This is a genomic window from Pseudomonas sp. s4 (genome assembly GCF_046764235.1).
Taxonomy (GTDB): domain Bacteria; phylum Pseudomonadota; class Gammaproteobacteria; order Pseudomonadales; family Pseudomonadaceae; genus Aquipseudomonas; species Aquipseudomonas asiatica.
Map to the genome: position 1 here is coordinate 620,667 of NZ_CP177209.1, position 181,834 is coordinate 802,500.

Sequence of the window (181,834 nt, forward strand, 5' to 3'; positions counted from 1 at the left end):
CAGCACATCCAGCAACGCCTGGTCATCCGACGGCCCGGTACCGCTGCCGTAGCACTCCAGCAGCAACCCCTGCACGCCGCTGCCCAGCAGTGCCTGCAAGTGCCCGGCCTGCAGGCCCGGGAACACCGGCACTACCGCCAGGTTGACCGGCTGGCGCGGGTGCTTGTAGCCAAGTTCGGCTGGGATCGCCGTGGCGCGTTCACCGTCACGATGACGCGGCAGCGCGACGAAGGCATCGAACGCCTCGCTGCGCAGCTTCGACGCCCGGCAGCCATGCAGCAGCTGCCCATGGAAGTACAGCTGCACGCCATCTTCCAGCCCCTGTTCGAACTGGCGCAGTGCGCCGCACAGGTTGTCCCAGGCGTCGCTGTCCGCGCTACCCGCCGGCAGCATCGAGCCGGTCAGCAGCACTGGCACCGGCAGGCCCAGCAGCAGGAACGACAACGCCGCGGCGCTGTAGGCCAGGCTGTCGGTACCATGCAGTACGAGCACGCCATCATGGCCAGCCACCTCTACCGCTGCGACGATTGCATCGCGCATCGCCAGCCAGTTGTGCTGTTGCATGTTGGCGCTGTCGAGCAGCGGGTTCAGTTCCTGCAAGGTCCATTGCACCTGGGGTGCATCGGCCAACTGGGCAAAGTGTTCGCGCATGCGTGCTTCGAAGCCACCGGCCGGCGCCAGGCCTTCGGGGGTTTCGAGCATGCCGATGGTGCCCCCGGTATAGAGCACGAGGAGATTCTTTACTGCTCGCATGGGAAGTATCCGTAGCGGTGAGCGGAAGAAGGTAAGCCGCCCACGGACGGGGCGGCTGGCAGGGGAGAATATCAGCGCTGCGTCTGGACTTCGCCGACTGCTTTGTCAGTGGCTGTTTCCGCCTGCGGATTGGCAGGCCAGGCATTGCGATCCAGGTCCAGGTCGGCAAACTTGGCCGAGTCGAACACCGGTTGGTCGACGCCCGCCTTGCGCTGGTCGTCGTAGTCGCGCATCACCCGCAGGCCGACCTTGAACAGCAGGGCCAGGGCCACCAGGTTGACGAAGGCCAGGCAGGTCATGGTGATATCGGCAAAGGCGAACACAGTCGACAGGTCCTGCAACGAGCCCCATACAACCAGCGCCAGTACCAGGCCACGGAATACCATCAGTACCACACGATTGCGGCTGAGGAATTGCAGGCTGTTCTCGCCCAGGTAGTAGTTGTAGAGGATGCAGGTGAACACGAACAGCGACAGTGCCACGCTGACGAACACGCGGCCCCAGTCACCAACCACGGCGGCCAGCGAGTTCTGGGTCAGGACGATGCCGTCACCTTCGAAGCCCGGGGTGTAGAAGCCCGACAACAGGATCAGCAGCGCGGTGCAGGTGCAGATCACGAAGGTGTCGAGGAACACGCTGAATGCCTGGACAACGCCCTGCGCACCCGGGTGTTTCACGGCGGCCACGGCTGCGACGTTTGGCGCACTGCCCAGGCCCGCTTCGTTGGCGAACACACCACGCTTCACGCCCATGACGATGGCGCTGCCGAGCAGGCCGCCGAACGCCGGGTCGAGGCCGAAGGCACTCTTGAAGATGGTTTCCAGCATGGCTGGCACGTGCTCGATCTGGGTGCCGATCACGTACAGGGTCACGCCGATGTACGCCAGGGTCTTGACCGGTACCAGCAGGTCCGACACCGCGGCGATGCGCTTGATACCGCCGATGAAGGTGATGGCCAGCAGCACGGCGAGGACGATGCCGGTGTGCTTGGGGTCGAAGGCGAAGGCGTTCTGCAGCGAGTGAGTCACGGTGTACGACTGCAGGCCGATGAAGGCGAAGCCGTAGGTGACCAGCAGCAGGACCGAGAACACGATAGCCATGCTTTTCAGCTTCAGGCCGTGCTGGATGTAGTACGCCGGGCCACCACGGTACAGGCCGTCGCCATCGGCGCGCTTGTAGACCTGGGCCAGGGTGCATTCGAAGAAGCTGCTGGACATACCCACCAGTGCGGTGACCCACATCCAGAACACGGCGCCCGGGCCACCCAGGGTCACGGCAATGCCGACACCGGCGATGTTACCGGCACCAACGCGGCCAGCCAGGCTCAGCATCAGGGCCTGGAAGGAGCTCAGCTGGCCTGCCTGGCCACGCAGCGATTCCTTGAACACACCGAACATGTGGCCGAAGTGGCGGAACTGGACGAACCGGGAGCGGATAGTGAAGTAGCTACCCAGCCCTACGATCAGCACAATGAGAAGTTTCCCCGAGAGGAAATCGTTGAGTACTTCGAGCATTGGAAAATGACCTCGATTCTTATTGTTCGTGTGGAAAGATCAGCGGACGGCAGGCGCACCGCTATTCGTGGGGCGCATGGTTGGCTATGACAAGAGCGGTTACAATTTCGCGGGTTGCTCTGATTTGGTGCAACTTGATGCTACAATTGCGCCATTCGCGTCACCTGAGTCCCGAGTCATGAGCGATCATTTCGCTACCAACCTCAAACTGGCCTGCAGCCACTACCGCTCTATCTCCGAAGTTTGCCGCCAGCTGTCGATCAACCGCGCGCAGTTCAACAAGTACCTGAGTGGGCAAAGCCGCCCGACGGCCTACAACCTCAAGCGCATCGGCGATTTCTTCGGGGTCGAAGATTACGAATTGAATTTGCCACCCGAGCAGTTCAGCCGCCTGATCGGTGCTCGCGTGTCGACCCCGGCCGAGCAGCCTGGCGACCCGATCAGTGATCTGTTCCGTCCGTTGCACGCCCATGCGGGGAACCTGTCGCGCTATTGCGGTTACTACCTGGAATATTCCAACTGCATGTCGGTTCCGGGCACGGTCCTGGTGTCATTGGTGCACCTGTGGGAGGAGCGCGGGCAGTTCCTTTTCGAACGCCAGGAACGCCAGGAGCGTTCCAGCGCCACCAACCCCCATGCCGAGGTGCGTTGCCGCTATCTGGGAGCGGCGTTCCAACTGCAAGACCGGATGTTCCTGGTCGATTACGAGTCGCTGACGTTCAACGAGATGAGCCAGACTATCCTCATCCCCAGTTTCAAGAGCCGCATTACCCGCCTCAACGGCCTGAAGGCCGGCGTATCCAGCGGAGACCGGCGCAACCCGGCCTGCACTCGGGTTGTGTGGGACTACCTGGGAGAGGAGATCAATCGCATCAATGTCTACCGGCAGGTAAAACTGTACCAGCCGGATGACCCACGCATAGATGACGATGTGCGTGAGCGCCTTAGCGTGGGGCCGTTGCGTAACAGTCTGTTCGAAATCGAGTGATGCTTTTTTCAGAGAACAAGTTGATGTAACCACTCGCCAACAGGGTTGCCTGGGTCGAGCAGCAACTTGATTGCCATGATGCAGCAAACACAGACCAGCAATGGCTTGATCAGACGGGGGCCAAAGTGTACTGCGCAGCGTGCGCCCAGTTGAGCCCCCACAAAAGCAGCGAATGCCATTGCCAGTGCCAGCGGCCAGATGATCGCCCCGCTCAGTGAAAAGACTGACAACGCGCCCAGATTACAGGCTGCGTTCAATAGCTTGCTGGTGCACACGGCTTGTATCAAGTGCTGGCCCAAGAGGATCACGCAGGCCAGCATGAAGAACGAGCCGACGCCAGGGCCGAAGATCCCGTCATAAAAGCCAATGATTGGTGCAACCGTAATGCAGAACAGGCTGGTCGATATCTTTGCCTTGCGCGCTTGTTCATTCGGCTTTGGACTGAAGGCAAAGTAGGCGGCAATCAGGATCAGCAGAGGTGGAACGCACGCCTGCAGAACGCTTTTGGGCACGTAAGTTATCGACAAGGCACCCAACGCCCCTCCGATAAACGACATGACAGCCATTGGACTGCCTTGTCTCCAGTCGATCATGCCTTTGCGGGCGAAGGCGCACGTAGCCGAAACCGTAGCCGAAGCCGCCTGGAACTTGTTGGTGGCAATTGCCGCCAAGGGTTCGATACCGGCAATGAACAACACCGGGAGCGTGATCAGGCCCCCGCCACCGGCGATAGCATCGAAAAAGCCGGCCATCAGTGCCACCAGTGCGAGGGTCAGAACAAGCGTTAAATCTAATTCGATCATTGAGTGTTTTCCTATGATCAGCCACGCACCAGCAGCGGGTCTTCAGCGAGCACCAGCGGTTCGGCAAAGGGGGAATATCCGAATTGACGGATAAGCAGGCGCCGGTTGTCCTGAACCATGTCGCGGCCGTGCAAGGCTCGGCTGTTGTTGATCAGCAGTGCGGTGTCAGGCTGCAGGACAAACGCCAACGGTTGTGTGGTATCCAGTATTTTTTGAAAGGAGTCGAAAGCGCGCGCAGCAGCGCTGCAGGCGCGGTCATTCAGACTGAAGCGATAGCTATTGTAACGAACAGAGAAACCACCATTTGGCTCGAATTGCAGTATTGAAACTGCTTTGCCTGCATTGCCTTGCCCGTGACCGAAGCAGTCACTGCGGGTGAAGTCGAAAGACGCTGAAGTCAGTGCAAGTGTGCCCATGCTACCCAAGCGTTCAATGATTCCCTGGAGCGGGAAGACATGCGTAGGTTCATTGGCGGGGTTCCAGCGCGCAGTCAGAATCAGTGCAGAGGGAGCAGGGGAGTGAGCGTTGCTGGAAATTGTCGAGCAGTTGTAAGGCGCTTCAGTGTGTGGCCCCAAGCGCAAGCCCGCATGCGAGCTGGTTTCAACTTTCAGGCAGGGATCTTCGTCGAGTCGCGGAATGCGGCCACCGCCCTTGAAGTTGCCCACCAGGCGAACCTGCTTACCCTCGTTATCTATATCGAAGGCGAAACTGCGGTGGCGCACGAGCTCCAGCAGCAGTTGATTGCGTGAGGCAAGGTATTGGCAGCGTGGGTTTTGCGCCAGGGTGGAAATGTGGGGCAGATATTCTGGTATTGGCTCGTCGGCACAAGGCATATGCCTGTACATCAAGGCAGATAGATGGCCTTCACTGAAGCGTTGTAGCAGCCCACGCTGTTCCACACTCAAGGCTTGCTCGAGTTGATCGGCGAATATACGAGCCTGAAGTGCTACTCCTTTGGCCTCTGGGCCACCCAGGTCAGCAATGGTCTGGCTTGCAAAGGCTATGGTTTTGCTTTGCTCCGGGCTGAAATCCAGGTATGCAGCTTCTGAATGAGGCATTGAACGTTCCCTGTACTTGTTTTTGTGAAGCTCCCCGGCTGGCAAGTGGGGGAGTCAACTATTCAATGCGGTTGTGCTGTTGCGCGGAAGTCAGCTCGTTCCTGGTATGTCGTAGGAGATTTCTGCGTGTTGCGGTATTGAACGGTGAAACTTTGAAATCACTACCGCCTGTGGCATCGAACGGGTCCGGTGTTGGACTTCCCCGCCCGGAAACCGCAAAATGACCCCTTTCCTTCAATCAACCTCTCCGGATCTGCTGACTCTATGCGTATGCGCCTAATGCTGTTGGGTGGTGGCAATGCCCTCGGGCAAGCGCTGATTCGTCTTGGGGCCGAGGAGGACATCGCATTCCTGGCTCCGCGTCCACCCGAGAACGGCTGGACGCCGGCCAGCCTCACCCAGCTGCTCGACGATCATCGTCCCGATGCACTGGTCAACCTGGCCTATTACTTCGACTGGTTCCAGGCCGAGTCGGTCAGTGAGCAGCGCCTGGCCCAGCAGGAGCGGGCTGTGGAGCGGTTGGCAGAGCTGTGCCAGCACCACCAGATCACCCTGGTTCAGCCATCCAGCTACCGGGTGTTCGATGGTTCTCGGGCCACGGCCTACAGCGAAAAGGACGAGCCGGTACCGCTGGGCCTGCGTGGCCAGGCCCTGTGGCGTATCGAGCAGAGCGTTCGCGCGGCTTGCCCGCAACACGTGCTGTTGCGCTTTGGTTGGCTGCTCGACGAAAGCATCGACGGGGCGTTGGGCCGCTTCCTGACCCGCGCCGAGCAACCCCAGGAGCTGCTGCTGGCCGATGACCGGCGTGGCAACCCTACGCCGGTCGACGACGCCGCCCGGGTGATCCTGTCGGTGCTCAAACAACTCGATTGCAGTGCGCCGCTGTGGGGCACCTACCATTACGCCGGCAACGAGGCGACCACGCCGCTGGCGCTGGGCCAGGCGATCCTCGCCGAGGCAGGCCAGTACCGGCAGCTGGCCGTGCAGGCGCCGACGCCGCAGGCACATGCCGCACGGCCGGATGCCAGCGAAGAGCCGCAGCACGCGGTACTGGCCTGCAAGAAAATCCTTCATACCTTCGGCATCAAGCCGCGCGCCTGGCGCGCCGGCTTGCCGCCTCTACTGGACCGGTTCTACCGCCATGGCTGACGCCCCCATCCTGATCACCGGCGGTGCCGGCTTTATTGGCTCCCACCTGTGCGATGCGTTGTTGGAGAAAGGCTACGCCGTACGCATTCTCGACGATTTCTCCACTGGCCAGCGGGGCAACCTGCAGGTTGGCCACCCTCGGCTGGAACTGGTTGAAGGCGATGTCGCCGATGCCGAGCTGGTTACGCAGGTTACGGCTGGCTGCAGTGCCGTGGTGCACCTGGCTGCGGTGGCCTCGGTGCAGGCCTCGGTCGAGGACCCGGTGCGGACCCACCAGAGCAATTTCATCGGTACCCTCAACGTGTGCGAAGCCATGCGCGTGCATGGGCTGCGCCGGGTGCTGTTCGCCTCCAGTGCGGCGGTGTATGGCAACAATGGTGAAGGCGAGTCGATTGCCGAAGACACTCCCAAGGCGCCGCTGACCCCCTATGCCGTGGACAAGCTGGCCAGTGAGCAGTACCTGGACTTCTACCGTCGTCAGCATGGCCTGGAGCCGGTGGTGTTCCGCTTCTTCAATATCTTCGGGCCGCGCCAGGACCCGTCCTCGCCGTATTCCGGGGTGATCAGCATCTTCTCCCAACGTGCTGTGCAGGGTTTGCCGATTACCGTGTTCGGTGATGGTGAGCAGACCCGGGACTTCCTTTACGTGGGCGACCTGGTGCAGGTGATGGTGCAGGCGCTGGAGCAGCCGCAGGTCGAGGAGGGCGCGGTGAATATCGGCCTCAACCAGGCCACATCGCTTAACCAGCTGCTGGCAGCGCTTGAGAAGGTGGTGGGTAGCTTGCCGGCGGTCAGCTATGTGGCGGCACGTTCGGGTGACATTCGCCATTCGCGGGCGGATAACCAGCGCTTGTTGGCGCGGTTCGAGTTTCCGCAGGCGACGCCGATGGTCGAGGGCTTGTCGCGGCTTCTGGGTAAGGGCTGAAATTCTTGGGGGCGCTTTGCGCCCCTATCGCGACACAAGGCCGCTCCTACAGCGATCGCGCCAGGCCGAGGTTGCGCGGTAGCTGTAGGAGCGGCCTTGTGTCGCGATGGGCTGCGCAGCAGCCCCAGAATCACTCATGCCGCACCACTTTTCGCAGGCAATCCCCTGCCGCCAGCACCCGCCCATCCCGGGCCCGCACCTGCAGTGTTTCCAGCGCCTGCCCCGTATCACTATCCACCAACTCCGAACGCACCTCGCCCGCCTCGAACAGAAACCGCTCCCCCCACTGCCTCAAGCCAACCACCACCGGGAACACCGATCGCCCTTTCTCGGTCAGCACATACTCCTTGTAGGCACTGCCATCCGACGCCGGTTGCAGCGTCAGCAGCCCACTCTCCACCAGCCACTTCAGCCGTGAGGCGAGGATGTTCTTCGCCAGCCCCAGGTTCTTCTGGAATTCACTGAAGCGCCGCAGCCCATCGAATGCGTCGCGCAGGATCATCAGCGCCCAGCGGTCTCCCAGTACCTCCAGCGCCCGGGCTACGGGGCATTGCGCATTGTTTTCATCGAGCATGGACGGGGCCTTTCGTGATCATCTGGTTGCAGATTAAAACCACATTTGCTAAATAGCCAGTATGTGGTTTCAATTCGAAACCAGATTGACGAGACCAGCCCGATGAACCCTGCACTGACACGCTGGATAACCCTGCTGCTGGCCATTACCAGCGCCATGGCTGTGGCGACAGTGTATTTCGCCCAGCCTCTGCTCGAGTCGATGGCCGCTGACCTTGGCGTGGCGCAGCAGCAGATCGGTTGGGTAGTTGGCGCGACCCAGGCGGGCTACGCCCTGGGGTTGTTGTTGATCGTGCCGCTGGGTGACCTGATCGACCGCAAGCGCCTGCTGCTCGGGCAGTTGCTGTTCTCGGCCCTGGCGCTGGTTGGGGTAGGCATGGCGCCCAACTGGGCGCTATTGCTGCTGGCCCTGGCTATCACCGGGCTGATGGCGGTCATGGTGCAGGTGATGGTGGCGCATGCAGCGAGCCTTGCCGACCCCGGCCAGCAGGGGCAGGCCGTGGGCACCGTCACCAGCGGCATAGTGCTGGGCATTTTGCTGGCGCGGCTGGTCTCGGGCGGGCTTGCCGACCTGGCTGGCTGGCGCAGCGTGTACCTGATTACCGCAGGGTTGTTGATACTGCTGGCCCTGGTGCTGTGGCGCAGCCTGCCCGTGGGGCAACCGGTGTCGCTGCGGTCTGGCTACCGGGCGCTGATCGTTGCCCAGTTCAGGCTGTACCGGCACGACCGGCTGCTACGTCAGCGCGGGTTGTTCGGTGTGTTGATCTTCGCTGCGTTCAGCGTGCTCTGGAGTGCCATGGTCATGCCCCTGAGTGCCGAGCCACTGGAGCTGAGCCATACCGCGATCGGTCTATTCGGCCTGGCGGGTGTTGCCGGCACATTGGCGGCAGCGCGCGCCGGTCGCCTGGCCGACCAGGGGCTGGGGGAGCGCACCACCGGGGTAGCGCTGATTCTGCTTGTGCTGTCATGGCTGCCCACGGCCTTCGTCGGGCATTCACTGATGGCCTTCGGGTTGGGTGTGCTGATGCTGGACTTTGCCGTGCAGGCGGTGCATGTCACCAACCAGAGCCTGCTGCTGGCCGGGCGTGGCGCAATGGCCAGCCGTTTGATCGGCGCCTCCATGTGCTGCTATTCACTTGGCAGTGGAGTGGGGGCAGTGCTGGCGAGCTGGGTGTATGCCCATTGGGGTTGGGCAGCGGTGTGTGGGCTCGGGATGGGCATCAGCGCGGTCGCGCTGGGGTACTGGTTATGGCTGCAACGCGCGAGGGCGGCCGAAGCCGCCCTGCAGTGTTCAGGTCAGAACTTGTAGCCAAGGCCGACCATGTACACCCATGGGTCGACATCGACGTCGACTTTGGTCTTGCTGTAGCCCAGTGCGGACGGGCCGTCGACGCTGGCCTTGGTGTCGATGTCGATGTACCAGACCGAAGCGTTGACCAGCAGGTTGTCGGTGATCATGTAGTCCATGCCCAGCTGACCGGCGAAGCCGACCGAGTCCTGCAGCTCCAGGTTGCTGAAGCCCTGCTGCTTGCGGGTGCTGCTGAGGTCTTCATCAAAGAACAGCGTGTAGTTGATGCCGACGCCGGCATACGGCTGGAACTTGGAAGTTGGCTCCATCGGGTAGTACTGCAACGACAGGGTCGGTGGCAGTTGCTTGATATCGGCCAGCTTGCCGTCCAGGCCGCCGCCCAGACCTTTGACGCCGACGGTGTGCTTGAACGGGGTGGCCGCCAGCAGCTCGAGGCCGACATGGTCGGTGAGCATGTAGGCGAAGGTCAGGCCCAGTTGGGTGTCGCTGTCCAAGGTCGCCTTGGTGCCCGATACCTTGCTGCCGTCGAATTTCAGGTCGCCGCTGCTTTCGTTGGGGGCAACGGTGATGGCACCGGCACGGACGATGACATCACCCGCCTGGTGGGCGTGGGCGACAGGGGCAGCGAGCGCCAGGGCCGCGAGGGCGGCGCTGAGCAAGGACTTGTTCATGGAAGCTCCCAGAGGACGTGAGTAATCGAGTAGTCCAATGGTACGGATGCCGTTAAACAGAAAGTTTGACCCAGCTCAAAGAAGCGTCGTCACGAATTCGAAACAGCTCTCATCTCAGCTCATAAGCGTATATTTTCTCGGCTTCCATCTGGTAGCCGGCATCGGCCAGTTCGCTGCTGGAGGCTCTAACCTGCAGCTTTCCCTCGATCCAGTAGGGCTGGTAGAGGTCTTCTACACGAACGCCCATTTCACTGAAGATGTGCACGATCTGGTTCGACGGTGGCGGTGGTACGTGGATGCACGCGCCGTAGTAGGGGACCAGCAGGAATTCGGTGGTGCGGCCTTCTTCGCTCACCTCCAGCGGCACGATGTAGCCGGGCAGTTTGATCTGCTGGCCGTCGAGGCTTTTTACCACTGGAGCATCGGGGGCCTGCTGGCGCGCCGGTGGGGCGGACTCGGCGGACAGGGCGTTGCTGAGCTGCGACATGTCGTGCAACGGCGCGAGTTGGGGCGGGATGACCGGGGCGCCTTCGGGGATGAGGGCGGGCCAGTCAAGTTCGCGGGGTTCCGAGGCCCACAGAGGCATCGCTACTGTCAGCAGCAGGATCAGCAGTGTATGCAGTGCTGGCCTCTTCGCGGGCATGCCCGCTCCCACAGGGTTCACCACAGCCTTCGAACCTTGTGAAAGGCTTGTGGGAGCGGGCGTGCCCGCGAAGAAGGCAGTGAGGTATTGGATCATTGCACGCCCTCAGAGGTGAATGGACAAGCCGTCGGCCAGCGACTGCCGATAGGCCCGCCACGCCGGTACGCTGCCCATCAACAGCGCAGCTCCCAGGATGATAGCCAGCAACGTCCATTCATGAGCACTCGGCATGGCCAGCGGCAAGTACAAACCATAGTTGGCCTGCACATACCCTTGTGCCAGGGCGATTCCCGCATACAGCAAGCCAAGCCCTGCAGCGATCCCGACCGCCGCCAGCGACAGTGCCTCCAGCACCAGCAGCCCTGCGATATGCCACGGCCTGGCACCAACCGAGCGCAATATCGCCATCTCCCTGCGGCGTTCATTGAGGCTGGTGAGAATCGCCGTAAGCATGCCGATCAGGCCGGTCAGCACCACGAACAGCGACACCACGAACAACGCCTGCTCCGCGGTGCCCATCAGGCTCCACAGCTCCTGCAGGGCTACCCCGGGCAGGATCGCCAGCAACGGCTCGCTGCGGTATTCATTGATCTCCCGCTGCAGGCTGAATGTCGCGATCTTGCTGTTCAGGCCGAGCATGAACGCAGTGATGGCGGCAGGCTGCAGGTCCATGGTCCGTGCCTGCTCGGCGCTGATACGCCCGGCGCCACGGGCCGGCACCCCGTTGTGCCAGTCGATGTGGATGGCTTCCATGCCGCCCAGGCTGATATGCAGCGTGCGGTCGACCGGTGTGCCGGTGCGCTTGAGCACTCCGACTACGGTGAACGGCTTGTCGTCGTGCTTGACCAGGCTGATCGCGGCCACGCCGTGGGCAAGCACCAGCTTGTCGCCCAGCTTGTAGTGCAATGCCTCGGCCACTTCGGCACCCAGCACCACCTCGAACGGATCATCGGCAAACGCGCGGCCATGGCTCAATTCCAGGTGCTGGCGGCGGCCGTACTGGTAATGGCTGAAGTAGTCGCCGGTAGTGCCCATCACTCGATAACCACGGTGCGAGTCGCCCAGCGAGATGGGGATGGCCCATTTCACCCGCGGGTCCTTGGCGTAGTGCTCATAGCTGTCCCAACGGATATTGTTGGTGGCGTTGCCGATGCGGAACACCGAGTACAACAGCAGGTTCACCGAGCCGGAGCGGGCGCCGACAATCAGGTCGGTACCGCTTATGGTGCTGGCGAAGCTGGCCCGGACCTCGGTACGGACCCGCTCCACGGCCAGCAGCAGGCACACCGACAGGGCGATGGCGAAGGCGGTGAGGAATGCGGTGAAGCGGCGGTTGGCCAGGCTGGCCAAGGCAAGGCGGAGCAGGTACATCAGGCCTCCCGGGGCTTGGCGGCGCGGTTGAGTTCGGCCAGCGACAGGTGGCGGTCGAACAGCGGCGCCAGGCTCTGGTCGTGGCTGACGAACAGCAGGCTGGCACCGGCGGCGCGGCATTCATCGAACAGCAGGCGGATGAACGCTTCGCGGGTGTCGGCATCCAGCGCCGAGGTCGGTTCGTCGGCGATCACCAGTTCGGGTTGGCCGATCAGTGCGCGGGCGGCAGCAACCCGTTGCTGCTGGCCGATCGACAGGCTGTCGGCGCGGCGGGCGAGCAGGGCGGGGTCGTCCAGGCCCAGGTGGGCCAGCAAGGTGCTGGCTGCCTGGTCGACACTGCCATGGCGCTGCTCGGCGCGGGCCTTGCGGCTGCGCGAGAAGCGGCAGGGCAGCTCGACGTTTTCGCGCACCGAGAAGAACGGCAGCAGGTTGAACTGCTGGAAGATATAACCGGTGTGGTCGACCCGGAAGCGGTCACGGGCGCCCTGGCCCAGACGGCAGAGGTCTTGGCCGAGCAACTGGATGCGGCCCTGGCCCGGTACGTTCACCCCGCCCAGCAGGCCCAGCAATGTGGTCTTGCCACTGCCGCTGGGGCCCTTGAGAAACAGGGCTTCGCCAGCTTCCAGGCGGAATGCCGGAATATCCAGCAGCGCCGGCTGTCCGGGCCAGGCGAAGACCAGGTCATGCAGTTCGATCAACGGCTGGCGCATTCAGAACACGACCGCAGCCTTGGCTGGCGTGGCTTCCGCGCCTTTCTGGCCATTGGGGCCGATCAGTTGAACGGTGATTTTCTGGGTAGCCGGGAACGCCTTGAACAGCGGAGCGAGGTCCACCTGCGCCAGTTTGTCGGGGTTGGCGCAGGTCAGCTGGTAATGGGCGCCGATGTCGCTGTGCTGGTGGCTGTGCTCGTGGTCGTCACCATCGTCGTCGGCTTTCGGGGCATCACCGAACAGCGGGCTTTCCAGTTCCTGCTGGTCTTCCTTGCAACCGGCAGCGGCGGGCAGGCCGAACAGCTTCAGTGGCTGCTCCAGCTGCTGGCGCACCGCCGCGACCTTGGCCTTGTCGGCGTCGCTGTTGGCAGCGTGTTCGAAGCCGACCAGATTCATTGCCGGGCTGTCCAACTCCAGCTCCAGAGTGTTGCCATCGAGCACGGCATTGAGCTTGGCCACGCCATGCTCGTGGGCGCCGAGGGTGCCGTGGGCGTGGTCGTGATTGTGGTCATCATCGTGGGCATGGGCCACGGCCAGTGGCAGCAAGGCGAAGGGCAGGGCAAGCAACAGGCGACGCATGGATGACTCCGGAGCGGGCAAGAAGATTGGGTTATGTTATAACAGCTTTTCCCCGTGCTGCCAGCCTGCGTGGCGCAGGTTTCATGTTGGGGTAGGATGGCGGCATTAGACTTGGGTTCAGGGAATGCAGCATGAGAATTCGTGGACAGATTGGTGATTGGCCTGTGGACCTGACCATCGAGCTGGCGCCTGAAGAGTGGGCACAACTGGGGCGGCAGATCGAATTGCCCGCAGTGGCGCAGACCGCAGCAACCGAAACCGTGGCGACAACGCGTCAGGATGACGGGCAATGGACTGCGGCGCGTGAGGTGTTGCGCCTGGCGGGGCAGATGAGCGGGCCGGAATTGCTGGATCGGCTCGAAGGGCTGGCGGGAAGTACGGCGGCGGGTAAGCGGCTGCTGGTGCGCTTGCGGCATAGCAGTGAAGTCAAGGTGGAAAGTGGCGTGGACGCGCCGGTGTATCACTGGGTTGGGTGAAGGCTTTCAGGATTTTGGGGGCTGCTTTGCAGCCCATTCGCAGCACAAGGCTGCTCCTACAGGGACTGCGCAACACGTGGTGTAGGAGCAGCCTTGTGCTGCGAATGGGCCGCAAAGCGGCCCCGGCATTGTCAGAACATCGCCGCCGACAACTTGCGACGATACACGCCGACCAGCGGGTGATCACCGCCCAGCAGCTCGAACACCTGCAGCAACGCCTTCTGCGGCAGCCCGTTCTCATAACCACGGTTACGCTGGAACAGCTTCAACAACCCTTCCAGCGCCGCTTCATACTGCTGGCGCGCCAACTGCTGCACGCTCAGCTGATAAGCCGCTTCATCATCCTGCGGGTTCTGCGCCAAGCGGCTTTTCAGGTCAGCCACTTCCGGCAGACTGGCGGCCTGGCGCAGGAAGGTCAGTTGTGCCTTGGCACCGGCCAGTGCAGCTTTGTGCTCGTCAGTCTTGACCGCATCCAGCACCACCTGGGCCTCACCCAGCTCCCCGCGCTCGGCCAGGCAACGGGCATACAGGATCAGTGCCTCGGCATTGCTGTTGTCCTCACCCAGCAGCGCCTGCAACAGCGCTTCGGCCTCGGCAAAACGGCTTTCGGCAAACAGTCCCTTGGCCTGCTCCAGCGGCGAGGCGGTGGGCGCGGCAGGCAGTTGCACGTGCGGCTCGAGCATGGCGCGGATCGCCGATTCCGGCTGCGCACCGGCAAAACCGTCCACCGGCTGGCCGTCCTTGAACAGCACCACGGTCGGCAGGCTGCGGATGCCGAACTGGGCAACTACCTGTTGCTCCACGTCACAGTTGATCTTGGCCAGCAGCAACTCGCCCTGGTAACCCTCGGTGATCTTCGCCAGCAGCGGCATCAGTGCCTTGCACGGCGCACACCACTCGGCCCAGAAATCCACCAGCACCGGTTTGTGGAAGGAGTTCTCGATAACCAGTTGCTGGAAGGTGGCATCGGTAGCGTCGAAAATGTAAGGCGTGTCTTGGGTCATCGCGACTCTCGCAAACTCGTGGATAACACCACTATAAGGTGTCGCGGCTGGCGTGGTACAGGCTGACCCGGCGGAATTCGTGCGGCTCGGCCAGGTCCGGCAGGGTCAGCGCTTCCAGCACACCCAGCTGCTGGTACAGCGGGTGGCTGAAGTCGCGTACCCGCGAGTCGGCCACCAGCGCCTGGCGCCCGCGGCCGAGGAAGGCATCCAGCAGCGGCAGGTTGGCGCGGTCGTACAGCACGTCAGCAACCAGGATCAGGTCGAAGCGATCGTCTTCGGCGAAGAAATCGCTGCTGTAACCCAGTTCCACCCCGTTCAGCGCGGCATTCGCGCGGCAGGCATCGAGTGCCAACGGGTCGAGGTCGCAGGCCACCACTTCCAGCGCACCGGCGCGGGCGGCGGCAATACCGGCGATACCGGAGCCGGCGCCAAAATCCAGCACGCGCTTGCCGGCTACCCATTCCGGGTGCTCGGCCAGATAACGGGCCATGGCCAGGCCGCTGGCCCAACAGAAGCTCCAGTAGGGCGGATCTTCAAGAATGCGCCGAGTCTCCTCGCTACTGAAGGCGCGGTCCATGTTCTGGTCGTCGATCAGCCACAGCTTGAGGTCGCAGCCGGGTAGCTCGCTGACGACAAGACGCGCTTCGCCGATCAGGCCGCTGAGGGCTTGTTGCAGGGGCTGTTGTAGGGAGACTGGCGCCACTTACGGCGCCTTCTCGAAACGCAGCGGACCGGTGGCCTGGGTCTGGGCCTGGGTAATGCGCACCGGCGGCAGGTGCATGATCAGCTGGCCAGAGCTGCTGGCGCGGCCGCGCAGCTCGACCCGGGCACCAGCGGGGAAGGCCTCGGGGTTGAAGCGCAGTTGGTAGGGCAGGGCCTGGCCGGTGCCGGTCAGGTTGCTGCTGGCCAGCAAGCGTTGTGGGCGGTCGCGTTCGTCGATGACCAGCAAGGCCAGCTCCACGTCGGCACCGGCGGGGATTTCCAGCAAGGTGCCGCTCAGCTCGCGCTGGTAGGCCGGCAGCGGGCCCAGTACTGTGGCCGGCTTGGCCGTGCGGGCTGGCGTGGGTGCCGGAGGGGTGTCGGGCTTCGGCCTGTCGCTGCCGCAGGCAGCGAGCAGGGCGGCGCAGCACAGCACGACGAGCGCTCGGTAGTGCATGGGGTAGTCCTTCACGGGTAGATTTCCCATGGATGTTAACCCCTTTGGCTTGTCTTGCCAGTGGGATGCGCTACCATGGCCCTCCCTTTTTTTGTTGCCTGCCACCATGCACTGTCCCTTTTGCGGTGCCAACGACACCAAGGTAATCGACTCTCGTCTCGTCGCTGAGGGCGAGCAGGTGCGCCGCCGCCGTGAATGCGTCGCCTGCGGCGAGCGCTTCACCACCTTCGAAACCGCCGAGCTGGTGCTGCCCCGGCTGATCAAGCAGGACGGCACGCGCCAACCCTTCGACGAAGAAAAGCTGCGCGCCGGCATGCAGCGGGCACTGGAAAAACGCCCGGTCAGCGTCGAGCGCCTGGAAGCTGCGCTGGCGCATATCAAGAGCCGCCTGCGTGCCACCGGCGAGCGTGAAGTCAAATCGCTGGTAGTGGGTGAGATGGTCATGGCCGAGCTGCGCAAGCTCGACGAAGTGGCCTATATCCGTTTTGCCTCGGTTTACCGCCGCTTCCAGGACCTCGACGAGTTCCGCGAAGAAATCGACCGCCTGGCTCGCGAGCCGGCTAAAGAGTGACCATGCCCAGCCAAGCTGCCATCCTCGACGCCCACTACATGGCCCGCGCGCTGGAGCTGGCGCGCAAGGGCCTGTACACCACCCACCCGAACCCGCGCGTAGGCTGCGTGATCGTGCGCGATGGCGAGGTGGTCGGCGAAGGCTGGCATGTGCGCGCCGGCGAGCCGCATGCCGAAGTGCATGCCCTGCGCCAGGCCGGTGAGCGTGCCCGTGGCGCCTGTGCCTATGTCACCCTTGAGCCGTGCAGCCATCATGGCCGCACGCCACCGTGCGCTGAAGCGCTGGTCAAGGCAGGCGTGGCACGGGTGGTAGCCGCCATGCAGGACCCCAACCCGCAAGTGGCGGGGCAGGGCCTGCGGCGCCTGGCCGAGGCCGGTATCGAAGTGGCCAGCGGCGTGCTCGAGGCCGAGGCCCGCGCACTCAACCCCGGTTTCCTCAAGCGTATGGAGCACGGTCTGCCGTTCGTTCGCGCCAAGCTGGCCATGAGCCTGGATGGCCGCACCGCCATGGCCAGTGGCGAAAGCCAGTGGATCACTGGCCCGGCCGCCCGCTCGGCGGTGCAGCGCCTGCGTGCCCGCTCCAGCGTGGTACTGACCAGCGCCACCAGCGTGTTGGCCGACAACGCGCGGATGACCGTGCGCGGCGCCGAGCTGGGCCTGGATGCCGAAACCACTGCCCTGGCTCTCAGCCGCACACCGCTGCGAGTGCTGATCGATGGCCACCTGCGCCTGCCGCTGGATGCGCCGTTTTTCCAGGCTGGCCCGGCGCTGGTGGTGACCGCTGTCGCAGATGACCCGCGCTATGCCGCTGCCGGCCACGAACTGCTCAGCTTGCCGGGTGACAATGGCCAGGTAGACCTGTCGGCGTTGCTGCAGGCCCTGGCGGCCCGCGGCATCAACGAAGTCCTGCTGGAAGCCGGTGCCGGCCTGGTCGGCGCCTTCGCCCGGCAAGGCCTGATCGACGAGTACCAGCTGTTCGTCGCCGGCACTTTCCTCGGTTCCCAGGCCCGTCCGCTGTTGGACTGGCCACTGGACAAGATGAGCGAAGCGCCGCGGCTGAAAATTACCGAAATGCGCGCAGTGGGCGATGACTGGCGGGTCACGGCCATCCCCCTGCCGGCACCCCGCGTATAATGCCTGGCTTGCCCTGCGCAAAACGTTTTTGAGGAAGACCCCATGTTCACCGGCATCATCGAATCCATCGGCACCATCCGCAGCCTGACCCCCAAGGGTGGCGACGTGCGCGTATACGTCGAAACCGGCAAGCTCGACCTGGGTGACGTCAAACTCGGCGACAGCATCGCCGTCAACGGCGTGTGCCTGACCGCCGTCGAACTGCCGGGCGACGGCTTCTGGGCCGACGTCAGCGTCGAAACCCTCAAGCGCACCGCCTTCATCGACCTCAAGAGCGGCAGCAAGGTCAACCTGGAAAAAGCCCTGACTCCCACTACCCGGCTGGGCGGGCACCTGGTCAGCGGCCACGTCGACGGGGTCGGCGAAATCATCTCGCGCAGCGATAACGCCCGCGCCATCCAGTTCCGCGTGCGTGCACCGAAGGAACTGGCCAAGTACATCGCCCACAAGGGTTCGATCACCGTCGACGGCACCAGCCTGACGGTCAACGAGGTCAATGGCGCCGAGTTCGAGCTGACCATTGTCCCGCACACCCTGTCCGAAACCATCATGGCCGACTACCGTGCAGGGCGTCGGGTAAACCTTGAGGTCGACCTGCTGGCCCGTTACCTGGAGCGTCTGCTGCTGGGTGACAAGGCTGCCGAACCGAGCAAGGGCAGTGGCATTACCGAAAGCTTCCTGGCCGCCAACGGCTTCTTGAAATCCTGATTGAGAAGGGGGTGCCGCGTGGCGCTCAACAGCATCGAAGAACTGGTCGAAGACATCCGCCAGGGCAAAATGGTCATCCTCATGGATGACGAAGACCGCGAGAACGAAGGCGACATCATCATGGCGGCCGAGTGCTGCCTGCCTGAGCACATCAACTTCATGGCCAAGCACGCCCGCGGCCTGATCTGCATGCCGATGACCCGCGAGCGCTGCGAGACCCTGAAGCTGCCGCTGATGGCGCCGCGCAACGGCTCGGGCTTCGGCACCAAGTTCACCGTGTCGATCGAAGCCGCCGAAGGTGTCACCACCGGCATCTCCGCCGCTGACCGCGCACGTACCGTGCAGGCGGCCGCTGCCAAGGACGCCAAGGCCGAAGATATCGTCAGCCCTGGCCACATCTTCCCGCTGATGGCCCAGCCTGGCGGTACCTTGGCCCGTGCCGGCCACACCGAGGCCGCATGCGACCTGGCACGCATGGCCGGTTTCGAGCCAAGTGGCGTGATCTGCGAAGTGATGAACGACGACGGCACCATGTCGCGCCGCGCCGAACTGGAAGTGTTTGCCGCCGAGCACGGCCTGAAGATCGGCACCATCGCCGACCTGATCCACTACCGCATGATCCACGAGCGCACCGTGCAGCGCGTCTCCGAGCAACCGGTCGAGAGCGAGCTGGGTGAGTTCAACCTGGTCACCTACCGCGACGCGGTGGAAGGTGACGTGCACATGGCCTTGACCCTGGGCAAGATCTGCGCCGAAGAGCCGACCCTGGTCCGCGTACACAACATGGACCCGCTGCGCGACCTGCTGCTGGTCAAGCAACCGGGCCGCTGGAGCCTGCGCGCCGCCATGGCTGCCGTGGCCGAGGCCGGCAGCGGCGTGGTATTGCTGCTGGGGCACCCGCTGGACGGCGACGTGCTGCTGGCGCACATCCGCGAAAGCGCTGGCGATGCACCAGTCAAGGCACCGACCACCTACAGCACCGTGGGTGCAGGTTCGCAGATCCTGCGCGACCTCGGTGTGCGCAAGATGCGCCTGATGAGTTCGCCGATGAAGTTCAACGCGATATCCGGATTCGATCTGGAAGTTGTAGAATACGTGCCCTCCGAGTGACTTGAGGCGGCAGTGACGCCCTCCAGCTCGAGTCCATACCCCTGTCGAGGCCGCCAGCATGCGGCCTCGCTCTTGAAGATGAGAATATCGGAATGACCCTGAAGACCATCGAAGGTACCTTCATCGCCCCCAAAGGTCGCTATGCTTTGGTGGTTGGCCGCTTCAACAGCTTCGTCGTCGAAAGCCTGGTAAGCGGTGCCGTTGATGCCCTGGTACGCCACGGTGTCAGCGAAAGCGACATCACCATCATCCGTGCCCCGGGTGCATTCGAAATCCCGCTGGTGGCACAGAAGGTCGCCCAGCAAGGCGCCTACGACGCGATCATCGCCCTGGGCGCAGTGATCCGTGGTGGTACCCCGCACTTCGAATACGTGGCGGGCGAATGCACCAAGGGCCTGGCCCAGGTGTCCATGGAGTTCGGTGTTCCGGTGGCCTTCGGCGTACTGACCGTCGACTCCATCGAGCAGGCCATCGAGCGTTCCGGCACCAAGGCCGGCAACAAAGGTGCTGAAGCTGCCCTGTCCGCTCTGGAAATGGTCAGCCTGCTGGCGCAGTTGGAGGCCAAGTGATTAGCGACGAAAGCGATCGTTTCAACCCGCGCGATCCAAAACCTGCGGATGCCGGCAAGCCATCGAAGAGTGCCAAGCGCCGCGAAGCCCGCAAGCTCGCGACCCAGGCACTGTACCAGTGGCACATGGCGCAGCATTCGCTGAACGAGATCGAAGCGCAGTTCCGGGTCGATAACGATTTCTCCGATGTCGACGGCGCTTATTTCCGCGAGATCCTGCATGGGGTCCCGGCGATCAAGAGCGAAATCGACAGCGCCCTGAAGCCATGCCTGGACTTGGCACTGGAAGAGCTCGACCCGGTCGAGCTGGCCGTGCTGCGTCTGTCTACCTGGGAGTTCATCAAACGCGTCGACGTACCGTACCGCGTGGTGATCAACGAAGGTGTCGAGCTGGCCAAGGTCTTCGGTGCCACCGATGGCCACAAGTTCGTCAACGGTGTGCTGGACAAGCTGGCCCCGAACCTGCGCGAAGCAGAAGTAAAGGCGAACAAGCGCTGATCCTGGCGCTTGCGGACCATGGGTGAGTTCGAGCTGATCAGCCATTACTTCGCCGCCGCGCCCTGTGCGCAAGGCGGTGAAGGCGTGGCCCTTGGCATTGGTGACGACTGCGCCTTGCTGGGCCTTCCTGCCGGCGAGCAACTGGCGGTGTCCACCGACACCCTGGTTGCCGGGGTGCATTTTCCGGCTCTGTGCGACCCTTGGTTGCTCGGCCAGCGCTCGCTGGCCGTGGCGGCCAGCGACCTGGCTGCCATGGGCGCCACCCCCATCGGCTTCACCCTTGCCCTGACCTTGCCCGAGGTCAGCGCCGACTGGCTGCAAGCCTACGCCAGCGGCCTCAACCGCATGGCCGGCCACTGCCAGCTAAGCCTTATCGGTGGCGACACCACTCGCGGCCCCCTGAGTATCACCATGACCGTGTTCGGCCGGGTTCCGGTGGGGCAGGCGTTGCGCCGTGATGGCGCTCGCCCGGGCGACCTGCTTTGCGTCGGGGGCGAGTTGGGTAACGCGGCAGGGGCTTTGCCGCTGGTGCTGGGCCAGCGCCAGGCCGATGCCGCGCTGGCGCAACCGTTGCTCGACCATTACTGGTCGCCGTCGCCGCAGTTCGCCCTGGGCCAGTTGCTGCGCGGGCGTGCAACTTCGGCACTGGATATTTCCGACGGCCTGCTGGCCGACTGCGGGCATATCGCCAAGGGCTCCCGCGTGGCGCTCGAAGTGAACCTGGAGCAGGTGCCGGTGTCATCCGCCCTGCAGGGCTTGCTCGGCGCCGAGGCGGCCGTACATGCGGCGCTGACCGGTGGCGATGACTACGTGCTGGCGTTCACCTTGCCGCCAGCCGAGCTTTCATCCCTGCAGGCACAAGGCCTGGCGGCATTCCACGTCATCGGGCGGGTGCTCGAAGGGCAGGGTGTGAGCCTGCGCGACCGGCAGGGCCAGGACATCACCCCGCGGCAACGCGGCTATCAACATTTTAGGGAGACACCGTGACCGATCACCCCAACCAGGTGCCTGCGGAGTTTGTTCCGCCTTCGGTCTGGCGCAACCCGTGGCACTTCATCGCCTTCGGTTTCGGTTCTGGCACCTTGCCAAAGGCGCCGGGCACCTGGGGCTCGCTGGTGGCCATACCGTTCATCCCGATGTGGCAGATGCTGCCCGACTGGGGCTACTGGCTGTTGCTGGGCGTGAGCATGCTGTTCGGCTTCTGGCTATGCGGTAAGGTCGCCAATGACTTGCGCGTGCACGACCATGAAGGCATTGTCTGGGACGAGATCGTCGGCATGTGGATAACCCTCTGGCTGGTGCCGGAAGGCTGGCAGTGGCTGCTGGCGGGGTTCCTGATGTTCCGCTTCTTCGACATTCTCAAGCCGTGGCCGATCCGCTGGGTCGACCGCCATGTGCATGGGGGCGTTGGCATCATGCTCGACGATATCCTGGCTGGCGTGTTTGCCTGGCTGGGGATGCAGGTTCTGGTTTGGGCGGTTGCCTGATACAGGGAGCGTGTGAATGGCCATGAGGACCGTGCTGCTGGCAATGCTGCTGAGCCTTGCCCCGTGGGCGGCGGCTGCCGAGGGTGTGCCGAAGCAGATCCACCTGGTCAGCGAAGAGTGGCTCGACTACACCAACGCCGACGGTACCGGGGTAGCCTGGGACGTGCTGCGCAAGGTGTTCGAGCCGGCCGGGGTCAAGGTAGTGACCCAGAGCGCGCCCTACAGCCGTGCGGTCGGGCTGGTGAAGCGTGGCGAGGCTGACGCCTGGGTAGGCTCGTACAAGGAAGAGAACGACGACAACCTGTATCCGCGCTGGCACTTCGACATGGACCACATCTACGCGCTAGGGTTGGTCAGCAAGCCAGTGCCTACTCGGCAGACCATAGGTCGCTACCGCTTGGCCTGGGTGCGTGGCTACGACTTCGGTAGCTATCTGCCCGATGTGCATGACTTCCGCGAAGTCCAGCGCCGCGAAGGCATCCTGCCGATGCTCGAGCATGACCGTGTGGACTTCTACATCGATGCGCTGACCGAGATCGACAATGTGCTCGGCCAGACCTCCCAGCCCGAGCGCTTCCGCCGCACCCATGTGGCCGAACTGCCGCTGTACCTGGCCTTTGCCCGCAGCGACCAGGCCAAGGCCCTGCGCGACCTGTTCGACAAGCGCATGACCGAGCTGGTGCGCAGTGGTGAGCTGAAGCCGATCTTCGAGCACTGGCAGCAGCCGTATCCGTTCAGCCCGGATAGCAAACCACATTGAGCGCCCCGTTTCATGGGCATGCCCGCTCCCACAGGATTGAGTACAGACCTTTGCTAAGCATCGAACTTTTCGATCTTACCCCACGGTATTCAGCCAGCCCACATCCCCCAACCTGCTGATACAATCGGCCCACGAGAAATTTAAACTTATTCCAGGAGCACAACGTGCCCGTCGTCTTTGTTGCCGCCTCTAAACTCCCGACTCCCTTCGCGACCTTCACCATGCATGGCTTCCTCGACGAAGCCACTGGCCGTGAGCACGTGGTGCTCAGCCTGGGTGACATCGCGGACGGCCAGCCGGTGCTGGGGCGCCTGCACTCCGAGTGCCTGACCGGCGATGCCCTGTTCAGCCAGCGCTGCGACTGCGGCTCGCAGCTGGAAGCCGCGCTGCAGGCCATCGCCCGTGAAGGCCGTGGCGTGCTGCTGTACCTGCGCCAGGAAGGCCGTGGCATCGGCCTGCTGAACAAGATTCGCGCCTACGAGCTGCAGGACGGTGGCGCCGATACCGTCGAGGCCAACGAGCGCCTGGGCTTCGCCGCCGACCAGCGCGACTACGCCATGTGCCTGCCGATGCTGGAGCACCTGGGCGTGAAGTCGTTGCGCCTGATGACCAACAACCCGCGCAAGGTCAAAGCCCTGACCGACATGAGCATCGTCGTCGCCGAGCGCGTACCGCTGCACACCGGGCACAACCCGCACAACCGCTACTACCTGGCAACCAAGGCCGGCAAGCTGGGCCACATGCTGGGTAACGAGCACCAGGGCGAGGTGCCTCAGGCGTGACCCGCGCCGAGGTCAAGCGGCGCTTGGCGCTGGCCTGGTGGCAATACCTGGCGGTGGGCCTGGTGCCGCTGCCAGTGATGGCCTGGGCCTTCGGTGGCGGTGATGCGCTGGCCTCGGTGCTGGCCATGCCACTGTTCATTGCCGGCGCGGCGACCATGTTCCTCAGCCTGCCGCGCTTTAGTGCCTACAAGCGCGCCCTCATCGCCACTTCCAAGGTGCTCGGCACTGGAGAAGAGCCCGCCGCCTGGATCGAACTGGCGCGGGTGCGGCGCCTGGCTATGTTGTATGCCTGCTTCCCGGCCTGGGTCGCCGCTTTGTCGGTGCTGGTCGGCCTCGAGGCGGTGCCGCAGATCCTGCTGGCGTTGTCCACCGCAGTGGTGCTCTACCTCTATCGTATTCCACGCCAGCTCGGCTGATGCGCCTGCTGCCCGGCCTGCTGGCGCTGCTCGTCTGCTCCGCACTGCCCGCCGAACCCCTGCGAGTGGTCAGCCTGGCCCCGTCGATGAGCGAGATCATGCTCGAACTGCAGGCCGATGACCTGCTGGTCGGTGTGCTCGACGGTGGCGAACGGCCGGCGGCGCTGCGCGAGTTGCCCTCGGTGGGGCGCCAGGGGCAACTGGACCTCGAACGCCTGCTCAGCCTGCGCCCCGACCTGTTGCTGCTGTGGCCGGGCAGCGTGCCGCCGGCCCAACGCGACCAGCTCAAGCGCCTGGGTATCGCAACGTATAGCGCAGAACCCCATGACATCGACCAGCTGATCGAGCAGATCGAAGCCATCGCCGAACGAATCGGCCGTGCCGAACAGGGCCATCGGTATGCCCAGGCCCTGCGTGACCGGCTGCGGCAGCTGCGCCAGCAGTATCGACGGGACGAGCCCTTGCAGGTGTTCTACCAGGTCTGGGACCGACCGCTGTACACGCTCGGTGGCCGGCAGGTGGTCAGCGATGCCCTGGCCGTTTGCGGCGCGCGTAATGTCTTCGCCGATCTCACCCAGGCGGCGCCGCAGGTAAATGTGGAGTCTGTGCTGCTGCGCAACCCACAGGTCATTCTGGCGGGTGATCAGGCGCAGCTGGAGAGTTGGAAGGCCTGGCCGCAACTGCGTGCGGTTGCCGATGATCGTTTACTGGTGGTGCCAGACAAAGGCCTGGAGCGGCCTAGTGGGCAGATGATCGAAGCTACGGCGCGTTTGTGTGCGTTGCTCGAGGCTAACGCGCCGGCGTCCAAGTAAGCTTTTGCGAGGGCTGCGCCCTCGATCGCGACGCAAGGCCGCTCCTACAAAGAACTGCGCGGCCCCTGTAGATACCGTCTTGACCCTCACCCTGCAAGAGGGATTTTGGGGTCAAACGGTATCCCCGACTTCACCACCCCATAAACCAGGTGCAGCAGCTTGCGCATCGCCGCGCAAACGATCTGTTTATAGGCTTTGTGTCGGCTGTTCAACCGCTCTGCCAGTGCCTTCACGACAGGGTTGTACCTGATCGAGACAGTGCCTGACATCCACAAGCCCGCCCGCAGCCTTGAGGCGCCTGTACGCGAGATAGTGCTCTGACCTATGAACTCTCCCGATTGCTGCACTACCGGGTTCAGGCCTGAGAACGCGACGATCGCAGAAGAGCTTTGGTATTTCAGTGGATCGCCCAGTTCGGCGAGCAGCAACGTAGCAGTGGTGTCACCCAAACCATCTATCGAAGTAATCAGATCACGTCGCTTGCGCAGGTCTGGATCATCATCGATCGTCTGTTCGATGGCCTTCCTGGTCTTTTCCAGTTCTTCGGTGATGTGCCCGATGACGTCTTGAATCGACTGCTGCACCGCATCCTGTGCGACATCCAAACGATTCTGCTCCATCTGGCGCATTTCCTTGAGGTCGTCCAGTCGCCGCACCAGAGCACGCAAACGGCGCTGTGCAGGTGGCTCCGGCTCCCACTGGCGAAGCGAGGCCGCCTTCTGCTGGCCATAAGCAGCAATGACTTTGGCGTCAGCTTTATCGGTTTTGACGCGCCGAAGCTCCACGTCAGCGAATTTCGCGATCACCGCCGGGTTCAGAATACACACCCGATAACCTTGGTTGTGACAGTGCTCGGCTAACGCTTCGTGATAGGTGCCTGTGGCCTCCATAACGATCCAGGCGCCTGGTTCGGCATGGCGCTCAAGCCAATCGCTGAACTGCTTGAACCCTCCAGGATCATTGGACAGCTTGGCTTTGGTGCGCGTCTTGCCGTTGGGAAGTGGGGTGGCAATGTCGAAAGATTTTTTGGCGACATCAACGCCAACAAAGGCGGACATGATCTTCTCCTTCAAACTACGAAAGTCGATCACCCTACACTCAGTTCAACCTTGTTAATGCGTGCTCACGCCGGGGGCGGGCACTAGATACCGTTCGAACTCGTCGAGTGGGGTTGAAAGGCCAGAGCGTTATCTACAGTGCGGGCTCGATGCCCTTGGAGCGGCTCCGCTTCAAGACCTTCCCTCGATGATCAGTCGAGAACTTTCGCTTCTTGGGAGGCGAAAGTCGAGATACAAGGAGCGGCCTTGTGTCGCGATGGGCCGCAAAGCGGCCCCAAAATCTCAAAGCCCGAGCCTGGCCATCCGAGCCTTCACCGAAGCCTCGATCCCAGCCGCATCCAGCCCGCACTCAGCCAGCATCTGCGCCGGCTTGGCATGCTCGACATAGATGTCCGGCAACCCCAGGTGCAGCAGCGGTTTCACGATCGCCTGGCTGGCCAGGAACTCACCCACAGCCGCACCGGCACCGCCCATGATGGCGTTTTCTTCGATGGTCACCAGCAGCTCATGGCTTGCGGCCAGTTCCAGCACCAGCGCCTCGTCCAGCGGTTTGACGAAACGCATGTCCACAACGGTAGCGTTGATCTGCTCGGCCACCTGCATGGCCTCGGCCAGTTGCACGCCGAACACCAGCAAGGCGACTTTCTCGCCCTGGCGACGGACCACGCCCTTGCCGATTTCCAGCGGCTCCAGGTCACCGCTGATCGGCGCGTTCGGGCCGGTGCCACGCGGGTAGCGCACAGCCGCCGGGCCGTTGTACAGGTGGCCGGTGCTGAGCATCTTGCGCAGCTCGTTTTCGTCGCTTGGGGTCATCACCAGCATGCCCGGGATGCAGCGCAGGTATGACAGATCGTAGCTGCCCGCGTGGGTCGGGCCGTCTTCGCCGACCAGGCCGGCGCGGTCGATGGCGAACAGCACGTCAAGATTCTGTACCGCCACGTCGTGGATCAGCTGGTCGTAGGCGCGCTGCAGGAAGGTGGAGTAGATCGCCACCACCGGCTTGCTGCCCTCGCAGGCCATGCCGGCCGCCAGGGTCACGGCATGTTGCTCGGCGATCGCCACGTCGAAGTAACGCTCCGGGTAGCGCTCGCTGAACTCGACCAGGTCGGAGCCTTCCTTCATCGCCGGGGTGATGCCCACCAGGCGGTTGTCGGCGGCAGCCATGTCGCACAGCCACTGGCCGAACACCGCGGAGTATTTCGGGCCGCTGGCTTTCTTCGGTGCGGCGGGTTTGTCGGCCGGCTCCAGCTTGGTGATGGCGTGGTAGCCGATCGGGTCGATCTCGGCCGGGGCGAAGCCCTTGCCCTTCTTGGTCACCACGTGCAGGAACTGCGGGCCCTTGAGGTCACGCATATTCCGCAGGGTGGCTATCATGGTCGGCAGGTCGTGGCCGTCGATCGGGCCGATGTAGTTCCAGCCCAGTTCTTCGAACAGCGTGCCCGGCACCAGCATGCCCTTGGCGTACTCCTCGGTGCGGCGGGCGATTTCCCAAGCGCCTGGCAGGCGCGACAGCACTTTCTTGCTGCCTTCGCGCATGCTCGCGTAGGTGCGGCTGGAGAGGATCTTGGCCAGGTAGTTGGACAGGCCGCCGACATTGCGCGAAATCGACATGTCGTTGTCGTTGAGGATCACCAGCATGTCGGCGTTGACTTCCTGGGCGTGGTTCAACGCCTCGAAGGCCATGCCGGCGGTCAGCGCGCCGTCACCGATCACCGCGATCGACTTGCGGTCGCTGTTCTGCAGGCGGGCGGCAATGGCCATGCCCAGTGCAGCGCTGATCGAGGTGCTGGAGTGGCCGACGCCGAAGGTGTCGTACTCGCTCTCGCTGCGGCGCGGGAAGGCGGCGATGCCGTCCTTCTGGCGCAGGCTGAGCATGCGGTTACGGCGCCCGGTGAGGATCTTGTGCGGGTAGGCCTGGTGCCCCACGTCCCACACCAGCCGGTCGTCGGGGGTGTCGAAGACATAGTGCAGGGCGATGGTCAGCTCGATGACGCCCAGGCCGGCACCAAAATGCCCACCGGTCTGACCCACGGTGTAGAGCAGTTCCTGGCGCAGTTCGTCGGCCAGGGTCTCCAGGTCGGCTTCGGCCAGCCGGCGCAGGCCGGCAGGCGTGTCAGCGCGGTCGAGCAACGGCGTGACCGGGCGTTCGCGGGGGATCTCTTGAAACGTCGTGGGCATCAGGCGAGTCGTTATAGGTGTGTGAAGACGCGGCAGTTTACCCCATTGTAGGAAATACTGCCCATTCAACCACGGGTTACGCGGCCCCTGTGGGAGCGGGTTCACCCGCGAATGCGGCGGTAAACTCAACATCGCATTCGCGGGTAAACCCGCTCCCACAGGGATTGGTGTCGTTGCTTAATTGCGGCGTTCGACGATGTAACGCGCCAACGCCCGCAGCGGTTCGGCCTTTTCGCCGAACCCTTGCAGTGCGACCAGCGCCTGGTCGCGCAGTTCGATCGCATAGGCCTTGGCCGCTTCCAGGCCCAGCAGCGCCGGGTAGGTCGGTTTGTCACGGGCGATATCGGCCCCTTGTCGTTTGCCCAGGGTGGCGGTATCGCTTTCCACGTCGAGAATGTCGTCCTGCACCTGGAAGGCCAGGCCTATCGCCTGTGCATATGTCTGCAGGGCATCCAGTTGCGCCTGCTCGGCGCGGGCGCTGGCCAGGGCGCCGAGGCGCACGCTGGCTTCGATCAGCGCACCGGTCTTGTGCCGGTGCATGAACTCCAGCGCCTGCTGGTCCAGCTTCAGGCCCACCGAGCCCAGGTCGATGGCCTGGCCACCGACCATGCCTGCCGGGCCGGCAGCCTTGGCCAGGGCCTGGACCATAGCCAGGCGAATGCTGTCGTCTTGCGGGCTCAGGCGCGGGTCGAGCAGGGCGCTGAAGGCCAGGCTCTGCAAACCGTCGCCGGCGAGGATCGCGCAGGCTTCATCGAAGGCTTTGTGGGTGGTCGGCTGGCCGCGGCGCAGGTCGTCGTCATCCATGGCCGGCAGGTCGTCATGCACCAGCGAGTACGCGTGGATCAGTTCCACCGCACAGGCTGCGCCGTTGGCGTGTTCGGCCGGGGCGCCCAAGGCTTCGCAGGCCGCGTAGGCCAGCAGCGGACGAACGCGTTTGCCACCGTTCATCACGCTGTAGCGCATGGCGGCGTAAAGGCGTTCGAGTTCCTTGGTCGGGGCGACGAACAACGGTTCGAGGGCGGCGTCGACCCGCGCCTGGCAGCTGGCCTGGTAGGTGCCGATCATGCTTCCGGCTCCGCGTCGAAGGGCTGGGCAGCCAGTTCGCCATCGCGTTCCAGCAGGATCTGCACCTTCTGTTCGGCCTGGGCCAGGGCACCCTGGCAATCGCGGGTCAGGGCGATGCCTTGCTCGAAGGCGGCCAGCGACTCTTCCAGCGACAACTCGCCGTTCTCCAGGCGCTCGACCAGTGCTTGCAGGTCTGCGAGGGATTGCTCGAAATCGAGGGAGGCTTTTTTGCGGGCCATGGCGACTGTCTCGGTGGCATTCAGAACGGCGCGACACTAGCAGAGCGGGGCGGGGGGAGCAAACTTCAGGGGCAACGCTGTTGGTTTCAAGGGCCCTTTCGCGGGCTTGCCCGCTCCCACAGGTACATCACAGTCTTCAAGACCTGTAGTGCACCTGTGGGAGCGGGCAAGCCCGCGAATGGCCCCAAGGTGGCCTGTCAGGCTGGCTCTGCTTCCAGCTCCAGCATGGCCTCACGGTACCGCGCCAGTTCCTCGATGGTCAGCACCGGCAGATTGTATTGCCGCGCATACACCGCCACTTGCTCGCCACGGGCCATCGTGCCATCGGGGTTCATCAGTTCGCACAGCACTGCCGCCGGGCGCAACCCGGCCAGGCGTGCCAGGTCCACCGAGCCTTCGGTGTGGCCACGGCGGGTCAGCACCCCGCCATTGCGGGCGCGCAGCGGGAATACATGCCCCGGGCTGACGATATGGCGCTGCTCCGCAGTAGAGCGCAATGCCGCGCCAATGGTGGTGATGCGGTCCTGGGCGGACACCCCGGTGGTAATGCCTTCCGCCGCCTCGATGGTGACGGTAAAGCCGGTGCCATGGCGTGCCTGGTTGTTCTGCACCATGGGTGCCAGTTGCAGTTCGTCGACGGTGGCCTCGTCCAGGCACAGGCAGACGATGCCGCTGCAATCGCGAATCATCATGGCCATGGTCTGCAGCGAGATGTTCTCGGCGGCGGCGATGATGTCCGCTTCGTCCTCGCGGTCGTCGTCGTCGAGCAGCAGCACAGGGCGCCCGGCCCGGAAGGCGGCGATGGCGGCGCTGACATTGGGGAATTGCGGGTGGTGCGTGGTGGACATGAAACGCTCCTCGTGAATGATCGATGAACGTCTCGGGGCGAACAAAATGCGCGCGCAGGGGCGCCCGGATGGCCCCTGCCTGACGCCTTCTTTCATCCGGACTATGACCGTCGGCTCTGGAGTCTCACCAGATCTGCTGACCCCCGACATGGCCGGGGCGCTCGCGGGCTCATCTTTCGATTTACCGCCGGTGGGGACTTTCACCCCGCCCTGAAGACCCGCCAAGCATACAGCACATTGCCACCTCGCTGGCAACCGACGGCTCTACGACCTTTGGCGGTATCATTCGGCTATGCATTCGAGGAACAGCCCCATGGACATTCTTCAGGTCGCCGGCGGCAAGCCGGTCAAGTTGTGGACCGACGGCGTACCGGTGGAAGACGACGCCCGCAAGCAACTGCTCAACACGGCCAGGATGCCGTTCATCTTCAAGCACCTGGCTGTGATGCCGGACGTGCATCTGGGCAAGGGCTCGACCATCGGCAGTGTGATCCCCACGGTTGGCGCGATCATCCCCGCCGCGGTGGGTGTGGATATCGGCTGCGGAATGATCGCCGCGCGCACGTCGCTGCACGCCCGCGACTTGCCGGATAACCTGCATGGCCTGCGCAATGCCATCGAGCACGCCGTGCCGCATGGCAAGACCTTCGGCAAACGCGACCAGGGCGCCTGGGCCGATGTGCCGGCCCAGGCTGACAAGGCCTGGGGGCGGTTGGCCGGGCGCTTCAAGGCCATCACCGACAAGTACCCGCGGCTGGAGAAGACCAATAACCGCCATCACCTGGGGACGCTGGGCGGCGGCAACCACTTCATCGAGGTGTGCCTGGACGAGGCCGACCGCGTCTGGTTCATGCTGCACAGCGGCTCCCGGGGCGTGGGCAATGCCATCGGCAACCTGTTCATCGAACTGGCCCAGGCCGACATGCGCCAGCACCTGGCCAACCTGCCGGACAAGGACCTGGCGTATTTCGAGGAAGGCAGCCGCCATTTCGCCGACTACGTCGAAGCGGTGGAGTGGGCGCAGGACTACGCCAGGCAGAACCGCGAACTGATGATGCTGGCGGTGGTCGGTGCGGCTCGCAAGGCGCTGGGCAAACCGTTCGAGGCCAGCCTGGAAGCGGTGAACTGCCACCATAACTATGTGCAGCGCGAGCAGCATTTTGGCCGAGAGGTGCTGGTGACGCGCAAGGGGGCGGTGTCGGCGCAGAAAGGGCAGTTGGGCATCATTCCCGGCTCGATGGGGGCCAAGAGCTTCATCGTGCGAGGGCTGGGCAACGAGGAGTCTTTCTGTTCCTGCAGCCATGGTGCCGGCCGGGTGATGAGCCGGACCAAGGCCAAGAGCCGCTTCACCGTGGAAGACCAGCGGCGGGCCACGGCGCATGTGGAATGCCGCAAGGACAAGGAGGTGATCGACGAGATCCCCATGGCCTACAAGGACATCGATGCGGTGATGCGCGCGCAGCAGGACTTGGTGGAGGTGGTGCACACCTTGCGGCAGGTGGTGTGTGTGAAGGGCTGACGGGTTTACCGAGATATCCCTTCATTCGAGCCGTGGTATGACTTCTGATAATCAGATTTTTCCCGTTGCGCGTAGGCCATTTCTGAAATAGCTTCCTAGCGCCCTTGAGCCATTGCGGTGGTGTTCCTGGCGGCCTAGTGTGGCCCTGTCGTTGCCAAATCAGCGACCGGGCCTGCAAGCCTGTCCAGAGCAAAATGCCGATCACCGATGCCAATGGCATGCCATTGCGCGCGCTTAATGGTGGCTGCGTACGGGAGGTTTTCGAACCTGCCGGATTTTGCTCTCTGCCGGTCTTGCAGACCCGTACGTGGCTGCCACCCATCACACTGCAAGTCATGAGTGGCAGCTCTAGCCAACCTATAGAGAGTGTCACCATGCTTAAGATTGTCCCCGATCCACCCCACGATATTCATTCCCTTGAAGACACCCTGATCCAGGCCACGGACTATGCGCTGTGCGCTGCGACCGTTGTGCATCAGGCCATTGAGACTCGGACTTTGCACTGAGGCTTGAGTGATGTGTTGTCTGGGCGGGCCTCTTCGCGGGTAAACCCGCTCCCACAGGTTCATTACAAGCTTCAAGACTTGCACAGCTCCTGTGGGCGCGGGTTCACCCGCGAAAGGGCCGGCCCAGGCACTCGAGAAATTTCAGGGGGATTCAACAATGACCACAGAAGACACCCAGTTCACCGTCGGCAAAACCACCTTCTACCAAGGCGAACACGGCACCCATCCACTGTTCCGCATCGAGCCCGGCATCCCCTGCCGCGATGCCCGCGAGCAGTCCTCAGAGTTGATGGGCTATGTCCGCGAACTGACCATCACCGGCCTGATGGATGAGAAGCCGATGATGATCTGGGCTGCGCACTACCTGAGTGCGATGGCCAAGGCGCTGATGGATGATGCCGAGCTGGGCATGGGGCAGTGAGCGTTTGCCTTCAGGTTGTGTGAAGGCCGCAAGGTGTTCGCCTTAGCAATTTCAGCGCCTATGAGACCGAGCGCCGCCCGCGCGGCGCTTCGCGGGGCAAGCCCGCTCCCACATTTGTTGCAACGTGCCAAACCTGTCAGGCCATGGTTGCCCGCTTTGTTGGACTGGCGATATCTCCCCGTTGGCGCTGCTGCCGCCCCACCTATCTTGAGTCGTGCGCCAAGGCTGACAACCATGGCCTCACAGACATGGCCACGTTGCAACAAATGTGGGAGCGGGCTTGCCCCGCGAAGCGCCGCGCGGGCGGCGCTCGGTCTCATAGGCGCTGCAAACCTGTCGGTATACACCTGCTGGCCCGCTGGACCCGGCGGATCGCGTGCTGCGTAACCTGCCTTCAGTCTTTATGCATGTGCTGCTTGCCATCGCGATGAGTATGGGCCTTTGAATGCCCCTCATCATGCTGGCTTGCGCCCGAGGCCTGCTCACCATGGTGGCCAGGCACGTTGCCGCGGTGCTGGCCTTCATGGTTGTGCATTTCACTTTCGCCACCACCATGCTGGTGGCCGCCACTGGCCGCGACCATCGTTTTGTACTGCTGGGCGTTCAACTGGGGTAGCTGATCCAGGAAGGCGACGATGCCCCAGATGTATTCATCGCCCATGCTCTTGCCCCAGGCCGGCATGCCGGAGGCCTTGATGCCGTGCTTGATGATCCAGAACGCCGCAGCGGGGTCGCTACCGATCCCGCTTTTGGTCAGGTTGGGGGGTGATGGATACAGAGCCTGGCTGAGCTCGGTCTTCTCGACGCCAGGGGCAAGGTGGCAGCCGATGCACATGGCATTGTAGTTACCGGCGCCGGTACGAATCAGCGCTTCATCTTTCAGGTCTGGCACCTCGATGTCCCTGGCCCGTACTGCGATCGAGCGGTCCCGTGCCATGGCCAGAAAGGCATGCACGGCGGGGAAATGGGGATCATCGGCCCCCACATTGACCAGGCCAGAGTACGCAGCACCCAGCACGGCCACGCTGGCCACCGCGCCTGCTGCAACAAGCGTTGTTATTGTTCTTTTCATGTCTGGTTCTCAAAACCACATGCGGATACCGGCCACGAAACGCGCTTCATCCACATCACCACCGTCGTCGCGGACGAAATCGGCGGTTTTGCCGTAGGAGCGGCTCCAGGTGATGCCGATGTAGGGGGCGAACTGGCGGACAATTTCATAGCGCAGGCGCAGCCCGACTTCGGTATTTGCCAGGCCGGAACCCACACCGCGCCCAGGGTCGTTCTTGCCATAGAAATTGGCTTCAGCGGTCGGCTGCAGGATCAGGCGGTTGGTCAGCAGAATGTCGTAGTCGCCTTCCAGGCGCGCGGCAGTCTGGCCGTTCTCGCCAATGAACGCGGTGGCTTCGGCTTCGAAGTCGTAAAGCGCCATGCCCTGGATACCGAACGCCGCCCAGGTCTGGGGGGATTCAGGCTTGAAGTCCTGGCGCACCCCGGCAACCACATCCCACCATGGGCTGATCGAGCGGCCGTACAGCAGCTGCAATTCGGCATCCTCGGTGACACCGTTGGTGCGTTCACCTTCGGAGCGGATCCACAGCCGGTTGATATCGCCGCCTACCCAGCCAGAAGCATCCCAGGCCAGCGTGCTGCCTTCATCCGCATCCTGGTACTCGAGCTGATCCAGCAGGAAGAAGCTGTTGATAGCACTGTCGTGCATCTGATGCCCACCCAATGGGGGGAAGGCTGCCTGGCGGTCGGCATCGGTCAGCACCGGGATCGGGGTACGGCTTGTTGTCGGTGTATCCGCCGAGCCTTGGTTCATTGTCGAATGGTCCATAGCGTCATGATTCATAGCTCCATGATTCATCGCGCCATGGTCCATGCCCTGCATGCTGCCATGATCCATCTCGCCGTGGTCCATCATCGAATGGTCCATTTCTTCAGCGGCGAAGCTGGGCGCAGCACCCAGCGCCCCCAGCGTAACGGTCAGTGCCAGCAGCGATGGTCGTGCCAGGCTATTGAGCATCTTTCCCTGCCTTGGCTTTGTTACTGCCATGGGATTCCATCATCTTGCCGTGGTCCATGCCCTGCATCGAACCATGGTCCATACCCTTCATGGCGTCATGGTTCATACCTTTCATCGAGCTGTGATCCATCCCTTTCATGGCGCCATGGTCCATGCCTTGGGCACTCCTGGCTTCCTTGGCATCGGCAGACTGCTGATCGTTGCCGTCGGACCAGGATGATGGGGCATAAACTGCAAACAGGCCGGCTATCGCAGCAGAGAGAAAAAACGCGCTTCGTTTCATTGGTTTGCTCATCTCGGATCTCCAGTTCATTCGTCCACGCGGACTTCGCGGAACATGCCCATTTCCATGTGGAACAGCAGGTGACAGTGATAGGCCCAACGCCCCAAGGCATCTGCCGTGACGCGATAGCTTCGTTTTGAGCCAGGCGGCATGTCGATCGTGTGTTTGCGCACCATGAAGTTGCCGTTCTCATCCTCCAGGTCGCTCCACATGCCATGCAGGTGGATGGGGTGAGTCATCATGGTGTCGTTGACCAGGGTGATGCGCAGGCGCTCACCATACTTGAGGCGCAGTGGCTCGGCATCGGAAAACTTGATGCCGTCGAAGGACCAGGCGAACTTTTCCATGTGGCCGGTTAGGTGCAACTCTATTGTGCGACCAGGCGCGCGGCCGTCCGGGTCCGGGAAGGTGCTGCGCAGGTCGGCATAGGTCAGCACACGGCGGCCGTTGTCACGCAGGCCGATGCCCGGATCGCCCAGTTTTGGCGTCGGGGTCATCGTTTGCATGTCGACCAGGGGGTTGTTGGTCTCGGACTCTGGGTGGCTCTGCATGGGCGCGCTGGTGCCAGCCATTTCGCCATGGTCCATGCCGGCCATGCTGCCGTGGTCCATGCCTGCCATGTCATCGTGGTCCATGCCGGCCATGCTGCCGTGATCCATGCCGCCCATACCGCCATGGTCCATGCCCATATCGCTCATGGAAATGGTCGGCCGTGGATCGACAGCGGGAACAGGGGCCTGCAAGCCCTCGCGAACCGCCAGGGTGCCCCTGGAATACCCGGTACGGTCCATGGATTGGGCGAAAATGGTGTAAGCCTGCTCGCTTTCGGGTTCGACGATGACATCGTAGGTTTCGGCAACGGCAATGCGGAACTCGTCGACCGAAACGGGCTTTACATGCTGCCCGTCCGCCGCGACAACCGTCATCTTCAAGCCGGGAATTCGCACATCGAAATACGTCATGGCCGAGCCATTGATGAAGCGCAGGCGGATTTTTTCGCCCGGCTTGAACACGCCCGTCCAGTTACCGTCGGGGGCCTGGCCGTTCATCAGGTAGGTGTAGGTGTAGCCGCTCACGTCAGCGAGATCGGTGGGGCTCATTTTCATCTCGGCCCACATCTTGCGGTCGGATACCGCGGCGGACCAGCCCATTTCGCTCACATCGTTGACGAAATCGCCCACCGTGCGCTTGTGGTAGTTGTAGTAGTCGGACTGCTTCTTGAGCTTGGACAGCACCCGTGCAGGGTCTTCATCCGTCCAGTCGCTGAGCATGACCACGTAGTCCCGGTCATAGGTGAACGGCTCAGGCTCTTTCGCGTCGATGACCAGGGCGCCATACACCCCGACCTGCTCCTGGAAACCGGAGTGGCTGTGGTACCAGTAGGTGCCGTTCTGCTGGACCTTGAACTTGTACTCATACATGCCGTCGGGGGCGATGCCATGGAAGCTCAGGCCCGGCACGCCGTCCATGTTCGCCGGCAGGATGATGCCGTGCCAGTGGATGGAGGTGTCCTGCTGCAAGCGGTTGCGCACACGCAGCGTCACGGTATCGCCTTCGCGCCAGCGCAGGATGGGCCCGGGAATGGAGCCGTTGATGGCCATCGCTGTGCGCGCAGCGCCGGTAATGTTGACCGGCAGCTCACCGATGTAGAGGTCGAAGTCGGTGCCGCTCAGCACATTCGGTTGGCCGGGGCTGGTCACGGCCCAGACCGGCGTGCGCCACATGCCCAGCCCGCCAAGCAGTCCGGTAGCGGCAAGGCCTTTGACGAAGGAGCGTCTGGTGGTTTTGCTTTGCATGCCGTTGCGTCCAGTCAGTCGAAAAGTTGCTGGTGTTCAGGCGGTTGAACGCCCCAGCCCGTGGGTCGAGAAGCCCCACAATCTTCCTTCACGCTAGCGGACCTGCGCTGTCAGCTGGCTGAGCTTCAGATTACTTTTCTGTCAGCTTGCGGTGGGTATGACTGACGAAGCGCATGGCATGCAGAATCTGGGGCCGCCTTGCGGCCCTTCGCGGGCACGCCCGCTCCCACAGGGATGGCGCTGTAGCCAGGACATGCGCGGGACCTGTGGGAGCGGGCGTGCCCGCGAAGGGCTGCAAAGCAGCCCCATCAAGGGGCTCTTTGGCCTGGCCGCTACTCGATGCGCAGCGCCGCCACCGGATGCAAGCGGGCCGCCCGCACGGCCGGAGCCAGGCCGGCGAGAATGCCGAGCACCGCCGCCAGCAGCAGCGCCAGTAGCAGAAACAGCGGATGCAGCGCCAAGGGCAGGCTCGGCATGGCCAGGTGCAGTAGCCCGAGCAGCAGGCCCATCAACAGCAGGCCAAGCAAGCCACCGGCCATGGACAGCAGCGTCGCTTCGGCGAGAAACAGCCCGAGCACCTGCCGCGGGCTGGCGCCAATCGCCCGCAACAGGCCGATTTCCGCCGTGCGCTCGCCCACAGCGGTCGTCATGATGGTGAGAATGCCGACCGCGCCAACCAACAGCGAAATACCCCCCAAGGCACCGATGGCCAGGCTCAGGGTGCCGAGCACGCGGTTGAAGCTGCGCAGCATGTCATCCTGGGTGGTCAGGCTGAAGTCCTCCGCGCCGTGCCGTTCGCCAAGCACCTCGCGAATCTGCCGGCTCAACGCCTTTGAAGTGGTGCCTGCGCCGAACACTACATGGGCTTTGACCACCCCGGTGCGGTTGAACAGGCTTTGCGCCCAATCCACCGGGATGTAGGCGATATCGTCGAGGTTGAAACCGAGCAACTGGCCCTTCTTTTCCATCACGCCGATCACCCGGAAACGCACGCCGCCGACGCGAATCAACTCGCCCAGCGGATTGCGCGCACCGAACAGCTCGGCACGCAGCTGATGGCCGAGCACCACATAGGGCGGCGAACGACCGTCACGGGCCGCGGGCAGGAACTCGCCCAGGCTCAGCTGCATGCGCCAGGCCTGTGCCAATTGATGGCCACTACCGAGAATGTCGCTGCGCCGGCTCAGCTGGCCGAACTGGACATCCCCGCTACCCTGAATGATCGGCACAGCTGCCTCGACATGCGGCAAGCGCCGCAGGGCATCGGTGTCACTGATGGTCAGTGGCCGTACGCTGCCGAGCAGGCCGCCGAGGCCGCTGGTCTGGGTCTTGCCCGGGCGCACGGTGATGATCCGAGTACCGAACTGCGAGAAGTTCTCCAGCACATAGCCGCGCACGCCCTCGCCGATGGCCGTGAGCAGCGCCACGGCGGCTATGCCGATCGCTACCCCGAGCAGGGTCAGCAGGCTGCGCAGCGGGCGGCAGGTCAGCGCCGAGCTGGTCAGCCGGAAACCATCTTGCCAGCGCATCAGTGCGCCCCCGGCGGGCGTAGCGCCGCCACCGGCTCCAGCGCCGAGGCCCGAGCGGCCGGCAGCCAGGCGAACAGCAGCGCCGTGCCAAGTGCCAGCAGCACTGCTCCAGCCCGCGCCCACCAGGGGGCATAGAGCGGCAGATCGAACGCCAGGCGCCCCAGCCAGAGCAAGGTTTCGGCCAGCAGCAGCCCTGCCAGTGCCCCTGTCAGGGCCAATAGCGCTGCCTCGCCGAGGAACAGCAGGCGCAGCTGCGCCGCCGTCACGCCTATGGCTTTGAGCAGGCCGATCTCGGCGCTGCGCTGGCTCACTGCAATCCAGGTCACGTTCATGATCAGGATGCCTGCCACCAGCAGGCTGATCGCGGCAATGCCAGCCACCGCCAGGGTCAGCACCGCGAGTATCTGGTCGAAGGCGCTGAGCAGGCTGTCCTGGCTGACCAGGGTAACGTCCTCCTCACCCTCGTGACGCTCCTTGAGCGCGGCGAGTATCAGCTGCTTGCTACGGTCGAGAAAGCTCGGACCATGCACCTCGACAAACACCCGCGACAACCCCTCGCTATTGAACAAGGCCTGTGCACTGGCCACCGGGATGATCAACATCTCGGCGAAATCCATCCCCAACGATTCGCCCCGCTCACCGAGAATGCCGACCACCCGGAAGCGCCGGTCGCCGGCGCGCAACCATTCACCCAGGGCCGGGCGAGCCCCGAACAGTTCGCGCCGGAGTTTGCCGCCGATCACGCAGACGGCTTCAGCCTGCTCAGGGTCCAGCGTCGGTAGGGGCTGGCCTTGTACGACCGTCAGTTGGCGAATGGCGAAGAAGTCCCGGGTGGTGCCCAGCGTCAGCACCTCACGATTGCGGTTGCCGACTATTACCTCCATCTGCCCGGCCTGCTGCGGCGCGACCCGGCGGATGCCCGGCAACCGGGTGATGGCCTGGACATCCTGCAAGGTCAACTCGTGTGGCGTCAGCCCGGTGAGCGGCGGCATTCGCCCGGTGGTTTCCTTGCGCCCCGGGAAAACGATGAGTATGTCGCGCCCGAGCAGCGAGAACTCGTTCAGGACGAAGGCCCGCGCCCCCGCGCCAAGACCGGTGAGCAGATTGACCGCGACCACCCCGATAGCGATGGCCAGCAGTAGCATCAGGCTGCGTGAGCGATGCCCACGCAAGGCACCTAGCCAGAAGCCCAGGGCATCGGCAGCGCGCATCAGGCCCGCGCCCACTGCGGCGCAATACTGTGGATCCGCCCGTCACGCATGTGCAGCTGGCGCTGTGCACGGGCGCCCAGGCTGGCATCGTGGGTCACCACTATCAGGGTCAGGCCCTCGCCGTTGAGCTCCTCCAGCAGGCTGAAGACCTCTGCGCCGGCCTGGCTATCGAGATTGCCGGTGGGTTCGTCGGCCAACAGCAGCGCCGGTTGCATGACCATCGCCCGGGCGATCGCGACGCGCTGGCGCTGGCCACCGGACAGCTCGGCCGGGCGGTGGGCAATGCGCTCGCCCAGCCCCAGGCGTGCCACCAATTGGCTGCTGCGCTTGCGCCGTTGTGCCGCACCAATGCCGGCGAGGACCATCGGCAGCTCGATGTTTTCCAGCACCGTCAGCCGTGCGATCAGGTGGTAGGACTGGAACACGAAACCTATCAGTCGGCTGCGCAACTGGGCGCGGCGCGCCTCGCTCAGCGACGCCGTGGCCTCGCCCTGCAGCCAGTATTCGCCGGCGCTCGGCGCGTCGAGCAGGCCGAGGATGTTCAGCAGGGTCGACTTGCCCGAGCCTGACGGGCCCATCACCGCCATGTAGTCACCGGCGGCGATGTCCAGGTCCAGGCCATCCAGCCCCATCACCTGCTGCTCGCCCAACTGGAAGCTGCGGCTACCGCCGCGCAGGCGGATCATTTCTCGGTCTCCGCGGCATCCACAGGGATCACCGCCACGGTATCCTTGAGCCCTTCCTGCTCGTGGCTGGCGACTATGCGTGCGTCCTCGTCCAGCCCTGCAAGCACCTCGGTCCAGCGCCAGTTGCTCAGCCCGGTTTGCACCTGCACCTCGCGCAACACCCGGGCGCTCGGGTCATATCGCAGCACGCGCTGCCCCTCCAGCAGGGTCTCGGTGGGGATGCGCAAGGCACCCGTGTGCTGCTCCAGGAGGATCTCGACATCGGCGCTATAACCGGTGAGCAGGGCCAGGTCTGCCGGCGGCTGGTCGAAGCGCACCTCGACATCGACGGTGCGCGCCTGCTTCTCCAGTTCGCGCACATAGGGCGCGATGCGGCTGACGCGGCCGGTGAAATGCTGACCACGGAAGGCATCCAGGCTGATCCGTACGGCGGTTCCTGGGTGAACCCGGGCAGCGTCCACCTCATCGATCGGTGCCTCTACATACAGGCAGCTGTCGTCGATCAGGTCGACTGCTGGCGGCGTGGGAATACCTGGCGGCGAAGGGGTGACGAACTCGCCGAGTTCGCCGTTGATTTCTGCGACGATGCCGGCGAATGGCGCGCGCAGAGTCGTCTGTTCCAGCAGTGAGCGCTGCAACTGCAGGCTGGCGTCGGCCTCGCGTATCAACACGGCACTGGCACTGCACATCAGCTTCGCCAGGTTGGCCTTGGTTGCCGCCTGATCGAGGCGATCGGCGGCAATCAACTTGCGGTCGGCCAGCTGGCCCAGGCGATCAAGGTCGCGTCGGTCCAGGAGAGCTTGCTGGCAGCGCTGTTCGCGGGTGTTGCGCTGGGCCTCCAGCCGCGCCTCGGCTTCCTGCAGCCTGGCCTGTTGCTCGTCCTGCCGCAGGCGCATGAGCACCTGACCCGGCTGGACCCGCTGGCCCTCGCTGACCAGCAACTCGGCAACCTGGCCGCCGACATTGAAGGACAGGTGCGAGCGTCGACAGGACTTCAGCGTACCCGCGCGCGTGTTGGCCACCACCGTCTCAACCGGCCCCCGCTCAACTTCCAGCAGCCTGACCGGCAACGGCTGCGGGCGGCTCAACCAGCCGCCCAACACCACGAGACAAGCCAGGATCGACGAGCCAATCAATAATTTGCGCATGGACTACACCTCCTCCCATATGGCTTGAGCCTAGATCAGGAGGGTGAAAGCTCCACGCGAAACGTCATTTATCCGACGATTTTCGGATGAGCGTTAGTATAGTGTCGTAAAAATGGCGAATGAGATTTTTTTCGCTCACGCAACGGCGATTCCCCGGCCATGGGAAGGCTGCAGAAAGTTCAGAGGATGAGAATGGCGGGCATTAAAAAGCCGGCTTGTGGTCGGCTTTTTATTATTTTATGTTATTGATTTTTAAAGAAAACATTTATGATATTCACCGGTAACCCACACCTTAGCCCACACTCTGAGACCCGCTGGAATTTTGATTCATTTCTTGTATGACTCGAGGTTTAGGTGAGTGTGTCGGTAGCACGGGGGCTGCTCGGCTTCTTCGTCCTGCATGCTGCATTTCAGATCGGTCTATCCGGGGGCTCTTCTGGTTCCCTGCTTGTTGATGATTGTCCAGGTTGCCACCTTTGGTGAGTGGCGACGGGGAGACGTTAGATTGGAGGGCACTCTATTTCTACGGCCTCTGGGCCCCTGCAGAAGCTCGTTCGGCTGCCGGCGGAATAAACCGACATGAGAAGCTTGCCGGGGAGCGACTTCAGGGCAACTTTGGCTCAGGTCTTTCACAGACGCCTCCCTGTTGTGCTGGGTTGGGATAGATGGCATGAAACGAGTTGTACATATTCTGGCTGAAGTTTTGATTGTTATGTGGTTACATGTCTCGTAGATAAATGTGATGTTCTGCCTCCATTAGGATTAATTTTTCTATAGTTTTTGATTGGCTCTTTTTGTCGTTTCCGCTGAGCTCGTTTAAAAGATCTTTTGCTTTTTTCGAAATTCGGACATTTAGTTGTTGCTTGTCCGGGTTTCTTTCTTCAAATTTCCTTTTGTTCCAAGATGCCTGGATTTTCTTTATTATTTCTTTTCTGTATGGTCTTTCGTGATTATCGCTGTCGAAGTGAATTAAAAGCTCCTCGTAATTTCTTATTGGCTCTGGCTTTATGAGTCTTTGTTTGGATTCTTTTTCAAACCATTCTCCAGCACATATGCAGCGTTGGAGGCCTTCTTTGGAATCAGAAAACCATCTGTAATCTGTGTCGTGAGATTCATGTCTTCGCCATTCAGAATGAAGGCGCTCAACTAACTCGACTTTCCTAGGTAGTGGATGCTCCCAAAAATCTATTATGGCAATTAGCTTTTCTCTTCCAAATAGGTTTACAGAGCCTCTAGCGAACCTTCGGCTATCGATCTGGGTTAGATCTTCGATTCGTGGTGTTAGCCACAAAAGCTGTCTCTTTTCCTCTTTCATCCAGCTGAAGTTTTCTTCAGGAATAATGGCGGTATAGATGTCTCTTCTTATCGTATCTAGATCAGATGGATGCTTAGATAAGAATTCGTAAATATCCTCTCTCATTCTAGGCGTATTACATGCGGCGGGATCTAGGTTTGCATTAAATTCTTCGTTTAATGTCAGCCATAGCCAAATATCTCGGCGATCATTTCGAAATGAATCTTTTATCATTTCGCTCAAGTTGTCTTTTATTAGTTTTTTGAAATCAATCATTGCCTTGCTCTATTGATTTAAATTAATTAATTCATTTCTTAAATGAATGTGGAATGATTTTATCATGCCGCCAGTAGGATTCTAGCAAAATTCTAGCAATGTTCTATCTGGATTCTATTCATGTTCTATCACAATTCTAGCTAAATTCTAGCGTCTTTATTGGAAGGCTTAGCTTAAGAGAATTGGCCGTTTTCCTAGGTTTCAGGCGTCTTCTACTTTTTCAGGAAACGCTTCTTTCCGAAGAATGTGGTGTCCCATCTCCCGCTCCCGCTCTTTTCTTAATTCTTCTTTGTCGAACGTAAGGTTGGTTCTGGCCTAGTTAATTATAACTAGCTCCCCCCATCCTCTGGACCAATACAGGAGCATCATCCATGTCCATGAGGATCATCAGTTTGAAAGAGGTCATGGACCTCACCAGCCTTGCGCGTTCGACCATCTATAAGTACGTCGCTCTCGGCACGTTCCCGCTTCCGTTATCTGTGGGGGAACGTTGCGTTCGTTGGTTGGAGAGCGAAGTGCACGAGTGGATCCTTGAGCGGATCGCTGAGCGCGATGAGAAGGTCCAGGTTGTAGGTAAGCATTAATGGCGATAGAGATACTCGATGGCCAGGGAGTCCTGGTCATCGAGTATCTCTGCCGTCTGCTTAGGTTAGTGCTCTTTCTCAGATAACTCCCAGTTGCCTGCTCTGTGATTTTCCCCGGCTACGCTTGGTGTTCTTCGTCTGGATGCTCGATGGCGCTTGTTGTTTTGCAAGCAGGGCAGTGTGGTTTATTGATATAGCTACTAACTATCTCTAACCATCTATCTAATCCATACACCTACTCCATCTCCAATAACCTATCTCTAATCACCTACCTTTCTCTCATTACACCCACTCACCTGTAGCCACAGATGGATAGCTATAGCCAGGTGACTAGATCCCTATCTCTCCAGTTTAAAAATACCCACTCCGTACTTGGTATGCCTTAAACCAACCAGGTACACACCATGATCAAGCAAACAGCCAAACACCTCTCCCAATCCGACATCGCTATCCAGATCGAACGACTCGTGAACGCAGTGATCCGTCACGACTGTCCTGCATTCAGGATCAGCTACGACGCACAGGGGGATGAGGTCATCGAGAGGACCAGGCTCTCTCGGTACTTCGATCACGTTCGGCAGATGTATCACCTGGTGCATGACGAGACGTACGCCCTGAGTGAACACCTGCTCGCGTTCAAGGAGGCGTGCTACGACATCGGCATTGAGTTCGGGATGTTCGGGATGACGTGCATGGACGAGAGCGAGGGATGGCTCCTATCAGAGGCCCAGACCTACAACTGGCTCGTGGAGAGGATCCGGGAGCACGTACAGACCAAGTGGTTCAAGCGTGGGAAGAGTGACCGTGCTTATCGGGAGAAGGGGAATCGGCAGACGGTGACTGAATACGTGGAGCGGGTGATGGATAGCCGCTCTCGTACCGTGGTGGTGAGGGTGGACCTGTACTACCGGGAGGCAGCACGTGCTCGCCTGACGGTGGAGGACGTCTTCGAGGACCTGGACAGGCTGATCCGGGCTCGGGAATACGATCCGGTTTTCCAGCACGAGACGGGCTACATCTGCGCAGTGGAGCAGGGGGAAAACATGGGTTACCACATCCATGCGGCGTTCTTCTTCGATGGCAGGGAGGTGCGCAGTGACTATGCCAAGGCTGAAGCCATCGGTGAACTGTGGGAGAGGACCACGAAGGGGTGGGGGTACAGCCACAGCTGCAACCATGACAAGGCACAGTACAAGGAGCGGTGTGGAGTAGGGATGATCAAGCGTAATGATGATGCGGGCCGGCAGAACGTCATCCACGCCTGCCACTACCTGACTGAAGAGGGGCAGTCGTTGCAGGTGAAGCCCATCGGGGCGAGAGCGCTCCGCTTGGGGAATACGCGCCGGTTGATTGGATGAACGGTTTAGGCCTTGATCGGGAATCAAGGCTGGTACAAGTGCCGTCGGCTGACAGAAAAGGAGAGTGCTGCCGGCACCGTTGCCATTCAGTTTATGAAGAGAGTCAGTCATAGCTCAGCAAAGGTCTTATGTCCGATAAAGCCTGCATCATTTCCTGGACCAACGGTTTGCTGCGCCCCGGACATAGTCAGGCTTGGCTCTTCTTGATAAGCAGGGCAGTAGATAGAAACCTGCCCTGACATGTCGTCGCTCGGGCTGGTGGCGGAATATGCACATGGCCGCCGAGGCGCAGTATTCGATGCTCACTGGCGTGAGCTGAGTGTTTCCACCGCGGGCTGATTCCCAGACCCTGAACTCGACGTAAAGTGCAGGCTCAGGTCGGCCCTCTAAAATTTATGAGCAGCGCATCAGTCGAACGATTCAAGGTGCCAGAATGCTTTCTGGAGTGGGCTGCAGGCTTTCGGACTCTCACCCGCTTCCGTTCTCCGCCAGGCTGGCCTACCCGCCACGCTGCACATTCGCGACAAGGCCCAGGTTACTACCGCTCAGTTCTTCAGCCTCTGGCGGACCATCGAAACGCTCAGCGAAGACCCGATGGTGGGTATTCGTTTCACCTCGAGCCTGGATACGGCCTTGCTGCCGTCATCCAGTTTGGTGGCGTTCTATGCGCGCGATTACCAAGGCGGGCTCGCTCGAACGGCGCGCTTCAAAGCACTGTGCGCTCCTGAGCGAGTCGATATCAGTTGCGAAGGCGACGAGTGCAGCATCACGGTCGAATGGCTGCATGACCGGGGCGTGGAGCCTGCTGCACTGGTCGACGTTGCTTACGCCTCAGTGGTCGAAAACTTCAGGCGAGTTGGTAGCATCTAGGATCTCGGCCTCGTAGGCGGTGAGAGCACACCAGCGAATGGCTGCTTCAAGAGGGAGGTAGGTCGTTTTGTACAACGGATCGTAATGGGTGAAGGTGCACATGTAGCCTTCCATATTGGGTCGGCTCGCTCTCATCGCCATACGCATACAGCAAAACTGCGATAGACCAATGCAATGAGACGCTGCCAAGGTTCCAGGGCTGGCGCATCCAGGAGAGGCCAGAGTCAGGGCTCCTTCAGGCTCGGTGTAATATAACGCGTTCCGCCCTACTGCATTGCGGACATTCCTATCAATTCTAGTTAGTCAGACGAGTTGTTTTTATTTTATGTCCTTCAAGAGGAGTGCGCTCGCCCACGCCAATGGACACCCCGTTAAGCGATAAATTGCAATGAGGCGAGCAAGGAATCGCCTCTAGTTTTGTAAGACGCCACCAGGCCTCATAATGAGGCCTATTATTTGACCCAATTCCGTGGTGTTAGCCCTTACCTTGCGCTGCGTTTGGTAGCTGAGTACGGTACTGACCTGATAGGCTGGCGCACTGCCTATCACTTCACCTCTTGGCTGACGCTGGCGCCTACCTGCCGGATCACTGATGGTAAGGTGCTGCCTGCGCATACGCGAAAGACGAAAAACCGGGTTACAGCACATTTGCGTCTAGCTGCTTTAAACATCGGCAAAGCGAATACAACATTGAGCGCTTTCTACCGACGCTTATCTGCACGTATTGCCAAAGCCAAAGCTGTGAGTGCCACTGCCAGAAAGATCGCGATCCTCTTCTACAACGCGATTGTGCTTAGGCATGACTTATCAGACCCCAGATGCTGATCACTACGAGCAGAAGTATCGAGAACGTGTAGTAAAAGGACTGTATCGTCGAGCTGCCGAGTTTGGATTCACGCTACAGGCTGTTGAAAGTGTTTATTAGCAGGGCCGCCGCGTACTTTGCCAAGGAGTCTGGCTGAAGTACGCTTTCATCAGCAAGCTGTCGGTGGGGTATTCGGCTTTACGTCTCTGCCAGACCCTTAAAGTGCCCCCTGCGGTTATTACGCCCGGTTGGTCGATCCGAGATCCGTAAGCGCCAAGGAGGATTAGCGGTTGCTCGGATTGATTAAACATACGTGGCTGGAAAGCGGTCGCATCTGCGGCTAACGAAAGGTTCACGACGATATACTTGAGCTGGGGCGTATTGTGGCTGTCACTGGGTTGCCTGTCTGATTAGGGTTGAAAAGCTGCGTTCGCTGACGGGTTATCGCCGAAACAGCAGCGCTGTGTAACTATCGCCAGTGGGTTTTAGAAGCGCTATTTCCACCGCTTGGAACGTCTCTAGGAAAGCTGGGGCGATTCATCATGAGTCACTCCAGCGCACTATCGACCATCCCTTTTATAAGGTTGCGTATAACCAGGCTCTGACGGCTGTGCTCCATATCCGCTGGCAGCCAAGCGGGGAGGTTGTTGAGAACTGAGACCAGACTGGCGCAGAGCTTCTGGATCAAGGGAGAGGGCGGGCAACCGCGCGCTGCGGCAATCCGGCTGGCCAGGCGTTTCTGGTATTCACGGCGCAGGCTTTCGATGGGCGCGCGGTATTGCTCGTCGAGATAGTGCACATCGCGTTCGGCGAGAAGGAACTGCTTTGTCTTCATGGCATGCACGAGCAGATGCCAGTCAATGATGTCACGCAGTTCTTCCTGGGCGGTTTTGCGCAAGCGTGAGGCTTGGGGGTTGCCGGCCAGCAGGGTCTGGTAGAGGTCTTCGATCAGTTCACCGAGTAGAGCTTGCTTGCTCTCGATGTGGTGGTAAATCGAGCCGCTGGAGATGCCCAGGTGCCTGGCCAGCTCGCGCATTCCGACCTGGGCGAAACCACGTTCGGCAAACAGATCGGCTGATTTTTTCAGTGTCCGGTCAGGCTCGCTGACTGCCAACGTGAGAGTGGGAGACGTGGGGAGTGCTTGTGCAGACAGGGACATGACGATGCTCTCACGTACGTTCGATGATCATGGCGATGCCTTGGCCGCCGCCGATGCACAGGGTGATCAGCGCATAGCGTCCATGGGTCCGTTGCAGCTCGTAGATGGCCTTGGTGGTAAGAATCGCGCCGGTTGCGCCAACCGGGTGGCCAAGCGAGATGCCCGAACCGTTGGGGTTGACCCGCTGCGGGTCGAGCTCCAGCTCGCGTACCACCGCGCAGGCCTGGGCGGCGAAGGCTTCGTTGCATTCGATGACATCAAGGTCGGTCGCTTTCAAGCCTGCACGCTCCAGCGCCTGGCGGGTCGCAGGAATCGGCCCGAGGCCCATCAGTTCCGGCGCGACGCCAGAGTGGCCATAGCTGACCAGGCGTGCCATCGGCTTCAACCCTTGTGCACGTACAGCGTCTGCCGTTGCCATGACCAGCGCGGACGCGCCGTCATTGAGGCCGGAAGCATTGCCGGCGGTGACGCTGCCGTCCTTTTTGAATACTGGTTTCATCCGTTGCAACTGGTCGAGGTCGACATCGCTGCGCACGTGTTCATCGCGGTCGAAGTCGACCATGCCCTGGCGGGTCTTCACCGGCACCGCACTGATCTGTTCAGTGAAATAGCCTTTGGCGATGGCGCGTGAAGCACGCTGCTGGCTTTGCAACGCCAGTTCGTCCTGCTCTGCACGGCTGATGCCAAAACGCTCGGCGATGTTCTCGGCGGTCACGCCCATGTGCATGCCTTGCAGCGGGTCGTGCAGTACGGCAAGCATGAGATCCTCGGCCTGGGCGTTGCCCATGCGGTTACCCCAGCGCGCACCGGCCAGGGTATAGGGGCCGCGACTCATGGATTCGGCACCGCCTGCCACCACCACTTCAGCCTCGCCCAGGCGCAATACCTGGGCCGCGGAGACGATGGCTTGCAGGCCGGAGCCGCACAGGCGGTTGACGTTGAACGCCGGGGTTTCCTGGGGAATGCCGGCGTTGAGCGCCGCGACTCGCGACAGGTAGATGTCCTGCGGCGAGGTTGGGATGACGTTGCCCATCACCACATGGCCGATCCGCGTCGGTTCGATGCCTGCGCGCAACAGCGCCTGTTTGACTACCAGGCTGGCTAGGTCGGTGACGGGAATGTCCTTCAAGGTGCCGCCGAAGGTGCCGATGGCGGTACGGGTGGCGCTGATGAAGAAGATATCGGGCGTGCTCATGAACAGTCCTCAGGTATTGGCGGCGCGTTGTGCGGCGAAATCGACGTACCACGCCAGGCTGTCCGGATTAGCCACGGCGTCGCGGTTGACCACCTTGTCCAGCACCTGGCCCATCAGCAGTTTCTTGATGGGCAGCTCCAGCTTTTTGCCAGACAGGGTGCGTGGCACATCGGCGACAGCGAATATCTCGTTGGGCACATGGCGGGCCGACAGCGAGGTGCGAATGCAGCTTTCGATACGTTGGCGCAGGGCGTCATCGAGGGGCGCGCCGTCCTTGAGCACGACGAACAACGGCATGTAGGACGGCTTGCCAAGGTATTCGAGGTCGACCACCAGGCAGTCGAGGATTTCCGGCAAGGCCTCGACCGCGCGGTACAGCTCGCTGGTGCCCATGCGGATGCCGTGGCGATTGATGGTGGCGTCCGAGCGGCCATAGATGATCGCGCCGCCGCGTGGGGTGATGCGAATCCAGTCGCCGTGCCGCCAGACGTCGGGGTAGGTGTCGTAGTAACTGTCGCGATAACGTTCGTGGCTGGCGTCGTTCCAGAAGAACAGCGGCATGTTTGGCATGGGCCGGGTGCAAACCAGTTCGCCGACTTCGTCGATCAATGACTGGCCGGCTTCATCGAAGGCTTCGACCGACGCGCCCAACACTCGGCACTGCATCTCGCCGGCATACACCGGCAGGATCGGCACGCCGCCGATGAACGGCCCGGCAAGGTCGGTACCGCCGGACATGGGCGTCAGCCACAGGTCGTCGTCTACTTCGCGGTAGATCCATTCGTAGCACTCCGGCGACAGGGGTGAGCCGGTGGAGCCGACCGAGCGCAACTGGCCAAGATCGGCAATCTTCGCCGGCTGGATACCAGCCTTCAGGCAAGCTGCATAGAAGGCTGCGCCAGCACCGAAGAAGGTAGCGCGACTGTCGGCAGCGAAACACCACAGCGCGCCGAGGTCGGGATAGCCAGGGTTGCCGTCGAACAGGCACAAGGTAGTGCCGAGCAGCAAGCCGCTGACCTGGCAGTTCCACATGATCCAGCCGGTGCTGGAATACCAGTGATAACGATCATTCGGGCCGAGGTCGTTGTGCAGGCCGAGCACCACGGACATCGACAGGATGATGCCGCCGTGACCGTGGACGATGGCCTTGGGCGTACCGGTGGTCCCGGAGGAGTAGACGATCCACAGCGGATGATCGAATGGCAGCCAGGCGGGTTGCAGAGGTTTGTCGTCGGCCGTCAGGTTGTCCCAGCTCAGGGCGTCATCGATAGCGTCGCCAACCACGATGCACTGGCGCAGCGTCGGCAAGGCCTGACGCAGGTTGCGCAGGGTTTCGCGACGGTCGTAGGTCTTGCCGCCGTAGCGGTACTGGCCGCAGGCGATCAGCACCTTGGGTTCGATCTGACGGAAGCGGTCGAGTACGCCGACTTCGCCCATGTCTGGCGAACTGATCGACCAGATTGCGCCAATGCTGGCGCAGGCGAGAAAGGCCACCACGGCTTCGGGGCGATTGGGCAGGTAGGCGACAACCCGGTCGCCGGCTACTACGCCCAGTTCGCGCAGGTGAAACGCCAGGGATGCGACCTGCTGTTGCAAAGCCCCCCAGGACAGCGACTGGCGCGCGCCATTTTCGTCGGCGAAGAGAATGGCTGGCCGGTCCGTGCGGGAATGACGGAACACCTGGCGGGTGTAATTGACCTGGGAGCCCTCGAACCAGCGTGCGTCGAGCATGTTGGTATGGCTTAGTACCTGGCTGGCTGGTGTTGGCGATTCCACCTCGAAGTAGTCCCAGATGCTTTGCCAGAACACCTCGGGCTGCTCCACCGACCACTGCCAGAGACTGGGGTAGTCACTGAAACTGACCGGCACCTGTCGCTTGCCGAGCCAGTGCATGTAGTCGCTGATACGGGCTCGCTGCTGGCGGGCGCTGCTGGGCGTCCAGAGAGGCTGCTGGTGATCGGCGGCAGCGGGAGGGGAGGCGGACGAAGGGCTCATGGGGTGGCTCTCTTATCGTTGTTATCCGGTCTGCGAATGAGCTTATCGGTAATTGGTATGCATGCACAATATATTTGTGGGCGGCCATTTCGACTCAATGATGGAGGGTGTTGCAACGGAAACGTCACGGAAAAGAATGCAGGGGATTCTTGCAAGAGGCTGGTGTGCGTCCAGGCTGGCAATCTGCCCTCAATGCTTTAGTGGCACGGCTTTTAAAGAAAAAATCAAACTGATTCAAAGGCTTGTGATTCAGCTCTGAACGCCACTCATCTGGCTGTCGTGCCAGTGCCGAACAGGTAGGACATTTCATGTCCGCTGAAAATGCATCCATTTGTGACGGAGTGAAATTTTTAGTTGACAGTTGGTATTGGTGCATACCATCTTGTGCGAACAAAAACGAGGCCCGCCAAGGGCCATCATCCCGTAGAGGAGTACCCGCACCATGTGCAAGCGCCAGAAATCCGTCCGGTCGTCGAGGGTTCCGTCATGCTAGGAACCATCATGGATGTCCCGCTGCTGCTGTCGCGCCTGATCGACCATGCCGCTGTCCATCACGCCACCACCGAGATCGTCGCGCGCCAGGTCAATGGCAGCATCGTGCGGGAGAACTGGGCCGGGCTGCAGAAGCGCTCCAAGCGCCTGGCCAAGGCGCTTGCCGCCAATGGCTACGGACTGAACGACTGCCTGGGCTCGCTGGCCTGGAACACCGTTGATCATCTGGAACTGTTCTATGGTGTGCTCGGTATTGGTGCCGGGCTGCATACGCTGAACCCGCGCATTTCCCATGACGACCTGCGGCATATGGCGGAGAAGGTCGGCACCAAGGTGGTGTTCATCGACTCCGGCACCCTGGCCCTGGCCGAGAAGCTGCAGCCGCTGGTGCCGCACATCGAACGCTGGATCTACATGGACGAAGGTGAAGGGCTGCCGCAATCGAGCATTCCTGGCCTGGTGACCAAGGCTGCCTTCGTCGAGCCCTTCGACAGCGACTTCACCTGGCCGCAGTTCGATGAGCGCCAGGCTGCAACCATCTGCTTCACCTCCGGCACCACCGGGCGGCCGAAGGGCGTGGCTTATTCGCACCGCAGCCTGACCCTTAGCGCGATCAACATGACCATGGCTGACATGTACGGCAACTACCGGCCCGGCGCACTTGAATGCGTGATGCCGATTGCTGCGGTGTTCCATGCCAACGCCTGGATGATGCCGTTCAGTGCGCCCATGAACGGCCACAAGCTGGTGCTGGTTGGCCGTGCCTTCGATCCGGAAAGCGTGATCGAACTGATCCGCAGCGAAGGCGTGACGGTTGCCGGAGCCGTGCCGACCATCTGGCAAGACCTGATGCAGACCCTGCGTCGTCTCGATCTGCAGGTGCCGACCCTGAAGACAGGCCTGCTCGCGGGCACACGCCCGTCGCTGGCCTTGTGCAAGGAGATGAATGCCTTTGGCATTCGTGTACATCAGTCCTGGGGCATGACCGAAGTGCCCGGCGCGGCCAAGTCGACACCTCCACCTGGTTCGCTTGGTTGCGACCCGATGTACAGCGATCAATTGCAGCACTGCCGCCAGGGGCGCATCGGCTTTCTCACCGAGGTCAAGCTGCTCGACGAGCAGGGCGAGGCGCAGCCGTTTGACGGTGCTCACTCCGGTCACCTGCTGGTGCGCGGCCCGACCGTTGCCGGTGGTTATCTGGGCGATGAAGGTGACAAGGCCGAATGGCTGGATACAGGCGACATCGCCACCATTTACCCGGACGGCACCCTGGAAATCGTCGACCGCTCCAAGGACGTGATCAAGTCCGGTGGCGAGTGGATCAGCACTCTGCAACTGGAGGCGGCGGCCCTCAGCCACGGCGCGTTGGCTTCGGCAGCGGCGATCAGCATCGAGCATCCACGCTGGCAGGAGCGGCCGCTGTTGCTCTGTGTCCTTGCTCAGGGCAAGCAGGTCGAGGCGCAGGAGCTGCTCCAGCACATGGCCGCGACCCTGCCGAAATGGTGGCTGCCCGATGAGGTGCGCTTCATCGAGAAACTGCCACTGACGCCGACCGGCAAGGTCGACAAGATGGCCCTGCGCCGCGAGCACGCCCAGCGTGCTTCGCAGATCGTGTTCTGAGGCCGTCATGCTTGCCTCACGCAGCGACTGGCGCAGTGAACGACGCGCTTACGAAGAGACTCACGGCATCTTTCGCGAGCAGGTGCGTCGCTTCTATACCGACGAAATGCAGCAGCACGGCGAACGCTGGGAGCGCGAGGGCGTGACCGACCGTGCCTTCTGGCAACGTGCCGGTGCCCAGGGGCTGCTCTCGCCGCAGGTGCCCGAGTGCTATGGCGGTGCTGGTCTGGATGTCAGCTACAACTTCATCGTCACCGAGGAGTTGGCCTGGCACGCCGCGCCCAATGGCTTCCAGACCCATTCCGACGTGGCCATCGAATACCTGCTGCACTATGGCTCCGAGGCGCTCAAGCAGCGCTGGCTGCCCGGCACGGTGGATGGCAGTTGCATCAGCGCCATCGCCATGACCGAACCCGGTGCCGGCTCTGACCTGCGGGCGATGAAAACCACGGCGCGGCGCGACGGTGATCACTTCATCGTCAACGGCTCGAAGACCTACATCAGCAACGGTCAGAACGCCGATATCGTGGTGACTGCCGTGCGTACCGACTCTGACAGCGGCGCCTTGTCGCTGCTGCTGATCGAGGCCGACCGCGAGGGTTTCCAGCGTGGTCGCAACCTGGACAAGATCGGCCAGCACAGTGCCGACACCTCCGAACTGTTCTTTCAGGATGTGCGCGTCCCGGTCAGCAACCTGATTGGCGAGGAGGGCCGTGGCCTGCAGATGCTGATCATGCAGTTGCCGCAGGAGCGCCTGTCCATCGCCCTGGCCGCCCAGGCGGGTGCGCAGCGCGCCTTCGACGAGGCACTGCGCTTCACCGGCGAGCGGCAGATCTTTGGCAAGCGCGTGCTGGATTTCCAGAACAGCCGTTTTTCCCTGGCGGATATCAGCGCCAAGTTGCAGGTCGGCTGGGCCCACATCGATTGGGCGATCAGCCGCCACCTGGCCGACCAGCTCAGCGCCGAAGAGGCGGCCGCCGCCAAGCTGTGGCACGCGGAAACCCTCTGGCAAGTGGTCGATTGCGCCCTGCAACTGCACGGCGGCGCCGGCTACATGAACGAATACCTGATCGCCCGTCTGTGGCGCGATGCCCGGGTGATGCGGATTTTCGGCGGCACCTCGGAAGTGATGAAAGAAATCATCGGGCGCGCCCTGTAGCACGTCCGGCCAGTCATCGACACCTATCCAGCGCCCTTGGGCGCAGCAATGAGGAGAGCAGCATGCGTGGACTAGAAGGGCGCACCGCCTACGTCACCGGAGCCGGCAGTGGTATCGGCCTGGCCATCGCCCAGCGCCTGGCCGACGAAGGCATGGCCATCGGTATTCTCGATATGAACGGTGAAGCGGCTGCGCAGGCGGTGGATGCCATCGTCTCGCGTGGTGGCAAGGCCCACGCCGAGGTCTGTGACATCACCCAGTACGACCAGGTCTGCCGTGCGGTCGCAGCCCTGGAGCAGGCGGTCGGCCCGGCCTGGACGCTGGTCAACAACGCCGGTTGGGACAAGCCGATGCCGTTCCTCAAGACCGAGCCGGCATTCTGGCGCAAGGTCGTCGACATCAACTACCTCGGCCCGCTGCATGTGACCCACGCCGTGGCGCCGGGCATGGCCGAGCGCAATGGCGGGCGGATCATCTTCATCGCTTCCGATGCCGGCCGTGTCGGCTCCAGCGGCGAGGTGGTCTATTCCGGCTGCAAGGGCGCGACCATCGCTTTCTCCAAGGCCCTGGCGCGGGAGCTGGCACGCAACAAGGTGCTGCTCAACTGCGTCTGCCCGGGGCCGACCAACACGCCGGCGATGGACAGCTTCGTCGGCAGCGGCGAGCAGGGCCAGAAGATTCGCGACGCCATGGTGCGCGGCGTGCCGCTGGGGCGTATCGGTGAGCCGGACGACTACCCGGGCCTGGTTGCCTTCCTTGCCAGCGACGACGCCGCGTTCATGACCGGCCAGACCATCAGCATCTCCGGCGGCCTGTCGATGCACGGCTGATCGCCGCATCCGCAGCTTCGCGCAACCGCCTATCCATTCGGGAGTTTCACCATGAGCGACTACAAAGACATCGAATACCGCGTCAGCGAAAACGCCGTGCACATCACCATCAATCGCCCGGACGTGTTCAATGCGTTCCGTGCGCAAACGGTGGAAGAACTGATCCTGGCGTTTCGCCGCGCCGATGAGGAAAAGAGCGTCAACACCATCATCTTCGGCGGTGCGGGTGACAAGGCGTTCTGCACCGGCGGTGACCAGAAGGCGCACCTCTCGGAAGATGGCCTGTATGGTCCGCGTGGCACGGTCGGCCTGCCCATCGAAGAACTGCAGACGGCGATCCGTGATGTGCGCAAGGTCACCATCGCCCGCGTGCAGGGTTATGCCATCGGTGGCGGCAACGTGCTGGCGACCCTGTGCGACCTGACCCTGGCCTCGGAAAAAGCCCAGTTCGGCCAGGTCGGGCCCAAGGTCGGCTCGGTCGATCCGGGCTTCGGCACCGCCTACCTGGCGCGTCACGTCGGCGAGAAGCGTGCCCGCGAGATCTGGTTCCTCTGCCGCCGCTACAGCGCCCAGGAAGCCTACGACATGGGGCTGGTCAACAAGGTGGTGGCACACGAGGCGCTGGACGATGAGTGCCTGCTGTGGGCCGCGGAAATCAACCAGATGAGCCCGACCGCCATTGCCATCGCCAAACGCTCATTCAACGCTGACAGCGAGAACATTCGCGGCATCAGCTTCATGGGCGTCTCGGCAGTCAAGGGCTACTACCAGAGCGAGGAGTCGAAGGAGGGCGTGCGCGCGTTCAACGAGAAGCGCAAGCCGGACTTCAAGAAGTACGTCTGACCTGTCGCGAAGATCAACGATGGATACGCCATGAACGAAATTCAGACTTCCCTGGATGCCGACGGCATTCTTCTCGCCCGGATCGACATGCCCGGGCGCAGCATGAACGTGTTCTCCCGCGCGTTGATGGACGAGTTGGACGAACTGATCGGCAATGCCCAGGCCGATCCTTCAGTGCGTGCAGTGGTGCTGACCTCCGGCAAGGACAGCTTTCTTGCCGGTGCCGACCTAGACATGATCCGCATGTTCACCGAGCGTGCCCAGCAGGATAACCACGCCCAGCGCGTGGAGCTGTGCGGGCACCTGGGCCGGGTGTTTCGTCGCCTGGAACTGAGCGTCAAGCCCTTCGTCGCCGCTATCAATGGCCTGGCGCTGGGCGGCGGGCTGGAGGTATGCATGGCCTGTCATGGGCGTATCGTCGCCGATGATCCCGCGCTGCAACTTGGCCTGCCGGAAATCAAGCTGGGCCTGCTACCGGGGGCTGGCGGCACGCAACGTTTGCCGCGATTGATCGGTGCCGAAAAAGGCCTGGCCCTGTTGTTGAGTGGCAAATCGGTGAGCGCAGCAGAGGCGCTTTCGTTGGGCCTGGTCGATGGCGTGGTACCGGCCGAGGCGTTGTTGCAGGTGGCTCGCCAACGTGCCCTGGCATTGGCCGATTCATTTCAGCCCGCGCCCTGGGATATACCCGGCGCAGGCTTCGTCAGCGGCCCTTACGACTTCGACCAGCCCGATGTCGCCGATGCCATTTGCGACCGTCTGCAGATCAGCGCTTACCAGCGTCAGCATTACCCGGCCTACCAGGCGATCATCGAATGCGTGGTCGATGGCTGGTCGCTGCCGATGAGCGAAGCCTGCGACCGCGAGATGGACATCTTCGTCGACCTGATCCGCGATCCGGTGGCCGGCAACATGGTGCGTACCTTGTTCCTCAATCGCCAGCGTGCGGCCAAGGCTGGCTTGCTGGCGCCAGACAGCCCATTGCAGCACGGCGAGAAGGCGCTCATTCCACGCCTGACCGCCGTGAATGCGCAGGCTGAGCGACTGGGTTGCGAAGAGCCTGACCGTTTGTTGGCGAGCGCACTGGCCGCCGTTGGCATCTGGGGCGAGGGGCAATTGGAGGCCCCCGAACTGGCTGATGTGGCAGCGGTGGCGGCAGGCGTGAGCCCGGCCTACAGCGGCGGCCCGTTCACCTATCTGCGCCAACAGGGACAGAAATCCTTGCGCCAGCGTGCCACTGCCCTGCAGGCCGTGGATGCTCAGTTGTTCCAGGTACCCGAAGCGCTGGGGCGTTTCTTCACTCGACAGAATGAGCACGCCCATGGCGCTTGATCGCAGCCAGGTCGGTTTGGCCTTGCCGGCCTTCGACGTCACGGTCGAACCGGCCCAGGTGGCGGCGTTCAACCTGGCCATCGGCGGCAACCAGAACGACCCGGTGCCGCCGACCTTCATGAAAGTGCTGGAAGGTGCGCACAACAGTTCGCGGCGCATCGTCGAGGCACTGGGTATCGACCTGCGCACGCTGTTGCATGCCGAGCAGCAATTCGACTACAGGCAGCCGCTGCAGCCTGGAGAAACCGTGTCGGTCAGCCGTCGCGTCAGCGATATCTATCCGGGGCGCAAGCCGTCGATGAGCTTCGTCGTCATCGAGTCGCAGGCACTGCGCTCGACGGGCGATTTGCTCTGTACGTCACGGCAGATTCTGTTGATCCGCGAGCGTCAGGAGAGGCAATCATGAATGCTGTTCCCACGGTTGGCGAAGTGCTGGTGCAGATGGATAGTTCGCCGCTCGACACGGACCGATTGCGTGCCTATGCCCAGGCCTCGGGCGATCTCAACCCGTTGCACTTGCAGACGGACTTCGCTCGCCAGGCCGGCTTCGACGATGTGATCGCCCACGGCATGCTAGGCATGGCCCAACTGGGACGACTGCTCAGTGAGCGGTTTGGCCAGGAACGCATCCTGGCGTTTTCCACCCGTTTCGTTGCCGTGGTTCCGGTCAACAGCGTGTTGCGTTGCACGGCACGTCTGCAGGCGCTCGACGTTGAGCAGGCGACCCTCAGTCTGGAGGCGACGCTGCTGGCCAGCGGCGAGGTAGCGATCAGCGGCAGCGCACGTGTGGTCTGGTCATGACGCTGCGGCAATTCGACAGCGCTGCGGCGGTGGTCGCCTTGCTACGACCGGGCATGAACGTGTTCGTACCTGGGGTTTCCGGCGAAAGCCTGGCTTTCTACCGCGCCCTGCAGGCTGAGCCTGGAGCCGCTGCCGGCGTGCGTTTCATCGGCGCGCATTTCCCAGGCATCAACACCAGCGATTACCTCGGTTTGCATGGCGAGGCCCGACAACGTGGCTACTTCATGCAGCCAGGCTTGCGCGCCGGACTGGCGGATGGCCGTGCGCAACTGCTGCCCCTGGACTATCCGGCAATCTGGCGCGACCTGCTGACCCTGGATATCGATCTGGCCATCGCCCAGGTCTCACCGCCCGACGCCGAAGGGCGTTGCTCCCTCGGCCCGAGCCAGGACTTTCTGCCTGCAATCTGGGCACGCGCCCGGCAACGCATCGCGCATATCAATAGCCAGGTGCCGCCCACGGCGGGCTCATTTCATATCGACTATGCCGAGCTGCATGGCGCGTTCCACTGCGACGAGCCCCTGCTGGAGTTCGTGCCGGGCGGGGACACGCCATCTGCAGCGCTGGTAGAGGCGGTGGTCTCGCTGGTACGTGATAGCGACACCCTGGAGTGCGGTATCGGCACGTTGCCGAATGCGATCCTTGGCGCCTTGCATGGGCATCGTAATCTGCGCGTCTGGTCGGGCATGGCGACGGCGGCGATGGCCGGGCTGATCGATGCAGGTGCCATCTCTGGTCACGCAGCGGTGAATGCCGGCGTGGCCCTGGGTGATGCGGCGTTCTATCGACGCATAGGTGATGATCCGACCTTCTTCTTTCGTCCCGTTGCGCAAACCCACGACGTACGACGGATCGCTGCCTTGCCAGGGTTCTGTGCGATCAACTCGGCGGTGGAGGTGGACCTGTTCGGTCAGGTGAATGCCGATACCTTGCGCGGCCGGCAGGTGGCTGGTGTTGGCGGATTGCCGGCGTTCGTCAGCGGAGCCAGCCTGAGCGAAGGTGGGCGCTCGATCATCGCGCTGAACGCGGCGACCCAGGATGGCCGCTTCAGCCGTATCGTCGGCCAACTCGATGGCCAAACACTGGTGGCGCTGCCGCGCCATGGCGCCGACTACGTGGTGACCGAATACGGTATCGCCGCGCTACGCGGCCTCGATCTGCACAGTCGCGCCAAGGCGTTGATCGCTATCGCCGCGCCGGCGTTTCGGGATGAGCTGGCGCGTGGCTGGCAGGAACGACTCGGCAGGCTCTGAACCTGCCGAGTGTTTCACTCCAGTTCCAAATCCTTCGGCACTTCCACGTCGGACAGGGCTTTCTTGATCCGCGCGAGCATGCGCAGCAGGTTTTCCCGATCATCCAGGGTCAGGCCGGCGAGCACCCGGTCGTTGAACTTGGCTTCTTCCTGCATCAGGGTCTTCATCACCTGGTGCGCCGAACGCAGCATGTAGACACGCTTGGCACGCTTGTCCACGGCGTCCGGGCGGCGCTCGATGAGTTTGGCCGCCTCGAGGCGTTCGAGCAGGGTACCGACGCTGGCCTTGCCGACTTCGAGCAGGTCAGCGAGCTGGGTCTGCATCATGCCGTCCTGGCGCGACAAATGTGCGAGCACCCACCACTGGGCGCGGGTGATGCCGATGGGTTTCATCACCTGGTCGTAGGCGGCGCGGCGCATGCGCGACACGTCGTGAATGTGAAAGGCGATACGCACGTTGAGCAGGGCCGACTCGTCGTCGTGGGCCGGCAACGTGCTGGTTTGCTCAAGCGCCTCATCGAGTTCGACGGCGGCAGCCTTCTTGCTCTTAGCTGGCGCAGCAGGGGTTTTCGCGGCGGGTGCCTTCTTGGTCGCGGTTTTGGTGGTGCCTGTCTTGCTGACGGTCTTGGCCGCCTTGGGTGTGGGTTTCTGAGTGGCCATGGAATGTGCAACCTTGCCGGGCTGATCGTTGGTATGCGTACAGTTTAACTGCAATATCAATTCCAGCGTAAGCGCCCGTCCATCGGTGCAGGCCACGACTGGCGTGGCCGCGAGGCTCAGTCCAGCAGGCCGACGATGCTGATCGCTGCCACACCGTTGTACGGCACGCCGCCCAGGTTATGACTCAAGCCCAGGCGCGGGGCAGGCAACTGACGCTCGCCAGCACGACCAAGCAGTTGCAGGTAATGCTCGTAGACCATGCGCAGGCCGGTGGCACCAATCGGATGGCCGAAGCACTTCAGGCCGCCGTCGATCTGGCAGGGCAGGGCGCCGTCGGCATCGAACCGGCCATCCAGTACATCACGCCAGGCCTGGCCATCTTCGGCGACGCCGAGGTCTTCCATGGTCACCAGTTCGGTGATGGAGAAGCAGTCGTGCACTTCCAGCATGCTCAGTTCTTCACGCGGCGAACGAATGCCCGCTTCGCGGTAAGCGGCCTGTGCCGCCAGGCGGGTGTTGGGCACGTTGCTACCGTCCCAGTCGCCGAGGCCAGCTTCGCGCCCGCAACTGGCGGACAGTTGCAGGGCCTTGATGGTCACGCGTTGGCGCTTGCCGAATTCCCAGGCCAGTTCTGGTGTGGTGACGATGGCACAGGCAGCGCCATCGCTGACCCCGCAACAATCGAACACGCCAAGGGGCTCGGCGATGATCGGTGCGTCGATGATGCTTTCCAGCGTCAGCGGCTTGCGCAGGTGCGCCTTGGGATTGCGTGCGCCGTTCTGATGGCTCTTCCACGACACTCGGGCCATGGCCCGTTTCAATTCTTCGGCACTCATGCCGTAGCGCGCGCGGTAGCCTGCGGCCAGTTGGGCGAAGCCGGCAGGCGCCGAACAGTAGGGCATCCACAAATCGCTGAGGGTGCCTTTGGTTGGCACGGGCAGGCCGCCGTAACCGGTGTCTTTGAGCTTCTCCACGCCCATCGCCAGGGCCACGTCGACCGCGCCGCTGGCTACCGCGTAGGTGGCGGCGCGCAATGCTTCGGTGCCGGTTGCGCACATGTTCTCCACCCGCGTCACCGGTATGCCCTGCAAGCGCAGGGCAGTGGCCAGGGGAATCGCCGAGTTGCCGATGTTGGCCTGGTCCAGCGCCGAGCCAAGCCAAGCCGCGCCGATCTGACCACGTTCGATGCCCGCATCGAGCAGGGCTTCGTCGAAGGCTTCGCTCATCAACTGTTCGCTGCCAATGTCCCAGCGCTCACCGAACTGCGTGCAGCCCATACCGATGATCGCCACTTTGTCCTTGATACCACTTGCCATGGGCTTCTCCAGTCAGTCGGTGGTGCCCGCCGCTTGCGGGCTGGCCTTCCAGAAGTAGCGGTCGTAGTGCCGCCGGGTGTCGCGCGCCTTGATGCGGAAGACCATGTCCAGATCGGTCCCCACCTCCAATCCGGCAGTGCCCACGTCGACGACCTCCATCAGCACCCGCGCGCCGTTGTCGAACTGCACCAGGCCGATGTACAGCGGTGGCGCCGGGTGGTACTGCAACCAGTCGGCGGAATAGGTGGCCAGGCGTGCCGGGCTGTCGGCGATGGGGTGCGGCTCCTGGCTGTCGCTGGTGGCGCAGTGCAGGCAGGTGGCGAGGCTGGGGAACTGCACGGTGCCACAGGCGCGACAGCGACCGCCGACGAAGCCTAGAATCTGTTCGGCACTGCGGTATTGCTGGGTCAGCGCGGCCTTGGTATCGGTTTCGGCGCGTGGCCCCCAGTCGAGTTCGATTTCGCCCTCGAACGACAGCATCTTCAGGTAAGTGCTTTGCAGGATGCCGTTGGCGATGGACGCCTTTAGACCTTGTCGCGGTGGGCGCCCACCGGACTCGCGCTGGAAAGCGAGCACTTCGCAGCCTTGGCCGAACGCGGCGATAAGGATGATGTCGCCAGGCTGTGTGCTTTCCAGCGCTTCGACCAGCAATAACGGGCCGTGAGCGGTGCCGGTATCGCCGACCTTGTCGGTGAGTAACGGGCTGACTGCCGTGGGGGCGATGCCGAGTTTGCGCGCCACCTGCGCATCGCTGCCAGCTGGTACGCCAGCCAGGCCGAAGTAGGCGATGCGCGCCGGTTCGAGTTGCAGGCGGTCGAGCAGTTCGCGGATAGCGGCAGGCACCAGGCGACCGACCCCTTCGTCACGTATCCAGCGTTCCTCGCCGTAGTAGTCGTACTTGATACCGTTCTGACGGAAATGATCGACCAGAGGAATACTGCTGCAGTGACGGCCGAGAAAGCGTGCAGCGAGGTCTTCGCTGCCCAATTGCAGCGCCGCTGCGCCACAGCCATAGCGCAGTTCCTGGGCGCTGGCCGGTTTGGCCGAGCGTTTTTCACTGGCCAGCAGCAAGCTGCCGGAGCCTTCGATGGGAGCGCTCAATCGATTGGCCAGTTCGGTGAGGCCGGCACGGGTCGAACCGCCGACATCGCTGCAGGCGATGGGGTTTTCCAGGCGCAGGGCGCTCGCTATCAATGTGCTGTTCTGCAGGTCGGCGAACGGTGCGCTGGTCGAGGCCAGTGCCAGGCACTGCAACGGCTTGCGGGCGCCGTCGCCAAGGCAGTCGCGACCGGCTTCGACGGCAAGGGTGATGACATCTTCGTCCCAGTTGCAGAAGGCTTTTTCGCCTTTGCCGCGGAGCGAGGGAAAAGCCCATGCGTGAGCCTGGGCGATAGTCGTGCGCGCCATGCGCAGTCGCGGTATGTAGGCGCCCCAGGACTGGATGCCGGTTACGCTCTCTCTCACGGGAAGTCTCCTCGATCCGTGGAACTGCGGCGCACATGGATGATGTGCGTTTGTTGTTTCGGTATTGGTACCGTAGCATACTAAAAATATCGATAGCTACTGTGATGTTCCATTAATAGGGATGTACAGTAGGTTCTGGTGGTTACGATTATTTGATAGGAAAGCTGAGGAGAGCGTCATGCCGTCAACGCAGGAAATCCGACCGATGCGCTCGTTGCTGTTCGTTCCCGCCGACAGCGAACGCAAGCTGGCCAAGAGCGCTGGCTGTGGTGCCGATGTACTGATTCTCGACCTCGAAGACTCGGTGCTGCCGGCGAACAAGGCGTTGGCGCGTCAGGGGCTTGCTACGTTCATCAGTGCGTATCAGGGAACGGGTGAGCTGTGGGTGCGGGTCAACGACCTCGATTCCGGCCTGCTACTCGCTGATATCGCTGCGGCCGTTGCGGCGGGGGCTGGCGGTATCGTGCTGCCGAAGTTGCGTAATGCTGAAGAGCTGGCGCGAGTCTGTGCGTATCTGGACATGGCCGAGGCCGTTCATGGCCGAGTGCCGAGCAGCCTGGGCATCCTGCCCGTATGCACGGAGACCGCCGAGGCGGTATTACGCCTGCCTGAGCTGATCGGCCGGCCATGGCCACGTCTGCGTGGCATGTTGTGGGGCGCCGAGGACTTAAGCTCTGCCTTGGGCGCGGGTGATCCACGCCATGAAAACGGCAACTGGCGGCCGTTGTACCAGCTGGTGCGCAATCAGTGCCTGCTGATCTGCAACGCGTTGCAGGTGCCGGCTATCGATACGGTCTATGTCGACGTGCGCAATGCCGAAGGTTGCCGGCTAAGTGCGGTTGAGGCGCGCTATGACGGTTTTGCCGGCAAGGTGGCAATCCACCCGGATCAGGTGGCGGTGATCAATCAGGCTTTTACGCCAAGCGATAGTGAAGTCGCTCATGCCCGCCGTGTTGTGGAGGCGTTCTCTGGTGGAGAGGGCGCGGTAATGCTCGATGGCAAGATGCTCGACATTCCCCACCTCAAAGGTGCGCGGCGATTGCTGGCGTCTGTCGAGTAGCGGCCGGCGTCCGAGCCGTCATCCGTGCATTTGCGAGATGACGGCTGCCGTGGAGAGAGATGAGGCTTGTGCTTTACAGGCTTAATGACGATGTCGATTGAGGGCTAGGGTTTTGTCCTGCTGGACGAGTCACTTTTGCGCGAAAAAGTAACCAAAACGCTGTGCCCCTGCATCCGGCCCCGGCTGCGCCGGGGTTCCCTCATTCCGTCAGCGCTCCGAGGGCTCACGATGACGGGCCATCCTTGGCCCGGCATCGTTCTCGCGGCATCCATGCCGCTCGACCCTCTACGCGCTGACTCCGCTCGGCCTTCTGATGGGGCGTTTGGAGTTGCCTGATAGTTCGCGAAAAAAGCTCAAGAGCACATGTAACTAAACCGGGTCCCAGGTAAACACATCGCCAGATTTGTGCAGCGCGTAGAAGTCGTTCTCGAACATCGGGAACACGCGCTCGACGATCTGCTCGGGCGTCCAGCCTTCGTGGGTGTGGGCGGTGCGGATCGGGCGCGGTTGCGAGAACAGGTAGATCTCATTGTTGCGCACGCCGAAGATCTGCCCGGACACGTCCTTGGCGGCATCGCTGCCAAGCGCCACGACGAAGGGGGCGATCTTCTCCGGGATGAGTTTCTTCAGGCCTTCGACGCGGCGTTTCTGTTCCGGGGTTTCGTCAGGAATCGAGCCGACCATGCGCGTCCAGGCGAACGGTGCGACGGCATTGGAGCGCACGCCGAAGCGTTGCATGTCCAGGGCGATGGCCTTGGACAAACCGACGATGGCGGACTTCGCTGCGCAGTAGTTGACCTGGCCGAAGTTGCCGATCAGCCCCGAGGTCGAGGTCATGTGGATGAAAGAGCCGCTGCCTTGCTCCTTGAACAACGGCGCGGCGGCGCGGCTGACGTTGAACGCGCCCTTGAGGTGCACGGCGATGACCGCATCGAATTCCTCCTCGCTCATGCGATGGAAGATACAGTCACGCAGGTTGCCGGCATTGTTGACCACGATGTCCAGGCGGCCGAAGGCTTGCAGAGCCGTGCCGACCATCTGGCCGGCCTGCTGATGGTCGGCCACCGAGTGGTGATCGGCTACTGCGCTGCCACCCATGGCCTGAATTTCACGAACCACCTCCGCAGCCGGGTTTTCAGCTTCGCTGGCGCCGGCCAGGCTGACACCCAGGTCGTTGACCACCACCTTGGCACCGGCTTCGGCCAGGGCCAGGGCGATACCACGACCAATACCACGACCGCCGCCGGTGACCAGGGCGACCTTGCCGTCGAGTAGTTTGCTTGTGCTCATCAGTTTTCTCCTTGCCGGTTCACACGCTGCGCTCGGCCTTGCTGGCCTTGCTCGCGTTCTGGCTGGCTTCGCGGATGTTCTTCCAATCCTCGTCCTGCAGTTTGGTCAGGCCGGCGAACGTGGAGGGCGCCGCCAGGTGGTGGCCACCGTCGATGCAGATGGTCTCGCCGGTGATGTAGTCGCAACCGTCGCTTTGCAGCATGAGCATCAGGTTGGCCAGCTCGGCGATTTCGCCATAGCGGCCCATCGGTACTTCGCTGGCCTGGGTCGCGCCCACCGAGCTTTCTGCAGTGGGGTTGAGCATCTGCCAGGCGTAGTCGGTGGGGAATGGGCCGGGGGCAACGGCATTCACGCGGATGCCGTAGCGCGCCCATTCCACTGCAAGCGACATGGTCATGGCATTCACGGCGGCCTTGGCCATGGCCGATGGCGTGACGAAGGCCGAGCCGGTCCAGATCCAAGTCACCAGGGTCGACACCACCGAGCCTTTCAGGCCGCGTTCGATCCAGCGTTTGCCGCAGGCCTGGGTGGTGAAGAAGGCGCCGTTCATGACCGTAGAGGTAATGGCCTCGAAGGCTCGTGGGCTCAAGTCCTTGGTCTGGGCGATGAAGTTGGCTGCGGCGTTGTTGATCAGGCCGGTCAACGGGCCGTGTTCCTGGAAGATGCGTTCCACCGCAGCGTCGACCAGCTCGGCATTGCGAATATCCACGGCCTGGACGTGGGCACGTCTGCTGTCGCACGCCTGGTTGATTTCATCGGCGGCGGCTTGCAGCACCTCCAGGCGACGGCCCCAGAGGTGAACCTCGGCCCCATGCAGGGCCAGATGCGTGGCCATGCCCTTGCCGAGGCCGGTGCCGCCGCCGGTGATGAGGATACGTTTGCCCTTGAGGGCGTCTTTGCTGAAAAGGGACATGTTGTTCTCCTGACTGGGCAGCTTTATTGACCTTCAGCGTGTGCGGGCGACGTGGATGCCTGAGCTATCTCATGTCTCGCGCTAATAATATGCTTGCATACGTAGTTGTTCGTTGTCATCCCTGAATCGCCGTAAAGTAGCCTGACCGTCCATCACCTATGGCCTCCATGATTTCCTCAAGCCGGAGTCTGCAAGTGATTAATCGATCAACGCGCTTGTATTCGGCAGAAAAACAATTTAGATATAGTATTAATACATATCAATTGATTCGACCGTCGTGGTCGATGTGAGGGAGCAGCAATGGCCGGCCTTTGTTTCGATGAGTTCGAACTGGATCAGACCTTCGCCCATGAGATCCGCCGCACCGTGACCGAGAGCGACAACGTCTGGTTCTGCGGTGCCACCTGTAATCCTGCACAGATTCACATCGATGCCGATTACTGCAGCCAGACCGAGTTCGGCCAGCCGCTGGTCAACTCGATCTTTACCCTTGGCCTGGTGATCGGCCTGTCGGTACAGGACACGACCCTTGGCACCACGGTGGCCAACCTGGGCATGGAAGGCGTGCGCTTTCCCAAGCCGGTCTTCGCCGGCGACACCCTGCGTGCGCAGACCACCGTGGTGGAGATGCGCGAAAGCAAATCGCGACCGGATGCCGGCATCGTCAGCTTCCGCCACGAGGGCTTCAACCAGCGCGGTGAGCTGATCTGCACCTGTTTGCGTCAAGCGCTGATGTGGCGCCGCGCCGCGATCAAATGACGCCAGCCGGCGCCCCTAAAACAACAAGAGTGACTGGAGTGGCTTATGGATTTTTCCAGCAATCCCGACCATCAGGCGATTCGTGAAGGTGTTGGCGCCGTGGTGCGTTCCTTTGGCGACGACTATTGGCTGGCCCGTGACGAGGATGGACGCTTTCCCTTCGAGTTCCACCAGGCCATGGCTGATGGCGGCTGGCTCGGTCTGACCATGCCGGAGGAATATGGTGGCTCAGCGCTGGGCGTGAGCGAGGCGATGGTGATGATGCACGAGGTGGCCAGCCACGGTGGCGGGATGACCGCGACCTCGTCGGTGCACATCAACCTGTTCGGCCCGCATCCGATCGTGGTGTTCGGCAATCACGAACAGAAAGCACGCTGGATTCCGCCATTGATTGCAGGCAAGGACCGCTGCTGCTTCGGCTTCACCGAGCCGGATGCCGGGCTCAACACCACGGCGATCAAGACCTTTGCCGAGAAGGTGCCTGGCGGTTATCGGGTGCGCGGGCAAAAGGTCTGGACGTCGACCGCCCAAGTCGCCAACAAGATCATGCTGCTGACCCGTACCACGCGCCTGGAGGACTGCGGCAAGCCGACCGAGGGCATCACCATCTTTTATACCGACCTCGACCGCGAACACATCGAGGTGCAGAAGATTCCCAAGATGGGCCGCAAGGCGGTGGACTCCAACGCCATTTTTATCGACGACCTGTTCATCCCCGATGAAGACCGCATCGGCGAGGAGGGCAAGGGCTTCGGCTACATCCTGCACAGTCTCAACCCGGAGCGTGTGCTGATCGGCATCGAGGCCATCGGCATCGGCCAGGATGCGCTGCGACGGGCAACCCAGTACGCCAAGGAGCGGGTGGTGTTTGGCCGGCCCATCGGCGCCAACCAAGGCATCCAGCACCCGCTGGCAGAAAAGTGGATGCAGCTGGAGGCTGCGCAACTGATGGTCAGCAAGGCCGCCTGGCTGTACGACAACGGCCGCGTCTGCGGCGCCGAGGCCAACAGTGGCAAGTTCCTTGGCGCACGCGCTGGCTATGACGCCTGCCTGCAAGCGGTGATGACCTTCGGTGGCTTTGGTTATGCCAAGGAGTACCACGTCGAACGCCTGCTGCGCGAGGTGACGGTGACGCGCATCGCTCCGATCACCGAGCAACTGATCATGTGCTTCATCGCCGAGAAGGTGCTGGATCTGCCCAAGTCCTATTGATTGAAACCCGACTGCCCTAATAAGAAGAGGTCATCATGTTTGAGCGTACGCTGTTCACCCCCGACCACGAGGCGTTCCGCGAGACGGTGCGCAAGTTCATCGACAAGGAAATCGCCCCCTACCACGCCCAGTGGGAACATGAGGGCACGGTGCCGCGCGAGCTCTGGATCAAGGCCGGCGAGGCGGGTCTGCTGTGCTGCACGGTGCCCGAGGAATACGGCGGCCTGGGCCTGGATTACCTGTTCGACGTGGTGGTCTTCGAGGAGATGGCGCGCAGTGGCTTCACCGGCCCTGGCTTTCTGATCCATTGCGATCTGGTCGCTACCTATGTGAAGTCGTTCGGCAGCGAAGAACAGAAAAAGCACTGGTTGCCGAAGATGGTCAGTGGCGAGGCCATTGGCTCGCTGGGCATGACCGAACCCCATGCCGGCTCCGACCTGCGCAACATACGCACCCGGGCGGTGCGTGATGGCGACGACTACGTGATCAACGGGCAGAAGGTGTTCATTTCCAATGGCCAGCTGTGCGATGTGATAGTCCTGGCGACCAAGACCGAAGGTGCCAACGGTGACAAGGAGGTGACGCTGTTCCTGGTCGACACCTCGTTGCCAGGCTTCAAGCGTGGCACCAACCTGGAGAAGCTCGGCCTCAAGGCCCAGGACACCTCGGAGCTGTTCTTCGAGGATCTGCGCGTACCGGCCAGCGCCATGCTCGGCGGCGAAGGCGAGGGCTTCAAGCTGATGATGACCAAGCTCGCCCAGGAGCGCCTGGCCCAGGCCATTCGCTCGTCTACCGTGGCCGAGCATCTGATCGAACTGACCGTGGCCTACACCGCCGAGCGCAAGGCGTTCGGCAAGGCCATCGGCGATTTCCAGAACACCCAGTTCAAGCTCGCCGAGTTGAAGACCGAGGCGGTGATTGGTCGGGTGTTCACCGATGCCTGCATCCGGCAGTTCATGGACGGCAAGCTCGACGCGGTGGATGCGGCGATGGCCAAGATGTCGCTGTCGAACCTGCACTGCAAGGTCGCCGACGAGTGCCTGCAATTGTTCGGTGGTTGGGGCTACATGTGGGAGTATCCGATCTCCCGGGCGTACGCCGACGCGCGCATCGTCAAGATCGCCGGTGGCTCCATCGAGATCATGAAGCACATCATCGGCAAGTCGATGTTCGCCGAATACGCCCACGCCACGCGCCATCAGCACCAGTAAGGGAGTAAGGGAATGAGCTACGAAGCATTCGATTTCAAGGTCGAGGACGGATTGGCGCACCTGACCCTGAACCAACCCGAGCGCGGTAATCCCTTCGACGGCGTGTTCTGCGCGGATTTTTGTGCCATCGCCAATTCATTGGCCGGACGTGAGGATGTGCGCGCGGTGCTGTTGCGGGCCAATGGTCCGTATTTCAGCGTCGGTGGCGATATCCAGCAGTTCGCCCGCGACCTCGACGTACTGCCGAACAAGATCCGCCAATGGACGGCAACGCTGCACATGGGCCTCGCGCGCATGGCCCAGCTGGATGCGCCCTTGGTGGCCTGCGTGGAGGGCACTGCCATGGGCGGCGCAGTGGCGATGATCGCCGCTTGCGACCTTGTGTTCAGCAGCAATCGGGTGAAGTTCGGCGCCGCTTATTCGCACATTGGCTACAGCTGCGATGCCGGCGCCAGTTTCAGCCTGGCGTCGCGCATGGGGCTGGCCCGAGCGCGGCGTTTTCTCCTGCTTGGCGAGGTGGTTGACGCCGCTGAGGCGGAGCGCATCGGCCTGGTGGATTTCGTCCATGAGCCCGAGGCGGTGCACGACGCCGCCTTGAATCAGGCTCGAACCCTGGCCAATGGCCCGACCCGCGCCTACGGCGAAATCCGTCGCATCGTCGCCCGCTCGCTGGCTCAGCCGCTGGAAACCCAATTGGAGGACGAGGCGCGTGGGCTGGCTCGCGTTGCGGCTACGGCCGATGCCCGCGAAGGCGTTACGGCGTTTACCGAGAAGCGCAAGCCACGTTTCGTAGGCCGATAGAAGTACGGGAGGCTGGGCGATCGGGACCAGCCTCCAGTGCTTTCAATCGATGAGGTAATCCTTCATCCAGTCACGCAACCAATCGGGAATCGTCATCGGCTGGCGGGTTTCTTCATTGATCATCACGTTGGTGACTTCCGAGGTTGCAATGCAGCGGTCCTCGACGAACAGGCCCTGGCCGATGCGACACGAGGTGTTGCCGATGGCGATGATGCCGGTGCCGATCTCGACCACCTGTGGCCAGTGCGCTTCGGCCATGAAGTTCAGCACCAGTTGTGCGGGCAGCATCATCGCCCGCTGCGGGCTGCCTTTCTCGACGAAGGGGCGCAGGAACATGCAGCGCCCGGTTTCGCAATACGCGGCAAAGGAAAGATTGTTCACATGGCCTACCAGATCGGTGTCCGACCATCGCACCTGCTCGCGGCTCCAGTGCTTGTAGGCATCACGTTCGGTCAGGCGTGGATGGCGGCTTGCCGCGCTGATCCTTTTTTCCATCATCAGTACTCCTGATTACTGCCGTAGGGTGTTTTCTTATTGAATTGGTATGGTAGGTTATCATTTATCGATTTGCAGGCCAAAGCGCCGTATCGCCCAGAACAATCACAAAAGTAGGAGGCGTCGTGGACGAGTCATCATTGAAGCCACGCTTGATCGCGTACCTTGCCGAGCAGACCGGCCATGCCTGGACGCTCGGTTCATTCACCCGCTTCGCCGTGGGTTTTTCATGGATCACTTATGGCTTCAGCGCCACGCCAGCCGGTGAGAGCCAGGCGCGCGGATTGATCCTGCGTCTTGGCCCGGCCGATGGCCTGTTCGCACCCTACAGCGCATTGCCCGAGTACAGCGCGCTGAAGGCCCTGGAGGGGCAGGGCGTACCTGCGCCACGGGCGTTCTGGTGGAGCGACGATGCGTCGATTCTTGGCGCGCCGTTCTGCATCACGGAAAAGGTCGAAGGCTCAGCCCCTGTACCTTGGGGCGGTGCCGATGCGTTCGCGGCGTCCTGGCGTACCGACATCGGCCTGCAGTTCGTTTCTGCCCTGGCTGGTATCCATCGCATCGACTGGCGTGGCCGTGAAGGTTTCGACCAGGTGCAGGTGACTGAAGCCAACGCTGCACACGTGCAGCTCGACTATTGGGAGAGCGCCCGCCAGCGCTGGGCACTGCGCGCCTACCCGATGCTGCACCACGCCATGCTCTGGCTGCGCCGCAATGCGCCGGTGGCTCCGCGTGTGAGCCTGGTGCACGGCGACTATCGGCTGGGCAACTTCCTCGAACAGGACGGCCGCATCACGGCGATTCTCGACTGGGAACTGGTACACCTGGGCGATCCGCATGAGGATCTCGGCTGGGCTTTCCTGCCGCAGTTCGCCATGGGCTCCGGTCGCGTGTGCGGGTTGGTCGCTCAGGAAGACTTCATCGCCCGTTACGAAGCCGAGGTAGGCTTCAGCGTCGATCCGGCATCGTTGCACTTCTACCGCGTGCTGGCGCTGGTCAAGCTGGCGCTCACGCACATGGCTGGCGTGCGCTGCTTCGAAGACGGTCGTTTCGACGACATGCGCATGCCGGCCATGGGCACCCAGGTCATGCCCGTCCTTCGCCAAATCGAGAAGATCCTGCCATGAACAATTCTTTCCAACGCCTGATCGAGGGCATGGTGAATACCCTGCGCAACGAGGTCATCCCGCACACCGAGGGCGAATACGCCCGTGGCCAGGCCTATGGCGTGATCTACATGCTCAACAGCATCGCATTGCGCGGCAGTTGGTCGGCGGATTACGTGCGCCCGCAACTGGACATGCTCCAGGCGCTGAACGATGAGCTTGCGCCGCTGCTGACCGGCCTCGATGCGCCGGCATTGCCCGAGTTACCGCAGAGCGGTGATTCCGTAGCGCACTTGCAACGCGTACTGGAGGCCGGCGACCGGCGTGTCTGCGAGTTGCTCGATTGGCTCGAAGCACGCCGCGACGACCTGCCTCCCGAGCGCCATGCTGCCATCGAAGCGGCATTGCGTGTTTACATGGGCAAACAGGTGGCCTGGGAAATCAAGACCAGCGCCAAACCGATGTTCGCCGAAATTTCCAGCGGAAAGGAGTGATCATGCTCAGCCCTCAAGACGACTTCATCGGCCACCAGACCACCACCACTTTCGACCACGTGCAGTCCAGCGATCCGGCCTGGATGGAGCGCCTGTGGTACACCGGCCATCCACGCAATGGCGAGATGATCTTCGACATCGGCCTGGGCTATCACCCCAACCGCAATGTCATGGATGTGTTCGCCGGCATCACCGTCGGCACGCGCCAGTACAACTTCCGCGCTTCGCGGCGGTTGCGGCCCAATCCGCTGGAGACCGCGGTTGGGCCGTTGAAGATCGAGATTCTGCAAGGCCTGCGCCGTCATCGCCTGCAGTTGGAGCCGAACGACTCCGGACTGGCCTTCGATATCGAATTCATCGCCAGCATGAATGCCCACGAAGAACACCCGCATTTTCGCCGACGCCAGGGACGGGTCACCGAAGACATGGCGCGCTGCCAGCAACTAGGGCGCTACCAGGGCTGGTTCGAGGTGGAGGGTGTGCGCCATGCCATCGACAGCGAGGACTGGCTCGGCCAGCGCGATCATTCCTGGGGTATTCGCTCGGAAATGCGTAGCGACGAAACCCATCCGCCGGTGACCTTCTATCCGCCGTTCCTGTTCGCCTGGGCCACCGTGCAGTTCGCCGAGCGCGGTTTGCATGTGTTCTTCAAGGAGCGGGCACCGGGCGACTTCATCTATATCTCCGGCGAAGAAGTGCTACTACCGGGCAACAAGCCTGACCTGCGCCGACGCCTGGTGGATGTCAGCGACCACCGCATCCAGTGGGCCGACGACCCCCATGGACAGACGGTGCAGTCGGCCGAGCTGGACATCCGCCTGGCCAATGGCGTGGAAAAGACCTTGAAGATTCGTGTGTTGCCGGCGCGCTATTTCCTCAAGGGCGGCCTTTATGGCGGCCTCGATGGTTGGTTCCAGGGCGATGACAAAGGCGCGCTGTACATGGAGCACGAAAGCTGGGACCTGACCTGCCCTGAAACGCGCAAGCGCCTGCGGACACTCAGTGATCACGTGATCGAAGTGCGTGACGGTGACGAAGTGGGTTACGGCATCATGGAGTACGGCGTGGGCAAAGGGTACGCACGCTATCCGGAAGTGCAGGAGCATCCTGCGATCTGAACAAGACGTAGGATGGTGTTGAGCGAAGCGATACCCATCACTCCCCGTATGACGCTAGTGATGGGTATCGTCGCAAGCTCCTCGACCCATCCTACGTCGAGGTCCGCTGCACCCTCTGAGCAGGTTCGAAACAGTCGAAAACAGGTTCTTAGTTCTCTAGCAGCAATGCACGCAAGTGCGCCTGTTGCTGCGCATCGATACGCAGCCCCTCACGCAAGAACCGCTCAGTGCCGCCCCAGTGCGAGTCGATACTGGCAAAGGAACTGTGCAGATAAGCAGCCTCGGCGCCGGTCAGCACCTGCAGCACTTCGGCATCGACGTTGTCACCGACGAAGGTGCGCAGGTCGCGACGGTAGCGGTTGGTGACCAGGTAGTCCTCGACGATCAGCCCCCTGTCCACGCCCAGCATCAGAAGAATCACTGCTGCCGCGAAACCAGTTCGATCCTTGCCGCTGGTGCAGTGAATCAGCGCGGGCAGGGCATCGGGTTCGAGCAGATGACGAATCAGTTGGCCATAGCGCTCGGCATGCTCCAGCGGCAAGCGCCGGTACATTTCCAGAAAGATCGCCTGCGCGCCAGCCACTGTCAGCTGTCGATCACGCACGCCACGAATCACGTCGCTGGCGCCGTGTGGAATGAAGCCGAGCACGCGAGTGATCGGTAGCGGTCCATCACCCAAGCGGTTGGGCAGGGCGAGACGCTCATGCTCGTGGCGCAGGTCGTAGATGCCTCGCAGGTTCAGCGCGGCGAAGGTCAGCAGGTCTTCGGCTGTGAGCTGGGCCAGGGAGTCGGAGCGGAACAACAGGCCGTGGCGAATCCGTCGACCTTCATGAGCGGGATAACCGCCCAAGTCGCGGCAGTTGACCGCACCTTGCAGGGCGACCCGGCGCGGGCCGGGTCTGGCATGGGCATCACGGGTCATCGCTGTCTACCAGAGCTTCCAGGTGTAGTAGACATTGATGCGGAACTCGTTGTTGTCGCGGAACGTCGCGGTCGGCTCGAAGTTGTTGCGGTACCAGGCATGACGCAGGCGCACGCTGACGTCCTTGAGCGGGCCGGACTGGATGACATAGGTGATCGCCGCCTGGGTTTCCCGTTCGCTGCGATTCTTGCCGCCCATGCTTTCCGGTAGTTCCGCACCGTTGCCGCGCATATGCCACAAGGTGGCCGACAGACCTGGCACGCCGACGCCAGAGAAGTCGTAGTCTTCGCGAATCTGCCAGGTGCGTTCCTTGGCGTTGATGAACTCTGTCGCCATCGCTCCTTCCACCACGGGCGATGGCTCGCTGCGGCCCATGTACGGCTGCGCGGTGTCGCCGAACAGTTGCATGTAGCCAGCGCTGATGCGATGGCCCTTGTAGCTGTAGCGGAAGATCACGCCTAGGTTCTGATTGTCCACCGGGCCGCCTCGTGCCTCGCCATCCTCCTGGGAAAACTGTAGGCGCACGTCGCTTTTCAGCGAACCGCCGCCTACTGGCGCGACATGCACGAAGCCCAGGTATTGCTGCTTGTAGATGTCCTTGAGCACGGCGTGGTGCAGGCTGGCGGTGAGTTCCGGGGTGACCTTGTAGTCGGCGCCGATGAATTCCATCCCCGAGGACTCGGCTGGGCGGAAGCGGCCGTTGGGCGTGGAGACGGTGATCTTCTCGTTGTTCGACGAGTCCCGGTACTTGATCCGGTCCAGGTAGCCGAGGTGGAAGTCCAGGCCCTCGATATCCTTGGAGTGCAGGTACACGCCGTTGAAGGTCTGCGGCAGCAAGCGGGCCGGGCTGGACAACTGCAACGGCAGGTTGAGGATCAGCTGGCCAGCGTTGATCTCGGTCTTGGCGGCACGCATTTTCGCGATCAGGCCGAGGGTCGAGTATTCGTCCTCCGCGCGGCCGTCGGAGTCGAGCGGCAGCAGGCCCGAGCCGGACTGGCGAGGCGTGGAGTCGAGCTTGATACCGGTCAGGGTGCGCACATCGAAACCAAAGCCGACCGGGCCTTCGGTGAAGTCCGACTTGTAGGTGAAATTGATCGCCTGGGCCCATTCCCGGTAGCGGCTCTTCAGTGGTGGCGGGGCGTTGTCCTTGAACTGGCGGTCGAAGTAATAGTTCTGGAAGTCGATGTAAGCCGTGCCGCGATCGAGAAAATTGTCGGCGTGGGCGATGGGTAGGGCGACGCTCTCGGCGAGCAGCGCACACGCGATCAGTCGTGGTGTGTTCATGAGTTCACTTTTTTATTGTTGTTGACGGAATCATCGGGCGTCCCCGTGCCTGTCGTGCAGGCACGGGGGCGTTCAGGTGGCGCTGCTGCGCACCATGTTGCGGAAGCCTTTGCGGGCCAGGAAGTAGCAGAGCAGGGTCAGCGGCCCGATTGCCGCTGCCATCACGGCCAGCGCCGAGGCGATGGCCGTGGGGCCGCTGAATACCCTGTCGGCGAGGAAGCCGCTGACGAAGGGGCCGACGGTGTAGCCGAACAGGTTGATCACCAGCAGGTTGAGTGCCACGTTGCGTGCCCGCATGCGTGACGGGCTGATCAGTTGCAGGCCGAGGCAAGTCATCACAGTGACGCTGGGCAGGAACATCATGGTCATCACCAGCCCGAGCACCATCGCCCAATAGTGTGGCGAGAGCATGCCGTGGACGATGGCCGGGATCGGCAGCAGCACGCAGAGCATCAGCACCAGCATTACCGCATCGTGACGCCCACGTTCCTGCAGGCGGGTCGCCAGCCAGGGCAGGGTGAAGGTGCCGAGCAGCGAGGCGGGCATGCCGAACGCGCCGAAGATATAGCTGGCTTCCGAGGCTTGCAGGCCGTGGATGCGCACCAGCAGCGTGGGCGCCCAGGACATGATGCCGAGGGTCAGCGAGGAGATCAGGCCGGTGCCGATGAAGAACGGCAGGAAGGTGCGTGCGTTGTTTTTGAGAAAACGCAGTACGGCGGCGGCGCTGTCACTTTGTGGAGCATCTTCGTTGTCGTTGACCCGGGCCGGCTCGCGAATGGTCAGGGCGACCACGCCGGCGAGGATGATGCCGGGCAGGCTGACGATCAGCAGAGTCATGCGCCATGGATCCATGGTCGGCAGCATCTGCTGGCTGCTGGATATGTCGTACACCAGAGCGCCGAGCAGGAACGAGCCGGTGGCCATGATGTTGCTGGTGGCCATGTAGCAACTGGTGGGCAGGGCGCGGTCCTTGCGGCTGAACATGTCGCCGATCAGCGAAATGGCCGCCGGGGTCAGCACCGCCTCGCCGATGGCCACGCCGGCGCGGCAGATCATCAGGCTGGTGAATTCGGTGGTGAAGGCCGAAGCGGCCGTCATCAATGACCAGAACAATACGCCGCAGGCAACGATGCGCTTGCGGTTGCCCTTGTCGATCAGATGAGCGATGGGCACGCCGGACAGCGAATAGAGAATGGCGAAGCCCGCCCCCAGCAGCATCCCCATCTGCGTGTTGGTCAGGCCCAGGCTTTCGGTGACGGGTTGGGCAACGACCGAGAGGACGAAGCGGTCGATCATCGACACCGCATAAAGCATTGCCAGGACGGCAACGACGTACCACCTCCCGGCATGGAACGTGGCGCGCTCATAGCGCATGTCTGTAGCAGAATCAGTCATCGCACAATCCTCTAAGGAAGGTCTGAAAAAGACTTCCTGAATCTGGTGAAATACGCCGATCCCGCCAGCCGAGTTTTTCCATGAAGCAGATGACCTTCGCCGACGCCGAGTACGCCGGCAAGCGCAAGCAGACCCGTAAGGAATTGTTCCTGATCGAGATGGATCAGGTGGTGCCGTGGAAGGGATTGATTGCCCTGATCGAGCCACACTACCCAAAGGGTGAAGGTGGTCGTCCAGCCTATCCGCTGATGGCCATGTTACGTATCCATCTGATGCAGAACTGGTTCGGCTACAGCGACCCGGCCATGGAAGAAGCGCTCTACGAGACGACCATCCTGCGTCAGTTCGCCGGGCTGAGCCTCGAGCGTATTCCCGACGAAACCACCATCCTCAAGTTCCGTCGCTTGCTGGAGAAACATGAGCTGGCAGCCGGCATCCTCGGCGTAATCAATGGCTACCTGGGGGATCGCGGCCTGTCGCTGCGCCAGGGCACTATCGTCGATGCCACACTGATCCACGCGCCCAGCTCGACCAAGAACCAGGACGGCAAGCGCGACCCGGAAATGCACCAGAGCAAGAAAGGGAACCAGTATTACTTTGGCATGAAGGCGCACATCGGCGTGGATGATGAGTCGGGGCTGGTACACAGCGTGGTAGGCACGGCAGCCAACGTGGCGGATATCACCCAGGTCGAAAAACTGCTGCACGGTGACGAGAACGTCGTCTGCGCCGATGCCGGCTACACCGGCGTCGAAAAGCGCCCCGAACATGCTGGCCGCGAAGTGATCTGGCAGGTCGCAGCACGCCGCAGCACCTACAAGAAGCTCGATAAACGCAGCGCCCTGTACAAAGCCAAGCGCAAGATCGAGAAGGCCAAGGCACAAGTGCGAGCGAAGGTCGAGCACCCGTTTCGAGTGATCAAGCGCCAGTTCGGTTACGTGAAGGTGCGCTTCCGTGGCCTGGCCAAGAACACCGCTCAGCTGGTGACGCTGTTCGCGCTGTCGAACCTATGGATGGCGCGCCGACATTTGCTGACTACCGCAGGAAAGGTGCACCTGTAATGCGGAAAATGGCTGCTGCGAGGTGCTCGCGGCGGCCAAAAACGGAGAACTGAGCGGGTTACCTGGTCGAATTTGATCGACGGCCCGCTTTCAAAAGCAGCGAGGGCTGAAGTCGACCGGAAATACAGGGCTACTTCAGACCTTCCCTAATTATTATTTTCAGGATGTTCTCAATGTCCGGAAGCCACTGCCGTACCGCTGCTGCCGTGGAGCAAAATCCTAGTTTTGACGGCAAGTAATGGTCAATACCGTATCAAATAATATTATTTCAAAACGATGGTATTTCATTGGTTGAGACTGTGTGCTCGGCGGTGTAAGGCGTCAACCTTGCGGGTTCGACTCAGGTTGTCGGCGATCGGTTGCGGGCAGGCAGGCGACGAACGGGGCGAGCATTGGCTCTGGTCATAAGTCCTGTCCCATACTAAATTCGTGATCCGCCTGTTCAACAACAATCAGAAGGACTGCGAGATGAGCACCATGACTGCACCGATCCGCGTGGATCATGAAGGTCCAATCGACATCGTGACCCTGGATCGGGCCGAGGCCTTGAATGCCGTCGACCTGGAGATGGCCCAGACTCTGCACGACTATTTCAGTGCGATGCAGAGCAAACGCTCGACCCGGGTGATCATCCTGCGTTCCGAAGGGCGCGCGTTCTCCGCGGGGGCCGACCTCAACTCGCCGGCCTTCGTGCCGCCCGGCTCAGGTCGGGCGCAGCGCCAGCACGATATCCAGCGCCTGTATTCCGGCATCGTGCGGTTGATGCGCAGTTGTCCGCAGCCGATCATCGCCCTGGCTCAGGGCGCTGCCTGTGGTGCAGGTTTTTCCCTGCTGCTGGCCAGTGACGTGCGCTACGTGACCTGCCACGCCAAGATGAATGCCGCTTACCTGAAGGTCGGACTTGGTGGTTGCGACATGGGCTCGGGCTACCTGTTGTCGAGACTGGTGGGCATGTCGGTGGCTGCCGAGTATCTGCTCAGTGGTCGCTTCATCACGGCTGAACGGGCCAGGGCAGTGGGGCTGGTCAGCGAGATCGTCGAGCCGGAGCAGCTTCTGGAGACCGGATTGGCGCTGGCGGCCGATATGCTCAAGGCGTCGCCCATGGGCCTGCGCATGACCAAGGAAACGCTGAACGCGGTGATCGACGCCGGTAGCCTGGACGCCGGATTGGCGCTGGAAGATCGACAGCAGGTGATCCTGCTGGACACCGATGATCATCGCGAGGCCGTGCAGGCGTTTCGTGAACGCCGCGAGCCACGCTACCGCGATAGCTGAATCAGCCCTGTCGCCCCATGAGCAGGTCCTGGCTGGCCTCGGCCATCTGGCGCAGGTGATTCCAGGTGGTCTTCATGCGGGCGATGTCCTTGAGCTCGATGGGCATCAGCATCCAGAACGTACGCCTGAACTCGATCTCATCGGCCAGGATGCGCTGCAGGCGTGAGTCGGTGTCGGCAGCGAAAGCCGGCAGGATGGCAATCCCGGCGCCCGCTGCGACGGCTTGTTGCTGGGCGAGGATGCTGGTGCTGCGCAAGGTCAGGCGTGGTTTGCCGATTTCTTCCAGATAGAGCAGTTCCTTGCTGTACAGCAGGTCGTCGATGTAGCTGACGAAGCCGTGTTCGCGCAGGTCTTCGCGGTTCTTTATCGGAGCCTGTTGCTTCAGATACTCATGCGAGGCGTACAGCTTGAGCACGTAGTCCGTCAGCCTGGTGATGATATACGGCCCGCGCTCCGGGCGTTCCAGGGTGATCACGATGTCCGCTTCACGGCGTGACAGGTGCACCGTACGCGGCACCGCAAGCAGGTCGATGGCGAGATTGGGATGGTGCTGCGTCAGTTGCGCGAGCTGGCTCGCCAGCAGCGCGCCGTAACCCTCGGTCGCGCCGATGCGCACATTACCGGAGAGGCTTTCCGTGCGCTCCACCCGCTCGCGTTCTATCGCCGAACAGGCGCTTTCCATCGCTTCGGCCCGGGGTAGCAGGCTCCTGCCGGCTTCGCTCAGGGCATAGCCGTTGGCCTGGCGGCTGAACAATTGCGCGCCAAGGTTCTTTTCGAGGGTCTGGATTCGCCTGGACACCGTGGTGTAGTCGACCTCCAGACGGCGTGCCGCAGCGCTCAGTGTGCGACTGCGCGACAGCTCCAGAAAAAAGCGCAGGTTGTCCCAGTCCATCCCGATCCGCCTCCCGCCATGCAAAAATGCAATGTAGTAATGCACAATACTAGTTGTGTGCCATGATAAATGCATTGTTAGGATAAGTGCACGCTTGTCGCCTTATTCCAGGTGGTTCAGGTATCTGTCTTTCAGGCTGGAGAACAATAACAATGCAAACCTTTCCTACCGTAAAGCTGCTGATCAACGGGGCTTTCGTCGAGTCCAAGACCAGCGAATGGCGTGACGTGGTCAACCCGGCCACGCAAGAAGTGCTGGCCCGCGTGCCGTTCGCAACCCGCGAAGAAATGAACGCCGCAGTGGCTGCCGCCAAGGCCGCGTTCGCTACTTGGCGCAAGACCCCCATCGGCGTACGTGCACGGGTGTTCCTCAAGTACCAGCAACTGATCCGCGAGAACATCAAGGAACTGGCGGCGATCCTCACGGCGGAGCAGGGCAAGACCTTGCCCGATGCCGAAGGCGACGTATTCCGTGGGCTGGAAGTGGTCGAGCACGCGGCGGGTATCGGCAATCTGCAGCTTGGCGAGCTGGCCAACAATGTTGCTGGTGGCGTGGACACCTACACCTTGCTGCAACCGCTGGGCGTGTGTGCCGGCATCACCCCATTCAATTTCCCGGCGATGATTCCGCTGTGGATGTTTCCGATGGCCATCGCCACCGGCAACACCTTCGTCCTCAAACCCTCGGAGCAAGATCCGATGGTGACCATGCGCCTGGCCGAACTGGCCCTCGAAGCCGGTGTACCGCCGGGCGTGCTCAACGTGATCCATGGCGGCGTCGATGCGGTTAACCTGATTTGCGATCACCCGGATATCAAGGCGGTCTCCTTCGTCGGTTCGACCAAGGTCGGCACCCACGTCTACAACCGCGCTACACAGAATGGCAAACGCGCGCAATGCATGATGGGCGCGAAGAACCACGCCATCGTGCTGCCCGATGCCAACAAACAGCAGACCCTCAACAACCTGCTCGGCGCCTCTTTCGGCGCCGCCGGTCAACGTTGCATGGCATTGCCTGTGGTGATTCTGGTCGGCGAGGCGCAGGCCTGGCTGCCCGAGCTGGTCGAGAAGGCCAAGAGCCTGAAGATCAATGCCGGCGTCGAAGCGGCGACCGATATTGGCCCGGTGGTTTCCTGCGCGGCGCTGGACCGTATCAGCGGCCTGATCGCCATGGGCCAGGAGGAGGGCGCTACGTTGCTGCTCGACGGGCGTAACCCGTCAGTGCCGGGCTACGAGAAGGGCAATTTCGTCGGGCCGACGATCTTCTCCGACGTGCGCACTGAGATGACCATCTACCGTGAGGAAATCTTCGGGCCCGTGCTGTGCGTGATCAACGCCGACAGCCTCGATGACGCCATCGCCCTGATCAACGCGAATCCGAATGGTAATGGCACGGCGCTGTTCACCCGCTCCGGCGCGGCGGCCCGGCATTTCCAGGAAGAGATCGACGTCGGCCAGGTCGGTATCAACGTGCCGATCCCGGTGCCGGTGCCGATCTTTTCCTTCTCCGGCTCACGTGCCTCCAAGCTCGGCGACCTCGGCCCCTATGGCAAACAGGTGGTGTTGTTCTATACCCAGACCAAGACCATCACCCAACGCTGGTTCGACGAGGATGAAGTCGGTGGCACGGTGAATACCACCATCACCCTCAAGTGACCGATCCGGGCCGCGATGCGTTCGCGGCCTTGCCATGGAGACTGTGCGATGGAATTTGAAACCCTGCTGGTGGAGACACGCGGCCGCGTGGCCCTCATCACCCTCAACCGCCCCAAGGCGCTGAACGCGCTCAACGCCCAACTGATCAGCGACCTGAACGCAGCGCTCGATCATTTCGAGCGTGATGAACAGGTAGGCTGCATCGTCATCACCGGTTCGGACAAGGCCTTCGCCGCCGGTGCCGATATCAAGGAAATGGCCGGGCTGACCTTTCCGCAGATCTACCTCGACGATTTTTTCGCCGACGCCGACCGTATCGCCACCCGGCGTAAGCCACTGGTCGCGGCGGTTTCCGGCTACGCCCTGGGCGGCGGCTGCGAGCTGGCGCTGATGTGCGACTTCATCTACGCCTCGGAGACCGCGCGCTTCGCCCAGCCGGAAATCAACCTTGGCGTGCTGCCCGGTATCGGTGGCACCCAGCGCCTGACTCGGGCGCTTGGCAAGGCCAAGGCCATGGAGATGTGCCTGACCGGGCGGCAGATGGATGCCGCCGAAGCGGAGCGTGCCGGGCTGGTTGCGCGGGTACTGCCGGTCGAGCGGTTGCTGGACGAAACCCTCAAGGCCGCTGAGGCGATTGCCGCCAAGTCCCTGACCAGCACGCTGATGATCAAGGAGGCGATCAACCGGGTGTTCGAGACCAGCCTCAGCGAGGGCGTTCGTTTCGAGCGGCGGATATTCCACTCGATCTTCGCCACTGCGGACCAGAAAGAAGGCATGAGCGCCTTCGTCGAAAAGCGTCCGGCAAACTTCAGCCATCGCTGAAACGCCGTAAACAATTACAAGAGGAACGCTGCCATGAACATTGGTTTTATCGGACTGGGCAACATGGGTGGGCCAATGGCCCTGAACCTGCTCAAGGCGGGCCACGCGCTCAGCGTCTATGACCTTTCGGCCAGCGCAGTCGCCCACGCCACCGAAGCGGGCGCCCGTGCGCTCGGCTCGCCAGCGGATATAGCGAAAAGCGACGTGCAGTTGATCATCACCATGCTGCCCGCTGCCCGACATGTGAAGCAGGTCTACCTGGCAGAGGACGGCTTGCTGGCGAATGTCCGTGCTGGCGTACTGTTGGTCGACAGTTCGACCATCGATCCGATAAGTGCCCGCGAGGTTGCAGCGGCAGCGGTCGCCCACGGTAACCCGATGCTCGACGCGCCGGTTTCCGGTGGCACCGGAGGCGCGGCAGCCGGCACCCTCACCTTCATGGTCGGTGGCGAACAGGCCGACTTCGACACGGCCAGGCCCGTGCTCGAAGCGATGGGCAAGAACATCGTCTACTGCGGCGCCTGCGGCAACGGCCAGGTGGCCAAGGTCGCCAACAACATGCTGCTGGGCATCTCCATGATCGGCGCCGCTGAAGCCATGGCCCTGGGCGTGTCGCTGGGCATGGACGCCAAGGTACTGGCCAGCGTGATCAATACCTCCAGCGGCCGCTGCTGGAGTTCGGATACCTACAACCCGTTTCCCGGCGTGATCGAGAGCGCACCGGCATCGCGAGGCTATTCAGGTGGTTTCGCCACTGATCTGATGCTCAAGGACCTGGGGCTGGCCAGCGAGGCGGCGAAACAGATCGGCCAGCCGGTCGTCCTGGGCGCGCTGGCCCAACAGCTATACCAGAGCCATAGCGCGCAGGGGCATGGCGGCCTGGATTTCTCGTCGATCATCAAGGCCTATCGAAAGGACAGCGAGCAATGAGTGGCGATGATCAAGCGGTCATCGCGACGGTCCGCAACCGTGTCGGCCACCTGACCCTGAACCGCCCGCAAGGCCTGAATGCCCTGACCTTGCCGATGATTCGTGCGCTGTCCTTTCACCTGCAAGCGTGGGCGCAGGACTCCGAGGTGCTTGCAGTCGTGTTGCGCGGCAGCGGAGAAAAAGCCTTCTGTGCAGGCGGCGATATCCGCTCGCTGTACGAGAGCCATGCGGCAGGCGACGACCTGCATCAGCGCTTCTTCGATGAGGAATACCAACTCGACCAGTACATTCATGCCTATCGCAAGCCGATCCTGGCATTGATGGATGGCCTGGTGCTCGGTGGTGGCATGGGGCTGGCCCAGGGGGCGGCGCTGCGGGTGATTTCCGAGCGGGTGAGGATGGCCATGCCCGAGGTGGGGATAGGCTTCTATCCGGATGTCGGTGGCAGCTATTTCCTTTCCCATCTGCAGGGCGAGCTGGGTACCTACCTCGGTGTGACCGGCATCCAGCTTCGCGCGGCCGATGCCTTGCATGCACGCCTGGCCGACTGGTGCTTGCCGAGCGAGCAGTTCGAGGAGTTCGACCGCTGCCTGGACAATCTCAACTGGACCACCCCCGCCCACGAGTCGCTGCGTACCTTGCTTGGCACCCTGGCCAGCAACCGGATTACCGGCGCTGAACTGCGTGCTCTGCAACCGGCCATAGACGAGCATTTCTCCAAGCCTGATATCGCCGCCATACGTGAATCGCTGCTGGGCGAAGCACGTGTTCAGTTCCAGGATTGGGCAGACGAAACCGTCAAGCTGATGGACAGCCGTTCACCACTGGCGATGGCCGTGACCCTGGAGCTGATTCGTCGTGGTCGTGACGCCAGCCTGGCTGACTGCTTCGCGCTGGAGGCGCACCTGGGCCGCCAGTGGTTCGCCAAGGGCGACATCATGGAGGGCGTGCGTGCCCTGATCATCGACAAGGACAAGCAGCCGCACTGGTCCCCGGCTACGATTCAGGAGGTGAAGCCGGAGCAGGTCAGCGACTTCTTCGCGGGTTGGCCGGCGCTCGCAGACAAGAAGCGCAAAGCGCCCGTGACCGCAGAGGAGAACCGCTGATGCACGACATCGAACTGACTGACGAGCAGCGCATGATCCGCGACATGGCCCGCGATTTCGCCCGCAACGAAATTGCGCCACACGCCCAGGCCTGGGAGAAAGCCGGCTGGATCGACGATGCCCTGGTGACCAAGATGGGCGAGCTGGGCCTGCTTGGCATGGTGGTGCCGGAGGAGTGGGGCGGCAGCTACATCGACTACGTCGCCTATGCCCTGGCCGTGGAGGAAATCTCCGTTGGCGATGGCGCTGCCGGTGCGTTGATGAGCATTCACAACTCGGTCGGTTGCGGGCCGCTGCTGCGTTACGGCAGCGAAGAACAGCAACGCACCTGGCTGACTGCGCTGGCCACGGGAGAAGTGATCGGTTGTTTCTGCCTGACCGAACCCCACGCCGGCTCGGAAGCACACAACCTGCGTACGCGTGCCGAGCTGCGCGATGGTCAGTGGGTTCTCAATGGCGCCAAGCAGTTCGTCAGCAATGGCCGGCGCGCCAAGCTGGCTATCGTCTTTGCCGTGACCGACCCGGAGTTGGGCAAGAAGGGGTTGTCGGCGTTTCTCGTACCAACGGACACGAGCGGCTTCATCGTCGACCGCACTGAGCACAAGATGGGCATCCGCGCCTCGGACACCTGTGCGGTGACGCTCAGCGATTGTCGCGTGCATGAAGCCAATCTTCTCGGGCCGCGTGGCAAAGGGCTGGCCATCGCCTTGTCCAACCTCGAAGGCGGACGCATCGGCATCGCCGCCCAGGCGTTGGGCATCGCTCGTGCCGCTTTCGAAGCGGCGCTGGCCTATGCCAGGGAGCGCAAGCAGTTCGGCCAGGCCATCGCCGAGCACCAGAGCATCGCCAACATGCTTGCCGACATGCACACCGGACTCAACGCCGCGCGCTTGCTGATCCTGCATGCAGCGAGGTTGAAAAGCGCGGGCCATCCGTGCCTGTCGGAGGCCTCGCAAGCCAAGCTGTTCGCCTCGGAAATGGCCGAGCGTGTCTGCTCCAAGGCGATGCAGATCCACGGTGGTTACGGCTATCTGGAGGATTATCCGGTCGAGAAGTACTACCGCGACGCGCGTATCACGCAGATTTATGAGGGCACCAGCGAGATCCAGCGGCTGCTGATCGCGCGGGAGCTGCGAGACTACGCTTTGTAGATGTCACATCGCCCGTGGCTATCTTCCGATTGGCGCCGATATGGCCGTTTCATTTCGCGTATTAGAGCAACATGATACGCCTTCTTTTTTGGCTGGCATTTCTGCGTCGGTTTCCCGCACGGCGATAGCCGGGCGTGATCCTTCTTGGGGGTATACATATCGCGGATAAAAATGCGCCAAACCATGCTTGACGTATTTTTATTTTAAATTAGTATCTATCAGTACTAAATGGTTCTGTCTTTCCAACAACAACAAAGAGACTAGCCGAAATGGAAGTGACCGCTGCTGTCGCGCGACGCGGGACTGATAAATTCTCGATTGAGAGCTTATCCATGGATACCACGCCGCGAAATGATGAAGTGCTTGTTCGTGTCAAAGGAGTTGGCGTCTGCCATACGGATCTGGCAATTAAGGATGGTGTGTTACCATTTCCCTTGCCTGCCGTTCTCGGCCATGAAGGCAGCGGCATCGTCGAAGCGATTGGGCCCGGTGTAAAGTACTTGCGGCCCGGTGATGCTGTGGTGATGACCTTTGCATCCTGCGGCCACTGCGCCAGTTGTGAGCACGAACTGCCTTCCTATTGCCTGGATTTCGGTGCGCAGAACTACTCGGCTCAACGTGCTGATGGTCCGGTCCTGCTTAGCCAGGGTGATGAAGTTATCTCGGGTTTCTTCTTCGGCCAGTCATCGTTCGCCAGCATGGCGATGGCCCGTGAACACAATCTGGTGAAGATTGACGAATTAGCCGATGACGCCCCCATCGAACTGCTCGGACCGCTTGGGTGTGGCGTGCAGACTGGTGCCGGTGCTGTGATGATCTCCCTCGACGTGCGTGCTGGCAGCAGTTTTCTGGTGCTCGGCGGCGGCGCCGTCGGCCTGAGTGCTGTGATGGCCGCCAAGTTGCGCGGTTGCTCACGCATCCTCGTTTCCGAGCCTTCGGTTGCCAAGCGTGAGCAGGCGCTGGCCTTGGGCGCTACCGACGTAATTGACCCGTTGAACGAGAACCTGATCGAGCGCGTACAGCAGATCACCGAAGGGCAGGGCTGCGATTATGCGCTGGAGTGCACCGGTATGGTTTCCGTCATGGAGCAGGCAATCGACTCCATGGCCATGCGCGGTCAGTTGGCGGTGGTCGGTGTGCCCCCCAAACTCGATGCAACCGCTGCTGTCAGCCCCCTGGCGCTGATCCAGAAAGGGTTGAAGCTGGTGGGAGTAATTGAAGGCGACAGCCTGCCGCGAGTTTTCATCAACGAGTTGTACGCGCAGTTCAAGGCCGGATGTTTTCCGTTTACCAAGATGATCCATACCTATCCGCTGGCATCGATCAATCAGGCCATCGCCGATGTCGAGTCTGGCGTCTGCATCAAGGCCGTCCTGATCCCCTGAGGCTTCCAATCATGAAAATTCCATCCATGTTCTCGCTGACAATCGACGGGCACGGTGTCGCTACCTCCGATTATTTGCCGGTGCTCAATCCGGCGACCCGCCAGCCCATCGGGCAATGTCCCGTGGCGAGCGAAGAGAACGTCGAGCAGGCAGTGGCTGCTGCTGGTGACGCTTTCGCTGTCTGGCGTCAAGTGCCTTATGGCAAACGCTGCGAGCAGCTTCAGGCCCTAGCCGGAATTCTCGAAGCCAATATGGACGAACTGGCCCAACTGCTGACTCGCGAGCAGGGCAAACCGCTAGCCGAGGCGCGAGGCGAGCTGGCGGGCGCAATTGCGTTCTGCCAATGCGCGGGCAGCCTGCCGTTGCCAGAGGTGGTGCACGAGCAAAGTGCCACGCGGCTATCCAAAACCGTGCGCGAGCCCCTCGGAGTTGTGGTGGCGATCGTGCCTTGGAACTATCCGATCTCGATTGCCTTCGTCAAACTGACCGCTGCGTTGGCTGCCGGTAACACGCTGATTCTCAAGCCAGCGCCGACCACGCCGCTGACTACGTTGCGCATTGGTGAACTGATACGTGATGCGCTGCCGGCCGGAGTAATCAATGTATTGGCAGGTAACGATGACCTGGGCCCCTGGCTCACCGGGCATGCCGATGTGGCCAAGATCAGCTTCACTGGTTCGAGTGTTACAGGGCGCCATGTGGCTCGTTCAGCAGCAGCCGACCTCAAGCGCCTGACCCTTGAACTGGGTGGCAACGATGCTGCCGTAGTGATGGCCGACAGTCTTAGCGATGCGGTGGTTGAGAGGGTGTTTTGGTCTGCCTTCACCAACGCCGGACAGATCTGCATGGCCACCAAACGCTTGTATATCCACGAAAGCATCTACGAGGCGTTTCGCGACAAGCTGGTTGCCTACGCGCAGAACGTGGTGATCGGTGATGGCTCCCAGCCAGGGGTGACCATGGGACCGCTGCAAAACGCCAAGCAGTTCGCCAAGGTCATGTCGCTGATCGACGCTGTGCGTCAGCGTGGCGGGCGTTTGATCGAGTGCGGGCAAATGCGTGGAGGCGATGGCTATTTCCTACCGATCACCTTTGTCGACCTGCCGGACGAGAGCGCCCCAGAGGTTGTCGAGGAGGCTTTCGGGCCGTTGCTGCCGCTGCTGAAGTTCAGTGGTATCGATGAGGTCATCGAACGGGTCAACGCCAGCCCGTACGGGCTGGCTGGCAGCGTCTGGAGTCGTGACAGGGAGGTCGGCGCACGGGTTGCAGCAGCCATCGACAGCGGCAGCGTTTGGGTCAACGACTGGCTGGCGATCACGCCGTCTACGCCCTTCGGCGGCATGAAGGCGTCGGGCTATGGCGCTGAGAGCGGGCTGGAAGGGCTTCTGGAATTCACCACGCAAAAGACCGTGATCATCCAACAACAATAAGAGAGGCAAACATGGACGCTAGAGCCAGCATCCCGGAACATATCGCGCGTACGGTAATCCTGCCTCAGGGTTATGCCGACGATGAGGTCATCTACCCGGCTTTAAAATGGTTGCGTGATGAGCAACCGCTCGCGATGGCCCATATCGATGGCTACGACCCCATGTGGATCGCGACCAAGCATGCCGACGTCATGCAGATTGGCAAGCAACCGGGGCTATTCAGCAATGCTGAAGGCAGCGAGATTCTCTACGATCAGAACAACGAAGCCTTCATGCGCTCGATCAGCGGCGGTTGCCCCCATGTAATCGATTCGTTGACCTCGATGGACCCGCCTATGCACACGGCTTATCGCGGCTTGACCCTGAACTGGTTCCAGCCCGCCAGCATCCGCAAGCTCGAAGAGAATATTCGCCGGATCGCGCAAGCCTCGGTGCAGCGTCTGCTCGATTTTGACGGCGAATGCGATTTCATGACGGATTGTGCGCTGTACTACCCGCTGCACGTGGTGATGACGGCGCTGGGTGTGCCTGAGGATGACGAGCCGTTCATGCTCAAGCTGACCCAGGATTTCTTTGGCGTACACGAGCCTGACGAGCAGGCCCTTTCTGCACCGCAGCAGTCGGCGGATGAAGCCGCCCGGCGCTTCCACGAAACCATCGCCACTTTCTACGACTATTTCAGCGGTTTCACCGTCGACCGCCGCAGTTGTCCCAAGGATGACGTGATGTCGCTGCTGGCCAACAGCAAGCTTGACGGCAACTACATCGATGACAAGTACATCAACGCCTACTACGTGGCAATTGCCACAGCGGGTCACGATACCACCTCGTCATCGTCCGGCGGGGCGATCATCGGCCTATCGCGCAACCCTGAGCAATTTGCGTTGGCCAAATCCGATCCTGCACTGATTCCACGTCTGGTCGATGAAGCGGTGCGTTGGACCGCTCCGGTCAAGTCGTTCATGCGGACCGCACTGGCTGACACAGAAGTGCGTGGCCAGAACATCAAGCGCGGCGACCGCATCATGCTTTCGTATCCATCGGCCAATCGTGATGAGGAAGTGTTTAGCAATCCTGATGCATTCGACATCACCCGTTTTCCCAATCGACACCTGGGTTTTGGCTGGGGGGCACATATGTGTCTCGGCCAGCACCTAGCCAAGTTGGAAATGAAAATCTTCTTCGAGGAGCTGTTGCCCAAGCTCAAGAGCGTTGAACTGTCTGGGCCGCCGCGGCTGGTGGCGACCAACTTCGTCGGTGGCCCGAAAAACGTGCCGATTCGCTTCACCAAGGCTTAGGAGCACTGTCATGGGGGAACGTCGAGACACTACGCTCATCGTTGGCGCTGGCCACGCAGGAACGGCAGCCGCCTTCTTCCTGCGAGAGTTTGGCTATCAGGGCAGGGTGCTTTTATTGAGCGCGGAGACACAGCACCCTTATCAGCGTCCACCGTTATCCAAGGAGTATTTGCTTGCTCAGCACAGTACGCCGAGCCTGCTGAAGGGCAAGGACTCTTATGCACGTGCCGATATCGAGCTGTGCCTGCAAGATGATGTTCTTTCGATAACGCCGGCTTCGTGTCAGGTGAAGAGCTCACAAGGTAGTTATGCCTATGACCATTTGATCCTTGCCACAGGCTCGCAGCCACGCTTCATGGCTGCATTCGGCCATGCTGATAATCTCTGTTACTTGTCGGATTGGGATGATGCCGGACGCATTCGGCAGCAGCTCGCTGAGGCCAGCCGGATCGTCGTACTCGGTGGCGGGTTCATCGGCCTGGAGATCGCGTCTTCTGCCTGCAAAATGGGTAAACACGTCACTGTGATCGAGCGGGCGCCGCGTCTGCTTTCACGAGTGGTTAGCGAGGCATTCGCGGCATTTATTCGTGACATTCATCTGGGTAACGGTATTGAGTTTCGTCTGGGTGAGGAAGTGCGCGAGGTGAGGCGGAGCACCTGCGGTGTGCGGGTCGATGCGGTGTTTTTGAGTGATGGCCAACTTCTGGAATGTGACATGTTGGTCATTGGTGTCGGTTCCGAGCCACGTATGGAGCTGGCAACGGCAGCTGGCCTGGCGTGCGCTTCCGGCGTTCTGGTGGATGAGCACTGTCAGACCAGCGACCCGTTCATCAGTGCCATCGGTGACTGTGTGGCAGTGTGTCCTTCGCCAGGGCATCAGTTACCACGCCGCGAGAGCGTGCAGAACGCTACAGAGCAGGCACGCCTGGTTGCAGCACGTCTGACCGGTCGGCCCATGCCGCCAGTACAGACGCCCTGGTTCTGGTCCGACCAGTTACAGGCGCGAATCAACCTGGCAGGTGAGCGTCCGGCGCAAGGGCAGGTGATTGTGCGTCGTTACGGCGGCGACAAGGTTTCGATGCTGTACCTGCAAGACCAGCAATTGGTGGCTATCGAAGCCTGCAACATGCCGGGTGACTGCTTGCTGGCACGACGTACCATCGGTCAAAACCATAGCTTCGATCTCGCTCGTCTGGTTGACGCCGACGTTCCGCTGAAAGACGCCCTTCATTTCGCATAGGAGCTACGAACATGCCACGTGTCGTGTTTATCGATGAGCAATCTGGCGAATACGCCGTAGATGCCCAGGACGGGCAATCGTTGATGGAGGTGGCCACGCAGAATGGCGTGCCAGGAATCGTCGCGGAGTGCGGCGGCTCATGTGTCTGCGCTACCTGCCGGATCGAGATCGAAGACGCATGGGTCGAGATCGTCGGTGAAGCCAACCCAGATGAGAACGATCTTTTGCAGAGTACCGGCGAACCCATGACGGCTGGAACGCGATTGTCCTGCCAGGTGTTCATCGACCCCTCCATGGACGGTTTGATCGTCAGGGTTCCTCTACCTGCTTAGGAACGTTTTTACGTCGCTTCCGCGAAGGCCGGGGGCCAGGCACTTCGGGGGCTTTGGATTATCGAGCTCGCGAGAGTGCTCAATGCTTTAGAAGCTTTTCAGCTACTGCGTTTTACATATTCCCGCCCAAGCTGCCGGTCCTGACTGGTGGGAAGCTGTGCTGTGTGCGTTATCGGCACGGCTCATGTCCGCAGCGAAAAATGACACTTAGAACAAAAATAGGAAGGAGTCATTGCATGCGTAGCCTATCTCTGCGAGTGAAGTTTGGTAACTGGTGGCGTCAGCCTGGCGCTCGTGCAATTACGGCATTGTTGCTGTTGTTGCTAGCCAATCGTGCCTGGTGTGTCGAGGTCTATCCCGGTGACTACACAGCACTGCCGCCAGGTACGAACCTTGGCGTGGTCTATTACGAAACAGCCGAGCGAACTCAGTCCTAGGCGAGAGGGGACAGACAGGCTGGAGACCCACGGCTGACATCTAGAGTCGGCATTGCACGCTACATTCACTTTATGGAGGTGAATGGCGTCTTGATCGATCCGCAGTTGGTCATGTCCTATGGCGAGTTGGATGCGGACAAGGACATTAGCGCATTGGGCAATCGCAGCAGCTTCGGCGATCCCGCGTTCGTCACCACCGCTTGGGTGATCAACGATCCGGTCAAACAGCGCTATCTGGGCATCACGCCCTACGTGTTCTTCCCGTTGGGCAACTATGACAAGAGCTCGGTGCTGAACCTGGGCGACAATCGCTGGCGCTTCGTTCTGCAGGCCGGCTATATCCAGCCGCTGATAGGGCCTTTGATGCTCGATTTGACTGCCGATGCAAGTTGGTTCGGCAAGAACACGGACTGCGCGGCAGCCTGCGGCAGCGCCACGTCACAGACCCTCCGACAAGATCCGCTCTATCACTTGCAGGCAGCTGTGCGCTGGCCATTGGCTGAAAGCACGACACTCTTCGTTGGTGCAGGACGCATCTTCGGTGGGGAAACACGTATCGACGGGGTCGATCAGCATAACCGGCAGGCCACCACCAATATGCGTGTGGGTGTGCAGCAGTTTCTATCTAAGACAACGATGCTCAGCGTGGCCTACGGACGTGATCTTGATATTGACAATGGCTTCAGGGAGACGGATCGACTCAACATGCGCTTAAACTTCACATTTTGATGACTGTATGTTGTGAGTGTCGTGTAATGCTAACGTAAGACATGCACGAGTTTTCAAATGCTTTAGCGACGCTCGGTACAGAAGTGCTAGCCAAAATATTCGTAAGATTCTGATATAAGTCCGATTTCCAATCGACTGTGACTACGTTAGCACCTAGTCTTCTGTTCGGCAGAAGCTGGGTGATCGGCTTCCAATCCTGCGGCGGGTATTACTGGTCTGAAGTCGGCGTTTACTCAGGCCGGATAGACTATCCATTCGCCGCACATGTAAAGCCGGATGTTGCCAGCGAGCCTAAAGAAGTCCATGTTTTAGTCTAGAAATGCTAGGCAGACCGAAAAATTATCAACAACGTCAGAAGGTTAAAAGTGATGATTCAGACCACGTCCGCTGCGCCATATTCGACTTCCACTCAAGTTTTCTGACGTTTTTTGTCAGATAGGTTTATTTATGCTAGCTCAGTCACTTCCTCCATAGTCTGTTTCATCTGACTTGCCAGTTGGCCGATGGCTTGGGTGGCCTGATTGACGGTCCCCACACTGTCCTGTGAAGCCGCGTCGACTCAAGCAACTGACTCGGCAGCCAGCTCAGTGACTTAGACCAAATGTCGGAAATCAGCGTGAGCCTAGGGCAAGGTGTTGAATTTCAAAACTGGTACACGTTATGGTTATTTCCGGTTCGCCGAACCAAGAAAAATTTCGTTATTTCAGCCACTTGGTGGCGATGTTTGCTTCCCTCCGTCCGCACCAAACTCGTTATCTATCATTTGCCTTTAGACGCCGTTTTTTCTTCGATTGTACTGGCGTTGGCCTGATTGATATGCCCACCGTGTTGCGCGAGTCCTGATAACTGTTGCTGTGTGCAAAATCCTTCCGAGCGAGACAAATTAGCTTCCCGTGCAACCACTCGGTGACTGCCAAGTACTGGCCGCTCTCTCATCCTTCAAATTTTCCGGTGGGTTCTACCCCGTTAGCACGGACACTTTCGAGTAAGCTCACACCGAGCTGAAGGAGTGTTCATGAAGCGCAAGAAATACAGCCCCGAGTTCAAACGGGAAGGCATCGATGGCTTCGTCCTTGGAAATCAGGTTGCCGCTGTTCTGGATGACCAGGGTATTGCTGGCATTCGCGCCGTCGATATCGAAGGCACCGACCTCGATGGCCGCATCGTCAGCCTGGATGGTGCCGGTGTTAAGCACCTGCACTGGCGCGCTGGCAAAACTCACACCGTCGAGACGCAACGCGGTTGCATCGTCGCCGCTGGCCACGATGCTGCCATGGTTCTCGATTCCGCCCAGGTCCACTCGATCCGGGCTACCCATGTCGTCGTCATAGGTGGCGAGAACGCCCGTCGATTCGGTACCGCTGACCTGGATCAGGCCGTTGTTGATCAGCTTGCCGCCGATGGTGCCGCCCTTGAGCTGGATGCCGGTGGCCTCGTCGCCATCGGCGAGGATCTTGCCGCTGGCGGCGTTGATCAGGTCGCCCTGCAATACCGACTGCCCGGCGAACTTGAGGCCGCGGATGCCGTCGCCCTCGAGCACACCGCCGGCCACCTGCAGGGTGCCTTCATTGACCAGGTTGCCGTGGATGGTGGCCGGGTCGATCAGTAGGCCAGTGACGCCCGCGCCGCTCACCGAAATGCTGCCCTTGTTCGGCAGGTTGCCGAACACCTCGGTGGGCGCACCGATGGAGGAGGGATTGTCGTCGTCACCCGCGTAGGACAGGTCGACACCATTGAGGTCCTCGCCGGTGGCCTGCACCTGGGCGTTGAGCACCAGGTCGTGATTGAAGGTGTCGCTGTAGAAACGAAGGGGCTGGTCGCTGCCCGTGAAGGCGCCGGTCACTTCGGTGCTGTCGGTGTAGGTGTTGCCTTCACTGTCCAGCCCGCTGTTGGTCAACGTCAGGGCGTGGGCGGCGAGAGGCAGAGCACTGGCAGAAATGGCCAGGGCGAGCAGGGTTTTGCGGTACGTCGGTGTCATGGGTTCAGATCCTTGAAAGTGTGTGGGCAGTGGTTTCTTTTGGGTGTGTCTCGATGTGCAGCTCCTGTTTCAAAAAACAAAAAGGTTCCTGCTCCGCCCACGGCCAAGCGATGGCCGTGGGCGGAGTTGGAGGTTCCGAGTGGGAATGGGGGCGGCTAGGAATTAGCTGTCGAAACTGAAGTCGTAGTCGTCCTCGCTGGTGGAAATGGAGACTTCACCCGAGGTAGTCCACAAGGGCACCAGGGCGCCTGGATCGGTGTGGGTTACCAAGCGGAGCGGCAGAGGTTTTTCTTACTGTTCAGGGGAAGGAGAACCTGCGACAGATTCTTTGTGGGTAGCTTCACCGTCTTGCCCTCCGCACTCACTTGCAGATTGTTGGCCTTGCGCAGCGCCGCCCAAAAACCTGGGAAGTTGGCACCGCAGACATGGCAGTCGGTAAAGAAGGGGTTGCTGTAGGTCGTGCCATCGACGATTACATCGAAGCCAATGTCGTCGTTGGATGAATACTGCCTGCCGGCTATGGTGGCGTAGGCGCTGACTGCGCTTTCACTATCGTCCGGACAGGAGATATTCAACTCATTGCCATTGCCGTCATCGACCAAGTGTTCTTCGACGCCTTGGGCATAGCCGGTGGTCCATTCGTAGGTTCCGGCGAGTGCTGTAGTGGCGACTGTCCAACTGAGGAGGGTGGCCAGGAGAAGCTGTTTGTGCATGAGACAGGTCCTTGTGTCGGATGAGAAAGAGCGCCAACAAGGTCGAAAATCAACCTTTTGAGATGATTCTCGACTTGTGATGTTCTTCATGTCAATGAGGTGGTGCCCAACCATTCAGGTTGAATGGGAGAGGCATCATGGTTGCTACGGATCAGAAAGCACTGGCTGAAGCGGTAGGGCGGGCGATTGCCAAGCAGCGCATGCGCTGTGGGATGACGCAGGATGAGGTGGCGGAAATCCTGGGCGTTGGGAATGAAGCGGTATCCCGCATCGAGCGCGGAATCGTCATGCCCAACATTGCTCGGCTGTTCGAGTTTGCGACGATCTTCAACTGCAACGCGATGGAACTGCTGAGCGAGGCTAGCTTGCGCCCAGATGACCAGGCCTCGCGGATCAGCGGATTGCTGAATGCCCTGGAGGAGAGCGACCGTCAGTTGGTCGTGGAGATGGTGGAGCGGTTGAGCGAGCGACTCAGTCGCGGGTGAGGGGGGCTACTTCAGCCAGCAGAATTGAGCTAGCGGCGCGGTACGGGCTCTTCGTTGTACTTCGCCCCGCAACGGAGGCAGAGGCAGTCGTACTCCATGAACTGGAAGCGGCGTACGTCGCGAATGAAGTCGCCGGTACTGTTCCAGTTCGCCGCCGCGCCGCAGATGCCATCGAGCATCAGGTTGAACGCGCGCTCCAGCGGACTTTCGCAATGTAGGTTCGAGGTGATCGGCTGATGCCGGGCAGGCGACTGCTGGATGCCACGCAAGAAACCATCCAGCGTGCCCATCAGCCTGGCCAGTGCCTTGGCGGCGTCCTTGGACAGCACCACGGAAGAATTACAGATCAGGCACCGTGTGATCATGGTGAGTGCTCCTGTTATGCGGAAAGTTGAGATGAGAAATCGGCGAGTAGGAGCCCGACGGCTCCTGCTTATGCCGTCACGGGACTAGAGGGAAATGCGGAGTCCGACCCTTTGGAGGAGTCGGTGGAACAGGACCTGCGCCAGCACGATGGCTAGCGCCAGTGGCCAGAAACGAAACATGAGCACCAGCAACGCAACGGCCACTGTACAGCTGGCCAGCACACCGATGAACACGAACAGCAAACCAATGAAGCGCACCAGGTTCATGGCGCGATCCTCCTCGTAGGTTGAGTGATGGGGGATGCCGCGGATGTCACTTCGCGGTGTGTTGAGCACGAGCTTCGGCGCGGGCTTTCAGCAGCGTCGACAGGGTGGGTTTCGGCGTAGCCAGTGGTTCTGCTGCAGGGGTGGTTGAAGGGGGCAATTCGGGAGTCGGTTCCGGAAAGAACTCTTCGGCGATGGCTCTGGTTTCCTCGTCGCTGTCCTCGAAAGCTCCGTTGGCAAAGCCCAGCCGTGCCGTGGCGTCCAGCGCCACCTGGTCGAAGCCAGAGGCCTGACGTGCTTCATCGAGCTCCCGCGCTTGCAGCAGCGCTTCTTCCATCGACAGCCCACTGCGTACCGTGATGTCGACGTAGAAGATCGGCGAGCCGTGGCTTTGTCGGGTGGACTTCCCACGCAGGCGTAGCTCCAGTGGCAGGCACGCCAGGCGGTTGCCGGAAATCGCCTGCAGGTACTGCAGCCGGGCCGCCAGGGTGCGGATGCTGTTGAAGCCGGTGGTGCGGAACACGAAGCTGCCCAGCGGATCCTCGTCGCCGATGGCCACGTTGAGACGCCCGTAGGGCTTGCAGACACCGCCCTTGCCCAACGGACAGCCATCCGGCGAAGGGCAGGGCAGCGAGGCGATACCGTCCTGGCTGCGGCGCTTGCAGGTCTCGCCATTGCCGACACACAGCGGTCGCCCGGACTGCCGATCGAACAGGCAGTACTCGGCGCGGAAGTTCAGCTCCGGTGCGTTGAACAGCAGACGGATCGGAATGCTGCGGATCTTGCCGCCCTGGGCTTTACGCAGTTCCTCGTCCAGGGGATGGGCTAGCCAGCCGTCGCGGAGCTGGACCTGCGAGGTGAGGGTGAATTGATCGTCTTTCTCCGGCAGGCGCTTGCCGTTCTTCTCGACGACCTTACCGATGGAAATCCGTCCGAGCACCGGCGGGGTAATGGCCAAGCCTTTGAGCATGGTGGTTCTCCAGTGGATGAATAAAAAAGACCACCCCGGCGTAGGGGAGACGCCAGGGTGGTCAAGGGGGGAATCGAATTCAGGTAATCAGGAAGCGCCGGCTGCCGACCTTGGTGGTGGGGTAGCGCGCCAGCAGGTAGGGCTTTTCCTTGAGCAGCCGCGGCACATCGAGCACCACGCTGTCCTTGGCCTTGCGCCAGGACACCGTGCCATTGGCGAACAAGGCCCGGCTGGCATCGCCCATGGCCTGTTGCAGTTGCTGCTTCAGTTCGGCTTCGCGCTTGCTCTGCAGCTCCAGGCTGGCGCGTACCGTCTGCAGCTCATCGAAGGCGGCCGACAACACCAAATCCTGGGTGAAGTCCAGGGTGTGCCCCTGGTCCTCCGGGTACAGGCAACGCAGGGCCTGTTCCGCCGAGTCGGAGCCGTCCGCCGGCGGTGGCGTATCGCGTTGCACGTAGCGCCAGAAGTCGCGCTCCAGCTCGATCAACCGACCAATGAGCTCGTCGTCGCGCTCGATGCGATGGATCTCCAGATGCTGGCCACCGAGCAGCACGGCCACGTCGGCCGCCTGCTTGCCGGTGACCGCCAACTGGTGCATCACTTGCAACTGCACGTACACCGGCACGCCTTCCTTCCAAAGACGGGCGCCGTTGATACCGGCGGTCTTGCATTCGAGGATCTGCACGTCGCTGGCGCCGATCACCTCGCGGTCGATGTTGGCCAGCATCCAGTCCAGTTTCGAATCCGGATGCTGCAGCACGGCATTGATCCGCCGCACCCGGTTGCCAGTGCGCCGGGCGTAGTGGTTGGCGACGATGGGCTCGAGGATGTTGCCCCAGTAGGCCGGGCTTTCCTCGTCGTTCGGATCGCTCTTGGGCAGCCCGGCATCGCGGCCGGTTTTTTCCAGCCACAGCTCCAACTGCGACTTGTAGGGGTTGAGGCCGACCGCGGCAGCCGCGTCCGAACTGCCGATACCGTGCTTGCGTACCGCTAGCCAGTCATCACGGGACAGCTCCTTGGTGCCGATCAGGCGCAGGGCAGGGCGCTGCCGTGCCCTGTTGGGCGTGGAATGAGCATGGGTCATGAGGATTTTTCTCCGGACATAAAAATGCCCGGCCGGTAGAGCCGGTCAGGCATCGGGTGAGGGCGTGGGCGGCCGTCAGGCCATCAACGGGAGGACCGCCTCCAGGCGGCGCTGCGATCACTCCCACTTACCGGGCTGCACCACCGGCCACGGCGGTCGCCGACTGACGTCGCCGTGCGTGATGGGCTCGAACCTTCTCGCGCCAGCCGGGCGAGAGTTCCTTGGCCATATCGAGATAGCGCAGTGGGCAGCTGTAGTAGTACGGCGCCATGGACTCGTCCATGGCTTTGTACCCCCACTCACCGCCACTGCGTTGCAGCAGATCGCAGCGGATGTAGCGCATGGACTCGCCGGGAGCGAGGTCTGGGTGAACGCCTTCGGTTTTCGCCGTCACCTCGGTGACCGACCACAGCACGTTGCCCCGCAGGGTGTGGGCGATGACGTGAATGCGGGCGTGCACATGGTCTTCAGGTTGAGTCAGGTCCCGGATCAGCTCTGCCCGGGTACGGGATGAGAACAGCCTGCCCATGAGAGAGGCCTCCAATGAAACACCGGAGCCCCACTCCCCAGGAGCGGCCCGGCGGGTGGAAGAGAACGCCCAGCGCCGCGGTACCTGCGAGCGACTGCTGTCGTCGCAGAACCGGTTGGGCAAAGAGGGATAACGAGAGGGGGAGCAGCCGTCAGGCCACCAACTGCAGGGCCGCCTCCAGGGCGCGTTGCTTGATCACTGCCCCCTGGCCGAACCAGGCCGAGTCCATCCGGTACTCCGTGCTACGTGCCCGTCGCTGGTGATCGACGAACTCGGTGACCGCGTTGAGCAGACCCCAAGCGGTACCGTTCGCTGTTTCGAGGCTGCTGCCACGACCTTGCCCCTGATACAGGCTCTCCACCTTTTGCATGGCGCGGATGTTGGGCACGACATTCGCCTTCTGACCGCTGGGAGAGCTATCGCCTAGCACTGTGGTGATGAAGCTCAAGGCCTCCTTGGTGTTCACCTTGCGCTCGGCCAACATGCGCATGCGGTACATGAAGTCGTCCCATTGCGAGACAGCAATGCCGAGCTGCTTCTTCACCTGCTGCGGATCGAAGCGAGTGTTGTGCGGCACCTTGATCGCACGCGTCGTACCATCGACGGCAATGGTCAGGGTGTTGTTGCACACCACCCGCACCGTGGTCGGCGTGGCGGTGGTGGCCAGGGTGCCGTCGCAGGAGGTGGCCAGTAGCAGGTAGCCGTTGACCAGGTCGTTACCCTTAAGCGAGGTGTTCTGCCCAGTGCGCGCCAGTGCCCAGAACTTGCGGCCACCTTTGAGCACACCCGCGGTTTCCAGCTCGTAGCCGGAGACCTGGGTGAGGTCGCGGTAGAACTCCAACACCTCGCGCGGCTGCACCACCTGATAGCGCTGGGAGACCACGGACAGTGGTGCCTTGGTGTCGGAGCGAAAGAGCACCTTTTGCTCGGGGAAGGAGTGGATGCTGCCCAGGTGGCCAACAGCATCTGCTTTGAAGTGCACCGGGCTTTCCTGGATCTGCCAGTCCATGCCGGCTTCACGTTGCCAGATTTCCAGTGGTTGTTTCGGGGAGAGGCGACTACCCAGGCCATGCCAGGGAGCTGCACCAACGTAAGCCATTTGTTCGATGAGATGAGCCATGATGAGTTTCCTGTGAGCAATAGCCGGCATAAAGCGCTGCGCGAGGCGCAGCACCGGCGAAAGGGTTGAAAAGGGAAGGGGGAGAAGACGCGCGAAACCGATCAGGTCGGCAGGTTGAAACGATGCCCGCAGATCAGGCAGAGGTTGTTGGCGAGCACGTGGCGATCCAACTGGTCGCCGAGCTGGGCGCCGAGCGCACAACCGCCGACACCACCGGCAAGGCCACCGAGAATGGCGCCGGACAACGAGCCGAGGGTGATGCCCAGCGGACCGGCAATGGCACCGACAGCTGCGCCGGCCTGGCCGCCAGCAAGAGCGGCGGAAGCACCACGCGCGGCACCACCGACCGTGCCGACGAAGGCACCGATCTTCATGGCGGGATGCCGGGATGCAATTTGGGGAGAGTTACAGCGAGGACACTGCAATGACATGGCTGGGGAGCCTCCATGGTGGGTATGTCATTGCAGTGATGTAGGACTGAGGCTTTTTCGAATCGAATTGCTGAGATAGACAACTCGTTGCAGGTTTCGGCTAAGAAGGTGAGCTCTAGCCCGCCTCGTGTTTTCATTGTGAGTGGCTTGAGGTGTCCAGGCAGTTAGACCCCTCCATGACTCTCTGCGCAAGAGATAAAGTCTTCGATGAATTTTCTTAAGTGCTTCTCGTAAATATTATCCTCCCAACTTTCTGAATCGTAGGAATGAGAGTCATCTAGTGAGATTACAGTGTCCCCACTGCTATCGACGTGCTCGACAGCTATCCCGATGAGCTTCTCTCTTGAAGTGCTCCCAAGAGTGATGGTTCGATGACTGCCATCTTTGTAGGTTAAGCTGAATTCTATGCTCTCATCTGAATTTCGGATGTCGGCTTTGAGGTTGCGCTCTTGCAGCTTAGCTGCGTAATTTTCTACCAGGGGTGCAATGTGATTCACCGCTTCTTTAAGTATCTTTAGATTTCTATCTGTGGCCACTTTTGGCAGATTTTCATTTTCCTTGGTTATTTTAAGCTTCTCATCAACCCTCAAGAAAAAATCATCAAGGTTCATAGTGTGACTCCTTAGTAATGCCTGTGATTGAGTGATATGAATTATTTTTGGCTATCCTATAATTCCTTGGTCAGCCCCGAATAGCCACGAAAAAAAGCAGTATCACCCGAGGAAGCTTGGCCAAGACGAAAAACTTGGTAGATTTGAACTGTTGTCGACTCATCTCTCCTATTGCGACGGGCAAAAATAGGCTAGCAGCGGCCCGTGGCTAACGCTGGACTTCAGCTGCAGCTAAACCAGACACTAAAACGGAAAATTGGACTCTCACCTTGGCAGGGAGAGCAAGAAATTGTCAGCGAGCTCAAAGAGACAGTCGGTTGGATCCTCTCCTCGCTCCTTCATGTGAAGCATCTCGCACACTTTCTCGTCGTTCACGATAAGCATCAATTTTCCATGTTCACGCATGGCGCCTTGCGTCATCGTGATCGCGTGTGCCTCAGCGCCGGTCCTAGTCATTACAATCGCCACTCTTCTTAGTCCGCGCTCAAGAAGATATTTTTCTGTCGTGAGAATTTGCCCCTGTTTGATCTTGCCAGTGTAATTTTTGAACTCGAACAATACATAGCGGCTGTCGAGGTGATCAATCAAGAACTGCCAAAACTCAGTCGTTGGTCTGATACGACATACAAAGTCAAATCGATTGAGCCCATCGTCTGTTCGCTTCTGCAAGTGCCAGCCATGAAGGTCGTTAGGGAACAGGTAGTTGAGTATCTTGGCACAGGCTCGTTCGTACTCCGCCCATGCGGACTTACCTTTCTTTATACCCCTGAGCTCTTGGCACAGTTGCGTGCCGAGCGTGTCTTGAGGGGGAACTGGAACCTCCCCGATAGATTTGCTCATAAGGAGTGGGTCAGATCGACGATGCGACGCAGTGACTTGAAGTACGCTGGGATCAGTCTCAAGAAGCGCATCCAGTTCTTCTGCTAGCACAGGTGTGGCAGATGCCCAAATTCTTAAGTCCACTCGGTCGACGAATGTGACACTAAATTTTTGCTCGAGTACCTCTCGCAGTTCGGGTGGAAGAATGCACGAGACTATAAGCATGCCTTTCATTGCATGGGCCGTGATCCCATTGTTGACGAGGCGCGTAGCTGCAGCCTCAATAAGCGAGGGTTGCGGGCGCACTGTCCTATAGTGCTTAACTTCTATTGCCCAAGAGTCGCCACCTAACATTCCAATAAAGTCAAACCCTGCATCCCCTCTAGGCGAATGCGCAGTAATGGAAAATTTATTGACTTGTAGGATGCGATGTACAAGCTCTTCGAACAGCTTCCATGTCGGAGTAGATGGATTCACTTTGTCGGCTCTAATTTTAAAGTTAAGGAGCGGGTTTGGCCGGGGCCAATTGGGTCAAGGCGATTGGCTTTAGAGGATTGATGTTTAGATCAATGTCTCTGGCCCCATTGATCCGCAAAGCAGGAAAGCCAAAATCCCCTACAACCTTAATGATCAGCAGCCCCAACAAGGGGGGAGATCGATTTGTCGCCGAGCTGTATAAGCTTAAAATCGACGTTTGAGGTTGCCTCCCTGTACGTAGCCTCACTGTCCTCAAACGAAGCTGCCACGATGCTCTGAAGGCCAGTTTCCGACGACAATAGTTGGAACAGCGCCTGTTGACTCTTGGTTGCCATGGAGTGCTGCCCAGGCTCGTCCAGTAAAAGGAACCCCAGATGATTGCCGTTGACAGTCGGGTGAGATGAAGTCTGGTAAATGGACAGCAGATAGCTCCAGATCAGGCGCACGAAGTCACTAGCACTGGACTCCCTGGCGATATTGCCCTTGCCTTTGGGACTGTCATCACTTCTGGCGGTTGAGAGCGTGGTAGAGGAATCGATGGTATTAGGTGTAGTCGGCACACTCCGTTCATTGATCTCCCTGAGCTCAATCTTGGCGAGGTATGGCAGGAGGTTGTCCTTGTTAAACTCGATGTCCCCAATCGCCGCGCTGTGATAGTCAAAAGCACCGATATTGGCTCGAAACATCTTTTCGAAAAGCGTGTACTTAGCGAGATCGGTAGGCGAGTAATGAGTGTCCGGTATTAGTGCCCGGATTCTCTGATTATCCTCAAAACGTTTTGCCAGTAGAGCAAGCGCGTCGAGTGCTTGATCCGAGTACTCTTCAAACTTGGTAAGCTCTTCTAGTTCCATCTCGATCTGTACTTGTAGTCTGATGCCTGTCTTGGATACCGAAGAGCTGGAATTTAGATCAGATCGCAGTGCCCTCAGTGTAGACTTTGTGGTGACGATGTTTCTTGAAAGTTGTTCTTTGAGAGCCTCAGCTTCTTTGATTGACTGGTCTATCCCGCCTTTCTCTCTTTCGAGCATCCGCAACTGGGCAGTCAGATAGTCAATATTAGTGCTGATGTCCATGTGAGGCGTGCTCTCATGTAAGTCGACAAGAGAGTTGCCAATGGTTTGATGGCAGGCCGGGCAAGAGTTGCTTGCGGTCGACAAGTTGAGCAATGCACCAAAGCTAATAAGTTTTTGTGCGGCTTGGTTTTTTGTAAGCTCGTCTTTAGCTTGACGGGTATTGATTCGATTGCTGTTAATGTTGGCGCGCAGTAAGGCGAGGTTTCCTAAGCAGGTTTCATAAGCTACCGTGAAATGCTCAAGTTCGCTTGTGTGCTTTTCGATGGATTGTGTAATTTCCGGAGTTGATGTCTCACCCTGTTGGGATAGTCTCAAGCCAATCAGTTCATGCTCATTTATCTTGCGCTTCCTGTACTCCAGGATGCTTTCCGTTGCAACTTCGGAGGTTTTGTGGAAGTCGACAAGTTCGGCGTTAAAATTTGCTGTAGGTGTTTTTGAAATGTTAGAGAATTTAAAGCCGAGTTTAAGTGATTCGGCGAGGAGCGTCCGATAAAGGATTTGCCACTCATCGTAGATTGACTTCGACTCCTGATCTAAACGATCACGCTTGGCACCTGTTTCAAAAACATCAGTGCCAACCAAGAAGTCGACAATTTTAATTCGTGCATCCCTTACACCAAAGTAAGGAAGATTGGCAATATAGTCAGTCCATCCGCGTTTTTGCTCGATTATCATCGCTGCAAATATGTACTGCAAATAAAGTTTTACGGGCTTGCCATTGGTTCTCGGCACCAGTGGCAATTGTAGTCCAAGGAATTTCTCAAAGTAGGTGAAGAACCCTTCCTCGATCTGTGCACTAAGGCCGTCATGAAGGAACTTGTATAGAGTGGGGGCCGTCTCCCCCTTAGTTAGGGCTGAGCACTCTTGTATTTGTATGAGTTTGGTGCTGAGCCCTTTTTCCTTCACGCTTCGAGTTGCAGTAATGGTTTTTCCTTTACTCTCGATTTCGATCGTGACTTTAGAGGTTATAATGTGATGCTTTAGTTCATCATGTTCAAGGTGATCCTTGAGGGCATAAGTCAGAGCATTTTCATTCTGAGCACCCAGTAATTCCTCCATACCCATGGCGTACATTATCGCATGAACAATTGTACTCTTGCCGGCCGAGTTTCGGCCTCGGATGATATTCAAGTTGCGACTGAATTTCGTGGAAAATCCGAATGGGCCAGTGTCCGTTTGGATGTCGATTTTGATTGCCTTAATGTACATCGTTATTCCCATCCCTTGGATACGGAATTTATCATGTCTTCCGTGATTTTCTTCCCGATTGATCGCAATGCAGCCTTCTCTTCACCGAGCACAGTGTCGTCAGCGAGTATCAAATTTACGTAGGACTTGCCAATGGGGGTGAGTTCAAATCCCGTTGTGGTGGGGGCTATCAATGAATCTTTGAACGCGAGATTTAATGCAATGGCCATAGCCGGGTCAAAGCCCCAGATCGGAAGATGCAGTTGACCTTGTTCAGCGCCAGTCGCAAGTGCCTTGATGCGTTCGGGTGTCTTGAGAGCCCAGTTCAAAAGATGGATTTTGGGTAGGCTGCACTTGGCTCCGCGCCCCGACAGATGAAGAATCAGTAGTGCCTGGGATATTTTGTAAAGAGGGCGAAGCTCCGAAAGTACCGGGATGGGCCGTCTTGTGAATTTAAGCTGAGCCATAATCTACTCGTTGAAGTCCAGTTCACAGATCGCAAGCCACCGAGCAATGGTTCTTCGCACCACCTCACTCGCCGTCGACTTATCTATATTGAGGTTGCGGTCGGTGACCAAGTACTCCATCAATGTGGCCTTCACCAGTTCTGTTAACTGCTCGGGCGTTGCGTCTGACGTGAAGCCCCATTCCTGAACATCCTGCTCAAAAGCGTTCACAATTCGAGCGACATTCACATACGTCTGGGGCGACCGGTCGTACAGGGACTGAAAGTAGGAGTCATGATCAAGAAAGCTCTTGGTCGTCAGTTCGACCAGGCCTTCAATACTCTTTGCAGATTTACCTGGCATGCGTAGACGACACTTTCTGAGCAAATTCTCGTCGTATGGCTCAGATGTAGCGTTTACTTTTGGCAATGTCTCTGTTGGCGAGCCCAGGCATGGGGGCAGGCCTGCTGATATTCTCAGCATGTTGAATTCTTGTACGTAGAACTCATGATCGTGTAACAGAATTGTGAAGTTTTTATCGAGATGTGGAAGCCCCCACGCTCTCACTTCTGCCTGCTTGGTCTGAGCATACGAAAGAAGTTTGTTTCGATTAATTTCGGGTGTGACGAAACACCAATTTTTAATTTTGGTTTCGCCAAGAATTTTCTGTAGTTCGATAGTATTTTTCTTGAGCTTTACCAGATCTTTATTGATCTTGTCTCTCTGGCTTTCATAGAGCTCATCTTGATGGTACTGCTTTTCGGGGCAGTAGCATTGAAAGGCATAGCCTGTATGTTTAGTGAAACCTTCTATTCCGTAATCACCTGGAGACGCGGGGACCTGCTGATAACCATCTGCACCGTGCTTGAATTTGAAAACGAGTTGACATTCTGCTTCCCAGGTAATACCGGTGTACTTACCAATTGGTGTAGTAATCACTGCATGCCTGCCTTATTAAGACTCATCGGGAGGCGATGCCCATCGTTATCCTTCCGAAATGCGCTGACGCGGGTGGGGCATCAATCGTCTGTTCCTTGTGACCCTATGGCTTCGGGTCCTTCGGTGAAGTTATCAAAAGGCCATCAGGTGGTCTAGCAGGTACGGATGACTTGGATCTAGGGTGCTCGGTATCCTGTATATTTATACATGTTTGGGTTATTTGGATTTGTCCACGGCCAACTGAAGATGAATCAGAACGCGTCCCATCCGGATTTCCTCCCGATAAGTGAGATTTACAACAGTCGGCCGACAGATCGCGGCATTGATGTTGACGGGCCGCTCCTGGCCAATTCCTCCCGGTTACGCTCGATAGTTACGTCTGCCGCTCGAAGCTTGTACAGAAGGCAGCCCAATCAGCCATCAACGCCCTGCGTTTCTCTAGAAAATCTGAGCGGGAGTAAGCTGCTTCCGTCTGGTCCCGCTCATCATGGGCGAGTGCTAACTCACATACCTCTCGAGGGTAATGAGTGTTTTCGTTAGCCCAGTCCCGGAATGTCGAGCGGAAACCATGTCGAGTGATGTCAGCGTGCCCGAGCTTATGCAGCAGGCTCCGTACGGCGTTAGCATGTATGGCACCGCTCTTGCCTTTCCCTGGGAACAGATACGGCGAATCCGTACGAGGTAGGCTTTGCAGCATATCCACAGCCTGAGAGGGTAGAGGAATGACGAATGGCTTTCTCATCTTCATGCGTTCGGCTGGAAGCGCCCATATCCCGGCTGCAAAGTCCATCTCGGACCATTGAGCGAAGCGAATCATGTGGGAGCGAGCGCCGGTCAGGATCAGCAGACGCGCGGCTACAGCATCCCGACTGGAATCTTCAGTCAGTTTGCTCATCAACTCCGGCAGGTCGCGCCAATGCATGGCTGGGAAGTGCTGGCGTTGCCGAGCTTTCTTCTTTTCAGCTTTGCTGAGGAGGTTTTCCAGATGGCCGCGCCAGCGGGCGGGATTGTCACCGCCGCGAAGGCGGCGAGCCTTGGCTGCGTCCAGCACTTGCTCTATCTGTCCACGCACCTCATCAGCGGTACGAGTTTTTGTCGACCAAATCGGCCGCAAGACGCTCAGCATGTGCTCGGTTTGGATGTCGTCAGCCGATAACTTCCCGATGATGGGGAATGCGTATAGCTCCAGCTTCCGCAGCCAGCCTTTACGCCATTTTTCAGACCAGGTGGCTCCATGGGCCTGTTGATGATCGCGGGCAAGATCTTCGAACGTGGTACGACGCGCTGCAGCTTGGCGCTCAGCCTCTCGCTTCGCTTCTCGTTCTGCATCTCGGGCGGCTAGGGGATCGATCCCGGTCGCGAGAAGTTTTCGCTGATCCGCTGCGAGTTGCCGCGCTTGGCTGAGGGTAATGACCGGGAAGGAGCCGAGTCCCATTTCACGGCTTCGCCCGTCCAGCTTGTAACGAAAGATCCAGCTCGAAGAGCCGCCTTTGGCTACCTGGAAGTAGAGCCCATCGCCATCGTTGGTTTTTCCAGGTTCTGCAGTCCTAGCCAAGGATTCGATGGTCTTGGTCGTTAGCTTACCCATACAGACTCCCTATCTACCCACACCTTCACCCACACTTTGGCGGGAGATTCTATCGATTATTGGTGGATGTTGAGAGACAGATGGTACGTCTCAAGCCCTTGATTTTCTAGGGCTTGACGGACATTGGTGGATTTCTGCGGGCATTAAAAAAGCCGGCTTGTGGCCGGCTTCTCGGGGACGCTTCCGACTAATTTATGGTAAGCCGCAATCGCCTTAACTGTGTGGCCATCAAGGGGCCGAAAGAGATGGCAGATGCCCGTGTGGGATATCGCCGAGCCCTCTGGACCGCGGCTTGCGCCGGTCGGGGCTGAATGTGCGGCGTAGCATACAAGGGCGCGCGCAGGATGCCCAGCAAAAAATGGCACAGGTTGTTTCAGTCGGGCCGTTGCTGGCGGAAATGCGACCAGTGGAACACCCAGCCCAGTATCTTCAGCCCTTGTGTCTGGCGCTGGGCGGCGGTGTAGCGTTCGACCGCATAGTTGCGCCGATCATGGCTGTGCAGGTACAGCGTGCCGTGCTGGCCGAGGCTGAGGTTGTTAACCCTGAGCACGCCGTTGTGCAGCAGGGCATAGGTTTCGCCCTCGACCACCTGGGTCATGCCCAGGTCGATGGCCAGGGTAGCTTGCAGCGGAATCAGCGGGGTCATGTTGCTGGCGGGCATGGCCAGGCAGATGGCGTCGTCGGCATGCACTCCCAACCCTTTCAGGGCTTTTGCGGGCAGGCACAGGTGTTTGCCGGCCACGGGCGACAGCAGGCCGTTGTGCAGCTCGTAAAAGGGCACCTTCAATGTACGGCCGCCTTGCGCCGATAGCGGCGTGGGCGGGTTGGCGGGCGCCGGCCCCGGTGGGCAGGTGCGCAGGATCGGGTTGTGGTGTTTGGGGCCTTCGCCCGTGCGCAACCAGCGACGATGCACGCAGAACAGGTCCGCCATTTCGTCCAGCCGGGCCAGGGGCACGCCGCGCTTGAGCCAGTTGTTGACGTGCTGGGGCGTGACGCTGCGCTGGGCGGCGAAATCAGAAGGGGTCAGGCCACATTCGTGGAGGAGGGCTTTGAGTCTGTCACCGGATGTGTTCATGGCGGCGAGTGTAGCGGCGGGGTGCCAGCAAGGATATGAACCGGATGTTGATGGAGCTTGTGTGAAAAGCGCCTGTTTGTAGGGCGTTGGAGTAGGACTGCGTAGGATTTATTACCGCATCAGGCGTTGGCGCGGTAGCTGTAGGAGCGGCCTTGTGTCGCGACGGGGCGCGACGCGGCCCCAAACCATCCCGCACGATGTACCTGAGAGACCGCATTTGCTGATTTTACGGCCGCTTCGCGCCCGATCGCGACACAAGGCCGCTCCTACAACCGACCGCGAAGGCAGGTCATTCAACAAGAGGGCCGCGAACGCAGGTGTTGACGAATGGCCATAAAAAACCCCGCCGAGGCGGGGTTCTTCATGCAACCGGCATCAGCCCTTGTAGGCAGCAACCGATTTGGTGATCGCGGCGCGGGCGGCGTCAGCGCCTTCCCAGCCTTCGATCTTGACCCACTTGCCCTTCTCGAGATCTTTGTAGTTGGCAAAGAAGTGCTCGATCTGCTGGATCAGCAGGGCTGGCAGGTCGGTGTATTCCTTCACGTCGACGTACAGCTGCGACAGCTTGTCGTGAGGAACAGCGATGACCTTGGCGTCGCCGCCGCCGTCGTCGGTCATGTTCAGCACGCCGACCGGACGGGCGCGGATAACCGAACCTGGGGCTACCGGGTAAGGGGTAACGACCAGCACGTCCAGCGGATCACCGTCATCGGCCAGGGTGTTCGGGATGAAGCCGTAGTTGGCTGGGTAGAACATCGGGGTAGCCATGAAACGGTCGACGAACAGGGTATCGCTGTCCTTGTCGATCTCGTATTTGATCGGCGCGTGGTTGGCCGGGATCTCGATGGCGACGTAGATGTCGTTCGGCAGGTCTTTGCCCGCCGGAATCTTGCTGTAGCTCATTGGGCAGTGCCCCCGTGTTTGACCAAAAAAGTGGCGGCGATTATAGGCACATTCTGCATGGGCATGCCACGCCTGGCCTGATGTGCGGCCCCGTCAGGCGTGGCTTTCGCGGTATTCCGGGTGTTCGGCCTGCAGCCGGCACAGGCGCGCCAGCGGGTCCTGGCGGTAGAACAGCGACAACTGGCGGTAGACCTGTGGATAAGCCTGTTGCAGCAGGTCGGGAGCACTAAAGAAGTACTCGCTGGTTACGGCAAAGAACTCTGCGGGGTTCTCTGCGGCATATGGATCGATGGCGGTTTCGGCGTCGGGGTTGGCGTCCAGCTGGCGGTTGAGGTCGTCATAGGCCTGTTGCATGGCGGTTGCCCATTCATCCACGGGCATGCCGCTGTGCAGCGGCGGCAGGCCGTTGGCATCACCATTGAGCATGTCGAGCTTGTGCGCCAGTTCATGGATGACCAGGTTGTAGGCCTCCCAGCCACCACTGGCCAGCACGCCGCTCCAGGCGAGGATGATCGGGCCCTGCTGCCAGGCTTCGCCGCTGTGCTCACCGTCCCACACGTGCTCCACGCCACTGGCATCGCGGTGGCGCTGGGGGCTCTTGAAGTCGTCGGGGTAGAGGATGATTTCGTGGAAACCCTGGTACCAGTTCAGCTCGCCCAGGTGCAGCAGCGGCAATTGCGCCTGGGCCGCCAGCAACAGGCGCTGCTCGTCATCCGGCTCGACGCCGGGCAGGCAGGTGAGGTGCTTGTCGAGCAGGAACAGGATGCAGGCTTCACGCAGCCAGCGATCCTCTTCGTCAGTGATGCCGTCCAGCATTGGCAGGCGCTCGCGCACGGCCTGCCATTGCTGGGGGGTGATGGGATACCGCGCCAGGGTGCGCTTGCGCCGCCAGGCGCTGAACGACCACATCGGCAAGTTTCAGTGCGCTTTGGCCGTGCGGCCCAGACGGCCACGCAGCAGGCCGAGGATCATCGGTACCAGCGACAGGATGATGATGCCCACCACCATCAGCGACAGGTGCTGTTTGATGAATGGCACGTTGCCGAAGAAGTAGCCCAGTGTCACCAGGCCGCCGACCCACAGTAGCGAACCGGCGACGCTGAAACCGAGGAAGCGCGGGTAGTGCATGTGGGCGATGCCGGCGACGAACGGCGCAAAGGTGCGCAGGATGGGCAGGAAGCGCGCCATGGTCACGGTCTTGCCGCCGTGGCGTTCATAGAAGTCGTGGGTACGCTGCAGGTAGTCGCGACGGAAGATCTTCGAGTTGGGGTTGTTGAACAACCGCTCGCCCGTCGTGCGGCCGATCACATAGTTGGTGCTGTCGCCGAGGATCGCGGCGGCCATCAGCAGGCCGGCCAACAGCAACGGGTCCATGCCGCCACCGGCGGCCACGGCGCCGGCAATGAACAGCAGCGAATCGCCAGGCAGGAAGGGCATGACCACCAGCCCGGTTTCACAGAAGATCACGGTGAAGAGGATGGCGTAGATCCAGGGACCGTAGTTGGTGACCAGCAGATCGAGGTAGGCATCGAGATGCAGGATAAGGTCCAGCGGGTTGAAATCCATGTACAGCACCTGTGTTCTTGGGCGTAGGCTCGGTTACCTGCGGATGGGTAAATTTTCACACACGACAGGTGGGCCATTATACGGCTAAGTCAGGATCATGCCCGGGGAGTTTGTAGCGGGGGGTTACGGCAGGGGGTATTCCTGTACCGGCTCTTTCGCGGGCATGCCCGCTCCCAAAGAGATATCACTGCTTCCTAAGGCTGTGCTGTACCTGTGGGAGCGGGCGAGCCCGCGAAAGGGCCGGTGCAGGTCAATCCTGGCTGATCGGCAGGATATAGCTCTTGAACTCGTTATCCTCACGAAACCCGATGGATTCGTAAGTCTTGTGCGCTACCTCATTGTCCGCGCTGGTTGACACCCGCATGCGCACGGCGTTGGTTTCCTTGGCCATTTTCTTCGCCTCACGCATCAGGTGGTCGGCCACCAGCATGCGCCGCGAGTCCTCGGCCACGTAGATATCGTTGAGAATCCATACCCGCTTCAGCGACAGCGACGAGTAGCTCGGGTACAGCTGGCAGAAGCCCAGCAGCTTGCCGTCATCATCATCGGGTAGCGCCAGGTAGATCACCGACTCATCCCGCTTCAGGCGCTTTTCCAGGAAGCTGCGCGAACTGTCGGGGTAGGGTAGCTGCCCATAGAACTCGCGGTATTTGACGAACATCGGCGTAAGCAGATCGAGGTGTTCCAGGGTTGCCTTGATGATGCGCATGTGCGGCCCTCAGAGTCCATTAGGGGAAACAGCGGATTGCCAGCAGCTTTCAAAGGCATGCTGCCCAATGCTTGGCGCAAGTGCAATCCGCCTTCCGTGACATGTTTTTTATCCTTTGCCGAGCAGGAAGTTACCTTTCTGGCCGGTGCTGTTTTCGCTCTCCAGGCTATGGACCTCGGCCTCGTCCTTCAGATTCACCCCGGAAAGCTGGCGCCGGCAGGCTTCGCGCATCAAGTACAGCAAGCGGTGCGCCGCCATGCCATAACTCAGGCCCTCCAGGCGGATGTTGGAAATGCAGTTGCGGTAGGCGTCGGTCAGGCCGACCTTTGGCGCATAGGTGAAGTACAGGCCAAGGCTGTCGGGCGAGCTGAGCCCCGGGCGTTCGCCGATCAGCATCACCGTCATCCGTGCGCCCAGCAGCTCACCAACCTCGTCGGCCACTGCCACGCGGCCCTGCTGCACCAGCACCACCGGGGCGCTGGTCCAGCCGTCGGCGGCGGCCTGTTCCTCGAAGCGCGCCAGGAACGGCAGGGTGTGGCGGTGCACGGCCAGTGCCGAGAGGCCGTCAGCGACGACGATGGCCAGGTCGACCCCGCCGGGGTTGGCCTGGGCATGCTGGCGCAGCGCGGCAACCGAATCTTCGTTCAGCCGTCGCCCCAGGTCCGGGCGTTGCAGGTACTGGTTGCGGTCGCTGGCGGCGCTGTGCAGCACCAGGCTTTCGCGCCCGCGGTCACTCAGCTGGGTAGCCAGGCCGGCATGGTCGAAGGCCAGGTGCACGGCATCGCGTGCCTGGGCGTGGGCGAACTGGAAGTCCAGTTGTGCACCTGTAGGCAGGCTGGTGCCGGTGCGGCCCAGGGCGATGCGCGCCGGGGTCAGGTTGCGCAGGGCCAGCCAGGGGTTTTCGGGGGTAGGCGTGCGGTGGTCCATGGTCATCCCTATGCAAGCTGTGCCAAGGCCTGGCGGAAGGCCGGCGGCAGGTTGTCACCAAAGCGCACCCGGCCATCGGCCTGGGTGAAGATGCCGGTGCGGGCCAGCCATGCCTCGAATTCCGGCCCGGGCTTCAGGCCCAGGGTCTGGCGCGCGTACAGCGCGTCATGGAACGAGGTGGTCTGGTAGTTGAGCATGATGTCGTCGGAGCCTGGGATACCCATGATGAAGTTGATCCCGGCCACGCCCAGCAGGGTCAGCAGGGTGTCCATGTCGTCCTGGTCGGCTTCGGCGTGGTTGGTGTAGCAGATGTCGCAACCCATTGGCACTCCCAGCAGCTTGCCGCAGAAGTGGTCTTCGAGGCCGGCGCGGATGATCTGCTTGCCGTTGTACAGGTACTCCGGGCCGATGAAACCGACCACGGTGTTGACCAGGAACGGCTTGAAGTGGCGGGCCACGGCATAGGCGCGGGTTTCACAGGTCTGCTGGTCGACGCCGTGGTGGGCGTTGGCTGACAGCGCGCTGCCCTGGCCGGTTTCGAAGTACATCAGGTTCTGCCCGAGGGTGCCGCGTTTCAGCGAAAGGCCCGCTTCGTAGCCTTCCTGCAGCACGTTCAGGTTGATGCCGAACCCGGCGTTGGCCGCCTCGGTGCCGGCAATGGATTGGAACACCAGGTCCAGTGGCACGCCACGGTTGATCGCCTCGATCGAGGTGGTGACGTGGGTCAGCACGCAGGCCTGGGTGGGGATGTCGTAGCGCTGGATGATGGCGTCGAGCATCTCCAGCAGGGCGCAGATCGAGGCGATGCTGTCGGTGGCCGGGTTGATGCCGATCATGGCGTCGCCGTTGCCGTACAGCAGGCCGTCGAGAATGCTGGCGGCGATGCCGGCCGGCTCGTCGGTCGGGTGGTTGGGCTGCAGCCGGGTCGACAGGCGCCCGCGCAGGCCCATGGTGCCACGGAACCGGGTGACCACGCGGATCTTCTGTGCCACCAGCACCAGGTCTTGCACGCGCATGATCTTCGACACCGCTGCGGCCATTTCCGGCGTCAGCCCGGGTGCCAGGCTGCGCAGGCTGTCCTCGTTGGCCTCTTCGCTCAGCAGCCAGTCGCGCAGGCCACCCACGGTCAGGTGGCTGACCGGGGCGAAGGCCTGGGCGTCGTGAGTGTCGATGATCAGGCGCGTGACTTCATCATCTTCGTAAGGGATCAGCGCTTCGTTGAGGAAATGCGTCAGCGGGATATTGGCCAGGGCCATCTGCGCGGCGACCCGTTCGCCATCATTGCTGGCCGCGACGCCCGCCAGGTAGTCCCCCGAGCGGGCGGGGCTGGCCTTGGCCATCACTTCCTTGAGGCTGTCGAAGCGGTAGACCAGGTGGCCGACCGTGTGTACGAAACTTGCCATACAGACTCTCCAGAGCCGCGGGTTGCCCCGCGGCGGGTGGCGGCGATCAGTGCAAGGCCTCTTCGGCCTTCTGGATCGCGGCGAATTCCTCTTCCGGTGTACCCGCGACCAGGTGGTGGCGGCTGTAGAAAGCAAAGTAGGCAATTAATACCGCATAGATCACTGCGGCGCCAATCACCACCCGTGGGTCTACCAGGAAACCGGCGACCACAGCGATGCAGGCCAGTACCAGTGCCAGGCCCGAGGTGAAGATGCCACCAGGGGTGCGGTATGGGCGCTCCATCTTCGGCCGACGGATGCGCAGGGTGATGTGCGCGGCCATCATCAGCACGTACGACAGGGTAGCGCCGAACACCGCCACCAGGATCAGCAGGTCACCCTGGCCGGTCAGCGACAGGGCAAAGCCGATGATCCCGGGGATGATCAAGGCCAGTACCGGGGCCTTGCTCTTGTTGGTTTCCGACAGCTTGCGCGGCAGGTAGCCGGCGCGGGACAGGGCGAAGATCTGCCGGGAGTAGGCGTAGATGATCGAGAAGAAGCTGGCGATCAGCCCGGCCAGGCCGATCAGGTTGACGAAGCCGCCCATCCAGGTGCTACCGCCGTAGGCTTTGGACAATGCTTCCACCAGCGGGTTGCCGGACGCTTTCAGTGCTTCGGAGCCTGCGCCGCCAGGGCCGACCACCAGGATCAGCAGGGCGAAGGCCAGCAACACCAGCATGGCGCCGATCAGGCCGCGTGGCAGGTCACGCTTGGGGTTCTTGGTTTCTTCGGCAGCCAGCGGCACGCCCTCTACGGCAAGGAAGAACCAGATGGCATAGGGGATGGCCGCCCACACGCCGACATAGCCGAACGGCAGGAAGCTGCTGGCGCCCACAGCGTCCGTTTTGGCGATGTCGAACAGGTTGGCTGCATCAAAATGGGGCACCATGCTCACCAGGAACACGGCCAGAGCGATGGCTGCGATGGCGGTGATGATGAACATCAGCTTCAACGCCTCACCCACGCCAAAGATGTGGATGCCGATGAACACGATGTAGAACGCCAGGTAGATCATCCAGCCGCCGATGCCGAACAGTGACTGGCAGTAGGCGCCGATGAACACGGCGATGGCGGCGGGGGCGATAGCGTACTCGATGAGGATTGCCGTGCCGGTGAGGAAGCCGCCCCAGGGGCCGAAGGCGCTGCGGGCAAAGCCGTAGCCGCCGCCTGCGGTGGGGATCATCGACGACAGCTCGGCCAGCGAGAAGCACATGCACAGGTACATGGTGGCCATCAGCAGGGTGGCGAGGAACATGCCGCCCCAGCCGCCCTGCGCCAGGCCGAAGTTCCAGCCGGCATAGTCGCCGGAGATGACGTAGGCCACGCCCAGGCCGACCAGCAGGACCCAGCCGGCGGCACCTTTTTTCAGTTCACGTTGCTGGAAATAGTCCGAGCCGACTTTTTCGAAGTCGACGGAAGAGCCTGCCGGCGAGCCGGCGGAATGATCGCTTGGCATAGATTCACCTGTTGTTTTTCTTGGTGGCCGGACGGGTTCCGGGCCGATGGTGATGGGTACTGCAGGAAGCGAGCCAGAGCGGTTGGTGCTCTGGATATTGTGTTTGCAGGTCCGGCCTCATCGCCGGCAAGCCGGCTCCCACAGGTACTGCACAGGTCTGGAATCCCCTGCGATCCCTGTGGGAGCTGGCTTGCCGGCGATGGGCTGCAAAGCAGCCCCGAGGCCATCCCAGGTTTAGAAGAAGCCCAACGGATTGATGTCGTAGCTCACCAGCAGGTTCTTGGTCTGCTGATAGTGGTCGAGCATCATCTTGTGCGTCTCACGCCCGACCCCCGACTTCTTGTAGCCACCGAACGCGGCATGCGCCGGGTACAGGTGGTAGCAGTTGGTCCACACGCGGCCAGCCTTGATCCCACGGCCCACGCGGTAGGCACGGTTGATGTCGCGGGTCCACACGCCGGCGCCCAGGCCGAACTCGGTGTCGTTGGCGATCGCCAGGGCTTCGGCTTCGTCCTTGAAGGTGGTGACGCTGACCACCGGGCCGAAGATTTCTTCCTGGAACACGCGCATCTTGTTGTTGCCCTTGAGCAGGGTCGGCTGGATGTAGTAACCGGTGGCCAGCGAGCCCTCCAGTTTTTCGACCTTGCCGCCGGTCAGCAACTCGGCGCCTTCCTTCTGGGCGATATCCAGGTACGACAGGATCTTCTCGAACTGCTGTTGCGAGGCCTGCGCTCCGACCATGGTGTCAGTGTCCAGCGGGTCGCCGCGCTTGATCTGCAGCACCTTCTTCATCACCACTTCCATGAACTGCGGGTAGATCGACTCCTGCACCAGTGCCCGTGACGGGCAGGTGCATACCTCGCCCTGGTTGAAGAACGCCAGCACCATGCCTTCGGCCGCCTTCTCGATGAAGCTTGGTTCGGCTTGCATGATGTCTTCGAAATACACGTTCGGCGACTTGCCGCCCAGTTCGACGGTGGACGGGATGATGTTCTCGGCGGCGCATTTCATGATGTGCGAGCCCACCGGGGTCGAGCCGGTGAAGGCGATCTTGGCGATGCGCTTGCTGGTGGCCAGTGCTTCACCGGCTTCGCGGCCATAGCCTTGCACCACGTTGAGCACACCAGGTGGCAGCAGGTCACCGATCACTTCCAGCAGCACGGTGATGCCCAGCGGGGTCTGTTCGGCTGGCTTGAGCACCACGCAGTTGCCGGCGGCCAGTGCCGGGGCGAGCTTCCAGGCGGCCATCAGGATCGGGAAGTTCCACGGGATGATCTGCCCGACCACGCCCAGTGGCTCATGGATGTGGTAGGCCACGGTGCCTTCGTTGATTTCCGCGGCGCCGCCTTCCTGGGCGCGGATGCAGCCAGCGAAGTAGCGGAAGTGGTCGACCGCCAGCGGAATGTCGGCATTGAGGGTTTCGCGGATCGGCTTGCCGTTGTCCCAGGTTTCGGTAATGGCCAGCAGTTCGAGGTTCTGCTCGATACGGTCGGCGATCTTCAGCAGAACGTTGGAGCGGTCCTGCACTGAAGTGCGGCCCCAGGCGTCGGCCGCAGCGTGGGCTGCATCCAGGGCTTTATCGATGTCTTCGGCAGTGGAGCGAGGGAATTCAGCGATCAGCTTGCCATTCACCGGGGAGGTATTTTCGAAGTACTGCCCCTTTACCGGAGGAACGAACTCACCACCGATGTAGTTGCCGTAGCGGCTCTTGAAGGAAACCTTCGCGCCTTCGGTACCGGGATGTGCGTAACGCATGGTGTGTCTCCTGGCTATTGTGTTTGTTAGGGAGTTGGAAAGCGTAGAGCAAAGGTTGGGCCAGCGTTTCGAGCGCCAGGAAAATCAATGACTTGGCTCGGTTCTTTGGGCCTGGCCCACGATCTCTGTGCCAGCGCCGGTACGCGCGGGGGTGACACTTTGTGCCATTTGCGACACGTAACCGGAGGGTGCATTGCAAAGCCTTGCCGGGTGGAGGATGCTGGCGGGACTCTCTATCTGCGGAGAACTACAACAATGCAGAGCAATCATTTCAGTCGCCATGCCCAGCAAGTCCATACCGTCGCCCATGGTGGGGCCGGAGAGGGTGGAAGTGACCCGTCCATCGCCCGCTCCTGGCTGCGCTGCCTGGAGGACTACCACCTCGACCCGTCGGTGATCGAGGCCCCGGTGGTGCTCGAGCATGGGCGCCTGCTGGAAAGCCGCGAGCGCCTGCGCCAGGTGCTGCAGATTGCCGACCATGAAATGAACAGCCTGCACCAGCAGCTTTCCGGGGCCGGCCATGCGGTGCTGCTGACCGATGCCCGTGGGGTGATCCTCAATTGCGTCAGCGCGCCGACCGAGCGGCGCAGCTTCGAGCGTGCCGGGCTGTGGCTGGGCGCTGACTGGAGCGAGGCGCGCGAGGGCACCAACGGCATCGGCACCTGCCTGGTCGAGCGCCAGGCGCTGACCATCCACCAGAACGAGCACTTCCGTGGCCGCCACACCGGCCTGACCTGCTCGGCCAGCCCGGTGTTCGACCCGCATGGCGAGTTGCTTGCAGTGCTGGATGTGTCTTCGGCGCGGCCCGACGTTTCCCGGCAGAGCCAGTTCCACACCATGGCTTTGGTCAACCTGTCGGCGAAGATGATCGAAAGCTGCTACTTCCTGCGCCATTTCGAACAGCAATGGCTGCTGCGTTTTCACCTGCAGGCCGAGTCGGTCGGCCTGTTCAGCGAAGGCCTGCTGGCGTTCGACGGTGACGGGCGCATCTGCGCCGCCAACCAGAGTGCGCTGAACCTGCTGGGCACGGTGCGTGGTGGCGTGCTGGGCAAACCGCTGGAACGCTTTTTCGCTTGCAGCCACGACGAACTGTTCAGCCGCGCCACGCCCAGCGGCAGCACGGCCTGGCCGCTGCATACCCTGGACGGGCGCCAGGTGTTCGCCAGCCTGCGTGGCCAGGCGCGCGCACCGGTGTGGTCGGTACCAGCCGCCCAGCCGCGGCCCACGCGGGAAGTGGAGCCGCTTATCTGCCTGCTCGACCCCGCCTTGCAGAACGACTTCCGTCGCAGCGTGCGGGTGTTCGAGCGCGATGTGCCGCTGTTGCTGCGCGGCGAGACCGGCTGTGGCAAGGAGGCTTTTGCCCAGGCCGTGCACCAGGCCAGCGAGCGGCGCGGCAAGCCGTTCGTCGCCATCAACTGCGCCTCGATCCCGGAAAGCCTGATCGAGAGCGAACTGTTCGGCTATCGCGGCGGCAGCTTTACCGGTGCACGCAAGGAAGGCATGCGCGGCAAGCTGCTGCAGGCCGATGGCGGCACCTTGCTGCTGGACGAGATTGGCGACATGCCACTGGCCCTGCAAACCCGCCTGCTGCGCGTGCTGGAGGAGCGCCAGGTGGTGCCGATCGGTGGCGAGCCGCAGGCGGTCGACGTGCGCATTGTCAGCGCTACTCACCGTGACCTGCTGGAGAGGGTGGAGCAGGGCAGTTTCCGCGAGGACCTGTATTACCGGCTGAATGGCCTGGAAGTGGCATTGCCTGCGGTGCGCGAGCGCAGTGACAAGGCGCAGTTGCTGGACTTTCTGCTGCGTCAGGAGGCGCAGGGAGAACCGATCGATATCGAGCCCAGGGCGCGGCAGGCACTGCTCGACTTCGCCTGGCCGGGCAACGTGCGGCAGATGCGCAACGTGCTGCGTACCCTGGTGGCACTTTGCGAAGACTCCCGCATCGTGTTCCCGGATCTCCCAGCCATTGTTCGCAACAGCACCGTCCCTGTAGGAGCGGCCTTGTGTCGCGAAAGGGCCGCAGAGCGGCCCCAGGGGCCCAGCCGCGCCGACCAATTTGCAGGGGCTGCTGCGCAGCCCGATCGCGACACAAGGCCGCTCCTACAGGATGCGGAGCGGCAAGCATTGTTGGAGACGCTAGAGGCAAAACACTGGCACCTCACCCGTGTCGCCGAGCACTTGGGCATCAGCCGCAATACCTTGTATCGAAAACTGCGCAAACACGGCATCACCAGGGCCGACTGAGCGAAACATCTGGTGCGATTTGTCGCGCCCTGGGCTACCCTGCCTCGATGTTTTGCGAGGTCGACCATGCATATTCACATTCTCGGTATTTGCGGCACTTTCATGGGCTCGCTGGCGGTGCTGGCCAAGGAACTTGGCCACCGCGTCACCGGCTCGGACGCCAACGTCTATCCCCCGATGAGCACCCAGCTTGAAGCCCAGGGCATCGAGCTGACCCAAGGCTATGACCCGGCCCAGCTGGACCCGGCGCCAGATCTGGTGGTCATCGGCAACGCCATGTCGCGTGGCAACCCGGCGGTGGAGTACGTGCTGAACAAGGGCCTGCCCTATGTTTCCGGCCCGCAGTGGTTGGCCGACCACGTGTTGCAGAGCCGCTGGGTGCTGGCCGTTGCCGGTACCCACGGCAAGACCACTACCAGCAGCATGCTGGCCTGGGTGCTGGAACACGCTGGCATGAGCCCGGGCTTCCTGATTGGCGGTGTGCCGCAGAACTTCTCGGTGTCGGCGCGCCTTGGCGATACGCCGTTCTTCGTGGTCGAAGCCGACGAGTACGACAGCGCCTTCTTCGACAAGCGCTCGAAGTTCGTCCACTACCACCCGCGCACGGCGATCCTCAACAACCTCGAGTTCGACCATGCGGACATCTTCCCCGACCTGGCCTCGATCGAGCGGCAGTTCCACCACCTGGTGCGCACCATCCCCAGCGAAGGCCTTGTCATCCACCCCACCACCGAGCAGGCGCTGGAGCGAGTGATCGGCATGGGTTGCTGGACCCCGGTGCAGACCACCGGCGAAGGTGGCCAGTGGCAAGCCCGTCTGCTCAGCCCCGACGGCTCGCGCTTCGAAGTGCTGTTCGACGGCGAAGCGCAGGGCGTGGTGGACTGGGCGCTGACTGGCCAGCACAACGTCGCCAACGCCCTGGCTACCCTGGCAGCGGCGCGCCATGTAGGCGTGGTGCCAGCCATGGGCATCGAAGGCCTGAGCGCCTTCAAGAGCGTCAAGCGGCGCATGGAGAAGGTTGCCGAAGTGCAGGGCGTGACCATCTACGATGACTTCGCCCACCACCCGACCGCCATCGCCACCACCCTAGACGGCCTGCGCAAGCGCGTTGGCGAAGCCCCGGTGATCGCCGTGATCGAGCCGCGCTCAAACTCGATGAAGCTCGGTGCCCACCGTGACGGCCTGCCGGAAAGCGTCAACGACGCCGACCAGGTGATCTGGTACGCCCCGGCCAACCTTGGCTGGGACCTGGCTGCCACCGCCGCGCAATGCAAAGTGCCCAGCGTGGTGGCCGACAGCCTCGAAGCGATCATCGAACGGGTCAAGGGGCAGGCCCGCCCGGGTACCCATGTAGTGATCATGAGCAACGGCGGCTTCGGCGGCCTGCACGGCAAGCTGGCCGAGGCACTGAAGTGAGCGGGCCGGAACGCATCACCCTGGCCATGACGGGCGCCTCTGGTGCCCAGTATGGCCTGCGCCTGCTCGACTGCCTGGTGCGTGAGGACCGCGAGGTGCACTTCCTGATCTCCAAGGCCGCGCAACTGGTGATGGCCACCGAGACGGACGTGGTGCTGCCGGCCAAGCCACAGGCGATGCAGGCCTTCCTCACCGAATATACCGGCGCTGCCGACGGGCAGATCCGCGTGTATGGCAAGGAAGACTGGATGTCGCCGGTAGCCTCGGGCTCCGGCGCCCCGGCGGCAATGGTCGTGGTGCCCTGTTCCACCGGCACGTTGTCGGCGATTGCCACCGGTGCCTGCAACAACCTGATCGAACGTGCTGCCGACGTTACCCTCAAGGAGCGTCGCCAACTGATCCTGGTGCCGCGCGAGGCGCCGTTCTCCACCATCCACCTGGAGAACATGCTCAAGCTGTCGCAGATGGGCGCGGTGATCCTGCCGGCGGCACCGGGCTTTTATCACCAGCCGCAGACCATCGACGACCTGGTCGACTTCGTGGTGGCGCGCATTCTCAACCTGCTGAACATTCCCCAGGACATGTTGCCGCGCTGGGGTGAGCACCACTTCGGGGTGGATGATTGAAGCGAGCGCTGGTGGGCTTGCTGGCGCTGGTGCTGCTCGGTGGCTGCGCCACGGTGCGCACGTTGGATGCCAACAAACCCGGGGCACCGGTGGTGTATGCCGGTACCCGGTTGGACTTGTATGTGATCAATGGCGGGTGCTGCCCGCGGGATCGTTACGGGGCTGAGGCGCCAGCGTATCCGGGGCTGGACCTGCCGGGGAGCATGTTGCTCGATACCTTGTTGCTGCCGTTGTCGTTGCTGACAGCGGCCGGTGTAGGCTTCCAGGCCACTGGTGGCCTGTAAGGGCCCTTTCGCGGGTAAACCCGCTCCTACAGGATCTGTGTAATCTTCTTGTGATCACTGTACCTGTGGGAGCGGGCGTGCCCGCGAAGAGGCCATCACAAGTGAAGCCTATTTCTTGCCCAACCTGCGCAACTCATCCGACTCCACAATCCGCACCCCGTCCTCTTCCTCCAGCGCCAGCCGCCACAGCGCCCGGGCCAAGGTACAAGCCTCGATCCCCCGATACTTCCCGGGTATCAGCTTGGCAAACGGCGAAGCCAACTGTTCACTAAGCCGAGGCTCGACCCGCTCACCCAGCAGCAACGATGGCCGCACGATGGTCAGCTGCGGCCAATCCTGAGCCTTGAGTGCCTCCTCCATCTCACCCTTGACCCGGTTGTAGAAAATCGACGATTTCGGGTCGGCGCCCAATGCACTGACCACCAGCAGATGCCGCGCGCCCAACTCCCGGGCACGCTTGCTGAACGCCACCACCATGTCCAGGTCCACCGCGCGGAAGGCCGATTCGGAACCGGCCTGCTTCAGTGTGGTGCCCAGGCAGCAATAGGCGATATCGACCCGCCCACCCAGTTGTGGAAGGAACACAGCCGGGTCGCCTACCGGGTTTTCCAGGTGCGGGTGCTCGGCCAATGGCCGGCGGGTAGGCGCCAGTACGCGAGTGATGGTGGGCTCGTTGAGCAGACGGTCGAGCAGGTGTTCACCTGTCAGACCCGTGGCACCGGCAAGCAGGACATGCTGAGGCGTCAAATACATGATGTCTCTCCCTTGTTACACACAAGCTTAGTGGCTGCGTGGCGTTTCCGCCTGTTCCCCCACGTTGGCCTGTGCGGCGTTACGCAATGCTTCTTCGGCCTGTTGCCGGCGCAGGTGCTGCCAGTGCTCAAGCACGTTCGGCGGCGCCCACAGCTGCGGTTCGGAGGCCTCGAAACCTTCCCTTTGTTCTCTTTCGGCAACGCTGGCGCGCGCCAGTTCAAACGCCTGTTTCAGGTCGTCGGTCTGGTTCAGCGCTTCGGCGAACAGGGCATCGCCGAAATAGGTGAAATCGGCTTCTTCCGAGCAACCGAAAGACACGCGGTCGGCCCGGGCGGCGGTCATGATCAGCGTGCGCTCATCTTTGAGCGGCGTGATGTAGCCCCCTGAATAGCAGGCGGATATGACAATCACCTTGTCGCGGTTCTTCAGCGGTGCCAGCGCGCTCGCCAGCTCGTCGGCAGACAGATCGGCCAACTGCAGGCGCGGTTGGTCGAGTACCAGCTGATGGTCCTGGCTGCCATGACTGGTGAGATAGATGAACACCAGGTCTTCGGGGCCGCTGCGCTCGGCCAGGGTACGGGCGGCGCGGGTCAGGTTTTCGCGTGTGGCCATGGCTCGGGTGGTCATGTGGTCGCGGTGGTTGACCAGGGTCACCTGGCCACTGGCGCCAAAGCGCACCTTGAGCATGTTGCTGACATAGTCGGCTTCACGCATGAACACGCTCTGCTGGCCATCGCCGGCCACCACCAGGCTGTATAGCTGAACTGGTGGCGCCGAGCGCGGTACCCGGGCCAGCGCTTCATCCAGCAAACGGCCCTGGTTGAGCAGCGTCAGGTCCAGCGGGTCGGGCAACAGCTTGCCGTTCTGGTCCCGTACGCGCACGCCGTTGCTCCAGGTGCCACTTTCGACCTTGCCGTTGGCCAGGATCAGCCGGCCCTGGCCGTGGTAGGCATCGTTGAGAAAGCCACCGATGTACTTGCTGCCGTCGGCCAGTTGCAGGCTGCCCTGGCCCGACAGGCGCCAGTCGGCGAAGGTGCCTTTGTAGTGGCTGCCATCGCTGCCCAGCAGTTCGCCTTCGCCAACCAGCGAGCCGTCCTTGAATTCGCCGATCCACACATCACCATCGGCATTTTCGTAGCGGCCACGGCCTTCCAGGCGGTTGTCCTTGAACTCGCCGATGTACTGCTCGCCGTCAACGCTGTCGTAGGTGCCGCTGCCTTCCAGCTGGCCATTGATGAAGTGGCCGCTGAACTGGTTGCCGCTGGCATCGCTGCGCACCCCAGCGCCGTTGGGCTTGCCCTTGGCGAACAGGCCCTGGTAGCGGCTGCCGTCGGCCAGTTCCAGCTCGCCGGCGCCTTCGTACAGGTCGTCCTTGAACTGGCCGCGGTAGGTCTGGTCGGCTTGCTTGAGGGTGCCTTCGCCGTCGCGGCGGCCGTGGCTGAAGGTGCCGGCATAGTGGCTACCCGGGGTAGTCAGCTCGCCCAGCCCCTGGAACAGCCCTGCGGCGAACTGGCCGCGGTACACCTCGCCGTTGCGGCCGTGCCATTCGCCCTGACCGTGCCATTGGCCGTCCTTGAAGGTACCGGCGTACCAGCTGCCGTTGGGGTAGTCGATCCGGCCCTCGCCTTGCAGCAGGCCATCGACCACCTGCCCCCGGTACCGCCCACCGTCAGGCAGGCGCGCGTCCGGCGGGAGCAGCGATTCGCCATCGCCGCAGGCGGCGAGCAGCAGGACCAGGGTGACGGGGAGCAGTGAACGCATGGCGAGAACCGGGCAATAGGTCTGCCGAGTATGACGCAGAATGGGGTCCTGAAACAGCGAACGCATGTGCTGGCGCAGCTCTCGAGCCTGCACTGCATTGAAAAGCTGGCACGGAACCTGTGGCAGCGGGCGTGCCCGAGAACACCGGCGAAGCCGGTGCCATGTACCGTGTGGTCTTCTTCGCGGGTGAACCCGCTCCCACAGGTATTGCGGTGACCTTCAGCTTTGCGCAATACCTGTGGGAGCGGCTTTAGCCGCGAACACCGGCGAAGCCGGTGCCATCCACCGAGTTGCCTGATTCGCGGGCACGCCCGCTCCCACAGGTTCCGTGTTGCCTTTGAGGTGCAATCAGCGCACGCCCGGCGAAACGATGATCTTCACGTTCTCCTCCTTGTTGTTGACCAACTCCTCGAAGCCCAGCTCGACAATCTGCTCCAGCCCGATCCGCCCGGTCACCAGCGGGCGAATGTCCAGCCTGCCGTCAGCGATGAAGGCAATCACATCGGCAAACTCGCCGTTGTACGCCAACGCGCCCAGCACCTGCTTTTCGGTGGACACCAGTTCGAAGAAGTTGAACTCGCTAGGCTCCTCGAATATCCCCACCAACACGCACTTGCCCGCCTTGCGGATGGTGTCGATGGCCAGCTTGGCCGTGTGTTTGTTGCCGATGCATTCAAAACTCACATCCGCGCCCAGCCCGGCAGTGAGCTTGCGGATTTCCACCAGGGCGTCGCACTGGCTGGGGTCCAGCACTACGCTGGCGCCAACCTCTCTAGCCTTGGCCTTGCGCGCCGAGGACATTTCCAGGGCGATCACCTGCGCCGCGCCTGCCGCCTTGGCACACATGATGGTGCACAAACCAATAGTGCCGGCTCCAACTACCACCACCGTCTGGCCAAGCAGGCTGCCGGCCTTCTTTACCGCATGCATGCCCACCGCCAGCGGTTCGATCAGCGCCCCGGCCTCTGCCGGGAAACCCTGCGGCAGCAGGTACAGCAGGTTGGCGGGCACGTTGACCAGTTCGGCAAAGGCGCCGTTGTTCATCAGGCCGGTGAAGGCCAGGCGCTCGCAGATGTTGTACAGGCCGTGGGTGCAGTAGTAGCAGGTGCCGCAATGCTGGCAGGCGTCCGCAGCCACCGGGTCACCGACGGCAAAACCTTCCACGCCTTCACCCAGCTTGGCGATCTGGCCGCAGAACTCGTGGCCGAGGATGCACTGGCCCTGGATGCCGGTCAGCGGGTGCGGTGCCTCCACCGGGATGAATACCGGGCCAGCGACGTATTCGTGCAGGTCGGAGCCGCAGATGCCGCACCAGTCCACCTTGATCTGCACCCAGCCGGGCGCAGGGTCGGCCGGCAGGGGCACCTGTTCGACGCGAATATCATTGCGGCCATGCCAGACGGCGGCGCGCATGTGGGTGTGGCTCAGGTCGTTCATTGTTGTTCTCCAGGCTCACGGAAAGGGCTTAGTGCTTGCGCAGGAACGCGAGCAGTTGCTGGTTGACCTGTTCGGCCGCCTCCATTTGCACCATGTGGCCAGCCTCGGGCAGCACCAGCACTTCAGCCTCCAGCCCTTCGGCATGGCTGGCCGGGATGATCGCGTCCTTGCCGCCCCACACCACCAGGGCCGGGTGTTGTCCCAGCACCCCGCGCAGGTCGTGGCGCTGCCGGTCGCCGTCGGCGATGGCCGATGCCAACAGGCGCAACGCGTCGTCCACGCCTTCCAGGCGCTTGAACTTGAGCATGTCCTCCAGCATCTGCCGCGTTACCAGTGCGGGGTCGGCAAACAGCTGTACCATCTGCGGTTTGAGGGCATTGCGGTTGGCGGCAGCGACGAAGCCTTGCAGGTACTGTCCGTTGATCTCCTCGCCCAGCCCGGCACTGGCCACCAGGCTCAGGCTGGCCACCCGTTGCGGCGCCAGGCGCGCCACGTTCAGGCTGACCGCGCCGCCCATGGAGTGGCCGGCCAGGTGGGCCTTGGCGATGTCCAGGTGGTCGAGCAGGGCCAGTACGGTTTCGCTCAACTCATCCAGGTCGCCCCGTTGCAGGGCCTTGGCCGACTCGCCATGGCCCGGCAGGTCGAGGGCGATTACCCGTCGCTCGGCAGACAGCGCCGGGTGGTTGAACAGCCAGTTGTTGAGGTCGCCACCAAAACCGTGCACCAGCACCAGCGGCGTGCCGCCTTCACCGAGCTCGAACCAGCGCAACTGCCGGCCAGCCACTTCAGCCTTCTGTGGCGCTGGCCCTTGGGCCTGGTCGGCGCCCCCCTCGGCGACGAACTCGGCCTGGAAGCGCTGCACCACGGCATCGATTTCGGCTTCTTCGGCTTCGCCTTCCACCACCACCGCCAGCAGGGCACCGACCGGCAGGGTTTCATCAGGCCTGGCCACCTGGCGGCGCAACACACCGCTGAACGGGGCTTCGACGCTGCTGCTGATCTTGTCGGTCTCGACGTCCAGCACCTCGTCGCCCTTGTTGATTTCGTCACCTTCCTGCTTCAGCCAGGTATCCACCCGGCCCTCGGTCATCGACAGGCCCCACTTGGGCATGGTCAGGGTATGGATCTGGCTCATGCGGCACTCCTTGCGGCTTCGATCACTTTGCGTACCGCAGCCTCGATCTTCGCCGCGTCAGGGATGTACAGGTCTTCCAGTGCATCGGAGAACGGCACAGGAGTATGCGGGGCGGTGACCATTTCGATCGGGCCCTTGAGCGCGCCGAAGGCCTTCTGTGCCACCAGCGCGCTGATGTCGGTGGCCATGGAGCAACGCGGGTTGGCTTCGTCGATCACCACCAGGCGGCCGGTCTTTTCCACGCTTTCCAGGATGCTGTCCTCATCCAGCGGGCTGGTGGTGCGCAGGTCCAGCACTTCGCAGTCGATACCCTGGCGGGCCAGGTTGTTGGCGGCCTCCAGCGCCACATGCACCATGCGGCCATAGGTGACCAGGGTCACGTCGTCGCCATCACGCAGGAAGTTGGCCTCACCGAACGGTACGGTGTACACCTCTTCCGGCACCTCTCCCTGCATGCTGTAGAGCAGCTTGTGCTCGCAGAAGATCACCGGGTCGTTGTCGCGGATCGCCTGTATCAACAGGCCCTTGGCATCGTACGGCGAGGACGGGCAGACCACCTTCAGGCCGGGAATGTGCGTCCACAGCGAGGTGAGCATCTGCGAGTGCTGGGCCGCCGCGCGCAGGCCGGCGCCGTACATGGTGCGCATCACCAGCGGGGTTACCGCCTTGCCGCCGAACATGTAGCGGAACTTGGCGGCCTGGTTGAGGATCTGGTCCAGGCAGCAGCCGGCGAAGTCGACGAACATCAGCTCGCACACCGGGCGCAGGCCCTGGGTGGCAGCACCGACGGCAGCGCCGACGTAGCCGATTTCCGACAGCGGTGCGTCGAGCACGCGCCCCGGGAACTGATGGTAAAGGCCCTTGGTCACGCCCAGCACGCCCCCCCAGGCGTCATCCTCGCCGGGGGCACCGGCGCCGCCGGCAACGTCTTCGCCAATTATGAATACAGTGTTGTCGCGGCGCATTTCCTGGGCCAGGGCTTCGTTGATGGCCTGCTGGTAGCTGATCTTTCTTGCCATGGTGATTCTCCTGTTGTTCTTGTAATCCGCGGCTCAGGGGTAGGCGACGTAGACGTCGGTGAGCAGGTCGGCGGGCTGTGGCTTGGGATCGGACTTGGCGCGGCGCACGGCGTCTTCGATCAGGTCCTCGACGCGGGCGTCGATGGCGTCCAGTTGCGCAGCCGTGAGCAGGCCGGCGCGGGTGGTCTTGTTGCGGAACTGCATGAGGCAGTCGCGGGATTCGCGCAGGTTCTTCACTTCGTCCGGGGCGCGGTAGGTTTGTGCATCGCCTTCGAAATGGCCGTAGTAGCGGCTGAGCTTGACCTCGATCAGCGACGGGCCTTGCCCGGAACGCGCACGTTCGATGGCAGCGCCGGCGGCCTCGTACACGGCAAAGAAGTCGAAACCGTCGATGGTGACACCGGGCATGCCGAACCCGGCCGCGCGATCGGCGATATGGTCGCAGGCAACCGACCAGGTCGAGGCGGTGGCTTCGGCGTAGCCGTTGTTCTCGGCCACGAAGATGCACGGCAGGTTCATGATCGAGGCCATGTTCATGGCTTCGAACACGGCGCCTTCGTTGGAGGCGCCATCGCCGAAGAAGGCCACCGATACATCGTCGCGGCCTTTGATCTTGGCCGCCAGCGCCGCCCCGGCCACCAGCGGAGCGCCGGCACCGACGATGCCGTTGGCGCCGAGCATGCCTTTTTCCAGGTCGGCGATGTGCATCGAACCGCCCTTGCCGCCGCACACGCCGGTCTTCTTGCCGTAGATCTCGGCCATCATGCCGTATACGTCCACACCCTTGGCGATGCAGTGGCCGTGGCCGCGGTGGGTCGAGGCGATACAGTCGCTATCGCGCAGGTGGGCCATGACTCCGGCGGCGGAAGCCTCCTCGCCGGCATACAGGTGCACGAAGCCAGGGATCTCGCCGGTGGCGAACTCGACGTGCAGGCGTTCTTCGAAGGCACGGATAGTGCGCATCACTTCATAGGCATGCAGCAGTTGTTCGGTACTGAGTTGATTGGACATCTTGTTGTTCTCCGGGGTTGTCTCAACACGGGTTTGCAGGGTGCAGCCGATGGCCACGGGGCACGGCCAGCAAGTGATGGCGGGCGGCGTGCGCCAGTACGGCCTCGACGTCCACGCTCAATGGGCCTTGGTGGTCGAGGGTGATGGTGGGGCTGTCATGCTCGGCGAATTCGATTTCGCGCTCGCCGTCCAGCGCCAGGGTGCCGCTGGCCAGGCTCAGGCGATGGGCTACGCCGGGCGTCAGGGCGCCGCTGGCGGTGATGCCGCAGCCTTGCAACAGGCCGGGTGCCAGCGGTGCGAGCAGCGCTTGTTCGGCACCGGGGTTCAGGCGTACCCAGGCACCGTGCGGGTCCTGGCGCGAGACCGGGCACCACAGGCCGCACAGGGCCGAGAGGCCGATGGCATGGGGTTCGGCGAAACACGCGAAGACTTCGCAAAGGTCTTCGCTGCGGCTCAGTGCCCGAGCGCCGATGAAGCGCTGAGGCGACACCGCCACCTCCACCAGTGCCCATTCGGCAAGCTGTTGTTCGGGCACCTTCACCAGCAGGCGCTTGTTGCGGCGCAGGCCGATGCTGGCTGGTACCCGTCCGCTGGCAAGCAGGCCGCCGGCCAGGCCGGCGCTGGTGGCCTCGCGCAGTTCGGGGAAGGCATTGTTGGTGCCGGTGGACAAGGTCAGCAGCGGCACGTCCCCGGCCTCGGCAGCGACTGCCTTGTGGGTGCCGTCGCCGCCAAGCACGGCGATCATCGCCACACCGCGCTCGACCATTTGGCGGGTGGCCAGGCGGGTATCGGCAACAGTCTGGGTCAGCGGCAGGTCGAGGATTTCGATGGCCGGCCAGTGCTGGTCATGGGCGACCGGGCCCTGGCTGGCCTTGAGCACGGCAGCGGCGATGCCGGTCATGTCGCTGGGCAGCAGCACCTGGCCGATGCCGGTAGCACCGAAGGCAGCGAGCAGGCGCTGGATCGCCGATGCCTTGTCGGTACTCGAATAGAGCCCGGCATTGGCAGTCAGGCGGCGCAGGTCGCGGCCGGAGGCAGGGTTGGCAATGATGCCGACAGTTGGGGCGGGTAGCGGCATGGCGCACCTCGTTTCTTGTTTGCCAGTGCCGGAGCAAGCGCGGTGCCAGTTTTCCTTGGGTTGGCTGAAATCACCGGGGCAGAGCGGTTTCGTTGCGCTCTGGCCGGAACGTATGGCCGGGCTGGCGAGACGCCGGGTGCCAGCCGAGGTATGGCATGGCCGAGACGCTGAGACGCTGCGTCTCAAGCCGGCCGGTAATCACGCAGTGCTTGTCGGGGCATGCCCGGAAGCGCTTAATGGCCGGACAACGATAAAAACAGCAACGAGAACCGGAGGGCCTGAATGCTTGCCGCGAACTCCCGAGCCCATGTCGACTGCGTCAGCAGGGTGCTGAAGAATGCCGACCGCCTGCCGCAGGCGCCGGTGCCACCGCTGATTCTCGATTCATGGCGCCGTTCCATGGAGCTGTACCGCCTCGACCCCGGGTCCCAGCAGGGGCCGCGCATTCTGTCCCAAAGCCTGCTCAACGAGTGCCGTGAGCGCGCCGAACTGTTCCTGCGTATCGCCAGCGATGCCGTGGCCCGCCTGCATGAGCGGGTGCGCGGTGCCGACTACTGCGTGCTGCTCACCGACGCCTTGGGGCGCACCATCGATTATCGGGTCGAGTCTGCCATCCGCAACGACTGCCGCAAGGCCGGGCTGTACCTGGGCACCTGCTGGTCGGAGGGCGAGGAGGGCACCTGCGGCGTGGCGGCGGTGTTGACCAGCAAGGCGCCGGTCACGGTGCACAAGCGCGACCACTTCCGCGCCGCGTTCATTGGCCTGACCTGTACGGCGGCACCGGTGTTCGACCCGCTGGGCGAGTTGCTGGGCGTGGTGGATGTCTCGGCCTTGCAGTCGCCGGACGACCGCCGCAGCCAGCACCTGATCCGCCAATTGGTCGAGCAGACTGCGCGCGAGATCGAAAATGCCTTCTTCATGCACAGTGCCCAGGGCCATTGGGTAATGCGTGCCCATGGCACGCCGGGCTATGTGGAAAGCCAGCCCGACTACCTGCTGGCCTGGGATGGCGATGGCCGTCTGCAGGCGATCAACAGCCTGGCGCGCCAGCGCCTGGTGGAGCATTTGGGGCGTTTGCCCGAGCACATTGGCGAGCTGTTCGACATGGATCAGCTGCGCCGCGTGAACGCATCGTCTGCGCAACGCCTGCCGGGCCTGGGTGGGCTGTACGGCCGGGTCAGCGCCCCCCGCCAGCGCCAGCGTGCGCAGCCGTTGCGCCAGGCCCAGGACGCCCGTATCGAGCAGCATCTGCGCCTGGCCACGCGGGTCAAGGACTGCAATCTGGCGGTGCTTGTACAAGGCGAGACGGGGGCTGGCAAAGAGGTGTTCGCCCGCCAGCTGCATCAGCAAAGCCTGCGTCGCGATGGCCCGTTCGTCACCCTGAACTGCGCGGCCATCCCGGAAAGCCTGATCGAGAGCGAGCTGTTCGGCTATGTGGCCGGGGCCTTCACCGGGGCTTCCAGCAAAGGTATGCAGGGGCTGTTGCAGCAGGCCGATGGCGGCACGCTGTTCCTCGACGAAATCGGTGACATGCCGCTGAACCTGCAAACCCGGTTGCTGCGCGTGCTGGCGGAGGGTGAAGTGGCGCCGCTGGGCGCGGCGCGGCGGGAGCGGGTGGATATCCAGGTGATTTGCGCGACCCACCGCGATTTGGCGGCGATGGTGGAGGATGGGCGTTTTCGCGAGGATCTTTACTTCCGCCTGGCCAATGCCCGCTTCGAATTGCCGCCGCTGCGCGAGCGTGAGGACCGCTTGGGGTTGATTCACCAGTTGCTGGTCGAGGAGGCCGAGGCCTGCGGGGTCGAGGTGATGTTGGCGGATGATGCGCTGCAGGCGCTGCTGGTCTATCGCTGGCCGGGGAACTTGCGCCAGCTGCGGCAGGTGTTGCGCTATGCCTGTGCGGTGAGTGAGGGCGGGCAGGTGCAGATGCAGGACCTGCCGCAGGAGGTGCGCGGCGAGGTAGTCGCATCGGCTGAAAGCAGCATGTCCTGTCCGGCCCGGCAGTTGCTGCTGGATGCGCTGATCCGCCATCGCTGGAAGCCGGCCGATGCGGCGCGGGCTCTGGGGATATCGCGGGCAACTTTGTACCGGCGGGTGCATGAGCACCACATCGAGATGCCGCGGATGAAGGGGTAGGACCCGGGGGCTGCTTTGCAGCCCAATCGCCGGCAAGCCAGCTCCCACCTCGACCGCATAGACCTCAAGCCGTGTGCAATCCCTGTGGGAGCTGGCTTGCCGGCGATGAGGCCCTGACAGGCAATAAAAAACCCCGGAACAAGTCCGGGGTTTTCAGTACATCACACTACGCGATCACTCCTGGCTGGCCAGTTTGTGCTCGAGGTAGTGAATGTTGACGCCGCCTTTGCAGAAACCTTCATCACGCACCAGGTCGCGGTGCAGCGGGATGTTGGTCTTGATGCCGTCGACGACGATCTCGTCCAGGGCATTGCGCATGCGCGCCATGGCTTCGTCGCGGTCCTTGCCGTAGGTGATCAGCTTGCCGATCAGCGAGTCGTAGTTCGGCGGAACCGAGTAACCGCTGTACAGGTGCGAATCAACACGCACGCCGTTGCCACCCGGGGCGTGGAAGTGCTTCACCTTGCCTGGGCTCGGGATGAACTTCTTCGGGTCTTCGGCGTTGATACGGCATTCCAGCGCATGGCCACGGATGACCACGTCTTCCTGGCGGAACGACAGCTTGTTGCCAGCGGCGATGCTCAGCATCTCCTTGACGATGTCGATACCGGTCACCATCTCCGACACCGGGTGCTCAACCTGCACGCGGGTGTTCATCTCGATGAAGTAGAAGCGGCCGTTCTCGTACAGGAACTCGAAAGTACCCGCACCACGGTAGCCGATCTCGATGCACGCATCGACGCAGCGCTTGAACACTTCCTGACGGGCTTTCTCGTCGATGCCCGGGGCTGGCGCTTCTTCCAGTACCTTCTGGTGACGGCGCTGCAGCGAGCAGTCACGGTCGCCCAGGTGAATGGCGTTGCCCTGGCCGTCGGACAGTACCTGGACTTCCACGTGGCGTGGGTTGGTCAGGAACTTCTCCAGGTAGACCATCGGGTTGCCGAAGGCTGCACCGGCTTCGGTACGGGTGAGCTTGGCCGAGGAAATCAGGTCCTCTTCCTTGTGCACCACGCGCATGCCGCGACCACCACCGCCACCGGCGGCCTTGATGATCACTGGGTAGCCGACGTCACGAGCAATCGCCAGGGCGACTTCTTCATCTTCCGGCAGCGGGCCATCGGAGCCCGGCACAGTCGGTACGCCCGACTTGATCATCGCGTCCTTGGCCGAAACCTTGTCGCCCATCAGGCGAATGGTGTCGGCTTTCGGGCCGATGAAGGCGAAACCGGATTTTTCCACCTGCTCGGCGAAATCGGCGTTTTCCGCCAGGAAGCCGTAGCCCGGGTGGATCGCGGTGGCGCCGGTCACTTCGGCGGCAGCGATGATCGCCGGGATATGCAGGTAGGAATCCTTGGACGATGCAGGGCCGATGCAGACCGACTCGTCTGCCAGGCCCAGGTGCATCAGTTCACGGTCGGCGGTGGAGTGCACGGCGACTGTCTTGATACCCAGCTCTTTGCAGGCACGCAGGATCCGCAGGGCAATTTCCCCGCGGTTGGCTATCAGGACTTTTTCGAGCTTCCCAGACATCGTTGGCTCTCCGCGATTCAAACGACGGTGAACAGCGGCTGGTCGAACTCAACCGGTTGGCCGTCTTCTACCAGGATGGCGTCGATGACACCGCCAACATCGGCTTCGATGTGGTTCATCATCTTCATGGCTTCGACGATGCACAGGGTGTCGCCTTTCTTCACGGTCTGGCCAACTTCAGCGAAGTTCGGCGAGGTCGGCGAAGGCTTGCGGTAGAAGGTACCTACCATCGGCGAGCGGATCACGGTGCCTTTCAGGGCCGGGGCGGCGGCAGCGGCTTCAGCGGCCGGAGCGGCAGCGGCGACCGGGGCAGCAACAGGAGCAGCGGCTACCGGAGCCGGTGCGAAGTACTGCTGGGCAGCCGGGGTCTTGCTGTGACGGCTGATACGGACCGACTCTTCGCCTTCCTTGATCTCCAGTTCGTCGATGCCAGACTCTTCCAGCAGCTCGATCAGTTTCTTGACTTTACGGATATCCATTAATCATCAACTCCCAAAGGTTCGGTCAGGGGGCGAAATACAAAAAAACGTATCTGAAACGTTTCTCTCGAACCCTGGCCCACTGAGGCCAGGGTTTTCATCATTTGGGCTGTGCGTTGGCAGCCAGTTGTTCCAGCGCGGACTCCAGGGCCAGGCGATAACCGCTGGCGCCCAGGCCGCAAATCACCCCTACTGCAACATCGGAAAAGTAGGAGTGGTGGCGGAACGGTTCGCGTTTGTGCACGTTGGACAGGTGCACTTCGATGAATGGGATGCTCACCGCAAGCAATGCGTCACGTAATGCGACGCTTGTGTGGGTGAAAGCAGCCGGATTGATCAGGATGAAGTCCACACCCTCGTTGCGTGCGGCGTGAATGCGGTCGATCAGTTCGTATTCGGCGTTGCTCTGCAGGTACTGCAGATGGTGGCCTGCGGCGCGGGCACGTTGCTCCAGGTCCTGGTTGATCTGGGCCAGGGTCACGGCGCCGTAGTGGCCAGGCTCGCGGGTACCGAGCAGGTTGAGGTTGGGGCCGTGAAGCACCAGTAGCGTTGCCATCTGCGGATTCCTTGGATTTGTAGGGCAATTCGACACAGCGCGGCGAGTGTGCCGTAAAGCGACGGCAAGTGTCCAGTTCCCGGCAATAGCCAGCACGATGTCCGAGGTTCGCGCGAAGTATGTGACCAAATAATTAAATTTGGTCACTGATTTCTGGATTTTTCACAGCTCGCGGGAAGTTATAGACCGACTTTACCGCGCACGCGTGTGAGAATTTGCGCAAATTCACTGGCATTTATCTCGCCAATGACCCGATTAGCGGTTATTTCGCTACCGTTCGCGGCAAAGAACAGCAGGGCGGGCGGGCCGAACAGCCGGTAGCGATCGAGCAGGCTGCGTTGTTCGGCATTGCTTTCGGTGATGTCAAAACGCAGCAGCTTGAAGCCGGCCAGTTGCGCTTGCACCTGCGGCGTGGTGAGCACCTCGCGTTCGATCACCTTGCAACTGATGCACCAGTCGGCGTACCAGTCCAAGAGCACCGGCTGGCCGGCTGCCTTGGCCTGGGCCAGGGCAGCGTCCAGTGCGGCGGGGGTAGTGATCGTCTGCCAGCTATCCGCCTGCACCGCGGGCCCGTTGCCGGTGGCCACAAGGGTTGCCGGCGGCAGCGGGCGCAGTGGGTCGCCGTGGCCGCTGAGGGCGCCGTACCAGCAGGCCAGGGCGTACACCAGCAGGGCCAGGCCGAGCAGTTGGGCCAGGCGCTGGCGCGCGGTCTTGACGACAAATTCGAGGGCACCGAGGAACAGCGCCACGCCGGCGGCGAGGAAACCGACCAGCAGCAAGGTCAGCGGGCCTGGCAGCACACGGCTGAGCAAACCGATGGCCAAGCCCAGCAGCAGGACGCCGATGGCGTTCTTCACCGTGTTCAGCCAAGGGCCGCTTTTCGGCAGCCAGGCCGCGCCACCGGTAGCCACCAGCAGCAATGGTGCGCCCATGCCCAGGCCTAGGGCGAACAGCTTGAGTGCGCCGCCCAGGGCATCGCCGCTGGCGCTGATGTACAGCAGCGCACCGGCCAGCGGCGCCGACACACAGGGCGAAACCAGCAGGCTGGAGAGTACGCCCAGTATTGCCGCGCCCAGCAGCGAGCCGCCCCGGGTGTGGCTGGCCACATTGTTCAGGCGGTTGCTCAGGGCTTGCGGCAGTTTCAGTTCGAACAGGCCGAACATGGCCAGGGCAAATACCACGAAAAACAGCGCGAAGGGCACCAGTACCCAGGCCGACTGCAGGCGCGCCTGCAGGTTCAGGCCGGCGCCGAACAACCCCATCAACGCACCGAGTACCGCGAAGCTGGCCGCCATCGGCAGCACATAGGCCAGCGACAACGCCAAACCGCGCAGGCCGCCAGCCTGGCCGCGCAGCACCACGCCGGAAAGGATCGGCAGCATCGGCAGCACGCAGGGGGTGAACGTCAGGCCGACCCCAGCGAGGAAGAACAGCAGCAGCGACTTCCAGGTCCAGGCGTGTTCACCGCCGGCCGGGGTGCTTTTGCCGCCTTCGCCATCGATGCTCAGGCGTGCGGTTTCTGGCGGGTAGCACAGGCCTTTGTCGGCGCAGCCCTGGTAGCCCACCAGCAGGGTGAAGGCGCGCGGGTCATTGCGCGGGAGCTCGATATCGAGCACGCCGTGGTACACCTCGACATCGCCGAAGAACTCATCGTGCTTGGCCTCGCCCTTGGGGATGCTTGGTGTGCCCAGGGCAATGTCGGCCGGTTCGGTGCGGAACTGGAAACGGTGGCGATAGAGGTAGTAGCCGTCGGTTGCGACGAAGCGCAGCTTGATGGTTTGCGCATCGGCCTGGACCAGGCTGAGCTTGAACGCTTCGTGTACCGGCAGGAAGTCGGCGTTGTTGGCCAGCGAAGCTGCGCCGAGGGTGGCGCTGGGGCGGTTGTCGAGCAGGCCCGTGGCGAAGGCAGGGCTGGCCAGCAGCAGGAACAGCAGGAAAAACAGGCGGCGCATGGCGGACTCGCGAGGTGGAACGTGCTGGGCATGATAGCGGAGTTGGTGCGGGTTGGGGCCATGCTGGTGGCGGGGGCGACACATGGCCGCTGGCTCATGTGCTGCGGGTAAACCCGCACCCACCTCGTCCGCATAAACCTCAAGCCATGCGCTATCCCTGTGGGAGCGGGCATGCCCGCGAAGAGGCCGGTACAGGCCAACCTAGACTCTGAAGGCCCGCACCGCCCGGTTCAGTTCACCACCCAGGCTCAGCAACTGCTCGCCTTGCTCGCGCCCCTCGCCAATGCGCTGCAGGTTGTCCTCACCCAGCTCATGAATCCGCTCGCTGTGGTCGCGAATCTCACTCACGGCACCACTCTGCTGCGCCGTGACATCGGCAATCCGCACCGCAGTGTCCGAAATGGTGCGAATGGCACAGACGATCTCGTCCAGCGCCCCGTCCGCCGCCTGGGCCTGGTTGGCCGTGGCCTCGGCATGCTCAAGCTGCGCACGCATCCCGGCCACCGAACTTCTGGCTGCCTGCTGCAAGCGGTCGATCAGTGCCTGAATCTCGCCGGTCGCCCCGGTGGTGCGCTGTGCCAGCGAACGCACCTCATCGGCCACCACGGCAAAACCACGGCCCATCTCACCGGCGCGGGCCGCTTCGATCGCGGCATTCAGCGCCAGCAGGTTGGTCTGCTCGGCAATCGAGCGGATCACCGTCAGGACGCCGCCGATGGTGGCCGACTCCTCCGCCAGTTGCTCGATCATGCGGGCGTTGCCCTGCACCTCGTCGACCAACTCACGCAAGCCCGACAGGCTCTGGCCGATCACCGCCTGGCCCTGCTCCACTGCACGCCCGGCATCGCGGCTGGCGTCAGCTGCGGCGCTGGCGTCGCCGGCCACTTGCTGGATGGTCGCTTCCAGTTCACCCAAGGCATCGCGGATCTGCCCGGTGTCGCCGGCCTGGCGTTCGGCGCCGTCATGCAGGGCGGCGCTCATGCCGGCCAGGGCGTGGCTGCTGCCAGCCACCTGCTCGGCGTTGTGGCGTATGGTGCCGACCAGCTCTACCAGATACTGACGCAGGCGGTTGAGCGATTCCTGGATGTCGCGCAGTTCGCGGTTGGTCCTCCCCAGGGCGATGGCCTCGGCGAAATCACCCTCGGCCCAGCGCGACAGGGCAGGGGCCAGGCCGGTCAGGGTGCGCGCCAGGCGGCGTTGCAAGGTGTCGATCAGCAGGGCGATAAGCAGGATCAGGCCGATCATAAGGCCCTGGATGATTCGCACTTCAGCGGCAATTTTCGCATGCTGGGCGCGTACCTCGGGCTCCAGCGCCGCAATGGCCTGTTGCACGGCCTCCAGGCGCTGGCCGGTGCTGGCGGCCAGGGCGACGCGGCGCTCGATCTGTTCGCGGGTGCGCTGCAGCTCGGCCGGGTAGCGGCCGAGCAGGCTCTGCAGTTCGCGCTTGAGGCCGACGGCAATGTCTTCCTGCTGGGCGCTGGCCTGGGTTTCCAGGCCCATCATCGCGGCGAAGTCGTCGGCACCGGATTCGGCGGTATGGGTTACGCCGAGCAAGGGCAAGGCATCGATCGCCTGGGCCTGGGCACGGATCAGCTGCAGCTCACGCTCCACTTCGTCGGCCAGCTCCGGGCGGCCGCTGCTGACCAGCTTGTCCCGGGCCAGCGACAGGCGACCGAGGTGCACGGTGGCGTCGAGCAGTGGCACCAGGTAGCGGTTTGCGTCGGCGTTGCCGCTGTCGCGGGCGTAGCCGGCCATCTGTTCGAAGTTGGCACCCAGTTCCCGCTCGGCCTGCAGCAGCAGGGCTTGCGGGTCGCCGGCCAGCTTGCCGGCGGCCAGCAGCTCCTCGGCGGTAAAGGCCTGCAGGCTGTCCAGGCTGGGGCGCAGTTTGTCGGCCAGTTCGCTGGGCCAGTCGGCCAGCGCGGCCTGCAACTGCTGGTTGGCCTCCATCGCCGCGGCATGGCGCAGGGCATCGCCGCTGCCCAGGTACGCCTGGATGTTGCGGGCCGCCTGGTTCTGGAACTGCTGGGACAGGCCCAGGTAGCGCTCCATCAGTTGGTAGGGGCGCTCCAGGGCCCGTTGCGACCACCACAAGGTGGCGCCCAGGGCGATACACACGGTTACCAGCAACAGGGTGTTGAAATTGGTCAGCCACTTCAGGCGCATAGCCGCGAGCTTCCTGCGGGGGAGGGAGAGGTCGGTGGCTGAAGTTATTGCGATTTTGTGACGGGGTGATGACGACAGGGGGTTGGCGCCATAAAAAAGTGGCACAGTGCCTCTATTGGTGGCCGCCTGCACTGGCCTCTTCGCAGCACAAGGCTGCTCCTACAGCGCGTGCGATACCTGTAGAAGCAGCCTTGTGCTGCGAAGAGGCCAGTGCAGGCTATAAGAAACTCAAGGCTCCACACGGACTACACAATTACGCCCGGCATGCTTGGCCCGATACAGCGCCTCGTCCGCCGCACTGGCCATGGTCAGCGCATCCAGCCCCTCATCCAACTGCACCACCCCTGCACTGAAGGTGCACTGCAAGTCCCGTGGCTGCGCCGGGTAGAGGATCTCGGCAAAGCGCCTGCGGATTTCGTCCAGAACCTTGTGCGCCGCGTCCAGTGCGGTATTGGGCATGACAATGGCGAACTCTTCACCGCCGTAACGGCCAATGAAATCGGTCTTGCGCAAGCGCTGCTTGAGAAACAGCGCCAGGCTCTTGATCACCCGGTCGCCCATGGGGTGACCGTGGCGGTCGTTGATCTTCTTGAAGTGGTCGATGTCGAGCATGGCGAAGCACAACGGCAGCTGCTCGCGACGGGCGCGGAAGCTGCAGTCTTCCAGCAATTGCAGGATGTGGGTGTGGTTGTACAACCCGGTCAGGCTGTCGCGTACCATGCGCGCCTTCAGGTGCCGGGCGCGGGCGGCGCGGTTGCGCACGGTGGTGATCAGGTGGCGTGAGCGAAACGGCTTGGTCAGGAAGTCATCACCGCCTTCGCTCATGGCATCCAGCTGCTTGTCCAGGTCGTCCTCGGCAGACAGATAGATGATCGGCACACTCACATAACGGTCGCTGTGGCGGATCACCTTGGCCAGTTCGGGGCCGGTGCAGGCCGGCATGTACAGGTCGAGGATGATCAGGTCGGGCTGGAAGTCAGCCAGCTCGGCCATGGTGCGGATCGGGTCGGTCAGGCTGCGGGTGATCATGCCGGCGCTGGCCAGCACGCGCTCGGTGTACAGCGCCTGGGTGCGTGAGTCGTCGATGACCAGTACGCGCAACGGGTCGTGCTGGGTTGCATTGGTCAGCAGTTCGACCTTTTCCAACAGGCTGGAGGCTTCCAGGGTGCCGGTGAGGAAGTCCTGGCCACCGGCGCGCACGGCGGCCAGGCGGGTCGGGGTGTCGGTTTCGTGATGGCTGAAGAACAGCAGTGGTATATGTCGGGCCAGCCCCTGCTGCATCTGGGCAGCCAACAGCAAGCCTTGGCCGGCACCGTTGAAGTCGACATCCATGATGATGGCCGAGGGCGGGTATTCGCTGATCGAGGCCTGAAACGCCGCGGCGCTGGCAAGCGCCTGCACCACCAGGCCAAAGAATTCCAGTTGCTGGGCCAGGCGCTGGGCGCGTTCGTGGTCCTGCAGCAGGATGTACACCGGCTTGCGCAGGGGCGGCAGCAGCACCTGATCGAGCGGGTCGTCCTTGCGCAGGCCGCTACGCGTCAGCTGTTGGGCGGGGCACAGCGGGCTCGGCTCGGCTGCTTGGCTCATGTCCTGGCTACTTGTAGGTTGGGGTGTGCAGGGGCAATGATGGCTCTATGCTAGCAGTTCTTTTCAGGTGCGTGAGTGCCCTGTGTCAACAAAGCGGCCAGAACGAATATTCAGTTGCTGACCGATTGGTCGCTTATGCGTAAGGCGGTGTCTGCTTTATAGTGCTGCCACGCGGGCTTGCCGTGGCACCCTGGCGTAGGCCTGTGGTCCAAGCCCCTGAACCGTCGTGACTGATTAAGGACAAAGCCATGCTGGACTGGAAAAACCGCGAGGCCAAAGCCGAGCCCCGCGAGCGTGTCGACGGCCGTGGCGCCGCCGCCCGTAGCTATCTTGGCGGCCTCTGGAGCCGTGCCCTGGGGACCCTGATCGGGTTGTACCTGCTGGTGTGCATCGGCCTGGGCTGGTACTGGAGCCAGGAGCCGGAGCTGTTCCCGGTGCAGCAGAACGCCCAGGCCGCAGCCGAGCGTACCGGCCAGCAGATGGTGGTGGGCTACACCACTATCGAAACCCTCAAGACCGTGGCCGGCACCTTGCTGAACAAGCCTGGTGGCTACATTTCCAACGACCGCTTCCCGCCAGGGCTGTGGATGGACAACATGCCGAGCTGGGAATATGGCGTGCTGGTCCAGGTGCGCGACCTGTCCCGTGCCTTGCGCAAGGACTTCGCCCGTTCGCAGTCGCAGTCGACCGAAGACGCCGACCTGGCCAAGGCCGAGCCGCGTTTCAACTTCGACAACAAGAGCTGGATCCTGCCGTCGAGCGAGTCGGAGTTCGAAGAGGGCATCAAGTCGCTGACCCGCTACCAGACCCGTCTGGCTGCCGGCGACAAGGGCGCAATCTTCTATACCCGTGCCGACAACCTGAACAACTGGCTGGGTGACGTGGCCACCCGCCTGGGCTCGCTGTCGCAGCGCCTGTCGGCCAGCGTTGGCCGGGTCAAGCTCAACACCACGCTGAAGACCGAGTCGCTGGTCGCCGGCCAGGCGCCGCAGGTGGACGAGGAGCTGGTGGAAACCCCATGGCTGCAGATCGACAACGTGTTCTACGAAGCCCGTGGCCAGGCCTGGGCGCTGTCGCACCTGCTGCGCGCCATCGAGGTGGACTTTGCCGACGTGCTGGCGAAGAAGAACGCCACGGTCAGCGTGCGCCAGATCATCCGTGAGCTGGAAGCCTCGCAGGAAGCCCTGTGGAGCCCGATGGTGCTCAACGGCAGCGGCTTCGGCATGTGGGCCAACCACTCACTGGTCATGGCCAACTACATTTCCCGGGCCAACGCGGCGGTCATCGACCTGCGTCAGCTGCTGTCGCAGGGTTGATGATGGCGATCAGCCCGAACGAGGCCGCCCACCGGGCGGCTTCCGACCGAGAACTGGTCACCTGGGTGGATGAAGCCGACCGGGTGCTGGGTGCCTTGCCCCGGGCCGAACTGCGCGAGCGCGGCCTGATAGGGCGTTGCACGTTCATTCTGCTGTTCAACAGTGCCGGTGAACTGTGTGTGCACCGGCGCACCCTGAGCAAGGCGCTGTACCCGGGTTACTGGGATGTGGCGGCAGGCGGCATGGTGACGGCCGGGGAGGCGTATGCCGATTCGGCAGCGCGGGAGCTGGCCGAGGAGCTGGGGATCGACGGTGTGGAGCTGCGTTTTCATGAGCGGTTCTACTTTGACCAGCCGGATAACCACTTGTGGTGTGCGGTGTATTCGGCGGTGTCGGATGCGCCGTTGCGGTTACAGCCGGAAGAGGTGATCGAGGCGCGGTTCATTGGCCTGGAGCAGGCTGAGCAAGAAAGTCTGACCAAGCCGTATTGCCCGGACTCGTTGGCGGCGTTGCAGCGCTATAAAGCCAGCCTGGGATGACGCCGTGGACCGCTTTGCGGTCCTTTCGCGACACAAGGCCGCTCCTACATTGATCGGGGTACGCAGGGCTTTGTAGGAGCGGCCTTGTGTCGCGATCGGGCTGCAAAGCAGCCCCAGTGTCGAAAGGAGTCGCAAAACATTCGCAAAATGCCGCATTCCAGTACTTAGCAACAGCGGGATTTATCGTTACACTGCGCGCCCTTTTCGGGCTGCCGCAGGTCTTGTGGCAGTAGCGCCGCCCCTGCCAGAGTGGGGCTTCGCGGTCGGGCTCAACCCCCAGGGGCCGACCAGTTTTTGTCCTCAGCACAGAGGAACAAAAGTGGCCAAGAAAGCTTCTTCCTTCGCCGCCCTTGGCGGTCTCGTTTACTCCACCGACACCGGTCGGCACTGCCCCGACTGTAGCCAGCCGGTGGATGCCTGTACCTGCAAGCAGCAGGTCATCCCCGAAGGCGATGGCATTGCCCGTGTGCGCCGCGAAAGCAAGGGCCGCGGCGGCAAGACCGTGACCACCGTCACCGGCGTGCCGCTGCCGCTCGATCAGCTCAAGGAGCTGGCCTCTACCCTCAAGCGCCGCTGTGGTACCGGTGGCGCCCTGAAGGATGGGGTCATCGAAATCCAGGGCGACCATGTCGAACTGCTGATCGGTGAGCTGACCAAGCAGGGCTTCAAGGCGAAAAAATCCGGCGGCTGATGCGGCCACGCGATTTTTTGCCCAGTGCTTTCTAAACTCGTTGCCGTGACCAGGGTCTATCCAGGGCACGGACGAATCGTCATTTTTGGCTTTTACACTGCGCCCGCCTCCTTGCGGGGCAGTGTCTTCGACTTATCTATAGGGGACTTGAATGTCCGTACGACGCACACGCAAAGACGATGGTAGCCAATGGACCGTGGCCGACAGCCGCAGTGTTTATGGCATCCGCCATTGGGGCGCTGGTTATTTCGCCATCAATGAAGCCGGGCGCGTCGAAGTACGCCCCAACGGCCCGAAAAGCGCACCGATCGACCTGTTCGAACAGGTCGACGAACTGCGCCAGAGCGGCCTGTCGCTGCCATTGCTGGTGCGCTTCCCCGACATTCTGCAGGACCGCGTGCGCCAGCTGACCGGCGCCTTCGATGCCAACATCGCGCGCCTGGAATACCAGAGCAAGTACACCGCGCTGTACCCGATCAAGGTCAACCAGCAGGAAGCGGTGGTGGAAAACATCATCGCCACGCAGAACGTCTCCATTGGCCTGGAAGCCGGCTCCAAGCCTGAGCTGCTGGCAGTGCTGGCGCTGGCGCCGAAGGGTGGCACCATCGTCTGCAACGGCTACAAGGACCGCGAGTTCATCCGCCTGGCGCTGATGGGCCAGAAGCTCGGCCACAACGTGTTCATCGTCATCGAGAAAGAGTCGGAAGTGGCCCTGGTGATCGACGAGGCCGCCGAGCTCAAGGTCAAGCCGCAAGTCGGCCTGCGCGTGCGCCTGTCGTCGCTGGCCTCGAGCAAGTGGGCCGACACCGGTGGCGAGAAGTCCAAGTTCGGCTTGTCCGCCGCCCAGCTGATTTCGGTGGTACAGCGCTTCCGCGATGCCGGCCTGGACCAAGGTATCCGCCTGCTTCACTTCCACATGGGCTCGCAGATCGCCAACCTGGCGGACTACCAACACGGCTTCAAGGAAGCCATCCGTTACTACGGTGAGCTGCGTGCGCTGGGCCTGCCGGTCGACCATATCGACGTTGGCGGTGGTCTGGGCGTGGACTACGACGGTACCCATTCGCGCAATGCCAGCTCGATCAACTACGACATGGACGACTACGCCGGCGTGGTGGTGGGCATGCTCAAGGAATTCTGCGACGCGCAGGGCCTGCCGCACCCGCACATCTTCTCCGAGAGCGGCCGTTCGCTGACCGCCCACCACGCCATGCTGGTGATCCAGGTGACCGACGTTGAGAAGCACAACGACGACGTGCCGACCATCGAGAACAAGGAAGCCCTGCCCGAGACCGTGCAGTGGCTGGTCGACCTGCTCGGCCCGACCGATATCGAGATGGTGACCGAGACCTACTGGCGCGCCACCCACTACATGGGTGACGTGGCTGCGCAGTATGCCGATGGCAAGATCAGCCTGGCCGAGAAGGCCCTGGCCGAGCAGTGCTACTTTGCCGTGTGCCGCCGCCTGCACAACTCGCTGAAAGCCCGCCAGCGCTCGCACCGCCAGGTGCTGGACGAGCTGAACGACAAGCTGGCCGACAAGTACATCTGCAACTTCTCGGTGTTCCAGAGCCTGCCGGACACCTGGGCCATCGGCCAGGTATTGCCGATCATCCCGCTGCACCGCCTGGACGAAGAGCCGATGCGTCGTGCCGTGCTGCAGGACCTGACCTGCGACTCCGACGGCAAGATCAACCAGTACGTCGACGAGCAGAGCATCGAGACCAGCATGCCGGTGCACGCGGTGAAGGAGGGCGAGGATTACTTGCTGGGTGTGTTCCTGGTCGGTGCCTACCAGGAAATCCTCGGTGACATGCACAACCTGTTCGGTGACACCGACTCGGTGAACATCTACCAGAACGCCGACGGTAGCGTGTACCACGCCGGTATCGAGACCCACGACACCATCGAAGACATGCTGCGCTATGTGCACCTGTCGCCGGAGGAGTTGATGACGCATTACCGTGACAAGGTGGCCAGCGCCAAGATCACTGCGCGGGAGCGGACTCAGTACCTGGATGCGTTGCGCCTTGGTCTGACCCGGTCTTCGTACCTGTCGTCGTGATCCTCGGGGGCCGCTTTGCGGCCCATCGCGACACAAGGCCGCTCCTACAGGGGACCGCGAAACCACATGGAATTGCGGTTTCGCGGGAAATCGCGGCGCGAGCTTTTGTAGGAGCGGCCTTGTGTCGCGATCTGAGGGCGCAGCCCTCACCGCGTCATACTCGGTAATGATCCACCGGCGATGCATTTCATCGCCATGCCTATCCTGTGAATGCAATGTTCAAAGGAAGTCGACATGGATCGTCACGGCAACCATCGCTTGCGCCAAGGGCGCTTTTCAGAGCCAGGCCGGCTCTACCTGCTAACCACCATCACACGCCATCGCCTCCCGTTGTTCGAGAACCTCTGGTTTGCGCGTTCGGCCATTCAGCAATTGCGGCTGAGTGATCGAGAGGGGAGTTGCCGTTCGCTGGCCTGGGTCTTGATGCCGGACCATTTGCACTGGCTGATCGAGCTTGGCCCGACCAGCCTGGGCAAACTCATGTGTGCCTTCAAGTCGCGAAGCAGTTGCGCGCTCTACCGTACAGGTGCCGAGCGACAGCACATCTGGCAACCCGGCTTTTACGACCGAGCGCTGCGCAAGGAGGAGGATGTAAAGGCCGCTGCCCGCTACATCATCGCCAATCCCATTCGGGCTGGCCTGGTGCGGCGGGCTGGTGATTATCCACATTGGGATTGTGTGTGGCTGTGAATCCGCAGGTGATCGCGATACCAGGCCATCTCCATGTAGGAGCGGCCTTGCGTCGCGATGGGCCGCAAAGCGGCCCCGGCATTACTGAATCCACTCACCTTTTTCCTGCAACCGCCATCCCACCCACCCCAACGTCACTGCCCGCAACCCCATGAACCCGAGAAACGCCAACCACAACCCATGGTTGCCAAACCCACTCATGAGCACCCCCAAGGGCAGCGCAATCACCACCGAAACCAACATCGCATTACGCATCTCCCGCGCCCGGGTCGCGCCTATGAACAAGCCATCCAGCAAATAACTCCACACCGCAATCAACGGCAGCAATGCCAGGTACGGCAGGTACGGATAAGCCGCTGCCCGCACACTCTCGATGTCGGTCTGCAAATCGATGAACAGGTGCCCGCCCAGCAGGAACAACCCGGCAAACCCCAGGCTGATGATCAGCGACCAGCCACAGGCCACCACCAGCGAGCGGCGCAATGTGTCGCGGTCGCGGGCGCCAATGGCATGGCCGCACAGGGCCTCTACCGCGTGCGCCAACCCGTCAAGCGCATAGGCAGTCAGCAGCAGGCCGTTGAGCAGCAGGGCATTGGCCGCCACGGTGGCTTCGCCCAGACGAGCGCCTTGCACGGTGATCAGCAGGAACACCAGTTGCAGCGCCAGGCTGCGCAGGAAGATGTCGCGGTTCACCGCCAGCAGCGGTCGCCAGGCCTGCCAGCGCTTGAGCGCCGCCCACACGATCTGCCCCGGGTAGGCGCGCAGGGCCGGGCGGGTCAGGGCCAGGCCGAGCAGGGCGGCGCTCCATTCTGCAATCACCGACGCCCGCGCCGAACCTAGTACGCCCCAGCCCAGGCCAAGCACGAACCACAGGTTCAAGGCGATGTTCAGCAGGTTGGTGGTCAGCAGGATGGCCAGTGGTGCCCTGGCGTTCTGGGTGCCGAGGAACCAGCCGACCAGGGCGTAGCTGGCCAGTGCCGCGGGCAGGCCAAGCAAGCGGGTATGGAAGAAGTCTTCGGTGGCTTGCTGCAGGGCCGCGCTGGGTTGCATCGCGTGCAGCGCCAGCTGGCTGAAGGGCAGGGCCAGCAGGCCGATCAGCAGGGCGAAGCCGACCGCCAGCAACAGCCCTTGTACCAGTACCTGGCGCAACGCTGCCCCGTCGCCTCGGCCGGCGGCCTGGGCGGCGAAGCCGGTGGAGCCCATGCGCAGGAAGCCCATCAGGCCGACCATGAAGGTGAACAGCGTGGCGCCCACGGCTACGGCACCCAACTGGTGGGCGTGGGGGAGGTGGCCGATGACCGTGCTGTCGACCAGGGCTACCAGCGGCACGGAGATGTTGGACAGGATCATCGGCGCGGCCAGGGCCCAGACCTTGTGGTGGGTGGGGCGGTGCTGCCAGTCGGTGGTCAGTGAGGTCATCGGGCGTCCTGGGGAATCCTGGGGCTGCTGCGCAGCCCTTTCGCGACACAAGGCCGCTCCTACAGGAACCGCAAGGCCTTCCAGGTTGCCGCGGTCTCTGTAGGAGCGACCTTGTGTCGCGAAAGGGGCGCAAAGCGCCCCCCGCTTTTCTAAATTGCCAGCAGTGTACCGGCCATGCAGCTAATTCGCGCGACCATAGTTGCGCTATAGTTGCTGCCCTCACGTACACGCTGCCAAAGAGTTCTACTCCATGTTCAACAAAGGATTGTTGCTGGCCTGCGCGCTGGCTTTGCTCAGTGCCTGTGACTCTTCGACGCCGGACAAGCCGGCGCCATCCGAAAAGCCGGCGGCCACAGCGCCCGCCGCCACCCCGGCACCCCAACGCGAAGACCCGGCCGTACTCGCCAAACGCTACGAGGGCCGCGAGCTGACGGTGCTGGATGTTTCCGAAGTGCAGCTCGATGGCGCCGCGACGCTGTCGATCAGCTTCTCCGCGCCGCTGGATGCCAAGCAGGACTTCGCCAGCAAAGTGCACCTGGTCGACACCGTCAAAGGCAAGCTCGACGGCGCCTGGGAACTGTCCGACAACCAGATGGAGCTGCGTCTGCGCCATCTGGAGCCGCAGCGCAAGCTGGTGCTGACCGTCGACAAGGGCCTGCTGGCGGTCAATGGCAAGCAACTGGACAGCGAGTCGATCAGCCGCCTGGAAACCCGCGACATGCAGCCGACCATCGGCTTCGCCAGCCGCGGTTCGCTGCTGCCCACGCGCCTGGCCGAGGGCCTGCCGGTGATCGCCCTCAACGTCGACAAGGTCGATGTCGAGTTCTTCCGCGTGAAGCCGGACATGCTCTCGACCTTCCTGGTCAACTGGGGGCGCAACAGCAGCCTTTACTACTACCAGTCCAAGGAAACCCTGGACATGGCCGATCTGGTCTACAGCGGCCGCTTCGACCTCAACCCCGCACGCAACACCCGCGAGACCGTGCTGCTGCCGATCGCCGGCATCAAGCCGCTGCAGGAGCCAGGCGTGTACCTGGCGGTGATGCGAGCCTCGGGCACTTACGACTACTCGCAACCAGCGACCCTGTTCACTCTCAGCGACATCGGTGTGTCCGCGCATCGCTACCGTGACCGCCTCGATGTGTTCGCCCAGGCCCTGGAAGGTGGCAAGGCGATGAACGGCGTCAACCTGGAAATCCATGACGACAAGGGCAAGCTGCTGGCTCAGGCCAGCACCGACAGCGATGGCCACGCCCAGCTGCCGATCACGCCCAAGGCCGACACCCTGATCGCCACCCAAGGCGTGCACACCACCCTGCTGCGCCTGAGCAGCGCGGCGCTGGACCTGGCCGAGTTCGACATCACCGGCCCGCAGGCCAACCCGCTGCAGTTCTTCATCTTCGGCCCGCGTGACCTGTATCGCCCCGGTGAAACGGTGTTGCTCAACGGCCTGCTGCGCGACCAGGACGGCAAGCCGGTCAAGGCGCAGCCAGTGAGCGTGGAAGTGCGTCGCCCGGATGAGCAGGTCAGCCGCAAGTTCGTCTGGGAAGCCGACGGCAATGGCCTGTACCAGTACCAGCTGCAGCTGGCCAGCGAGGCCCCGACCGGCCGCTGGCAACTGCTGCTCGACCTGGGGGGCGGGCGCAAGCAGGTGTATGAATTTCTCGTCGAAGACTTCCTGCCCGAGCGCCTGGCGCTGGAACTCAAAGGCAGCAGCAAACCGTTGTCTCCGGATCAGGATGCGCGTATCCAGGTCAATGGCCGTTACCTTTACGGCGCCCCGGCTGCCGGCAACCGCCTGAGCGGCCAGGCCTATGTTCGCCCGCTGCGCGAGGCGGTACCAGCGCTGCCTGGCTACCAGTTCGGCTCGGTCACCGAAACCGAGCTGAACCAGGACCTGGAGCTGGACGAAGTTACCCTCGACCAGGCCGGCAAGGCCGTGGTCGATATCGAAAGCCGCTGGGCCGAAGCCCGCTCGCCGCTGCAACTGACCGTGCAGGCCAGCCTGCAGGAGTCCGGTGGCCGGCCGATTACCCGCCGCCTGGAACAACCCATCTGGCCGGCCGAGCGCCTGCCGGGCCTGCGTGGCCTGTTCGACGGCGAGGAAACCGACAGTGACGGGCCGGTGGAGTTCGAGTTCCTGGTGGCCGACCGCAACGGCAAGAAACTGGCGGCCAACGACCTCAAGGTGCGGCTGGTGCGCGAGCGCCGCGACTACTACTGGAACTACTCGCAGAGCGATGGCTGGAGCTACGCCTACAACGAGAAGTTCCTGACCCAGAGCGAAGAGACCGTAAGCGTCAAGGCCGGCTCCACCGCCAAGCTGAGCTTCCAGGTGGAATGGGGCCCTTACCGTGTCGAGGTGGAGGACCCGGAGACGGGCCTGGTGTCCAGCGCGCGCTTCTGGGCAGGCTATCGCGCCCAGGACAACGCCGAAGGCGGCGCGGTGCGGCCGGACCAGGTCAAGCTGGCGCTGGACAAACCGGCCTACGCCGACGGCGCTACCGCCAAGGTCACCGTCACCCCGCCCGCAGCCGGCAGTGGCTACCTGATGATCGAGTCCAGCGATGGCCCGCTGTGGTGGCAGGAGATCGACGTTCCCGCCGAGGGCAAGACGTTCGATGTGCAACTGGACAAGCAGTGGGCACGCCATGACCTGTACATCAGCGCGCTGGTGATCCGCCCGGGTGAGCGCAAGGCCAACGCCACGCCGAAACGCGCGGTGGGCGTGCTGCACCTGCCGCTGAACCGCGCCGAACGCAAGCTGGCGGTGAGCCTGCAGGCTCCGGAAAAAATGCGCCCGAAACAGCCGCTGACCGTGAAGATCAAGGCTGCAAATGCCGATGGCAGCGTGCCTGAACGGGTGCATGTGCTGTTGTCGGCGGTGGACGTGGGCATCCTCAACATCACCGACTTCAAGACCCCCGACCCATTCGCCAGCCTGTTCGGGCGCAAGGCTTACGGTGCTGACCAGCTGGATATCTACGGCCAGTTGATCGAAGCCGGCCAGGGCCGCCTGGCCAGCCTGGCATTTGGTGGTGACGCAGCGATGGCCAAGGGTGGCAAGCGCCCCAACACCACGGTGACCATCGTCGCCCAGCAGAGCCTGCCGGTGACCCTGGACGACAAGGGCGAGGGCCAGGCCACGGTCGATATCCCCGACTTCAATGGCGAACTGCGGCTGATGGCCCAGGCCTGGACCGAGGAACAGTTCGGCATGGCCGAAGGCAAGACCGTGGTCGCCGCGCCGCTGATCGCCGAACTCTCGGCGCCGCGTTTCCTGGCCGGTGGCGACCGTACCAGCCTGGCGCTGGACCTGGCCAACCTGTCTGGTCGTGCCCAGCAACTGAATGTTGAAATCAGCACCGAAGGGCAGCTGAGCCTGGCGGCCAACGCCGTGCAAAACGTAGCCCTGGCTGAAGGCCAGCGCTCGACGCTGATGATCCCGGTACAGGCCCAGGGTGGCTTGGGGCAGGGCAAGGTACATGTGCGGGTTACTGGCCTGCAGCTGCCGAACGAGCCGACCGGCGCGTTCGAACGCGAGTGGACGCTGGGCGTGCGCCCGGCCTACCCGGCGATGCTCAAGCACTACCGCGTGGCCTTGAAGGACCAGCCATGGACCCTGCCTGAAGCAGACCTGGCTGCCTTCGAACCCGCCGGGCTTGAAGCCAGCCTGGCCCTGTCGAGCCGGCCACCGCTGAACCTGGCCGAGCAGATCCGTGCCCTCGAAGCATACCCCTACGGTTGCCTGGAGCAGACTACCAGCGGCCTCTATCCGTCGCTGTACGCCGATGCCGACAGCCTCAAGCGCCTGGGCATCAAGGGCGAGCCAGCCGATGTGCGCAAGCGCAAGATCGAGATGGGTATCGAGCACCTGCTGGGCATGCAGCGCTACAACGGCAGCTTCGGCCTGTGGAGCTCGGACAGCGAAGAAGAATACTGGCTGACCGCCTATGTCACCGACTTCCTGCTGCGCGCCCGTGACCAAGGCTATGGTGTGCCCGCCGAAGCGCTGAAGAAGGCCAGCGAGCGCCTGCTGCGCTACCTGCAGGAGCGCAACCTGATCGAAGTCGACTACAGCGAGAACGCCGAACACACCCGCTTCGCCGTGCAGGCCTATGCGGCATTGGTGCTGTCGCGCAGCCAGCAGGCGCCCCTGGGTGCCCTGCGTGGCCTGTTCGAACGCCGCGCCGACGCCCGCTCTGGCCTGCCACTGGTGCAACTGGCGGTGGCGCTGGACAAGATGGGCGACAAGCCGCGTGCCGAGCAGGCCCTGCAGGCAGGCCTGGGCATCAGCCGCGGTAAAGGCTGGATGGCCGACTATGGTAGCGCCCTGCGTGACCAGGCACTGATCCTGGCGCTGCTGCAGGAAAGCAACCTGGCCAGCCGCCAGGTCGACCAGCGCCTGTTCGCCCTGTCGGATGAACTGGCGGCCAACCGCTGGCTGTCGACCCAGGAGCGCAATGCACTGTTCCTGGCCGGCCGTGGCCTGCTGGGCAAGCCGGAAGGCCAGTGGCAGGCGCGCCTGGACAGCGCGGGCGAAGTGCGCGAGTTCAACAATGCCGAGTCCGGCATGAAGCTCGAAGGCCCGTTGCTGGCTTCGCCATTGAGTGTGCAGAACCAAGGTAGCGAAACGCTGTACCAGCAACTGACCTTGTCGGGTTACCCACGCCAGGCGCCTGCGGCCGGTGGCAACGGCATGCAGATCCGCCGTGAGTACCTGGGCATGAATGGTCAGCCGTTGGACCTGCATAACCTGCGCAGCGGCGACCTGGTGCTGGTGCACCTGGTGCTCAAGGCTGAAGACCGGGTGCCGGATGCGCTGGTGGTGGACTTGCTACCGGCGGGCCTGGAGCTGGAAAACCAGAACCTGGCGCAAAGTGCCGCCAGCCTGGAAAACGCCAGCAGTGCGGTGAAGGAATGGCGCGAATCGATGCAGAACGCCAGCGTGGTGCACCAGGAGTATCGCGATGATCGTTACGTCGCCGCGCTCAAGCTGGACAGCTATGGCACCACCCACCTGCTGTACCTGGCTCGGGCGGTGACCCCGGGCACCTATCGCGTGCCGCCGCCGCAGGTTGAATCGATGTACCGGCCAAACCTGCAGGCCGTGGGGGATGGGCAAGGGGAGATGACCGTAAAAGCCCGCTAGAATTTTGTCGCCTTTACCGGCCTCATCGCCGGCAAGCCAGCTCCCACAGGATGGAGCATGGCTTGAGGGCGACGCGGTCGAGGTGGGAGCTGGCTTGCCGGCGATTGGGCCGCAACGCGGCCCCCGGCCCTGTTCAGTGAATCACCCAGCTCATCACCCACAACCCCAGCAACAGCCAGATGATCCCGAGGATGATCGAGGCGCGCATGAACGCGCGGATTGCCGAGTACAGCAGCACCAGCCCGATGATCAGGGCGAGGATGCTGAGCAGCGAGGTCTCCATGCCCAAGGTGCGCGCCAGGCCATCGATGAAATTGCCACCGGCATTGGCCAGCAGGTTGAACAGCCCGCTCAATGCGTCGACGATGAAGCGGATCAATGACCCCAGCGCCTGGCCCAGCCACTCGAAAAAACCTTCTACATGCATAGTTGCTTCCTGATGAACGAATCGGCGATGTTGCCGTTCCCAAGCCTTTGGCCATCACCTGGCCAGGTCGGTTCCCGATGCCAAGCTTAACGCGGCCGCATACCCGTGCGGGCAGGCTGTTGCGCGCCACGGTGATCGGCATGCTGGTACTGTTCGGCCTGTTGTGGCTGGCTGACCGCCTATGGCCGCTGCCCATGCCCGGAGACGACCTGGCCCGCGTGGTGCTGGCCGAGGACGGCACGCCGTTGTGGCGCTTTGCCGATGCCGATGGCGTATGGCGCTACCCGGTCAGCTCCGACGAAGTCTCGCCGCTGTATCTGCAGGCGCTGCTCACCTACGAAGACCGCTGGTTCTACAGCCACCCCGGAGTCAACCCGCTGGCCCTGGCTCGCGCTGCCTGGCTGAACCTGCGTGGCGGGCGTGTGGTGTCGGGCGGCAGCACGCTGTCGATGCAGGTCGCACGCCTGCTCGACCCGCATGAGCGCACCCTGGCCGGCAAGCTGCGCCAACTATGGCGCACGGCGCAGCTGGAATGGCACTTGTCCAAGCGCGAAATCCTGCAGATCTACCTGGACCGCGCGCCCTTCGGCGGCACCCTGCAGGGCGTGGCGGCGGCCAGCTGGGCCTACCTTGGCAAGTCGCCCATGCACCTGACCCCGGCCGAAGCGGCGCTGCTGGCCGTGCTGCCCCAGGCGCCCAGCCGCTTGCGCCCGGACCGTCACCCCGAGCGTGCGCAGCGCGCCCGGGACAAGGTGCTGCAACGCCTGGCCGAATACCAGGTGTGGCCGGCTCAGCAAATCCGTGAGGCTGCCGAAGAGCCGCTTGTGCTGGCGCCACGTCAGGAGCCGGCTCTCGCGCCGTTGCTGGCCCGGCGCCTGAACAGCGCCGACAGCCCGCCGCTGATCCGTACCACGCTCGACGCCGCACTGCAGCGGCGTCTCGAAGACCTGCTGCTGGGTTGGCGGGCACGGCTGCCGGAGCGCACCTCCGCCGCCATCCTGGTGGTCGATGCGCAGACGATGGCGGTGCGTGCCTACCTGGGTTCTATCGACCTGGCCGACGAGCGCCGCTTCGGGCATGTCGACATGGTGCGTTCGTTGCGCTCGCCGGGCTCCACTCTAAAGCCGTTCCTCTACGGCATGGCACTGGATGATGGCCTGATCCATTCCGAGTCGTTGTTGCAGGATGTGCCGCGACGCTATGGCGACTACCGCCCCGGCAACTTCTCCATGGGCTTCAGCGGGCCGGTGTCGGCCAGTTCGGCGCTTGCGCTGTCGCTCAACCTGCCGGCGGTGCAGCTGTTGGAGGCCTATGGTCCGAAACGCTTTGCCGCGCAACTGCGCATGGCGGGCATGCCGCTGATATTGCCGCCTCTGGCAGAGCCCAACCTGTCGTTGATCCTGGGTGGCGCGGGCAGCCGCCTGGAGGACCTGGTGGGTGGCTACGCTGCGCTGGCGCGGGGTGGCAATAGTGCGAGGGTGCGCCTGCAACCACAGGATCCGTTGCTGGAACGGCGCCTGCTGTCGCCAGGGGCGGCGTGGATCATCCGGCGCATCCTCAGCGGCCAGGCGCGCCCCGACCGCGACCCGCATGCCGAGCTGGTGCAACGCCCGCAACTGGCGTGGAAGACGGGCACAAGCTACGGCTTTCGCGATGCCTGGTCGATCGGCGTGGGCCCGCGCTACCTGATCGGCGTATGGATTGGCCGCCCCGATGGCACACCGGTCCCCGGCCAATTCGGGCTGGCTTCGGCAGCGCCGCTGATGCTGCAGGTGCACGACCTGCTGAGCAACCGTGACAGCCAGCGTGGCATCAGCGTGCCGGTGGAGCGGGTGCCGGCGAACGTCGGCGTGGCTGCGATCTGTTGGCCACTGGGCCAGCCGATGAGCAAAAAGGACCCCAACTGCCGGCGTCAGCGTTTCGCCTGGACTTTGGACGGCACTACGCCGCCAACCCTGCAGGCCGCCGACCAGCCACTCGGCCTGGGCCTGCGCGAAAGCGTATGGGTCAACGACCAGGGGCTGCGCGTCGATGGCAGTTGCCCGGGCGCCAAGGCCCGCGATATCGCCCTATGGCCCGCCCCGCTGGAGCCTTGGCTGCCACGTGTGGAGCGGCGTGCGGCGCGCCTGCCGGCCATCGACCCGGCCTGCCCGCCGCAGGTGCCGGCCAGCGCGCCACCGCTTTCGATCGTGGGCGTGCGCCCAGGCGACAACCTGCGCCGCCCGGCCACCAGCAGCGAGCCGTTGCAACTGCATGTGTCGGCACTGGGCGGCGGCGGTCGGCGCTGGTGGTTCCTCAACGGCCAGCCATTGGGCGAAACCCAGGGCCAGGACAGCCTGCTGGTGCGCTTCCAACAGGTAGGCCAGGCCGAAATCAGCGCGCTGGATGAAAGCGGCGAGACGGCGCGCGTGGCGTTCCAGATCAGCGAGTAGCCGTTCGACGAGGGCCGAGGCAGCACCTACGCTTGCAGGTAACGGGTGTGACCGGCTGGCGCCCCTGATGCCTGACAGTCAAGCAATTTGGGGCCGCTTTGCGGCCCTTCGCGGGCACGCCCGCTCCCACAGGTTTGGTGCTGGGTTCAGGAAAGCGCGATCTCGGTGGGAGCGGGCGCGCCCGCGAAGGGCTGCAACGCAGCCCCAGGGAACATGGAGCGCCCTATGCGTCCTCTGGCCGTGCCCCTATTGTTGCTGCCTTGGGCACTTGCGGCCCATGCCGAGCCTTTGCCGGGTTTTCTCGACAGCCATGAGTACGAACGTCGCCTGCCCAGCGCCAACCTTCCAATAGACGCCTACCGCCCGGTCAGCGCTCACCTGCAGCTGGCTGGGGTGGAGGGTGACAGCCCCGCGTGGGCGCCTGCGAATACCCCGCTGGTGCTGCATAAAGTGCGCTTCGAAGGCGGCACGGTGTTCCCCTTGAGCGACCTGCGCGAACACTACCAACCGCTGATCGGGCGCCAGACCACGTTGGGCGAGCTGCAGCAGTACACCGCGCGCCTGACCCAGCGCTATCGGCAGGAAGGCTACCTGTTGTCGTACGCCTACCTGCCGCCGCAGGAAGTGGCCGATGGCCGGGTCAATGTGGTGCTGGTCGAAGGTTATATCCGTGATTACCGCGTGGACGGCGATATCGGCCCGGCCGGCGCCTATCTGCATCAGCTGCTGGAGCGGCTTGCCACCGAGCGCCCGCTGACCCGAGAAACGCTGGAGCGCTACCTGGGCCTGGCCGAGCGCCTGCCGGGGGTAACGATAGAGCCGCAGCTGGCCGTGGCGCAAACCGCTGATGGTGCTGCGCGGTTGACCGTGCATGCGCAGCGCAAGCCGTTCAGCGCTGCTGTTATCGTTGCTGATGGCAACCGCGACGATGCGCAGGCGCTGCTGACGGCAACCAGCCACGCCCAGACCCGCTTTGCCGAACAGATCGAGGCCAGCCTGTTGCTGCCGCCGGGGGATGACCAGGTGCATTACCAGCGCCTGGCCTACAGCCAGTACCTGGACGCGGGCGGCAGCCAGCTGCTGCTGTCGGCTTCGCGCTACCGCAGCGAACCCGGCACGCGGATTCGTCTGGACGATGGCCGTGACATCACCCGCAAGCGCGACAGCGATCGCTATGCGATCGGCCTGCGCCAGCCGGTGATCGTCAGGCCGGATGAATGGATGGTGGTGCAGGGGCAGGTGTATTCGGTCAGTGAGCACTTCGAGGACCGGGTAGATGGGTTGCCATCGGCACGGGACTACGACACCTACGTGCGTGCGCTGTCATTCGAGGGCGACTGGCGCAAGGTGGAAGAGGGCCGTTTGCGCATCGTCAGCGCCGGGGTCTATCAGGGCCTGGATTATCTGGGGGCGCGTAGCGATGCCGACTACGATCTGGATTTTCTGCGGTTGCGGCTTTCCGGCTTGCAGAGCAACACGTTGCTAGGTAACTGGCAGGGGGTGGTGTCCGGGGCGTTGTACTGGAGCGATGACCAGCTGCCTGACAGCGAGCGTGCGGGATTTGGCGGGCAAAATTTCGGCCGTGGCTACCCGCGCGACCAGGCGGACGGCGACAAGGGCTGGGGTTTGGCTTACGAGGTGAACTACAGCATGCACGGCAGCTGGCTGGCGTTGGTGCAGCCCTATGTGGTGGTGGACACGGCGCAGGCATGGCATAACCGAGGGCCTGTGGAGGATGCCCACCTGGCTTCGGCGGCGCTTGGGGTGCGATTGGGCGATGGGCGCTTGTTCAATGTGGCGCTGGAGGTGGCCAAGCCTTTGGCCGATGTGGCATTGGACAGCCTGGACCGCGCGCCGCGCGTGACGTTAAAACTGGCTATCCAGTTGTAACAGGTGAACCGAGGATCTGTAGGAGCAGCCTTGTGCTGCAAAGAGGCCATTTCAGGCGCAATCTTTTGTATGCCATGAGGGCCCTTTCGCAGCGCAAGGCTGCTCCTACAAAAAAGCGGTGTGCCTACCGGTCACTCAATGGGTAGTAAACCGCTGATGCACCGGCGACGAACTGGGTGTCAGTGCCAGTGCCAGCTGGGTGCGGTTGTGCATGTGGGTCAGGCGCAGCACCTGCGACACATACAGCTTCACGGTATTCTCGGTAATGCCCAGCTCACAGGCGATCTGGTAGTTGGTCTGGCCCTTGCCCACCAGGCGGGCTACTTCCAGCTGGCGTGGCGACAGCTTCTCGAACGCCGCTGGCAGTTCGCTTTCACTCTCGTCCACATCGCTGGCACGCCGGTGCATGCCCTGGCCCCGGGCTTTTTGCAGGTCCTGGTAAAGCTCGTCCATCGACTCTGCCAGCTCTTGCAGACGCTGGCTCAACCCGCCCAGCTCGCGGAAGCTGCGCTGGCGCTCCTGCACGGCCTGTTCCTGGCGGCGTACGCCCTCCAGCAGTTCATTGAGGTCCATGGGTTTCTGGTAGTAATCGGCAAAGCCCTCGCGCAACGCTCGGATCACATCCTGCTTCTCCGCTCGACCGGTCACCATGATGGCCTCGAACGCGCGCTGCCCGCCTTGTATCTTCAGTTCGCGGACCAGTTCAATACCATCACGACCAGGCATGTGCAGGTCACAGATGACCACGCCAATGGTCTCGTCTGCCAGGTAACGTTCCAGGGCTTCGTCAGTGGAGTGGGCCGGCAGGCAGCGGTAACCCTTGGTTTCGAGAAACTCACACAATTGTTCGACTATCACTGGTTGGTCATCGACCACCAATATCTTCACATCACTGAATGCTCTGGACACGATCAACTCCCTGTCGTTACGCGGTCCTGCTCCCGGGCCAAGCGCTCTGCAAACTAAAAATAGTCGGGGGTAGTGGATTTGTACAAATTACATATTCTGTACAGCCATCGGACCACGAGATTGCTCACTGGATCCATACAGCAGTCAAAAGAAAACCGGTGAGCACATAGGGGACGAACGCCTGCTTGTCACCCATTTCCTCGGTCAAAGCCTGCAAGCGCTTTTTTACCTTGGGGTTGAGCAACGTCCACAGGCGCCGGCGGGTAAGCAGCCACAGCAGCACGCTGACGCCGGCGCCGATGAAGGTGCCAAGCACGTATTGCGGGCTGGTGGCCAGGGCCAGGGCGCCCATCAGCTTGACGTCATCGGCACCGAAACGGCCGAGCATGTAGCCGGGCAGGGTCAGCAACATGACGATGGCCAGCGCCCATCCGGCATCGCTGGCATCGGCGCCGATCCAGCTGCGGCCAGTGGCGAAAAGCCAAGCCAGGGCACAGGCAGCCACACCCAGGGTGAGCATGTTGGATATCTGGCGTTGACGCACGTCCTGTTCGGAGCACAAGGCAAGCCACAGCAGGAGAACAATGCTTTGCATTGGCAGGTCGCCCTTCCCAAATGTTGAACACATCTACCCGGTCAGTCAGGTTTCCTTAAGTGAAGATAGACGGGAACCTGCGGGGAGTGGAGCGGGAGAGGGAAAAAGGCGTGGCCGGGATGGATTTTGTCGCTGTTGAAACAGGCCTCGCAGGCGACCCTTGTGGGAGCGGGTTCACCCGCGAACACCGGCAAAGCCGGTGCCATGCACCGCGTTGTTTTCTTCGCGGGTAAACCCGCTCCCACAGGGGCTGCGGTGCCTGCATAACCGCGCTCGGTGTTACTTCTTGCTCCCCGGCGGGTAGTTGGCCAACACCTTGGTCACGGTGTTTTGGATCGCGCTGTTGCGTTCCTCGGGGCTTGGCGGGTAGTTGTTCATGATCTGCTCGGCACTGCCGCGCCACACCAGCTTGCCGTCACGCCCATCGAACAGGTCGATCTGGATAGTGGCGACCTTGTAGTCGACGCTGCGAGTTTCGTTGTACATCGGGCCACCCCAGTAGCCGCCCCAGTAGCCTCCCCAGCCACCGCCGTAGTTGGTGGTGATCTGTTGCTGGCGCTGCTCGACGATCAGGTACGCGCGCACTGTCACGTCCGGCCGGGCGCCGCCTTGTACCGGGCGCAGGCCACGCTGGTCGAGTTGGCTTGCAACTGCCTGGCGAATGCGTTGCTCGGTGAGGTCGCTCTTGATTCGTGGGTCATCCGGGCGGTACTGCAGGCCCGGTTCCTGCCATGCCCAGCTGCGGTAGGCGGCAAAGTCACGGCTGGCATCGAAATCCTGCTGGACGTTATTGCTGGAGCAGGCGGCGAGCAACAACGCGAATGACAGTAGAACGAGACGGCGCAACATGATGGTTCTCCGTTGGATATCAACTGGGAGGATAGCCGTTGAGCGCCTTGTGCACAGAATCGCGCAGGGCGCTTTCGCGTTCACGCGGCGAGTCCTTGTCGCTGCCGCTTTCGGCACTGGCACTCCATACCGGCTGGCCGCTGCGGGCGTCGTACAGGTCGATACGCACCACCATCACCTGCACTTCGTAGGTGCGCACGATGGGCACGCTGGCATAGCCCCCATAGCCATGGCGGTAGCCGCCATAGCCGACACCGCCATAGGGATACGGGCCGTAGTAAGGGGCGTAGGCATCGTAGTCACGTACCTGGCGCAAGCGCTTTTCCAGGCGTATGTCGGCGCTGACCAGCAAGTCGCCGGGGCCGCCCCGGGCGGGACGCAGGCCATGCTGGTCCAGTGCGCCGCTGACGGCATCGGCCAGTTGCGCCGGGTCGGTATCGACCGAGCCACTGGGCCACTGGCCGTTGAGCCAGCTCCAGCTACGGTAGTGCCCGTAATCACGGGCCGGTGTCGGGTAGGCACTGGCATCGAAGGTGCTGGCCGCCTGGACCGGTGCCGGTGGTAACGGGCGGCTGCTGGCCACGTAGGGGTTGCTGCCCTGGCAGCCAGCCAGGGCAAGCGGCAGCACGGCCAGGCACAACAGACGGTACGGCATGTATTCCTCCCGGCGGGCAGGTCAACGGGGGCGACAGACCCAGTGCAGGTAGCGGCCGAGCCCGGCGAAGCTGGGGTGGCGACGGTAGGCCAGTTCCATTTCCAGCAAGTCGAGCAGTTCAGCCTTGCCCTGGAATTCCTTGGGCATGTAGTCGTGGAATACCCGCACACCACTTTCGCTTTCAACCTGCCACATGGGTTCAAGTTGCGCCCTGAGTTCGCGTGGATCAAGCGGTTTTTGCGGGGTCAGGCTCTGCTTTTCACCTTCCAGCCGGTTGCTGCGCAACTTGCGGAAATGGCCCTTGAGCAGGTTGCGATAGACCAGGGCGTCGCGGTTGTAGAAGGCCAGCGACAACCACCCGGAAGGGGCCGTGAGCTGGTGCAGCACCGGCAGGATGCTTTCGGGCTCGGCCAGCCATTCGAGTACGGCGTGGCATAGCACCAGATCGTAGGGTTCGGTCAGCTGGCCAAGCAGGTCTTGCCAGGGGGCCTGGATGAAGGTGGCCGGTTGGCCGGCTTCGGCAAAGCGCGCCCGTGCGCCGTCGAGCATGGGCGCGGCGGGTTCGGCCAGGGTCAGCTGGTGGCCGCGCTGGGCCAGCCACAAAGCCATGTGACCCAACCCGGCACCGATGTCGAGGATGCGCAGCGGGCGGTCAGGCAGGGCTTCGGCCAGGTCGGCCTGCAGCACGGCCAGGCGGATCGCGCCCTTGGCGCCGCCGTAGATCTTTTCGGCAAAGCGGGTAGCCAGCTCATCGAAGTGACGGTCGTTCATCGGGCGAAGCGCCTCTCGCTGTCGGCCAGCTTGGCTCGCACTACCTGGTCCATGTCCAGGCCAAGTTCGCTGCACAGCAGCAACAGGTAGAGCACCACATCGCCGATTTCCTGGCCGGCATGGGCCAGCTTATCGGCTGGCAGCTGGCGCGATTGGTCTTCGCTCAGCCACTGGAAGATTTCCACCAGCTCGGCCATTTCGACACTGGCGGCCATGGCGAGGTTCTTCGGGCTGTGAAAGCCGCGCCAGTCGTTGTTGTCGCGGATCTGGTGCAGGCGTTGGGTGAGTTCTTGCAGGTTCATCGGGGGTCTCCTAATGCTGCATAGCTTCTGCGCAGGCCCGATGCAAAGCAAGCGTATACCGCCAAGACAGACATGGTCCCTGTAGGAGCGGCCTTGTGTCGCGATGGGGCGCGAAGCGGCCCCAAATTATCAGCTTCGCCGCTGGCATCGCCGGGGCCGCTTTGCGGCCCATCGCGACACAAGGCCGCTCCTACAGGGGGGCCCAGCGCCCGACCATGTGCAGCACCCCGCCATGCCCATCCAGCCGCAGCTCTCCCGCAGCCCCCGCCTCACTGGCACCGAGCACCACCTCCGATGGCAACCGCACCGGCTTGCGGAAATCCACCTCGAAGGCAAAGCCACTGTGCGGCAGGTGCCCGCGCAGTGCCGCCAGGGCCATGGCCTTGCTCCACATGCCATGGGCAATGGCCGTGGGGAAGCCGAAGAGCCGGGCACTGGCCGCGCTGAGGTGGATCGGGTTGTAGTCCCCGCAGACCTTGGCATAACGCCGGCCGATATCGCTGTCGGCGTACCAGCGGGTCGCCTCTGGCAGCGCTTGCGGTTCGTCCTCGGCAGGCTCACCTGCCTGGCTTTCCAGCTTCAGCCCGCGCACCAGCATGCGGCTGGTCTCGCGCCAGAGCAGGCCGATGCCGTCTTCGGCTTCGGTGACCAGGTCGAAGGTGCCGCCCTTGGCATGCGCTTGCAGATTGCCTGCATGCACCGCAAAGCGCAGCCCTTCGATACCGCCCAGCGGGCGCATCACTTCGATGCGGTTGTGCAGGTGCACCAGGCCGAGCAGCGGGAAGGGGAAGTTTGGCGCGGTCATCAACTGCAGCTGCAGCGTGAACGCCATGACATGTGGATAAGTACCCGGCAGGCGGCCATCGTCGGTGAAGTGGCACAGCCGACGATAGGCGGCCAGGTTGCCCGACTGGACGCGAATGAAACAGCGCAGGCCGTCGTCCGGCAGCTGGTCGCCGCTGATGGTGCGCTTGCTTGCCGCGCGCAGGTACAGGCTGGCGCGCGAAGCCGGGCTGTGCAGGTCGTGCCAGTGTCGGCTCATGTTCAGGCCCCCATCAAGGCTTGGCCGCATACCCGCAGCACCTGGCCGTTGACTGCACCGGAGCCCGGCTGGCTGAGCCAGGCGATGGCTTCGGCGACATCCTGCGGGCGGCCGCCCTGGCCAAGCGAACTCAAGCGTCGCCCGGCCTCGCGCAGGCCCATGGGCATGGCGGCGGTCATGTGGGTTTCGATGAAACCGGGTGCCACGGCATTGATGCTGCCGCCGCGCTCGGCGAGCCGGGGCGCCCACGCCTGGGCCAGGCCGATCAGCCCGGCCTTGCTCGCGGCATAGTTGGCCTGCCCGCGGTTGCCGGCGATACCGCTGACCGAGGCCAGCAGGGTGATGCGCGCGTTTTCACCCAGGGCGCCGTTGTCGTACAGCGCCTGTGTCAGCACCTGCGGTGCCTTGAGGTTTACCGCCAGCACCGCGTCCCAGTATTCCGGGGTCATGTTGGCCAGGGTCTTGTCGCGTGTGATACCGGCGTTGTGCACCACGATGTCGACGCCGTCGGGCAGGGCCGCAAGCAGTTGCGTTGCCGCGTCGCCGGCGCAGATGTCCAGGGGCAGCGCCTTGCCACCCAGGCGTGCGGCCAGGGCGTCGAGGTCCTGGCTGGCTTGCGGCACGTCCAGCAGCAGTACGTCGGCACCGTCCCGCGCCAGGGTTTCGGCAATGGCGGCACCGATGCCGCGTGCGGCCCCGGTTACCAGGGCGCGGCGGCCAGCCAGCGGCCGTGTCCAGTCCTCGACCTGGCTGGCGCAGGCATGCAGGCGCAGCACCTGGCCGGAAATGAAGGCGCTCTTGGGCGAGAGGAAGAAGCGCAGGGCGCCTTCCAGCTGGTCCTCCGCGCCGGGGCCGACATACAGCAACTGCGTGGTCGCACCGTTGCGCAGTTCCTTGGCCAGCGAGCGGCTGAAGCCTTCCAGGGCTCGTTGGGCAATGCTGGCCAACGGGTCGTCGAGGTTTTCTGGCGCGCGGCCCAGCAACACCACATGGGCGCACGATGCCAGGCTGCGCAGCAGAGGCTGGAAAAACTCGCGCAACTGCTTCAACGCGTCGCTGTCGGACAGGTGACTGGCATCAAATACCACGGCCTTGATCTTCGGCCCCAGGCCAGCCACCCATGCCTCGGCCTGGAGGTTGTCGGTATTGAAGCTGTAAAGCGTGTCGGTCAGGCGCGGGGCAATGGCTTCGACCTGGCTCGCCAGTGGCCCGCCACCCAGTACCAGGGCACCTTCGACCGGGCGCAGGCGGCCTGCCTGCCAACGCTCCAGCGGCGCTGGACGTGGCAGGCCAAGGGCATCCACAAGGCGGCGGCCGAGGTTGGAGTTGGCAAAGCCGAGGTAGCGATCGCTCATGAGTGGGTCTCCCGGAAGGCAAGCTTGAAAGTGTGGACCAACTTTGTGGCAAGGTCGTTCGAATGCGGCAAAAACACCTAGGCTGTACGGATCAAATTGTTTCAGGAGGAACAAGCGCATGCGTTCACTTCGCCGGGTCGCGATCCTGGGCGGCAACCGAATTCCCTTCGCCCGTTCCAATGGCGCCTACGCCACGGCCAGCAACCAGGCGATGCTCACCGTCGCCCTCGAAGGGCTGATCGAACGCTACCGCCTGCATGGGTTGCGCATGGGGGAGGTGGTGGCCGGTGCGGTGCTCAAGCACTCGCGAGACATGAACCTGACACGTGAGTGCGTGCTGGGTTCGCGCCTGTCGCCGCTGACGCCGGCCTACGACATCCAGCAAGCCTGCGGCACCGGGCTGGAGGCAGCGCTGCTGGTGGCCAACAAGATTGCCCTGGGGCAGATCGACTGCGGGATTGCCGGCGGCGTGGACACCACCTCCGATGCGCCGATTGCGGTAAACGAAGGCCTGCGCCACATCTTGCTGCAGGCCAACCGTGGCAAAAGCCTGGGCGAGCGGCTCAAGCCATTCCTCAAGCTGCGCCCTCACCACCTGAAACCCGAATTGCCGCGCAACGGCGAGCCGCGCACCGGGTTGTCGATGGGCGAGCATTGCGAACGCATGGCCCAGGCCTGGCGCATTGGCCGTGCCGAACAGGACGAGCTGGCGCTGCTCAGCCACCAGGCGCTGGCTGCCGCGTACGCCGAAGGTTGGCAGGATGACTTGCTGACGCCGTTTCTGTCGTTGACCCGTGATAACAACCTGCGCCCCGACCTGACGCTGGAACAATTGGCCAAGCTCAAGCCAGCCTTCGACCGCAGCGGGCAGGGCACGCTGACGGCGGGCAACTCCACACCGCTGACCGATGGTGCTTCGCTGGTGTTGCTGGGCAGCGAGGAATGGGCCGAGCAGCAGGGGCTGTCGGTGCTGGCCTATCTGGTCGATGGTGAAACCGCTGCGGTGGATTTCGTTACTGGTCGCGAAGGGCTGTTGATGGCGCCGGTGTATGCGGTGCCGCGGCTGTTGGCGCGCAATGGCCTGACGCTGCAGGACTTTGACTATTACGAGATTCACGAAGCCTTTGCTGCCCAGGTGCTGTGCACGCTCAAGGCCTGGGAAGATGCCGATTATTGCCGCGAACGGCTGGGGCTGGATGCGCCGCTCGGGGCGATTGACCGCAGCAAGCTCAACGTCAAGGGCAGTTCGCTGGCGGCCGGGCACCCGTTTGCCGCGACCGGGGGGCGGATATTGGCCAACCTGGCCAAGCTGCTGGCGAGGTCGGGGAAGGGGCGGGGGTTGATATCGATCTGCGCTGCGGGTGGGCAGGGGGTGACCGTCATCGTCGAGCGCTGAGCTGTTAGGCTTGTCTGGTCAGAACTACAAGAAACCACCATGCCCATCATCGGACACCCCCGCCCCATTCCGGCGCTGGACTACCTGCCCAGGCCACTCTATGCCCGTGCCGAAAGCCTCGGCGCCGGCTCCTGGACCACCCGCCACCAGCACGACTGGGTGCAGTTTTCCTATGCCATCAGCGGCGTCCTCGGGGTGTATACACAGGAAGGCAGCTACTTCGCCCCACCCCAGTGGGGCGTATGGATCCCAGCCGATTTCGAACACGAGGTGGTCACCTCGATGCAGGCCGAAATGCGCAGCCTTTACGTGCGCCGGGATGCCTGCCCGTGGGCACCGGAGCAATGCCGGGTACTGGAAGTGACCCCGCTGGCGCGCGAACTGATCAAGCAGTTCTGCCTGTTCCCGGCAGACTACCCGGAGGGTGACAGCGCCGAGGCGCGGCTGGTGGTGGTGCTGCTCGACCAGTTGCGCATGCTGCCCGAGGTCGGTTTTTCGCTGCCACTGCCACGGCACCCGGGGTTGCTGGCGCTGTGCAATGGGCTGATCGCTGCACCGGACCAGTCGCAGACCTTGCAGCAGTGGGCGCGAGAGCTGGGGTGCTCGGAGAAGACGCTGATGCGGCTGTTCCAGCGAGAGACGGGCTTGAGTTTTCGCAACTGGCGGCAGCGTATGCGGCTGTTGTCGTCGCTGGCGCTGCTGGAGGCCGGGGAGAGTGTGACCGAGGCGGCGTTGGGGTGTGGGTATGACTCCACCTCGGCTTACATTGCGGCGTTCAAGCAATTGTTCGGCGCGACGCCGGGGGAATTGAAGCTTTAGGCAATCAGGCATTGTTTGCCTGCACCGGCCTTATCGCCGGCAAGCCAGCTCCCACAGGATCCCACTGCACTCAGGGCCTGTGCAGTACCTGTGGGAGCCGGCTTGCCGGCGATAAGGCCGGGGCAGGCAAAACATCAGGTACGGAACCTGCGCACCAGTGCATCCAGCTCATTGGACAACCCGGCCAGGCTCTCCGAATCCATCCGCGCCGCTTGGGCCAGTTCGGCCACCAGCTGCGCATCGCCATGAATCTGGCTGATGTGCCGGTTGATGTCTTCGGCCACCTGGTGCTGCTCTTCGGCCGCCGTGGCAATCTGGGTGTTCATGTCGCGGATCACATCCACCGACTCGCGGATCTGCCCGAAGCTGTCACGGGCCAGGCCGATGCGGCTCACCGACTGCTGCGAAACCTCCAGGCTGGCGTGCATCTGTGCGGCCACTTCGGCAGTGCGGCTGGCCAGGTTGCCCAGCAGGCCGTCGATCTCTGCGGTGGAGTCGGCAGTGCGCTTGGCCAGCGCCCGCACCTCGTCGGCAACCACGGCAAAGCCACGGCCCTGCTCGCCGGCACGGGCCGCTTCGATGGCGGCGTTGAGTGCCAGCAGGTTGGTTTGCTCGGCAATCGAGCGGATGGTGCCGAGGATCGACTGGATGGCGTTGCTGTCACGCTCCAGCTGCTGGATCGACTGCGCCGACTGTTCTATCTCCTGGCTCAGGCGGTCAACGCTATGTACCGCGGCATCGATTTGCTGCTGGCCTTCGCGGGCCTGCTGCTGGCCGCTGTCGGCCGACTGTGCCGCCTGGCTGCAGGAACGTGCCACTTCGTTGGCGGTGGCGACCATTTCGTGGAAGGCGGTAGAGACCATGTCCACCGCTTCGCGCTGGCGGCCTGCGGCTTCGGCCATGTCGCTGGAAACGCGGGTCGAGCTGCTGGAGGTGCTGAGTATCTTGCTGGCGGCAGCCCCGATGTGCTGGATCAGGCTGCGAATGGCACCGAGGAACTGGTTGAACCAGCTGGCCAGTTGCGCTGTTTCGTCGCGGCCACGGATCTCCAGGTTGCGGGTCAGGTCGCCCTCGCCCTGGGCGATATCTTCCAGGCCGCTGGTGACGCTGTTGATCGGGCGTACGATCAGCTTGGCGAAGGTGGCACCGACCACGGCGAACAGCGCGGCCAGTACCAGGGCCACCACGCCGATCAGCCAAGTCAGGCGGGTGGTGGTCTGCATCACTTCGCTTTGTTCGATCAGGCCGATCAGGGTCCAGCCCAGCTGTTCGTCCGGGTAGATGTTGGCCATGTAGCGCACGCCATTCAGTTCCACTTCGGCCAGCCCCTTGCCGTGCTTGGCCAGCTCGGCGTACCCGTCGCCAAAGCTCGCCAGTTGCTTGAAGTTATGCTTGGCGTCACGAGGGTCGACCAGTACGTTGCCGTTGTTTTCCACCAGTAGCACGTAGCCGCTTTCGCCCAGCTTGATCTGCTGGACGATCTCGGTAAGGCCTTTGAGCGAGACGTCGACGTTGACCACGCCACCAGGGTTGCCCAGTTGGTTGGCGACGGTGCGCACGGTGCTGACCAGCACGGCGTCGTCGGCAGCCCAGTAGTAGGCGCCGGTACGCAAGGTCTTGCCAGGGTTGGCCATTGCCAATTGGTACCAGGGGCGGGTGCGCGGGTCGTAATTGACGAACTTCTGCCCGGCCGGCCAGCCGACATAGCCACCGTCATTCACCCCGTAGGACAGGTACGCATAGCTGGGATGCGTGGTGGCCAGGCGGGTCATGAACTCCAGCAGCTTGTTGGCCTGGTCGCCCAATTCGTTGGACGGGGTTGCGCTCATGTACTTGTTCAGTTCGCTACCCGTGGCGGCGACCATCGGCTGCGCAGCCAGGTACTCGACATTCTGGTTGATGCCCTGGAAGAAGATGTTCATCGCGTTGCTGACCTGGCGGATTTCCCGGCTGCTGCCATCGAGGAATCCGTCGCGGGCTTCGCCACGCAGGTTGAGGACCACCAAGGTGGCCACAAGGATTATGGGCAAGCCGGCGATGACCGCGAATGCCCAGGTCAGTTTCTGTTTGATGCTCATCGACGCTCCCGGATTTGTTATTTTCGACACACGAGGCAGGTAACAATTGCATCGGCAGCATCCGGGTTTAATGTAGGAAAACGCCCGTATTTATTGGATAAAGTCGCAGTTGGTGACTATTCGGTCGTGTTTGGACGTATATGGCATACCAAACGTTGCGGGTGGCTCAGTGACAGCAGCCATTAGCAGAGCCATTGGCCAGATCCTTGAGGATCGGGCAGTCCGGGCGCTCGTCTCCCTGGCAGTGCGATACCAGTTCGCCAAGGGTGTCGCGCAGGCTCACCAGCTCTTCAATGCGCCGGTTCAGCTCATCGATGTGTTGCATGGCCAGCGCTTTCACATCGGCGCTGGCACGCTGGCGGTCCTGCCACAAGGTCAACAGCTTGCCGACCTCCTCGAGGGAAAAGCCCAGGTCGCGGGAGCGCTTGATGAAGGCCAGGCTGTGCAAGTCTTCCGCCTGGTAAAGGCGGTAGCCGCTGTCACTGCGCGTGGCGGGTTTGAGCAGGCCGATGGACTCGTAGTAACGGATCATCTTGGTGCTGAGCCCGCTGCGGCGGGCGGCCTGGCCTATGTTCATGGGGCCTCCTGGGTGTTGCTGGTGGGTTTCCACGCCTTGAGCCACAGCGCGTTGCTCACCACGCTGACGCTGGACAGGGCCATGGCGGCGCCGGCCAGTACCGGGTTGAGGTAACCCAGCGCGGCCAGCGGGATGCCGATCAGGTTATAGATGAACGCCCAGAACAGGTTCTGGCGGATCTTCGCATAGGTCTTGCGGCTGATCTCCAGGGCGGCCGGTACCAGGCGTGGGTCGCCGCGCATCAGGGTGATGCCGGCGGCCTGCATGGCCACATCGGTACCGCCGCCCATGGCAATGCCGATATCGGCGGCGGCCAGCGCCGGCGCATCATTGATGCCATCCCCGACCATGGCGACCACGCCATCCTGCTTGAGTGCAGTCACGGTCGCGGCCTTGTCGGCCGGCAGCACTTCGGCATGCACGTCGTCGATGCCCAGGGCATCGGCCACCACTTTGGCGCTGCCGCGGTTGTCGCCGGTCAGCAGGTGGCTGCTGATGTGTTGCGCGTGCAGGGTATCGATCGCCTGCGCGGCTCCGGGCTTGAGGCTGTCACCAAAGGCGAACAGGCCCAGCACACGCGGCTGCGCGCCGCGTTCGATAAGCCATGACAGGGTGCGCCCCTCGGCTTCCCAGGCCTGGGCCTTGGCGGCCAGGTCGCCGGGTGGCAGGGCGCTTTCATCCAGCAGGCGGCGGTTGCCCAGGGCCAACTCGCGGCCTTCCACACGCCCGGCAATACCACGCCCGGTCAGCGACTGGCTGTCAGCAACGCCAGGCACGTCCAGGCCCTGTTCGGCACAGGCATCCAGTACCGCCTTGGCCAGCGGGTGTTCGCTGCCGCGCTGCAGGGCACCGGCCAGGCGGTGCAGGTCGGCGCTGCTGCCCACCTGCGCCTGGCTGTGGACAACGCGCGGGCTGCCGGAGGTGAGGGTGCCGGTCTTGTCGAACACCACACGGTTGACCGCATGGGCGCGCTCCAGGGCTTCGGCGTCCTTGATCAGGATGCCATGGCGGGCGGCGACCCCGGTGCCGGCCATGATCGCGGCGGGTGTGGCCAGGCCGAGGGCGCAGGGGCAGGCGATGACCAGTACCGCGACGGCATTGATCAGCGCGGTTTCCAGTGGCGCGCCAGCCAGCCACCAACCGACCAGGGTGATCAGCGCCAGTACCAGCACGGCCGGGACGAATACCTGGCTGACCCGGTCGACCAGCTTCTGGATCGGTGCCTTGGCCGCCTGGGCATCTTCCACCAGGCGGATGATGCGTGCCAGCACGGTTTCGGTACCCAGTGCCTGGGTGCGTACCAGCAGCCGGCCTTCGCCGTTGATGGCGCCACCGGTGACCCTGTCCCCTGGCTGCTTGGGCACCGGCAGGCTCTCGCCGCTGATCAAGGCTTCATCGGCATGGCTGCTGCCGTCTTCCACCACGCCATCGACCGGGAAGCGCTCGCCGGGTTTGACCAGTACCAGGTCGCCGAGGCGCAGTTGTGCAATGGCCACGTCCTCTTCCTGGCCATCGACCAGGCGCACGGCCCGTTCCGGGCGAAGGGCTTCGAGGGCACGGATGGCGCTGGCAGTCTGGCGCTTGGCACGGCTTTCCAGGTACTTGCCCAGCAGCACCAGGGCAATCACCACGGCCGAAGCTTCGAAGTACAGGTGAGGGGCCATGCCGGCGTGGGCTTGCGCCCACTGGTACAGGCTCAAGCCGTAGCCGGCGCTGGTACCCAGAGCCACCAGCAGGTCCATGTTGCCGGTACCTGCGCGCACGGCTTTCCAGGCGGCCACGTAGAACCGCGCGCCGAGAATGAACTGCACCGGTGTGGCCAGCAGGAACTGCACCCACGCTGGTAACATCCAGTGCACGCCAAACGGCTGCACCACCATTGGTACCACCAGCGGCAGGGCGAGCAGCAACGCTGCGCCGACCGCCAGGCGTTCGTTACGCAGGCGGTGCTGGGCAGCGTGCTGGTCGTCCTTGGCGGTTTGCGGCAGGCTGGCGCTGTAGCCGGCCTTTTGCACGGCGTCGATCAGCAGGTTGTCGTCGAGGGCCGCGAGCACTTCGAGGTGAGCGCGTTCGCTGGCCAGGTTGACGCTGACCCGTTCAACACCCGGCAGCTTGCCGAGAGCGCGCTCTACGCGGCCGACGCAACTGGCGCAGGTCATGCCGCCAATCTGCAGTTCGACGGTGCGGGTGGGCACGCCATAGCCGGCTTCGCGTATGGCCTCGACCAGCGCGGGCAGACTGTTGGCCGGGGCCTGGACCCGGGCCTGTTCGGTGGCGAGGTTGACGTTGACCTGTTCAGTGCCGGTGACCTTGCGCAGGGCGCGTTCGACCCGGCCGGCACAACTGGCGCAGGTCATGCCGGAGATCGGCAGGTCGTATGTGGTGGATGCGGGCATGGCTCTCCTCCTTGGACAGGCCTCCAGCATCAACCTTGCCACGCAGGTAAGGTCAATAGCCCAGGCCGGCTCGCTTCAACTCCAGCCCATATTGCCCCATGGCGATGCGGTATTTGTTGATCTGGCCCGCCTGCAGGTTCAGTCGCGTGCTGCGTTGGTCCTCGACACCCGGGGCGCAGCCGGGCATTTGCCCGGGCAGCAGGCGCAGGCGCACGTCCACCGGGCCGGGCGGCAGGTTGAACGAGGTGGACTGCTCCTGGAACACGCGCCCGGAGAGCTGGTCGTTGAGGTAGATGCCGATTTCGCAACTGGTGGCCACTTCCAGACGCTCCCGGGAAATGATCAGCACGCTGTAGTCCGAGTTGCCCTCGGCGCTGGCCGGTGGCACTGCAGCCAGCGTGCTCAATAGCCCGACGACGCCCAATGCTGCCCTGAACATGAAGAATCTCCTGCTTGCCTGATCATCAAAGGCGCAGCTTGGCCGACGCGCGCGCGGATTTCCACCCCGGCTGGTGTCGGCAAGTCTTGACCTTGCCCCGATGGCAAGCTTGAGACTTGTGGAAAACCCGAAGGAGGTAACCCCCATGCAAGTGTTCAATGTACAAGGCATGACCTGTGGCCATTGCGTGAAAGCCGTGACCCGGGCGGTGCAGGAACAGGATGCCGCGGCCAAGGTGGAGGTCGATCTGGCGGCCAGGCAGGTACGGGTGCAGAGCGAGTTGGCTCAGGAGCAGATCCTCACGGCCATTCGCGATGAGGGTTATCAGGCCGACGTAGCCTGATCAGGCTATGCGCTGAACTCTGTAGGAGCGGCCTTGTGCCGCGATGGGCCGCAAGGCGGCCCCAGGATATTGGCATCGATGCATGACTTGCTGGGGCCGCTTTGCGGCCCATCGCGACACAAGGCCGCTCCTACAGGGGCCGCGCCAGGGCCTGTATTGTTGCAAATGTTTTCATGTCGATAGGGCCCGCAGCAGGTAGAATCGAGCACTTGCTTAGCCTGCTATGGATTCCTGATGAACCTGCGAATGGTGCTCATCCTGGGCGCACTCAGTGCGTTCGGGCCCTTGGCGATCGACTTCTACCTGCCTGCTTTCCCGGCCATGGCGCAGGCGTTCGCCACCGATGAAAAACACGTCCAGGCCACTTTGGCCGCCTACTTCCTTGGCCTGTCCATCGGGCAACTGGCCTACGGGCCGGTGGCTGACCGCTTTGGCCGACGCAAGCCGCTGATGTTCGGGGTGACCCTGTTCACCCTGGCGTCACTGGCCTGTGCCTATGCCCCCAACCTCGATACCCTGGTGCTGGCGCGGTTTGTCCAGGCGTTGGGCGGTTGCGCCGGGATGGTGCTTTCGCGGGCCATCGTCAGTGACAAGTGCGACCCGGTGGCCTCGGCCAAAGTGTTCTCGCAGCTGATGCTAGTCATGGGCCTGGCGCCAATCCTGGCACCGATGCTGGGCGGGGTGCTGGTGAACGTGGCCGGCTGGCAATCGATCTTCCTCGCCCTGAGCCTGTTCAGTGCCGGCTGCCTGCTGGCGGTCAGCCTGGGCCTGCCGGAAAGCCTGCCCGAGCACATACCGCGGCAACCGCTGTCTGGCGCCATGCGCCAATACTTGCGTCTGTTCGCTGACCGGGTGTTCGTCGGCCATGCCCTGACCGGTGGTATCGCCATCGCCGGCATGTTTGCCTACATCGCCGGTTCACCTTTCGTGTTCATCAAGCTCTACGGCGTGCCGGCCGAGCATTACGGCTGGTTGTTCGGCACCAATGCCGCCGGCTTCATCCTGGTGGCGCAGGTGAATGCACGCTTGCTGGCCAAGCGCGGGCCGGCGTTTCTGTTGGCGCGTGCGGTGTGGCTGTACCTGGCTGCGGGCTTGGTGTTGCTGGCCGTGGCGGCAATGCGGCCAACACAGCTGTGGCCACTGCTGGTACCGCTGTTCGTCTGCATCTCCAGCCTTGGCTGCATCATCCCCAACGCCTCTGCCTGTGCCATGAGCGGGCAGGGGGCGCGGGCCGGCAGTGCCTCGGCGCTGATGGGCTGCCTGCAGTTCAGCGTTGCCGCCGGCGCAGCAGCGCTGGTCGGGCTGCTGCATGATGGCAGTGCGGTACCGATGGCGCTGGTGATCAGCCTGTGCGGGGCGCTGGTGGTCAGTGTCGCGCTGCTGACCCGACGCTTGCCGGCCAAGGCTCCCGCATAAGCGGGTGAGGTGCATGCAGGCGGGTTTCCAGCGTGGCGACGAAGGCACGCGCCTCGGCCTCGCTGCGGAAACTGACCACGTGTTGATCGAGCTGGACCTGCCAGGGGCAAGCGGGGTTTCGGCTCGACGCACTGACGACAATTTTCATCGCGGCATACCTCCAAAGGGGGAGAGCGGATGAAGTGTAGCGCTGCACCTTCTGCCCGCCATGACCTGCATCAGTGTCCTGACTGACGGTCGGCAAGAATGTTTTCTACATGTTTTTTCCTGCTTGGGGTGCAATGCCCGCAAGCACGTGGAACCTTCGCTTTGGCTTGCGCTACTTGTGGAAATTGGTTGTCGGCCGCGTCCGAAGTTGCATCCGGTGTTTTTTCCGCCTGTCGTTCCCGGGCTCCTGCCATGTGTGCCGGGCTGCTTGCCCACGCGGTCCGGGCAGCTTTCACGCACTGCTTCACTGCTTGCCATGGGTAGGCATACCCAGTGGTATTTTGCCTGTGGCACCACTGCGCGGCGCTGCCTGAATGGCGTTTTTTGCGGCTTATACTGGCGAACCAGGCCAGTGCCAGCGAGAGGCGCTTCCCTGCCAAGGGTGGCCATCGCATCCACACAGTGAACTTGCAGGGAGTTACAGGGACATGAACGCAGCCAGCAGTATCAGCCAGATTGCCAGCCTGATGGCCGACCCCAAGCGCAGTGCCATGTTGTGGGCATTGATCGATGGTACGCCGCGGCTGGCCAACGAGCTCGCGGTAATGACAGGCCTGACCTCGTCATCGGCCTGCGCTCATCTTTCGTTGTTGTCGTCGGCCGGTTTGCTCCGGCACGAAGCGCGGGGGCGCAAGCGCTACTTCCGGCTGGCCACCCCGCAAGTCGGGGCAGCGGTGGAGGCCCTGGCCAGTGTCCAGTTGGAGAGTGCCAGGGGGGAGCGGGCCAAGGCACCGGTATCACCGCTGCCCATGTCGATACGCAGGGCGCGTCGCTGTGGCGATCACCTGGGTGGGGAACTGGCCGGTGAGCTGTATCACCGTCTGGTGGTGGCCGGCTGGCTGGAGGGTAGTGGTCGGCAGTTGATGGTAAGCGAAGAGGGGCGGACGCAGCTGGCTTTGGTCGGGGTCTACATCGATGCCTTGGCGCCGCACCAGCAACGTGGCTGCGTGATCTGCCGCTGCACCGAGTGGAACGACCAGGGGCCGCACCTGGGCGGCGTGCTGGGGCAGGCCTTGTTCCGGCTGTTCCTGCAATCTGGCTGGATGCGCGAGGCCGAGGACTCGCGGGCATTGCATATTTCTGCGTTGGGTATCCAGCAGATCAATCGCATTGCCCGCGTGCCGACGTTGCAGGTAGGTTGACGGCGCCACAGATATGTCGCCGTCAGGTCATTCAGGCCAGCCGGGCATCCAGGCTGTTCTGGGCCAGTCGACGGGCCTGGTCTTCGGTCATGCCCAAATGGGTGTACAGGGCGTGGAAGTTTTCGGTGACATAGCCGCCGAAGTAGGCCGGGTCGTCAGAGTTGACCGTGACCTTCACGCCGCGCTCGAGCATCTCGAGGATGTTGTGTTGGCTCATGTGGTCGAACACGCACAGCTTGGTGTTCGACAGCGGGCACACCGTGAGCGGGATCTGCTCGTCGATGATGCGCTGCATCAGGCGCTCGTCCTCGATGGCGCGCACACCGTGGTCGATACGCTTGACCTTCAGCAGGTCCAGGGCTTCCCAGATGTACTCGGGCGGGCCTTCCTCGCCGGCATGGGCAACGGCGACCAGGCCTTCGCTGCGGGCGCGGTCGAACACTCGCTGGAACTTGCTCGGTGGGTGCCCCATTTCCGAGCTGTCCAGGCCAACGGCGATGAACGCATCGCGGAATGGCAGGGCCTGGTCGAGGGTTTTCTGTGCTTCATCTTCGCTGAGGTGGCGCAGGAAGCTGAGGATCAGGCCACTGCTGATGCCCAGTTGCTCGCGACCGTCCTTCAACGCCTGGTTGATGCCGTTGAGCACCACCTCGAAGGGGATGCCGCGGTCGGTGTGGGTCTGTGGGTCGAAGAACGGTTCGGTGTGGATCACGTTCTGCGCCTTGCAGCGTTGCAGGTAGGCCCAGGTCAGGTCGTAGAAGTCCTGCTCGGTGCGCAGCACGTCGGCGCCTTGGTAATACAGGTCCAGGAACTCCTGCAGGTTGTTGAAGGCATAGGCACCGCGCAAGGTCTCCACATCGGCCCAGGGCAGGGCGATCTTGTTGCGCTCGGCCAGGGCGAACAGCAGCTCGGGCTCCAGCGAGCCTTCCAGGTGCAGGTGCAGTTCGGCCTTGGGCAGGGCGTTCAACCAGTCATACATGGTGGGTCATCTCAATCAGGTACGGTTGCCGCCATTCTACAGAGCCTTGCCGGGCATTGCGCCCGGCCAGGCTGCGACCTGGTGAATCACCAGACCAAGGGTTCGCCCTTGTAGTTGATGAAGCGCAGGCCGCCGTTGCCGCTTTGCGCCTTGATCTGTTCAAGCATGCCGCGGGTGCTGGTCAGCACGTCGATCTCGGCGTTTTCACCGCCCATGTCGGTTTTCACCCAGCCCGGGTGCATGGCCAGCACGCACAGGTCGGGGCGTTGTTGCTCGACGACGAAGCTGTTGATCATCGAGTTCAGGGCCGCCTTGCTGGCCTTGTACAGGCAGATTTCGCCGCCATCGGGGATGGTCACGCTGCCGAGGATCGAGCTCATGAAGGCCAGCACGCCGCTGCTTTCGCGTACCTGACCGACCAGGCGGCGGGCCACGCGGATTGGCGCCACGGCGTTGGTCATGAAAAGGTCGCCGATGTCCTTGTTCTGCACTGTCTCCAGGTCTTGCGGCAGAGGCCCCATGACCCCGGCGTTGATGAACACCAGGTCGAAGACTTGGTCTTGCAGGCGTTGCTTGAGGCCATCGAGCTGGGCCGTGTCGTTCATTTCCAGCTGTTCGATGCGCACGCCGGGCACGTCCGCCAGGGCGCCGGGCTGCTGCGGGTTGCGCACGGTGGCGGTGATGTTCCAGCCGTCTTCCTGGAGGCGTTGCACCAGGCCCAGGCCTAGCCCGCGCGAGGCGCCGATGATGAGTGCGGTTTTTGCGTTAGCCATTTGGATGCGCTCCGTGATCGGTTCGAAGAAGGATATTGAGGATAATGCACTGTGGTGCCGAGCGCCTCGTGGTGGGCTGTACGAAAAATCACCAGTTGCGTCAGGCCCTTGTACGGCGTGGCCTTCGGCCTGTTGGCGCACGGGTTATCCACAAGCTGGTCCACAGTTATTGTGTGCAAGCGCAGATTGCTTGCGGGGGGTACGCAGGCTGGGGACCTGGGGATAACCTCAGGAGCATCAACGGTTTGCGGCTGTCATCAAATGGTGATCAAAATATGATCAAGCCTCTGTAGCCCTTGATTAATGCTGCCTGCAAGCGAATGCCCCAAGCTTATCCACAGGCCGGCCCACAGTTGTTGTGGGCAATGTTCAACGTGCTTCGAGCAGAATGCGCCCGCGGCTCAAGTCGGCCAACTGCTGCTGAATTTGCGCCAGATGGGTGTCGCCGAGTGCAATCAGCAGGTCCACGCCATTGGCGGTGAATTGTTCGTCCAGAACCAGGCCGTCAACCTCTGCCAGGCGCAGCTTCACCAGTGCCAGTTCGCTGAAACTGCAACTGCAGGTGAATTCGCTGCGCTGCACCAGAAGCCGCTTGGGTGCCTGTTGCAGGCATTTGTTTGCGCCGCCGCCGTAGGCCCTGGCCAAGCCGCCAGTTCCCAGCTGAATGCCGCCGTACCAGCGGATTACCAGCACCACCACCTGGTCGCAGTCCTGCGCCTCGATGGCCGCGAGGATTGGCCGCCCCGCGGTACCGCCAGGTTCGCCGTCATCGCTGCTGCGGTACTGGGCGCCAAGCTTCCAGGCCCAGCAGTTGTGGGTGGCGGCCAGGTCGCTGTGGCGTTCGATGAAACTCATCGCGTCGGCGGCACTGCTGATCGGCCCGGCCAGGGTGATGAAGCGGCTTTTGCGGATTTCCTCGCGGTACTCGCAGAGGTCGAGCAGGGTAGAAGGCATAAATGACGATCAGGCAGCCGGCTTGATGCCGCAGCCCTTCAAAATGATGTGGATAAGATTGTTGCTCGCGTCTTCCATGTCCTGCTTGGTCAGGCGGCTGCGGCCGGTCACCTGGCAGATCTGGGTGGCGAAGTCGGCGTAGTGCTGGGTGCTGCCCCACAGCAGGAAGATCAGGTGCACCGGGTCGACCGGGTCCATCTTTCCGGCTTCGATCCAGGCCTGGAACACCGCGGCCCGGCCGCGGAACCATTCGCGGTAGTCGGCACTGAAGTATTCGCTCAGGCAGGTGCCGCCGCTGATCACTTCCATGGCGAAAATCCGCGAGGCTTGCGGGTTGCGCCGGGAGAACTCCATCTTGGTGCGGATGTACTGGCTCAGGGCTTCGCCCGGATCGTCGTCGACGCTCAAGGCGTTGAAGGTGCTGTCCCACAACTCGATGATGTTGCTGAGTACGGCAATGTACAGGCCCAGCTTGTTGGTGAAGTAGTAATGCAGATTGGCCTTGGGCAACCCCGCCTTGAGGGCGATGGTGTTCATGCTGGTGCCCTTGAAACCATGGCGGGCAAACTCGTCTTCGGCGGCCTGGATAATGGCCTGTTCGTTCTTCTGGCGGATGCGGCCCGCGGGCTTGCCCGAGGCGGAGAGGCGATGCGCAGGGACTTCTAGGGTCATGGACGATTCCGTACGGGTCAGTGGCTGCGGCTGTCGGACAAGATTACCTGCCTGTGCCGAAGTGACAAGCGTTTGCGGCACAGACTGGCATCAGCGTGTCGCAGCCAGGCTTTCGAGGAAGCTTTCCAGTACCAGGTTCGGCCGCCGGCCCTTGCGCGTTACCCAGCTGAGACTCAGGTCATAGAAGCGTTCCCGGGGCTTGAGGGCACGCAAGCGGCCTTGCTGCACCCAGAACGTGGCGTAGTGGTCTGGCAGGTAGCCGATGTAGCGCCCGGTAAGGATGAGAAACGCCATGCCTTCGCGGTCCGAAGCACTGGCCGTGCAATTCAGTGCCTGGTAATGCGCCTGGATTTCGGCCGGCAGGCGGAAGGTGGGGGTGATGGCTTCCTGGCTGTTGAGGCGGTCGTCGTCGATCTGCTGGTCATCGGCATAGAACAGCGGGTGGCCGACTGCGCAGTACAGCAGTGAGCGCTCACTGTACAGCGGCTGGTACTCGAGGCCCGACAGCGGGCTGGTCTGCGGCACCACGCCGACATGCAGGCTGCCATCGAGCACACCGTGCTCGACCTGGCTGGGTGCGATCATGCGGATCTGGATGCGCACATCGGGGCCGCGGTCCTTGAGCTCGGCCAGGGCATGGGTAATGCGCATGTGCGGCAGCGTCACAAGGTTGTCGGTCAGGCCAATGTTCAGCTCTCCACGCAAATGCTGGTGCAGGCCGTTGACCTCGGTGCGGAAGCTTTCCAGGGCGCTGAGCAGTTGCAGCGCCGAGTGGTAGACCTCGCGGCCTTCCTCGGTCAGTGAGAACCCGGCGCGGCCGCGCTGGCACAGGCGCAGGCCGAGGCGTTGCTCGAGGTCGTTCATCTGCTGGCTGATGGCCGAACGGCCAATGCCCAGCACGTTTTCGGCGGCCGAGAAACCGCCGCACTCTACGACACTGCGGTAGATCTTCAGCAGGCGGATGTCAAAATCGCTGACTTGGGCGAGTGGATCGGGGCGTCGGCTCATTAGTTTAGTCAGGGCCTGTCTGAAGATTAGAAATGTTGGCTTTTCCAGACTTTATCGCCGTGCCAATTTAGCTGCAACAACATCCATCGTTGCCTAATCGTCTTCCGAGGAACCGCCGATGAACATGCCCGAAACCGCCCCCGCCGGTATCGCCAGCCAGCTCAAGCTGGATGCGCACTGGATGCCCTACACCGCCAACCGCAACTTCCAGCGCGACCCACGCCTGATCGTGGCGGCCGAAGGCAGCTACCTGTTCGACGACCAGGGGCGCAAGATCTTCGATGCCCTGTCCGGTTTGTGGACCTGCGGCGCCGGGCACACCCGCAAGGAAATCACCGAAGCGGTGGCTCGCCAGATCGGCACACTGGACTACTCCCCGGCCTTCCAGTTCGGCCACCCGCTGTCGTTCCAGCTGGCCGAGAAGATCACCGAACTTACCCCGGGCGACCTGAACCATGTGTTCTATACCAACTCCGGTTCCGAGTGTGCCGACACCGCGCTGAAGATGGTGCGTGCCTACTGGCGTCTGAAAGGCCAGGCGACCAAGACCAAGATTATCGGCCGTGCTCGCGGCTACCACGGCGTGAACATCGCCGGCACTAGCCTCGGTGGCGTCAACGGTAACCGCAAGCTGTTCGGTCAGCTGCTGGATGTCGACCACCTGCCTCACACCGTGCTGCCGGTCAACGCCTTCTCCAAAGGCATGCCGGAGGAGGGTGGTATCGCCCTCGCTGACGAGATGCTCAAGCTGATCGAGCTGCACGACGCCTCCAACATCGCTGCCGTGATCGTCGAGCCGCTGGCAGGTTCGGCTGGTGTTCTGCCGCCGCCGAAGGGTTACCTGAAGCGCCTGCGTGAAATCTGCACCCAGCACAACATCTTGCTGATCTTCGACGAAGTGATTACCGGCTTCGGCCGCATGGGCGCGATGACTGGCTCCGAAGCCTTCGGCGTGACCCCGGACCTTATGTGCATCGCCAAGCAGGTGACCAACGGCGCCATCCCGATGGGCGCGGTTATCGCCAGCAGCGAGATCTACCAGACCTTCATGAACCAGCCGACCCCGGAGTACGCCGTGGAATTCCCGCACGGCTACACCTACTCGGCCCACCCGGTAGCCTGCGCCGCCGGTATCGCCGCGCTGGACCTGCTGCAGAAGGAAAACCTGGTGCAGGCCGCCGCCGAGCTGGCGCCGCACTTCGAGAAGCTGCTGCATGGCGTGAAGGGCACCAAGAACATCGTCGATATCCGCAACTACGGCCTGGCCGGCGCGATCCAGATCGCTGCCCGCGACGGTGATGCCATCGTGCGTCCGTACGAAGCGGCGATGAAACTGTGGAAGAAAGGCTTCTATGTACGCTTCGGTGGCGACACCCTGCAGTTCGGCCCAACCTTCAACACCACGCCGCAGGAACTGGATCGCCTGTTCGACGCAGTAGGCGAAACCCTGAACCTGATCGACTGATCTTTCCGATTCTGATGCCTGGCGCGTGAACGCATCGCGCGCCTGCCTCAACCTTCTTTATCTGGAGTTTTGCATGAGCATTGTTCAGCACCTGATCCATGGCGAACTGGTTACCAAGGGTGAGCGCACCGCCGATGTCTTCAACCCGTCCACCGGCCAGGCCGTGCGCAAAGTCGAGTTGGCCAGCCGCGCGACCGTGCAGGAAGCGATCGATTCGGCCAAGGCTGCCTTCCCGGCCTGGCGCAACACCCCACCGGCCAAGCGCGCCCAGGTGATGTTCCGCTTCAAGCAACTGCTGGAGCAGAATGAAGCACGAATCTCGCAGATGATCAGCGAAGAGCACGGCAAGACTCTGGAAGATGCTGCCGGCGAACTGAAGCGTGGCATCGAGAACGTCGAGTTCGCCTGCGCCGCGCCGGAAGTACTGAAAGGCGAGTACAGCCGCAACGTTGGCCCGAACATCGATGCCTGGTCCGACTTCCAGCCACTGGGCGTGGTTGCCGGTATCACCCCGTTCAACTTCCCGGCCATGGTGCCGCTGTGGATGTACCCACTGGCCATCGCCTGCGGTAACGCCTTCATCCTCAAGCCTTCCGAGCGCGACCCGAGCTCGACCCTGTTCATCGCCCAGTTGCTGCTGGAAGCCGGCCTTCCGAAGGGTATCCTCAACGTGGTGCATGGCGACAAGGAAGCGGTGGATGCGCTGATCGAAGCGCCGGAAGTGAAGGCCCTGAGCTTCGTCGGTTCGACTCCGATCGCCGAGTACATCTACGCTGAAGGCACCAAGCGCGGCAAGCGTGTGCAGGCCCTGGGTGGTGCGAAGAACCACGCGGTGCTGATGCCGGATGCCGACCTGGACAATGCCGTGAGCGCACTGATGGGGGCTGCCTATGGTTCGTGCGGCGAGCGTTGCATGGCCATTTCGGTGGCGGTGTGCGTGGGTGACCAGGTGGCAGACGCCCTAATTGCCAAGCTGGAACCGCAGATCAAGGCACTGAAGATTGGGGCCGGCACCTCGTGCGGCCTGGACATGGGGCCGCTGGTGACGGCTGCTGCCCGTGACAAGGTGGTGGGCTACATTGATGACGGTATTGCTGCTGGCGCCAAGCTGGTGGTGGATGGCCGTGGCTTCCGTGTGGCCGGTAATGAGGATGGCTACTTCGTCGGTGGCACCCTGTTCGACAAGGTGACCCCGGAGATGCGCATCTATAAGGAAGAGATCTTCGGCCCGGTGCTGTGCGTAGTGCGTGTGAACAGCCTGGAGCAGGCCATGCAACTGATCAACGATCATGAGTATGGCAACGGCACCTGCATCTTCACCCGTGACGGTGAAGCGGCGCGCCTGTTCTGCGACGAGATCGAAGTGGGCATGGTCGGTGTGAACGTACCGCTGCCGGTGCCGGTGGCCTACCACAGCTTTGGTGGCTGGAAGCGCTCGCTGTTCGGTGACCTGCATGCCTATGGTCCGGACGGTGTGCGCTTCTATACCCGTCGCAAGGCGATTACCCAGCGCTGGCCGCAGCGGGCCAGCCATGAGGCTTCGCAGTTTGCGTTCCCTAGTTTGTAAGGGATGAAGCAGAAGCGGGGAGGCCGACAGGCCTCCCCGCTTTGTTTTTGGGGTTTGGTGTTTTGGCTTTTGGTTGTCGTGTGCGTCAGGGCGGCTATGGGCCTGTCTTGAGATGGCATTGGCTTTGAGAGGTGCCTGTCTTGGGTTTTCTGGCGCCTGTGAGATCGAGCGCCGCCCGCGCGGCGCTTCGCAGCACAAGGCTGCTCCTACCGTTTGTTTCGGGCCAATTATTCCTGTGAGAACGGCACGCGACCGCCTTGGCGTCCACCTCGATGT

General features: G+C 62.3%; 171 protein-coding genes, 2 pseudogenes and 1 riboswitch (1 of these 174 running past the window's edge). Of the genes and pseudogenes, 75 read left to right on the top strand and 98 right to left on the bottom strand.

What is annotated here, in order from left to right:
* Both ACK56M_RS02870 and ACK56M_RS02875 read right to left on the bottom strand, forming a co-directional pair.
* On the bottom strand, nucleotides 1-753 hold the 5' portion of the coding sequence (locus ACK56M_RS02870) for an asparaginase (RefSeq protein WP_100413297.1). 237 nt of this gene lie to the left of the window's left edge; 753 of the gene's 990 nt are visible here — the first part of the coding sequence; its start codon is at nucleotides 751-753; its stop codon lies beyond the left edge, outside the window.
* A 71-nt stretch (nucleotides 754-824) separates the two neighbouring features.
* Nucleotides 825-2,267, bottom strand: a complete 1,443-nt coding sequence (locus ACK56M_RS02875) for an alanine/glycine:cation symporter family protein (protein WP_013970656.1) — start codon at nucleotides 2,265-2,267, stop codon at nucleotides 825-827.
* A 178-nt stretch (nucleotides 2,268-2,445) separates the two neighbouring features.
* On the opposite strand from ACK56M_RS02875, the gene ACK56M_RS02880 reads away from it, so the two are divergent.
* Entirely contained in the window at nucleotides 2,446-3,255 is an 810-nt protein-coding gene (locus ACK56M_RS02880; RefSeq protein WP_015268762.1) for a helix-turn-helix domain-containing protein, read from the top strand.
* Between the two features lie 8 nt (nucleotides 3,256-3,263).
* Here ACK56M_RS02880 and ACK56M_RS02885 read toward each other — a convergent pair whose 3' ends face one another.
* Both ACK56M_RS02885 and ACK56M_RS02890 read right to left on the bottom strand, forming a co-directional pair.
* Nucleotides 3,264-4,058 (bottom strand): TSUP family transporter, encoded by a 795-nt coding sequence (locus ACK56M_RS02885; RefSeq protein WP_013970658.1) that lies wholly within the window; start codon nucleotides 4,056-4,058, stop codon nucleotides 3,264-3,266.
* Nucleotides 4,059-4,075: 17 nt separating this feature from the next.
* The gene (locus tag ACK56M_RS02890; protein ID WP_191472001.1) at nucleotides 4,076-5,116 is read right to left on the bottom strand and encodes a hypothetical protein; all 1,041 of its coding nucleotides are present in this window, start codon (nucleotides 5,114-5,116) and stop codon (nucleotides 4,076-4,078) included.
* Nucleotides 5,117-5,380: 264 nt separating this feature from the next.
* On the opposite strand from ACK56M_RS02890, the gene ACK56M_RS02895 reads away from it, so the two are divergent.
* Together ACK56M_RS02895 and ACK56M_RS02900 are read left to right on the top strand one after the other, a co-directional pair.
* Nucleotides 5,381-6,265 (top strand): sugar nucleotide-binding protein, encoded by an 885-nt coding sequence (locus ACK56M_RS02895; RefSeq protein ID WP_024086179.1) that lies wholly within the window; start codon nucleotides 5,381-5,383, stop codon nucleotides 6,263-6,265.
* Entirely contained in the window at nucleotides 6,258-7,190 is a 933-nt protein-coding gene (locus tag ACK56M_RS02900; RefSeq protein ID WP_015268765.1) for an NAD-dependent epimerase/dehydratase family protein, read from the top strand. Before ACK56M_RS02895 ends, ACK56M_RS02900 begins: the two co-directional genes overlap by 8 nt.
* A gap of 130 nt (nucleotides 7,191-7,320) precedes the next feature.
* On the opposite strand, the gene ACK56M_RS02905 is transcribed toward ACK56M_RS02900, so the two are convergent.
* Complete coding sequence (locus ACK56M_RS02905) at nucleotides 7,321-7,764, bottom strand: winged helix-turn-helix transcriptional regulator (RefSeq protein ID WP_013970662.1); 444 nt, start codon at nucleotides 7,762-7,764, stop codon at nucleotides 7,321-7,323.
* 102 nt (nucleotides 7,765-7,866) lie between these two features.
* On the opposite strand from ACK56M_RS02905, the gene ACK56M_RS02910 reads away from it, so the two are divergent.
* On the top strand, nucleotides 7,867-9,072 hold the full coding sequence (locus ACK56M_RS02910; RefSeq protein ID WP_411959246.1) for an MFS transporter: 1,206 nt from the start codon (nucleotides 7,867-7,869) through the stop codon (nucleotides 9,070-9,072).
* Here ACK56M_RS02910 and ACK56M_RS02915 read toward each other — a convergent pair.
* The 5 genes from ACK56M_RS02915 to ACK56M_RS02935 form a co-directional block, all read right to left on the bottom strand.
* Nucleotides 9,060-9,743 (bottom strand): OmpW/AlkL family protein, encoded by a 684-nt coding sequence (locus ACK56M_RS02915; RefSeq protein WP_054572942.1) that lies wholly within the window; start codon nucleotides 9,741-9,743, stop codon nucleotides 9,060-9,062. The two genes, ACK56M_RS02910 and ACK56M_RS02915, sit on opposite strands and share 13 nt — an antisense overlap.
* A gap of 109 nt (nucleotides 9,744-9,852) precedes the next feature.
* Nucleotides 9,853-10,365: a DUF3299 domain-containing protein gene (locus tag ACK56M_RS02920; protein WP_025337514.1), complete on the bottom strand. Its 513-nt coding sequence runs from the start codon at nucleotides 10,363-10,365 to the stop codon at nucleotides 9,853-9,855.
* A gap of 126 nt (nucleotides 10,366-10,491) precedes the next feature.
* The gene (locus ACK56M_RS02925; protein ID WP_137188456.1) at nucleotides 10,492-11,757 is read right to left on the bottom strand and encodes an ABC transporter permease; all 1,266 of its coding nucleotides are present in this window, start codon (nucleotides 11,755-11,757) and stop codon (nucleotides 10,492-10,494) included.
* The gene (locus ACK56M_RS02930; RefSeq protein ID WP_015268771.1) at nucleotides 11,757-12,467 is read right to left on the bottom strand and encodes an ABC transporter ATP-binding protein; all 711 of its coding nucleotides are present in this window, start codon (nucleotides 12,465-12,467) and stop codon (nucleotides 11,757-11,759) included. The genes ACK56M_RS02925 and ACK56M_RS02930 overlap by 1 nt, the downstream gene beginning before the upstream one ends.
* Nucleotides 12,468-13,046 (bottom strand): DUF2796 domain-containing protein, encoded by a 579-nt coding sequence (locus ACK56M_RS02935; protein WP_015268772.1) that lies wholly within the window; start codon nucleotides 13,044-13,046, stop codon nucleotides 12,468-12,470.
* Between the two features lie 131 nt (nucleotides 13,047-13,177).
* On the opposite strand from ACK56M_RS02935, the gene ACK56M_RS02940 reads away from it, so the two are divergent.
* On the top strand, nucleotides 13,178-13,522 hold the full coding sequence (locus tag ACK56M_RS02940) for a hypothetical protein (RefSeq protein WP_043935270.1): 345 nt from the start codon (nucleotides 13,178-13,180) through the stop codon (nucleotides 13,520-13,522).
* Nucleotides 13,523-13,653: 131 nt separating this feature from the next.
* Here ACK56M_RS02940 and trxA read toward each other — a convergent pair whose 3' ends face one another.
* The 3 genes from trxA to ACK56M_RS02955 are packed head-to-tail and all read right to left on the bottom strand — an operon-like array spanning nucleotide 13,654 to nucleotide 15,682.
* Nucleotides 13,654-14,526 (bottom strand): thioredoxin, encoded by an 873-nt coding sequence (trxA, locus tag ACK56M_RS02945; protein ID WP_013970670.1) that lies wholly within the window; start codon nucleotides 14,524-14,526, stop codon nucleotides 13,654-13,656.
* A 31-nt stretch (nucleotides 14,527-14,557) separates the two neighbouring features.
* Nucleotides 14,558-15,229: a class I SAM-dependent methyltransferase gene (locus ACK56M_RS02950; protein ID WP_003259339.1), complete on the bottom strand. Its 672-nt coding sequence runs from the start codon at nucleotides 15,227-15,229 to the stop codon at nucleotides 14,558-14,560.
* Entirely contained in the window at nucleotides 15,230-15,682 is a 453-nt protein-coding gene (locus tag ACK56M_RS02955) for a YbaY family lipoprotein (protein ID WP_015268774.1), read from the bottom strand.
* Between the two features lie 106 nt (nucleotides 15,683-15,788).
* Between ACK56M_RS02955 and nrdR the strand changes: the two genes are divergently transcribed.
* From nrdR to ACK56M_RS03015, 12 genes are all read left to right on the top strand, one after another.
* Complete coding sequence (nrdR, locus tag ACK56M_RS02960; RefSeq protein WP_003255402.1) at nucleotides 15,789-16,253, top strand: transcriptional regulator NrdR; 465 nt, start codon at nucleotides 15,789-15,791, stop codon at nucleotides 16,251-16,253.
* Between the two features lie 2 nt (nucleotides 16,254-16,255).
* The gene (gene ribD, locus ACK56M_RS02965; protein ID WP_085721425.1) at nucleotides 16,256-17,386 is read left to right on the top strand and encodes a bifunctional diaminohydroxyphosphoribosylaminopyrimidine deaminase/5-amino-6-(5-phosphoribosylamino)uracil reductase RibD; all 1,131 of its coding nucleotides are present in this window, start codon (nucleotides 16,256-16,258) and stop codon (nucleotides 17,384-17,386) included.
* Nucleotides 17,387-17,428: 42 nt separating this feature from the next.
* Nucleotides 17,429-18,094, top strand: a complete 666-nt coding sequence (locus ACK56M_RS02970; RefSeq protein ID WP_003255399.1) for a riboflavin synthase — start codon at nucleotides 17,429-17,431, stop codon at nucleotides 18,092-18,094.
* Between the two features lie 18 nt (nucleotides 18,095-18,112).
* Nucleotides 18,113-19,204, top strand: coding sequence for a bifunctional 3,4-dihydroxy-2-butanone-4-phosphate synthase/GTP cyclohydrolase II (ribBA, locus tag ACK56M_RS02975; protein WP_003259341.1), 1,092 nt, complete (start codon nucleotides 18,113-18,115; stop codon nucleotides 19,202-19,204).
* Between the two features lie 92 nt (nucleotides 19,205-19,296).
* Nucleotides 19,297-19,773 carry a 6,7-dimethyl-8-ribityllumazine synthase gene (gene ribE / locus ACK56M_RS02980; protein WP_003255395.1) on the top strand — a complete coding sequence of 159 codons (477 nt, stop codon included), beginning with the start codon at nucleotides 19,297-19,299 and terminating at the stop codon, nucleotides 19,771-19,773.
* Complete coding sequence (gene nusB, locus ACK56M_RS02985) at nucleotides 19,770-20,270, top strand: transcription antitermination factor NusB (protein WP_013970674.1); 501 nt, start codon at nucleotides 19,770-19,772, stop codon at nucleotides 20,268-20,270. Before ribE ends, nusB begins: the two co-directional genes overlap by 4 nt.
* Before the next feature lie 18 nt (nucleotides 20,271-20,288).
* Nucleotides 20,289-21,257 carry a thiamine-phosphate kinase gene (thiL, locus tag ACK56M_RS02990; RefSeq protein WP_015268776.1) on the top strand — a complete coding sequence of 323 codons (969 nt, stop codon included), beginning with the start codon at nucleotides 20,289-20,291 and terminating at the stop codon, nucleotides 21,255-21,257.
* Nucleotides 21,254-21,757 (top strand): phosphatidylglycerophosphatase A, encoded by a 504-nt coding sequence (locus ACK56M_RS02995; protein WP_015268777.1) that lies wholly within the window; start codon nucleotides 21,254-21,256, stop codon nucleotides 21,755-21,757. Before thiL ends, ACK56M_RS02995 begins: the two co-directional genes overlap by 4 nt.
* 16 nt (nucleotides 21,758-21,773) lie before the next feature.
* Nucleotides 21,774-22,517 (top strand): substrate-binding periplasmic protein, encoded by a 744-nt coding sequence (locus tag ACK56M_RS03000; protein WP_061303929.1) that lies wholly within the window; start codon nucleotides 21,774-21,776, stop codon nucleotides 22,515-22,517.
* Between the two features lie 164 nt (nucleotides 22,518-22,681).
* Nucleotides 22,682-23,299 (top strand): GTP cyclohydrolase II, encoded by a 618-nt coding sequence (gene ribA / locus ACK56M_RS03005; protein ID WP_015268779.1) that lies wholly within the window; start codon nucleotides 22,682-22,684, stop codon nucleotides 23,297-23,299.
* Entirely contained in the window at nucleotides 23,296-23,715 is a 420-nt protein-coding gene (locus ACK56M_RS03010; protein WP_015268780.1) for a hypothetical protein, read from the top strand. Before ribA ends, ACK56M_RS03010 begins: the two co-directional genes overlap by 4 nt.
* The gene (locus ACK56M_RS03015) at nucleotides 23,715-24,527 is read left to right on the top strand and encodes a cobalamin-binding protein (RefSeq protein ID WP_015268781.1); all 813 of its coding nucleotides are present in this window, start codon (nucleotides 23,715-23,717) and stop codon (nucleotides 24,525-24,527) included. The genes ACK56M_RS03010 and ACK56M_RS03015 overlap by 1 nt, the downstream gene beginning before the upstream one ends.
* 86 nt (nucleotides 24,528-24,613) lie before the next feature.
* Here the strand turns inward: ACK56M_RS03015 and ACK56M_RS03020 are convergent, their stop codons facing one another.
* The 5 genes from ACK56M_RS03020 to ribB form a co-directional block, all read right to left on the bottom strand.
* A complete protein-coding gene (locus ACK56M_RS03020; protein ID WP_411959049.1) occupies nucleotides 24,614-25,585 on the bottom strand; it encodes an IS110 family transposase in 972 nt (323 codons plus the stop codon).
* A 282-nt stretch (nucleotides 25,586-25,867) separates the two neighbouring features.
* Nucleotides 25,868-27,763 carry a 1-deoxy-D-xylulose-5-phosphate synthase gene (dxs, locus tag ACK56M_RS03025; protein WP_024086183.1) on the bottom strand — a complete coding sequence of 632 codons (1,896 nt, stop codon included), beginning with the start codon at nucleotides 27,761-27,763 and terminating at the stop codon, nucleotides 25,868-25,870.
* Nucleotides 27,764-27,940: 177 nt separating this feature from the next.
* Nucleotides 27,941-28,828 (bottom strand): (2E,6E)-farnesyl diphosphate synthase, encoded by an 888-nt coding sequence (ispA, locus tag ACK56M_RS03030; protein WP_015268783.1) that lies wholly within the window; start codon nucleotides 28,826-28,828, stop codon nucleotides 27,941-27,943.
* Nucleotides 28,825-29,067: an exodeoxyribonuclease VII small subunit gene (locus ACK56M_RS03035; protein WP_003255380.1), complete on the bottom strand. Its 243-nt coding sequence runs from the start codon at nucleotides 29,065-29,067 to the stop codon at nucleotides 28,825-28,827. Before ACK56M_RS03035 ends, ispA begins: the two co-directional genes overlap by 4 nt.
* Nucleotides 29,068-29,264: 197 nt before the next feature.
* Nucleotides 29,265-29,915, bottom strand: coding sequence for a 3,4-dihydroxy-2-butanone-4-phosphate synthase (gene ribB, locus ACK56M_RS03040; RefSeq protein WP_061303931.1), 651 nt, complete (start codon nucleotides 29,913-29,915; stop codon nucleotides 29,265-29,267).
* A gap of 80 nt (nucleotides 29,916-29,995) precedes the next feature.
* Nucleotides 29,996-30,137: riboswitch (FMN riboswitch) on the bottom strand.
* Nucleotides 30,138-30,228: 91 nt separating this feature from the next.
* Here ribB and ACK56M_RS03045 point away from each other — a divergent pair.
* From ACK56M_RS03045 to ACK56M_RS03055, 3 genes are all read left to right on the top strand, one after another.
* The gene (locus ACK56M_RS03045) at nucleotides 30,229-31,434 is read left to right on the top strand and encodes an RtcB family protein (RefSeq protein WP_061303933.1); all 1,206 of its coding nucleotides are present in this window, start codon (nucleotides 30,229-30,231) and stop codon (nucleotides 31,432-31,434) included.
* 194 nt (nucleotides 31,435-31,628) lie between these two features.
* Nucleotides 31,629-31,940 carry a hypothetical protein gene (locus ACK56M_RS03050; RefSeq protein WP_289805431.1) on the top strand — a complete coding sequence of 104 codons (312 nt, stop codon included), beginning with the start codon at nucleotides 31,629-31,631 and terminating at the stop codon, nucleotides 31,938-31,940.
* Nucleotides 31,941-32,097: 157 nt separating this feature from the next.
* Nucleotides 32,098-32,361: a DUF3077 domain-containing protein gene (locus ACK56M_RS03055; protein WP_015268787.1), complete on the top strand. Its 264-nt coding sequence runs from the start codon at nucleotides 32,098-32,100 to the stop codon at nucleotides 32,359-32,361.
* Nucleotides 32,362-32,755: 394 nt separating this feature from the next.
* On the opposite strand, the gene ACK56M_RS03060 is transcribed toward ACK56M_RS03055, so the two are convergent.
* The 9 genes from ACK56M_RS03060 to ACK56M_RS03100 form a co-directional block, all read right to left on the bottom strand.
* Nucleotides 32,756-33,433: a c-type cytochrome gene (locus ACK56M_RS03060; protein WP_043935276.1), complete on the bottom strand. Its 678-nt coding sequence runs from the start codon at nucleotides 33,431-33,433 to the stop codon at nucleotides 32,756-32,758.
* A 9-nt stretch (nucleotides 33,434-33,442) separates the two neighbouring features.
* A complete protein-coding gene (locus ACK56M_RS03065) occupies nucleotides 33,443-34,390 on the bottom strand; it encodes a copper resistance protein B (protein ID WP_411959247.1) in 948 nt (315 codons plus the stop codon).
* A complete protein-coding gene (locus ACK56M_RS03070) occupies nucleotides 34,380-34,685 on the bottom strand; it encodes a hypothetical protein (RefSeq protein WP_015268790.1) in 306 nt (101 codons plus the stop codon). Before ACK56M_RS03070 ends, ACK56M_RS03065 begins: the two co-directional genes overlap by 11 nt.
* Before the next feature lie 14 nt (nucleotides 34,686-34,699).
* On the bottom strand, nucleotides 34,700-36,469 hold the full coding sequence (locus tag ACK56M_RS03075; protein ID WP_411959248.1) for a copper resistance system multicopper oxidase: 1,770 nt from the start codon (nucleotides 36,467-36,469) through the stop codon (nucleotides 34,700-34,702).
* Nucleotides 36,470-36,801: 332 nt separating this feature from the next.
* Complete coding sequence (locus ACK56M_RS03080) at nucleotides 36,802-37,998, bottom strand: ABC transporter permease (RefSeq protein WP_015268792.1); 1,197 nt, start codon at nucleotides 37,996-37,998, stop codon at nucleotides 36,802-36,804.
* Entirely contained in the window at nucleotides 37,998-39,209 is a 1,212-nt protein-coding gene (locus ACK56M_RS03085; RefSeq protein ID WP_043936052.1) for an ABC transporter permease, read from the bottom strand. The genes ACK56M_RS03080 and ACK56M_RS03085 overlap by 1 nt, the downstream gene beginning before the upstream one ends.
* Nucleotides 39,209-39,895 carry an ABC transporter ATP-binding protein gene (locus tag ACK56M_RS03090; protein ID WP_015268794.1) on the bottom strand — a complete coding sequence of 229 codons (687 nt, stop codon included), beginning with the start codon at nucleotides 39,893-39,895 and terminating at the stop codon, nucleotides 39,209-39,211. The genes ACK56M_RS03085 and ACK56M_RS03090 overlap by 1 nt, the downstream gene beginning before the upstream one ends.
* Nucleotides 39,892-41,043, bottom strand: coding sequence for an efflux RND transporter periplasmic adaptor subunit (locus ACK56M_RS03095; RefSeq protein WP_015268795.1), 1,152 nt, complete (start codon nucleotides 41,041-41,043; stop codon nucleotides 39,892-39,894). Before ACK56M_RS03095 ends, ACK56M_RS03090 begins: the two co-directional genes overlap by 4 nt.
* Before the next feature lie 718 nt (nucleotides 41,044-41,761).
* Nucleotides 41,762-42,613 (bottom strand): hypothetical protein, encoded by an 852-nt coding sequence (locus tag ACK56M_RS03100; RefSeq protein WP_023100343.1) that lies wholly within the window; start codon nucleotides 42,611-42,613, stop codon nucleotides 41,762-41,764.
* 377 nt (nucleotides 42,614-42,990) lie between these two features.
* Here ACK56M_RS03100 and ACK56M_RS03105 point away from each other — a divergent pair, with 377 nt between their 5' ends.
* From ACK56M_RS03105 to ACK56M_RS03125, 5 genes and pseudogenes are all read left to right on the top strand, one after another.
* On the top strand, nucleotides 42,991-43,197 hold the full coding sequence (locus ACK56M_RS03105) for a helix-turn-helix transcriptional regulator (protein ID WP_031633627.1): 207 nt from the start codon (nucleotides 42,991-42,993) through the stop codon (nucleotides 43,195-43,197).
* Between the two features lie 404 nt (nucleotides 43,198-43,601).
* Nucleotides 43,602-44,555, top strand: coding sequence for an inovirus-type Gp2 protein (locus ACK56M_RS03110; RefSeq protein WP_023100345.1), 954 nt, complete (start codon nucleotides 43,602-43,604; stop codon nucleotides 44,553-44,555).
* Between the two features lie 516 nt (nucleotides 44,556-45,071).
* Nucleotides 45,072-45,425 (top strand): AraC family transcriptional regulator ligand-binding domain-containing protein, encoded by a 354-nt coding sequence (locus ACK56M_RS03115; RefSeq protein WP_230444958.1) that lies wholly within the window; start codon nucleotides 45,072-45,074, stop codon nucleotides 45,423-45,425.
* A gap of 456 nt (nucleotides 45,426-45,881) precedes the next feature.
* Complete coding sequence (locus ACK56M_RS03120) at nucleotides 45,882-46,250, top strand: transposase (protein WP_224790179.1); 369 nt, start codon at nucleotides 45,882-45,884, stop codon at nucleotides 46,248-46,250.
* 100 nt (nucleotides 46,251-46,350) lie between these two features.
* Nucleotides 46,351-46,681: pseudogene (locus ACK56M_RS03125) on the top strand (IS3 family transposase); the annotation flags it as partial.
* Between the two features lie 96 nt (nucleotides 46,682-46,777).
* On the opposite strand, the gene ACK56M_RS03130 reads toward ACK56M_RS03125, so the two are convergent.
* The 3 genes from ACK56M_RS03130 to ACK56M_RS03140 are packed head-to-tail and all read right to left on the bottom strand — an operon-like array spanning nucleotide 46,778 to nucleotide 50,579.
* Nucleotides 46,778-47,389, bottom strand: a complete 612-nt coding sequence (locus ACK56M_RS03130; RefSeq protein ID WP_049875173.1) for a TetR/AcrR family transcriptional regulator — start codon at nucleotides 47,387-47,389, stop codon at nucleotides 46,778-46,780.
* 10 nt (nucleotides 47,390-47,399) lie between these two features.
* On the bottom strand, nucleotides 47,400-48,584 hold the full coding sequence (locus tag ACK56M_RS03135) for an acetyl-CoA C-acyltransferase family protein (RefSeq protein WP_023100348.1): 1,185 nt from the start codon (nucleotides 48,582-48,584) through the stop codon (nucleotides 47,400-47,402).
* Between the two features lie 9 nt (nucleotides 48,585-48,593).
* Nucleotides 48,594-50,579 (bottom strand): acetoacetate--CoA ligase, encoded by a 1,986-nt coding sequence (locus ACK56M_RS03140; RefSeq protein WP_023100349.1) that lies wholly within the window; start codon nucleotides 50,577-50,579, stop codon nucleotides 48,594-48,596.
* A 501-nt stretch (nucleotides 50,580-51,080) separates the two neighbouring features.
* On the opposite strand from ACK56M_RS03140, the gene ACK56M_RS03145 reads away from it, so the two are divergent.
* From ACK56M_RS03145 to ACK56M_RS03180, 8 genes are all read left to right on the top strand, one after another.
* On the top strand, nucleotides 51,081-52,691 hold the full coding sequence (locus ACK56M_RS03145; RefSeq protein WP_049875174.1) for an AMP-binding protein: 1,611 nt from the start codon (nucleotides 51,081-51,083) through the stop codon (nucleotides 52,689-52,691).
* A gap of 7 nt (nucleotides 52,692-52,698) precedes the next feature.
* A complete protein-coding gene (locus ACK56M_RS03150) occupies nucleotides 52,699-53,850 on the top strand; it encodes an acyl-CoA dehydrogenase family protein (protein WP_023100351.1) in 1,152 nt (383 codons plus the stop codon).
* A gap of 62 nt (nucleotides 53,851-53,912) precedes the next feature.
* Nucleotides 53,913-54,680 carry a glucose 1-dehydrogenase gene (locus tag ACK56M_RS03155; RefSeq protein WP_023100352.1) on the top strand — a complete coding sequence of 256 codons (768 nt, stop codon included), beginning with the start codon at nucleotides 53,913-53,915 and terminating at the stop codon, nucleotides 54,678-54,680.
* 51 nt (nucleotides 54,681-54,731) lie between these two features.
* Nucleotides 54,732-55,523, top strand: coding sequence for an enoyl-CoA hydratase-related protein (locus ACK56M_RS03160; RefSeq protein WP_023100353.1), 792 nt, complete (start codon nucleotides 54,732-54,734; stop codon nucleotides 55,521-55,523).
* 30 nt (nucleotides 55,524-55,553) lie between these two features.
* Nucleotides 55,554-56,852, top strand: a complete 1,299-nt coding sequence (locus ACK56M_RS03165) for an enoyl-CoA hydratase-related protein (RefSeq protein WP_135185500.1) — start codon at nucleotides 55,554-55,556, stop codon at nucleotides 56,850-56,852.
* The gene (locus ACK56M_RS03170; protein ID WP_134634639.1) at nucleotides 56,842-57,258 is read left to right on the top strand and encodes a MaoC family dehydratase N-terminal domain-containing protein; all 417 of its coding nucleotides are present in this window, start codon (nucleotides 56,842-56,844) and stop codon (nucleotides 57,256-57,258) included. The genes ACK56M_RS03165 and ACK56M_RS03170 overlap by 11 nt, the downstream gene beginning before the upstream one ends.
* The gene (locus ACK56M_RS03175; RefSeq protein ID WP_134634638.1) at nucleotides 57,255-57,653 is read left to right on the top strand and encodes a MaoC/PaaZ C-terminal domain-containing protein; all 399 of its coding nucleotides are present in this window, start codon (nucleotides 57,255-57,257) and stop codon (nucleotides 57,651-57,653) included. The genes ACK56M_RS03170 and ACK56M_RS03175 overlap by 4 nt, the downstream gene beginning before the upstream one ends.
* Nucleotides 57,650-58,906, top strand: a complete 1,257-nt coding sequence (locus tag ACK56M_RS03180; protein ID WP_134634637.1) for an acetyl-CoA hydrolase/transferase family protein — start codon at nucleotides 57,650-57,652, stop codon at nucleotides 58,904-58,906. The genes ACK56M_RS03175 and ACK56M_RS03180 overlap by 4 nt, the downstream gene beginning before the upstream one ends.
* Before the next feature lie 14 nt (nucleotides 58,907-58,920).
* Here the strand turns inward: ACK56M_RS03180 and ACK56M_RS03185 are convergent, their stop codons facing one another.
* From ACK56M_RS03185 to ACK56M_RS03195, 3 genes are all read right to left on the bottom strand, one after another.
* A complete protein-coding gene (locus tag ACK56M_RS03185) occupies nucleotides 58,921-59,565 on the bottom strand; it encodes a MarR family winged helix-turn-helix transcriptional regulator (protein WP_023100358.1) in 645 nt (214 codons plus the stop codon).
* A gap of 116 nt (nucleotides 59,566-59,681) precedes the next feature.
* On the bottom strand, nucleotides 59,682-60,881 hold the full coding sequence (locus tag ACK56M_RS03190) for an acetyl-CoA acetyltransferase (RefSeq protein ID WP_023100359.1): 1,200 nt from the start codon (nucleotides 60,879-60,881) through the stop codon (nucleotides 59,682-59,684).
* Nucleotides 60,882-60,893: 12 nt separating this feature from the next.
* On the bottom strand, nucleotides 60,894-62,345 hold the full coding sequence (locus tag ACK56M_RS03195; protein WP_023100360.1) for a 3-oxoacyl-[acyl-carrier-protein] synthase III C-terminal domain-containing protein: 1,452 nt from the start codon (nucleotides 62,343-62,345) through the stop codon (nucleotides 60,894-60,896).
* 178 nt (nucleotides 62,346-62,523) lie between these two features.
* Between ACK56M_RS03195 and ACK56M_RS03200 the strand changes: the two genes are divergently transcribed.
* Nucleotides 62,524-63,405, top strand: a complete 882-nt coding sequence (locus tag ACK56M_RS03200) for an HpcH/HpaI aldolase/citrate lyase family protein (protein ID WP_209038145.1) — start codon at nucleotides 62,524-62,526, stop codon at nucleotides 63,403-63,405.
* Nucleotides 63,406-63,774: 369 nt separating this feature from the next.
* Here ACK56M_RS03200 and ACK56M_RS03205 read toward each other — a convergent pair whose 3' ends face one another.
* Nucleotides 63,775-64,695: an SDR family NAD(P)-dependent oxidoreductase gene (locus ACK56M_RS03205; RefSeq protein WP_023100362.1), complete on the bottom strand. Its 921-nt coding sequence runs from the start codon at nucleotides 64,693-64,695 to the stop codon at nucleotides 63,775-63,777.
* A 19-nt stretch (nucleotides 64,696-64,714) separates the two neighbouring features.
* A complete protein-coding gene (locus tag ACK56M_RS03210; protein ID WP_023100363.1) occupies nucleotides 64,715-65,608 on the bottom strand; it encodes an SDR family oxidoreductase in 894 nt (297 codons plus the stop codon).
* A gap of 300 nt (nucleotides 65,609-65,908) precedes the next feature.
* On the opposite strand from ACK56M_RS03210, the gene ACK56M_RS03215 reads away from it, so the two are divergent.
* The 4 genes from ACK56M_RS03215 to ACK56M_RS03230 are packed head-to-tail and all read left to right on the top strand — an operon-like array spanning nucleotide 65,909 to nucleotide 69,591.
* Nucleotides 65,909-66,367 (top strand): MaoC family dehydratase, encoded by a 459-nt coding sequence (locus ACK56M_RS03215; RefSeq protein WP_023100364.1) that lies wholly within the window; start codon nucleotides 65,909-65,911, stop codon nucleotides 66,365-66,367.
* Nucleotides 66,368-66,412: 45 nt separating this feature from the next.
* Nucleotides 66,413-67,579 carry an acyl-CoA dehydrogenase family protein gene (locus ACK56M_RS03220; protein WP_023100365.1) on the top strand — a complete coding sequence of 389 codons (1,167 nt, stop codon included), beginning with the start codon at nucleotides 66,413-66,415 and terminating at the stop codon, nucleotides 67,577-67,579.
* A 35-nt stretch (nucleotides 67,580-67,614) separates the two neighbouring features.
* A complete protein-coding gene (locus ACK56M_RS03225; protein WP_023100366.1) occupies nucleotides 67,615-68,790 on the top strand; it encodes an acyl-CoA dehydrogenase family protein in 1,176 nt (391 codons plus the stop codon).
* Nucleotides 68,791-68,802: 12 nt separating this feature from the next.
* Complete coding sequence (locus tag ACK56M_RS03230) at nucleotides 68,803-69,591, top strand: enoyl-CoA hydratase/isomerase family protein (RefSeq protein ID WP_134634636.1); 789 nt, start codon at nucleotides 68,803-68,805, stop codon at nucleotides 69,589-69,591.
* Nucleotides 69,592-69,633: 42 nt separating this feature from the next.
* On the opposite strand, the gene ACK56M_RS03235 is transcribed toward ACK56M_RS03230, so the two are convergent.
* Nucleotides 69,634-70,086, bottom strand: coding sequence for an acyl-CoA thioesterase (locus ACK56M_RS03235; protein ID WP_169311239.1), 453 nt, complete (start codon nucleotides 70,084-70,086; stop codon nucleotides 69,634-69,636).
* Between the two features lie 125 nt (nucleotides 70,087-70,211).
* On the opposite strand from ACK56M_RS03235, the gene ACK56M_RS03240 reads away from it, so the two are divergent.
* Genes ACK56M_RS03240 through ACK56M_RS03250 form a run of 3 tightly spaced genes read left to right on the top strand, consistent with a single transcriptional unit; the run spans nucleotide 70,212 to nucleotide 72,804 of the window.
* Nucleotides 70,212-71,213, top strand: a complete 1,002-nt coding sequence (locus tag ACK56M_RS03240; protein ID WP_166797813.1) for a phosphotransferase family protein — start codon at nucleotides 70,212-70,214, stop codon at nucleotides 71,211-71,213.
* Nucleotides 71,210-71,686 (top strand): hypothetical protein, encoded by a 477-nt coding sequence (locus tag ACK56M_RS03245; protein ID WP_134634633.1) that lies wholly within the window; start codon nucleotides 71,210-71,212, stop codon nucleotides 71,684-71,686. The genes ACK56M_RS03240 and ACK56M_RS03245 overlap by 4 nt, the downstream gene beginning before the upstream one ends.
* Before the next feature lie 2 nt (nucleotides 71,687-71,688).
* Nucleotides 71,689-72,804, top strand: a complete 1,116-nt coding sequence (locus ACK56M_RS03250; protein ID WP_134634632.1) for a hypothetical protein — start codon at nucleotides 71,689-71,691, stop codon at nucleotides 72,802-72,804.
* Nucleotides 72,805-72,952: 148 nt separating this feature from the next.
* Here the strand turns inward: ACK56M_RS03250 and ACK56M_RS03255 are convergent, their stop codons facing one another.
* From ACK56M_RS03255 to ACK56M_RS03265, 3 genes are all read right to left on the bottom strand, one after another.
* Nucleotides 72,953-73,726, bottom strand: a complete 774-nt coding sequence (locus ACK56M_RS03255; RefSeq protein ID WP_134634631.1) for a tyrosine-protein phosphatase — start codon at nucleotides 73,724-73,726, stop codon at nucleotides 72,953-72,955.
* A gap of 6 nt (nucleotides 73,727-73,732) precedes the next feature.
* Nucleotides 73,733-75,010 (bottom strand): OprD family outer membrane porin, encoded by a 1,278-nt coding sequence (locus tag ACK56M_RS03260; protein WP_023100373.1) that lies wholly within the window; start codon nucleotides 75,008-75,010, stop codon nucleotides 73,733-73,735.
* A gap of 72 nt (nucleotides 75,011-75,082) precedes the next feature.
* Nucleotides 75,083-76,405, bottom strand: a complete 1,323-nt coding sequence (locus ACK56M_RS03265; protein WP_023100374.1) for an MFS transporter — start codon at nucleotides 76,403-76,405, stop codon at nucleotides 75,083-75,085.
* An 80-nt stretch (nucleotides 76,406-76,485) separates the two neighbouring features.
* Here ACK56M_RS03265 and ACK56M_RS03270 point away from each other — a divergent pair, with 80 nt between their 5' ends.
* Entirely contained in the window at nucleotides 76,486-77,466 is a 981-nt protein-coding gene (locus ACK56M_RS03270; protein WP_058178368.1) for an IS5-like element ISPpu18 family transposase, read from the top strand.
* A 468-nt stretch (nucleotides 77,467-77,934) separates the two neighbouring features.
* Nucleotides 77,935-78,741: an enoyl-CoA hydratase/isomerase family protein gene (locus tag ACK56M_RS03275; RefSeq protein WP_023100375.1), complete on the top strand. Its 807-nt coding sequence runs from the start codon at nucleotides 77,935-77,937 to the stop codon at nucleotides 78,739-78,741.
* Between the two features lies 1 nt (nucleotide 78,742).
* Here the strand turns inward: ACK56M_RS03275 and ACK56M_RS03280 are convergent, their stop codons facing one another.
* The gene (locus tag ACK56M_RS03280) at nucleotides 78,743-79,633 is read right to left on the bottom strand and encodes a LysR family transcriptional regulator (RefSeq protein ID WP_023100376.1); all 891 of its coding nucleotides are present in this window, start codon (nucleotides 79,631-79,633) and stop codon (nucleotides 78,743-78,745) included.
* 152 nt (nucleotides 79,634-79,785) lie between these two features.
* Between ACK56M_RS03280 and ACK56M_RS03285 the strand changes: the two genes are divergently transcribed.
* From ACK56M_RS03285 to ACK56M_RS03335, 11 genes are all read left to right on the top strand, one after another.
* A complete protein-coding gene (locus ACK56M_RS03285; protein ID WP_023100377.1) occupies nucleotides 79,786-81,288 on the top strand; it encodes a CoA-acylating methylmalonate-semialdehyde dehydrogenase in 1,503 nt (500 codons plus the stop codon).
* Between the two features lie 48 nt (nucleotides 81,289-81,336).
* On the top strand, nucleotides 81,337-82,110 hold the full coding sequence (locus ACK56M_RS03290; protein ID WP_023100378.1) for an enoyl-CoA hydratase: 774 nt from the start codon (nucleotides 81,337-81,339) through the stop codon (nucleotides 82,108-82,110).
* Between the two features lie 33 nt (nucleotides 82,111-82,143).
* Nucleotides 82,144-83,040, top strand: coding sequence for a 3-hydroxyisobutyrate dehydrogenase (gene mmsB / locus ACK56M_RS03295; RefSeq protein ID WP_023100379.1), 897 nt, complete (start codon nucleotides 82,144-82,146; stop codon nucleotides 83,038-83,040).
* On the top strand, nucleotides 83,037-84,146 hold the full coding sequence (locus ACK56M_RS03300) for an enoyl-CoA hydratase/isomerase family protein (protein ID WP_023100380.1): 1,110 nt from the start codon (nucleotides 83,037-83,039) through the stop codon (nucleotides 84,144-84,146). Before mmsB ends, ACK56M_RS03300 begins: the two co-directional genes overlap by 4 nt.
* The gene (locus ACK56M_RS03305; protein ID WP_023100381.1) at nucleotides 84,146-85,297 is read left to right on the top strand and encodes an acyl-CoA dehydrogenase family protein; all 1,152 of its coding nucleotides are present in this window, start codon (nucleotides 84,146-84,148) and stop codon (nucleotides 85,295-85,297) included. Before ACK56M_RS03300 ends, ACK56M_RS03305 begins: the two co-directional genes overlap by 1 nt.
* A gap of 269 nt (nucleotides 85,298-85,566) precedes the next feature.
* On the top strand, nucleotides 85,567-86,682 hold the full coding sequence (locus tag ACK56M_RS03310; protein WP_031633645.1) for an NAD(P)-dependent alcohol dehydrogenase: 1,116 nt from the start codon (nucleotides 85,567-85,569) through the stop codon (nucleotides 86,680-86,682).
* 11 nt (nucleotides 86,683-86,693) lie between these two features.
* The gene (locus ACK56M_RS03315) at nucleotides 86,694-88,112 is read left to right on the top strand and encodes an aldehyde dehydrogenase family protein (protein ID WP_023100383.1); all 1,419 of its coding nucleotides are present in this window, start codon (nucleotides 86,694-86,696) and stop codon (nucleotides 88,110-88,112) included.
* A 110-nt stretch (nucleotides 88,113-88,222) separates the two neighbouring features.
* Nucleotides 88,223-89,410 carry a cytochrome P450 gene (locus ACK56M_RS03320; RefSeq protein WP_411959249.1) on the top strand — a complete coding sequence of 396 codons (1,188 nt, stop codon included), beginning with the start codon at nucleotides 88,223-88,225 and terminating at the stop codon, nucleotides 89,408-89,410.
* 10 nt (nucleotides 89,411-89,420) lie between these two features.
* Nucleotides 89,421-90,650: an NAD(P)/FAD-dependent oxidoreductase gene (locus ACK56M_RS03325; RefSeq protein WP_073660155.1), complete on the top strand. Its 1,230-nt coding sequence runs from the start codon at nucleotides 89,421-89,423 to the stop codon at nucleotides 90,648-90,650.
* A gap of 11 nt (nucleotides 90,651-90,661) precedes the next feature.
* A complete protein-coding gene (locus ACK56M_RS03330) occupies nucleotides 90,662-90,982 on the top strand; it encodes a 2Fe-2S iron-sulfur cluster-binding protein (protein ID WP_023101045.1) in 321 nt (106 codons plus the stop codon).
* Between the two features lie 500 nt (nucleotides 90,983-91,482).
* Complete coding sequence (locus tag ACK56M_RS03335; RefSeq protein WP_411959608.1) at nucleotides 91,483-92,148, top strand: transporter; 666 nt, start codon at nucleotides 91,483-91,485, stop codon at nucleotides 92,146-92,148.
* Between the two features lie 991 nt (nucleotides 92,149-93,139).
* Here the strand turns inward: ACK56M_RS03335 and ACK56M_RS03340 are convergent.
* Nucleotides 93,140-94,126, bottom strand: coding sequence for a hypothetical protein (locus ACK56M_RS03340; protein ID WP_023100388.1), 987 nt, complete (start codon nucleotides 94,124-94,126; stop codon nucleotides 93,140-93,142).
* 263 nt (nucleotides 94,127-94,389) lie between these two features.
* Complete coding sequence (locus ACK56M_RS03345; protein ID WP_023100389.1) at nucleotides 94,390-94,839, bottom strand: hypothetical protein; 450 nt, start codon at nucleotides 94,837-94,839, stop codon at nucleotides 94,390-94,392.
* Nucleotides 94,840-94,976: 137 nt separating this feature from the next.
* On the opposite strand from ACK56M_RS03345, the gene ACK56M_RS03350 reads away from it, so the two are divergent.
* Entirely contained in the window at nucleotides 94,977-95,324 is a 348-nt protein-coding gene (locus tag ACK56M_RS03350; protein ID WP_023100390.1) for a helix-turn-helix domain-containing protein, read from the top strand.
* Nucleotides 95,325-95,353: 29 nt separating this feature from the next.
* Here the strand turns inward: ACK56M_RS03350 and ACK56M_RS03355 are convergent, their stop codons facing one another.
* From ACK56M_RS03355 to ACK56M_RS03460, 22 genes are all read right to left on the bottom strand, one after another.
* The gene (locus ACK56M_RS03355) at nucleotides 95,354-95,689 is read right to left on the bottom strand and encodes a hypothetical protein (RefSeq protein WP_023100391.1); all 336 of its coding nucleotides are present in this window, start codon (nucleotides 95,687-95,689) and stop codon (nucleotides 95,354-95,356) included.
* 84 nt (nucleotides 95,690-95,773) lie between these two features.
* On the bottom strand, nucleotides 95,774-95,956 hold the full coding sequence (locus ACK56M_RS03360) for a hypothetical protein (RefSeq protein ID WP_023100392.1): 183 nt from the start codon (nucleotides 95,954-95,956) through the stop codon (nucleotides 95,774-95,776).
* A gap of 46 nt (nucleotides 95,957-96,002) precedes the next feature.
* Entirely contained in the window at nucleotides 96,003-96,923 is a 921-nt protein-coding gene (locus tag ACK56M_RS03365; RefSeq protein WP_023100393.1) for a hypothetical protein, read from the bottom strand.
* A 79-nt stretch (nucleotides 96,924-97,002) separates the two neighbouring features.
* Complete coding sequence (locus ACK56M_RS03370) at nucleotides 97,003-98,007, bottom strand: YqaJ viral recombinase family protein (RefSeq protein ID WP_023100394.1); 1,005 nt, start codon at nucleotides 98,005-98,007, stop codon at nucleotides 97,003-97,005.
* 127 nt (nucleotides 98,008-98,134) lie between these two features.
* Nucleotides 98,135-98,536 (bottom strand): hypothetical protein, encoded by a 402-nt coding sequence (locus ACK56M_RS03375; RefSeq protein WP_023100395.1) that lies wholly within the window; start codon nucleotides 98,534-98,536, stop codon nucleotides 98,135-98,137.
* Between the two features lie 151 nt (nucleotides 98,537-98,687).
* A complete protein-coding gene (locus ACK56M_RS03380) occupies nucleotides 98,688-99,656 on the bottom strand; it encodes a DUF932 domain-containing protein (RefSeq protein ID WP_023100396.1) in 969 nt (322 codons plus the stop codon).
* 101 nt (nucleotides 99,657-99,757) lie between these two features.
* A complete protein-coding gene (locus ACK56M_RS03385) occupies nucleotides 99,758-100,030 on the bottom strand; it encodes a hypothetical protein (RefSeq protein ID WP_172628431.1) in 273 nt (90 codons plus the stop codon).
* 221 nt (nucleotides 100,031-100,251) lie between these two features.
* Nucleotides 100,252-100,698 (bottom strand): hypothetical protein, encoded by a 447-nt coding sequence (locus ACK56M_RS03390; RefSeq protein ID WP_023100398.1) that lies wholly within the window; start codon nucleotides 100,696-100,698, stop codon nucleotides 100,252-100,254.
* 264 nt (nucleotides 100,699-100,962) lie between these two features.
* Nucleotides 100,963-101,994, bottom strand: a complete 1,032-nt coding sequence (locus ACK56M_RS03395; RefSeq protein ID WP_023100399.1) for a restriction endonuclease — start codon at nucleotides 101,992-101,994, stop codon at nucleotides 100,963-100,965.
* A 146-nt stretch (nucleotides 101,995-102,140) separates the two neighbouring features.
* Nucleotides 102,141-104,276, bottom strand: coding sequence for an ATP-binding protein (locus ACK56M_RS03400; RefSeq protein WP_023100400.1), 2,136 nt, complete (start codon nucleotides 104,274-104,276; stop codon nucleotides 102,141-102,143).
* A 2-nt stretch (nucleotides 104,277-104,278) separates the two neighbouring features.
* Nucleotides 104,279-104,722: a hypothetical protein gene (locus ACK56M_RS03405; protein WP_031633656.1), complete on the bottom strand. Its 444-nt coding sequence runs from the start codon at nucleotides 104,720-104,722 to the stop codon at nucleotides 104,279-104,281.
* A gap of 3 nt (nucleotides 104,723-104,725) precedes the next feature.
* Nucleotides 104,726-105,640 (bottom strand): hypothetical protein, encoded by a 915-nt coding sequence (locus ACK56M_RS03410; protein ID WP_023100401.1) that lies wholly within the window; start codon nucleotides 105,638-105,640, stop codon nucleotides 104,726-104,728.
* 373 nt (nucleotides 105,641-106,013) lie between these two features.
* Entirely contained in the window at nucleotides 106,014-107,228 is a 1,215-nt protein-coding gene (locus ACK56M_RS03415) for a tyrosine-type recombinase/integrase (RefSeq protein WP_023100402.1), read from the bottom strand.
* A 373-nt stretch (nucleotides 107,229-107,601) separates the two neighbouring features.
* Nucleotides 107,602-108,303 carry an XRE family transcriptional regulator gene (locus ACK56M_RS03420; RefSeq protein WP_015268796.1) on the bottom strand — a complete coding sequence of 234 codons (702 nt, stop codon included), beginning with the start codon at nucleotides 108,301-108,303 and terminating at the stop codon, nucleotides 107,602-107,604.
* Nucleotides 108,304-108,678: 375 nt separating this feature from the next.
* Nucleotides 108,679-109,206 carry an inorganic diphosphatase gene (ppa, locus tag ACK56M_RS03425; protein WP_003255365.1) on the bottom strand — a complete coding sequence of 176 codons (528 nt, stop codon included), beginning with the start codon at nucleotides 109,204-109,206 and terminating at the stop codon, nucleotides 108,679-108,681.
* A 93-nt stretch (nucleotides 109,207-109,299) separates the two neighbouring features.
* Nucleotides 109,300-110,115: a zinc-dependent peptidase gene (locus ACK56M_RS03430; RefSeq protein ID WP_013970691.1), complete on the bottom strand. Its 816-nt coding sequence runs from the start codon at nucleotides 110,113-110,115 to the stop codon at nucleotides 109,300-109,302.
* A 9-nt stretch (nucleotides 110,116-110,124) separates the two neighbouring features.
* Nucleotides 110,125-110,772 carry a DedA family protein gene (locus tag ACK56M_RS03435; protein ID WP_015268798.1) on the bottom strand — a complete coding sequence of 216 codons (648 nt, stop codon included), beginning with the start codon at nucleotides 110,770-110,772 and terminating at the stop codon, nucleotides 110,125-110,127.
* A 250-nt stretch (nucleotides 110,773-111,022) separates the two neighbouring features.
* Nucleotides 111,023-111,481: a GNAT family N-acetyltransferase gene (locus ACK56M_RS03440; protein WP_003257044.1), complete on the bottom strand. Its 459-nt coding sequence runs from the start codon at nucleotides 111,479-111,481 to the stop codon at nucleotides 111,023-111,025.
* A gap of 108 nt (nucleotides 111,482-111,589) precedes the next feature.
* A complete protein-coding gene (gene eutC, locus ACK56M_RS03445) occupies nucleotides 111,590-112,408 on the bottom strand; it encodes an ethanolamine ammonia-lyase subunit EutC (RefSeq protein WP_015268799.1) in 819 nt (272 codons plus the stop codon).
* Nucleotides 112,409-112,416: 8 nt separating this feature from the next.
* Nucleotides 112,417-113,811, bottom strand: coding sequence for an ethanolamine ammonia-lyase subunit EutB (locus ACK56M_RS03450; RefSeq protein ID WP_013970694.1), 1,395 nt, complete (start codon nucleotides 113,809-113,811; stop codon nucleotides 112,417-112,419).
* Between the two features lie 46 nt (nucleotides 113,812-113,857).
* A complete protein-coding gene (gene eat, locus ACK56M_RS03455; RefSeq protein WP_015268800.1) occupies nucleotides 113,858-115,306 on the bottom strand; it encodes an ethanolamine permease in 1,449 nt (482 codons plus the stop codon).
* Nucleotides 115,307-115,540: 234 nt separating this feature from the next.
* The gene (locus ACK56M_RS03460) at nucleotides 115,541-117,061 is read right to left on the bottom strand and encodes an aldehyde dehydrogenase family protein (RefSeq protein WP_015268801.1); all 1,521 of its coding nucleotides are present in this window, start codon (nucleotides 117,059-117,061) and stop codon (nucleotides 115,541-115,543) included.
* Between the two features lie 255 nt (nucleotides 117,062-117,316).
* Between ACK56M_RS03460 and ACK56M_RS03465 the strand changes: the two genes are divergently transcribed.
* The 4 genes from ACK56M_RS03465 (at nucleotide 117,317) to ACK56M_RS03480 (ending at nucleotide 121,631) form a co-directional block, all read left to right on the top strand.
* Nucleotides 117,317-119,305, top strand: coding sequence for a sigma-54-dependent Fis family transcriptional regulator (locus tag ACK56M_RS03465; RefSeq protein WP_085721430.1), 1,989 nt, complete (start codon nucleotides 117,317-117,319; stop codon nucleotides 119,303-119,305).
* 66 nt (nucleotides 119,306-119,371) lie between these two features.
* Nucleotides 119,372-120,721 (top strand): UDP-N-acetylmuramate:L-alanyl-gamma-D-glutamyl-meso-diaminopimelate ligase, encoded by a 1,350-nt coding sequence (gene mpl, locus ACK56M_RS03470; protein WP_137137876.1) that lies wholly within the window; start codon nucleotides 119,372-119,374, stop codon nucleotides 120,719-120,721.
* Complete coding sequence (gene ubiX, locus ACK56M_RS03475; protein WP_013970698.1) at nucleotides 120,718-121,347, top strand: flavin prenyltransferase UbiX; 630 nt, start codon at nucleotides 120,718-120,720, stop codon at nucleotides 121,345-121,347. The genes mpl and ubiX overlap by 4 nt, the downstream gene beginning before the upstream one ends.
* The gene (locus ACK56M_RS03480; RefSeq protein ID WP_015268804.1) at nucleotides 121,344-121,631 is read left to right on the top strand and encodes a YceK/YidQ family lipoprotein; all 288 of its coding nucleotides are present in this window, start codon (nucleotides 121,344-121,346) and stop codon (nucleotides 121,629-121,631) included. Before ubiX ends, ACK56M_RS03480 begins: the two co-directional genes overlap by 4 nt.
* A gap of 108 nt (nucleotides 121,632-121,739) precedes the next feature.
* On the opposite strand, the gene ACK56M_RS03485 is transcribed toward ACK56M_RS03480, so the two are convergent.
* The 7 genes from ACK56M_RS03485 to ACK56M_RS03515 form a co-directional block, all read right to left on the bottom strand.
* Nucleotides 121,740-122,384: an oxidoreductase gene (locus ACK56M_RS03485; RefSeq protein ID WP_015268805.1), complete on the bottom strand. Its 645-nt coding sequence runs from the start codon at nucleotides 122,382-122,384 to the stop codon at nucleotides 121,740-121,742.
* Nucleotides 122,385-122,411: 27 nt separating this feature from the next.
* Nucleotides 122,412-124,145, bottom strand: coding sequence for a C13 family peptidase (locus ACK56M_RS03490; protein ID WP_043936054.1), 1,734 nt, complete (start codon nucleotides 124,143-124,145; stop codon nucleotides 122,412-122,414).
* A 348-nt stretch (nucleotides 124,146-124,493) separates the two neighbouring features.
* A complete protein-coding gene (locus tag ACK56M_RS03495) occupies nucleotides 124,494-125,558 on the bottom strand; it encodes a 2,3-butanediol dehydrogenase (RefSeq protein ID WP_224765940.1) in 1,065 nt (354 codons plus the stop codon).
* A gap of 52 nt (nucleotides 125,559-125,610) precedes the next feature.
* The gene (locus ACK56M_RS03500; RefSeq protein ID WP_015268809.1) at nucleotides 125,611-126,717 is read right to left on the bottom strand and encodes an acetoin dehydrogenase dihydrolipoyllysine-residue acetyltransferase subunit; all 1,107 of its coding nucleotides are present in this window, start codon (nucleotides 126,715-126,717) and stop codon (nucleotides 125,611-125,613) included.
* On the bottom strand, nucleotides 126,714-127,736 hold the full coding sequence (locus tag ACK56M_RS03505) for an alpha-ketoacid dehydrogenase subunit beta (RefSeq protein ID WP_013970705.1): 1,023 nt from the start codon (nucleotides 127,734-127,736) through the stop codon (nucleotides 126,714-126,716). Before ACK56M_RS03505 ends, ACK56M_RS03500 begins: the two co-directional genes overlap by 4 nt.
* A gap of 33 nt (nucleotides 127,737-127,769) precedes the next feature.
* Nucleotides 127,770-128,747 carry a thiamine pyrophosphate-dependent dehydrogenase E1 component subunit alpha gene (locus tag ACK56M_RS03510; protein ID WP_015268810.1) on the bottom strand — a complete coding sequence of 326 codons (978 nt, stop codon included), beginning with the start codon at nucleotides 128,745-128,747 and terminating at the stop codon, nucleotides 127,770-127,772.
* A 22-nt stretch (nucleotides 128,748-128,769) separates the two neighbouring features.
* Nucleotides 128,770-129,825 carry an ATP-NAD kinase family protein gene (locus ACK56M_RS03515; RefSeq protein ID WP_015268811.1) on the bottom strand — a complete coding sequence of 352 codons (1,056 nt, stop codon included), beginning with the start codon at nucleotides 129,823-129,825 and terminating at the stop codon, nucleotides 128,770-128,772.
* A gap of 282 nt (nucleotides 129,826-130,107) precedes the next feature.
* On the opposite strand from ACK56M_RS03515, the gene ACK56M_RS03520 reads away from it, so the two are divergent.
* On the top strand, nucleotides 130,108-131,961 hold the full coding sequence (locus tag ACK56M_RS03520; RefSeq protein ID WP_054572844.1) for a sigma-54-dependent Fis family transcriptional regulator: 1,854 nt from the start codon (nucleotides 130,108-130,110) through the stop codon (nucleotides 131,959-131,961).
* Between the two features lie 174 nt (nucleotides 131,962-132,135).
* Here the strand turns inward: ACK56M_RS03520 and accC are convergent, their stop codons facing one another.
* The 6 genes from accC to ACK56M_RS03550 form a co-directional block, all read right to left on the bottom strand.
* Nucleotides 132,136-133,491, bottom strand: coding sequence for an acetyl-CoA carboxylase biotin carboxylase subunit (gene accC / locus ACK56M_RS03525; RefSeq protein ID WP_003257054.1), 1,356 nt, complete (start codon nucleotides 133,489-133,491; stop codon nucleotides 132,136-132,138).
* A 17-nt stretch (nucleotides 133,492-133,508) separates the two neighbouring features.
* Nucleotides 133,509-133,970 (bottom strand): acetyl-CoA carboxylase biotin carboxyl carrier protein, encoded by a 462-nt coding sequence (accB, locus tag ACK56M_RS03530; protein ID WP_015268813.1) that lies wholly within the window; start codon nucleotides 133,968-133,970, stop codon nucleotides 133,509-133,511.
* A gap of 100 nt (nucleotides 133,971-134,070) precedes the next feature.
* The gene (gene aroQ, locus ACK56M_RS03535) at nucleotides 134,071-134,526 is read right to left on the bottom strand and encodes a type II 3-dehydroquinate dehydratase (RefSeq protein WP_003255330.1); all 456 of its coding nucleotides are present in this window, start codon (nucleotides 134,524-134,526) and stop codon (nucleotides 134,071-134,073) included.
* 179 nt (nucleotides 134,527-134,705) lie between these two features.
* Nucleotides 134,706-136,478, bottom strand: coding sequence for a protein-disulfide reductase DsbD (locus ACK56M_RS03540; RefSeq protein WP_411959250.1), 1,773 nt, complete (start codon nucleotides 136,476-136,478; stop codon nucleotides 134,706-134,708).
* A 201-nt stretch (nucleotides 136,479-136,679) separates the two neighbouring features.
* Nucleotides 136,680-138,641 carry a methyl-accepting chemotaxis protein gene (locus ACK56M_RS03545; RefSeq protein ID WP_137164940.1) on the bottom strand — a complete coding sequence of 654 codons (1,962 nt, stop codon included), beginning with the start codon at nucleotides 138,639-138,641 and terminating at the stop codon, nucleotides 136,680-136,682.
* A 228-nt stretch (nucleotides 138,642-138,869) separates the two neighbouring features.
* Nucleotides 138,870-140,228 carry a diguanylate cyclase gene (locus tag ACK56M_RS03550; protein ID WP_015268816.1) on the bottom strand — a complete coding sequence of 453 codons (1,359 nt, stop codon included), beginning with the start codon at nucleotides 140,226-140,228 and terminating at the stop codon, nucleotides 138,870-138,872.
* Nucleotides 140,229-140,476: 248 nt separating this feature from the next.
* On the opposite strand from ACK56M_RS03550, the gene ACK56M_RS03555 reads away from it, so the two are divergent.
* The 5 genes from ACK56M_RS03555 to ACK56M_RS03575 all read left to right on the top strand — a co-directional run bounded on the left by ACK56M_RS03555 (nucleotide 140,477) and on the right by ACK56M_RS03575 (nucleotide 145,529).
* On the top strand, nucleotides 140,477-141,544 hold the full coding sequence (locus ACK56M_RS03555; RefSeq protein WP_013970713.1) for a DUF2333 family protein: 1,068 nt from the start codon (nucleotides 140,477-140,479) through the stop codon (nucleotides 141,542-141,544).
* A 2-nt stretch (nucleotides 141,545-141,546) separates the two neighbouring features.
* Nucleotides 141,547-142,083, top strand: coding sequence for an NUDIX hydrolase (locus ACK56M_RS03560; RefSeq protein ID WP_217190798.1), 537 nt, complete (start codon nucleotides 141,547-141,549; stop codon nucleotides 142,081-142,083).
* 319 nt (nucleotides 142,084-142,402) lie between these two features.
* Nucleotides 142,403-142,774, top strand: coding sequence for a translation initiation factor Sui1 (locus ACK56M_RS03565; protein WP_003257057.1), 372 nt, complete (start codon nucleotides 142,403-142,405; stop codon nucleotides 142,772-142,774).
* A gap of 151 nt (nucleotides 142,775-142,925) precedes the next feature.
* Entirely contained in the window at nucleotides 142,926-144,839 is a 1,914-nt protein-coding gene (gene speA, locus ACK56M_RS03570; RefSeq protein ID WP_013970716.1) for an arginine decarboxylase, read from the top strand.
* A gap of 234 nt (nucleotides 144,840-145,073) precedes the next feature.
* Nucleotides 145,074-145,529: an REP-associated tyrosine transposase gene (locus ACK56M_RS03575; protein WP_015268818.1), complete on the top strand. Its 456-nt coding sequence runs from the start codon at nucleotides 145,074-145,076 to the stop codon at nucleotides 145,527-145,529.
* Between the two features lie 81 nt (nucleotides 145,530-145,610).
* On the opposite strand, the gene ACK56M_RS03580 is transcribed toward ACK56M_RS03575, so the two are convergent.
* On the bottom strand, nucleotides 145,611-146,948 hold the full coding sequence (locus tag ACK56M_RS03580; RefSeq protein WP_015268819.1) for an MATE family efflux transporter: 1,338 nt from the start codon (nucleotides 146,946-146,948) through the stop codon (nucleotides 145,611-145,613).
* Between the two features lie 250 nt (nucleotides 146,949-147,198).
* Here ACK56M_RS03580 and ACK56M_RS03585 point away from each other — a divergent pair, with 250 nt between their 5' ends.
* Entirely contained in the window at nucleotides 147,199-152,100 is a 4,902-nt protein-coding gene (locus ACK56M_RS03585) for an alpha-2-macroglobulin family protein (RefSeq protein WP_411959251.1), read from the top strand.
* Between the two features lie 133 nt (nucleotides 152,101-152,233).
* Here ACK56M_RS03585 and ACK56M_RS03590 read toward each other — a convergent pair whose 3' ends face one another.
* A complete protein-coding gene (locus tag ACK56M_RS03590) occupies nucleotides 152,234-152,527 on the bottom strand; it encodes a hypothetical protein (protein ID WP_013970720.1) in 294 nt (97 codons plus the stop codon).
* Nucleotides 152,528-152,604: 77 nt separating this feature from the next.
* On the opposite strand from ACK56M_RS03590, the gene pbpC reads away from it, so the two are divergent.
* Together pbpC and ACK56M_RS03600 are read left to right on the top strand one after the other, a co-directional pair.
* Nucleotides 152,605-154,959: a peptidoglycan glycosyltransferase PbpC gene (pbpC, locus tag ACK56M_RS03595; protein ID WP_137137880.1), complete on the top strand. Its 2,355-nt coding sequence runs from the start codon at nucleotides 152,605-152,607 to the stop codon at nucleotides 154,957-154,959.
* A gap of 225 nt (nucleotides 154,960-155,184) precedes the next feature.
* Nucleotides 155,185-156,849, top strand: a complete 1,665-nt coding sequence (locus ACK56M_RS03600; protein WP_191471998.1) for a ShlB/FhaC/HecB family hemolysin secretion/activation protein — start codon at nucleotides 155,185-155,187, stop codon at nucleotides 156,847-156,849.
* Between the two features lie 135 nt (nucleotides 156,850-156,984).
* On the opposite strand, the gene ACK56M_RS03605 is transcribed toward ACK56M_RS03600, so the two are convergent.
* The 8 genes from ACK56M_RS03605 to ACK56M_RS03640 form a co-directional block, all read right to left on the bottom strand.
* Nucleotides 156,985-157,758 carry a response regulator transcription factor gene (locus ACK56M_RS03605; protein ID WP_015268823.1) on the bottom strand — a complete coding sequence of 258 codons (774 nt, stop codon included), beginning with the start codon at nucleotides 157,756-157,758 and terminating at the stop codon, nucleotides 156,985-156,987.
* 124 nt (nucleotides 157,759-157,882) lie between these two features.
* Entirely contained in the window at nucleotides 157,883-158,353 is a 471-nt protein-coding gene (locus tag ACK56M_RS03610; protein ID WP_013970724.1) for a prepilin peptidase, read from the bottom strand.
* A gap of 279 nt (nucleotides 158,354-158,632) precedes the next feature.
* Complete coding sequence (locus ACK56M_RS03615; protein ID WP_039614657.1) at nucleotides 158,633-159,202, bottom strand: DUF4136 domain-containing protein; 570 nt, start codon at nucleotides 159,200-159,202, stop codon at nucleotides 158,633-158,635.
* Between the two features lie 19 nt (nucleotides 159,203-159,221).
* On the bottom strand, nucleotides 159,222-159,857 hold the full coding sequence (locus tag ACK56M_RS03620) for a DUF4136 domain-containing protein (RefSeq protein ID WP_411959252.1): 636 nt from the start codon (nucleotides 159,855-159,857) through the stop codon (nucleotides 159,222-159,224).
* Between the two features lie 21 nt (nucleotides 159,858-159,878).
* Nucleotides 159,879-160,628 (bottom strand): methyltransferase domain-containing protein, encoded by a 750-nt coding sequence (locus ACK56M_RS03625; RefSeq protein ID WP_100413275.1) that lies wholly within the window; start codon nucleotides 160,626-160,628, stop codon nucleotides 159,879-159,881.
* Nucleotides 160,625-160,930 carry a MazG-like family protein gene (locus ACK56M_RS03630; protein WP_013970728.1) on the bottom strand — a complete coding sequence of 102 codons (306 nt, stop codon included), beginning with the start codon at nucleotides 160,928-160,930 and terminating at the stop codon, nucleotides 160,625-160,627. Before ACK56M_RS03630 ends, ACK56M_RS03625 begins: the two co-directional genes overlap by 4 nt.
* Before the next feature lie 190 nt (nucleotides 160,931-161,120).
* Nucleotides 161,121-161,972 carry a MaoC family dehydratase gene (locus ACK56M_RS03635; RefSeq protein ID WP_100414121.1) on the bottom strand — a complete coding sequence of 284 codons (852 nt, stop codon included), beginning with the start codon at nucleotides 161,970-161,972 and terminating at the stop codon, nucleotides 161,121-161,123.
* 2 nt (nucleotides 161,973-161,974) lie between these two features.
* Nucleotides 161,975-163,327 carry a 3-oxoacyl-ACP reductase gene (locus tag ACK56M_RS03640; RefSeq protein ID WP_015268828.1) on the bottom strand — a complete coding sequence of 451 codons (1,353 nt, stop codon included), beginning with the start codon at nucleotides 163,325-163,327 and terminating at the stop codon, nucleotides 161,975-161,977.
* A gap of 118 nt (nucleotides 163,328-163,445) precedes the next feature.
* Here ACK56M_RS03640 and ACK56M_RS03645 point away from each other — a divergent pair, with 118 nt between their 5' ends.
* Nucleotides 163,446-164,723, top strand: a complete 1,278-nt coding sequence (locus ACK56M_RS03645; protein WP_023662416.1) for an acetyl-CoA C-acetyltransferase — start codon at nucleotides 163,446-163,448, stop codon at nucleotides 164,721-164,723.
* Between the two features lie 39 nt (nucleotides 164,724-164,762).
* Nucleotides 164,763-165,542, top strand: coding sequence for an AraC family transcriptional regulator (locus tag ACK56M_RS03650; RefSeq protein ID WP_054572849.1), 780 nt, complete (start codon nucleotides 164,763-164,765; stop codon nucleotides 165,540-165,542).
* Nucleotides 165,543-165,676: 134 nt separating this feature from the next.
* Here the strand turns inward: ACK56M_RS03650 and ACK56M_RS03655 are convergent, their stop codons facing one another.
* The 5 genes and pseudogenes from ACK56M_RS03655 to ACK56M_RS03675 all read right to left on the bottom strand — a co-directional run bounded on the left by ACK56M_RS03655 (nucleotide 165,677) and on the right by ACK56M_RS03675 (nucleotide 171,032).
* Nucleotides 165,677-166,444 (bottom strand): methyl-accepting chemotaxis protein, encoded by a 768-nt coding sequence (locus ACK56M_RS03655; RefSeq protein WP_371033815.1) that lies wholly within the window; start codon nucleotides 166,442-166,444, stop codon nucleotides 165,677-165,679.
* Between the two features lie 138 nt (nucleotides 166,445-166,582).
* Nucleotides 166,583-167,620: pseudogene (locus ACK56M_RS03660) on the bottom strand (cache domain-containing protein); the annotation flags it as partial.
* Between the two features lie 166 nt (nucleotides 167,621-167,786).
* Complete coding sequence (gene cueR / locus ACK56M_RS03665; RefSeq protein ID WP_061303951.1) at nucleotides 167,787-168,197, bottom strand: Cu(I)-responsive transcriptional regulator; 411 nt, start codon at nucleotides 168,195-168,197, stop codon at nucleotides 167,787-167,789.
* Nucleotides 168,194-170,593, bottom strand: coding sequence for a heavy metal translocating P-type ATPase (locus ACK56M_RS03670; protein ID WP_061303953.1), 2,400 nt, complete (start codon nucleotides 170,591-170,593; stop codon nucleotides 168,194-168,196). Before ACK56M_RS03670 ends, cueR begins: the two co-directional genes overlap by 4 nt.
* Before the next feature lie 52 nt (nucleotides 170,594-170,645).
* The gene (locus ACK56M_RS03675) at nucleotides 170,646-171,032 is read right to left on the bottom strand and encodes a hypothetical protein (protein ID WP_061303955.1); all 387 of its coding nucleotides are present in this window, start codon (nucleotides 171,030-171,032) and stop codon (nucleotides 170,646-170,648) included.
* Between the two features lie 145 nt (nucleotides 171,033-171,177).
* On the opposite strand from ACK56M_RS03675, the gene ACK56M_RS03680 reads away from it, so the two are divergent.
* Both ACK56M_RS03680 and ACK56M_RS03685 read left to right on the top strand, forming a co-directional pair.
* Nucleotides 171,178-171,375: a heavy-metal-associated domain-containing protein gene (locus tag ACK56M_RS03680; RefSeq protein ID WP_015268835.1), complete on the top strand. Its 198-nt coding sequence runs from the start codon at nucleotides 171,178-171,180 to the stop codon at nucleotides 171,373-171,375.
* Nucleotides 171,376-171,609: 234 nt separating this feature from the next.
* Nucleotides 171,610-172,791, top strand: a complete 1,182-nt coding sequence (locus tag ACK56M_RS03685; RefSeq protein WP_015268836.1) for a multidrug effflux MFS transporter — start codon at nucleotides 171,610-171,612, stop codon at nucleotides 172,789-172,791.
* Here the strand turns inward: ACK56M_RS03685 and ACK56M_RS03690 are convergent.
* Nucleotides 172,742-172,939, bottom strand: a complete 198-nt coding sequence (locus tag ACK56M_RS03690) for a hypothetical protein (protein WP_015268837.1) — start codon at nucleotides 172,937-172,939, stop codon at nucleotides 172,742-172,744. The genes ACK56M_RS03685 and ACK56M_RS03690 overlap by 50 nt on opposite strands.
* Before the next feature lie 487 nt (nucleotides 172,940-173,426).
* Between ACK56M_RS03690 and ACK56M_RS03695 the strand changes: the two genes are divergently transcribed.
* On the top strand, nucleotides 173,427-174,140 hold the full coding sequence (locus tag ACK56M_RS03695) for an ArsR/SmtB family transcription factor (RefSeq protein ID WP_013970739.1): 714 nt from the start codon (nucleotides 173,427-173,429) through the stop codon (nucleotides 174,138-174,140).
* Nucleotides 174,141-174,171: 31 nt separating this feature from the next.
* Here the strand turns inward: ACK56M_RS03695 and ACK56M_RS03700 are convergent, their stop codons facing one another.
* The 5 genes from ACK56M_RS03700 to ACK56M_RS03720 form a co-directional block, all read right to left on the bottom strand.
* Complete coding sequence (locus ACK56M_RS03700; protein WP_013970740.1) at nucleotides 174,172-175,119, bottom strand: adenosine deaminase; 948 nt, start codon at nucleotides 175,117-175,119, stop codon at nucleotides 174,172-174,174.
* Between the two features lie 86 nt (nucleotides 175,120-175,205).
* Entirely contained in the window at nucleotides 175,206-175,892 is a 687-nt protein-coding gene (locus ACK56M_RS03705) for an SDR family oxidoreductase (protein WP_015268838.1), read from the bottom strand.
* A 369-nt stretch (nucleotides 175,893-176,261) separates the two neighbouring features.
* The gene (locus tag ACK56M_RS03710) at nucleotides 176,262-176,846 is read right to left on the bottom strand and encodes an IMPACT family protein (protein ID WP_015268839.1); all 585 of its coding nucleotides are present in this window, start codon (nucleotides 176,844-176,846) and stop codon (nucleotides 176,262-176,264) included.
* Between the two features lie 9 nt (nucleotides 176,847-176,855).
* A complete protein-coding gene (locus ACK56M_RS03715; protein ID WP_003257076.1) occupies nucleotides 176,856-177,518 on the bottom strand; it encodes a TetR/AcrR family transcriptional regulator in 663 nt (220 codons plus the stop codon).
* 90 nt (nucleotides 177,519-177,608) lie between these two features.
* Complete coding sequence (locus ACK56M_RS03720; RefSeq protein ID WP_013970743.1) at nucleotides 177,609-178,526, bottom strand: LysR family transcriptional regulator; 918 nt, start codon at nucleotides 178,524-178,526, stop codon at nucleotides 177,609-177,611.
* A 118-nt stretch (nucleotides 178,527-178,644) separates the two neighbouring features.
* Between ACK56M_RS03720 and ACK56M_RS03725 the strand changes: the two genes are divergently transcribed.
* Both ACK56M_RS03725 and ACK56M_RS03730 read left to right on the top strand, forming a co-directional pair.
* Nucleotides 178,645-179,991 (top strand): aspartate aminotransferase family protein, encoded by a 1,347-nt coding sequence (locus ACK56M_RS03725; protein ID WP_013970744.1) that lies wholly within the window; start codon nucleotides 178,645-178,647, stop codon nucleotides 179,989-179,991.
* A 73-nt stretch (nucleotides 179,992-180,064) separates the two neighbouring features.
* Nucleotides 180,065-181,558 carry a CoA-acylating methylmalonate-semialdehyde dehydrogenase gene (locus tag ACK56M_RS03730; protein WP_015268841.1) on the top strand — a complete coding sequence of 498 codons (1,494 nt, stop codon included), beginning with the start codon at nucleotides 180,065-180,067 and terminating at the stop codon, nucleotides 181,556-181,558.
* Nucleotides 181,559-181,834: the final 276 nt, after the last annotated feature.

Excerpts from the sequence above, each read along its gene's own strand:
- ACK56M_RS02875 (WP_013970656.1), bottom strand. The coding sequence starts at position 2,267 with ATGCTCGAAGTACTCAACGATTTCCTCTCGGGGAAACTTCTCATTGTG.
- ACK56M_RS02880 (WP_015268762.1), top strand. The coding sequence starts at position 2,446 with ATGAGCGATCATTTCGCTACCAACCTCAAACTGGCCTGCAGCCACTAC.
- ACK56M_RS02885 (WP_013970658.1), bottom strand. The coding sequence starts at position 4,058 with ATGATCGAATTAGATTTAACGCTTGTTCTGACCCTCGCACTGGTGGCA.
- ACK56M_RS02890 (WP_191472001.1), bottom strand. The coding sequence starts at position 5,116 with ATGCCTCATTCAGAAGCTGCATACCTGGATTTCAGCCCGGAGCAAAGC.
- ACK56M_RS02895 (WP_024086179.1), top strand. The coding sequence starts at position 5,381 with ATGCGTATGCGCCTAATGCTGTTGGGTGGTGGCAATGCCCTCGGGCAA.
- ACK56M_RS02900 (WP_015268765.1), top strand. The coding sequence starts at position 6,258 with ATGGCTGACGCCCCCATCCTGATCACCGGCGGTGCCGGCTTTATTGGC.
- ACK56M_RS02905 (WP_013970662.1), bottom strand. The coding sequence starts at position 7,764 with ATGCTCGATGAAAACAATGCGCAATGCCCCGTAGCCCGGGCGCTGGAG.
- ACK56M_RS02910 (WP_411959246.1), top strand. The coding sequence starts at position 7,867 with ATGAACCCTGCACTGACACGCTGGATAACCCTGCTGCTGGCCATTACC.
- ACK56M_RS02915 (WP_054572942.1), bottom strand. The coding sequence starts at position 9,743 with ATGAACAAGTCCTTGCTCAGCGCCGCCCTCGCGGCCCTGGCGCTCGCT.
- ACK56M_RS02925 (WP_137188456.1), bottom strand. The coding sequence starts at position 11,757 with ATGTACCTGCTCCGCCTTGCCTTGGCCAGCCTGGCCAACCGCCGCTTC.
- ACK56M_RS02930 (WP_015268771.1), bottom strand. The coding sequence starts at position 12,467 with ATGCGCCAGCCGTTGATCGAACTGCATGACCTGGTCTTCGCCTGGCCC.
- ACK56M_RS02935 (WP_015268772.1), bottom strand. The coding sequence starts at position 13,046 with ATGCGTCGCCTGTTGCTTGCCCTGCCCTTCGCCTTGCTGCCACTGGCC.
- ACK56M_RS02940 (WP_043935270.1), top strand. The coding sequence starts at position 13,178 with ATGAGAATTCGTGGACAGATTGGTGATTGGCCTGTGGACCTGACCATC.
- trxA (WP_013970670.1), bottom strand. The coding sequence starts at position 14,526 with ATGACCCAAGACACGCCTTACATTTTCGACGCTACCGATGCCACCTTC.
- ACK56M_RS02955 (WP_015268774.1), bottom strand. The coding sequence starts at position 15,682 with ATGCACTACCGAGCGCTCGTCGTGCTGTGCTGCGCCGCCCTGCTCGCT.
- nrdR (WP_003255402.1), top strand. The coding sequence starts at position 15,789 with ATGCACTGTCCCTTTTGCGGTGCCAACGACACCAAGGTAATCGACTCT.
- ribD (WP_085721425.1), top strand. The coding sequence starts at position 16,256 with ATGCCCAGCCAAGCTGCCATCCTCGACGCCCACTACATGGCCCGCGCG.
- ACK56M_RS02970 (WP_003255399.1), top strand. The coding sequence starts at position 17,429 with ATGTTCACCGGCATCATCGAATCCATCGGCACCATCCGCAGCCTGACC.
- ribE (WP_003255395.1), top strand. The coding sequence starts at position 19,297 with ATGACCCTGAAGACCATCGAAGGTACCTTCATCGCCCCCAAAGGTCGC.
- thiL (WP_015268776.1), top strand. The coding sequence starts at position 20,289 with ATGGGTGAGTTCGAGCTGATCAGCCATTACTTCGCCGCCGCGCCCTGT.
- ACK56M_RS03000 (WP_061303929.1), top strand. The coding sequence starts at position 21,774 with ATGGCCATGAGGACCGTGCTGCTGGCAATGCTGCTGAGCCTTGCCCCG.
- ACK56M_RS03015 (WP_015268781.1), top strand. The coding sequence starts at position 23,715 with ATGCGCCTGCTGCCCGGCCTGCTGGCGCTGCTCGTCTGCTCCGCACTG.
- ACK56M_RS03020 (WP_411959049.1), bottom strand. The coding sequence starts at position 25,585 with ATGTCCGCCTTTGTTGGCGTTGATGTCGCCAAAAAATCTTTCGACATT.
- dxs (WP_024086183.1), bottom strand. The coding sequence starts at position 27,763 with ATGCCCACGACGTTTCAAGAGATCCCCCGCGAACGCCCGGTCACGCCG.
- ispA (WP_015268783.1), bottom strand. The coding sequence starts at position 28,828 with ATGATCGGCACCTACCAGGCCAGCTGCCAGGCGCGGGTCGACGCCGCC.
- ACK56M_RS03035 (WP_003255380.1), bottom strand. The coding sequence starts at position 29,067 with ATGGCCCGCAAAAAAGCCTCCCTCGATTTCGAGCAATCCCTCGCAGAC.
- ribB (WP_061303931.1), bottom strand. The coding sequence starts at position 29,915 with ATGTCCACCACGCACCACCCGCAATTCCCCAATGTCAGCGCCGCCATC.
- ACK56M_RS03045 (WP_061303933.1), top strand. The coding sequence starts at position 30,229 with ATGGACATTCTTCAGGTCGCCGGCGGCAAGCCGGTCAAGTTGTGGACC.
- ACK56M_RS03050 (WP_289805431.1), top strand. The coding sequence starts at position 31,629 with ATGCCGATCACCGATGCCAATGGCATGCCATTGCGCGCGCTTAATGGT.
- ACK56M_RS03055 (WP_015268787.1), top strand. The coding sequence starts at position 32,098 with ATGACCACAGAAGACACCCAGTTCACCGTCGGCAAAACCACCTTCTAC.
- ACK56M_RS03060 (WP_043935276.1), bottom strand. The coding sequence starts at position 33,433 with ATGAAAAGAACAATAACAACGCTTGTTGCAGCAGGCGCGGTGGCCAGC.
- ACK56M_RS03065 (WP_411959247.1), bottom strand. The coding sequence starts at position 34,390 with ATGCTCAATAGCCTGGCACGACCATCGCTGCTGGCACTGACCGTTACG.
- ACK56M_RS03070 (WP_015268790.1), bottom strand. The coding sequence starts at position 34,685 with ATGAGCAAACCAATGAAACGAAGCGCGTTTTTTCTCTCTGCTGCGATA.
- ACK56M_RS03075 (WP_411959248.1), bottom strand. The coding sequence starts at position 36,469 with ATGCAAAGCAAAACCACCAGACGCTCCTTCGTCAAAGGCCTTGCCGCT.
- ACK56M_RS03080 (WP_015268792.1), bottom strand. The coding sequence starts at position 37,998 with ATGCGCTGGCAAGATGGTTTCCGGCTGACCAGCTCGGCGCTGACCTGC.
- ACK56M_RS03085 (WP_043936052.1), bottom strand. The coding sequence starts at position 39,209 with ATGCGCGCTGCCGATGCCCTGGGCTTCTGGCTAGGTGCCTTGCGTGGG.
- ACK56M_RS03090 (WP_015268794.1), bottom strand. The coding sequence starts at position 39,895 with ATGATCCGCCTGCGCGGCGGTAGCCGCAGCTTCCAGTTGGGCGAGCAG.
- ACK56M_RS03095 (WP_015268795.1), bottom strand. The coding sequence starts at position 41,043 with ATGCGCAAATTATTGATTGGCTCGTCGATCCTGGCTTGTCTCGTGGTG.
- ACK56M_RS03100 (WP_023100343.1), bottom strand. The coding sequence starts at position 42,613 with ATGATTGATTTCAAAAAACTAATAAAAGACAACTTGAGCGAAATGATA.
- ACK56M_RS03105 (WP_031633627.1), top strand. The coding sequence starts at position 42,991 with ATGAGGATCATCAGTTTGAAAGAGGTCATGGACCTCACCAGCCTTGCG.
- ACK56M_RS03110 (WP_023100345.1), top strand. The coding sequence starts at position 43,602 with ATGATCAAGCAAACAGCCAAACACCTCTCCCAATCCGACATCGCTATC.
- ACK56M_RS03130 (WP_049875173.1), bottom strand. The coding sequence starts at position 47,389 with ATGTCCCTGTCTGCACAAGCACTCCCCACGTCTCCCACTCTCACGTTG.
- ACK56M_RS03135 (WP_023100348.1), bottom strand. The coding sequence starts at position 48,584 with ATGAGCACGCCCGATATCTTCTTCATCAGCGCCACCCGTACCGCCATC.
- ACK56M_RS03140 (WP_023100349.1), bottom strand. The coding sequence starts at position 50,579 with ATGAGCCCTTCGTCCGCCTCCCCTCCCGCTGCCGCCGATCACCAGCAG.
- ACK56M_RS03145 (WP_049875174.1), top strand. The coding sequence starts at position 51,081 with ATGGATGTCCCGCTGCTGCTGTCGCGCCTGATCGACCATGCCGCTGTC.
- ACK56M_RS03150 (WP_023100351.1), top strand. The coding sequence starts at position 52,699 with ATGCTTGCCTCACGCAGCGACTGGCGCAGTGAACGACGCGCTTACGAA.
- ACK56M_RS03155 (WP_023100352.1), top strand. The coding sequence starts at position 53,913 with ATGCGTGGACTAGAAGGGCGCACCGCCTACGTCACCGGAGCCGGCAGT.
- ACK56M_RS03160 (WP_023100353.1), top strand. The coding sequence starts at position 54,732 with ATGAGCGACTACAAAGACATCGAATACCGCGTCAGCGAAAACGCCGTG.
- ACK56M_RS03165 (WP_135185500.1), top strand. The coding sequence starts at position 55,554 with ATGAACGAAATTCAGACTTCCCTGGATGCCGACGGCATTCTTCTCGCC.
- ACK56M_RS03170 (WP_134634639.1), top strand. The coding sequence starts at position 56,842 with ATGGCGCTTGATCGCAGCCAGGTCGGTTTGGCCTTGCCGGCCTTCGAC.
- ACK56M_RS03175 (WP_134634638.1), top strand. The coding sequence starts at position 57,255 with ATGAATGCTGTTCCCACGGTTGGCGAAGTGCTGGTGCAGATGGATAGT.
- ACK56M_RS03180 (WP_134634637.1), top strand. The coding sequence starts at position 57,650 with ATGACGCTGCGGCAATTCGACAGCGCTGCGGCGGTGGTCGCCTTGCTA.
- ACK56M_RS03185 (WP_023100358.1), bottom strand. The coding sequence starts at position 59,565 with ATGGCCACTCAGAAACCCACACCCAAGGCGGCCAAGACCGTCAGCAAG.
- ACK56M_RS03190 (WP_023100359.1), bottom strand. The coding sequence starts at position 60,881 with ATGGCAAGTGGTATCAAGGACAAAGTGGCGATCATCGGTATGGGCTGC.
- ACK56M_RS03200 (WP_209038145.1), top strand. The coding sequence starts at position 62,524 with ATGCCGTCAACGCAGGAAATCCGACCGATGCGCTCGTTGCTGTTCGTT.
- ACK56M_RS03205 (WP_023100362.1), bottom strand. The coding sequence starts at position 64,695 with ATGAGCACAAGCAAACTACTCGACGGCAAGGTCGCCCTGGTCACCGGC.
- ACK56M_RS03210 (WP_023100363.1), bottom strand. The coding sequence starts at position 65,608 with ATGTCCCTTTTCAGCAAAGACGCCCTCAAGGGCAAACGTATCCTCATC.
- ACK56M_RS03215 (WP_023100364.1), top strand. The coding sequence starts at position 65,909 with ATGGCCGGCCTTTGTTTCGATGAGTTCGAACTGGATCAGACCTTCGCC.
- ACK56M_RS03220 (WP_023100365.1), top strand. The coding sequence starts at position 66,413 with ATGGATTTTTCCAGCAATCCCGACCATCAGGCGATTCGTGAAGGTGTT.
- ACK56M_RS03225 (WP_023100366.1), top strand. The coding sequence starts at position 67,615 with ATGTTTGAGCGTACGCTGTTCACCCCCGACCACGAGGCGTTCCGCGAG.
- ACK56M_RS03230 (WP_134634636.1), top strand. The coding sequence starts at position 68,803 with ATGAGCTACGAAGCATTCGATTTCAAGGTCGAGGACGGATTGGCGCAC.
- ACK56M_RS03235 (WP_169311239.1), bottom strand. The coding sequence starts at position 70,086 with ATGGAAAAAAGGATCAGCGCGGCAAGCCGCCATCCACGCCTGACCGAA.
- ACK56M_RS03245 (WP_134634633.1), top strand. The coding sequence starts at position 71,210 with ATGAACAATTCTTTCCAACGCCTGATCGAGGGCATGGTGAATACCCTG.
- ACK56M_RS03250 (WP_134634632.1), top strand. The coding sequence starts at position 71,689 with ATGCTCAGCCCTCAAGACGACTTCATCGGCCACCAGACCACCACCACT.
- ACK56M_RS03255 (WP_134634631.1), bottom strand. The coding sequence starts at position 73,726 with ATGACCCGTGATGCCCATGCCAGACCCGGCCCGCGCCGGGTCGCCCTG.
- ACK56M_RS03260 (WP_023100373.1), bottom strand. The coding sequence starts at position 75,010 with ATGAACACACCACGACTGATCGCGTGTGCGCTGCTCGCCGAGAGCGTC.
- ACK56M_RS03265 (WP_023100374.1), bottom strand. The coding sequence starts at position 76,405 with ATGACTGATTCTGCTACAGACATGCGCTATGAGCGCGCCACGTTCCAT.
- ACK56M_RS03270 (WP_058178368.1), top strand. The coding sequence starts at position 76,486 with ATGAAGCAGATGACCTTCGCCGACGCCGAGTACGCCGGCAAGCGCAAG.
- ACK56M_RS03275 (WP_023100375.1), top strand. The coding sequence starts at position 77,935 with ATGAGCACCATGACTGCACCGATCCGCGTGGATCATGAAGGTCCAATC.
- ACK56M_RS03280 (WP_023100376.1), bottom strand. The coding sequence starts at position 79,633 with ATGGACTGGGACAACCTGCGCTTTTTTCTGGAGCTGTCGCGCAGTCGC.
- ACK56M_RS03285 (WP_023100377.1), top strand. The coding sequence starts at position 79,786 with ATGCAAACCTTTCCTACCGTAAAGCTGCTGATCAACGGGGCTTTCGTC.
- ACK56M_RS03290 (WP_023100378.1), top strand. The coding sequence starts at position 81,337 with ATGGAATTTGAAACCCTGCTGGTGGAGACACGCGGCCGCGTGGCCCTC.
- mmsB (WP_023100379.1), top strand. The coding sequence starts at position 82,144 with ATGAACATTGGTTTTATCGGACTGGGCAACATGGGTGGGCCAATGGCC.
- ACK56M_RS03300 (WP_023100380.1), top strand. The coding sequence starts at position 83,037 with ATGAGTGGCGATGATCAAGCGGTCATCGCGACGGTCCGCAACCGTGTC.
- ACK56M_RS03305 (WP_023100381.1), top strand. The coding sequence starts at position 84,146 with ATGCACGACATCGAACTGACTGACGAGCAGCGCATGATCCGCGACATG.
- ACK56M_RS03310 (WP_031633645.1), top strand. The coding sequence starts at position 85,567 with ATGGAAGTGACCGCTGCTGTCGCGCGACGCGGGACTGATAAATTCTCG.
- ACK56M_RS03315 (WP_023100383.1), top strand. The coding sequence starts at position 86,694 with ATGAAAATTCCATCCATGTTCTCGCTGACAATCGACGGGCACGGTGTC.
- ACK56M_RS03325 (WP_073660155.1), top strand. The coding sequence starts at position 89,421 with ATGGGGGAACGTCGAGACACTACGCTCATCGTTGGCGCTGGCCACGCA.
- ACK56M_RS03330 (WP_023101045.1), top strand. The coding sequence starts at position 90,662 with ATGCCACGTGTCGTGTTTATCGATGAGCAATCTGGCGAATACGCCGTA.
- ACK56M_RS03340 (WP_023100388.1), bottom strand. The coding sequence starts at position 94,126 with ATGACACCGACGTACCGCAAAACCCTGCTCGCCCTGGCCATTTCTGCC.
- ACK56M_RS03345 (WP_023100389.1), bottom strand. The coding sequence starts at position 94,839 with ATGCACAAACAGCTTCTCCTGGCCACCCTCCTCAGTTGGACAGTCGCC.
- ACK56M_RS03350 (WP_023100390.1), top strand. The coding sequence starts at position 94,977 with ATGGTTGCTACGGATCAGAAAGCACTGGCTGAAGCGGTAGGGCGGGCG.
- ACK56M_RS03355 (WP_023100391.1), bottom strand. The coding sequence starts at position 95,689 with ATGATCACACGGTGCCTGATCTGTAATTCTTCCGTGGTGCTGTCCAAG.
- ACK56M_RS03360 (WP_023100392.1), bottom strand. The coding sequence starts at position 95,956 with ATGAACCTGGTGCGCTTCATTGGTTTGCTGTTCGTGTTCATCGGTGTG.
- ACK56M_RS03365 (WP_023100393.1), bottom strand. The coding sequence starts at position 96,923 with ATGCTCAAAGGCTTGGCCATTACCCCGCCGGTGCTCGGACGGATTTCC.
- ACK56M_RS03370 (WP_023100394.1), bottom strand. The coding sequence starts at position 98,007 with ATGACCCATGCTCATTCCACGCCCAACAGGGCACGGCAGCGCCCTGCC.
- ACK56M_RS03375 (WP_023100395.1), bottom strand. The coding sequence starts at position 98,536 with ATGGGCAGGCTGTTCTCATCCCGTACCCGGGCAGAGCTGATCCGGGAC.
- ACK56M_RS03380 (WP_023100396.1), bottom strand. The coding sequence starts at position 99,656 with ATGGCTCATCTCATCGAACAAATGGCTTACGTTGGTGCAGCTCCCTGG.
- ACK56M_RS03385 (WP_172628431.1), bottom strand. The coding sequence starts at position 100,030 with ATGAAGATCGGTGCCTTCGTCGGCACGGTCGGTGGTGCCGCGCGTGGT.
- ACK56M_RS03390 (WP_023100398.1), bottom strand. The coding sequence starts at position 100,698 with ATGAACCTTGATGATTTTTTCTTGAGGGTTGATGAGAAGCTTAAAATA.
- ACK56M_RS03400 (WP_023100400.1), bottom strand. The coding sequence starts at position 104,276 with ATGTACATTAAGGCAATCAAAATCGACATCCAAACGGACACTGGCCCA.
- ACK56M_RS03405 (WP_031633656.1), bottom strand. The coding sequence starts at position 104,722 with ATGGCTCAGCTTAAATTCACAAGACGGCCCATCCCGGTACTTTCGGAG.
- ACK56M_RS03415 (WP_023100402.1), bottom strand. The coding sequence starts at position 107,228 with ATGGGTAAGCTAACGACCAAGACCATCGAATCCTTGGCTAGGACTGCA.
- ACK56M_RS03420 (WP_015268796.1), bottom strand. The coding sequence starts at position 108,303 with ATGAACACATCCGGTGACAGACTCAAAGCCCTCCTCCACGAATGTGGC.
- ppa (WP_003255365.1), bottom strand. The coding sequence starts at position 109,206 with ATGAGCTACAGCAAGATTCCGGCGGGCAAAGACCTGCCGAACGACATC.
- ACK56M_RS03430 (WP_013970691.1), bottom strand. The coding sequence starts at position 110,115 with ATGTGGTCGTTCAGCGCCTGGCGGCGCAAGCGCACCCTGGCGCGGTAT.
- ACK56M_RS03435 (WP_015268798.1), bottom strand. The coding sequence starts at position 110,772 with ATGGATTTCAACCCGCTGGACCTTATCCTGCATCTCGATGCCTACCTC.
- ACK56M_RS03440 (WP_003257044.1), bottom strand. The coding sequence starts at position 111,481 with ATGCGCATCATCAAGGCAACCCTGGAACACCTCGATCTGCTTACGCCG.
- eutC (WP_015268799.1), bottom strand. The coding sequence starts at position 112,408 with ATGGACCACCGCACGCCTACCCCCGAAAACCCCTGGCTGGCCCTGCGC.
- ACK56M_RS03450 (WP_013970694.1), bottom strand. The coding sequence starts at position 113,811 with ATGGCAAGTTTCGTACACACGGTCGGCCACCTGGTCTACCGCTTCGAC.
- eat (WP_015268800.1), bottom strand. The coding sequence starts at position 115,306 with ATGCCAAGCGATCATTCCGCCGGCTCGCCGGCAGGCTCTTCCGTCGAC.
- ACK56M_RS03460 (WP_015268801.1), bottom strand. The coding sequence starts at position 117,061 with ATGCGTTACGCACATCCCGGTACCGAAGGCGCGAAGGTTTCCTTCAAG.
- ACK56M_RS03465 (WP_085721430.1), top strand. The coding sequence starts at position 117,317 with ATGCAGAGCAATCATTTCAGTCGCCATGCCCAGCAAGTCCATACCGTC.
- mpl (WP_137137876.1), top strand. The coding sequence starts at position 119,372 with ATGCATATTCACATTCTCGGTATTTGCGGCACTTTCATGGGCTCGCTG.
- ACK56M_RS03485 (WP_015268805.1), bottom strand. The coding sequence starts at position 122,384 with ATGTATTTGACGCCTCAGCATGTCCTGCTTGCCGGTGCCACGGGTCTG.
- ACK56M_RS03490 (WP_043936054.1), bottom strand. The coding sequence starts at position 124,145 with ATGCGTTCACTGCTCCCCGTCACCCTGGTCCTGCTGCTCGCCGCCTGC.
- ACK56M_RS03495 (WP_224765940.1), bottom strand. The coding sequence starts at position 125,558 with ATGCGCGCCGCCGTCTGGCATGGCCGCAATGATATTCGCGTCGAACAG.
- ACK56M_RS03500 (WP_015268809.1), bottom strand. The coding sequence starts at position 126,717 with ATGAGCCAGATCCATACCCTGACCATGCCCAAGTGGGGCCTGTCGATG.
- ACK56M_RS03505 (WP_013970705.1), bottom strand. The coding sequence starts at position 127,736 with ATGGCAAGAAAGATCAGCTACCAGCAGGCCATCAACGAAGCCCTGGCC.
- ACK56M_RS03510 (WP_015268810.1), bottom strand. The coding sequence starts at position 128,747 with ATGTCCAATCAACTCAGTACCGAACAACTGCTGCATGCCTATGAAGTG.
- ACK56M_RS03515 (WP_015268811.1), bottom strand. The coding sequence starts at position 129,825 with ATGCCGCTACCCGCCCCAACTGTCGGCATCATTGCCAACCCTGCCTCC.
- ACK56M_RS03520 (WP_054572844.1), top strand. The coding sequence starts at position 130,108 with ATGCTTGCCGCGAACTCCCGAGCCCATGTCGACTGCGTCAGCAGGGTG.
- accC (WP_003257054.1), bottom strand. The coding sequence starts at position 133,491 with ATGTCTGGGAAGCTCGAAAAAGTCCTGATAGCCAACCGCGGGGAAATT.
- accB (WP_015268813.1), bottom strand. The coding sequence starts at position 133,970 with ATGGATATCCGTAAAGTCAAGAAACTGATCGAGCTGCTGGAAGAGTCT.
- aroQ (WP_003255330.1), bottom strand. The coding sequence starts at position 134,526 with ATGGCAACGCTACTGGTGCTTCACGGCCCCAACCTCAACCTGCTCGGT.
- ACK56M_RS03540 (WP_411959250.1), bottom strand. The coding sequence starts at position 136,478 with ATGCGCCGCCTGTTTTTCCTGCTGTTCCTGCTGCTGGCCAGCCCTGCC.
- ACK56M_RS03545 (WP_137164940.1), bottom strand. The coding sequence starts at position 138,641 with ATGCGCCTGAAGTGGCTGACCAATTTCAACACCCTGTTGCTGGTAACC.
- ACK56M_RS03550 (WP_015268816.1), bottom strand. The coding sequence starts at position 140,228 with ATGAGCCAAGCAGCCGAGCCGAGCCCGCTGTGCCCCGCCCAACAGCTG.
- ACK56M_RS03555 (WP_013970713.1), top strand. The coding sequence starts at position 140,477 with ATGCTGGACTGGAAAAACCGCGAGGCCAAAGCCGAGCCCCGCGAGCGT.
- ACK56M_RS03560 (WP_217190798.1), top strand. The coding sequence starts at position 141,547 with ATGGCGATCAGCCCGAACGAGGCCGCCCACCGGGCGGCTTCCGACCGA.
- speA (WP_013970716.1), top strand. The coding sequence starts at position 142,926 with ATGTCCGTACGACGCACACGCAAAGACGATGGTAGCCAATGGACCGTG.
- ACK56M_RS03575 (WP_015268818.1), top strand. The coding sequence starts at position 145,074 with ATGGATCGTCACGGCAACCATCGCTTGCGCCAAGGGCGCTTTTCAGAG.
- ACK56M_RS03580 (WP_015268819.1), bottom strand. The coding sequence starts at position 146,948 with ATGACCTCACTGACCACCGACTGGCAGCACCGCCCCACCCACCACAAG.
- ACK56M_RS03585 (WP_411959251.1), top strand. The coding sequence starts at position 147,199 with ATGTTCAACAAAGGATTGTTGCTGGCCTGCGCGCTGGCTTTGCTCAGT.
- ACK56M_RS03590 (WP_013970720.1), bottom strand. The coding sequence starts at position 152,527 with ATGCATGTAGAAGGTTTTTTCGAGTGGCTGGGCCAGGCGCTGGGGTCA.
- pbpC (WP_137137880.1), top strand. The coding sequence starts at position 152,605 with ATGCCAAGCTTAACGCGGCCGCATACCCGTGCGGGCAGGCTGTTGCGC.
- ACK56M_RS03600 (WP_191471998.1), top strand. The coding sequence starts at position 155,185 with ATGCGTCCTCTGGCCGTGCCCCTATTGTTGCTGCCTTGGGCACTTGCG.
- ACK56M_RS03610 (WP_013970724.1), bottom strand. The coding sequence starts at position 158,353 with ATGCAAAGCATTGTTCTCCTGCTGTGGCTTGCCTTGTGCTCCGAACAG.
- ACK56M_RS03615 (WP_039614657.1), bottom strand. The coding sequence starts at position 159,202 with ATGTTGCGCCGTCTCGTTCTACTGTCATTCGCGTTGTTGCTCGCCGCC.
- ACK56M_RS03620 (WP_411959252.1), bottom strand. The coding sequence starts at position 159,857 with ATGCCGTACCGTCTGTTGTGCCTGGCCGTGCTGCCGCTTGCCCTGGCT.
- ACK56M_RS03625 (WP_100413275.1), bottom strand. The coding sequence starts at position 160,628 with ATGAACGACCGTCACTTCGATGAGCTGGCTACCCGCTTTGCCGAAAAG.
- ACK56M_RS03630 (WP_013970728.1), bottom strand. The coding sequence starts at position 160,930 with ATGAACCTGCAAGAACTCACCCAACGCCTGCACCAGATCCGCGACAAC.
- ACK56M_RS03635 (WP_100414121.1), bottom strand. The coding sequence starts at position 161,972 with ATGAGCCGACACTGGCACGACCTGCACAGCCCGGCTTCGCGCGCCAGC.
- ACK56M_RS03640 (WP_015268828.1), bottom strand. The coding sequence starts at position 163,327 with ATGAGCGATCGCTACCTCGGCTTTGCCAACTCCAACCTCGGCCGCCGC.
- ACK56M_RS03645 (WP_023662416.1), top strand. The coding sequence starts at position 163,446 with ATGCGTTCACTTCGCCGGGTCGCGATCCTGGGCGGCAACCGAATTCCC.
- ACK56M_RS03650 (WP_054572849.1), top strand. The coding sequence starts at position 164,763 with ATGCCCATCATCGGACACCCCCGCCCCATTCCGGCGCTGGACTACCTG.
- ACK56M_RS03655 (WP_371033815.1), bottom strand. The coding sequence starts at position 166,444 with ATGGCCGAAGCCGCAGGCCGCCAGCGCGAAGCGGTGGACATGGTCTCT.
- cueR (WP_061303951.1), bottom strand. The coding sequence starts at position 168,197 with ATGAACATAGGCCAGGCCGCCCGCCGCAGCGGGCTCAGCACCAAGATG.
- ACK56M_RS03670 (WP_061303953.1), bottom strand. The coding sequence starts at position 170,593 with ATGCCCGCATCCACCACATACGACCTGCCGATCTCCGGCATGACCTGC.
- ACK56M_RS03675 (WP_061303955.1), bottom strand. The coding sequence starts at position 171,032 with ATGTTCAGGGCAGCATTGGGCGTCGTCGGGCTATTGAGCACGCTGGCT.
- ACK56M_RS03680 (WP_015268835.1), top strand. The coding sequence starts at position 171,178 with ATGCAAGTGTTCAATGTACAAGGCATGACCTGTGGCCATTGCGTGAAA.
- ACK56M_RS03685 (WP_015268836.1), top strand. The coding sequence starts at position 171,610 with ATGAACCTGCGAATGGTGCTCATCCTGGGCGCACTCAGTGCGTTCGGG.
- ACK56M_RS03690 (WP_015268837.1), bottom strand. The coding sequence starts at position 172,939 with ATGAAAATTGTCGTCAGTGCGTCGAGCCGAAACCCCGCTTGCCCCTGG.
- ACK56M_RS03695 (WP_013970739.1), top strand. The coding sequence starts at position 173,427 with ATGAACGCAGCCAGCAGTATCAGCCAGATTGCCAGCCTGATGGCCGAC.
- ACK56M_RS03700 (WP_013970740.1), bottom strand. The coding sequence starts at position 175,119 with ATGTATGACTGGTTGAACGCCCTGCCCAAGGCCGAACTGCACCTGCAC.
- ACK56M_RS03705 (WP_015268838.1), bottom strand. The coding sequence starts at position 175,892 with ATGGCTAACGCAAAAACCGCACTCATCATCGGCGCCTCGCGCGGGCTA.
- ACK56M_RS03710 (WP_015268839.1), bottom strand. The coding sequence starts at position 176,846 with ATGCCTTCTACCCTGCTCGACCTCTGCGAGTACCGCGAGGAAATCCGC.
- ACK56M_RS03715 (WP_003257076.1), bottom strand. The coding sequence starts at position 177,518 with ATGACCCTAGAAGTCCCTGCGCATCGCCTCTCCGCCTCGGGCAAGCCC.
- ACK56M_RS03720 (WP_013970743.1), bottom strand. The coding sequence starts at position 178,526 with ATGAGCCGACGCCCCGATCCACTCGCCCAAGTCAGCGATTTTGACATC.
- ACK56M_RS03725 (WP_013970744.1), top strand. The coding sequence starts at position 178,645 with ATGAACATGCCCGAAACCGCCCCCGCCGGTATCGCCAGCCAGCTCAAG.
- ACK56M_RS03730 (WP_015268841.1), top strand. The coding sequence starts at position 180,065 with ATGAGCATTGTTCAGCACCTGATCCATGGCGAACTGGTTACCAAGGGT.